Consider the following 230,686-nt stretch of genomic DNA (forward strand, 5'->3'; position numbering starts at 1 on the left):
ATCACCCCCAAAAATCAACTTATCTTCCGATTGTTTCGTTCCTAGTTTATGAAAGAATACCTTATGTTTATCCGTCATTCCGGAAAGTACTGTTCCTTCTTTCGGCTTGTCGTAGCTTGAGTAATAAAATCCTTCATCACCCTGCCAGGAAATTCCGCTGAACTTTACATCAACAATTGTTTCGTCGATCTGCTTTTTGGAAACAGCATCAAGAATAATAATCTTGTTCCAGTCGCTTCCGCCTTCAGAAATGGAATATGCTGCAAGATTTCCTTTTTTATTAAATGACAATTGAGAAAGCGAAGTCGTTCCTTTGTCTGAAAATTTATTAGGGTCTAAGAATACTTCGGTAGCTTTAGTTGCATTATTTGTCCTATAATAAACAGCCTGTGCCTGCAAACCATCATTTTTTGTATAGTAGGTATAATCTCCTTCTTTGGAAGGTGCCGAAATTTTTTCATAGTTCCAGATTTCTCTCAGCTGATTTTTAATCTGATCTCTGAAAGGGATTCTTGAAAGATAGTTCTGGCTAAAAGCCACTTCTTCGTCTACCCACTTTTTTGTAGGCTCAGAGTCATTTTCTAAATCCCGGAAAGGGTCTGCCACAGCAGTTCCGAAATAGGTATCTGTCTGGTTTCCTTTTGATGCTTTAGGATAATTCATTTTTTGAGAATAAAAAGACGCTGAAAATAGAACTCCAGCCGTTAACAAGATAGGTTTAAAATTCATACCGAACGATTTTCTCAAAAATACGTAAAGTATATGACATAAAAAAAGTCCCGGCAGCCAGGACTTTTATCTTTATGACGAAATTTTTCAAGAATTATTTAGAACCTAAGCTTTCAAAATAAAAATCGGTTAATCCTGCAACAATTTCGTCAGGACTGCCATTCCAATAGTAAATTTTATCTGTTTCTTTAAGCTGGTACAACGCGAATTTCTGTTCTGTTGTTACTATTTTATCAGCATTTTTGAATTTTTTAGTAGCTTCAACCAAATATTTTTTAAGCTGCTCAGGTTTTATCTTCTTGGTGTCTGTTCCTGGCATATCTGGTAGTTTTGAAGGCACTTTAAAGCTTACGGAATATATTATTTCAGCAATTTTTTGCTCTTTAACATATTCGTTTTGAATTAAGGTAGCGCTTTTAACAGAAAGGGTTCCATTTTTAAAATTATCCATCAATGCTTTGAAATACTCCGAAGCTTCTGTCTTGCAATTATCTGCCGCGGCTTGGGAAAATGATGCTAAAAAATGACTGACACTTCCTGACAGCATTTCTTCTGAAGTTGCTTTAAAATCAATCTCGTAAGCGTTCTTTCCTTCTACCGTGGGTCTCAGGTAATCGTTAAGTCTGCCAAGTGCTGCATTATCGTTGGCCACAAAAGTATTGAAATACATATCAAACACATCGGCAGGCTTTTTCACTTCTGTCTGGGCACTAAGATTCTGGCCTACTAATGCCAGTACGATCCATAAAAAGAACTTGAAATTTTTCATTGTTTATATTTTGAATTATTGTGTAAAAAGCTTCTAAAGATAACAGCTTTCATTGATATAATCTGACTTTATTTATTATCCGGATTAAAATTCTTAAAATAGAATTCGTTCAACTTCCAGACCAGTTCTTCAGGACCTCCATTCCAATAATAGATATTTTCACCCTCTTTTTTCTGATATAGTTTAAAAATCTGGGTTACCGTTATTTTTTTATCCGCATCTACCAACTGTTTTGTAGTAGTCTTCAGATATTTTTTCAGCTCTTCCGCACTGATCTTTTTGGGATCATTAAACTTTGGTGTTACAATTTTTGAAGGCACTTTAAAGGTTACCTCAACAGAAACTTCAGAGATATTCTGATTATCCGCATGTTCATTCGGTATTGTTTTTATATTTTTTATGGAATAGGCAGCATTTTTAAAGTTGCCCAGCATGGTGGTAAAGAATGCTTTTGCTTCGTTTTGAGATTGAACGGCTACTTCTTCCGGGAAGTTGGATAGAAAATTAGTTGTAAACTGATCCACTTCTTTTGTAAATACTTCGTTTTGATCCATATTATAGGTATTTTCTTTCCCTAAAAACGGACTTACATAATTATTAAGTTCAGCCAACGCAAGATTATCATATTTTACAAAAGCATTAAAATAAAGACCAAATACTTTTTCCGGCTTTACTGTTTGAGTTTGTGCTCTGAAATTTTGTGCACACAAAATAAACATTGCCAGTAAAACAGTTTTAAACATTCTCATAGTGTATTAAATAATTTTTAAATATTTCTCCGAAGTTGGGAGCAAAAAAAAGCTCCTGGTAATCAAGAGCTTTATATAATGTGATATTTTCTTAGTAACTATCTTCTTCCCCCTTCATTTTTTCAGCATTCTCTGCCATAATTACGGCATCGATCATTTCAGAGATATCGCCGTTCATATAAGCATCCAGGTTATACATAGACTTATTGATTCTATGGTCTGTCACTCTTCCCTGAGGATAATTGTATGTTTTAATTTTTGCAGAACGGTCTCCTGTAGAAACCATTGATTTACGTTGTGCAGCGATATCACCCACAGCTTTTTGTACTTCAATATCATACAATTTAGTACGAAGCATTTCCATTGCCAATTCTCTGTTTGCTAACTGAGAACGTGCCTGCTGACAGATTACCACCATTCCTGAAGGCTTATGCGTTAACTGTACTTTTGTTTCAACCTTGTTTACGTTTTGTCCTCCAGCTCCACCGGAACGTGAAGTTTGCATTTCAATATCTGCCGGATTTAATTCAAAATCTATTTCTTCAGCTTCAGGCAAAACAGCAACGGTAATTGCAGAAGTATGCACTCTACCTTGAGATTCTGTTTCCGGAACTCTTTGAACCCTATGAACGCCAGATTCAAATTTCATGATTCCGTACACCCCATCTCCTTCAATTCTGATAATTAATTCTTTATATCCTTTAGATGCTTCACTTGAATCTGTGATTTCGTGCTTCCATCCTTTGGTTTTAAAATACATGGCATACGCCCTGTACACATCTTCTACAAAAATTGCAGCTTCATCACCTCCGGTTCCTGCCCGAAGTTCCACAATTACGTTTTTGTCATCAGTGGGATCTTTCGGAATTAAAAGTACTTTCAGCTCTTCTTCTAAACCAGGAAGTTTAGCCTGAGCTTCCATTTTTTCTTCCTTCGCCATGTCTACAAGATCTTTGTCTGATCCATCAGCAATGATCTCCTCAGATTCCTGAATGTTATCTAATGCTCCTTTGTACTGGTCATAGACTTTAACAATTTTCCCCAAATCACTATATTCTTTATTTAAAGAAGAATATTTTTTTTGGTCCGAAATGATATCAGGCTGTATAATAAGGTCTGCCACCTCATTATATCTTTGTTTTATAGCTTCTAATTTTGGAATTAATGATTTAGACATTGTGAAAATTTTGTGGGTGCAAAGATAAGAATTATTAATTCAAATTAAAATCCTTTATGCCCTGAGCTTGAAAGTCTTTTATTAATTAAATACAAATAAATATCTCAGCAATTCTTATTGAGCCTATTTTCAAGGCTAAATTATTGTAAATTCTGTTTTATTATTTCAGTGATTGAAAAAATCTACTTATTTTGCTTTCTGATTGATTTAATTCTCTCACTGAGAGACAATAATTAAAATTACATATTCTAATATCATATTCATAATTTATAAACTTCCATCCTAACTATAAAAAATTATATCGCTAATTATATGGCATATATTGCTTTATGAATAGTTTTAATACAATTCTACAAAACCAAACACACTGATAATCAATCAATTCAAAATGTAAATTTATCACACTGAATAACAGAAAGATATATAGAATTTCTATTTTTTTTCATGAAAAAATAAATATTTCATAAAAAAAGAATTTATATTTGCAACGTTTTCCTTTCAAAACAATTAGTGAAAACTCAAAAAAAACACACTACAAATGACAAGTAAAAAATTAAATATGGCTGCAATAGCCATACAAATTAGCGTTTGCTGCTGTGCCCAAATAGGAATTAATACAACAGCTCCTCAACAAGCTTTACAAATATCCGGATCAGGCACTGGCATAGCTCAACCTGTCATCAGAATTGATGGATTAAACAGCACCAATAATCCCGCACACGAAAGTACCTCATCTACCAAAAGGGTTTTTGCTGATGCTAACGGGACTCTGGTAATCGCTGATAACACCCAGACCAACAAATTTTACACAAGCGTATCTCTGCCTAATACTGCGATTCCCGCAGGTACAGAGCGCGCTGTGACAAGCCAGACATTTACACTGGACTATCCTTCTATTGTACATGTTGAGGCAAGAGTAGGAATTACTAATACTAGTGTTAATTCAGCAACACTTGTAGATGGACAGGCAAGATTATTCGGAAGCTATTACAAACTTACTGCTGCACCTGCCGGGGTGGCGACCAATACGGCTTTTGGACAAGTAATTATTTCCCACAGCACCATTAGCGACGGAAATACCCAATTGAACGGACAATACTATATTGAGCCCAGAAAAGACCTTTATCTTCCTAAGGGCAATTATACCCTTACATTATACGGGTATTCCCAGAATAGCAGTATGAATATTGCAGTGAACGGTGGTAGCGCGCTACAAACTAGTCAGAAGATGATGGTAAGTATTACACCAGCCAATTATTAAAACACACATCATGAAAAAAATATTAATTTTAGGTATCCTCATTTTTAATATTCCCGTTATTGCTCAAGTCGGAATTTCTACAACCGCTCCTCAAAAAGCACTACAAATTTCTGGTACTACTTCTACAACTGCTATTACCGGAACCTCTGTAAATATTGTGCGTCCAACCATAAGGGTTGACGGATTGAATAATACGAACCAGTCTACAACGGATAAACTCCGCCCTGTTTCTGTAAGTGATAAGGGAGATCTTGTTTTGTCCGGTGCTCTTGTTAAGCCTTTGGTGATCATAGACCCAATCAATACCGCAAATACCGAAAAAGATTATATTCTTCCGGCAGTTACAATCAACCAAACCTCTGCAAGCACAACAACAAATGCTGTCATACGCTCATTTAACTTTACGCTTACGTCACCAAGCCTTGTTAAATTCAGTACGGTCACCAGTTTTCAGTTTTTAAAAGCTTCGGACGGCGGCGTGATAACTGACGGATCTAATAGAGCCTGGGGTACAAGATTTAGATTTTCAGCGGCTCCTGCAGGAATTTCTACAGCAGCTAATGCTTACTTTGGGGAATCTATACGCGCCTATAATAATGCGGTGAACACTACTGACGCAACAGGAACTTTTTATACCGCATCTGATGATACTTTATCGCTTCCGGCGGGAACTTATACGCTAGATGTTAATTTATTTGCAGCAACGAACACGACCCAGACCCCATTAAGAATTATATACGGAGGCGGTACAGACACCATAAGTATTGTCGCGTTTCCTATACAGTAATAATCCAACCACAAATTTATTTCAACCGTGAAAAATAATATCAAAATGGTATTAGCAGCCGGCCTGCTAGTATGTAGTCAAAACATTTTCGCACAGCAGAATGTAGGGATTATGACAGATCAACCTATGGAAAAGCTTCATGTAAGCGGAAAATCCAGTGTTATTGATGATAATATTGGGACAACGGGAGTGCCGTTAATATCTCCTACGATCAGAATAGACGGACTTAACATGACGAATAATCCAACTATTTTCAGTACAGATACTACAGCACCGTTGTATGTAGACAGCAATGGAGACACTAGCGTAAAAAAGGGACTGGAAACATTTGGGACCTATACGCAACCCGGAGGAGATGCCATAACGACACCAACTTCACAAAATGTAACAGCCTCTTCGCCGGCGGGTTATCAGGTTACCGCAACTCTATTGAGTGCCTCTTTTACACTTCAGCAAAGATCAGTAGTCTATATTTCTTCTACCCTTTCAGCAGATATACAGAGTACAGCGGGTGGCAACCTTGTTGATGGAAAAACCAGAGCTATAGTTGCTATTTTAACGTTTACTACTGCACCAGCCACTAGCGGAATCGATACCACACAAACTTATATGAGTGATGGGACCACCTTTGCCAACATGCCGTCTACTTTAATAAACGGATCTTTTAAATTTAATCCATGTTCTGAATTGGTTCTCCCCGCAGGTACCTACACAGTGACTCTGAGAGGAGCTGGAATTTGCTCATCTAATACAGGCGATAATTTCAAAGTAATTTGGGGCGCAGGAACCGGAGATAAGCTTAATGTACTTGCAAAACCTTTATAACAATATTTTTTTAACCCTATAATTTTTTTATTATGAACAATTTAAATGAAAAACTAGCTAAATTCTCTATCGAGAAGCTAGAAGAGCGTAAAGAATTTACATTCTACTGTTGTACACCTAATCCGTGTACTCCACAACCTCCATGTGGAGGAACAACAACCCCACCAGTTGATCCTGGAACAGGTGGAGGTGTATAGAAAATCACTCTTCAGGATGAATTAAAAAGTACCTGGGTTAAAGCCCAGGTACTTTTACTATTAAACACCAAGCTATGACAGATATTCATAAACCTTCTTTATACTTTTTTAGAAACCAAGTGCACTTTCTAAAAGATAATTTCCGCATTCATGACGAAGAATTATTTCAAAAATTCAAGAGTTTTGTGGGACACTTTTGTTATTTTACCTTAGAAATGGATAAGATGATTGATGGAGAAAACAACTACAAACATCTGTTCGAAACTAGCGAAAACACGCCTTTTTTTGCTGTAAAAAGTCATCAGGAATCAATAAGAATATTAGCTCAGATCTTTCCAGACCATCCTGAATTCTGGGATGAACTCGACAAGCAGAATCAGCATTTTTATTTAACTTTATTAAAAGAGAAATATAATACTGCACAGCAACCTGTTTTTACTTTACAGGATTTCGAGGAATATGCTGTTGGAAAACACACACTGGCTTATGTTCCCATAACTGCCCTGAATATCATCTTTGAAGCGAAAAATAATATTGAAAAGTTAAAGGATATTTTTACCTTAGTTTTTAAGGGAATTCAGATGAATGACGATTTGGAAGATCTTCAAAAAGACATTCAAAACAATCAATGGACGTATGTGAGATCCCGTGTGGAAGAATTCATGCGAGAAAACAATCTTTCCAACGAAGCTGGCCTGGACCGATTCGAGGAAAGAGTACTGTATGTTTCCGGAATTGCGGAAGAACTTATAGGATATAGCAAAGACCATTTTATTGCAGCAAAAGACATAGCGGAGGAGTATCATTTCGAAGAGCTCAGCCAATGGCTCAGTGAAACAATAGCCGGAATTACCCAAAATGAAGCGCTGATTTTAAACCTTACACAAAACTAGAATGTCTCTTATCAGAAATGATTATGTTATCACTCCTTATCAAACCGGAAAATGGATATTAGAGCTTTCCGGAGCACATTTTATAGTAAATGCCGACACAAAGAGTTTAATTGATATTCTTTCTGCACAACAAAACTATACTGAGGCGCTGGAGAAATTCAATCTGGATTTCAGCAGTACATTAACTGAGAATGAATTTACAGGTTTCATCGAAACTATTTTCACCGATATTCCTATTTTTAAGAATTCATCTGTAGAAACAAAAGCACCGAAAGGTTTCATTAAGTTTCAAAAAAAATTATTGAGCCCGTTTCTTGCCGGCAAAATAGCTTCTTTCATCAGTTTTCTGTTCAATAAAAAGTTATTCTGGATATTTTTTCCAGTTCTATCTTTGACGGGAATATTTCTGACCTTCAACACTCCTTTATCTTCTTTAAAAAATATTTCTCCGGTATGGATCTTAATGCTCTATACAGTAACGATGTTTTTGCATGAGTTGGGGCATATTGCGGCCTGCAGAAAATTCACAGGGAAAAACGGTGAAATTGGTTTTGGAATTTACTTTATATTTCCTGTATTATATTCTAATATTTCTTCTGTGTGGCATGCCAATAAACAAGAGCGTATCATCACCAATTTAGCCGGAATCTATATGCAGCTATGGTGTATGCTGATCTTTTATGGGTTTTATTGGATTACACAAAATACCACTTCATTGTATCTGGCGTATTTTATTACTCTATACAGCTTTATACAGATCATTCCTTTTATAAGGTCTGACGGTTACTGGCTTTTGTCGGACATCACTTCCACGCCCAACTTACTTGAAAAATCAGGGACTGAAGTCAAAAATTTCATAAAAAATCCTATTGAATGGGTGAAAGAAACAAGGGAGAAAAAGAGTTTCCTCTTGTTGTATGGACTTTTCAATAATGCCATTCTCTTATATTTTATCATTACTCAGCTTGTATACAACTGGAAAGGGATCCTGCATTTCCCGATTGCCATTCTTCAGATGGTAAAGCAGATGCTTACTTTCCATTTTTCAGAGATCGTGCTGCCTGATAATTCCATGATAACGGTTGTGTTTTATATCCTTTTATTCAATACGATCATGGTTAATTATAAAAAGATATTCAATAACCTGGATAAAAAAAGAGACCGCTAAAAAGCAGTCTCTTCAATTATTATTTAATCATCATCTTCTGGATGGCTGTGCCATTTTCTGAATTTAAATGTACCAAATAAGTTCCTTTCGGATAGCCCGCATTTAATTCATAGGTCCCATTTTCCTTGTTAAGCTTGAAAGAATCTATTTTCTTACCGCTCATGTCGTAAATGACAATCTCTCCGTTTTTCACTTTATGGTAGATCAGTTTTGCAATTCCATTTTTTACTGGATTATCCGCAATCTGTAATGATAATTTATGATCTGCATTAGCATCAACAGTCGATAAACTTCCTGAATAATTCCCGAAGATCCTGAATTCTCCCGGCTGAAGAGTAATCGGAGCTGTGGTAGATGCAATGGTGGAAACGGTATTATCCATTAAATTCTGCCACTGACCTGTGTAAGGGAAATAAGGAACGACCGCCTTAGCCGAAGTATCATAATTAGCCAGAACCACTACATTTTTAACACCACTCGTAATTGAACTATCATATACGTAAATTCTTGTAATAAGTCCATCCGGATCATTGGTAAGATTGTTTGATTCTATACTGTACGTTTTAGATTTGAATACCGGATATGCATTTCTGATATTGATGATTTTTGCCCAAGTATCATACACTGCTTTTCTGTTAGCATTCGTATCATATCCCAGAGAGAAAGCAACAGGTTTTTCATCTGTTCTGCACCCGCTGTTGATGGTACCGTCTGAACATCTGTTGATACTGAAATCATATCCTAGTTCTCCAAACTGCCAGATCATTTTAGGCCCAGGAATGGTAAAGAATGTTGCCCCGAAGGTTTTCATTCTGTCAAGTGCCGTATTTAAATTTTTCACATCATAAGTGCCATTTAATGCACCGTAAGAAATGTTTTTAAACATTAAACGTTCTTCATCATGACTTTCTCCATACCCTACTGCACTCATATTGGTGAAACCGTGAAGAGTATGATTCATTCTGTCATAATTGCTGTTTTCTTTATAACCCATTGTATTCTGGTTATAAGGATCGGTCTGTTTGTTCCAGAGCATTACTCCTTTTCCTTCAGCAATTCTGTAATTAGCCCATTGTTGTTCTTCTGCATCAGTTCCCAAGTGTTCGAAAATCATATAAGAATTAGGATCTGCAGCCCATTGTCTGTCTGCATAATATTTCATAATATCTACTCTGTCCTGCTGATAAGCATTGGTACAGGCTTCATCGTTTTCAGTACAGCTTTGGGTAAAACCTTTGGTAAGATCCCAGCGGAAACCGTCAACATGGTATTCCGAAAGCCACTGCTGCAAAGTTCTTTCAACATAGTATTTTGTTGCTGTGCTTGTGTGGTTGAAATCATTGAAAACATTGTAAGAATGTTTCGGAACCTGGTTAAAGTAAGGATTATTAGCCGCTACATCTCCATAACCGTCTCCGTCCGGATCAACATTCCATAATCTCACCAATGGAGAACGCCCTGTTGCATGGTTGAATGCAATATCTAAGATCACAGCAATTCCGTTTTGATGGCATACATCTATAAACTCTTTGAATTTTTCAGGAGTTCCATAAGCTTTGTCTAAAGCATAATGAAATGATGTATTATATCCCCACGAAAGGTTTCCTTCAAATTCCATTACCGGAAGAAGCTCAATCGCATTAATATTCAAATTCTTTAAATACGATATTTTATTGATCAAAGACTGCCAGTTTTTTTCCTGCGTAAAGTCTCTCAGCAACAGCTCATATACGACCAGATTTTCTTTTGCCGGCCTTTGGAAATTGGTAGTCTGCCAGTTATAAGGCGTCTGTCCAGTTTTAAACATAGAAACTTCAAAACCCTGTCCGGCAGGGAAAGCAGGCAAATTCGGATAAGTAGCAGCAGAGATCTGAGGATCGTCATAAGAAGATAAAATCTGAGGAGAGAACGGATCTGCTACTTTTTTAAGATCATTCGTTCTGTACTGGAAAGTATACAGCTGCGACGGAGTAAGACCACTCAGTTCAATCCAGTATAAATCCGGATTCGTCGTATCTCTTTTCATTAAATAAGCATCGTCCACAGCCCAGTTATTAAAACTTCCGATTACGTGAACGAAATTTTTAAACGGAGCATATAACGCTAAACCTACTTTGGTATTGTCTGTCGGATTATAATTGATTCCCTGTTTTATCCAGCCTGGTATAGCTTCGGAAACAACATTTCTTGGCAGCTGCAGAATAAAAGCAGCATTCTTGGAGCTTGAACTTGCATCTGTTGCTATCAGCTCCATCGATGCATCTGCAGTTACGGTGTAATTATAAGAATATGTGGTAGAAGGAACCGATGTAGAGTTTACAACCGTGCCATTAGCTTTCAACTGAAAGGTTGTATTTACATTCGTAGTCGCTGTAATAGTAACTGAATTTCCCGATGCAACCGTGGTAAGACTTCCCGGTAAAGGATTCGTGAGATTCAGACTTAATATGCCTACATTTATAAAGGTATCTGAAGTCTGATGGCTTCCCGATTTATCTTTTAATAAAAATCCCAATCTTCCGATTCCCGTTCTGTTATAAAATACCGTTGGAGTAAAGGTCAGTGAATAGGTATCTGCAACAGCATTATACGTTAATCGGTTGGCATCATTAGAATCATTCCAACTTCCATTAGTAGGACAATCCTGACTATTCCCAAAGTTGGTATCCAACGACCAGGACCAGATATATACGGCATTATTCGTTAATCCCCAGGCCGATTCGTCGATCTGATCTCCGGGTATCGTAAGGGTAATCTGATTAGTCTCAGCAAAAGGATTTGGGGTAACAGTATAGTTAATTTGTCCAAAAACAAGAACTGTAACAAACAGCATTACAGCTAAGTAAAGTTTTTTCATTGTGTATTTTTTTTTCTACTATCTAATATATTAATTTAATTTCATGCAGCAATTTTTATTATTGTACTTTCTCTTCTTTACATACCTCAAAAAGAGGTCAATATGATGAAAAAGGCCCATGAAATCAATCATGAGCCTTTGCAATACATACGAAATGTATTTAACTAAAAAATGAACTATTTTTTATCTGAAAAAACAAAAGACTTTTTATAAAGTCTTTTGTTCATCAATCAATTATCTATGGACACTAATTTTTAATAATCTTTTTAAAGATTGACTGCCCGTTCTTTAACTTTACTTCTATAATATACATTCCGTTAGATAAGCTTTGTATATTAATATGGTTATTGGAAAATTCAACTTTAATTTTTTGTCCTACAACATTAATTACATTCACACTTTCTATCGCTGCATCTGCTTTAATATTCAGGATTCCGTTGGTAGGATTTGGATAAACACCGACTGTTACGTTGAGCTTAATATCTGATGTTCCTAATCCGGCAGTAACATCTTTAATACATCTTACAGACGCTCCTTGTCCTCTAGGCGCTCCTGAACTCGCATTCGCAATGGTAGATCCTATATAAAGATATTTTCCGCCGCTGTTTGATGTATCTGAGCTCCAGAAATACCCTCTTTGCCCTGCATAAGTAAATCCACCGTCCGAAGAACTACGATATCCTCCTGCGGGTAATTTCAGGTGACTACTGTATGCTGCTCCTGGATTTGCAATTCCTTCAGCACTTACCAATGCAGCCCACTCTGCCTGCGAAGGCATTCTCCATCCCGAACCTGCTGTTTTACATGGGTCTGCTCCAACAGTACTGGTTACCGCTCCAGCATTGGATGCTGTCCATTTATCGGTGGCTAAAGTTCCCCACCATGATGGTGATCCTATAATGTATGAATTCGTTCCTGCTAATCCGTCAGGAGAATTGGGCGATGTTGCAGATGTGGTTGCAGAAGTTCTCAGCTGATGTCCATCATCCCATCTTCCCCACTGGAACAAATCTCCGAAGGAAGCCGTATCTCCCATTGAAATGGCGACCTGTGAACTTCCCAGGTTCTGCTGCATCCACACTTTTCCGTCAGATCCTCTTACTGTAGAATAGGTTACAGGCTGTCCCTGGTACGTAAAAGTTACACATCCTGTATCTCCTATATTGCTTCCCGGATCTGTATTGTTGCATGTTTGTAAAGTATTTGCCAATGAAATCCTTTTCACTTTTGTAGACCCGTCCGTATAGGCCAGTACAAGAAAATTATTGGTATTGTCAACCGCTAAATCATTATATTTTGCTTCACCATCAGAAATAAAATCACTGCCAAACGTTACCCAGTTTTGATTGGCTACATCCAGTTTGTAAACAGTATTCTTTAAGAAATTATCATCTTCCCATCGGCTGGCTACGACATAAGGCGTTCCTGAAGCCGTTACAGCAAGAGCAATATGCTGTACTTTACCATTGGAAAAATTGGCATTTCCTACCTGTGTCCATGAAGTTCCATCAAATTTTTTAACGTTAAGTTTCTTACCAATTGCCGTTGTTGAAACATATGCCACATATAAATTATTATTGGCATCTATTGCAATATCTGAAGAATAGGCTTCTCCAGAAGACGCTGCATCTACAATACTTCCTCCTACCAACGTCCAATTGTCTGTTGCAGAAGCATTAGCACTGTTCTGATATACCCTTAAACCACCGGAAACATTAGCGGTATAGACTGTATTATTAGAACCTATTACCATTTCTGCAAATTCAGCACCTGATGAGAATCCACTATTTCCGACCTGTTCCCATGCACCGTTTACATATCTTTTTACTGTTCCGGAGTCATATGATCCATAAGTAAAGAGAATATTGGACGGAGAAACTGCGGAAGCCTGATAATTGGTTGTAGATGCTGTAACGCTTGGAAGTGAGGTCCATGTAGTTCCGTTGAACTGGCGTACCTCTAAACCACTCCCCTGGTTGGTATAGTAAATAGTATTGGCTGCAGGATCCATTGATAATGAATTATACGTTGCATAGCTCGTTGTGATCCCTGCACTTCCTCCTACATATGTCCAGAAATTTCCATTGAATTTCTGAACTGAACCTTTAGAAACAGTAACATCATAATAAGACAGATAATAATTTCCTGCATTATCTACCACTAAATTATTAAAACTACTTCCTCCAGCTGAAACCGTTTGCACACCTCCAACATTTTCCCATTGCTGGGCATATGTATAACTACCTGCGATGGTAAGCAGCCCTAAAGCAGCTCCAATTTTCCGCATTGTAAAATGTAAATTTCCGAACATAATGAATATTATTTTTATTTATTCTAAATTTAATTTTGCGCAAAATTACTCCTCCTGCTTAACCTTAAGTTATCATTTCCAAACTTTTTGTTATCCTGTGAAAGTATTTTATTTCAAATTGTACCATGGCTGTAAAATGTGTTGTATGAGAAATCCATCTCAAAAGGACGTCTTGTTCAGATCCGAAGACATCAAAATTATAATGCAGGAGGATTTTTATCCTGAAAAGTTTTCGAAATCGAATATGATTGAAAGCAAGGCAAGTTTTAACCTGCTTTTTTTATTAAGTCCCAACATTCACCTGGAAGCCTATGATTGCGGTACAAAATTCCTCTTTAAAAAAAACCAGTACATCCTTCATTACTCTGCTCAGGAAAGTACAGCCGAGCTTTGGACGGAAAATCAGGAAATGCTGAAATACCTTCAAATACAGATCAATTATCAGTATATTTTTAATTTGATAGAACCTGAATCCAATAAAGAAAGTGCAGAAATATTGGAGAATATGATCAGAAATAACTACATATTCCTTCATAAAGAAACTCCTCCTGATATGACGGTTGAGATGCATATGATCCTAAGGGAGATTTTAAGTCATTCAAGAAAAGGAGTGATGCAGAAACTTTTTGTTGAAGCGAAGATTATTAAACTTCTCATCCTGATTTTTGAACAGTTCAATGAAAAAAATACAGTAGATAATATTTCGGAAACCCCGGCAGTCATCAAAAAATTTATTGATGAAAATTATCACAGAAATATAAAAGCAGAAGAATTGAGCAGTCTGATCGGCATTAATCAGAATACAATCCGGAAAGAATTCAAAGCGCAGTATCATTTAACTGTTACGGATTATATTTCGGAGCTTAGAATGCTGAAAGCCAAAAAACTGATTATTGATAAAAACATTATGATCAAAGAAATTGCCATTGAATGCGGTTACGAATATGTTCAGAACTTTACCCGGGCATTTAAGAAAAAATTCGGGTTATCTCCGGAAAAACTCCGGAATGAATAAAATGAAAAAAACCACTTAAAAAATTAAGTGGTTTATATATGTTGTTTTGCTTTGATATTACTTTTTCAGAATTAAGGTGAAAAAGCAATGACAATCAATTAATGATGTCCGTGACTATCGTGTAAGAAAGGTCCGTTACCTTTAGGCTCGCTGTAGATTACCTCTACTCCTTCCTGCTCATATACTTTTTTTCTTCTGATATCTTCTGGATCGAAAGGCTTCACTTTTCCGAAATACTCTTTCAAACCTTCAGTCAACCACATTGGGATTACTAATCCAAAAAACATAAAGATACACCAGAACCCTACTAAAAACATCGTGATGAAGTAGATAGTCCAAAGGAACTGATAAAACGGCCAAAATGCTGATAACATCATTTTTCTTATAGATTTTAGGCAAAAATAGGACTTTTTTCCTTTTCACACAAAAGATAAGGGTCCTATTTTCATTATTTATTTTGATTTTAAACTAATTCAACACAGATCGGATACCATATCCAAGATTATTATGCATTATATCTCATGCTAAATCCGGAATATCTGATCATTTTTAGTTGTTTAATGTGCAAGTGCAGCAAAGAAATCATTTCCTTTATCATCTGTAATGATGAACGCAGGGAAGTCTTTCACTTCAATTTTACGTACGGCTTCCATCCCTAGTTCCGGGAAATCTACGACTTCTACAGATACGATATTGTCTTTTGCCAAAATCGCAGCAGGCCCTCCGATTGATCCTAAATAGAATCCTCCGTATTTGCCGCAGGCATTGGTTACATCTTTACTTCTGTTTCCTTTTGCCAGCATGATCATACTTCCGCCATGGCTTTGGAACTCATCCACATACACATCCATTCTTCCTGCTGTTGTTGGTCCAAAACTTCCTGAAGCCATTCCTTCCGGAGTTTTTGCAGGTCCTGCATAGTAGATAGGGTGGTTCTTAAAGTATTCAGGCATCGGTTTTCCGCTGTCTAATAATTCTTTGATCTTGGCATGAGCGATATCTCGCGCTACGATCAGAGTTCCGTTTAATTTTAATCTTGTTTTGATCGGATATTTTGAGAGCTCTGCTAAAATTTCAGGCATTGGCTTATTCAGATTAATCTCAACCGCTTCTTCCAGATGTGGAGGGGTTTCCGGTAAGAATCTTTTCGGATCCTGCTCAAGCTGCTCAAGGAAAATTCCTTCTTTGGTAATTTTTCCTTTAATATTTCGGTCTGCGGAACAAGAAACTCCCATTCCCACCGGGCAAGAAGCCGCGTGACGAGGAAGTCGAATCACCCGTACATCATGGGTAAGATATTTACCTCCAAACTGAGCACCGATGGCACTTTCCTGGCATATTTTCTGAACTTTAGCTTCCCATTCCAGGTCTCTGAAGGCCTGTCCTGCTTCATTTCCTTCTGTTGGAAGGTTGTCATAATATTTTGCTGAAGCCTTTTTCACCGCTGCCAGATTCGCTTCCGCAGAAGTTCCTCCAATAACCAATGCTAAGTGGTATGGCGGGCAGGCCGCTGTTCCTAAGTCTGAAATTCTTTCTTTGATAAATTCTTCAAGAGATTTTTCGTTCAGCAATGATTTTGTCTTCTGATACAAGAAGGTTTTGTTCGCGGAGCCACCCCCTTTTGTAAGAAACAAAAATTCGTAAGAATTTCCTTTTTTAGCATACAAATCAATCTGAGCCGGAAGATTGGAACCTGAATTCTTTTCTTCGAACATCGTTAAAGGCACGATCTGGGAGTATCTCAGGTTTCTTTTCTGATAAGTATTATAAATTCCTTTGCTTAAATGTTCGCCGTCTTCAACACCTGTGTATACGTTTTCTCCTTTTTTCCCCATCACGATGGCCGTTCCGGTATCCTGACATGAAGGAAGTGCACCTTCAACTGCTACAGCAGCATTTTGAAGAAGGTTGTAGGCAACAAAACGGTCATTGTCTGTAGCTTCAGGATCATCAATAATTCTTTTCAGACTTTCCAGGTGGGAAGAACGCAGCATAAAAGAAACATCTGCCATGGCTTCTTCAGCCAATAATTCCAATCCTTTTGGGTCTATCGTTAAGATTTCTCTTTCCCCTAACTGATCCACTTTTACGTAGTCTGAAGTAAGTTTTCTGTATACCGTATCATCTTTCTGAATCGGGTATGGATCCTGATATCTAAATTCCATTCAATTTTTTCTTTGTGCAAAAATAAAACATACTCAAAAAAACATGAGTAAAATCACGAATATCCTTTCATATTTATAACGATTATAAATTGTGAATTTCTCTGGTATTCCGTAATTTTATAAAAATTTCAATCACAATGAATTACAGAATAGAAAAAGATACCATGGGTGAGGTACAGGTACCTGCCGATAAGTTTTGGGGGGCTCAGACAGAGCGTTCGAGAAATAATTTCAAAATTGGTCCTGAAGGTTCTATGCCGCATGAGATCATTGAAGCATTCGCTTATCTGAAAAAGGCAGCGGCGTACGCCAACACCGATCTGGGAGTTCTTTCTGCTGAGAAAAGAGAAATGATTGCCACGGTATGCGATGAAATCCTGGAGGGCAAACTGAATGACCAGTTTCCATTGGTTATCTGGCAAACAGGTTCCGGAACCCAGTCGAATATGAATATCAATGAAGTGGTTTCTAACCGAGCACACTTTAACAACGGCGGGAATCTAGGAGATCCGTCTGAAGTTCATCCCAATGATGATGTAAATAAATCCCAGTCATCCAATGATACTTATCCTACAGCAATGCACATTGCTGCTTATAAAAAAGTAGTGGAATCCACGATCCCTGCTGTCGAAAAACTAAAAAATACGTTAGCTGAAAAGTCTGCTGCATTTAAAGATATTGTAAAAATCGGAAGAACACATTTAATGGATGCTACTCCATTAACTCTAGGCCAGGAGTTTTCAGGGTATGTCGCTCAGTTAAATTATGGTTTAAAAGCGTTAAAAAATACATTACCTCACCTTTCTGAGCTTGCTTTGGGCGGAACTGCGGTAGGAACTGGACTGAATACTCCGAAAGGATATGATGTAAAAGTAGCCGAATACATTGCAAAATTCACCAATCTTCCTTTTGTAACAGCAGAAAATAAATTTGAAGCACTTGCAGCACATGATGCTATTGTAGAATCTCACGGTGCGTTAAAGCAATTGGCAGTTTCTCTGTTTAAAATTGCCCAAGATATTCGATTGCTGGCTTCCGGGCCGCGTTCCGGAATCGGTGAAATTCATATTCCTGAAAACGAACCGGGATCTTCAATTATGCCAGGTAAAGTAAATCCTACACAAAATGAAGCGTTAACGATGGTTTGTGCTCAGGTTTTAGGAAATGATACTACTATTTCATTTGCAGGAACGCAAGGGAATTACGAGCTGAATGTTTTTAAACCTGTGATGGCTTATAATTTCTTACAATCTGCACAACTGATTGCAGATGCATGTATTTCATTCAATGATCATTGTGCTGTGGGGATTGAACCTAATCATGAAAGAATCAAAGAATTGGTGGACAAATCTTTAATGCTGGTTACAGCTTTGAATACTCACATAGGTTATGAAAATGCCGCCAAGATTGCAAAAACAGCTCACAAAAACGGAACAACTCTGAAAGAAGAGGCTGTAAACCTGGGTCTTCTTACTGCAGAACAGTTTGATGAGTGGGTAAAACCGGAAAACATGGTAGGCAGCTTACAATAATTTTTTAATTGTTATATACTCTATAAAACCCCGGAATTTCCGGGGTTTTATTATTTACCATGAGCTATTCTTTATATTTTATAATAAAATTGTTTTTTGAATTATTATTTTTCATAATTTAGTGATATAAACACAACATACTATAAAACAAAATATTATGAAAAATTCAAAACGATTAAACAGACAAAATTTAAAAGAAGTATTGGGAGGACACACATGTCCGGCAAGCACGTTTCATATTGTCTATAACGGATATCATGCATGCTGTCTTCAAATTCCATCAGGAAATCCCTGTTCTTCTACAAAATGCCTTGTACCCATAGAAATGTGTGATCCCGATCTTTCTTAACCGGATAAAATGTATGAATAGTTGATAAAATCCTTCAAAGGAAAGGCCGGAAAACAATTTTCCGGCCTTTATATTATGCTTACAGTCAATAGTTATCCTGCAAAATCGTCAAGCATATTTCTGGTCGGAACAAAAAATAGGGTTCCCGTTTCTGCTGTACTGAAATCTAAAATTCTGTCATAGTTTCCCGGAGGATTCCCAATGAACATATTGGTAAGCATTTTATTGATGGTCGTAAAAGTACTTGCATAGGCAATAAAATAAGTTCCAAATTCATTAGTGGAAGGGTTTCCAAAAGGCATATTATCTCTTATGATCTTCAGTTCTTCACCATTTTCGCCTTCAATATTTGCTAAAGCGATATGCGAATTGGCAGGTTTTACTTCATCAGACATTTCAATGTCATTTTCTTTAGACCTTCCTATCACTTTTTCCTGATCTTCCGTAGAAAGGCTTTTCCAAGCAGCCATATTATGGAGATATTTCTGGACAAAAAGATAACTTCCACCTTTGTATTGCAGATCTTCTTCGCCAATTTTTGCAAAATATTCACGGTCTTCGCCATGCGGGTTTTCCGTTCCGTCCACAAAACCTAAAATAGAGCGGGCATCCCAATATTTGAAGCCATGAATCTCTAGAATACTTTCTGCCACCGGATTTAACAGCTTCGAAATTTCAATACTCATATCAAAAATAAGGCTCTGATTATCTGCTCTTAAATGAAAATGCAGATCACCCGGTGTTGAAACTGCCGCATGCTTGTCCCCGCGTATTTCTTCAAAGCTAGATAGCTCTTTAGGCATGGGGGTTGGAAGTTCAAGTTTCTTCCAGGCTTCATATCCTATTCCCATTACACCGCTCGCACGGCTATCCGGAAATCTGTTAAAAGCAGAATTATTCAGATTAAGCATCAAAGCACAAAGCCGTTGGAAAACATCTTTTATTTGCGGCGCGTTTTCGTGAAGCTTCCAAACCATGAAAATGGTATTGTTGTTCGGATAATCCGTAACATTCTGTGATTCTATGCTCATAAATGATGTGATATTTTAAATTAAACAGGAACAGACACCTGGTCTGCAAAATACTGCTCAAGATCTTGTAATGTTTCAGGATTGGTCTGGATGTCTTTTACCATTTTTCCTTTATTTACCACAACAATTCTATTACACACTTCTGTGGTGTGTGAAAGATCGTGGCTGGAAATAAGAAAAGTTACGCCATCCTGTTTTGATAATTCTTTAATTAAATTTTTAAGTTTAATCTGCGTGGAAGGATCCAGATTGGCAAAAGGTTCATCTAAAATAATAATTTCCGGATGTCCGATGATGGCCCCTACGATTCCTACTTTCTTCTGGTTTCCTTTGGAGAGATCACGAACATATTTTCCGGAGTTTAAAATTTCACCGTTGAATAAATCGTGGAACTGTTTCAAAAATTCATCTACAGAAGCTTTATTCTGTCCTCTGAGTTCTCCGATAAAGTAGAAATATTCTTCCGGAGTAAGATATCCGATCAGGAAAGTATCATCTACAAAAGCTGAAACTTTACTTTTCCAGGCTTCAGATTCATTGACTTTAATTCCGTCAATGCTCACATATCCTGTCGTTGCTTGAATAAGGTCCAGCATCAGGCTAAAAAGCGTTGTTTTTCCGGCTCCGTTGTTCCCTACAAGCCCGAACGTTTCCCCATTAGGAATTTCAATATTCTCAATATTAAGAACTGTCGCCGTTCCGTAAGTTTTAGATAAATTATGTATTGTGATCATATTAACCTTTATTTTTAAATGCGTCTATTGTGCTGTATTTTTCACTTTTATAATGCTTGACAATGATGTCGAAAATTTTCTCTCTAAAGATAAAGCCGATCAGTCCCAGGGCGGCAACACTTACTACACCTGCTGTCATTCCGAACAGATATTTAGCTCCGGCAAAAACAGCCATCGGCAGCAACATTTTTGGGATTAGCAATAAAAGTGCTTTCAGATTAAAACTGTTTTTCTGTCCAATTCTTTTTTCTTTAGAATTTAAATCAATCTGAGTTTTGTTGAACGCTCCCGACCACAGGGTAAACTGTGAATTAACTCCAATATTATAAAGTCCGGCAACCAAGAATGTAACGTAAATTTCCCATCCGAAATAAGCATAAAAAGCAGCAACAATCATGGAAACTCCTGTTACAATATTCATCAGCCACCATTTGGCCTTTAAATATTCTTTGTAAGGTACATTCAGGGTCATCATTAAGGGATAATAAGAACTGTCGAATGCGGGAACCCTCTGTCCAAAAAGAAACTGGAACCCTCCGGTCACAAACAGCCCCATAAACATCATCATCGCCGGTGTTTTATAAACCACAGAAGTGTACATCAGCATTCCGTAAAAAATAAACATAAAGCTTCCGAGCAAAATGCCTCTCGTTACTTTATTACGTCTCAGCATTTTTATATCATTATTGATAAAGGTTCCTATGACTCCATATTGATTCAGGAAGGCAATATTTTCTGTTTTTCCAACTGTTTTTTTCGCTTCTAGTCCCTGGTCCAGATAAAATTCTTTACGAACATAGGTAAAGCAGATTCTCCACAGTCCAAAGAACAGGATCAAGGGTATTAATATAAAGTACGGCTTGCTATAAAAAGCATATACAAATTTCTCTGAGTAGGAAAGTACCGGAACGATATTATAATATCCTAATGCACCAACCGCTGCAAAGATACAGCCTATGACAATGGCAACAACCTCTTTGTCATTAAACAGAATATTAATGAAGTTATTAAGGTAAAACAGTAATGAAACTCCCATAAACCAAGCTAACACTCCTATAATGCTATATCCGTTGAACATGGCAATGATAGAAAACGTGATAAAAAATAAAGAATTCAGCCAGCTAAATGCTGAAAGAAAGGTTTTTATGAGCATGTAATTGACTAGTGTATTCTTTGGAATATTCAAAGTCAGGAACGGTTTGATGTTCTGTGTGGGCATTTCCTGCCAGATATATTTGAGAATAAGATCTATTGCCCAGGCAATGATCAGAAATTTTGAAACGATCAGTAGAGGATCAAGATTCATCTCCTTCCGGATATAGAAAAAAGCGGCAAAAGCACCTCCGGCCAGACAGCCCATAAAATAGAGAATTCCGATAAAACGGAAAATCTTCATCGCCAGATTAATTCCTAAAGAACTCCCCCGAAAAAAACTTTTGATTTCTAGTCTTAGAAATTTTAAAAACATATTTCTCTTTTTTACATTAGTAAATATAATGGTAGAAATGTTACAAAATATTGTGCGATATATAATGATATTGATAATTTACAGGGAAATATGGGAATGGAAATTGAATTAAGAATTTAATCCTGAGTAACGAAAGCAGTATCTTCTTTTTAAACCACCCCGTCAAATCTTCGATTTGCCACCCCTCCAAAAGAGGGGAATTTGATAACATCCATTAAAGTAGGCTTAACAGAGATCTGTAAATGGTTATACTTTAGTTCACACAAATAATGCAATTAAGTGGATTATGCCTGTATAAAAGTTTGTAGTACTATTTGATGAATAATACTAAACTGAAAGTTTAGTTATCAATAAGCTCTTTAGCCTGTGCCAATGCTGCCTCTGTGATCTTGCTTCCGGAAAGCAGTTGGGCAATCTCATTAAGTTTTTCTTCATCAGTTAACGGAACAATCGTAGACTGGGTTTTTCCTGAAATATCCTGCTTGATCACTTTGTAGTTATCGTTTCCTTTGGCGGCGACTTGTGCAAGGTGAGAAATGACGATAAGCTGCATATCTTCCGACATTTCACGCATCAGGTTCCCGATTTCTTCAGCCACTTTTCCTGAAACTCCGGTATCGATTTCATCCAGAATAAGGGTAGGAACTTCATCACTTTCTGCAATGATCTTTTTTACCGCAAGCATCACTCTGGATCTTTCCCCTCCGGAAATAGCGGTTTGAATAGGCTTCAATGGAAATCCGGAATTCGCCTGAAACAAAAGCTGGATGTTTTCTTTCCCAAACGCGTTAAATTCAGTGGTATCCTGAAGTTCTATATCTACTTTTGCTTTTTCAAGTCCCAGTTTTTTTAGGAGTCCTTCAGTTTTTTTGATGAAAACAGGAATGCTTTTTTTTCTATTTTTAGAGAGTTTTTCAGCTAAAGACTGGAGTTTTATTTCTTTTTTGGAAATATTTTCCTCAATAGCCACAATGGAAGCTTCAAGTTCTGAAGCACTGTTTTGTTCGCCTGAAAGCTGATCCCGAATTTCTCTTAATTCATTGATATCGGAAACATTATGCTTAACCAATAATGCATTGATCTTATTATTCAGTTCGGACAGGAATGCCAGATTTTCAGGATTGATTTCAATTTTGTAGGCTTCATCTTCAAGTCCGGAGATGATATCTTTTAATTCAACAAACGAGGTTTCCAGTCTTTCATCAAGTTCTGAAAAGCTGTGGGAAACTTCCGCTATTTTTGATAATTTGGTTTTTGCTTCATTAAAAAAAGACAAGATCCCCATTTCTTCCTGATGGAATCTCGAGAGGATTTGAGCAAGATTTTCAGAAATCATTCCTGCGTTTTCCTGAACAGATAGTCGATTTTGTACTTCTTCATAATCTATCTGATCAAGCCCCAGTTCTTCAAGCTCATTCAACAGAAACTTTTTGTAATCGCTTTCTTTATTGTTTTCCAATAATTGGGTCTGCAATTTTTTAAGCTGTATTTTTAAGCTTTGGAAGTCAGAAAATTCATTTTTATAATCCTCAATCCCGTTTTTGTTTTCAGAAAGTCCGTCTATAATTTTAAACTGGTATTCTGAAGTGAAAAGGTTTGAGGTTTCAAATTGGGAATGGATGTCAATCAGCTGTGAAGACAATTCTTTTAAAACATCCAGGGTTACCGGGACATCATTGATGAATGCCCTTGATTTTCCTGAAGGTAATATTTCGCGTCTGATGATCGTTTGGTGTTCATAATCCAGATCATTTTCAATAAAGAATTTTTTGAACTGGTTATTTAAGTCAAATTCGGTTTCCACAATGCTTTTATCCTGTGCATTGGAAATGGATTTCGCATCTGCTCTTTCCCCCAGAATAAGTCGTAATGCTCCTAAAATAATAGACTTCCCTGCTCCCGTTTCACCGGTGATTACCTGCAAACCGTTATTGAGTGATACTTCAAGCGTATCAATCAGGGCAAAGTTTTTAATATAAATTCTCGAAAGCATGGATGTTTAGCTGATTACTTTAGTAGTGCAAATATAGAAATTTAGGACACTGTATTCAATAGGGCTGCAACAGTGTTTTTACTTCCACTTGCTCCATTTATTTTCTGTATTTTTTGGAGATAAGGTGGTCATAAGCTGTTTCAGATCACCAATAATGATTCCCCCGTTATTACCGGAATTGAAAACATTGAAGATCTCGTCGCTTTTATTATCCATAAACAAGTTGAAATAATAGGCCTGCTGAAAAGAGTTTTCATACATCTTAAGCTGCATCAAGGCATCAAAAATCACTTTTTTAGCAGAAGTCTGGTCCTGGTTGAATAAATTATCCAGCCCCGCTCTGTGATAGGTATACATCGTTGCCCGAAGCTGACTCCAGTTAGGATTAATAATTTCATTAATCAATAAGCTGCGGCTTCTAGGTTCTTTAACAACATCCCATCCTTCATAATTCCTGTTTTGAGAATTCTGAGCGATCTGCTGGGCTTTTGAAAACCACTGAGCCCCACCCATTGACTGGAAGCTGTCTGCATCATACCCTAGAATCACATATACATAAAAGCTGATAACATCTATCAGGTTCTTTCCTGAAAACTGTCTTTCGTTAAAGATAAGGTTTTCGTTTTCAACATATTCGAATCCAAATCTTTGATCCTGAAGGTTAATCAGCGGAGATTCATAGGTGGTATTGTACACAGGACGTACTGCCTGGATGACAATGGTTCCTTTGTATTTGTTATCAACCTTTTCTGAAATAACAATCGAAAAACCACATTTGATTTTTTCAAAATTCTGAAGTTTTTTACCCGTCCAGCTGGTATTATTGATGAAATCTCTAAGACTTTTCTCCAGGGCTTTGTAAGCCTGCTGGTTACTTCCTCCTAACTGTTGGGAATTCACCTGAACCGTAGCCAGTAATTCCTGAGAAAAACTTAGGTTATATAAGAAAAGCAGAAAAAATAAGCTTATAATTTTTTTCATTATCTATTAAATATTGAGAACGGAAATTTATTAAAATTATTTTAAAAGTTGGGACTCTACAAAGTTGAGAATATCTTTTGCTACTTCATCTTTAGATTTAAGGTCAAACTCCTTTTTCTCCGTTCTTGTGAATATTTTTATTTTGTTGGTGTCATTTTTAAAACCGGCACCTTCATCCCGTAAGGAATTCAGTACGATCATATCCAAATTTTTCTTTTCAAGTTTTCCTTTTGCATTTTCTTCTTCATTTTGAGTTTCCAAAGCAAATCCCACCAAAAACTGGTGGGTCTTTTTCTCACCCATTGTTTTCAGGATATCCGGGTTTTTAACCAGTTCCAGGGTCAGATTTTCATCATTTTTCTTGATCTTTTCTTTGGCGACTTCTTTGGGTGCATAATCTGCTACCGCAGCACTTGCAATGCCGATATCTATGGTATCATAAAACTCGAATACTTTGGCTAACATTTCTTTTGCAGAAGTAATCTTATGGAGTTCTACATTTTTATCGTTAATAGTCTGAGCAGTTGGCCCTGAAATAAGAATAACTTTCGCACCTCTTTTTGAAGCTTCTTCCGCTAAGGAAAATCCCATTTTCCCTGAGGAATGATTTCCTATAAAACGTACCGGATCAAGTGCTTCATAAGTAGGTCCCGCGGTGATTAAAACCACTTTTCCCCGAAGGGTTTGAGCTTCCTGTTGCGAGTTGAAAAAATTCTCGATGGTATTGGAAATTGTTTCCGGTTCTGCCATTCTTCCTTGTCCGATCAGTCCGCTTGCCAGTTCGCCACTTTCAGCCGGAATCACCACATGACCAAAACTTTCAGCCATTTCAAGGTTTTTCCTGGTAGAAGGATGCACATACATATCAAGATCCATAGCAGGTGCAATAAACACCGGGCATTTGGCTGACATATACGTAGCAATGACTAAGTTGTCACACATTCCATGCACCATCTTAGACAGAGTATTAGCAGTACAGGGCGCCACGAGCATTACATCTGCCCATAAAGCAAGTTCCACATGGCTGTTCCAGGTTCCGTTATCACTGTAAAAATCAGTATAGACCGGTTTTTTAGACAGTGTCGATATGCTGAGCTTTGTAACGAATTGTTCGGCATCGGGAGTCATGATCACCTGAACTTCAGCTCCTTTTTTAACAAAATCTCTTATCAAAAAGTGAATTTTATAGGCTGCAATTCCTCCAGAAATAGCGATAAGTATCTTTTTACCGGAAATACTCATTGAGTTTTAATTTTTGAAATACTAAATTACTTATTTTTTACCACAAACACGGGTATGAAACAACAAAGGTCATAAAAGAATTGAATTCTTTTATGACCTTCATATATAAAAAACACAAATTTTATTTTCTGTCTTCTGTTTTTCTGAAATACACATCACCGTTCAACCATTCTTCAATAGCGATAGATGTTGGTTTTGGAAGTTTTTCGTAGTGTTTAGAGATTTCAATCTGCTCTCTGTTCTCGAAAACTTCTTCTAATGTAGAATTGTGAACCGCAAATTCATCTAATTTATTGTGCAGTTCCGTACGGATTTCTGCATTGATTTGCTCTGCTCTCTTTCCCATGATAACAATAGCTTCATAGATTGAACCTACTTTATCTTCAATCTTATCTTTATCGTAAGTTATAGTATTTACTTCTGCTTTTGTATCTTTTACACTCATTTTGAGAATTTTAATTTATTTTAAGAGGACAAATTTACGAATTATCTTTGGATTTTGAAAGTCGCTGCCGGCGGAGGGGTACTAAGTGCTGCACTATCCCTCTGGATCTGCATCGCTTTCTTCTCATTACTGATCTGATCTTTTGCCTGCTGCTCTGTCTTTTCCTTTTCAGACAGCTTATCATTTTCTTTTTTCTGTCTTTCCGTCATCGTTGCAATTCTTGCTTCTGTAATCTTCTTAACAGCAGCAAAGTTTTGTTTTTCTTTTTCTAATCTGGCTCTTAATTCAACAGCCGTTTTAGAATATTCTGTATTGGGAAGTTCTTTTTCTACCAATTTTGTATAAGCAATTGCGCTCTCAATACGTTCGTCTTTCAGACCATAAATAGATTTTGAAGCCAGAGAATAACGGGACTTCATGATATAGTCATAAATTTTCGGACGAAGTTTTGTACTTGGGAAGTCGTTTAATACGTTATCTAAAGCAACATTCGCTGCTTTATAATCTCCCATTTTGAAATACTGTCTTCCATTTTCGTATGCTTTGAATTCTAATTTATAAGACAACTCATCTACAAGCTGGCTGATATTCTTAGATCTTTCAGAGTTTGGATAATTGTTAAGGAAATCCTGAAGCTCATTAATGGCCAATTCTGTGCTGGATTGGTCCAGGTTATAATCCATTGATCCTTCGTAGTAACATAAAGCAGACATATACGCAGCTTCTTCAGATCTCGGATCTTTTGGAAAGCTTACGGCAAAGTTCTTAAACTGATGACCTGCCAGTTTATAATTCTTGTCGTAGTAGTTAGCATACGCCGTATTGAAACCTACATTAGGAAAATCATCCGTTCCTGCAACCAGGTTGGCAAGCCTGTCATAAAGAGCCAGCGCGTTTTTCCACTTCTTCTTAGCAAAGTTGTCATTAGCTGCCTTTAAGATGAAATTCTTATCAGCACTCTTCATAGCTTTTTCCTGCTGACTAACGCATGATGAAAGCACTGCTACTGCAAAAAGACCTAAAATATATTTTTTCATATAAAAAATTCAACAGTTTTCGGATTACATAGCCGATTTACTAATTTGCAAAAATATAACTTTTTTATCAATAGATTTTTTTTTATGAATATTTAACGTTATTTTAATCTGCAGCGTATCCCAAAATGGCAAAAACAGTAAGCAGAAGATTCATTCTTACTTTTTTTTCAGCTTCTTTACCGTATGCTTCTTCATTTTTACTTGGAACATAGAGTTCATAGAAGTTTTTATTACGGATCACAAAAAGTGTAGAGCCTATAATCGTAGTCAAAATATCTTCAGGTTTAGGGGTAAACGTAAAAACTCCGGAAGCCACACCTTTTTTAATGACTTCATCCAGTTTTTTCACAAACAGCTGATAGAAATCCAGCAGTTCATCCTTCAGGTTTTCGGTATGGCGAAGTTCCTGAGTGACAAATCCGTGGAAATAATTATATTTAAATAACTGGGAAACAATATATTTAATGATTTCCTTCATCTGCATTTCAGGTTTTCCTTCTTTAATAGTATCTGCAAATTCAGAAAAATTTTCTCTGGTTTTCAGCACACGGTACTGGTAGAGATAAGACATCATTTTTTCTTTGGAACCAAAGTAATAAGAGATCATCGCTACATTAATATTTGCCTTGGTACAGATATCCCTTACAGAAGTTCCTTCGTATCCTTTTTTAGCAATAAGCTCCTCCGCAATATCCAATATATGGATTTGTTTCTCTGTAAATTTTTTTCTCATGCGCGCACTTTACGTAAAGTTAAGAAATTTTTAACAGATTTATAAACGTTCGTTTAATAATTTCAAATTAATTCTAAATTGTAGTATTTTTGCAGATGGCTTTTTTTGATTTTCATCATCATAAGAAAAATATCCCGTATGGAATCTACAATGTAGATATGGAAAATTCCCCGCCGGAATCTCTATATTCTATAGGAATTCATCCAAAAGATATTGATGTAGAGCACATTGATAATCAATATGCCTGGCTGAAATCAAATATTTCTGCAGACTGCTTTGCGATAGGAGAATGCGGGCTGGATTCTATTGTTCATGTTCCGCAAAAAGTCCAGGAGAACGTTTTTTTACAACAGATTATCCTTTCTAATGAACTCAAGAAGCCGTTAATCATTCATTGTGTAAGAAAATTCTATGAAGTCATTTCTTTTAAAAAAAAGGCTGAACAGGCCATGATTATTCATGGTTTTAATAAAAAACACCGTATTGCGGAAGATCTTCTGAAAAATAATTTTTATTTGAGTTTTGGAAAAGCTGTTTTGTATCATTTATCTTTGCAGGATATTTTGAAAATGACTCCTTTAGACAAGATTTTTCTGGAAACTGATAATGAAAACTTCAACATTGAAGAACTGTATCAAAAGGTTGCTGAACTCAAGGAGATCTCTTTGGAAACGCTTAATGAACAAATTTTAGAAAATTTAGACACGATAAAAAATGGATAAAGACTGGCTGGAAAGAACGGAACTTCTTATTAAGGAAGATGGATTGGAAAAGCTAAATAAAGCAAATATACTGATTGTAGGCCTGGGAGGCGTAGGTTCTTTTGCCGCTGAATTTTTAGCAAGAACCGGAATCGGTAATATGACCATCGTAGATGGTGATACTGTAGACATTACCAATATCAACAGACAGCTTCCGGCTTTGCATTCTACCGTGGGAAAACATAAAGTGGATGTAGTTTCCGAAAGACTTTTAGACATCAATCCTACACTGAATTTAAACAAAATCAATGAGTTTTTGAATCCTGAAAGAATGGATGAAATTCTGGATGCGGAGACATTTGATTATATTTTAGACTGCATTGACAGTGTGACGCCTAAGTTATTTCTGATGAAAGCCGCAAAAAAGAGAAAAATCAAAATTGTAAGTTCGATGGGAGCCGGCGGCAAAATCGATCCCAGCAAAGTGATGGTAAGAGACATCAGTAAAACCCGTAACTGCTACCTTGCGAAAATATTAAGAAAGAGACTTAAAAAAGAAAATATCAATAAAGGGATCAGATGTGTATTTTCTAATGAACTTCAAAATGAAGACAGTTTGAAAATGACAGATGGCAGCAATTATAAAAGGTCTTTCTATGGAACGATCAGTTATATTCCTGCAATTTTCGGATTATACGCAGCTTCTGAAGTCATTACTCATTTGATCAAAAACTAATTGCGCTGACTTTGTTTTCTCTGATATTTCCAATGACAGACAGAACAAGGTCAATGCATCTTAAATAAAAACTTATATTTACTTCCGTAAATGAATAATTTCAAATATCCCAAAGAGGAAAAACTCAAAAAAAACACTGAGATCACGTTGCTTTTCGAAAAAGGCAAATGGAAAACCTGCGGAAATTTGAGAATTATTATCCTTAAAGACAGACCGAACCTCCCTGTTGAAAGCACAAAAATAGGTGTTTCCGTTTCTAAAAGGTATTTCAAAAAGGCGGTACACCGAAACCGTATAAAAAGACTTTTAAGAGAATGCTACCGTCTCCATAAAGACCTATTCAAAGCCTCTTTTGGAGAAAAAACAATGGCTATGCTTTTTTGGGTTTCTCCGGAAATGCCTCCCAAATTTCAGGATGTTGAAGCGCATTTCATCAACCTTTGCCAGGCTCAAAAAAAATCATAATTTTTCTGATATTTTACTTTTTCATGATACTGCTTTGGCTTCATGAAGAAAATGCATTGTACACTAAGGAAACAAGGAATCATATTTTAATGGAATCTTTGCACAGTTTTTGTAACTTAGGGGGAAACAATAAATCTGGAAATTAATATGTTAGACCACGTTCCCTTTCTTCCTTATGTCCTGAGTGCCTTTATTGGTATCGGCCTCGCTGCAGCAACAGGCTTCAGGGTATTTCTGCCGATGTTTGCCGTAAGTCTGGCCTCTTATCTTCATTGGATCCCCATGAATGAGAGTTTTGAATGGCTTGCAGGACTTCCCACCCTTATCACTACAGGAGTTGCCACAGTAGCCGAGATACTGGCTTACTACCTCCCTTTTATTGACCACTTGCTGGATACTGTTTCTGTTCCTATGGCCACGGTAGCCGGCTCTGTTTTATTTGCCAGTCAGTTTGCCGATTTGGGAACATTTCCTCAGTGGGCGTTGGCACTGATTGCGGGTGGAGGAACGGCTGCGACCATCAGTTCGGGATTTGCCGGGCTCCGGGCGGCTTCGACAGCTACCACAGGAGGATTAGGCAATTCTGTTGTAGGAACTACTGAAACTGCTGGTGCGGGCATTATGACCGTATTGGCAATAGCAGCTCCTATTGTTGCCGCCATTTGTGCGATAGGTTTAGTAATTGCAGTCTGGGTCTTAGGACGGAAAGCCTTACGGAAATTCAGAAAAACGAGTTCTTAATACATTAGTTTTTACATGATACTTTTTCTTTAGGATATCCCTTAAGAATTAATCAATTGTATATTCACAACAAGACATTATTCCGCCAAGTGGGGAAGAATAAAGACCCAATATAAAAAAGATATAAATCAGCACTTTACCACTTATTTTCCACTTTTAATATCGTTAACATGAGCAATTTTAGCATTAAAATGCTCTGTTTTTTCAGGATGTTTTTGCTTTAAGATTTCAAAAGCTTTGATAGCTTTGCTGTAAAGTTTCTGCTCTACATACAGATTGGCCAGTGTTTCGGTCATCAAATGCGAAATGTCACCTTTCTTTTCTCTGATTACATAGCTGCCCTCTTCTCTTAACTGGCTTATTTTAGGATTGTTTTCAATGAAAGCATCGATAACTTTTATTTTATCTTCCGTTTTAGGTTCCTGCTCTTCATTTTCTTCCGGTCTGTCAATTTTCAACCAGCTTTGCCAGGTATTGATAAATCCGGGAACATTGCTGTCAAGGATATTCTGAACGGTCTCTTTTTCTAACGTCATTTCTTCTTTTTCGTTAACCTCCTCTTTTTCGGCTCTGCTCACCGGCAGGCTCGAAATATCTGAACTGAAGAAAGAAACATTCATAACAGGAGCTTCATCCTGCTTTTCTTTTTCTACAGCTATATTGCTAGTTTCAATTTGAACATCAACAGGTTCTTCTTCGGTCTTTACCGGTTCGTTGTTCTGTTGCTGATGCGGTTCTGTCTCTATTTGACTATCTTCAGCTTTTTCTATCACTAAAGGAACATTCTGTTCCTGTGTAGGTTCTTCAATTTTTTGTTCCGGTTTATCCGCTGGTTTATTGAGTAGAGAATCAGGAATATGAGCTTCCAGGCTCATTGGTTTCCAGGCCGATTTCACTTCTTTCTGTGCCTTCTGCGGTTCTTCTATTTGTACAGGAGGCTCCGGGGCTTCAACCGTCTCTATAGTTTCAGCTTCGTTCTCATTGTACTCTGCAATCACCTCATCAACAATAGGTTTATCTTCTTTTTCTGTTGACCAGAAATGAAATTGCTGGGTTTCTGCAAAACTGATCTCATGATCTGTGGTTTCGGGCTCTTCACTTTTTGGCTCAGAAACTGATTCCTTCGCCACTTTCATCTTTTTCTCAACCTCTTCTATCAAGCGCCGCATTTCATCTTCATGCTTGTTGGCGCTTGGCTGAATCACTTCAGCGGTTGCGATCTCCTCTGTATTTGCCTGAATCTTTACATCAGGCAAGAATGCCTCCATTCCGTGGAAGCTAAGCTCTGCATCATCTTCCTCTACTTTCTGTTCTTCCTGAACACTAGGTTTGGAAACGTTTATAATTTCTTCGACAGTGAATTCCTCGGGAACTTCTACTGTTTGATAATCTGTTTCTTCGGCAGCTGTTACTTCTTTTTGATCTTCGGTATGTTCTTCAACCGGATGATTTTCCTCTTCGTTATCTGCTATTTCAGATGGCAGCGTTTCGGTTTCATGGAAACTTAATTCTGAATCATCCTTGACTTCCTCTTTTTCGGATGGTAAGGCAATTTCATCTTCATTAACGATGGTTTCAGGCGTAAACTCCTCTTGAGGATTCTCTACGACTGGTTCTTCCTTATTTACTACTTCTTCAATAGCTGGTTCTTCAACAATTGGTTCTTCAATAACCTCCTGTTTTTGAATGACTAAGGTTCCTGATTCTAAGGTAGATTCAAGATCTATTGTTCCTGTATTTTTTTCATCAAGGAAATTTTCTTCGCCTTCAAATAAGATTCTGTTTCTTTCCCCTTTTACAAAAATAGGTTTGATCTCTTCCGTAGGTTCGGGCATATGCGGAACGGTTTCCTGCTCCTGCTTTTCAACTCCATTTTCCGTTGGCTGGTCTCTTTTTATAGGAAATCCTTTATCTTGATATGCATACCTTCCTTCACTTTCGGCTGGCTTGGGAGATTTTTTCTCTTCCGTACTTTCAGGGGCCGGTTTATGTTGAATTTTACCGTTAATCAACTGGTAAAGAATCTTTTTATCAGTGGTATATGCCGCCGTTACGGAGAGCTCCTTCTGGTAATTTTCTTTATCATACAGATGAACTCCATATAAATGTAATGCCCTGATATTTTGAACATAGGGAAATGCATGAATCTCTTCTTTCAAAAGATTGAGATCTTCTGACTGAATATTTTTTGGGTTCTTTAATAATTCTAAAACTCTGGGATCCATCTTACCAATTCGCTACAATATCGTTAAATATCTTGTTAATGATTCTATCTGTTACAATTTTCACCTGAGAGGCTTCTATTTCACTTTGTGATAAACTGCTGTTGAAAACGGCTTCATCAGAATAGGTTCTGTCGAAACTTGAGTCCGGATGCAGTTTATTTTCATAATGTACCTTTACTGTGATCGTCAATTTATTTTGGGCTTCCTGAACGACGCCACCTGAAGGATTCGTCTGGGTATTGGAACTGATCGTAGTAGGTGAAAAGGTATATCCCGTAATTTCTCCTTCGATAAGAATATCAGGATTTTCTTTTGTCCCTTTCAAAGTGGTTCTCTGCAAAAATCTATTTTGAATGTCGGTAGAAAACTGTTGTGACAATGTAGGGTTTACAAGAGACGCATTATTCGGGAATTCACTGATTTTAACTGTTTTTTCATCGGTAAGGGATGATCCTGTAAAACTATAGCAAGAGTTTAAAACTCCCAGAAAAATAAACAGTACCCAAGTTAATTTAGGCTGTCTTATTGTAATATTTTTAATCTTAACGTTCATTTTAATCTGATTTCTTTTAATTTTCAACAATTATAAATCTGAAAATCAAGCTATTAATTTATTATATGGTATAATAACAATACATTAGTCTTCTAAATTATACTGTTTTATTTTTCTATATAAAGTTCTTTGGGAAATTCCCAATTCGTCTGCGGCTTTATTCCTCCTTCCTTTATGCTTCTCTAAAGCCTTAATAATCAAATCCTTTTCATTATTCTGAAGGGAAAGTGATTCCGGTCTGTTTTCTTCCACTTCAATATCTTCAATATCCTCGTAGCTGTCATCTGCATTTGAAATAATGGTGGGCGTCTGCACTACCGGATTATTGCTGTTTTCAAAATACAGCAATGAATTCTGGCTGACGGCCTGTTGCTGCGGTTCCGGAGTATAGATTCTGTTGATCAGGTTCTTTTCATGATTACTCAAATCTCCTGCTCCTCTGTTCTTTATCAATTCCGAAGTTAAGGATTTTAAGTCATTAATATCATTCCTCATATCAAAGAGAACTTTATACATAATTTCTCTTTCACTTCCGAAGTCAGGCTGTTTTTGTGCATTGGGCGCATTCACGACCATTGGCAGGTGAGTTTCCATAGGAATGTATTCTGCCAGTTTTTCAACGGTTACATTTCTGTTTCGTTCTACCACAGTCATCTGTTCAACAAGATTTCTTAACTGTCGAACGTTTCCGGGAAAGGCATAATTCTCAACATAATGCACTGCACTTGGTTCCAATTCCAGTTCAGGCATTCTGTATTTTTCTGCAAAATCTATTGAAAATTTTCTGAACAGCAAATGGATATCGCCTTTTCTTTCTCTTAAAGGAGGCATATCAATCTGCACTGTATTTAATCTGTAAAACAAATCCTCACGGAATCTTCCGTCATGAATTGCCTTCATCATATTGACGTTGGTAGCGGCTACAATTCTCACATTTGTCTTTTGAACCTGTGAGGAACCCACTTTCATGAATTCACCACTTTCCAGCACTCTTAAAAGACGCACCTGAGTCTGTAAGGGAAGTTCTCCTACCTCATCCAGGAATATGGTTCCGCCATCTGCTACTTCAAAGTATCCTTTTCTGGTTGCTGTAGCTCCTGTGAAAGCTCCCTTTTCATGTCCAAATAATTCGGAATCGATGGTTCCTTCAGGAATTGCGCCGCAGTTGACCACAATATAAGGCTGATGTTTTCTTCTGGATTCTGAATGGATAATTTTAGGGATGAATTCTTTTCCCACTCCACTTTCTCCAATCACCAGCACAGAAATATCCGTGGGTGCTACCTGGATTGCTTTTTCTAAAGCACGGTTCAATGCAGGAAAATTCCCGATGATTCCGAAGCGGTTTTTTATGTTTTGTAAGTCGTTGCTCATAAGTAAATTTTTGATTATTGATTTAAAAGTAACCTGCATCTTCATTGAATCTTCTGCAGATTGGTTAAAATAATGGAAATGATTGTTTTCCTTTACCTTGCCTTATTCCTTATACGGTAAGGCTGTATCTTAAATCTAAATAATCTTTGTTTCTGATTTTTGAAACTTTACTTTTTAACTCTGTATTTTCCGCAAATCTATATTCTTTGCTTTGTCTTTTAAAATTTTCAAGTACTTTATCATGCTTTCCATTGGGAAAACCTGATGTTTCCAGATAAAAATTGTGACCAGAACTCTGTCTTTTTCCGGAAATACTTCCTGCAAAAGCATCTGTTGCCTTTTGTTTTTGGCCTATTGCTGTGTATTCAACATTTATTTTTTGGATTGCAAAATCCATCGTTCCGTCACACCCTTGGGTATGTAAGAATTTATGATAGATCTCATACAGCTTTTTACAGTCATCGATTTCGATGCTGCCATTATTTACCTGCGCAGAAATATTGTTGTAGATGATTACCAATAGAACACTAAGGCAATACTTCTGAAACTTTTCCATTTTCTATTTTATAGGTATACTATTGATAATAATTCTTTCGCTGCTTAAACTTCTTATTTTCTTTGAAAATCTTATTCGGCAATTCTCCCTAAAAGTGTGCCTTGGGTATTATCATAAACAAAAACGTCCACAATGTCACCTATCTTCTGTCCTTCCAGCATATCGAATACACACACGGCATTCTGGGAATTTCTTCCTTTCCATTGGTTTTCATTTTTTCTGGAAACCCCTTCAATCAAAATCTGATGCACTCTTCCTACATAGGTTTCCATCCTTTTTCTTGAAAGTTCTCTCTGAAGATCAATTACTTCCGCCAGACGTCTTTGTTTTACATCGGCAGAAATATTGTCCTCCATTTTTTTGTGAGCAGGAGTTCCTGGTCTTTCGGAGTACGCAAACATATAACCGTAGTCATATTCTACTTCTCTCATCAGGCTTAATGTATCCTGATGATCTTCTTCTGTTTCATTGCAGAAACCAATAATCATATCCTGAGAAAAAGAGATATCAGGAACAATTTCTTTGGCCTGCTTAATTAATTCTAAATATTCTTCACGGGTATGCTGCCTGTTCATGGCTTCCAGCATTGCATTGCTTCCGCTCTGCACCGGCAGGTGAACGTATTTACATATATTTTCATGTTTAGCCATTGTTCTGAATACATCCAGACTCATATCCTGAGGATTGGAAGTAGAGAATCTGATTCTCATTTCAGGGACTGCTTTGGCTACCTGGTCAAGCAATTGGGAAAAATCAACAGCCGTCGCTTTCTGCATTTCAGAAGCTTTGGCAAAATCTTTTTTAGGACCTCCTCCATACCAAAGATAAGAGTCTACATTTTGTCCTAACAGCGTAATTTCTTTGTACCCGCTTTCCCATAACCCTTTACATTCTTCAAGGATTGAATGCGGATCACGGCTTCTTTCTCTTCCCCTGGTAAAAGGAACTACACAAAACGTGCACATATTATCACATCCTCTGGTAATCGTAACGAATGCTGTAACGCCGTTACCTCCTAAACGAACCGGGTTAATATCTGCATACGTCTCTTCTTTTGAAAGAATAACATTGATGGCATCGCGGCCGTCTTCTGTTTCTTTCAATAGGTTCGGCAGGTCTCTGTATGCATCCGGACCTACGACCAAATCAACCAATTGCTCTTCTTCTAAAAATTTGGTTTTTAATCGCTCAGCCATGCATCCAAGAACACCGACCGTCATATTGGGTCTTTCTTTTTTAAGATTCTTGAACTGGGCAAGACGCATTCTTACGGTTTGCTCCGCTTTTTCACGGATAGAGCATGTATTTAAAAGAATAAGATCGGCTTCTTCAACCTTCAGCGTTGTGTTGTATCCCTGCTCATTAAGAATAGAGGCAACAATCTCGGAATCAGAAAAGTTCATCTGACAGCCGTAACTTTCTAAAAACAGTTTTTTAGAATTATCAGGTCGTTCAGCAATCGCAAAAGCTTCTCCTTGTTTTGTTTCGTCTATATATTTTTCCTGCACTTTTTATAAGAGGTTAAAAATTAGAATTAGATGCTAGACTAATTTTAAAATTGATTAGTCTACAAAGATACAAAATATTGTGACAGAATGGCAGGATTATCTTTCATTGAAATTCATTGAAAATTTCATAGGAAATGCAATTCTCTGCTTAATCGGAATATGAGAATATAAAGCAGGCTTCCAGGTTTTCTTTATCCTTGAGAGCGTTCTCAAAAAATCTACATTAAAATCTCTATTATCTATCACAGGATAAATTCTGGAGTTAATAATCTTTCCTTCTGTACTTATATAAAATTCCAGGTTAATATCTCCATTAATATGATAATCAAAAAACAGCGCCATAAAATTATCATGAAAATCTTCATTGAATTTCTTCATGCCATCCGGATACTGAGCAGGCAAAATAAAAGCATTTGGATTATAGCCCTCTTTATATTGACTGAGAAGATCTTTGGGATAGAATATAAATTCAGTAACAGCCCCAACTTTCCCGCCTTTCACTTCAGCCGGCTTCCAGTGTTTAAGATTTTTAATTACTTCTATAGCCAGATTATATGCACATTTATTTTTTGCAATATATGCAGTGTCATTATCTTTTACCAGCTTAACATTGCTATCTTTCGTTACAATAATTCTGGGTTGATAGATTTCTTCAGCATCACATTCTTTAAACTTATTACTGCTAAGGTATTCGTGTGCTTCCTTATAGAAATTAACTATCCCACCTTCATAAAAATCCTGATTTTTAGGATATTCATCCAGAAACTGAGCCTGCACAAAACAAACCGATGAAGAAAATAAAAGAAATATCACTTTTTTCATGCGTTACATATCTGCTGAGAATGATGAGAAGCTCATTTTAAGTTTCATTTCGGACTTCACGGGCTGTCCGTTACACATAGCCGGAGTCCATGTTTTTTTAATCCTTCTAACCACATACTGCATATCATCAAAGAATACCTTACTGTTTAAAACGTTGGGAGAACCTTCAACATCAATCACTTTTCCCATTGCATCAATCGTTAAGGTGAATGTAAAATCTCCTGTCAGCGTATAAAAGTCAGAATTCAGATACATGTACATATATTTTCTGAGAATCTCCTTGTATGCTGCTGCTCCGCCATCAAAAGCGGCAGGCTTAAAATCATTACAGTTTTTAACCGCAACCTGCAGAAAAGGTTCTTTAATATCTATTTTCAGTAGGTTTTTATTATTTTCTGAAATAAAAGAGTCATCCCTTTCTTCAAGATCTTGTGCAAATGAGAAATGAGCGGCAAAAAGAGCCAGAAATAGTGCTAAAGTTTTCATAGCTATATTATAATTCGTTATCTATTAAAAAAACTTAAACAAAGGTAAATATTTACCTCCTATACAAAGAAAAACTTCATACAAAAAGCATGAAGTTTTTCTTTATTTATCAAAAATATGAATTCTGATGATTTTATGCGTTTAAAGGCTTAGCCTGCACTTTACTTCCTGTTTCTTTTAACATCAGGGAAATAAGAATGGCTAAAACGATTCCCGCAACCCAAAAAAGCACAGAATGCTGAAAATGAATTTCACCTGCGGTCGTTCCGAGACTTTTTCCAAACCATCTGCTGAAAACAGGGCTCAATAAAGTAGTTACACCAAAGGTGATAAAATTAATAGCTCCTGTAGCACTTCCTTTTACATAATCAGGATTTGCTTCTTTAATTACGGAATAAGGGATCATCGCTGCGCCGGAACCGACCCCAAAGATAAACATACTGATTTTTGCCGGATACAGATCCGGAAGATAAATCAACTGTAATAAACTCAGAATCATCAACAAGGCTCCGGCAGCCAGAACAGGTTTTCTCCTTCCTATTTTGTCTGTAATAAATCCTAATAAAGGACATCCGAACACCCAGCCGAAGGCAACCATTGCACTGGTAATCGCCGCATCATGAAAAACAAAACCTTTATCTTTTTCAAAAAAGGAAACGGCCCAGGTCATGGCAAATATCGTGGTAGGAGCAAACAACAGCCCTGAAATAATGCCGCACAACCAGGATTGGGGGTTTTTAAAAACAATTTTATAGGGATCTAAATAGCTTAAAGAGGCAGATTTATTGTCTTTTGAATCCTTTTCTTTTTCTTTCTTTTCACTGGGAATAACAAAGAACAAGCAGCACGCTGTGATAATGGTGATAATTCCGGACCAAAGCCAGAACGTATCAATATTAACTCCCTGTTCTACCCATGGGCCTACAATGAATTGTCCGGCGGTACCACCAAGCATTCCTATGCATTGGGTAACTCCGATCGCTGTTGCCAGAGATTTTGAAGAAAATCCTTTACTTGCAAGATAAACACATCCGGGAAAAGCAAAGGCACAACCAGCACCCTGCAACAGCCTTCCTGCAATTCCGCCTGTCTGAGTAGAAATCAAAAACAACAGACAGCCGATTCCCAGTATTAGCGTCCCGGCAAACAGGGATTTCTTGCCTCCGAATTTATCTAAAGCGATTCCTGCGATCAAGCTGCATGTTGAATAGGTGTAATAATAGGTTCCCACCATACTGATCAGTTTCAGTTCTGTGGTATTGAAATTGGTAACGAGCTCCGGAATCATTACTGCGGGTGCGGAACGAATCACATAATCCAAAAAATAAAAAATAAGCCCGAATGCCCAGGCAATAACATAGAATTTCTTCAGCGAGCTATTCATTACAGTAGTCCTTTAATATGTTTATAGTTGCTTTTTACCGTATCCAATACTTCTTCCATTTTACCTCCTAACATTAGCTGTGCCATGGATTTTGTCATCCCCAGCACCTGATCGAATTCAATTTTCGGAGGAAGCGCCAGCGCATTTGGGTTGGTGAAAATATTTAAAAGGTAAGGACCGTCATATTCAAGACATTGCTTGATGGCATCTGCAACCTCTTCCGGTTTATGAACATTTTTACCGGGATAGCCCATTGCTTGTGCTACCATAGCAAAATCAGGATTGACCATATCGGTTTCAATATCAGGCATCCCTCCAACTTCCATTTCCAATTTTACCATTCCTAAGGTCCTGTTATTGAAAACAATCAGTTTTACAGGCAGTTTATATTGAAAAATCGTTGCCATATCTCCAAGCAGCATGGATAATCCTCCGTCTCCACACATGGCAATAACCTGTTTTCCGGGATGAGCCAATGAGGCACCAATAGCCATTGGCATTGCATTAGCCATAGATCCGTGGTTAAAGGATCCCAGCATTTTCCGCTCGCCTGTTCCTGTGATGAATCTTGCACCCCAAACACAGCACATTCCTGTATCTACGGTAAAAATTGCATCTTTTTCAGCCATCTGATCTAAGGTATGGGCAACATATTCAGGCTGGATAGCATTTTCTTTTCCAAAATCTTTTACATATTCCAACTGGTTTTCTTTTACTTTTTCATAAAATTCCAGCTGTTGATTAAGGAAATGATTATCTGTTTTTTCTTTTAATAAAGGAAGTAATGCTTTAATGGTTTCTTTAACATCTCCTGTAAGGCCTAATTCCAGCTTGGCTCTGCGCCCCAGTCTTTCCGGGCTTTCATCAATCTGGACGATTTTATTTTTTATCGGCATAAATTTCTGATAAGGAAAATCGGTTCCCAAAAGAATCACCAAATCGGCTTCATGCATCGCGTGGTACGCGGACGGAAACCCAAGAAGCCCCGTTAACCCCACTTCATTAGGATTATTAGGCTGAATGGCCATTTTACCTCTGAAAGAATAGCCTACCGGCGCTTTTAAAACCTTTGATAATTCGATGACCTCGGCGCTAGATTTTCCTGCTCCGATTCCACAGTAGAGGGTCACTTTTTCACTTTCGTTGATAAGGGTTGCCAATCGGGACATTTCCTCGTCTGAAGGACGAATAATTGGGTTCGTTTTAAATATCTGTGCAGATGTAGTCGCTTCTTCTGCATCCAGCTCGGAAACATCTCCGGGAAGCCCTATTACAGCTACTCCTTTTTTAGAAATTGCATGCTGAATAGCGGTCTGCATCGTTCTTTGTACCTGCTCCGGTCTTGTAATCATTTGATTATAATAACTGCAGTCGTCGAATAATTTTATAGTATTGGTTTCCTGGAAATAATCCATCCCCATCTCGTCACTGGGAATGGTAGAGGCAATAACCAACATGGGAACATGGGATCGGTGAGCTTCGTAAACGCCATTGATCAGGTGAACATGGCCGGGACCACAGCTTCCTGCACAAACTGCAAAACCGTCAAGCTCCGCTTCGGCTGCTGCTGCATAGGCTCCTACTTCCTCATGCCTCACATGGATCCATTCAATACTGCTTTTCTTCACTGCAATATTCAGGTGATTAAGGCTGTCGCCGGTTACTGCATAAATTCTTTTCACATTTGCGTTCTCGAGCATCTCAACAATTTGCTCTGCTATGTTTTTAGCCATAATTACTATTTTTGTGATTATTTTTTAATGAAAATGGAGAAATAATACGGATTAACGACGATCAATTTTTGCATTTAAAAAATCAATCTTCCTATCAAATTTAGCTAATAATTAAAGATTCTTACCTATTTTTTAGCTTATTTTTTTCATAAATCTATATTAATTAATCATAAAAAAACTCTGCATTTCTGCAGAGTTTTGTATTCTTATTCAAAATTATCTTGAACTATTTCCAGCTTGATAGGTCATTGCTGTTCGCGTAGACTGATCGGGTATATTTCTTGAAAAACTGAGATCTACTGACACCTTTTGCTTTTCATTACTGGCAAAATGTTTTTTCATTCTTAAAACATCTCTTTTCACCTCTCTTTCAAAGGATTTATCAAAAAGTTCCGGGAGCAATTTTATATCAGAAATCTTCCCGCCTTCATCAACATTGAAATTCAATGTAAAATCTCCTGTTACCTGGAACATTCCCCCTGTAACCTGCAGATTATTGATTAAATCAGAATCAAATTTTTCCTGACCTCCTTTATAGGTATCTTCTACCTGAGTTTTATCAGATGTAACTTTTACATACGTCTGTGAAAATGAAAATGCAGAAATAGTTATTGCTAGCGCTAAGCATATTTTTTTCATAACTTTTATTTTTTGGATGTAATAAAGTTACTGGTTTTGTCTGGTATTACAAAACTTCAATCTGATTTCTCAACAAATCTTCAAACTCGTCTCTCTTACGGATCAGATGTGCTTTTCCGTCCAGGAATAATACTTCTGCCGGCTTTAATCTGGAGTTGAAGTTGGAACTCATTTCAAATCCATACGCTCCTGCATTACGGAAAACCAAAATGTCTCCTTCTCTTACTTCGTTTAATTTTCTATCCCATGCAAAGGTATCTGTCTCACAGATATTTCCCACTACAGTATAGATTCTCTCCGCTCCTTTAGGATTAGAAAGGTTTTCAATGACATGGTAAGAATCGTAGAACATAGGACGGATCAAATGATTAAATCCGGAATTCACACCTACGAAAACAGTTGCCGTCGTTTGTTTGATCACATTGGCCTTCACCAAAAGATATCCGCTTCCTCCGACAAGGAATTTTCCGGGTTCGAACCACAATTCAAACTTTTTACCTGTAGATTTAGAAAATTCGGAGATTACTTTCTCTACCTTTTTCCCTAATGTTTTCACATCGGTTTCTTCTTCACTATCCTGATAAGGAATTTTGAAACCACTTCCCATATCCAGGTATTTCAGGTTAGGAAAATGCTCTGACAGTTCCAGCATAATATCCAACGCCTGAAGAAAAACTTCAGGATCTTTGATTTCGCTTCCTGTATGCATGTGAAGGCCTTCAACATTCAGGTTGGTGCTTTTCATCACTCTTTCGATGTGTCGAACCTGGTGAATAGAAATCCCAAACTTACTGTCGATATGCCCTGTTGAAATTTTATAGTTTCCACCCGCAAAAATATGCGGATTGATTCTCACAAGAATGGGATACGTGTTTCCGTATTTATTCCCAAACTGCTCAAGAATAGAGATATTATCAATATTAATATGAACTCCGTGCGTCATGGCCTCTTCAATTTCAGCAAGGTCAACACAATTGGGAGTAAATAATATTTTTTCTTTAGGAAATCCTGCCTTTAGACCAAGTTTTACTTCATTAATCGATACACAATCCAAAGAAGCGCCCAAGTTCTTGACATATTTTAAAATATTAATGTTTGTCAATGCCTTAGCAGCATAAAAGAACCTTGTGTGTTTTAAAAAAGAAGATGTAAGTTTTTCGTATTGAGTTTTGATAGATTCAGCATCATAAACATACACCGGCGTGCCATATTCATTGGCAACTTTTAGCAAATCTTTTGAATTCATAATTAATAAGTAAAACTTCTTTTTTGTTAGTAAGAAAGTACAAATGTAGTGAATCGTGAATTATTTCGGCAATGGTAAGGTCTCAAAATCACCACGAAGCAATGCCAGCTGCAGTTCATTATTCAAATCGGTGGAAGATAAAGGAAGGTCAATTTTAAGCTTAGAAAGCTTGCTTAACGTCTGAATCTGGGTAAACAGCTCATAAAATCCATAGGAAATTACTCTGCCATTTTCAATGATTAAAAATAGTTTTTCTCCTAATTTTCTTCCTGTTCCCAGCCAGAGTTCATTTCTTTTTTTGAAATCTATTTTCTTTTTGAAAGCAGCAATGTCATTATATTCTTCCAGAGCAGTGATAAACTGAACCGCTTTAGCTCCTTGTGTAAAGGATCTGAACTTCAACAGAGGGCGTTCAGCTTTATTCAGTTTGTTCTTTTCAACAACATATTTGTTATTTCTATGATAAAGACCAAAAGCAAATACTTCTCTTTTCTTTATGTTTTTAGAATTGAGGATGAGTTTGGAAATAATTTCCGTTCCGGTAAGTTCAAAATTAATCTGTTCAACATCTCTTTGAATGTCTTCCCATTTTTTAGATTTGGAATTGAACATTTTCTTCGCGAATCTGTTGATGTCCGGAACACAATCTGAGAAAATAATCTTTCCGTCATTATTCTGGAAATAAATAAAGCCTTTTTCGTTAGGGAGATCCTGTGTCAGGGTTTTTATTTTATTGATGTATGTTTTTGCATTCGTCTCATCGTGCTGTTTCTGGATGATTTCATTCTCAGTATCCTTCGAAACCAAAAGCCTGAAAAGTTCCAGCGTAGCTCTGGCGTCTCCTTCAGCCCTGTGAGCATTAGTCAAGGGAATTCCCAAAGACCTCACCAATTTTCCTAAGGAATAGCTTACCTCATCGGGAATCAGTTTTTTAGCTAATGGAATGGTATCTAAAGTATTGATTTTAAAGTCATACCCAAGTCTGCTGAAAGACTGACGCAGCATTCTGTAGTCGAAATCAATATTATGACCTACCAGTGTTGTGTTTTCAGTAATTTCAATTACTCTTTTGGCCAGTTCATGAAATTTCGGAGCAGTTTTCACCATATTCGGAGTGATATTGGTTAATTTCTGCACAAAAGGGGTAATATCGCTCTCGGGATTCACGAGAGAGATGAACTGGTCAACGATTTTCTGGCCATCATATTTATAAATGGCAATATCTATAATGCATTCGTTTCTGTAACCTGCACCATTACTTTCTATATCTATAATTGAATACATCTACAACTTGCTGTTATACAACTATTTTTCTGTTAATATTACGATAATCCCGTTTTACTTTAGTGAAGCATCAGGCAGTACAATCAGTACATAACCTATGCCATACGTCAGGATGCCTGTTACTGATGTATGATATCCGCTTTTACAACATTATATAAAATCGTCCAATACCAGTAGGGCAATGTTGCTAAAATAACAAAAATTATATCAAAAAAGATAAAATGGCTGTTCAAACTATCAGTAATGAAGTTCGAACAGCCATTATAAAGAAATAAAAATCAGTTACTTTTTAATAAACTTACTTTGGTAAGAAGAGGTACCAGTGGTGATTTTTATAATATAATTCCCTGAATTTAATTCTTTTACATCAATTTTACTTTCCGGATTGATAAGGGTTTTCACCTGTCTTCCGGATGCATCATAGATATTGATGCTCTTTATATTTTCTTTCGTTTTTATGTTTAACACATCTGCTGCAGGATTGGGATATATTCCCAGGTTCTCCTTGGTGATTTCCTGTGTTCCTAAAACCTGTGTAATAACCGTCTGATATTCATTAGTAAGAATTGGGCTATTGTAATCAAAATAAATATCTGCTTTATTTTTAATCACTTCCCCCACCGCGACTGTTGGTTTTGTTTTTATCTTGAAAAGGAAATATCCACTTCTGTTCAGATACGGAGGATAAGAAAGTTGAATACCGTCAAAGTTAACCTCCAGTTTATTTCCATCGGTCACTGAAACACGATATGGATGTGATGCGCTGATAGGCTGCAATGATGAAACATCAAGCTTAGAAGCATCCAAAACATCTTTTAACACTACATTGATCGCATTGGCCGTACCTGTATTTTCAAATCGTATCAGATAATGTAAGTAGCCTCCTACCATAGAAGGGCTGATCGTACTTCCTTCCAAACAAGCTTTGTCATTAGGGTCAAATGAATTCACCACCGTATCGTTGAATGAGAAAACATTATCCGCCGGAGTGCTGTCCCCCGATACCGGATTTACCGTTGCTGTATAGGAAAGTACCTGACCTGCATTCACAGGGTATGTAGGATGAGTAGGTGTATTGACAGTAAGCCCTACTATAATTTCTTTTTGCTGAAAAGGAGCCAAATTGGTAAAATTCCAGGTCATTACTCCATTTGTATTGGAGTTCGGTGCTACCGTATAATTGGGATACATCACAAAATTTTGCGGATATTCGAATTTTGCAGACCCTGAAAGTGTTGTTGTTCCTTTGTTGAAATACACAATTTTATATTTTGTTTCAAATCCCGGTCTTGACTGGCTCATCGGAATAATCTTGATTTCAAGATCATTATGAATCCCATTGGGCGTTACACAGAAATTCTGGGTAACCATATTATTCCCTGAAGTGAAGTTGATATTTGCAGAAGAAGGGCTTACATTAAAATAAGCGGGAATTTCCGGCATTGGCGTAATGGTTGCCGTGTTCAGCTGATTAAGTACTATACTATAATTCCCCAAATCATCTGTATAAGCAACAGCGGAATTACTTCCATTCTGAGCGGTCACTTTTAATGATTTGTATTTTGGATCTGTTGCGGAACAAGAGTTATTATCCGCATCGAGTGTAGCATTTCCTCCCACAAAATTGTAGCTGGGAACATTATCTACATCCAATTTCCATAACCCATTGATCTTATTTCCATAAAAAGAACTTGCTGCAAAAAGATAGTGCTTATCATTATACATAAATGGATAAAATGTATTTTCTGTTCTGGCTTCTGAGCTGATAAACCTTGAATTATCATAGTATCCGTTGGAGAATTCATTCATCAAGATATTATTTTTACTTCCTGATACCCAAAACCACTTGTTTTGGTGGGTGTCATAAAACCAGAGATCATTCAAAAATCTACTGTAATAGTCTGCACTTGGAGTTTCGGAATATCCCTGACCGCAATAAATCCAAAGTCTGTCATATTTATCCATCCAATAGGCAAGTGAAGCCCTTCCTCCCGGTCTGGTGGTATTGGTTGAAATATTCTGGGTTCCATAATTTCCTAATGCATTCTCAGGACCTCCCTGAAGTTGCTGCCATACTTTTGTTGCGTAATTGAATTTCCAGACATTATTGTTTTTCTTTGAAACCTGCGATGAATCATCTGTTCCATAAGTTCCTCCAAAAATCCAGACGTTATTCCCAGAATCTTTAGCATAAGACATTGAGGTAAGTTTTGTTGGAAGACCATTTTTTCTTGTCCAGATATTGGTATTAAAATCATATTCCCAGAAATCACTGTAAGAAGTATCTGAATCTCCACCACCTAATGTGTACAGTTTATTATCGTTTACCCAGTTAGCCGCTTCGTAGGTTGCCATCGGAAAATTACTTGCGTTAGGCTGATTAATCGTTCCTGGACTGTAAGATGATTTTTTAAGGCACGTGTAATTTTTTGTGGTTATATCAAACTTCCAAAGTGAGCTTGGCGTATTCGATCCGGCTTCTGCTCCAAGCATATAAAGATTCCCGTCCTTCAGCCATATGTTTTTCGTACGATAAGGGGCATTGGTTGGCGCTTCTACTCCTATCGTTCCATAATTACTGGTTTGGCCGGGTTTAATACACTGCCATGTATTATCAACCATATCAAAGGCCCAGATTTCATTTAATTTTGACTGTCTGAAGGCATACACCGTTTTTACCCCATCAAAAAAGTAGTTCTTTACAATCGGAATATTATAAACTGACGGATTGACCGCATCTTCAATATATTCTAAGTTATTGCTGGAAGCTGTTCTTCCGCCGATCCACGTGAAATTATTACTGGCAATATCATATTTCCAGACGTCGGTGTATCTTAAAGGATTTCCACTCAGATATCCTTCTCCGTTGGCAAAAAACAATTCATTATTTTGCTTCCAGAAAATAGATCTGTTTCGGCTCGAAGGCATATTTTTGTCCGAGGTTACATTTTTATTTCCGTAATATCCGGGATTAAAAGGGACACTGTTCGTACTGTTGACATTCAACGTATAGGAAAGAGGATTTTTTCCTCTCATCCAGGTCCAGTTGTTGGTGGTCGGATTGTACTTCCAAAGCGTATTCACCCATGCTCTGTAATCTACATTTCCGGACAGATAATATTCAGAATCTTTAACTTCTCCTCCGAACATCCAGAAATTCCCGGCATTGTCTTTCCAATAAGACGGATTTAAAACAGCAGGTGGAAAATTGGTATTATTTTCTACTCCTATTGTTCCATAATTATAAAAAGTTGAAGCAGTTGCTGTTTTCTTCACATGGCTCCAATTGTTTGTAAGCATATTGTACCGCCACATAATCGGCTGCCCGTCTCCCGGAAGGAGATAGATATAATTATTATCCTGCCAATAAGCACCTTTGTACATATATTTTTCTCCCGGAGAATTGGCTGCACTTTCAACGTTCTCAGTTCCTAAAACATTCGCAGCATACTGATAATCAGAATCATTAGAACCTTTCATCCACGTCCATTGGTTGGTAGCGGTATTATATTTCCAAACCTGATTTGAACTGTTATTCAATGTGATCACCGATGATCCTCCAAAAAACCAAAGGTTATTCTGGCTATCCACCCAGGAATAGGAATCTTTATAGGTTTTGGGAAGAGCGGTAGCACTGGCAACTCCCTGTTGGGCAGGAAGGCTGCTTGTGTCAGCCTGTGTTCCGCTTATCCAGATCCACATATTGGCAGAACGGTCATATTTCCACATATCGGTTTGCTTGGGAAAATAGGCATTTCCGTACATCCAAAGGTCGCCGTTATTATCTACCCAGGTTACTGCACCTACTCTGTCACCGGGAAAATTGGTGGCACTAGCCACTCCCTGCACGCCATAATTGGCAGTACTGGTGTCGTTAAGCTTTTTCCACTGTTTGATAGCCGTATCAAACATCCAGAAGTTTACATTTCCAGATCTGTTTTCGTAAAGGTAAATAAACTCATCGTTTACATTCCATCTCGCACAATCACTCTGATACGAGTATGAGGTATCAAAAGGATAAAAATCCGGTAAATTTTTAGGTGAAAACTGATTCAGTACTTCACTGTATCCTAGGCCGCCGCCACCATAAGAATTGATGTATCCCTGGTAGCCTTCTCCTCCGGCAAGTTTTGACCATGTCTGCCCATTTGAGAATAGGAAAAACACAGTTAAAAACGTCAATAGACATTTTTTCATGGTTATTAGTTTTAGTTTTTTTAGTTTTTATCTTTTTCTGCCTCCCAGCCCAAACATTCCGAGCAGAGCTTTTGCTCCTTCACGCATGAGTGTACTGGTAAAGGTTCTTCCTGCCTTACTCTGTAACACCTGTTCAAACATACCAGGTTCCTCTTTTACAGGTTTTGATTTCTGGGCAGGTGCATTTTGTACAGCCTGTTCCATTCTGTTTGTCAGCATTTCATACGCTGATTCACGATCTACAGCCTCCTCATATTTAGCAACTAACGCTGACTGGCCGGTGAGCTGAGAAATTTCGGCAGCACTCAGAACATCCATTCTTGATTCCGGAGAAATTAAATAGGTCTGAACCAGAGGTGTCGGAATTCCTTTTTCATCCAAAGCGGTGATAAACGCTTCTCCGATTCCTAAGTTTTGAATTAAGTTGGAAGCATCGTAATACTCCGTTGTCGGATAGTTCTCAACCGCTTTTGAAATTTCTTTTTTATCTTTTGCTGTAAATCCTCTCAGCGCATGCTGAATTTTTAATCCTAATTGAGAAAGTATATTTTCAGGAACATCTCCCGGGATCTGTGTTATAAAATAAATACCTACTCCTTTAGAACGGATCAGTTTTACCATAGTCTCGATCTGCGAAAGCAAAGTTCTTGAAGATTCATCAAAGATCAAATGCGCTTCGTCAATAAATAAAACCAGTTTAGGTCGCCCGCTATCACCTTCTTCAGGGAAAGTCATATAAATTTCAGCGAAAAGAGACAGCATAAAGGTTGAAAACAACTGTGGTTTGTTCTGAATATCAGCAACTCTTAAAATATTTACCACTCCTTTTCCGTCTTTTGTGCGCAGCAGATCCTGCACATCAAAACTTAACTCTCCGAAAAATCCAGCCGCTCCCTGCTGCTCTAATGCAACAATGGATCTTAAAATAGCCCCTAAAGAAGCTCCTGTAATTGATCCGTAATTGGCCGCAAGCTCAGCTTTTCCTTGTGGGTTATCCGTTACATACTGCAAAACTTTCTTTAAATCATTAAGATCGATCAAAGGCAGTCCTTTATCATCACAATATTTAAAAACAATAGACATAATACTTTGCTGCGTATCATTCAGTTCTAAAATTTTACTTAACAATACAGGACCGAATTCTGTAACGGTTGCTCTAAGTTTTACTCCTTCTCCACCGGAGATACTCATTAACTCTACAGGAAAAGCCTGTGGGTTATATGGAAGCTGTGTTTTTGCATATCTTTCTTCAATTATGGCATTCATTTGTCCCGCTTCTGCAATCCCAGAAAAATCTCCTTTAATATCCAATACTAATGATGGAATGCCTGCATGGGAAAGCTGCTCTGCAAAAACCTGCAGCGTTTTTGTTTTACCGGTTCCGGTAGCTCCGGCAATAAGACCGTGGCGGTTAATGGTTTTTAAAGGAATCGTTACATTCACTTCTGAAACGACTTCGCCGTCCAGCATTCCCTTTCCTAGTATAATATAATCCCCTTTTGAGGTGTATTTTGAATTTAATTCTTCAATAAATTGTGTTTTATCTGCCATCTGAAATTTTTTATTTTAACTCATAAAGATAAAATTTTTTATAAAACATTTAACCATTCAAAAAATATTCATGATTAAGTTCAGTTTTAAATGTCTATTAATTTGCTTAATTTGGTATAAGAAATGTAATGCCCTAAAAGATATTATGTAAATTAGAATAAATAAAACCTTATAGATTTATTCTATTGATATCGATTTTTTATTTTATCGTGTTTTAAAAAATAAAATACGATTTTTGTAGACTAAATAATAACAACAAAATTGTTAAAAAAATAAGATGAAAGTTGAACAAATATATACAGGCTGCCTGGCACAAGGGGCATATTATATAGTATCAGAAAATGAAGCTGTAATTATAGATCCATTAAGAGAGGTTAAACCTTATTTGGATCGCCTGGAAAAAGGTAATGTAACTTTAAAATATATTTTTGAGACTCATTTCCATGCAGATTTTGTTTCAGGACATTTGGATTTAAGCAAAAAAACCGGAGCCCCGATTGTTTACGGCCCGACTGCCAATCCTGATTTTGAAGCAATTATCGCAGAAGATAATCAGATTTTTGAAATCGGAAAAGTAAAAATAAAGGTGCTGCACACTCCCGGCCACACCATGGAAAGCACCACCTATCTCTTAATTGATGAAAATGGTGTTGAAACAGCAATATTTACAGGTGATACTTTATTTTTAGGTGATGTAGGAAGACCTGATCTTGCCCAGAAAGCAACTAACCTTACCCAGGAAGATCTTGCAGGAATTTTATACGAAAGCCTTCACAGCAAAATTATGCCTCTGGATGACAGTATTACCGTTTATCCAGCTCATGGGGCAGGTTCTGCGTGCGGTAAAAATATGCAGAAGGAAACGGTTGACATTCTGGGAAATCAAAAAAGAACCAATTATGCATTAAATCAGCCGGATAAAGAGTCTTTCATCAGAGAAGTGTTAGACGGATTAACGGCTCCTCCGAAATATTTTGGAATGAATGTAGCCCTAAACAAAGGCGGCTACGAAAGCCTTGACAGTGTAATGGACAAAGGATTAAATCCGGTTTCTGTGGATGACTTTGAAAGCTTTGCAGAAGAAACGGGAGCCTTGATTTTAGATACAAGAGGCCCTGCTGATTTCCAAAAAGGATTTATCCCCAACTCGATCAATATAGGACTGAAAGGTGATTTTGCCCCTTGGGTAGGTACTTTAATCGTAGATGTAAAGCATCCATTATTGCTGGTTTCCGACGAGGGAACAGAAGAAGAAGTGATTACAAGACTAAGCAGAGTTGGCTTCGATAATGTGTTAGGATATCTGAAAGGAGGTTTTGATGCATGGAAAAATACCGATAAGGAAATCGATGAAGTGAAAAGAATTTCACCTGCTGAATTTTCAGAGCAGTTTAATGAAAACTCTAAAGTTATTGATGTAAGAAAACTGGGTGAGTACTCTGCGGAACATATTGATAATGCCTACAATAAGCCTCTAGACACGATCAGTGAATGGGTACAGTCTATTGATGATTCTGAACATTTCTTTCTACACTGTGCCGGCGGATACAGAAGCATGATTGCCGCAAGCATCCTTAACTCACACGGAATCAGAAACTTTACTGAAATAGAAGGTGGATACAACGGAATTAAAAAAACTGAAAAATTTCCAACCTCAGATTTTGTCTGCCAATCCAAAACATTGTAACATAATGATGAAAAGTATAATTTTTGGATTCCTTTTAGTTTCAGCATTTATCATAAGTTCTTGCAAAACCGCAACTGCAGAATACCCAAAAGCCAATATCCATGAAGTGGTGAACAGTTCTGATGTCACTTTAGTAGATGTAAGAATTTCCGAACAGTATTCAGAAGGAACGGCAAAAAATGCAGTTAATATTCCTTTAGCAGACCTTCAAAATAATATGGAAGCTCTTAAAGGCAAAAAAGTAGTGGTATTTTGCAATAAAGGAATTCAGGCTGACCAGGCCATGGAAATATTAAAGAAAAATGGTATAGAGGCTTACGATGGAACCACCTGGAAAAATGTGAAAGCAATTCAGGATGATAAGCCGAAGGCTCAATAATACAACTTTAAATTAAAGCTTACTTTTTAAAACTAAATACCAAAAAATATGTCACAAAAATTTCAAGAGATCATTAATTCAGAAAGGCCTGTATTAATCGACTTTTTTGCCACCTGGTGCCAGCCCTGTAAAGTACAGTCTTCTGTGCTAAACACGGTAAAAGAAAATGTTGGGGAAGGAGCAAGAATCATAAAAATAGATGTGGATCAGTATCCCGCCATTGCTGCAGAATATGGAGTACGAGGCGTTCCTACATTAGCTGTCTTCAAAAACGGAGAACTTCTTTGGAAGGAAAGCGGAGTCCATGATGTGAATACATTAACACAACTTTTAAAACAATACCAATAAACTGTGATATCCTCACAGTTTTTTTATTTATATTCCGCAGACATTCATTTTCACAGTGAAATCTGCGGAAACTTTATACAATGATTTCAAACTGATTAATCCTGCATGGAAAACTGATCACGGTCATTCAAAAACTGAAAATGTTTTCTGAAATCCTTTAATTCATCCATATCTAAGACCGCTGAAACAATATTCCCGCTTTTCTTTGCAACCTCTGTTCCATCAGCAAAAAAGCAATGCGAACTTTCCTGATACAAGAGGTTATTGCCATCCGTTCCGATTCTGTTAAGCCCAAACACATAAGACAGATTTTCAATCGCTCTGGCTTTTAAAAGATGTTCCCATGCTCCTACTCTCTTTTCTGGCCAATTCGCAACATACAATATCGCATCATAATCATCATTATTTCTTGCAAAAACGGGGAACCGAAGATCATAGCAGACCTGCAATAAAAAACGAATTCCTTTATAATTTATAATCACCCTGTCACGGCCGGGAGTATAGACTTTGTCTTCCCCTGAAAATGAAAACAAATGCCGTTTATCATAGAAAGAAACAGTGGAATCTGGCTGAACAAAAAATATTCTGTTGTAATACTTTCCGGCATGTTCTACCGGAGCACTTCCGCAAAATGCCGCATTTTTCTCTTTTGAAATCTTTTTTAAAAATTCTAAAGACTCTTCATTTCTGTCTGAAACTTCAGAAGCATCCATGCAAAATCCTGTGGAGAACATTTCCGGCAGGAGGAAAATATCTGCTTCTTCATGAGCAAGCTGCTCTTCAATTAACTGAAAGTTTCCTTTTTTATTTTTCCAGATGATATCTAAATTTAATCCTGTAATCTTCATAAATCTTGTTCAATAACTTCTATAAAATTACAGTTTTTAATTGATTTCGGTTTCATTTTTGATGATGATAATTTTTATGATGTACCATCAAAAATTTAAAATTTATGAAGAAATTGGTTTTTATGTTAATGGTTATTTTTTGGGGAGCCACCGCAAATGCCCAAGCCTGGACAGGAAAAGGAGATCAAAAGGTCCAGCTGGGACTTAATGCATGGGGATACGGAACCGGAGTTACCGGAACCTATGATTATGGTTTAAACAAACTTTTATCAGTCGGTGCAGGAGTGAACGCTTATTTCGGCGGATATAAAAACAATGACAAAGACAATCGGGTTTTCGTTTTTGGAAGACTTAACTTTCACCTGAAGGAAGCATTAGACCTTCCTGAAAAGTGGGACATCTACCCTGGGGTTGATCTGGGTGTTCTCGGAAGGGATTTCGGAATCGGTGCTCATATTGGAGCGCGTTACTTCTTCACAGAGAAAGTGGGTGTTTTTGCAGAAGTAGGAAACAATGGCAGTCTCGGAGTTTCAATCAATTTGTAGAAAAACAGCCTAATATATGACAAAGCTTCTCATTTCGAGGAGCTTTTTTGTTTGGCATAGTTTTGATAATTGTTACCTTTGCAAATTAAAACCTAAAATATATTAATGGAATTAGCAATCAAGATTTTCCAGTTCATATTAAGTATTTCTATATTAGTTATTCTTCATGAGCTTGGACACTTTTTACCCGCCATATGGTTTAAAACCAGAGCTGAAAAATTCTTCCTGTTTTTCGATCCGTACTTCTCCATCTTTTCGATGAAAAAAATCAACGGTACATGGAAGTATAAATTTTTGTCTCAAAACCTTCCGGATACTGAAGTTATCGAAGTCAACGGAAAAAAACAAGAGGTTGCTATCGACATATCAAAATTACCGGACACTGACTGGAGAAAACACCCTGAACAAACTAAATACGGTATCGGATGGCTTCCGTTCGGTGGCTATGTGAAAATTGCCGGAATGGTGGATGAAAGCATGGACACAGAGCAGCTTAAGCAGCCTGCACAGCCTTGGGAATTCAGATCAAAACCAGCGTGGCAGCGATTAATCATTATGCTTGGTGGGGTTACCGTAAACTTTTTCTTAGCTTGGTTAATCTATAGCAGCCTTTCTTTCTTCAATGGAGAAACGTATACGGACATTAAAAAATTCGAAAACGGTGTAGAAGTTACTGAAGCTGGAAAGAAAATGGGGTTCCAAAATGGAGATCACCTGATCAGTATTGATGGAAAACCGACTGAAAGACTTGAAAATGCATCAATAAACATTCTTTTAGGTGATCATGTAACGGTATTGAGAAACGGTAAAGAAGTTACCTTCCCAATCAATTCTGATGGTGTAGCGGATGTTCTTAAACAAAAAGAAGCCAAATTATACATTAGCCCGAGAGTTCCTATGGTTATCGATTCTTTAGTTACTCCAAGTGCTAAAACTTCCGGATTAGCTTCTGGCGACAAGATTGTAAGCATTAACGGACAAAAAGTAACTTACTTTGATGAACTAAGCCCCGTTTTAAACCAAAATAAAGGAAAAACTGTAGCGGTAGACGTTGAAAGAAAAGGAGCCGGGATAGTAGCACTTCCTTCTGTTCCTGTTGATAAAAACGGAAAATTAGGGGTACAGATCGACACTAAAGGTATCGCTCAATCTATTGTTACCAATAAAAAATATTCTTTCGGAGAAGCTATTCCAAGAGGATTTACAAGAACGATTGAAGCTTTAACCATGCAGGTAAAGCAGTTCAAAATCATGTTTAACTCTAAAATACAGGGTTATAAAAGTGTAGGAGGCCCTATCGCCATCGTAAAAAATATGCCTGTAGATAGAAATGCCAACGGAGATGTAGCCATTAACTGGCCGGCATTCTGGAGTTTTACCGCAATGTTCTCGATTTGGTTAGCATTTCTGAACTTAATTCCTATTCCGGGACTTGATGGAGGGCACGTTTTATTCACTTTATATGAGATTATTGTTGGAAAACCGGTTCCTCAAAAGGTGCTGGAAAACGCTCAGATGATTGGAGTTATCTTCCTGTTAGGCCTTATGCTGCTGATCTTTGGAAGCGACATCTTTAAAGTATTCACAGGAAAATTATAAAATTTTAAGATTTTTTTCTAAAAAATTTGTCTGGTATAAATATTCGTCCTATATTTGCACCACTTAAAAATAAGGACATTCCTCCTTAGCTCAGTTGGTTAGAGCATCTGACTGTTAATCAGAGGGTCGCTGGTTCGAGCCCAGCAGGAGGAGCGAAAGCTCCAAGAGTTACAAAATATTTTGTAACTCTTTTTTTTTTCAAAAATCACCGTCTTCTACAATATAAGTTCTCATCTTGGATTAATGCCCCTTTCCAACCTTACCTATTTTAAAATAAACGCTTTCTCAAATATTAATTATTTCAATACAATCAAGTAAAAAATAGTTGATGATTTTGCTATTTTTCATTTTTATGTAAAAGAGTAAACATTATCACACATTAGTATTAAAAACACAAAAGAACAATTAATAACAAAAGGCATGAAAATTTAATAAAAAATAATCAATTTTAATTTTTTGCTTTATATTTGATAAACAATAAAACAATTCACGGTGAATTGTTTAAAATTTATTAACATTTTAAAATACAATTTGATGAAAACAAAAACATTAGAAAAATTAGAAAATTTCCAGCTTCAAAATAAGAAGTTAGATGTTATTTTAGGAGGACAAGGGGCACCTGTAAAATCTTTTGCAAATATTGGATCTCCAACAGGAGGAGGAGAAAGATGTGTTGGACTTGGACCAAATGGAGAATATCAATGCGTAGCATATTCTTCAGATACTCAATTTGGAGATGGTTCATATATGTTTGTAGGAGAAGTTCAAATAAACAGGTCGTGCTAGTCCAATTTTATAGAAAATTAATTGCATTTGAGAAGCACATATGCTTCTCATTTTTATATTATAATTAACATATATCATGAAGCAACTTTCATTTTTAATATTTGCCCTACTAAGTCTTATTAATAAAGCTCAATCTTTTGAATTAAAAGATAAAAGTCTTATTAAGTATTACGAATTAACCAATGAGGCTGAAAAAAAAATTATCAACAATAATTTAACAGAAGCAAATGCTCTATACAAGGAAGCATTTAATGAATTCAAACATCCCCATGCTAAAGATTTACATAACAGTATGAAAGTTGCCTTGAAGACAAACGATTTGGAAACAGCCTATATTTACTATCAATCTTTAAAATGCCTAGGAAAAAATTTTAGTGATGAGTTCCTAGCAGAGAATTTTAAAAATCCTGAACAATATAAAAAACAACTTTGTCAGAATACAATAGATTTAAAATATAAAAAAAGTTTAGACTCATTATTTAAGGTTGACCAATTCTACCGAAAGGTGTCTGGTGGTGATTATGTAAAATATAAAAAAGAGATTACTAAAAGTGACAGCATAGCATCATTAGGCTTACTAAAGCTCATCCAAAAGAAGGGCTTTCCTAATGAATATAATATAGGCTTAGAAATGAACAGCTGGGTATATTTTCATGATTTTTATCTTATTATTTGGCATCAGTTAGCTAATAACAGTATTAGCAATCAAAAAGTCAATTTTTCTAAAGAAATAGAAAAAGCATTAAATCAAGGAAAAATAAGACCTGATATTGCTGGTTTTTTATTTGATTTGAATAATGGAACTTACGATTATTCTTATTTTAAGATCTATCAATTTATAACAAATGATGGAAAAATTGATTGTTGTTATGTCAATAATACATTTTTACCCGACAACAGAACAGATAAAGTTAAAAGTTTGATTGATAACGTAAATAATAAGAGAAAATTAATAGGCTTATCCTCAACTGAAGACGAAATAAAAAAAAATATATTTCTTTTGAATAACAAAGATTATGTTTTTTTAAGTCATACAATAGAAGGATTTAATTTTAAAAATGACAGCGATGCTGAAAATATGAAAAAGAACCTAATTAAGCTAGATGATACTCCTCATTAGTGTTGATAACGACACTATGACTGATGAGATATGTTCATGGTTAACCTATCAAAATAAAAGTTTTGTCAGACTTAATGAAAATCAACATATTACTAAGGTATTTTTTGACTTCAGTAAGAATATGTATAAAATTTCCATCGATAATATTGAGTATAATCTGAATGATTTCAAATCGGCCTTTTATAGAAATGGAGGAATTTATTACAACATAGCCAGTCCAGAAATTGACAGCAATCTTATTGAATTCTATAATTCAGAACTTAAATCAGTAACCGAATTTATTTGTTATTATTTAAAAATAAATGGTGCGAATATATTTGGAAATCTTTTCACCAAAGAAGTCAATAAACTGGAAGTTTTATTTTTAGCAAAATCTTTAGGCTTAAAAATACCAGAAACTTATATTGTATCCCAATTAAAAGATCTTACAAAGATTGATTGTTCCCAAAACTATATCACTAAATCCATTTCTGAAATGAAGCCCATCTTTATTGAAAATGAGTTGTACTTAAATTACACCCGTGAAATAGATTTCAATCAGCTTCAGTCAAAAAAAGAAAACATTATCCCTTCACTTATTCAGAATAGAATCAATAAAGCATACGAAATAAGAGTGTTTTTCTTTGAAAAACGGATTTGGGCAATCGCCACATTTGATTTTTCAGATAATATTGATATTAGAAATATAAAAGACAGGGATAAAAAATACCTTTCCTGTAAACTTCCCATCGAGATACAAAGAAAAATTCACAAAATGGCAAAAACATTGAATTTAAAGTGCGGCACTTTAGATTTAATAAAATCTAATGATGATTACTATTTTTTAGAAGTAAATCCCTTGGGACAATTTCACCAGGTTAGCTATTACGGAAACTACCAGATAGAAAAATATATTGCAGACTTATTATGAAAAACAAGGAAGTATTACATTTAAAGGGGCTTGAATTTTCATTACAGGAATGGAAAAAAAGCAACAATATCTCTCAGGTTAAATATTCTGAAAATAAAGACAAAAAAAGCAACAGAACAAAGATTTCACGTTCAACAAAACATTATTCACTTTTATATTAGACATGTTTTTAAAATTATTTAATTCCGTAAAAATTACTAAAGGCGCCAAAAAATCTATTATTATTGATACTAATACAGGTTTTCTACAGATCATTCCAAATGCTTTTTACGACTTACTTTCTAATGAGCAAGAGAATTATTCAGTATTGAAAAAACAATTGGATCAGGATGGACGGGAAGCGTTAGAGGGATATATTAATTTTATTTTGGACAACAATTTAGGATGCATATTAAAAACTAAAAAAGAATTATTAAGCTTCAAAACTTCATCTAACTTTAATGAAGCACCCTCGCATGTTGAATATTTAATTTTAGATATTAATAATTCTGAAATTTTAAATGATGCTTTGATACAGCATATTTGTATTTTAAAGATTAAATATCTTCAAATCAGATTTTCAGAAACATTAAACACTCACGAAATCATCAAAGTTATTTCTAAATTAGATTCGTTTAATAACTCTAACATCCATGAAATTTCAATTATAGCCAAGTACACCCCTCAATTGGTTTCATTTATTAAAGAAACTCATGATACCATTTCAAATAAGTTCCTTAATGTAACGCTACACTCACACCCTACAGAAGATTTTCAGACATTGGGTTCCACCTACCTGACTATCATTAAAAACAAAATTAAAATTCCTTTAAGTTGCGGACTCATTGATTTAAAAAATGTTAATCTTAATCATAGCTTTTATTTGGAAGCAAACCATCATAACTCTTGTCTTTATAAGAAAATAGCCATTGATTTTGAAGGTAATATTAAAAATTGTCCATCCATGCCTCAAAGTTTTGGAAATATAAACGAAATAAATCCGGAAGAAGCACTCAACAAAAAAGACTTTAAGCAATACTGGAATTTGACCAAAGACCACATTGAAGTATGTAAAGATTGTGAGTTTAGATATATTTGTACAGATTGCAGGGCCTATACTGAATGCTCCCACACCAATAATGAAGGACTGGACATTTCCAAACCTCTAAAATGTGGTTATAGCCCCTATACAGGAGAATGGGAGGATTGGAGCGTGCATCCATTAAAGGAGAAGGTAATGCATCACTATGGAATGTAACATTTTGTAAAGGAAAATTAGTGTTTCTTTCCTTAGCTTTAAAGTGTAAAACTTATATATTTAAAACATAGAAAAGCATTATGAGCCCAATTACCATCAGAAAAGCCGAAGCCAGAGACTATCCTGCGATTATAGAATTGCAAAACGCCAATACTCCGGACCAATTGAGTGAAGAAGAAAAGAAACAGGGGTTTATTGTTTCAAGCATGACTGAACATACACTGGATGCTATTAATAAAAACCTAGGCGTGCTGGTAGCCATGGAAGAAGGGAATTTAGCCGGTTTCGTATGTCTGGCAACCACAGATCCGATTCCTGAACATCCGGTTGTAAAAGCAATGTATGAAAGTTTTCCACAGCAAATTTTTAATCATAAACCTTTAACAGAATATCGGGTATTTCTTTACGGCCCGGTTCTCATCAATCAAAAATGGAGAGGACAGGGAATTGTAAAAAAATTATTTTATGCAGTCAAAAATTTTACTGAAAACCAGTATGACCTTGGTGCTGCTTTTATAAATGACAAAAACCCACATTCTCTTGCAGTCCATATTCAGGGATTAGGAATGACCGCATTAAAGCCTTTTACCTGTAAAAATGAAACATTTCAGTTAGTTGTTTTCCCAGTTTAAAAGTGAAATTACAGCATATTTCAATTTTTTTCCTGTTTTTCTTAATCCAAATTCGGCATACTCTTACTTTCAGCTTTTAGTGATGAAATTTTTATCATCACCTCAAAATACTGAAAAATAGACAGATAAAAATGGGAAGATTTTTTCAGCTCCGGACAAAATAAAAATTCCTTCAAAAAATTCATTTTTTTTCGATAGAATTTGCGTCAAACACTTGCTTTGTACAAATATTCATATTATATTTGCACCACTCCAAACAGAGGAACATTCCTCCTTAGCTCAGTTGGTTAGAGCATCTGACTGTTAATCAGAGGGTCGCTGGTTCGAGCCCAGCAGGAGGAGCAAAATCCATTAGAATTATCTAATGGATTTTTTTGTATGATGCCTTTTATGTTGCATATTATCTCATTTATTTTCATATTGCTTTATTCTTTTGTTGTTCATTAAATCAAATACTCATGTATTTCTTTAAAACAGTAAACGGAACGCTCGATTTTACTTTTACATAAACAAAAATTAACCCATAAATAAAGGTTTACACCATCTCTTTAATAAACACGAGGAATATCTCACTTCAGACATTATCATTTTAACAAATTAATAACTATAATGCTATGATTTTGATGATCTAATTTTTGTTAACTTTGCAATTTTGTACCTAACCGTAAAAAACTTTAAAAAATCTAATCTTTTTACATAAACAGCATGCTTTTTGTTTATGCTAAATGCTTGAAAAAACAACAAATGTCAATTAATAATTCCAAATACTACCACCTTTTTTTCCTTCTCTTTCTCTCAGGGCTTGCCTGTGCCCAAAACACAGCCAGCGGTAAAATTCTTGATGCAAAAACAAATAAGGAAATTTCAGGAGTAGATATTTTTATCAACGATAATAAAATCCCCAACCTAAATACTACCAGTGGAAGTTTCAGCGTACAGTCTGACACTATTATTTATCGGTTAAAGTTTTCTAAAAAAAGCTACGCTTTAGAAACCGTAGATGTTACGACCGAAAATGCAGGCAACTTGTTGGTCAATCTTTCTCAGGAAAAAGTAAGCTCCATCGGAGAAATTGTTATTCATAACGAAAAGCCGAAATATAAAAACAAAAAAGAAAACCCGGCTTATGCCATCATGCAGGAAGTCTGGAAACGAAAAAGAAACAATGGGCTAGCCAAATTCGATACCTATACTTATAAGGAATACGAAAAAATTGAGTTTGATGCCAATAACCTGGATAGCACATTCATGAACAAGAAAATGTTCAATAAGCTTGATTTTATCTTTGAATATGCAGATTCCACCGCAACAGGAAAGATGGCCCTTCCTATTTTCCTGAATGAATCGGTCTATGAAACTTACGGGGAAAACAAACCCAGTAGCAAGGTAAAGAGAATGCTGGTTGCTCAAAAGACTTCAGGATTTCAAGACAATCAGGTCATCACGGTGACGGCAAAAAATTTATACCGCGATATAAACATTTACGATAACATATTAAATTACTTTGATATAGGATTTCAAAGCCCTGTTGGAGCAGATGGGTTCAGCACATATGATTACAATTTGACGGATACGATAGCCATCAATGGGGAAAATGCCTACAAAATAAGATATCAGCCTAAAAGAAAGGATGTTTTAGCATTTCAGGGCTATCTTTACATTGATACAGACACCTACGCCGTGCTAAGCGCCACATTAAAGTCTACTCAAAAAATCAATGTCAATTTCATCAACAGTATATCTACAGAACTGGAATATGACAATCCTGATGATCAGACATTCCTGCCAAAGAAAGTAGTTACGGAAATCGAATTAACTCCTTTTGCGAAAAAGAAAACCTCAAAAAGCATTATTGCTAAAAGGTCGGTAGACTATTCCAACTACGAATTCAATAAACCGCTTGATGCAAAATTATTCACCCGAAAAGAAGAGGAATACGATGATAAATTCGTAGATAAAGATGATGCCTATTGGGTAAACGCCCGTCCTGACTCATTATCCAAAAGAGAACAAGGAGTATATGAAATGCTTGATAAACTTCAGCAGACACCAAAATTCAACCGAATTGTAAAGATTTACGAAACCCTTGCTTCAGGATATTATAATGCATTCAAAGGAATCGATATAGGCCCTATTTTCTCAATTTATGGGAAAAACGTGGTAGAAGGTGACCGAATCAGATTAGGTGCAAGAACCTATTTTGGACAAAATGACCCTTGGAGAGTTCAGTTTTATAATGCTTATGGTTTTAAAGATAAGCAGCTTAAATACGGTGTTGAAGCCCGATACATGTTTAACAGAGTCAATCGTTTTATGATTGGAGCAGGAACAAAACGAGATGTTATGCAGCTGGGAGTTCAGCTGACTAATGATGATGCGATCCTGTCACGTTCATTTGCTTCATCCACTATTTTCGCCAGAGGGGAAAATGCGTCTTTAAGTTCTGTTAACCAAACAAATATATTTACATCAATTGAGCCATGGAAAAACTTCCAGATAAGAGTAGATGGTACCATGCAGAGCATTAAATCTGCTAATCCGTCCGAATTCAGTTTGATGTATTACAGAAATGGGGATTTAAGAAAAACAGTTAATGACTCACACATTACCATCAGTTTAATTGCAAGACCTGGTACAAAATTCTCACAGACAGGGGTAGACCGTTACGAACATGGAACTTTAGCACCTACTATTGTTTTGAAATATACAAGAGGTATTGAAGGGCTTTTCAATGCGGATTTTAATTATAACAAACTTCAGTTTATGTTCTATAAACCGGTTTTAATAGGAAGCTGGGGTAAAACATTAATTAATTTTGAAGCCGGGAAAAATTTCAACACGGTTCCTTTGGCTTTACAGAACATCATTCCGGGAAATCAGTCATACAGTTTGGTTCCTAATACGTTCTCTCAACTTAATTACTATGAGTTTGTGGCGGACACTTATACAACGCTTCACTTAGAACACCATTTTAACGGAAAAATATTATCTTTCATCCCTTTGATTAAAAAATTAAAACTAAGAGAAATTGCATTTATAAGAGGAGCTTACGGAACTTTAAGCGACGCTTCTAAAGACATCAATGTGGAAGGCTTCAAATATTCTGCTCCAAATCAACAAGTCTATTTTGAATATGGTTTCGGAATTGAAAACATAGGCTTCGGAAATCTGAGAATTTTCAGAGTAGATTTTAACTGGAGAGGAAATTACCTTGACAGACCTGATATTTCTAAATTCGGGATAAAAGCTGGATTCCAGGTAGGATTCTAATTCCCATCCATGACATAAAACAATTCCCCGGCTTCTTTGAAGCCGGGGAATTTTATTTTCAATACGATCGTTACATTAACATCCGCAAGGATCCGGATCCATCACCATATTAGGACAACGCAGCCTCTGTTGAGCTGTCCATGAGCACCATTCCCCGCATGTTGTTGCAGGAGGAGGACAAGCCGCAGCTCCACCTTCGATCGATTTCAATTGCTTTTTGGAAATTTTTCTAAGATTTTTCATAGTAATAATTTGGTTTAATGTACTGCCTACTCTATTTGCTTTTCGGCTTCCGCAAATGATTTGTTATTTGATTGTTTACAAATATAAAAATATTTCACAATAAATGGAATATTCGTAAAATAATTTATCATTTTTCAGATAAGAGCACAAAAAAAGCCTTGGCGAATGCCAAGGCTTTTAATTTTTTATAACGCTAAAATTATGCGTTTGGTTCTACAGATACGAAAGATCTGTTGTTTGCTTTCTTTCTGAAAACTACTTTACCGTCTACTAAAGCAAACAAAGTGTGGTCTTTACCCATTCCCACGTTGTTACCCGGGTGGTGTTGCGTACCTCTTTGTCTGATAATAATATTTCCGGCAATAGCTTCTTGTCCTCCGAAAATCTTCACACCTAATCTTTTAGAATGAGATTCTCTACCGTTCTTGGAACTACCGACTCCTTTCTTGTGTGCCATTTTGTATGTAGATTATTATTTATTAAGAGCTTTAAATTGATCAATATTCTTAACGATAGCTGCATCAACATCTTCGTGAGTAAGAATATTTTTTCCTAATTCTGCTTTCACTTCTTTTCCTAAAGTGATCAAAACTTCTCTGTTTTCTTTAGACTGAGACAAGTTGTTTTTCTTTAAGTGATAGTTCAGTTCGTGATCTTCACCAAAGTTAACAGTTGCGTTGTCTGAAAGAACTTCAGCTTTCACAGTTTCTTTTTTATCAGCTTTCTTTGCTCCAGCTTCAAAACCAGTAATACCAGTAATTTGAATTTGAGTTAAAGATTGTCTGTGACCATTTTTCACTTTGTAACCTTTTCTTCTTTTCTTCTTGAAAACGATTACTTTATCAGCTTTTACATGATCTAAGATTTCAGCATCTACTACGATACCGCTTACAGCTGGGGCGCCAACAGTTATTGAACCGTTTACAGTAAGAAGAATTTTGTCGAAAGATACCTTATCTCCCTTCTCTCCTTTTAAACGGTGTACAAACAACTTCTGGTCTTGCTCAACTTTATATTGAAGCCCTGCTATTTCTACAATTGCAAACATTGTTTATAAATTTTTAGTTATTTCGAGGTGCAAATATAAGAATAATTTTCTAAATAGCTTACAATCAAATCAATATTTTTTTACAAAGAATCAATTCACTATGCTTTGAATAATTTTAACATGTAAAGTGTTCGTACATAACGGATAATTTTATACCTTCGTTTTCACCAAAATAATATGTATATGAAAAAGAGTCTTAATTTCTGCTTTTTAGCAGGAGCTTTTGCTGTTTTATCACTAACAGCTTGTACTGATGAAAAAATGGAAGACAACGTCTTGCCACAGCCCCAAAACGAAAGTGCAAAAATCGAACAGCCGGGCGAAACTGAAAAAATCTGTTCTTATGTAGATCAAAATTGGAGCTCTACTGCAGTTTTGAAAACAGCCCTTAAAACCACCACAGACACGAACTTTATGAATGCCCAAATGGCTAAAATCATTAGTCTTTGGGGCGGTACCAGCCTTACATTTAGATTTGTAGACGATCCTTCAAACGCCAATTCAACGTACAATGCCATTTCCTATTCGAATGGAAAGATCTATTACGGATACGCTATCTATTATGATGCAAAAGCAAAAGGCGGAGATATTGTAAATGCCATGATTCTGGCTCACGAATATGGCCACCAGCTGCAGTACCGTTATAATTTACCTTCAGTAAATGAGTCAACCGCAAGACCGAACGAACTGGAGGCAGACGGTTTCGCAGGATATTATCTGAGAAAACCAAACGGTTATAACAAGACCAACTTTACAGAAATTGCGACAGCTTACGAATTCGCACAAAGCATCGGAGATTATCAAACTACCAGTGCAGGACACCACGGAACTCCTCCTCAGAGAAGATCCGCTGTACGTTTAGGATTCCTTCTGGGACAGTATGATCTTTCTGCAACCGATTTCGATTATAACTTCTTCTATTATTATCAGGGAGTACTTAACGGAACCTATAAAATGGGTAAAAACTCAAAAAATCCTGAAATTGATGCTTATATGAGCCAGTATATGGATGAATTGAGAAAAATCCAATCCGGAGAAATTTCTGCAGAAGAATTTAAAAACCTTAAGTAAACATTCATTTTTAGCATATTTAAGAAAGGAGGTAGAACGCATGTTCTGCCTCTTTTATTTATTTGAAACATATCCTAAAGTTTAGCTATTTTTGACCTCATATCTTCTTACAATGAATAGAGACCTTTACATTGATTTTGCAAAAGGACTGGCAACACTTTCCATTATTTTTATTCACACCGCTTTCTGGTCCGGGCAGTTTTATATTCCAACAGAAATCCGGGTCTTTTCCCTGGTTTTCGATGTAGCCTTATTTTATGCTTTAAGCGGAATCACTTCCGGATCCAATATCGAAAAGACTTTCTACAGACTGTTGAAACTTCAGATCACCTACATGATTTTTGTGACCTTCCTTTTTTTCCTGGATTATTTCTTTAAAGTTTTTGGGTTAAGCTTTTTCTCTATGGAATGGCTTCAGCAGTTCTATTCTACATTTGGGTCCAAATATGCAACCACCAATATCTCCGCTGATCCGCAATGGCAGAATCTGGGGAACTGGTACCTTCACCAATATACCAATGCAGATACTTTTCCGGTAGTTATGGGAAGTTTCTGGTACCTGAAAGTTTATTTTATACTAACTGTTTTCGGTGTTTTGATTTTAAGATTCTTTCCGAAGCATATCAATTGGTTCATCGGTATTTGTATAGCCTTAACGCTGATATTTACGATCTGTCCGTGGTATTATCCGGATGGTCAAGTAGGATACGTTGCTTTCTATCTCGCCATATTCCTGATTGCCAACAGAATGCGGAATAAAAAAATTCCCACCAAAATAATTCCCGTTTTATATGGTTTAGTGGCTGCCGCTTTAATCTGGATGTTTTGGTATTATGGAAGTGAAATTTTCTATAAAATCAATAAAAATAAATTCCCTCCAAAACTCCCTTATATTATATGGAGTTCCTTTTCACTGGTTACTTTGTTTGTTTTATATAACAGATTAAAGATCACAAAGGACAATTTTATTACCTTCATTGGAAAAAATGCGATTTTCTTCTATTTCGCACAGGGAATAAGCTCTTCATTGGTGTATTTCCTTGTAGTCCCACTCAAAGAAAAAATGCCGTGGTGGATTCTAATGTTCATTATTTATATCATCAATATCATATTGGCATTCATTATCGCCAATGGACTGAAGAAAGTCGATCAATTAGGCTGGAATGTTCTGGAATTTTTACGAAGAAAGACAGCTTCTTAAATAAAAGAAGCTTTTTATGGCAATTTGTTTTAAATTTACAAAAAATTTATATCATGTTTAAGTTGAAACTTCCTACCGATCCAAGGTGGGCAAATATTGCAGAAGGAAACATAGGAGAAATTTTAACGGATCATGCGTGGTGTGAGCAGAAAGCAGCTACCAATGCCATCTCTCTGATCATGATGCTTCCGGAACGTGCAGAAATTGTAACAGAACTTCTTGCAATTGCACAGGAAGAACTAGATCATTTCAATCAGGTTCATGAGCTTATCAAAAAAAGAGGCTATACTTTCGGGAAAGCACGCAAAGACAATTATGTGAATGAACTCGCTAAATTTGTGGTTCAGGGAAGCCGGGAAGATCTGATTGTAGATAAAATGCTTTTTGCAGCAATGATTGAAGCAAGAAGCTGTGAAAGATTTAAAGTTTTGACAGAAAATATCAAAGATGAAGAGCTTAAAGTATTTTATAAAGAACTTATGATCTCCGAAGCTAATCATTATACTACATTTATCGGCTTTGCAAGACAACTTGGCGACATCGAAAAAGTAAATAAACGTTGGGAAGAATGGCTTGAATACGAAGCCAGCATCATCAAATCCTACGGAAACAAAGAAACAATACACGGTTAATCTAAAAATATAGCACTGCACGTTGAAAAAACTGACCTTCGAGAATATCACCAATTTTTTCCTGAAAAATTTCTTTCAGGGACTGGTCATTATTGGCCCGATCGGGCTGACCATTTTTGTGATATGGTATATCATCAGTGCGATTGATAATATCATTCCCTCAATCGCAAAACAAATTCCTGGGTTAGTATTTATTTCAACCATATTGGCAACTGCTATTTTAGGATACCTGGGAAATAAATTTGTTGTCGGCAGATTCTTTTTCGACACCATGGACAGCTTACTGGAGAAAACACCTGGTGTAAAGCATATTTATACCCCTACAAAAGACGTCATGTCTTCATTTGTAGGCGATAAGAAAAAATTCAACGATCCTGTATGGGTAAAGACCAATGAAAATCCTGAAATCTGGAGAATCGGTTTTTTAACCCAAAAAGAAATGGCTGACGTAGATAAACACAATTACGTTGCGGTATATCTTCCCCACTCCTATGCAATATCAGGATGGGTAATTGTTACTGAAGAAAAAAACATCAAACCTGTAGTGGGAATGACTGCGGCTTCTGCAATGAAGTTCGCTGTAAGTGGCGGTGTAGCCGGCTTTCATTCTGATGAAAATATATTTAAAGCTCCTGAGTAATTCTGTAGCTCACTTTAAATATACTTGATGAATTTGAAAATTTATTTTTCAAAAAAAATTTCTTTAAAACAATAATAAAAAATATTTACCCATGAATTTACCGTACGCGGAGCCTTTCCGCATCAAAATGGTGGAGGAAATCCGTCAATCAACCAGAGAGGAAAGAGAACAGTGGCTTAAAGATGCCAATTATAACTTATTCAACTTAAAATCTTCACAGGTTTTTATTGATCTATTAACAGACTCAGGAACCGGAGCAATGTCCGACAGACAATGGGGTGCATTGATGACCGGAGACGAAAGCTATGCAGGATCCCGTTCATTTGAACAATTACATCAGACTGTACAAAATATCACAGGTTTCAAATATCTTTTGCCAACTCACCAGGGAAGAGCTGCTGAAAATGTTTTATTTTCAGTTTTAGTGAAAGACGGCGATGTTGTTCCCGGAAACTCTCACTTTGACACGACAAAAGGGCATATCGAGTTCAGAAAAGCTCATGCGATCGACTGTACGATTGACGAAGCTTTTGATATTAATGACCTGCATCCTTTTAAAGGAAACATCAATCTTGAAAAACTGGAAGAAGTTTATAAAAGTCATCCAAAAGAAAAAATACCTTTCTGTCTGATTACCATTACCTGTAACTCTTCCGGAGGACAGCCAGTTTCTCTGGAAAACATGAAAGCAGTAAGAGAACTTTCCAATAAATATGGAGTTCCTGTTTTCTTTGACTCGGCAAGATTCGCAGAAAACGCCTATTTCATCAAAAAAAGAGAAAAAGGTCAGGAAAACAGAACCATTAAAGAAATCTGTACAGAAATCTTCTCTTATGGAGATGGTATGACCATGAGTTCCAAAAAAGACGGACTTGTGAATATCGGAGGATTCATCGCGCTTAACAGTGAAGAAATTTTCAGAAAAGCATCCAGCTTCACGATTATTTATGAAGGTTTCATTACCTATGGAGGAATGGCCGGAAGAGATATGGCAGCGTTGGCAGTAGGTCTTAACGAAGCAACAGAATTTGCCTATCTGGAAAGCAGAATTTCTCAGGTTGAATATCTTGGTCACAAATTAATTGAATACGGAATTCCTGTACAAAAACCAATTGGAGGACATGCTGTGTTCATTGATTCTTTAAACTTTTTACCCAATGTTTCCCGTGCAGAATATCCGGCTCAGACTTTAGGCCTGGAAATTTATAAAGAAGCAGGAATCAGAACGGTAGAAATAGGAACTTTACTGGCAGACAGAGATCCTGAAACCAGAGAAAACCGTTATCCAAAACTGGAATTGGTCCGCCTAGCGATTCCTAGAAGAACATATACCAACAACCATATGGATTATATCGCGGCAGCCATCAAAAACGTGTATGACCGACGTGATGACATCGCCAAAGGATATAAAATCACATGGGAGCCGGAATTACTGAGACATTTCACAGTACAGCTGGAAGAAGCATAACATCAAAACCGAGACTTGTTCTCGGTTTTTTATTTCATATTTCAAATCAAAAGCATCATAACAAAAGGAAATGTTATATTTTCATAGTATTGAATAACAGCCTAAATAAAATTAATGCTGTTTTGAAATCAATGGATATATTTACTATACATTTGCATTCATCAAGGACAATAAAAAAATAAATTGAAACACTAACCTGAAAAAAAATTGACTACTCCAAAATGAATACAATTGCTGTCGTGGGTGCTGGAATTTCCGGCTTAAGCATAGCTAATTACTTAGAAAAGCATGATATGGATTACCATATTTATGAGAGAAGAGCAAAAACCGATCTCACGGGCCACGGATTTCTGATCCCCAAAGAAGGAATTGAGCATCTCACCCAAATTATCGACAAAGCCACGCTTTTTAAACAGGGTAATTTCTTAAAAAAATACATTAAATACTCTCATAAAGGAAGCATCATCGCAGAAAAAGAACTGAACGACGTTTTTGTAATTGCGAGAAGTTCACTGATTGATATTTTAACACACAACATCCCCTCTGAAAAAATATCTTACGAAAAACCTGTCAGCCTCTCCCCTCAAGGAAAACTCACATATTCCGATGGTACTTCCATAGATTCTGATATCATCATTGTTTCCGATGGTTCCAAAAGCAGGATCAGAAGACAAGTTTTCAAAGATGAAAACATGAGGTCTGTACGGGAAAATGAAGTCGTAAACATTATTGAAAACAAAGAAATAGCAGCCTGTATTGAAGATAATTTTATGAAATTTCATCATGAAGACGGTGGTTTAGCATTTGGAATCCTTAAACTTTCTGAAGATAAAATTCTATGGTATTTGCAATTTGATAATGAAAAATATAAAATTGATGAAGAATATTCTGTGGAAAATCTAAAAGAATACCTGTCTAAAATTTTTGATGACTGGCACCCTCTAGTTTCTTCCATCATAAAAGAATCGAGTTATGAAAATGTTCATCTGTGGCGTGTTTATGAGCTTGAACAACTTAATTCATTCTATAAAGACCACATTGTTTTTGTAGGAGATGCAGCCCATCCTTTAATCCCTTTTACAAGCCAGGGCGTAACCTCAGCACTCAAGGATGCTTTCACCTTAACCCAGTATCTGATAGAAGAAGAAAATAGGTCTGAAGCGTTCAGAAAATATGAAACGGAAAGAAAACCGGAAATTGAAATTCACATCAGGAATGGAAGGATCCTGCTCGATCAATTTCTGCGCCCTCTTCATCAGCAAACAGAAAATATAGTACCAATCTCTTATAAATAAAAAAATGTTCACCAATAACGATATCAATTTTGAAGCTTTAAAAAGAAAAGCCTACAACGGAAGATGGGCTGTCCTTGAAGACGGTATTATTCCTTTAACGGCAGCAGATCCGGATTTCAGTACCGCGCCAGCTATCCAGCAGGGAATCATTGAATACATTCAGGACGGTTATTTAAGCTACGGGCCTTTTTCAGGACTGCCGGAGTTTAAAAAAAGTGTGGCAGACCATTTCAATAAAGAAAAAAACGGAAATTTCGCTCCCGAAAATGTTCTTGCGGTTAACAGTGCCGCACAGGGCATGTTCCTGATTGCAAAATATGTTTTACAACCCGGAGATGAAGCCATTATTTTAGATCCGGTAGACTTTTTATTTAAAAAATCGGTAGAAGCCGTAGGCGGAGTTGTCAATCTATGCCCCGTTGATCCACAAACAGCGGAAATTGACCTTGAAAAACTAGTTTCGCTCATCAACTCAAAAACGAAGCTGATCAGCATCTGCAACCCGCATAATCCTTTAGGAAAAATATATTCTAAAGATGTTCTGAAAAAAATCTCACAAATTGCCTCCGCTCATGATCTATGGGTAATGAGTGATGAAATATGGAGTGATATTATTTATGACTACAGGGATTTTCATACATATTCATCAGTTTCCGCAGAAGCCGCAAAAAAAAGCTTTACAGTGTATGGTTTTTCCAAATCATTTGGAATGGCCGGATTAAGAATTGGCGCAGTATTATGTAATGATCAGGAAATTCTTGACGATTTTATAGAAAAATCAAATTTCAACTCTACCATAGAAGGGGTTTCAACATTATCACAAATTGCAGGAAGTGTGGCGCTGGAAAAAGCAAAGCCTTGGTATGATGAATTCTTAAGTCATTTGCAAAGCAATAGAGACCTGGCTTTTAATATTTTAACTCGTTCAGAAATCCTAGCCCCCAACCTTCCGGAAGCTACTTTTGTACTATTTCCTCAAATTAAAAACGGACTTACCAGTGAAGAATTTGCCAGCCATGTTTTACAGTATGGAAAAGTAGCCGTTGTTCCAGGTTCGGAAAGGTGGTTTGGAAAAGGAGCGGAAGGACATATCAGAATATGCTTTTCTACTTCACAGGAAATTTTAGAGGAGGGTCTCAATAGAATTATTAAAAGTTTTTAATAGTAGAAAAAACACTTTTTATTTATTTTAAATAAAAATATTCCTAATATTCACTTAAAACGAATAATAATTAAAAATCTATTAAATAAAAAGACATTACAGTGTTGATTTACAAAGTAAATTTGATATTTTTGACACATCTTATCAATTCTTAAAACAACACAGCAATGAAAATAAAATATATAAGTGTCCTGTTTCTAGGCACAACATCCCTCTTTTATGCTCAAAAAGCAAATGACACCATTTTCAAAGAAGGAAAAATAGAGGAAGTGGCCATTACCGGAAGCAGAAATAAAAAAAGAACGGTCACCAATACGCCAGTTCCTATCGATGTAATTGATATCAAGCAGGTAAGCCAGTCAACAGGACAGGTAGAAGTTAATCAGCTTTTACAGTTTGCTGCACCTTCTTTTAACTCAAACAAACAATCAGGATCTGACGGAGCAGATGCAGTAGACCCTGCAACATTAAGAGGCCTTGGCCCTGATCAGACCTTACTTTTACTGAATGGAAAAAGATACCACCAGTCTTCACTGATTAATCTGTTCGGAACTAAAGGAAGAGGAAATACGGGTTCTGACATGAACACTATTCCGATTGGTGCTATCAAAAGGATTGAAGTGCTTCGTGATGGAGCTTCTGCACAATATGGATCGGACGCGATCGCCGGGGTAATTAATGTTATTCTGAATGATCGGAATAATGGTTTTGAAGGAAATGCTTTTTATGGAATGAACCTTTTTAAAAGTCCCGGAAATAATGATGTAGTTTCTGATCATAAAATTGATGGAATTACTTTTGATTTCAGTGGAAATTTAGGAACTAAAATAGGATCCAAAGGTGGTTTTGGAAATTTCACGGCAGAATTTATCAATAAAGAACATTCGATCAGGAATGCAAACCCTGAATTATATGATGCTCCGAGACAGCGTTTTGGTGATGCAAAATCACAGAATATTTATTTTTTCGGAAACATCGAACTTCCATTATCTGATGGGTTAAAATTCTATTCCCGCCAAGGTTTTTCCAACAGAAACACCAATGCTTATGCATGGACCAGAGCAGCAGATGCAGACGGTAATGTTCCGGAAATTTACCCTAATGGATTTAACCCAATAGAAAATACAAGCATCGCTGATTTCACTTTTGACAACGGTTTTAAATTTAAAGTTGCTAATTGGGATGTAGATTTTTATAATGCATTCGGAAGCAATAGATTCACTTATACTATTGAAAACACGGTAAATGCTACTTTAGGAGCAAAATCACCGACAGACTTCCATGCCGGCGGACATTCATTGCTTCAAAATACGACAGGTTTTAACGCAGCTAAGCCGTTCAATGTTCTGGAAGGACTTAATATTGCTTTTGGAGCCGAGTTTAGATATGAGAAGTTCAATATTATCAAAGGAGAAGAAGCTTCTTATGCCATGTATGATACCAATGGAAATCTGGTGACTGCTAGTACCCCAACCGGATTATTAGTCACAAACCCATTAACTGGTGATGTAAGACCGGGCGGATCACAGGGCTTTCCGGGATATTCTCAGGAAGTGGATAAAAACAGAAATAATTTTGCCGCTTACGTAGATACAGAACTTGATATTACAAAAAAATGGATGATAAGCGTTGCGGGAAGATTTGAAAACTACAGTGATTTCGGAAGCACCATCAACGGAAAATTCGCAACCCGATATGCCATTACTCCGAAACTTGCTTTCAGAGGATCAGTGTCTACCGGATTTAGAGCGCCTTCACTGGCTCAAAAATATTACAGCTTACAGTTTACCAATTTCCAGGGCGGCAATCTGGTAACGATCCAACTTGCATCCAATGACAGTGATTTGGCAAAAGCATTAGTTCCACAACTAAAACAGGAAACTTCTCTTAACGGGAGCGCCGGATTTACTTATAATGCTGGAAAATTCACTGCTACAGTCGATGGATACTACATTAAAGTAAAAGACAGAATTGTATTAACCGGTAATTTTGCAAGAGCGGATCTTCCTCAAACTATTCAAGATGCAAATCCATTTATCGATCAGGCACAATTCTTTTCCAATGCTATTGATACCCGAACAAAAGGAGTTGATGTCATTTTAAGTTATAATGAAAATCTGGGCAATGGAAAACTGACTGCCACTTTAGCAGGAAATTATAATGAAATGGAAATTACAAAAGTTCATACGTCTCAACAACTAGCCGGAAAAGAAGATATTTATATGAGCGCAAGGGAAAAAGCCTTTATTCTCGCCTCTGCACCAAAAACAAAAGTCAATTTAAACTTAAATTATAAAATCAATAAATTCAATGCCAATCTGCAACTTGTAAGATTTGACAAAGTAACCTTAGTGGGTTATGGCGGTCCAGATGATTATCAGATCTATAATCCGAGAGTCACCACCGATCTTTCTTTCGGGTGTGATTTTTCTAAGAGTTTAACGTTAACAATCGGAAGCAAAAATCTATTCAACAGATATCCTACGCTGCAAACGGCTCATGTATCAGACGGAAATACAGAATCCGGAGGGATTTTCGATCCTGTACAGATGGGATTTGCCGGAAGACAAACTTTTGCAAGACTTAATTTTAAATTTTAAAACTATACAATAACAAACAACTCCTGAAATTCAGGAGTTGTTTGTTATTTTTTTGAAATTTTATAAAGCTTTCCACTATCGGTTACTGCATATAGATTACCATCGGCCCCATTCAGAACATCCCGGAAGCGTTCTTTCTGATCTGCTAAAAGGCGCTCCTCACCTACCACTTTATGATCTTTCAGGATGATTCTGTTGATGTGCTCTCCACTCAGACAGCCTATAAATAAATTCCCCTTCCATTCTTCCATATTTCCGGTATAGAAAGTAATTCCGCTTGGAGAAATCACAGGATCCCAATAATAAACAGGCTGCTCAGTTCCTTCTTTTTGGGTAATTCCTTTCCCCACTTTTTCTCCTGAATATTCAATTCCATACGTGACATCTCCCCAGCCATAGTTTTTTCCGGGCTGGATCAGATTAATCTCATCACCACCTCTGGGACCCATTTCTACATCCCAAAGATTTCCGTTGGGATCAATGGCCATTCCTTGAGGATTTCTAACGCCATAGGCATATATTTCAGGTTTATATCCACTTTTTCCAATAAAAGGATTTCCGGGAGCAGGCTTTCCATCTCTCGTTATTTTTAATATTTTTCCTAAATAATTATCTGTTTTCTGAGCGTAAACCCGGGTTACTTTATCAGATCTTTCCCCTGTACTCACAAATAAGTTTCCATCTTTATCAAATGCCAGTCTGCTTCCATAATGCTTGTCACCGTCATAAGAAGGCTCTGCCCGAAAAATTACTTTCACCTCCTGTATTGTTTTCATATCCTGCGAAAGCTTTCCCTTCGCCACTGAAGTTAAATTTCCGGCTCCAAAAGGTTCTGAGAAACTAAAATAAATAAGATTATTCGTCGTGAAATCGGGATCGAGAGCTACATCCAGCATTCCTCCCTGCCCTTTGGAATCTACTTTTGGAAATCCTTCAATTTTAGAAACCTGCTTACCATCTGCAGAAACCACGTTCATATAGCCTCTTTTATCCGTGATAAGAAACCTTCCGTCAGGCAGATTAATAATTCCCCAGGGTCTTCCCAAATCTTTATTTAAAATTTCAACCTGGTATGCTGCTACGGTTTTTACCGCATTAATCCTGGTTTGTCCTTTGAAGGCCGGTTTATAATCTGAATTCGGTTTTTCCTTTTCTACACTGCCATCGGATCCTGTTTGTTGTGCATTGGCACTATTTTTTTGACACGAAGACAAAGTAAGGAAAAGGCTCAATGCCGGAACATAAAATTGATTGAATTTCATAGTATTATGATTTAGTGGTAAAAAGATAGATAGAAAAATAATGCCATAAAAATTTGCAGGCATCAATTTTTATTCTACATTTGTAGAATAAAATACAACATTGTAGAATGAAAGAAATAAAATTAACAGACTCGGAGAAAAATCTTATGGAAATCCTTTGGGAAAAGAAGCGAATTTTCATGAAAGATATTCTGGATTCTTACCCGGAACCTAAACCCGCAGCGACTACCATCGCTACTCTGCTGAAAAGGATGCAGAATAAAGATTTGGTAGGCTATACATTGTATGGAAATTCCCGTGAATACTATCCAAAAGTAGAGAAAGGGGAATATTTTAACGAGGAAATGACCTCTATGATTGACCGTTTTTTCAACAGCTCGGTGACTCAGTTTGCCTCTTTTTTCACCTCGAATGCTCAATTCAGCCAAAAGCAACTGAAAGAACTCCGTGATATAATAGATCAGCAAATAAAGGAATAAAATGTTAGCTATTATCCTAAAAATAATTCTGTGTTCTTCCATTTTCATCGGTATCTATTACCTGTTTTTGGAAAGGGAGAAAATGTATAGGTTTAATCGGTTTTACCTGCTGTTTTCATTAATCTTTTCTTATGTGATTCCATTCATTTCTATCACAATACAGCTTCCGGAGCCTAAGAATAAGTCTCAAATTCTGTTTGAAGACACAGCACAGCAAATCGTCCTTATCCAGCATGAACAGGACAGTTTCAATTGGATGAATGTCATATGGATCATCTATGGAGCGATTACTCTTTTCTTTCTGATAAGAAGTATGCTTTCTGTCAGAGCCGTGAAAAGAATGCAGGGAGAAAAACGCATTTACCAAAATCGAAGGGTCATGGTAATGAAAGAAAATATTCCACCTTTTAGTTTTTGGAATACCATCTATTTGGGCGAAGATTATATAAAAAACAATATGATCGACCCAAGAATTTTCCTCCATGAGGCTGGCCATATTGAGCAAAAACACAGCCTTGATCTCATTTTTCTGGATATTATGAAGATATTCACATGGTTTAATCCTGCTCTTTTCCTGTATAAAAAAGCAATACTCACCAATCATGAATTTCTTGCGGACGAAGCTGTTTTGAATAACAGATACAATATCAAAGAGTATCAGAATTTAATCCTGAATGAAATTATTAATATTCAGAATCTTCCTCTCACCCATTCATTTAATTTTAACAACACCAAAAAACGATTTATTATGATGACAGCAAAAAAATCCAAATTTATTGTAGTTAAGAAAGCAGCCGGAATCATGGCGATGATTGCCGCCGTGGCCTTATTTGCCGAAAGGTCATACGCTATCAGCCCTACAATTACAAAAGACACTCACACAGTCAGCAGTATAGTAAAAAACAGCTTATCCATTCAGGATCCTTATAAGGAATTCAAGGATATTCTAGACAAATATTCCGATCTTTTAAATAGCGGAAAGTATGCAGAGTTTTCGAAAAAAATTTCCGCCAGTGATAAGTCAAGGCTGGAAGATCTCTATCCCCAATTAACTGATGCACAAAGGAATGAACAGAAAATTACATTCATTAATATACCTGAATTAAAAAAGCGTATTCCTACTGAAGGTGAATTGAAATCATTCTTAAACAAAAGCAATTACGCTGTGTGGATCGATTCTAAAAAGATCGAGAACAGTAGTCTTAAAAACTACAAAACATCCGACTTTTCGCATGTTTCTATCAGCGGAGTTGGTAAAAATGCAAGAACAGCAAAAAATCCCCAGCCCTATCAGGTAAGTTTAATGTCCAATAATTATTTCGAAAAAACAATGGACAGGAAGCCACATACCGCAATGGGAATTAAAAAGGGAATCGTAAAAGTAATTTCGGATACTATTTCTCCAAGAAAAACAGTAAGCAATGAAGGTATCAGCACAAATGCAAATATACAACAGGATAAGGATTTTGTTCAGGCTGAATTTCCTGAAGGGGCAAAATCATTTCGTTCAAAAGTTCTATCTATGTTTGATACAAGTACACTTAACGGAAAAGAGAAACTGATAAAATCGACAGCGTTTATACACATCGACGAAACCGGAAAAATCAGTCAGATAACAGCTTCAGGTAATAATGAAGATTTCAATAAAGAAATCATTAAAACCATTACAGCGGTAAATAATGGAGCATCCTGGAAGCCGGCTACAAAAAATGGAAAAGCTATAGCAAGTATATACAATTTCCCGGCAACAATGAGTTTCCGGTAACATCTGTCAAAAGAAAAAGCGCTACACAGGTAGCGTTTTTTTATTTTGTACTCAGCACAGACAGGTGAAAAATTTACTATCAATACATTCACCTTCAAATACTTTATGATGCCTAATAATTTCTTTCGTATTTTTGTTGTATACATTATGTTTCTATGAATTTTAATCTTCAATCAGAATATAAACCCACCGGCGACCAGCCACAAGCTATAGAGAAGCTTACCGAAGGAATAGAAATCGGTGAGAAATATCAGACACTGCTTGGAGTAACGGGTTCCGGTAAAACATTTACGGTAGCCAATGTTGTACAGAATGTACAGAAGCCAACGATTGTTATGGCCCACAACAAAACCCTGGCAGCGCAGCTTTTTATGGAATTTAAAGAATTCTTTCCTGACAATGCTGTTGAGTATTTTGTGAGCTACTATGACTATTATCAACCGGAAGCCTATATAGCAACTACCGGGACTTATATTGAAAAGGATCTGAGTATTAATGAAGAGGTTGAAAAACTTCGTCTTTCCGCTATTGCCAGCTTGCTTTCCGGAAGACGCGATGTTTTGATCGTTGCATCAGTTTCCTGTATTTATGGTGTTGGAAACCCTGCAGAATTCCACAAATCACTGATTTCCATTGCTATTGGAGAAAAAGTAACAAGAACCGCATTTCTTCACTCACTAGTTAACGCATTGTATTCAAGAACGTTAAGCGACTTTCAACGGGGTACGTTCCGGGTGAAAGGAGACGTAATAGATGTGTTTCCTGCCTATGCTGATAACGCAGTAAGAATCCAGTTTTTTGGCGATGAAATTGAAAAAATTCAAAGCTTCGATCCTGTTTCCGGAAATGTAACTGCTAATTTTGACCAGATTCAGATTTATCCTGCCAACCTTTTTGTGACTTCAAAAGAAACCCTGAACGGTGCCATAAAGAACATTCAGGATGACATGGTAAAACAGGTTGATTTCTTTAGCGAAATAGGAAAACCTTTAGAAGCCAAAAGACTTCAGGAAAGAACTGAACTCGATCTTGAAATGATCAAAGAATTGGGATACTGTTCGGGAATTGAAAACTATTCAAGATATTTGGACGGCAGGCTTCCTGGATCAAGACCTTTCTGTTTATTGGATTATTTCCCTAAAGATTATCTAATGGTTATTGATGAAAGTCACGTTACCGTTCCTCAGGTTCATGCCATGTATGGAGGCGATAGAAGCCGAAAAGAAGCACTGGTGGAATACGGATTCAGACTTCCGGCTGCTATGGATAACAGGCCCTTGAAGTTTGAAGAATATGAAGCTATTCAGAATCAGGTAATCTATGTTTCTGCCACACCGGCAGATTATGAATTAGAGAAAACCGGGGGAGCTTATATCGAACAGATTATTCGCCCGACAGGGCTTTTAGATCCTATTATTGAAGTGAGACCTTCTCTGAATCAAATTGACGATTTAATGGAGGAGATCCGCAAAAGAGCCGATATAGACGAAAGGGTATTGGTAACTACACTGACTAAAAAAATGGCCGAAGAGCTTACAAAATACTTCACTAAGTTCGGGATAAGGACACGATATATCCACTCTGATGTTGAAACACTGGAGCGTATCCAAATTATGCAGGATCTGCGTTTGGGACTTTTTGATGTTCTGATCGGAGTTAATTTACTAAGAGAAGGATTGGATTTACCGGAAGTTTCACTGGTAGCCATTCTCGACGCAGATAAGGAAGGAATGCTAAGAAGCAGAAGATCAATGATTCAAACGGTTGGACGTGCTGCAAGGAACATTAACGGAAGAGCCATTATGTACGCTGATAAGATCACCAAATCGATGCAAGCTGCCCTTGATGAAACAGAATACCGTCGTGGCAAACAGATACTTTATAACGAGGAACATGGACAGGTACCAACTTCTCTGAATAAAAAAATATCCGAAAACTTAGTCGGAAGAAGCAAAGATTTCCCTGATGAAAAATATACTCAAAAAGAAATCATGCAAAAAGTAGCTGAAGTAAAAGCCAGCTATGCCACTGAGGATATTGAAAAGATGGTAGAGCAAAAGCAGAAAGAAATGGAAGCTGCAGCCAAAAATCTTGATTTCATAAAAGCAGCTAAACTGAGGGATGAAATCATGGCATTGAAAGGATAATTTTAGTTGAAAGATAAAAAAGAGTTTCGGCGGCATCTTTGATGCCGCCGAAACCTTATATTAGAACTTGTAAGTCGTTTTCTTGATCTTACTATAATCAACCTTCCCGCTCCGCAGCGGAGCCAGCAGATCCATCAGTCCATTCAGTTTAATTTCATAAATGGTTGAAAGCTGCATTCCAAGTTTTCCTTTAGGCATTCCTGTTCGGGAGAACCATTCCAGGTAGCTTATCGGCAGATCAGCAAGAATAGTCCCCTGATGTTTACCAAAAGGCATCGTTACGACACATATTTCCTGTAATATTTCTGGATTTATTCCTTCCACGGTTTATACAATTAAGTCAATTTTATTCTCGTCATTATTCTTATCTGCCATCTCAAGCTCAGGAATGTCATTTTCTGAAAACTCGTTTCTGTACACCTGAATCAAAAGAAGCGTCAGAGAAATCAGAATAGGTCCAAAAATAAGTCCCATAAACCCAAATAGATTCATCCCCATGATAATCCCAAATACAGTATTCAGTGGATGGATATCCTCTAGCTTCTTTAAAAGGGTAAAACGGAGCAGATTATCCGTCAGACCGACAACGATCAGACAGTACGCTGCAAGACCGAGCCCGGGCCCTGTATTGCCTTCAGCGATCATAAAAATACAAACCGGAATATAAACAATGGCCGCTCCTACTACCGGAACCATTGAAGCTGCCGCTGTTAATGCAAAAAGCAACACTGGGCTGGGAGCTCCAAAAATGAAATATCCAATTAATGCGACAAGACCTTGTCCAAGTGCAACAACCGGAATTCCAATAGCGTTAGCCATAATCAGTTTTCTCATCTTATCGCCGATTAAAGAAATATTTGATCTCTTTAAAGGTGCAGACGAAGTAAGAATCCTTTCAAAACGTCTCGGTTGATCCAGCATAAAATACAGGATGAAGTACATAGACATCACGACCGTAAGGGTATTGAAAGTTCCGCTGACAGCAGAAGTAGAAACTTTTCCGGCAGAACTTTTCAATTTATCCATATTCTCTTTACTGAGAATGTCAAAATGAATCTGTTCATAAACATAGGAATGTATTTTGTCTAAAAATACATTGAACTTGGCCATATACACCTGCGCATTTCCTAATTTTTCAATTAAAAGATCTGCAATAAAATAAATGGGAAGAATAAGAATAATCAGACTTGCCAGCATGAGTACCAGTGAGGAAAGCCAGGGCTTCCATTTTTTTTCCTCCTGCAGATAGAAATTATACTTACGGCAGACTACATAAATAGTAATAGCCCCTAAAACCGAAGGTATAAATAAGGCAAGATTAAAACAGATTAACCCCGTCAATACCAAAATGATGGCAAGTAAGGCAACCTGTTTTATGGCAACACCGCTTATCTGTTTTTCTTTATTCACAGTTTATCTTTAAACATGATTTGTCTTGGCTTTCCTAAAAAAGCACAATATGCAGAATACATCACTACCATCATAAAAGGAGCTGTTAAAATAACCCCAATACCGCAAAGAATAACCCCTGCAAGTGATATGATCATTCCTAAAAAGCTCGTCAGTAAAATAGTACCGTAATTTTCTTTCGCAATATTGAAAGATTTGGTTAGTGCGTCTATAGCAGATGCATTTTCAAACAGTAAAATTGGGTATCCTAATAAAAGAAGCGGATATACAAAGAAAAACGGCAATACGCATAGCGCAAGCGAAATACTAGTGATAATCCATGAAAGGAAAGCGTAAATTAAAATATTTACGAAATTCTGACGGTAGCCAATAAACAAATCGGAAAACTCTATCGGAGTTTTTGTATTAAATTTATTAACGATGTAGATCAACCCTACATACAATGGCGCAAGCAAAAGCCCAAAAAGCCCTGAAAATGTAACATACATAGGAAATCCAGGAGCATTCCAATAGCTAAAATTTGAATAATCACCGGAACTCTTCATCTCCTCTACCATTGCAGTAGAATTAAATCCGGTAATGGTTTGGATCAGAAATCCACCGATAATATAAATCACCATTGCAATAATTCCATAAAGGAAAACTCCTTTATACATTTCAAAAGCATGAGAAATAATAGATCCGGTATCCCTGTTGGGAACCGATCCCTGCTGATCAAATTCGTTAAATTCAGACATAGTTTAAATATTTAATGATTTTCCCAAAATTAACTTTTTTTGGCAAGAAAACCCATTAAACATCGTTAAATTTAACTTTTTCAGAAAAAATTGTTTTATAAAGCGAATAAATCATGGCATTCCAAAATGGAAACGTAAAAAGCCCACCGATAAAAAATAAAGCAAAACCAATATATTTAAAAATTACGGCAACAATAACACAAACCAGTATTTCGACAAAATAGAGTTTTACTGCTTTAAAATTCAGGGAAATAGCTTCAAAAATCCTTTTATCTGTAAAAAACATCAGAGGAGCAACGAATAAGGTAATAATAACCCATACCACGGCAAGGAAAATGGTTGGAAGCGTTAATCTGTAGATCATAAGCCAGAAAATAAAATATCCAAGATATTTAAAAAAATTAAGGCCATTGTATCCCACAAACAAATCCGCCAATTCTATTTTTTCGTTAAGGTCAATTTTTCTGAAAATCTGAAAAAAACCAATATTCAGCGGATATAAAAAAGCGGTTGTGCCGAAAATGGCAATCATAAACATTTGATAGTTTTCTGTCGCGCTTACAGCTGCAGCTTTCTCCAAATATGCTTTCGTTCCCAGTTTCAGAGCCTCGCCCATTTCCTGACTCTGTTCCCAGATTCCGTATTTAGATCCAAATAAAAACATGGACGTAAAAAATACCACAAAAAAGACTATTGAAAAAATAAGCTGGAAAATAAGTGTTCTATTCCAATAGAAAAACGCCTGCTTCAGTATAAAATCTATTCCCGGTTTTTGAGGATATTTGTTCTGCATTAAAAAAATTTAGTGCAAAAGTAAACATCAATAATTACTTTTGCTGAATGTTTTCAGTGAATCATCAAAAATTTATGGAAATGGATGAGCTTTCCCTCCGGAAAGTCCCCTACTTTTTCATGATCGATTTCCTTTCGGACAATGTAGAAATCTACCGGGAAAATGAAATCGAAAAATCAGGCTTATTAATTGATTTTCAAGAATTTTCAAGTATAAAAAAGAAGTATGAATTAAATAAAAAAATTAAATGGAAGTCATTTCCGGAAACCTTGGAAAGTTTTAAAATAGGATTTGATATCGTGCAGAAAAACATTCGTCTTGGAAATTCATATTTAGTAAATTATACACGAAAAACGAAAATAGAGACGAATTTAACGCTGAAAGAAATTTTTTATCACTCGAATGCGAAGTACAAAGTTTTTTATAAAGATTTTTTTGTATTTTTTTCTCCTGAAACTTTTGTAAAGATTAATAAAGGCAAAATTTTCACCTATCCGATGAAAGGGACTATTGATGCATCTGTTGAAAATGCAGCAGAAGTTCTGAAAAATGATAAAAAAGAGAAGGCTGAACATTATACGGTAGTTGATCTTCTGCGGAACGATCTTAGTATGGTGGCAAGCGATGTAAAAGTGGATCAGTTTCAGCATATCGACCTGATCAGAACACAGCAGAAAGACCTGTATGCCATGAGTTCTGAAATCTCAGGAAACTTACAGCCTGAATTTGCAGGAAAAGTAGGAAGCATTATGAAAAAGCTGCTCCCTGCAGGGTCTATTTTAGGAGCCCCAAAACCTAAAACGCTGGAAATAATCCAAAGTGCGGAAGGATATGACAGAGGCTATTACACAGGCGTTTGCGGCTGGTTTGACGGTGAAAACCTGGACAGCTGCGTTATGATACGCTTTATTGAAAGAGAACACGATCAGCTTTATTTTAAAAGCGGCGGTGGTATAACACACATGAGTAAATTAGAAGACGAATATCAGGAAATGAAAAATAAAATTTATGTCCCAATTCATTGAAAGTATTAAAGTAGAAGATCAGGAGATTTTCTTATTGGAACTGCACCAAAAACGTGTCGATCAAACTTTTGCCCATTTTGGCAAAGAAGGTTCAATCGATCTTGCTAAAATATTCAAACATCTGCAACACGATGAAAATGGTCTTTTCAAACTAAGGCTTGCCTATGATCTGGATAAAAGAATCCGGACTCAGATGATCCCTTATGCGATTCCAGAAATAGCAGATTTTCAACTGGTTGAAAACAACAGTTTCGATTATTCTTTCAAATTTGAAGACCGAAAAGAATTGGATAAAATGAAAATGAAGTCCAAAGCGGAAGAAATCATTATCGTAAAAAACAACCACATCACAGATACCTCATTTTCAAACCTTTTGTTTTTGAAGGGTAAAGAATGGTTTACTCCAAACTCTTACCTTCTCAACGGAGTTCAAAGGCAGCAGCTTTTAAAACAAAAGAAAATAAAAGAAGCCGAAATCACCATGCAGAACATTAAGCAGTTCTCGCATTTTCAACTAATTAATGCAATGAATGATTTCGATGACATGTTCATTTACCCAATAGACAGGATTATGAATCTACCGGGTAATGAAGAATATCTGGATCTTTAATTGTCTTTCATGAAATCAAAATAGGCCTTTAAAACATCGGCGCTGTTCTTACCGTATGTATTCACTTCCAAAATTTTTGGCTGTGTATCCGGTTTGAAGAAATTTTCCAGTACCCTGTCCAGCGTCGGTTCATCCTCTACCTTGATATATGCGAAACCAAAATGCTTCGCCAGGTGCTCTGCATGCTTACGGTGTTTCGTTGCGATAAATTCATCCAGTGTATTCGGGTTGGCATTTCCCGGACCCGGAATAATTTTAAAGATATTTCCTTCCCCGTTATTAAAAATAATAATTCTCACAAACGGCGGAATATATTGGTTCCAAAGACCGTTAATATCATAAAAGAATCCTAAATCGCCTGTAATAAGCAATGTTGGATTAGCATTTTTAATCGCAAACCCCATGGCAGTAGAAGTAGATCCGTCAATTCCACTCGTTCCTCTGTTACAGTAGATTTTCTTTTTGCCAAAATCAAAAAGCTGCGCATATCTGATTGCCGAACTGTTACTGAAATGGATATTATAGTTTTCCGGGATAGTCTGTGATGCTTTATTAAAGAAATAAAAATCAGAAAAATCCACTTTGTTCAGGAACTGTAGATGTTTAGCATCTTTTTTATCCCGTAAAACATCCCAGAGATTGTAATAAGGTCTAGGCTCCAGATTGACAAATTTCAACAGCTTTGAAAAGAATACCTCCGGTTTCACTTCTATTTTTTCCGTCAGGGAATAATACGTATCAGGCTGCCATATTTCATCCAGGTGCCAGTGCTGCTTCGGTCTTGCTTTTCGTAAAAACTGCTTTACTTTTTTAGACACTACATTCTGCCCTATCGTAATTAATAAATCCGGGGCGTATTTTTGATAATCTTCTTCCGTGAAATTATAAATATAGCGGTCAATATGTTTAAAGAACTTCTCATGATGCAGATTAGAATTTACCTCGCTTAACACCACGACAGAATGATTTTTCACCAACTGAGAAAGCTGGTTTTCCAATTCCGGACTGTAATCTCTGGTTCCTACCAAAAACATAATTCTTTGGGAAGTATTCCATTCCGCTACCAGATTGGAGGGAATTTCATAGTCTTTATGTTTAATTGTTTTTTCAACGGCAGGAAAAGAAGGAAGCTCCGAAACCAAATCATATAATGGTTCTTCCAAAGGAATATTAATATGAACCGGACCTCGTTTTTCAAAACAAAGTTCGATCGCTTTTTTGATAATATCAAAATTAATATCTTCTGCATTCTCTTTACTGTCTTCTAACAGCTGAAAATCTCCATAGGAATGCTGATGAAAAATATCTTTCTGACGGATCGTCTGTCCATCAAAAATATCTACAAAATCCGTTGGTCTGTCGGCCGTCAGGATCAAAAGAGGAACATTCTGGTAAAAAGCTTCGGTAACGGCAGGATAATAATTAGCTACTGCAGAACCACTTGTACAAGTGATTGCAACCGGCTTTTTCTCGCTTATCGCCATTCCTATTCCCACAAAAGCTGCGCTCCTTTCATCTACAATACTGAAACAGTTAAAAGCATCCGTTTCCGAGAAATGGATGGCAAGAGGGGCGTTTCTGGACCCCGGTGAAATGATAATATCTGAAATCCCGTACTGCTGAAGTAGATGCGCTAGTATCTGAATACTTCTTTTGGAAGAATATTTTTTCATACAGCAAATTTAGCTTATAAATCCTTAATTGTAAAAACATTTAATCCAAAAAAGATGTAATTTTGCATCACGTAAAATTTCTAAAAATGGATAAAATACCTAGTGTAGACCTGCGTGATTTCCTTTCGGGTGAACCGGAACGCAAACAGAAATTTGTAAATGAAATCGGAAAAGCTTACGAAGAAATTGGTTTTGTTGCCTTAAAAGGCCACTTTCTTAATGATCAGTTAGTAGATGATCTTTATGGAGAAGTGAAAAACTTCTTTGAACTTCCAACGGAAACGAAACAAAAGTATGAGATTCCCGGAATTGGAGGACAGAGAGGATATGTAGGATTCGGTAAAGAAACTGCAAAAGGCTTCAAAAAAGGAGACCTGAAAGAATTTTGGCATTTCGGACAGTATGTGTCTGATGATTCAAAATACAAAACAGAGTATCCTGACAATGTCATCGTAGACGAACTTCCACAATTCAACGAGGTAGGTAAAGAAGCCTATCAAATGCTTGAAAAAACAGGCCAGTATGTATTAAGAGCATTGGCTCTGTATCTTGGTCTGGATGAATTTTATTTTGATGATAAAATCTCAGAAGGAAATTCTATTTTAAGACCTATTCATTATCCTCCCATTACCCAGGAACCGGATGACGCTGTAAGAGCAGCCGCTCATGGGGACATTAATCTGATTACTCTTTTAATGGGATCTCAGGGGAAAGGACTTCAGGTTCAGAACCACAACGGAGAATGGATTGATGCGATTGCAGAACCGGACGAATTAATGATCAATGTCGGGGATATGCTTTCAAGACACACCAACAACAAATTGAAATCTACCATCCACAGAGTGGTGAATCCGCCAAGAGAATTGTGGGGAACTTCAAGATATTCAATTCCTTTCTTCATGCACCCGGTAAGCCAGATGTCATTAAATACTCTTGACAACTGTGTGAACGAAAACCATCCGAAGCTGTATGAAGATACAACAGCAGGAGAATTTTTGCATGAAAGACTGATTGAATTAGGTCTGATAAAAAAATAATCAAAAAAGTTGTTTCGCAATATATTTTTTTAATTATCTTTACTTTAGTATCAAATTTTTAACTAAAACAATATGAAAAATTTAAAAAAACTAAACAAAGGCCAATTAAAGAGCATTGCCGGAGCAGGAGGAGTTAAACTTCCGGAACCTCAATTTTGCAATTACTATTGCAATGGTATGATCATCTGTGCAACTTGCAGTGATACATTTACATGTCCGGATGATTCTATGTAGAAATATCTGCACCTTATAATAAAACCGTTCCTTTGGGAGCGGTTTTTTGTTTTTGATAATATTTGGGTTATCTGACCACAGATTTTCACAAATTTCTACAGATCTGAACTGTCATTCCCTATGATAATCTATGGTTAAAATGAAGAATAAATCAATCAAACAACCTTAGCTGCTGGTCTTTCGCTCCTGTGAAATTAGCTGTTGTCAGTTTTGGAAATTCTTTCCCTTCAAAGAATTTTTTTCTTCCAATTTTAAAAGTAGTATGGATCATTTCTGCAATATTACCTTCTCCTTTATACCGTTCAAAATATCGTTTTTCACCCAGCTTTCCACCCCGCATGGAACGGATAAGGTTTAAAACTTTCTGAGCCCTGTCGGGGAAATGTGCTTCAATCCAATTCACAAAGACAGGCTCTACCGTGTCATTTAACCGAACTAACGTATACCCGAAACCTAAAGCTCCGGCATCAGAAATCGCCTTTAAAATATTCAGAGACTCATCGCTGGTAAGTCCGGGAATAACTGGAGCTACCATTACATGAACAGGAATTTTATTCTCGGAAAGAATCTCAATCGCTTTTAGTTTATTCCTGGCTGTACTCGTTCTGGGTTCCATGGTACGGCGTACCTCTTCATTCATCGTTGGAATGCTTAGAGAAACCGAAACCAGATTCTGTTCCGCCAGCGGTTTTAAAATATCAAGATCCCTCAATACTAAGGCATTTTTTGTCAGAACATTGACAGGATGTCTGTAATCCAGACAGACTTGCAGAAGTTTTCTGGTAATTTCAAACTTTCGTTCTGCCGGTTGATAGCAGTCTGTGTTTCCTGAAAGCAAAATGGGTGCAGGCTGATACCCTCGTTTCTGAAAAAACTTTTCCAATAATTCCGGCGCATTTTTCTTTACCATAATTTTTCTTTCGAAATCAACCCCGGCACTGTATCCCCAATATTCATGAGTAGGTCTAGCAAAACAATAGGTACAGCCATGTTCACAGCCCTGATAAGGATTCATGGAATATTCCATCGGAAGATCTTCACTCTTTACCTGGTTCACAATTGTTTTCGGGAACACTTCCGTAAAAGAAGTCTTCTCCAATTCGAAATCATCATCCTCAGGCTCAAAAGTATACTTATCGAAACGGTTGATGACATTTCGCTGCGCTCCCTGACCTTTTATGATATTTTCATTCTGCATTATGATGTAAAATTAAAAGGGAATGTTCATAAAAAAATGAATTTTAACATTAAGTTTTCCACAAAAAAAAATCCAGCACTTAAAAATAAGTGTTGGATCTTAAACATGATTAAATATATTCTTTTACTACTTCTGTTACTTCAGGGCGTAAAATTCTACTCCATGATATTCATCATCAAGGTTTTTATCATCAAAGTGTCTGTGGTAGTCTGAATAACTATCACTATATTTTTTATCTTTTTTAGTCAATATTTTTTTAATCCCTATAAAACTTAATACTGCCAAAAGACCAACACCTCCAGCCAGTAAAACGCCAACTTCTTTTTTCATATTTTGTCCGATTTAATAGTTTGTCTATTGCAAAAAGTATACCTATTTTATTCATCTCAATTATAAATTTTGTTAACATTAGTCTTTATTTTCATGGAAAACAGAATCCTGTTTTTTAGCGAATTCAACGAAAAAATGGTTTGATTATTGTAAGAACTAATGAAAATATTATTATGGAAAACCAAGAAAACGACGATAAAATGACGACTTTAAGCCAAGTCATGAATACACTGGCACAAAGGGGAATACACCGGGAATTCAGGATGAATGAAAATGGAGATATGAAGCTGGATAATTCTGAACAAAATTACAATCCCTCTGATTTAACCATTTTAAAAACATACCGTTTTGAGGGAGACAGCAATCCTGATGATAATGCCGTTTTATACGTTTTAAAAGACGACGCAGGAAACCGGGGAATGATCATCGACTCTTATGGCGCAGACAGCAACTATCCCGGTGAAAAATTTGATGAATTCCTGAGAGACATTCCCATTTTGGAAAGTGATGAATTTAATTTTTAAAATCAACTTTTTTGAATGTTATCATCAAAACATTAAGAATACCATTCAAAAACGAAATACTAAACCTGAAGCTACTCTGTTTCGGGTTTGTCTTTTTTCTTAAAAACATTCTTTAAAAAACCTTTTTTCTCTTTCTTCTCTTCCTGAGGCGTGGTATTATCCTTATTGTTTGCCGGTTTTTTTATTTCCTGCTTTATTTCTTTTACAGATTGCTTCATTTCTTTCACGGAAGAAACTGCCTTTTTTACCTTTTTCTCAGTTTTATCAGCATTACGACCGATCAGGGTTTTCTTTAATCCCTGCTCTATTCCTTTCCAGAATAGATTAAAGAATGATTTGGTAGGATCTCTTTCCACGCCCTCTACGTCAACGGCTTCTGGCAGGCTTCCTGAGTCTGATTTCAGCAGTAAATTCGCAACAGCTGTTAAAATCCCTTTTTTCTCCTGATTATTTTTGTTTAAAACAGCAATTTTCAAATCCTTATGCTTTAAATTGAAAGTCCCGTTAAGTCCTGCAGGATTTCCTTTAAAATTAAAAAGCATTTCCTGGATGGTTCCGGAAGTCGCTGTAACATGCAGGTATGGTCTTATAAAAGGATTAATTCCGCTGGCAGGAAGATTTGCTGCCCTGCCCGCGATCGTAAAGACATCATTCTGATTAGCCACATCAAAATTCCAGTTCACAGACAACGGAGCAAGATTCATAAACGAGCAGTTAATTTTAATATCTACACGGGTAGGTTTCCCTTTTGTTTTAGCGGAATTCAGGTTTTTGACATTCATATTGAAGTTTCCAAACGTCAGCTTTCCGGGTCCGGCACTCTGGGGAGTATCTTCTTCATAGACCAAAACAGAATTCTTCAAATCAAGATTATTGATATACATCGGGATTTTTATCGACCGCAACAGTTTGGAATATAACGGCTTTATTTTAGGATCATCTTCGGGAATTTTACTCCTGAAAATATTGGCATCAGCAGATTGGATCAGCACATTTGAAGCATTGATCGATTTATTATTGGAAAACAGATCCCAATTACCCTCAGCAGTGATGTTGCCAGCCTTCAGATCATATAAATCTCTTTCCACCGGAATCATTTTGATAAACTGAGCTCTCGAAACGAGAGGTTTCATGGCAAAATTATTAACCTGAATTTTATTTTTATTCAATTTTAAAAGTCCGACACTCATCAGGTAGAACTTTGTTTTATAAGAGAAATTCTTTGTGGTCAGAAAATAATCTTTCACCTTAACATCAAGTCCCTGGCTATTATTCTTAGGACCAATTTCAATCATATTAACCACTGCATTTAAATCATTAAAAGCAAGCGGCTGATTTCCCTTATCATAGATGACGTTAGAATTTTTAAGGCTTAATTTTCTTACAATAACTGATTGTATGCCGCCTGGCTCAGGCTTTTTATTAGGTTTATTTTCTCCTGCTTTAATATTTCCGTTCGCGTTTTCAACAAGAACGTCTTTAATATCCAGATTGAGTTTCCTGTCAATAAATCCAAATGTATTAATATTAAAGGCAATATGATTCGATTTTAGGGTAACGGCAGTAGTTGCCGTCCTTGAAGATCCCGGAATAACTGACAGATTTCTGATCTCACCGCTTTTAGAATTCAGTGCAATGCTTTCGGCTGTCACATTCTGCCCATCCGAAAAATAAACATCTTTTCCGGAAAAGGTAAAATCTTTATAATTAATAGGAATCACCTGCTCTGAAGATTCTTTACTCAGCTGCAGATGAGATAAACTGGCATGAATATTCTTGCAAGACACCATCTTGCTTCCATCAGGCTTATTGATTTCAACCGTTCCATTGGTGAATTTTACATTCTCTAAATTAAGCTCGAAATTGAGTTCCTTTTTTTCTTTTTTGGATAGCACTCCAGTATTGGAAATGGTAAGAACAGGATTTTGAAAATTCGCATCAGAAAGAGATATTATGTTGTTTTTCAATACAATATCTTTAAAATTCATTTTCTGAGCAGAAAACTCAAATAATTTCCTTTTTTTGGGGTAAAATCTTTTAAACTCATTGAATGTAAGCAGTGAAGTGACTTTAAAATTCTCGACGGATACCTGTCCATTGGAGGTATTGATCGTATTAATTGTCAGTGCATACACATTGTTGGGGCGAAAAAATAAATTTTTTCCTTTGATCTCATACCGGTCAAAGACAACTGGAAGCTTATTTTTTACAGATTCTTCCGCCATCTGTAGATTCTCGACAAATAAATCCAGTTTCTGTACTGAGAGAAATTTTTGCTTAGTATGTTTGAAAATGTTAATACTCCCGTTGTGGATCCTTATATTTTCAAATGAAACAGGATTTTTTTTCTTTCCGGTCTTTTTATCAATCGGCTTGGCTAATATCACATTCAGATTTGGGCTTCCCAGCAATACATCTGAAGAACTGATCTGTTTATTAAAAATGGCATCATATATGCCAAACCGACTGATTTTCAGCGTGTCTATTGTTCCCTGAAGCCCTATAACTTCAATATTTTGAGGATCTTTACTATTTACCGTAATTCCTGTTGCCAGAATATTTCCGGTTCCAAGATCCACGTCCAGTTTTTTGTAAGAAACCTTATAATTGGTATTATCTTTAATATAATTTGGAAGCTGGGTTCTAAGCCAAAAATTTACTCCAAAATTTACTGCAAGAATAACTATCAGGAATACTCCGAAAGCAATCAGTAATTTTTTAACCCATTTTCCCATGTTTAAGATTTCTTTTTAACAATCTTAAATATAGGGTTAATTTTTTACACTTAATTCAATTACATATCCTTCATGCCCTCTTACATTCATGAAGTTTCCGCCTTCGAAACTTAAATACTGCCCTTTTATCCCTACAAGCACTCCGGTAAACTCCGGTTTTTTATCTAATGTGAAAGAATTTATCTTTTCCGGTTTCTCAAAAGGATAATCAAACTTCCACAGATTTTCTCCTTCACTGTAAAACTTCTGGAAGTCTTCAGGAAAATATTCTTTTATTTTTTGCTGAAAATCTGCCAGGTCAATTTCACCTTCAAAATCATCCTGAAGCATTTTTCTCCAATTTGTTTTATCGGGTAAATGATCTTTTAGGGCAACTTCTATCATTCCGGCTTCGTATCGGTTTTCAGTTCTTGCAATCGGAAGGGCGAAAGTAGCTCCCTGATCAATCCATCGGGTAGGAATCTGAGTATTTCTTGTCACCCCAACCTTTACATCCCCTGTATACGCCAGATATACCGTATGAGGTTGAAGCTGGATTGCCTTTTCGATCTCCAGATCACGTTCTGCAACTCCCAAATGAGCTGTGGAAAGCTCCGGACGGATGATGGTATCACTTGCATAAGGGCTTTCAAAAAAACAGTTTTTACAGAATCCCATCCTGTAAACAGGCTTATTTTCTCCACAATGTACACATTGAAAACCGACATGCTTTATCGTTAATTCCTTCCCAAATAATTCGTTCATATGAATCAGATCGCCTGAGAGAGTAAGATAATACTGGATCGGCTGTGCATCATAACTCGTCATCTTTAAAATTTGCCCTTGAAACTGCATAATACTTATTACTTTTTTAAGTAAATTTAATGATTATATTTTCAAAAAGTAAATTTATATTTTTGCCTAATAAAAAATCACAAATGATATATCTTGTAACCGGAGGAAGCGGATTTATTGGTTCTCATCTCATAGGACAATTATTAAGAAATGGACATTCTGTCATAAACGTTGACAATTTTGATGATTTCTACCCATATCAAATAAAAATTAAAAATACTTTAGCTTCTATTGATACAATTTCGGATTTTGAATTTTCTGACAAAGAGACCGATATCCGGCGTTTAATTTCACTTTCCCGGTCAGATCAATATATTTTTTATTATCAGGATATCCGTGATAAAAAAGGACTGGAAGATATTTTCAGGAACCATTCTATTGATTTGGTGATTCACCTGGCTGCCCTTGCAGGCGTACGCCCCTCTATTGAAAGACCTCTGGAATATCAGGAGGTTAATATCCGGGGAACTATGAACCTTTGGGAACTATGCAAAGACTTTGGAATTCACAAATTCGTTTGTGCATCTTCTTCAAGTGTTTACGGAAACAATGAAAAGATTCCTTTTTCAGAAACGGACAATGTAGACAATCCGATCTCTCCTTATGCTGCCACTAAAAAATGTGGCGAGATTTTAGGACACTCTTACCATCATCTGTACAATATTGATATGATTCAGCTAAGGTTTTTCACTGTTTACGGGCCAAGACAACGGCCTGATCTGGCAATCCATAAGTTTACAAAGCTGATCTCAGAAGGTCACGAAATTCCTTTCTATGGAGACGGAAATACAGCAAGAGATTATACCTATATTGATGATATTATCGATGGAATCACCAAGTCTATCAGCTATTTGGAAAATAATTCCAATGTGTACGAAATTCTGAATCTTGGAGAAAATCAGGTAATTACTTTGTCTGAAATGGTTTCTACGATTGAAAAGCATCTTGGAAAATCTGCCATGAGAAAAATTCTGCCAATGCAACCCGGGGATGTCCTGAAAACCAATGCAGATATCACAAAAGCGAAGACTTTAATCGGCTACAAACCAGACACAGACTTCCAAAATGGCATAAAAAAATTTGTGGAATGGTTTTTGAGAAAATGACATCGAGCAAGTTGCTGACACTGCTGTAATACAGTCTACGACGAGCAATGAACAAAAATTAATAAAAAGAATTGAAAATCAGGTATAAAAAAGCTTATAATATAACCTATTTTTATACTTTTGCAAAAAAATTAGAAAATTATGTACTGGACATTAGAATTAGCCTCCTATTTAAGTGACGCACCTTGGCCAATGACAAAAGCAGAGCTTATTGACTACGCAATCAGAACTGGTGCACCAATGGAAGTGGTAGAAAACCTTCAGGCGATCGAAGATGAAGGAGAAGTTTATGATGCGATTGATGAGATCTGGAGCGACTATCCAACGGATGAAGATTATCTTTGGAACGAAGACGAATATTAATTAAAGACAATTAAGCTTTAGGTGAACACTTAAAGCTTAATTGCCTTTTTAAATATCATTTTGCGCAATAAGCGTATTATTTACAACGCTTAAAGTATATCACTTTAGGCATAAAGCAAAAAATTTATGAGTTTTTTAAACAAAGTTCTTAAAGGGTTTTTGGGAGACAAAAAAGCGCAGGACCTAAAAGAAGTAAAAAAAGTTGTAACAAAAATCAAAGCTGTTGAACCAAACATCGAGAAATTATCTGATGATGGTTTAAGAGAAAAAACTGCTGAGTTTAAAGAGAATATAAAATCTGCAACCAGTAAAATAACAGCTCAGATAGAACAGATAAAAGAGCAGATCAAGACTTCAACAAATGTTGACGAAAAAGAAGCACTTTTCTCAAAAATTGAATCTCTGAAAAAAGAATCATACGAAATTGAAGAAAAAACGCTTGGCCAAATTCTTCCTGAAGCTTTCGCTTTAATAAAGGAAACTGCAAGAAGATGGGCTCAGAACGGAGAAATCCGTGTGACTGCCACCGACTGGGACAGACAACTTGCTTCTACGAAAGACTTCGTTGAAATTCAGGGAGATCAAGCTGTTTGGAAAAGCTCTTGGGACGCTGCCGGAACTCCTGTGGTTTGGGATATGGTCCATTATGATGTTCAGTTTATCGGAGGGGTTATTCTTCACAGCGGTAAAATTGCCGAAATGGCAACCGGTGAAGGTAAAACTTTGGTAGGAACATTACCTATTTATTTAAATTCACTTCCTGAAAGAGGAGTACACGTGGTAACCGTGAATGACTACCTTGCTAAAAGGGACTCTGCATGGATGGGACCATTGTACCAGTTCCACGGAATGTCTATCGACTGTATCGATAACCACCAGCCGAACTCAGACGGAAGAAGAAAAGCATATAACTCGGATATTACTTACGGAACGAATAACGAATTCGGTTTCGATTATCTGAGAGATAATATGGTGACTTCACCATCAGAATTGGTACAAAGAGAATTAAACTTTGCAATTGTGGATGAGGTTGACTCTGTTTTAGTAGATGATGCAAGAACACCATTGATTATTTCCGGCCCGGTTCCACAGGGAGACAGACAAGAATTCGATGTTCTTAAACCTTCTATCGACAGAATTGTTGAAGTTCAGAAAAAAACCGTTTCTACGATCTTTAATGAGGCTAAGAAATTAATTGCTGCAGGAAATACTAAAGAAGGAGGATTCAAATTGCTTCAAGCGTACAGAGGTCTTCCAAAAAACAGACAGTTAATCAAGTTTTTATCCGAAAGCGGAAACAGAGCATTACTTCAGAAGGTAGAAGCTCAGTACATGCAGGATAACAACCGTGATATGCCAATCGTTGACAAAGATCTTTATTTTGTGATTGAAGAGAAAAACAATCAGGTTGATCTAACGGATAAAGGAGTTGAATATATGTCTCAGGGTAATGAAGACAACAATTTCTTTGTTCTTCAGGACATTGGAAGCGAAATTGCTGAACTTGAAGCTAAAAACTTAACAAAAGAAGAAGAGTTTGAGCAGAAAGAGAGATTATTCTCTGATTTCGCAGAAAAATCTGAGCGTATCCACACGTTAAGCCAATTATTGAAAGCTTATACTTTATTTGAAAAAGATGATGAGTATGTAGTGATTGACGGTGAAGTAAAAATCGTTGATGAGCAAACGGGACGTATCATGGAAGGACGTCGTTATTCTGACGGTCTGCACCAGGCTATTGAAGCAAAAGAAAATGTGAAAATTGAAGCGGCAACGCAGACTTTTGCAACGGTAACGCTTCAGAACTACTTCCGTATGTACAACAAGCTTGCGGGGATGACGGGTACTGCTGAAACTGAAGCGGGAGAGCTTTGGGAGATCTATAAATTAGATGTAGTGGTAATTCCTACCAACCGTAATATTTTAAGACACGACAAACAAGATTTAGTTTTCAAAACTAACAGAGAAAAATATAATGCCGTTATTGAAGAAATTGAGAAGTTAACCGCAGCCAGAAGACCGGTTCTTGTAGGAACAACTTCAGTTGAGATTTCTCAATTATTGTCAAAAGCACTTCAGTTAAGAAAGATTCCACACCAGGTATTGAACGCGAAACTTCACAAGAAGGAAGCGGAAATCGTTGCCGGAGCAGGACAGCCAGGAGTAGTAACTATTGCTACCAACATGGCAGGTCGTGGTACGGATATCAAACTTTCTAAAGAAGTAAAAGAAGCAGGAGGTTTAGCAATCATTGGTACTGAAAGACACGATTCAAGACGTGTTGATAGACAGCTTAGAGGTAGAGCGGGACGTCAGGGAGATCCTGGAAGTTCACAGTTCTATGTATCTCTGGAAGATAACCTGATGCGTTTATTCGGTTCTGAAAGAATTGCTAAAATGATGGACAGAATGGGTCATAAAGAGGGTGAAGTTATTCAGCACTCTATGATCAGCAAGTCTATTGAAAGAGCTCAGAAAAAAGTAGAGGAAAACAACTTCGGAATCAGAAAGAGACTTCTTGAGTATGATGACGTAATGAATAAGCAGCGTGATGTTATCTATAAGAGAAGAAAGAACGCTTTGTTCGGAGACCATTTAAAGTATGATATTACGAATATGATCTTTGATGTTTCCAACTCTATTGTTGCTAAAGGTAAAGCCAATGGCAGCTTTAAGGATTTTGAATTCGAGGTGATCAAAAACTTCACGATGGCTTCTCCTATTTCTGAAAGTGATTTCAGTAATAAGCAGATTCCGGATCTTACAAACATCCTTTTCAAGGCAGCACAGGAAGATTATCAGATGAAACTGAACTTATTGAAGGAAAAATCATTCCCTATTATTGAGAATGTATTCCAGAATCAGGGTTCTATGTTCAAAATGATCCAGGTTCCTTTCACCGACGGGCACAAAACAATGACGATTGTTACAGATCTTCAGCAAGCTTATGAAACGCATTGCGAAAGCTTAATCAATGATTTTGAAAAGAATATTACTCTTTCTATTATTGATGAAAACTGGAAACTTCACCTTCGTGAAATGGATGATTTGAGAAAATCTTCACAAGGGGCTGTATATGAGCAGAAAGATCCACTTGTGATTTACAAACAAGAATCTTTCCACTTATTCAGTGAAATGGTAGATAAAATGAACAAAGAAATTATATCATTTTTATACAAAGGAGAAATTCCTGCATAAAAAGAATTAATTTATAATATTACAAAAACCGCTTCAATACGCTTGAAGCGGTTTTTTGTTATTCAGTGTATAACATTTGTATGATAAATATCAACCTTGTAATTTATTTAGAATAATTAAAAACAATATATTTGCAGAAAATTTGACTTTCATGAAAAATGTACTGATCTGTGCCTCATTGTTGGGTCCTCTGTTTGTTTTCGCACAAAAAAAGGATTCTGCAGCTACCAAAAGCATTGATGAAGTGATGATTATTAATACTTACATCAAAAAAGACAGTGATTATTCAAATAAAATGCCTCTAAAAGCAATTGAAAACCCTCAGGTGTATTCTACTGTAGACAAGGTAATTTTAGAAAATCAAGGGATTTACACGGTAGATGATGCTTTTAAGAATGTTACAGGCTTACAGACCATGTGGACTTCGAACGGAAGAGCGGGCGATGGAGGTGCTTATGTGAATTTAAGAGGATTTGTTTCTTCCAATTCATTAAGAAACGGAGTTCTGGGAGCGGTAACAGGTACTATAGATGCTATTAATTTAGAGAAAGTGGAAGTTTTAAAAGGTCCTTCAGGGACTTTGTTCGGAAGTTTACTGACAAGCTATGGTGGCGTAATCAACAGGGTAACGAAAAAACCATATGAAACTTTTGGGGGAACAATCAATTTATCCGGAGGCAGCTACGACACTTACAGAGCAGCAGTAGACATCAACACTCCCCTTACCAATGATAAAAAACTATTATTCCGGTTAAATTCTGCTTATACTAACGAAGGTACTTTCCAGACAGAAGGTTTCAGAAGAAATTTGGCAGTTGCTCCAAGCTTGAGCTACAAACCGAATGACCGATTAAGCATTAATGTTGATATGGAGTTATTTGAAATGAAAAGCATGAGCGATCAGACGTTTTTCTTTTACTCCGGAAGTTATCTGCAAAAGGTAAACAATATAAAAGACCTTAATCTGGACTATAAAAATTCTTATTTAGGAAAGGATCTTACCAATACAGGAAGAAGCATCAATCTTTTTGGACAGGTGAACTATAAAATTTCTAACAGTATAACGTCTACGACTAACTTCAGTACATCATCCAGCTATTCCGATGGATTTATGCCTTATCTGTACTTTTCCGGTGACAGCGCGGACAGTATGTTCAGAAGCGACCAGTCAACTCGTGACAGCAGAAAAAAATCACTTAATTTCCAACAAAATTTCAACGGAGATTTTCATATCGGAAATCTAAGAAACCGTGTCGTTCTAGGTTTTGATTATTTAAGAATTAATAATAATCAAAATTTCTATGACATCAATGGTTTTGATAAAGACACCAATGGATATGCTGTTGCGGTGCCTTTGCATCAGCCTGGTTTCAATTATACCAATTTCAACGGAACAGCGCTTCAGGCACAATACAAAGCGATTGCAGGAAATGAAAACCCATATATCATAAAAGGAATTCAGGAAAATTATGCCGTGTACCTTTCCAACGTTCTGAATATTACAGATAATCTTAATGTTTTAATGGCCCTTAGAGTAGATAATTTCACGAATAAACCCGGAATTATCGGTTCAGCAGATTCTGAAGAAAGCAAAAAACTGAATCAGACCTTCTTTTCTCCAAAACTAGGCGTTGTTTATGAGGTGATAAAAGATAAATTTTCCATTTTTGGAAATTATCAAAACAGCTTTAAAAATCTAACGTATTATGTAGATGCTGACAAATTAACCCGCACTCCATCTCCGGAACAGGCAAATCAAATGGAAGGAGGGATAAAAGCGAGCCTCCTTAAAGGAAAAATATCATCTACTTTAAGCTATTATAATATTAAAGTAAAAGATGTTTTAAGGGGTATTCCTACAGAGAGCAATCCCAACGCACAGGTGCAGGATGGAACTATCATAAGCAAGGGCGTTGAGCTTGAAATCAACGCATATCTGGTAAAAGGTTTTACAGCAATTGCCGGTTTCAGTTATAATAACTCAAAATATACAAAAGCTGACGAATCTGTAGCAGACAGAAGACCCAATACGGCAGGTTCACCTTATTTAGCCAATCTTTATGCCAGCTATCAGTTTTTGGATGGCAGATTAAAAGGATTAGGTTTTGGCCTTGGAGCCAACTATGCCAGCGAAAATAAAATTGTAAATAATGTAGAAACTGACGCTACAACCCACACCAAAACAGAGAATGTATTTTCTCTTCCTTCCTACTTTGTTCTGAATGCGAGCGCTTATTATGACGCTAAAAAATTCAGAATTGGAATTAAGGCAGACAACTTCACCAATGAACATTACTGGATAGGCTATACCACAGCTAATCCTCAAAAACTGATCAATGTATTAGGCAGTGTTACTTATAAATTTTAACACGCTATCAATAAAATAATTTTAAGCACTTAAGGATTCTATAGACAATGAAAAAAGTAACAATCGGAGCAGCGCTATTAACAGCAATGTTCACATTTGCTCAGCAAAAAGACACTATTAAATCAAATGATATTGAAGAAGTTATTGTTAACGGGAAATATTATAAGAAATATGTAGAAAAACAGGGTTCTTCTTCCCTGCGTCTGGATGAAGATCTTATCAAAATTCCTCAGAACATTTCCATTATTACGGGCAGGGCATTAGAAGATCAGCAGGTTACGACTTTGAGTGACGGTGTTTTAAGAAACGTTGCCGGAGCACAAAGACTAGAGCATTGGGGCGATATGTATACGAGAGTAAACATGAGAGGATCCAGAGCAGCCGCTTTCATGAACGGAGTGAATGTAACGTCCAACTGGGGACCTTTAAGTGAAGATATGAGTTTTGTAGACCATATTGAATTCATCAAAGGACCTTCAGGATTCTTAATGTCTAACGGTGAACCGAGCGGTATCTACAATATTGTAACTAAAAAACCTACCGGAAATGCCTTAAACGGAAGTGCAAGAGTAACTCTTGGAAGCTTCAATATGTACAGAGGAGAAGCGGATATTGATACTAAAATCACTGATAAAGTAGCTTTCAGACTGAATTTAATGGCTCAGAACAAAAACAGTTTCAGAGATTATGAATTCAATGACCGATACATCATCAATCCTTCCTTGAAAGTAAAACTTTCTGATAACACGACTTTAACAGCAGAATACATCTACCAGAGAGCAAAAATGTCTGAAGTAGGGTCGGCGTATGTGTATAGCTTTGCAGGATACGGTACCAAGCCGGTAGAATACACCGTTACCGACCCGGGTATTGACCCTACAAAAGTGACGAACAATACCGTCAATGTAAATTTACAGCATAAATTCAATGACAACTGGAAGTTAACCACGCAGTTATCTTATGTGAATGAATATACAATGGGTAGCGATATCTGGCCGGGAAATTTCATTTCTGACACTCAATTCATCAGAAATCTTAATTTCTGGGAAGCGAGTAACGTTATGAAGTTTGGACAGGCATTTTTAAATGGTTACGTAAAAACAGGATCAGTTTCCCACAAAATCTTAGCAGGTCTTGACCTAGGTTCTAAAAAGTATCTTGCTGACTGGAGCAAAAGTGGTCCTTTAGATACGGCGGCAAACCCTTTTAACCTGAATGCAACTTCTTTCCAGCCTGCAGCTAATTATCCTCATTTTAATACAGACGGAAAATCTCTTTTAGAAAGAGCGACACCGTACGGAACTATCGAGCAAAACTATACAGGTCTTTATCTTCAGGATGAGCTAGGATTCTTGGATGATGCTTTAAGATTAACTGTTGCTGCCCGCTATACCAATGTAAAAGAAAATAGCTACGGTACCAAAACGGAGGCCAGCAGAATTACCCCCCGTGTTGGACTGAGCTATTCAATTAATGAGAATATGTCTGCCTATGCTTTGTATGATCAGGCATTTTCACCGCAATCAGGTCTTTTTAGAGATGGTACAACGGCAAAACCTATTACAGGAAACAATGTAGAAGTAGGAGTTAAAAAAGATTGGTTTAGCGGAAAATGGAATACTACATTATCTCTTTATAATATTAATAAAAACAATGCTATTGACAGGGATCCCAGCCCAGATAACGCAAGCGGCATGTATTCTATCCTTCTTGGGAAAACCAGAGTTCAGGGGGCAGAATTTGATCTTAAAGGAGAAATTACGAGAGGATTTAATGCTATTTTCAATTATGCTTTTACTGAAAACAAATTTACAGAAACAACTGCTTTAAGCAACAAAGGAGATAAGGTTCCGGGATATGCAAAACATACGGTTAACGGATGGTTAAATTATACATTCACAGACGGTGATCTGGAAGGTTTTGGATTAAGCTTTGGAGGAACCTATCTGGGAGGAAGAAGCAGCTGGAACTGGGGAAGCACTAATGCCCCTTTACAAATGAATGATTATGTAAAGTTCGACGCCGGTCTTTCTTGGGAAAACACGAAGTTTAGAGTAGGTCTTAATGTATTCAATCTTTTCGACAGATATTTATACAGCGGAAGCAGTATCAATTTCACGATGGCAGATGGTACGCAAAAAGGCGGTTACTATTATCAGGCAGAAGCTCCAAGAAATTTCAGATTATCAATAGGATATAAATTTTAAATACATAAAGTTAACCCCACAGCGGGTTAACTTTTTACTATGAGGAAAAAGCATCACCCTAAAAAGAAAATTTCTTCAACGAAAAAATGGTCTGCCAAACTGCATTTGTGGTTTGGCTTGTCCGTTGGTTTGATTGTTTTCATTGTTTCACTGACCGGTACGCTTTACGTTTTTAAGGATGAAATACAGAACAGCCTTCGAAAAGAAGCTATCTATGTAAAAGAAACCACCAGTACACCCCTATCTATTAACGTACTAAAGGAAAAAATAACCTTAGAGATTAATGAAAAATATCCGGTAAGCGCTGTTGAAATTCCTCTCGACAAGAATAAGTCTTACAAGTTTTCTTATTATGAAAAAAATAAAAAAGGCTGGAATTATTTTGACGAAGTAAAAATCAACAAGCTGGTGTATGTCAACCAATACACAGGGAAAATTCTGGCTGTTTATGATGAAAAGTATGACTTTTTCAATATCGTAAAATACATCCACTGGAGTCTACTCCTGAATTCTACGTGGGGACCCTATGTGGTGGGAATTCCGGTCGTTCTTTTTATCATCATGCTCATCACAGGAATCATTTTATGGTGGCCACAAAATAAGAAAGCAAGAAAAGGACGTTTCTGGTTCAACTGGAACAATGTAAAAACCTGGAAGCGTAAAAATTATGATCTTCATAATGTATTAGGATTTTATGCTTCATTTATTGCCCTGCTAATGAGTATAACAGGGATTTATTTTACATATCCCTATGTGAAAAACGTCTTTAATTTCGCATTATCAGGTTCTTTAGAGCTTCCGAAAGAAAAAGAAATCAAATCTCCGGACTCTCTTCTGGCAAAAAATACATCGGTTTTTGACCTTAGTGCTCAAGAAACAAGAAAACGCTATTCATCCTCTTCAAGTTTCAGAATTTCTTTAAACGGGAAAAATAAAAAAGGAAAAGAATTAAAAAATATTCCGGTCCTCGTGTATGGAAAAGAAGGGCGATTCAGTGAAAGAAATCAAATCGTATTTGATAAATACTCAGGAAAACTGCTGTCTGACAAACCTCATCAAACATTAAGCAACGCAGAAAAATATTCCAATGCCAACTATGATATCCACACCGGGTCCTACTTCGGACTGTTTGGAAAGATTATTTGGTTCATCGCAGGGCTTACTTGCACCTCACTTCCTATCACCGGATTTCTGGTATGGTGGGGAAAAAGAAAAAAACAAGGAAAGAAATTATCATGAGAAAAGTGCTTCTATCGGCAGCCTGTCTGGGAACGACGACTGTTTTTGCTCAAATTAAAGATACATTACAGTCTCAAAATGTTGACGAAGTCATCATGACTGCTTCCAGAAAAAAGGAAAATATAAAAGAGATCCCCGGTTCTGTAACTGTGGTAAACGAAAAGCAGATCCAGGCTCAGCTGACCGTGAATTCTGATATTACCAGCATCCTGCAATATACGGTTCCCAGTTTAGGAACCAATTCAGGGCAAACTTCCAACACTGGACAGACGTTACGAGGCCGTCAGGTATTGGTACTTATTGATGGTGTTCCCCAGTCGACACCGCTTAGAAACGGAGCCAGAGACTTAAGGACGATTGACCCTTCAGTGATCGAAAGAATAGAAGTGATCAAAGGAGCTTCCTCGATTTACGGAAACGGAGCGGATGGAGGAATCATCAACTACATTACCAAAAGAAGCAAAACCGACCAAAAAATATCCGGAATTTCTCAATTCGGACTGACAGCACAGCCTTACGGCGGAACATTAGGCTTCAGAGCGAGCCAGCTTCTATCTGGAAAGGTCAATAGGTTTGATTATGTTATTTCTATGGCCTATGAAAGAACAGGCTACATGAAAGATGCAGACGGAATTAATCTAAGTCCTACGTACAGCCCCGCAAAAATGGATAATTATAACGGAATGCTGAAAGTGGGGTATACGATCAACAATGATCAGAGAATTGAAGCGTCCTATATTGGATATGCTTCCAGATCTGATTTAAATTTAGGATTAAAAACAGGAAAATACGGCATTACCCCAACCATCGGAGAAGGAGTTGGGAAAAACCTTGAAACCACACCGCAGGGAACTCCCAGAAATCATAATATCAAACTAAGTTATGATCATAAAAATCTATTCTGGGGAACTACAGCCTTAAATGTAAACACCTATTATCAGGATTTCAGAACCGTTTACGGATACAGTGATACCTTCTTAAATGGGGGGCAGTCCAACGTCATTTCAAAAAAATATGGCGCTAGAGCTAATTTTGACACTCAATTGTGGAATGGAAAAAATTCTCAGGGAGAAGTGATCTATGGCCTTGATGTCCTGAATGACCAGACCGTACAAAAGCTTGAAGACGGCCGTTACTGGACACCGGATATGAATATGACCAACATTGCTCCCTTTTTGTTGGTGAAAATTGATCTATTAAAAAAATTAACGATCAAAGGAGGATTACGCTATGAAAACATGAGCGTGAATGTCGGAGATTTCAATACCCTTTCTTCCATAAAAAATGACGGTACTTTTACCCAAAGTATCTTTGTAACCGGAGGAAAACTGAAATATAATGCCTTAGTAGGAAATATCGGAGTCCGTTATAATATTGAAAACTATATCAATCTGTTCGGAAGCTTTTCACAGTCCTACTCGATCAATGAGCTGGGAAGAATTTTAAGAACCTCAACGCAGGGAACCATCCAGAATTTAGAAACCAAGCCCATTATTGTCAACAACTACGAATTGGGAGCCACAGGACAGATTTCAAAATGGATTAATTATGAAATCACCTCTTATGTAAGCACTTCAAAACTGGGGGCATCATTCGTTCAGAGTCCGGACAGGGCTTTAACCATTCAAAGATCCCCTGAAGTAGTCTATGGTGTAGAAGGATTTTTGCATTTCACGCCTGCAAAATGGTTCAATTTCGGAGGAAGCTATAGCTGGATCGAAGGTATTACTTCAGTAAAAAACGATGGTGATTATTCAACGAAAATCAACAACAGCAGAATCTCTGCACCGAAAGTACTGGCGTATGTCCAGGTAAGACCGACCTCATCTCTGTCATTCGGGCTGGATATGCTTCACGCTTTTAAACAGGACCGCTTTGACCCCAACCCAAAAACAGGATTGTATGCATACGGTGAAGGATTCGTTCCCGATTACACCATTTTCAACCTGAAATCAAGCTACGAGGTTACTCACAACTGGAAACTATCCTTAGGTATTGAAAATCTCTTCAACACAACCTATCAGCCTGCCATTGCCTGGTGGTCTGCGAGAGACAGTGACTTCACCAACTCTTTAGGGATGAGAGGAACTTTCATGATTGAATATAAATTTTAATTAAACTAAATAAAAAAAGTAAGCATATATTTGCCAGACTTTCTATTGCGATATGAAGAGAAAACATCATAAAAAGAAGCCTAGTTTTTTTAAAAAATGGTCAGCAAAACTGCATTTGTGGTTTGGTTTGGGAATCGGATTTTTGATTTTCATTATTTCTATTACCGGAGCCTTATATGTTTTTAAGGATGAGATTGAAAATATTACCCGTAAAGATGTTATCTACCACAACGAACAGCACATTGCCCAGAAACAGATTCTTCCTATCAGAGTATTGGAAAAATCCGTTGATGAGCAGGTAAAAGAAAAATATCCCATTCATTGGGTGAATGTTCCTATTGACAAAAAAATGTCGTATCAGTTCTACTGGTATGAGCACAATAAAGACGGCTGGAATTATTTTGATGAATTCCCCATCTATAAAGTGGCCTATGTAAATCCTTACAACGGAAAGGTATTAAGAACATATGATGAGAAAAACGGCTTTTTCCAGATTGTGAAAATGATCCACTGGAGTTACCTTTTAAAGCAGGAATGGGGAACGTATGTAGTGGGAATTCCTGTGATCATCTTCATTATTATGCTAATCTCAGGAATCGTTCTGTGGTGGCCTAAGAATAAAGCCGCAAGAAAACAGCGTTTCTCTTTTAAATGGAAGAATATCAAAAGCTGGAAAAGAAAAAACTATGATCTTCACAATGTATTAGGATTCTATGCTTCTATTTTTGCTTTAATCTTTTCTATCACGGGTCTTTTTTATGCATTCTTTATTGTTCAGGCAGCGATCTATGTTATTTTCTCCGGTGGTGAGACGAAATACCCTGATTTTTCCGCGATAAAAACAAAAGCTCCTATCGAACTGAGAACAGAAGGAACATTAGATAAAATCATCAACACGGTTCAGCAGAAATATCCGGATTCTTTTGGTTTTGCGATCGATCTGGGCCACGAACATATGGATGATCACGAACATCCTAATTTTGAAGTCTATGTAAAGCATCTCTCCTACTCTTATCATAAAAGCAGCAGTCTTATCTTTGATGAAAACTCAGGGGAACTGTTACATACTCATGATCCTAAGGACAAAAATTTCGGTGAAAAAGCAGTGGGAGCCAATTATGATATTCACGTTGGATCAATTCTAGGACTTCCTACAAAAATTATTGCGTTCATTGTCAGTCTTATATGTGCTTCATTACCCGTAACAGGCTTCCTGATCTGGTGGGGAAGAAGAAAAAAGAAACCGGTAAAAGCCATCTAAAACTTTTTTTAAGAAATGTTGAGTTAATAATTTATTAATACAATCTTTTTTATAATTTTAACCCTTTAGAATTTAAAATAGAAATGTCATTAATAGATTTATCAAAACACGTTGCCCTAGGAATTGATATTGGCGGAACTAATACTAAGTTCGGAGTTGTAAATCACCGCGGGGAAGTCCTTGAAAAAGGAAATCTAAGGACCGATGAATTCGAGAAGGTTGAGGATTTTATCGATGCTTTATATAACAAAGTACATCCACTGATCGAAAAATACGGGACAGAGAAAAACTTTGACGGAATCGGCGTAGGCGCTCCGAATGCCAACTATTACAAAGGAACCATCGAGCAGGCCCCCAATTTGCCATGGAAAGGTTTAGTGCCTTTCAGTGATATGATGAAGGCCAAATTCAACCTGCCGTGTACCATTACGAATGATGCCAATGCAGCAGCTCTTGGTGAAATGCTTTTCGGTGCCGCACGCGGGATGAAAGATTTTATCATGATCACCCTGGGAACAGGAGTAGGCAGCGGAATCATTTCTAATGGAAGTTTGATCTACGGACATGACGGTTTTGCCGGAGAATTAGGCCATACTATTGTAAAACCTGGTGGAAGAAAGCACTGGAGTACCGGTTCTGAAGGAAGCCTGGAAGCTTATGCTTCTGCGACAGGAATCGCCATCACCGCAAAGAAAATGAGGGCAGAATTTCCGGAATCAATGTTAAGCGAGTATACCGAGGAATCTATTAATTCTAAAACAGTACATGAATGCGCTCTGAAAGGCGATCCTATCGCTATTGAGGTATTCAGATATACAGGACAGAAATTAGGGGAAGCATTGGCTAATTTTGTGATGTTCTCTTCTCCTGAAGCCATTCTTTTATTTGGCGGTGTTATTAAGGCCGGAGAATTTATCTTAAAACCGACAAAACTTCACATGGAAAGAAATCTTCTTCCTATTTTCAGAAATAAAGTAAAATTGGTTTTCAGTGAGCTGGACGAAGCGGATGCTGCCATTCTTGGAGCAAGTGCTTTGGTTTGGGAAAAGTAATTGAAAGCTATTTTAAATATATGAAGCATCCTTTTTAAGGGTGCTTTTTTTTTTGTTATCTGGTAATCTGCTGATGACTGTTTGTATTGAAGATTACCACAGATTGCACAGATCTGCACTTATGATTATGCTTTATGTTTCTTGTGGTTATTTTGCTTTCATTTTAAAAAATCTCGCAGATTAAACAGATTAAGCAGAAGTTTGGATTCCTCTTTCTTATGGCTATTTGTTATATCAGTCGGGGCATTCGTGTTGAAAGCTAGCCACAGATTACACAAATATTCACAGATGATTGTGCTTCATGTGGGTATTCTTACCTTTAAAAATCTCGCAGATTAAACAAATTATCGCAGAGGTTTAAGCTTATCTTTCTTGTGCTCATTTGTGATATCTATTTGTGTTATTCGTGTGTACAATTGAAAAAGTTTTTCCTATTTTTGATTAGTTTTTTTCACTCATTTCCATAGCGGATAAGAGTAAAACCGGACCAATATAATAATCAATCTACAATGGATAAAAATAATTTAGAACAGATCACCTTCGGAGGCGGATGTTTCTGGTGTGTGGAAAGCTGTTTCAATATGCTGAAAGGGGTAGAATCTGCCATTTCCGGATATTCCGGAGGCCATAAAGACCAACCAACCTATGAAGAGGTGTGCACGGGAGAAACCGGACATGCCGAAGTGGTACAGATCACATATGATCCTTCCATCATCTCTTATGAACAATTGATGGATGTCTTTTTCTTCCTTCACGATCCTACGCAGCTCAACAGACAGGGCAATGATATCGGAACACAATACCGCTCCGTCATTTACTATAAAGATGAAGCCGAAAAGCAAAAAGCTATAGAAGCCATCAAAACTTCTGAAGCCTCAGGAAGATGGCCGGGTACTTATGTAACAGAATTAACTCCATTCGAAAAATTCTGGCCGGCAGAACAATACCACCAGGGATATTACAACGTTAACCCAACACAGCCTTACTGTAGCGCCGTAGTAGGCCCTAAGATCCAGAAGTTTAAAAAACATTTCGGAGAACTGGGAATGCTGACCGCAGATTCAGAATAATACAAAAAGCGAAGAGTGATCTTCGCTTTTTTTTGGTTTAAAGTATTTGAATAAAGTATTTCTAGTCTACTCCTGCGTAGAAATCCACCATATGCTCACTAACTCTTTTTAATTCTTTTCCATTTTCAGGATTTTTTCCATCCATCGTAAAGAACTCTACCTTATTGTTGCATTTTGAATACCATGTCTTTCCTACAGCATTGTCTATAGTTAAAGTATCTGGTCTCATAATTTTCTTAAAATTGGTAAGTATATTTTTGTCCATTGCCACTACATCAGAATTAGGGTTAACAAATGTATTGTTGGTACTTACATATTCTTCTCCATTCCAATACATATATTTATCATTCCCCAATCCTCCTCCTTGATAAGTCAATCCAAATGCTAAAGTCAGTATCATAGCTCCAATTCCCATCCCATTTTTTGCTAATTGCGGTACATTAAAAATAGGCTGATTGGTAATGTTAATAATTATTTTCGAAAGTTTCTCGGAAAGAGAATCTTCATCCTGATTTATTTTAAGTTCTATTTTCGTTTCTCCTGTATCTCTTTCACTCACCGCATTCTCACAAAAAGCCTCAAAACTATCATATCCTACATACCAGCTTAGCTGATCCAGTGTAATTTCATCTATTGCATAATCTTCATTCTCTTTTATAAGTCTTTTATGATATCTCACAAAGGTTCTTACATCCTTAGCGGAACCAAACTTACCTTCTAGCTCAAAAACTAGATAAGTTAAAACAGAAACATTACTAGAGTAAATTCTGTTCAGCTCTTTTTTCGCTTTTTCATATGCTTTTTTTAGCAACAATTTCTTCTTATCAAACATGGAATTAGTTTAAAGGGATTAGTGGTGTCTAAATTAGACAAAACTTAGACAATGACATTACGGATTTCCGTAAAAACCAGCTATTTATCTCCCAACCGCTGTCCTTCCTCTGTCTAGGAATGACACCCATTTCTGTCTTTACTTTGTCCTCAGAGATCAGCAAGAAACAAACAATAAAAAAACAAATTCAAAAAAGCTGATTTCAACATCACCAGATAAAACGGAGGAAAACTCCGGGTTGGGAAGCAGATGTTTTTCCTCCGTTTTTGAAGGTTCACTTCCCAAAAAAATTAGAAGCGCTTCGAAATTTTAAACGTGTACAGCTCGTGATCGAAAATCATGAGAGGAAGAAAAACAGTCTAAAAACTTCAAAATTTTAAGGAAATGATCCAGTTTATATTAATGCTACTTGGTTTAGCATTCTCAAATAATAACGCAAATACAACAACAAGTGACAATAACCCTAATCCGGTAACCATGCAAAGCGGAATTCCCGGAAGCGGTATAGATCCTGGAGAAGGTGGAGACACCGGCGGAGATACAATACAAGTACCTCCTAAAAAATAATTCAAAATAGGAGAAACTTAATTTTTTCTCCTGTTTTCATTATATTTAAGAAATAAAAAAGGACAGATTGTATAAATCTGTCCTTTTTTATTAATTTGCATTAAACTCTTTCCATGAAAAAACTATATTTTTTATTAATCATAATAAATCTTCTGCATTCTTGTCATAAAAAAAATTTACAACAGGAGAGTAATCGATTTTATGAAAAAGCTTTTACATTTCTAGAAGAAAAAAATGAAGACAGTGCATATGTAAATTTTGACAAAGCAAAAGAGATCTTTGTAGAAAGCAAAAATAAAATAAAGGAAGGAAAATGTCTTATCCAAATGGCAATAATATCCACGAACAAAGGAGATTATTATAGTGGACAATCACTTTCCACACAAGCAATAAAATGCTTGAATGAAAATGACAAGGACCAATTTTCTGATATCTATTCCAATTATAACAATCTTGGAATTTCAAGCGACAATTTAAAAGATTATGAAAATGCAATTAAATTCAACAAATTAGCATTAAAATTTGCAATTGAAAAATCAGAAAGATTAATCTCATTAAATAATCTCAGTAGTGTTTATAGAGAAAATAAACAATATGATCAAGCCATTAAGATTTATAAAAATATTCTAATTAATTCCAAGATAGAGAACAACAAAATCTATCCTACTGCATTAACTAATCTTGCTGTATCAAAATGGTCTGAAAATCCAAACTATGACCCTCAACCAGAACTTTTAAAAGCTTTAAAAATACGTGAAAATGAAAACGATCTTTGGGGTCAAAACTCTAGTCAATCTCATCTAAGTGATTATTTTAAGAATAAAAATTCTGAAAAAGCATTATTTCATGCAATTAAAATGTATGAAATTTCAAAAAAACTAAAGAGTCCTGATGATCAGTTAGAGGCATTAAAAAAAATTATCGAATTAGATACATACAATTACAAAAAATTCTTTGATAGATATACTACACTTAGGGACAGCCTTCAAATAGAAAGAAATAACTCCAAAAATCAGTTTGCACTAATAAAGTTTGACACTGAACAAATTAAAAAGCAAAATGCTCAGAACGAGAACCATATATTAACGCAATCTATTGCCTTGGGTATTTTAGTGGGCGTTTTAGTTGTGCTAATACTTATCATTATGTGGTATAAGAAGAGACAAAAAGGACTTCAGCAAGAAAAAGAACTCGAAGTTAAAAACACACAGCTTAAAATGTCGAAAAAAGTCCATGACGTAGTTGCCAATGGAATTTATCAGGTGATGACTAAAATTGAAAATCAGGAGGATTTCAGTAAAGATGAAGCGCTGGATGAACTGGAATTTGTGTACGAAAAATCCAGAGACATTTCCTACGATAAGGAAGATGCTACAGAAGAAGAGGATTTTAGCGAAAAGATTTCAACCAGCATTGGTTCCTTTAATAACGATAGTGTAAAAACCTATATCGCCGGAAATGAAAAAAATATCTGGAAAAATGTAAGCCAGCCGAAACAGGACGAAATCTATCAAATTATTCGTGAGCTGCTTGTCAACATGAAAAAACACAGCCAGGCAAGCATTGTTTCTTTCCGCTTTGAAAGAATGAATAATGAGATCATCATTTACTATAAAGACAATGGAATTGGAATATCCGGAGCAGTAATGCATAAAAATGGATTAACAAATATGGTTTCCCGTATAGAAATTTTGAAAGGACAAATTATTTTTGACACCGAAACCGAAAAAGGATTGAAAATAAACATTTCATTTCCTGTTTACTAAAAAACTAAAAAAATGTTCAAAAAAATTTTAATAGCCGAAGACCATGAAATGGGTAGTTTATCTGTCCAGAAAACATTAGAAGAACTTAATATTCCGAATGTTGATTATGTATATTACTGTGATGATGCTTTAGCAAAAGTTAAAAAATCTATTCGTGAAAACGATCCTTACGACCTTATGATTACGGATCTTTCTTATGAAGAAGACCATCATCAACAAAATATCAAAGATGGAAAAGAATTGATTGAAGAAGTCAGAAAGCTACAGCCTCTCTTAAAAATCATTGTCTTTTCCGGAGAACGCAAATCCGGAATTATTGATTCACTTTTTACCGAATCCGGAATTAACGGATATGTCCGCAAAGCCAGAAATGACTCTAAAGAACTGAAAAAAGCAATTGCATCCGTATATGTCAATGAAAACTATCTGTCTCTTGATCTTAAACAAGAAGTAAAGAAACTCAACAGTTATGAGTTTACCTCTTATGACATAACGCTTGTTTCCCTTCTTTCTCAGGGAGTACAGCAAAAAAACATTCCAACCTATCTGCAGAATAATAATATCACCCCTAATAGTCTGAGTAGCGTGGAAAAAAAATTAAACAATTTAAAAGAAGCCCTGGAAGTAACAAGCAATGAACAATTAATCGCCTTCTGCAAAGACCTGGGAATTATTTAATCCTGTTTTCACACCGTATATGAACCTTTCAATTTTTTGGAAGGTTTTTTTCTTTTACGGATAACCGTAAGGATTCATTTTCTAATCGTTCTACTTTTGACCCAATTAATCATTTAAAAATTTTATTATGAATGTAAAACACACTCCGACAAACATTACTCACAAAGGGCAAAAAGGAGGAACCACAGGCTGCGGTACTAACACGAATGTTCATTCCGATCATTGGGTAAATACGAATGACAAAATAACATGCGACAAAAACGGATGTAAAAATTAAGAACCATGGAAAAATTTGTCATCACAAAAAGAATCAACAACGAGTATCAGTTTAATTTAAAAGCCGGAAATGGTGAAATTATTTTAACCAGTGAAGGCTACGTTCAGAAAGCATCTTGCCTAAAAGGTATTGAATCTGTGAAGATCAATTCTCAGGAGGACTCAAGATACAACCGAAGAGTTGCCAAGAACGATAAAGATTATTTTGTATTAAAAGCAAGAAACGGGGAAATTATTGGTAAAAGCCAATATTACAGTTCCAAACCTTCCATGGAAGTCGGAATTTTATCTGTAAAAAAGAATGCTCCTACAGCTGAAATCGTTGACGAAACTCTTTAAAAAACACTACTATGGATCTCAAAATTAAACTTGAACAATTACACCAGAAAGTAGTCGGCCTGAAAGATCAGATCAGCACGGAAGAAGCTACAAAAAATGCATTTGTAATGCCTTTTATACAGATTTTAGGGTACGATATCTTTAATCCTACTGAAGTTATTCCGGAACATATCTGCGACATCGGAACCAAAAAAGGAGAGAAAGTAGATTATGTAATCAAACATAATGACGAGCCTATTTTCATCATAGAATGCAAGCACTGGAAAGAAAATGCCGATGCGCACAATTCCCAGCTTCACCGGTATTATCATGTTTCAAAAACACGGTTTGGTGTGCTGACCAATGGGATTGTCTATAACTTCTATACCGATCTGGAAAAGCCTAATATTATGGACGAAAAGCCATTTTTCACCATCAATATTGAAAATTTAAAAGACAGTTCAATCAAAATTCTTGAGAGTTTCACTAAAAAGGATTACAATCTTGAAAGCATTTTAGATTCTGCCGAAGCTTTAAAATACATCAAAGCAATCAGGAAAGAGTTCGAAAAAGAAATTGAAACCCCTTCCGACGAACTCGTTAAATTATTGGTCAGCAGATTCTTTGAAAAACCAATCACAGCCAACAGAATGGTTTCTTTTAAGGAATACACTAAAAAGGCTTTGACGACTTCCATCAATGAATCCATCAGTTTCAGGCTGAAATCTGCTTTAAGTATTAATGAACAGATTGAAAAACAGGAAGAAGGGGTAAAACCATCCCAGCCTATCGATGAAAATAATGATTCTAAAATTGTAACCACCGAAGAAGAGTTGGAAGCCTTCCAGATTGTCAAAGCGATTTTGAGAGAGAAAATACCTTCTGCAAGAATTGCCCACAGGGATACTCTCTCCTATTTCGGAGTTTTGTTGGATGATAACAACAGAAAACCTCTCTGTCGTTTCCATTTTAATACGGCCAACAAATATTTGGAAACATTCCACAATGGTAAAGAAGCCGGCGAAAAAGTACTCCTGAATAATCTGGATGAAATATATAATTTCAAAGAAGAGCTCCATAAAACCTTAGAAAACTATAACTAACCAAAACTAATACCCATGAAAACTCTTTTACTTTTTGTGAAAATTTCAAGATGGAGCTTCGGTATTATGTTTCTTCTGATCTCGCTGGGTTTATTAATCGAACAGGCTTTTATAGCCTCATCAGCCATGCTTATTCCGACACTCTTTTTAATTCCTTTAACCTGTAATTTCATTGTTAAAAAGGTATCGGCCATAGACATTGACGGCACGAACAAGCTTCTGAAAACGATAGATTATGCAAATCTTCAAACGATTTTGCCTGTCTACCAGCAAAACGCGACCAACAGCCCCAAACCGGTAAGTGATAAGCAAAAAATTAAAGCGGGAAGAAAAATTTACTATAAGACCTTATGCAAAGCAGTTTCGGATTTTCATCTTACACAGAGTGAAATCCAAGCCCTGAACAGCATTAAACTTTATTTCAGCTTATCTGATGAACAAATCTCTCTGGAAAAAAAGAAAATTGCTGAAAAAACGGTTAGCACTTTAATTCAGAAATGCTATGAAAATAATGTATTGACCGATGCGGAAAATCAGCAGATTATGACGATTGCGGCTTTTCTTCAATTCCCATTGCAACAAACAGAAGCCATTAAGCAAAAAATTGCAGTGTCATTATTTAATAAAATATTGGACGAAAAAGTTTCAGACAGCCGTCTTTCTCCTTCGAAGGAAACCCAATTAGTGCAGACTACCCGTGATTTGAAAATTAATCATCAGAATATTAAAACATTGATTTCTGACAAAAAAATCAGACAGCTGATGCGCGCCAAATTATTATGGAATTTAGATCATGGAATCTTTCCCACTCTTTACAATCCTCCCATCACATTAATGAGAGATGAAACAGGCTATCTGCAGTTCAATGCCACGTTGATTGAAAACAAATTGGTCCATGCAGGATATTCCCGCTCCAGTACCAGTGTTTCTTTCAGAATAACAAAAGGAGTAAGCGCCAGAGTGGGCGGCGGAAGATATCGTCCGGTAAAAGAGCAGGTAAGAAAAACCTATCCCGGTACTTTATTTTTAACCAATTCCAGAATCGTCTTCAATGCAGGAGCAAAAAGCTTTCAGATCCCATTTAATAAACTGATATCCCACGAATTTCAGTGGGGCAGCTTTGAATTGATCGTCCAGAACAAAAGCTATGCATTAAGCCTGAACAGAAACGAAGCAGAAGTTTTGGCAATAGGATTATCCAGTTCCATCCGGCAATACGGAAAGATGAATGATCATATAAAAGTGCAGGCTATGAGAGAGATTTCGATGCATGACACTTTTATCAGCATGTCATAAACCAGTCTTCTATTGAAGCATAACCATTGAAAACCAATATATAATTTAATGTAAAAAACCATGAAAACGTTCATTTCTATACTCATTCTATGCATCGGTACATTTACAGCTGTTTCTTTCAGCCTTTCTGATTCCGAAAGCTCACATCATGGCGGAAGATGTACCGGTTCTGCATCCTGCAGCGCCTGTTCCAATTGCACAGGCTGCGCTCATTGCTCTTCCGGGGGAAGCTGTGGTGTATGCAGTGGTGGTTCTTATGGAAAGAAATCATCTTCAAAGAAAAAGAAATCTAAAGCTTCTCCAGATTCCCATTACACCCAAAAAAGCAAGTCTTATCATTCTCCAAAAATCCGGATTGATGAAATCAACATCAATACCAACAACCGGTATTTTGCAGGAGTTGCCGTTACCAAAATTTATGAAAAGCCTTTTCTAAACTCTAAAATAATAGAGACCGTTCCAAAAAACACAGAATTAAAGCAGCTATCCAAACAAAATTCCTGGTATAAAGTACAGGTGAAAAAAAGCGGAAAGGTTGGGTATGTCTATTACAAAGATGTAAAATAATGCAACTGAAAAAGAAAATATTCATTCTTTTACTTCCTGTCGCTTTCGGAGGGATGATATACATAATATTTCGCTCCGATCAACTCCTTATGTTCAGTTGGCTAAGGTCTGTAAATGAAGTGCATTCAGTAAATAATTTCGGAAATACTCTTCGCGTTTTCCATTGGTTTAAATACAGTCTTCCAGATGGTTTATGGCTATTTTCATATACAGCCTTAATGCTTGAAATATGGAAACACCGAATAAACAATCAGAGTTTTTTTTGGATTTTCAGCCTCCCGTGTATGGCCTTACTTTCAGAATTTTTGCAGCTTTTCAAAGTAATACCGGGAACTTTTGATCTTATTGATCTCATCTTTTATTTCCTCGGAGCAGCACTCCCTTTTTATAAGTCTAACGCATTAATCTTTAACACTAACAATTATGAAAAAATTTAATCATTACATTTCAGCCGGATTTTTTGTATTCTTTATTTTCATAGCATTCGGAAGTATGGATGATAAAAAAAACTCCCGATTGTCAAAAAGAATACAAACACTGGAAACATCGGAAGTTCATCCTCAAGAAATAGAAGTACAATCAGACCCTGAAAAAGAGGCGATCATCGAAAAATTAAAAGAAAAAGCCAGAAAAGACTGGCCAAATGATTATTCAACGCAGGAATTCTGGATAAATGAGCAGGTAGAATCCTATGAATATATGAAAACAATTGAAGATAATTCTATCAAAAGACAAGCGGAGAAAGATTGGCCGCTAGATTTTAGCACTCAAAAGTTTTGGTATGAAGAACAAGTTGAAGCTAAAGAAAGGCTACAATGAAACCTTTTCTTACCCTATGTGCAATCTGTTGTTTCGTAGCTGTTTTCAGACTTCCTATAGAATATTATACTATTTTGAGAATTTTGATCTCCATGGGTGCTTTACTCGTTTTGTATAATGCAGTCCGTTTTAAGCAATATTATTTCAGTCTGATTTTCCTTTTCATCCTTATCCTTTTCAACCCTGTTTTTCCGATTTATCTCTATCGAAAAAGTATATGGATTCCTATGGATATCATCACCGGAATTCTCTTTCTGCTGATTGCTTTTGTTGAAAAACCGGAAGAAAAAAAGGAAGAAATCACAGAAACTCCGGAAGAAACCATAGCACACCCTACCCATCAGAGATTCCATTCCCGGGATGTCATTATTAATCCTAAAAACCCAAGAGAAAACTAATCCAACTATGGAACATATTCAAATTACCGAAAATCTTAAAGCACACTTTTTAAGACTGTACCAGATGGCCATCTGTGATGATGATTTCAGTGCCCTGGAACTGAAAATGCTTTATAAATGCGCGGAAGAAAGAGGCATATCCCCTAAAAACCTGGACGAAATTCTTTTAAATCCCATCAATTTTAAATCGCTCGTTCCCCAGACGATTGAAGAAAAAGTAGACTATCTCTATGACCTCACCGTAATGATCTGGGCAGACGGAGTAATTTCTCCGAACGAATATTCTGCAATGGAAAAATATGTTCTGATGTTTGGATTCCTGGAAGAAAACGTAAAAGCGATTGTCGATTATCTGATAACCTCTGTAAAAACCGGAAAAAATAAAACAGATATTTTATACGAATTAAAAAACTAACTGATCATGACGACCAATATTAAAAATTTATTCAAATTAAAATCAATTCCCATTGAAACTCCAAAAGAGGAATCTCCCAAACCGGAAATTGACCCCAATGCAGAATCCCCTGAGGAAAGCAGGAAACGAACCTACCATGAATCCGGCTACAGAGACAGCTCCAGAAATAACGGAAATCATACAACGCTCTTCATTTGTCTGGATGCTGTCTACTCCAAATTTCAGAATGAGGAAAAAGAAATGGTAGAAAAGCAGCAAAAACTCAAAGAATCTTACGTTAACGAACAAAAAAACAGAGAAACAGAGATTAAAGCACTGACCGTTTCTCTGGAAACAAAAGAAGAACAGCTTACCAACAAAAACACGGAAATTGAAGACCATCAAAATAAAATTGAAAATTTAAAAGCAGAGATCAACGATTTACCTAGAAACCCGGAAAAGTACAACGTAAAAGCTACAAAAGGAGCTTCCACAAAATTCTGGATTGGCGCTATTCTACTCATTCCCATCACTTTATATCTACTAACATTTTATATTTCGACTTCTTATTCGGCGTTTTTTAAAAGTTTTGATGCAAAAAGTACGGTGATTCAAAGTGTGTTAGATGCACAGGCGTTCAGCAAAGCCTGGAATGAAGGAGTAATAGAAGGTGCTTTTGTCACTCTGATTCCATCCGTTTTCTTAGGGCTGGGATTTTTGATCCATATGTTTGGAGAAAACAAAACACGGCTCAACTATATCAAACTGGGATTGCTATTCATCGTCACATTCATCTTTGATGCTATTTTAGCGTACGAAATTGAGTCTAAATTATACGAACTCAACAAAACATTTGAATCTCCTCCATTCGATCTAAAAATCGCTTTTACTAAAAACCAGTTTTGGGGAATTATTTTCGCAGGATTCATTGTGTATATTATCTGGGGACTGGTTTTCGATTTTGTGATGAAGGAACACCGGGAGAAAGATAAAATTAAAAACGAACAGGAAATCAGACAGAAAAATGTGCTTTTCCTGCTGGAAAAAATTAATGTTCTAAAAAAAGAAATTGAAGAAATCCTTGCCAATATTGGAACGACCAAAGAGCTCATTATAAAAACACGCGGAAGGATTGAAGAGCTTCAAAACATCATTGACGGAGTGATTATTCCGACCAAAGATTATAAACTCTATGCTTCAGAATATGTTCAAGGCTGGGTCACGTTTATTGCCGAGAGAATAGCAGTTTCAAAAGCCGAAAAACAAACCATGATCGACAGCTGTATTGATATATACAGTACCAATCTGGAAGAAGTAGGAGCCAACTCTGACAATCAAAATTTAGTGTATTTATCCGCCTTATAACCCACTTCCTATGAAAAAAATACTGTACTTATTCCTGATGATATCTTTAGCTTCCTGTTGTAAAGATCCTGTAGATCCTAAAGGCGGGAAAGCTATTCCCGAACCTGACCCCAACAATATCAATGTGAGTATTCTGATCGATTTATCCGACCGGATTGATCCAAAAACAAATCCCAATCCCACCATGGAGTATTTCCAGAGGGATATAGAATACATTAAAGCGATCGAGAAAGGATTTCTGAACCACATCAAAACAAAAAGGATCATCACCTATAATGATCAGATGCAGGTTTTCTTCAATCCCGAACCTTCCGATCCCAAAATCAATGATTTCACCAAAGAGCTTAAAGTTTCTTTCGACCAAAATACCAACAAAGCTTATTTCAATACCGTTGAAAAAAAATATTCTGAATTACCTGCCAACATCTATCAATCCGCAATTAAAGACGGAAAATATGTAGGTTCTGACATTTGGGAATTTTTTAAAAATAAAGTCAATGATTATTGTATAAAAGAAGATCACAGGAATATCTTATTTATCCTGACCGACGGATACATGTATCATGAAAATTCCAAGTTTTCAGAAAAAGCAAAGACCTCTTATTTAACCTCAAAGCTTATTAAATCAAACCATTTAACAACGTCTGATTTTAAAACGGCGATTGATAAAAATAATTTTGGTTTCGTGAAAGCCAATGACAATCTAAGCAATCTGGAAGTCATCGTGCTTGGCATTAATCCTGAAAAAGGAAATCCATTTGAAGAAGCCGTGATCAAAGAATACTGGGAAAATTGGTTTAAAGACATGAAAATCAAAAAATATCAGATAAAATCAGCCGATTTACCGTCCAATCTGGAACCCATTATTATAAAAGCCATTACAGGTAAAACCTAAAAACACTCAACATATATCCACAAAAAAAGCGAAGATAATCTTCGCTTTTTTTATTTTCTGAACATTTCCGTATGCGGAATATTGTCTTCCAGATATTTTTTTCCGGTATTTTCAAATCCGAATCCGCTATAGAATTTTAATAAATAATCCTGCGCTGAAATTCTTATTTCCGAAGTATGAAAACGGTTTTCTATGGTTTCAACAGCATATTGTATCAGCTGTTTCCCCAAACCCGTTCCCCTTGCTTTTTCTGTCGTTAACACCCTTCCAAAAGAAGTTTCGTCATATTTTATGCCTTTATCAAAAACCCGGCAATATGCCAGGACCTCTCCATTTTCCTCTGCCCAGATGTGAATTCCTCTCTGGTCATATCCATCCAGATCTGGATAAGGGCAATCCTGCTCTACTACAAATACATCAACACGGGCCTTGATAACCTGATATAGTTCTGGCACCGTGAATTCATCGAAAGTTTTAATCTTCCAAATCATAATTATTCTTCAAAATTAACGTTGTTGTTTTTTAAAAACTCATTCGTTGTTTGTATAAAATTCAGGATTTCATCGCATCCTTCTTTCTTTTCGGCTGAGGTCACATATAACTCCGGAAGATCTTCCCATGTCTTATGAAGCTCAACCTTATAATCTTCTACATTTTTTATGGCGATATTAGGCTTCAGTTTATCAGCTTTCGTAAAAACAATTGAAAAAGGAACACCACTTTCTCCACACCATTCAATAAATTCAAGATCTATTTTCTGAGGGCTGTGTCTTGAATCTACCAACACAAAAAGATTCACAAGATTCTTTCTGTTCAGAATATAATTATTAATCAGTTTCTCAAAATCCCTTCTCATAACTTTTGAAACCTTAGCATAACCATATCCCGGTAAATCGGTAAGGTACCAGTTTTCATTTATTATAAAATGATTAATAAGCTGAGTTTTCCCCGGAGTTCCGGAAGTTTTTGCCAGGTCTTTCCTATTCATCATCGCATTGATTAATGACGATTTTCCCACATTTGATCTTCCTATAAAAGCGTATTCGGGCATGGTAGGTTCAGGGCATTCCTGCCATTTTCCGCTACTTTTTACAAATTCTGCCGTTTTTATAACCATTCTTGAATATTTTTTTAGAAAAATAAACCATTAAGAAAAGCTCTTAATGGTTCAATTTATTTTTATACTTTATCTTTTAACCAGCTGTAAAGAATTTCATTGAACTCATCTGGTTTTTCCATCATTGCGGCGTGGCCGCACTTATCAATCCAGAACAGATCCGAATTGGGAATAAATTTATGCATATCCTCCGCAACTTCAGGCGGCGTAACGTTATCCTGTTTTCCCCAGATCAAACATGTGGGGGTTACAATTTTAGGAAGATCATTCAGCATGTTGTGTTTAATGGCACTTCTGGCAAGCATAACTGTTTTTATTCCTTTCATTCTGTCATTAACCACTCCAAAAACCTCGTCCACCAATTCTTCAGTAGCGATGGATGGATCATAAAAAACCTCTTCCGTTTTCTTTCTGATATACGATCTGTCATTCTTTCTAGGAAAACTGTCCCCGAATGTTCTTTCATACAAACCGGAACTTCCTGTTAATACCAGATTTTTCACCAGATCCGGTCTTGCCAAAGATAGGATGAGCCCAACATGGCCTCCCATAGAGTTTCCTACAATGGTTACCGGTTCAGAAATATGACTTTCTATGAACTTTATAATATATTTTGCAATCGTGGTAAGATTGGTATTGAGTACCGGCAAATCGTAAATCGGTAATTGAGGTACATACACCTTAAAACCTCTATCCGAAAAGAAATTCACCATCTTATCGAAATTACTCAAACCACCCATTAAACCGTGCAACAGCACCAATGGATGTCCTTCTCCCGCCTCTACAAAAGTATATTTCTTTTCTTTTTTTGTACTAAATATCATATAATGCCTTAATAAAGCCTTGCAAAAATACAAATTAAACCTCAAAAATATTTTGATATGCCTAATTTAAAATAAAAATAATATAATAAAGGCTTTTTAACATATTTTTTGAAAACTCATTTATTATGGCCCGGATAACACATTGAGCAAAGGGCAACAGATCAACAAATTACCCATGGATGCTTAAATCTTTAATAAAACTTATTAACATTAAGTCAAAAAGTGGGAAAAAGTGGGAAATTTTGGAAATTATTATATAAATTTGTCCCAAATGAAAAGTTTCATAGGAACATATGAGTGTAAAATTGACGACAAAGGCCGTTTAAAAGTACCTTCATCTTTAATCAAACAGATGGAAGACTTCGACGATAAGGCATTTGTAGTCAAGAGATCTGTGTTCCAACCTTGCCTGGAAGTTTATCCTATGAATGCATGGGACCAATTGATGGGCAAAATTAATAAACTAAACAGATTCATTAAAAAGAATGCTGATTTCATTAGAATGTTTACGGCAGGAGTAAAAACGGTAGAATTGGATAATGCTGGAAGATTACAGATTTCTAAAGACCTCACTCATTTTGCAAATCTTCAGAAAGATATTGTGATTACCAGTGCAGGAGAATTATTTGAAATCTGGGATAAAGAAGCCTATGAAAAGGTAATATCCACCAATGAAGCAGATTTTGCCAGCCTTGCTGAAGATGTAATGGGCTCTTTCAATGAAGAATAAACGCGCTAAATAAAAAAAGCGGAAAAACACAAAAATAAAACATGTATCATAACCCCGTTTTGTTAAAGCAAAGTGTTGATGATTTGGTGACGAATCCAGACGGAACATATGTGGACTGTACTTTTGGAGGCGGAGGTCATTCCAGAGAAATACTGAGCAGACTTTCTGATAAAGGAAGACTATTCGGCTTCGATCAGGATTTAGATGCGCTTAAAAATAATATTGATGATCCCAAATTTACGCTGGTTAATCAAAATTTCAGATTTTTAGAAAACTCCCTGCTGATGTACGGAGTTTCTCAGGTTGACGGGATTCTTGCCGATCTTGGAGTATCCTCCCATCAGTTTGATGAAGCGGAAAGAGGATTCTCTACAAGAAGCAACGCTCCATTGGATATGAGGATGAACGTTATGCAGAGCCTTGATGCCAAAAAAGTCATCAATGAATATGAAGAAGAGCAGCTGGCTGATATTTTTTACTATTACGGAGAATTAAGAGAAGCCAGAAAACTGGCAAGAGATATTGTTCATCATAGAAAAAACAAAAGCATAAACACCACTGAAGATTTGAAAAAACTCTTCAGCTTTCTTCCCCCCCACAAGGTGAATAAGTTTTATGCACAGCTTTTTCAGGCCATCAGGATTGAAGTGAACCAGGAGCTGGAAGTATTGAAAGAAATGCTGGTTCAATCTTACAATGTATTAAGAACAGAAGGAAGATTGGTCGTGATCTCTTATCATTCACTGGAAGACCGTTTGGTAAAAAGGTTTTTGAAAAACGGAATGTTCGAAGGAGAACCAACCAGAGATATTTACGGAAATTATAAAAAGACTTTTGAACTGGTAAAAACTAAAGCAATCGTTCCTGATGATAAGGAAATTGAAGAAAACTCCAGAGCCAGAAGCGCTAAAATGAGAATAGGAATAAAATTATAATAAAACCGGTAACGATAAACCAACAACAGTACATTGGCAAAAAGACCAACATATCGCCCTCAGAAGAAATTAACTTTTATAGACATTATAAAAGGGAATTTTCTTAACAGGGATGAGATAAAAATACATTATAAGTATTTCTTATTGTTGTTTATCCTGATGATGGCGATGATCTACAGCAATCACCTGGTGAATAAAAAAATTAAAATCGTAAACGGTTTAAAAGAAGAAACCGAAGAATACAAATCAAGAAATGCTTACGCACAAAGTAAGCTGATCAAAGTAAAAATGGAATCTGAATTGGGGAAAGAAGTAGCAAGGGACTCTTTGATGACCCTGGAAAACCATCCTCATAAACTGTTAATAAAACTGGATAGTACAGATGCAAAAGCAAAGTGAATACGATAACAAACGTAAAAAAACGTTAAGGTGGGGCTACCTCTTCGCAGTGGTGGCTTTGTGCGTATTTGTGCTGTTCATAGCAAGAATCATCATTCTCCAAAACACCAATGTTCAGGAGATTAAAGACGATTACATTAATAAAAATTATCGTACCGCCACTTTAAAAGCGGCCCGTGGAAATCTGTTCGCATCAGACGGTTCCATCCTGGCAACAACGGTAATGCGCTATGATATCTACCTGGATTTCAAAACAATGAGAGATACCGTATACAGCAATGGTATCGCCGCTTTGTCAGATTCTTTAAGCAAAATGTTTGGGAAGCCAAAAACTGAATTCAGACAAAAATTTGACGAACAGAAAAAGCATAAAAACCAATACTATACATTGGTTAAAGGTCTTGACTTCGACGAATACGATAGAATAAGACAGTTTCCTATTTTCTCGAAAGGTAAAAACAAAGGCGGCTTTATTGTCGACAGAAACTATAAAAGAGAATTGGCCACTTCAGAAATTGGTGCCGGAACCATCGGGATCGACAATGGTGAACTTAAAGCCGGTCTGGAAGGAGCTTTCTCAAAATATCTTACAGGTACTGACGGAAAAAGATTAGAACAGAGAATCAATTCTTCCCAATGGAAACCAATTGATTTCTGGAAAGTACAGGAACCGACTGACGGAAAAGATGTATACACCACCTTAGACCTTAGAACTCAGGATATAGCACACTCTGCCCTTGAAAAGCAGCTTGTCAAATTCGAAGCAAAACACGGAACGGTGATTGTCATGGAAGTAGGAACAGGAAAAGTTCGTGCTCTGGTAAATCTAAGAAGAACCGAAGACGGGGAATATGAAGATTCATACAACTATGCTTTAAAAGATAATATCGAACCAGGATCTACCTTCAAGACCATCTCGCTTTTGGCGGCGATGGATGATGGATTTATCGATGAAAACACAACGGTAAATGTAGGAAACGGAGTCTGGACCTATGCCAAACAAAGAATCTCCGACGGCCACGGTGGTGGAACCTATGACATCAGTGATGTACTGGCGAAATCCAGTAACGTAGGAACTGCTAAGCTGATTACAAAATATTATGCAGATAAACCCCAGATTTTTCTTGATCACTTAAGACGCTGGAAATTATTTGACAAGATGGATATTGAACTTCCCGGGATTGCAAAACCAAAAATTGTAACCCCTCAAAGCAAAAGATGGAATGCGGCAACACTCGCTTCTATTTCTTATGGATATTCATCAAACATCAACTTGCTGCAGTTAACGACTTTCTATAATGGAGTTGCTAACGGAGGTAAGATGCTGAAACCTCTTTTCATTGATAAGATCATGAAAGACGGAAAGGTAATGTATGAGGCTAAACCCGAAGTAATGGTGAATAAAATGGCCTCAGAAAAGGCCGTTAAAATGATGACGGATGCATTAACCAAAGCAGTAGAAAAAGGAACCGGAAGAAGTATTTTCACGCCCAATTTAAAAATGGCTGGAAAAACAGGAACCGCAAGATTTGAATACTGGCTTCCCGGCCCAATGAAATACCGCGCATCATTCGCAGGATTCTATCCGGCAGATAATCCAAAGTATACCTGCTATGTAATGATCAGCGAACCGAATACTTCAATAGGGTTTTATGGAGCCGCTGTGTCAGCTCCCGTATTTAAGGAAATTGCAGGAAAAACCTTCCTTAAAACACCTCAAAATATAGAAAAGGAAATGTTGGTTGACAGAAAGGTAGACCTCAATAAAATGGTTGAACCTAATGTTAAAATAACAGTCAATAATAAACAAATGCCAAGCCTTGTCGGACTGATTGGTAAAAATGTAATCCCTCAGTTAGAAAACCTGGGATATAGGATTGACTATAAAGGAGTTGGTAGAATTAGAGAACAATTTCCGTTAGAAGGAACAACAATAAGTAAGAACCAGAGAATTTATTTATCTCTGCAAAATTAAAATAGTAAAGCATCAAGAAAATGCAATTAACTGAATTATTAAACAGAATTCCAGTCTTAGAAATTCACGGTGAAAACACCCGTGAGGTTTCAGAATTGGTATTCGACAGCAGAAAGGTTACTGAAGGCTCTCTTTATATTGCAATGAGAGGCACAGTAGTGGATGGACATTCATTTATTGCATCATCTATAGAGAAAGGGGCACAAACAATCGTTTGCGAAGAATTTCCTGAAAAAACAGAAGAAAACATCACCTATGTAAAAGTGAAAGATTCTTCAAAAGCATTAGGACATCTGGCTTCCAATTTTTATGGAAATCCCTCACGAAATTTAAAATTAATCGGAGTTACGGGAACTAATGGTAAAACGTCAGTCTCTACCTTGTTATTTGATGTTTTCAAAAATTTAGGATATGATTCCGCACTTCTTTCTACCGTAGAAATAAGAATTGCAGACCAAGTTATTCCGGCTACCCACACTACTCCGGATATCATTACCATCAACAGAATTTTGGCTGAAGCAGTGGAAAAAGGCTGTGAATTTGCGTTCATGGAAGTAAGCTCTCATGGTATTTCTCAAAACAGAATCGAAGGACTACACTTTAAAGTGGCAGGATTTACCAATCTTACCCACGATCATTTAGATTACCACAAGACTTTTGATGAATATCTGAAAACGAAGAAAAGATTTTTTGATGAACTGGAAGATTCCGCTGTTGCCATCACCAATGTGGATGACAAGAATGGAAACATAATGCTTCAGAATACAAAGGCAAAGAAAAAATCATATGCTATGAAAACCATGGCTGATTACCATGGAAAAAGCCTGGAAGTAGATTTCAACGGTATGCTGTTGAATTTCAATGGAAAAGAGTTTTGGACAACCCTTACTGGTAAATTTAATGTCTACAACCTGCTGCTTGTTTTCGGAATTGCTACAGAATTAGGCTTTCAGCAGGATGAAATTCTTCAGGCCATCAGCAAATTACAAAGAGTTTCCGGAAGATTTGAAACCTTCAAATCCGATGGCGGTATATTCTTTATTGTAGATTATGCCCACACTCCTGATGCACTGGAAAATATTCTGGACAGCATCAATGATATCAGAACCAAAAACGAAAGACTGATTACTGTTTTTGGATGCGGAGGAGACAGAGACCATTCCAAAAGACCTGAAATGGGAAATATTGCAGCCAAAAAATCTACGCTGGCAATTATCACCTCAGATAACCCGAGAACAGAAGATCCTGTACAAATTATAAAAGAAATTGAAGCAGGCGTTGAACCTCAAAACTTCAGCAAATATACTTCAATTCCCGATAGAAGAGAAGCCATAAAAATGGCTATTAAGTTTGCAGAACCAAAAGATATCGTTTTAGTAGCCGGCAAAGGCCACGAAACCTATCAGGAGATTAATGGCGTAAAACACCATTTTGATGACAAAGAAGTAATTAATGAGCTTTGGAAGTTAATGAGTAAGTAAATTATTGATTAAAACAGTAAAAAAAGAAACATGTTATATTATCTATACGAATATCTTACCGCTCATGGAATTCATATCCCGGGACTTGGAATGTTGAAATACATTTCTTTCCGTGCCGGTATGGCCGTGCTGTTGTCATTAACCATAGCTCTTGTGTACGGAAAAAGAATCATCAATTACCTGAGAGCAAAGCAAATGGGTGAATTGGTTCGCGACCTGGGATTAGACGGCCAAAAACAAAAAGAAGGAACTCCTACTATGGGAGGTCTTATCATTATTCTGGCCACGATGATTCCCGTACTTCTTTTTACCAGGATCACGAATGTGTATATCGTTCTGTTGATCATCTCTGTGCTTTGGATGGGAGCAATTGGTTTTGTAGATGATTATTTAAAAAAGGTTAAAAAAAATAAAGACGGTCTTAGCGGGAAATTTAAAATCGTAGGACAGGTCGGATTAGGATTGATTGTAGGAATTACGATGTATTTCCACCCGGACATTACCGTTAAAAGAAAATATGCAGATGCTAAAGTAGTGAACAGAAACAATGTAGAGCAGAACTTTATGCCTACAGAAAAAATCACAGTATCTACCGTTCCGTTTGCTAAAAACAATGAATTTGATTACAGCGGAATACTTTTTTGGATGAATGACAAAGATGCCCACGAATGGGCATGGATTGTCTTTATACCTATTGTCATTTTCATTGTAACAGCTGTTTCCAACGGAGCCAACATCACGGATGGAATTGACGGACTGGCAGCAGGAACAAGTACCGTTATCCTGCTTGCACTTGCATTTTTTACCTATGTTTCAGGGAATATCATTTTTGCGGATTACCTCAATATCATGTTCCTCCCCAATATGGGCGAAACCACCATTTTCGTCGTCGCAATGGTAGGTGCAGTCATCGGATTCTTCTGGTACAACACCTATCCTGCCCAAGTGTTTATGGGCGACACCGGAAGTTTAATGCTGGGGGGAGTTATTGCAGTACTAGCCATTATTTTAAGAAAGGAACTGATGATTCCTGTACTCTGCGGAATATTTTTGATAGAAAACATATCCGTAATGCTTCAGGTAGTTGTCTTCAAGTATAGAAAAAGAAAATATGGGTTGGAATATGCCCAAAATAATAGATTATTTAAAATGTCACCCTTACACCACCATTATCAGAAGGAAGGTTTTCACGAAAGTAAAATCGTTAACCGAATGATTATCATCGGAGTAATGCTGGCTATTGTATGTCTGATCACATTAAAAATGAGATAAATTTTGTAAAAAGTAAAAAGTAGTAATGTAAAAGGACACCAAATACATTGTACGTTTTACATTTTACATGTTACAAAAAAATTAATATGAAAATAGTTGTTTTAGGAGGTGGAGAAAGCGGATGCGGAGCTGCTTATTTGGCTAAAAAACAAGGTCTGGAGGTTTTTCTTTCAGACAAAGGAGCCATTAAGGATAACTATAAGCAGTTTCTGGTTGACAATGAAATTGAATTTGAAGAAGGAAAACACGACGAAGAAAGGATTTTAAATGCAGACTGGATCGTAAAAAGCCCTGGAATTCCGAAAAAGGCAGACATTGTTTATAAAATTCATGAAAAAGGTATCAGACTTTCTTCAGAAATTGAATTTGCTTCAGAATTCACCAATGCCAAAATCATTGCCATCACCGGAAGCAACGGAAAAACAACCACAACCTCTCTGATCTATTACATCCTGAAAAATGACGGATTGAATGTAGGTCTGGGTGGAAATATAGGATACAGCTTTGCCAAACAAGTTGCTGATGAAAACCATGAATATTATGTGCTGGAAGTAAGTTCCTTCCAATTGGATGATATTCAGAACTTCAGACCGTATATTTCTTTATTGCTGAATTTGTCCCAAGATCATTTGGACCAGTACAATTACAACTACGAAGAATATGCGCTGGCAAAATTCAGAATAGCTGAAAATCAGGAAAATGATAATTTCTTTATCTACAATAAAGATGACGAAATGAGCAAAAATATTCTTGAAAAATTAGAAATAAAAGCGAAAATGATTCCCTTTTCAACAAAAGAAAAATTAAATGAAGGGGGTTTTATTGACAATGATACCATTGTAGTAAAAGCTGAAGACCCATTCTCCATGAAAATTGAAGAACTGTCTTTGCTTGGAAACCATAACGTTGCCAACAGTCTTGCCGCATCCATTGCAGGTAAGATCCTACAGATCAATAATGAAAGTATCAGAAATTCACTGATGACTTTTCAGGCTGTAGAGCACAGACTGGAGACCGTTACTGAAATTAATGGAGTAAAATACATCAACGACAGTAAGGCAACCAATGTGAATGCAACCTATTACGCGTTAGAAAGCATGAAAACACCTACCGTATGGATTGTAGGCGGACTGGATAAAGGAAATGATTACTCGGAAATTGAAGATCTGGTTAAAAGAAAAGTAAAAGCAATCGTATGCTTAGGAATTGATAACCAAAAAATTATAGACTTCTTTAAAGACAAAAAAGAATTTATATATGATACTTCAAGTATGGAGGAAGCGGTAAAAATATCAAAATCTTTAGCTAAAAAAGGAGATACCGTCTTATTATCTCCATGCTGTGCGAGTTTTGATTTATTCAAAAGCTATGAAGATCGAGGACGTCAGTTTAAAGAACAAGTTTTAAAATAATGTAAAAAGTAAAATGTCGGGTGTAAAAAGTACATTTTACTTTGTACATCATACATGAATACAAAAATATGGACGAACAGAACACAGAAAGCAGAGTTGAATTTCTAAAGGGCGATAAAGTACTTTGGATGGTCATTCTTGTGATCTCCATTTTCTCTATTTTCCCTGTATATTCTGCAAGTTCAAATCTGGAATATATCGTTAATAACGGGACCACCACAGGTCACGTTATCAAACATATGTTCTTTGTCGTTCTGGGTCTGGGAATTATGAGGCTCGTGGGAACCGTAAAATATGAATATATCGGCAAACTCAGCAGTATTCTGCTCGGGCTGATGATTGTTCTTCTGGTAGTCACCATGTTTACAGGTCAAACCATCGACGGAGCCAGTGCTTCCCGATGGCTGAAGATTCCAGGAACCCCTATTTCGTTCCAGCCTTCATCATTTGCATTTTTAATGCTGGTTATTTATCTGTGCAGGTATTTAACCAAGAAAATAACACGGGAAAGACTGCCTATAGAGAATATTCTGTACATATTCGGGCCTATCTTGCTTGTGTTTGTATTGGTGGCAAAAGATAACGGATCTACAGCGTTGATGATCTTGATGGTTTCTGTCGTTGTTCTGGTTATCGGCCAGCTTCACTGGAAATATATTGCAGGATTCATCTCCGCATCATTTGTTGCGATCGTCTTATTTCTACTCGTTGCTTTAAATACAAACATGATCGGTGGAAACCGTGTTCACACATGGATGAGCCGTGTAGAAACCTTTACCTCCAGTAAAGCCAAATCTGCAGACGTAGACGACGAAAGTGTAAAAGCAAAAAACTATCAGGTAATGCAGGCTAAAGCAGCCATTGTGCATGGAGGTATTACAGGAATGGGTCCGGGAAAAAGTGCCTTAAAACAAATGCTTCCACAGTCCGCATCCGATTTTATTTTCGCCGTTATTGTAGAAGAATACGGAGTAATCGGAGCTGTTTTTCTGATCAGTCTCTATTTAATTATGATGATAAGGATCGTGATGATCGCCAGCAAGATGCCCGCCTTTTTCGGGTCCCTGCTCGTCCTCAGTCTCGGGGTGATGATTTTTATACAGCTTTCAGTAAATATAGCCGTAGCCATCAACCTGATTCCTGTAACAGGACAGCCGCTGCCATTAATAAGTTACGGAGGAACATCCATGTTAGTAACCTATTTGCAGTTGGGAATTATTTTAAATATAAGCTCCAGAATACAGATATACGATGAAGAAGGAATGGGCAAAAGGCAAAGTGTTGCAGAAATAAATGATATCGCATAATGGTATTGCGGGGAGCGTAAGCGACGAAGCAATTTCAAAAATTATATAAATGAACAAAAAATTAAAAGTATTACTATCAGGCGGCGGAACAGGAGGACACATCTTCCCGGCCATTGCCATTGCAGATGAAATCAGAAAAAGATTTCCTGATGCAGAATTTTTGTTCATTGGTGCCAACGGAAAAATGGAAATGGAAAAAGTTCCGCAGGCCGGTTATAAAATTGAAGGAATAGATATCGCAGGAATTGACAGAGGAAACCTGTTATCCAATTTAGGACTGCCATTTAAGATTTTAAAAAGTTTATCAAGATCCAAAAAAATTATTAAAGATTTCGCTCCGGATTTCGCAGTGGGAACCGGTGGTTTTGCAAGCGGACCCGCTTTATACGAAGCAGGAAAACTGGGAATTCCCATTTTCATTCAGGAACAGAATGCCCATGCCGGGGTAACCAATAAAATATTAAGTAAAAAAGCAAAAGCTGTTTTTACTGCCTACCCAAAAGTAGATGGATTTCCGACTGAAAAAATCAAATTCTTAGGAAACCCTATCCGGGAAAATATCATTTCCGGAATGCTGGAAACCAAACTGGCAAAAGAAAAAATGGGTCTGGATACGGAAAAACTTACCATTCTTTCTGTAGGCGGGTCTTTAGGCTCCAGAACATTAAACAATGCCTGGAAGTCTCATTTAAAAGAGATGATCAGTAAAGACTACCAGTTGATCTGGCAGACAGGAAAACTTGATTATAAAGAAATTGTTGACAGTTGTCAGTTTGCGGTTGATGGAAATTCTAACAACCAGCAGTCAGCAACCAGCAAAGGAATTCAAATCAAGGAATTCATCAAAGATATGGAAACCGCTTATTCTGCGGCAGATGTTATCGTTTCCAGAGCAGGTGCCATTGCCATTTCAGAACTGGCAGTAGCCCGCAAACCCGTTTTGCTGATTCCCTTCCCTTTTGCGGCAGAGGATCATCAAACCAAAAACGCCATGAATCTGGTGGAAAAGAATGCCGCCAAAATGGTAAAAGATTCTGAAATGCAGGAAAAATTCTGGAATACACTGACAGAAATCTGCGAGAATGAAAATATAAGAAATGAAATGTCAAACAATCTTGAATATTTTGCAAAGCCTAATGCAGCAAAAGAGATTGTAGATGAAATAATAAAAAAACTGTAAAAAGTATAATTGTAACATGTAGTAAAGAACATCATAAAGACTTTGTACATATTACATAAATACAAGAAAATAAAAATGAATAATTTAGAAACATATCAAACTTTTTACTTCGTTGGAATCGGAGGTATCGGAATGAGCGCTTTGGCACGTTATTTCAATGCATCAGGTAAAAAAGTATTAGGCTATGATAAAACCAACACTAAGCTCACTCAATTATTAATGAATGAGGGTATTGATATTGTTTTCGAAGATGGTATTGATGAAAGGATCACTTCCCTTCAAAAAGAAAATACCTTAATTATTTATACTCCTGCGATCAAAAAGCTGGATATCTTAGATTATTTTAACCAAAATAATTTTGAAGTTTTAAAACGCGCAAAAGTCTTAGGACTGATCACCGAAAATACAGAATGTATTGCCGTTGCAGGAACGCATGGCAAAACCACAACTTCTACGCTGCTTTCACATTTATGTAAAGAGGCAGACCTTCCGTTTTCATGCTTTTTAGGGGGTATTTCCGAGAATTTTAAATCAAACTTTCTATACAACGGTTCTGCCTATTCAGTAGTAGAAGCAGATGAATATGACAGAAGTTTCTTAAGCCTTTCTCCGGACTGGGCGGTGGTAACTTCTACCGATGCCGACCACCTTGATATCTATGGTGATGTAAGCCATATTGAAGAAGGGTTCAAGCAGTTTGCGGCATTAGTACCGGAAGACAAAAAACTCTTTGTAAGAAAAGGAATTGATATCGGCAGAAACCACCATACGTATGCGGTTAATGAAAAAGCAGATTACTATTCAGACAATCTCCGTATGGATTATGATAAAATCTATTTCGATTTCCATACCCCTACAGAAACGGTAAAGGATTTCGTGTGGGACATTCCGGGGATTCATAATGTAGAAAATGCAACAGTTGCTCTGGCCATTCTAAACAATTTAGGAGTCGATTTTGAAACATTAAAGAAAGCAATTGCCAATTTTAAAGGAATTAAAAGAAGATATACTAAACATATCTATAAAAACGGTAAAATTTATATTGACGATTATGCCCACCACCCGACTGAAATCAATGCTGTGGTAGACTCAATCAGAACTTTTTATCCGGATAAAAAATTATTGGTGGCTTTCCAGCCTCATCTTTTCAGCAGAACAAGGGATTTTGCAGATGGTTTTGCTCAAAGCTTAAGCAAAGCAGATGAACTGGTTCTTCTTGACATCTATCCCGCAAGAGAACTTCAGGAAAATTTTGAAGGAATTACCTCAAGCTGGCTGTTGGAAAAAGTACAGTTAGAACAAAAAGAAGTATCCGCATTATCAGATGCGTTTGCAACAATAAAAGGAAAAGATTTTGACATCCTTCTTACCGTTGGAGCAGGAAATATAGACACCCTGTATGATCCTATTGTAGAATGGTTAAGCGCTGAATAAAACAAATTATAGAAAACAGCAACAAACAAGTCAAAAATTAAAAATAAAATAAATATAAAAACAAATAAGTGCATTATATTTTTTACATTGTATACTAGATTATGAAGAATAAATACAGAATATTAAAAATTGCTATCACAGTAATCCTCCTTGGTTTTCTGCTTAGTTTCTCCCTGAAGAGATTCGGCAGCCAGAAGATTACGGATAACAAAATTTCTGTAAAAATGAATGAGAAAACTCCGGTCTATTTTATCGATGAAAATGATATCAAAGACATCGTACATAAAGAAAATCCATCAAGGAACGTTGGAGATCTTGACATTCCCGCACTGGAAATGAAAATCAATTCGCTTCCAGCTGTAGACAGTGCGAATGTATATCTGAATCTAAACGGAAAACTTAATCTGGATATTAAACAAAGAGTCCCTGTTTTCAGGCTGAATAAAGATGGAAAAGACTTTTATGTCGATGAAAAAGGAATAGAATTTCCGATTTCAAGATCCTATTCTCACCCTTGCATGCTCGTAACTGGAAATGTACAGCCCGATGAATATCAAAAGCTGGCTGAGCTGGTAGAAAAAATTGATAAAGATGATTTTAGTAAAAAATACTTCATCGGCATCTCAAAATATAAAGATGATTATAACCTGTTGACCAGCGAAGGCAACTATAAAGTGGAAATAGGAGATCTGGATAATATAGAATTTAAAGTAAAAGGATTCAAAGCGTTCATAGAGAAGTACATGGTGTATCAGGATCCGCAAAAATACAATATGATTTCTGTGAAATATCAAAACCAGATTGTCACCACTTTAAATCCGAATTTCAAAGGAAATGACAGTATTTTAATGGCTGGAAATAAAGAACTGGCAAAAGTTCCTACTCCTGTCGCAAAAAAGCCGGAAGCAGCCAATAAACTGGCAGAGACTAAAAAAGCAGTCAAAACCTCATCAAAACCAAAGGAAAGTAAAAAAAATAAAATAGCAACAAAACCAAAAGAAACTCAAAAAAAGACTGAAAAAAAACCGGCGCCCAAAGCAAAGGCAAAAGTGAAAATAGAATAGAAAACCCGGAAACGGTAGTATAATAACAAATCAAGTGCTACTGCTTCTGTATTAAAATTAAAGACTGAAAAAAAACATAAAAAAAATCAAATCGATATAAAAAATGGAAAATCAAGAGTATTCAGTAGGTCTGGACATCGGGACAACAAAGATAGTCGCGATTGTCGGAAGGAGGAATGCACACGGGAAGATTGAAGTTCTCGGTGTAGGAAAGGCCAAAAGTCTTGGCGTTCACAAAGGTATTGTGAACAATATCTCGCAGACCATTAATTCCATCAAGGCTGCTGTGTCTGAAGCACAGTCCAGTGCTGGTGTTCCCATCCGAAAAGTCACTGTAGGTATTGCAGGAAAGCACATCCGCTCTCTGCAGCACTCCGATTATATAATGCGTGAACATCCTGATAAATTTATCACGGATGACGATATAGAAGCTTTAAAAGATCAGGTAAAAAAGCTGGTTATGCTTCCTGGAGAAGAAATTATCCATGTCCTTCCTCAAGAATATAAAGTGGATTCCGAAGGTGAAATTCAGGAACCTGTAGGAATGCACGGAAAACGTTTAGAAGCCAATTTCCACGTTGTCGTAGGACAAATGGGCAGCATCAGAAACATTGCAAGATGTGTAAGAGAAGCCGGATTGGAAATGGAAGCGCTTACTTTAGAGCCTCTGGCGTCTTCAGAAGCCGTTCTTACCAAAGAAGAAAAAGAAGCGGGTGTTGCCATCGTAGATATAGGTGGTGGTACAACAGATATCGCTATATTTAAAGATAATATCATTCGTCATACCTGTGTCATCCCTTACGGTGGCGGAATTATTACGGAAGATATCAAAGAAGGCTGTTCCATTATAGAAAAACACGCAGAACAACTGAAAGTAAAATTTGGTTCTGCCGTTCCCGAACTGGAAAAAGACAGTACCTTTGTAACAATACCGGGACTTCACGGAAGACCAGACAAAGAGATTTCTCTTAAAACCTTGGCACAGATTATCAATGCAAGGGTTGAAGAAATCCTGGAAATGGTGAATACAGAGTTGAAAGCCTATGGCGCTTTCGAACAAAAGAAAAAATTGATAGCTGGAATTGTTCTGACAGGAGGTGGTTCCAACCTGAAATACCTTCGTCAGCTTGCTAATTATACCACAGGTTTCGACAGCAGAATAGGTTTCGCTAACGAATATATTGCTAACGATAAAAACCAGTTCTTAAAAGGTCCTGAATTTGCAACGTCTATCGGGTTATTAATGGAAAGTTTAAAAATCCGCGACAAAAAGCAGATAATCATAGATGAAGAAGAAGCCGTCCTGGAAAAACAGCAACTAGAAGTGGCAGCAAAAACAGTTGACACCAATGTTGCTCCCCAGCCAGCGACGCCTGTTCAGGAACAGGAAACAGCAAGAGAACAACAGGAAAATAAAAGAGCGGCAAGACTTACTTTCGGACAGTCGCTTATGGAAAAAGTTAAAAAATTCTTTGAAGAAGTAGAATAGTAAATACAGACATAATGGAAAATATAGGCACACAAGGATTTTCATTTGATTTACCAAAAGGAAATTCATCAATCATAAAAGTAATTGGTGTAGGTGGCGGTGGAAACAACGCCCTAAAGCACATGTACGAAAAAGGTATTCACGGAGTTGATTTCGTGGTCTGTAACACGGATGCTCAAACGTTGGATAATAACCCCGTTGCTAATAAAGTTCAGTTGGGTACAACCATCACTGAAGGGCTCGGTGCAGGTGCTGATCCTGAAGTAGGAGAAAAATCAGCCATCGAAAGCATTGAAGAAATCAAAGCGGCTATGGGACAAAATACCAAAATGGTTTTTATCACTGCCGGAATGGGCGGTGGAACCGGAACTGGTGCGGCTCCTGTTATTGCTAAAGTGGCAAAAGACATGGGCATCTTAACGGTAGGAATTGTTACCGTTCCTTTCAGTTTCGAAGGAAAAAGAAGACTTGAGCAGGCCGAAAATGGTCTTGACAAACTAAGAAATAATGTTGATTCATTAATTGTAATCAATAACGATAAACTAAGACAGCAGTTCGGAAACCTTGGATTCAAACAGGGTTTCTCAAAAGCCGATGAAGTATTAACCAATGCAGCCAAAGGGATGGCAGAAGTTATTACAGGATATTTTGATGTAAACATTGACTTTAGAGATGCTAAATCTGTGCTTCAAAATTCTGGGACAGCATTGATGTCTACAGGATCTGCTTCAGGTGAAAATAAAGCTGCAGAAGCAGTAAGAAAAGCATTGGATTCACCATTATTGAATGACAATAAGATCACAGGTGCCAAAAATGTATTATTGTTGATCAGAAGCGGTGCTGAAGAAGTAACGATGGATGAGATCGGTATCATCATGGACCACATCCAGAAAGAAGCTGGAAATACAGCAGATATTATTTTCGGAGTAGGAGCTGATGAAGAATTAGGAGACGCAGTAAGTGTTCTTGTTATTGCAACAGGGTTCTCAAACGACAATAAAAAGTTTGCCGGTACTACAGAAAAAATCAGAATTGGATTAAATGACAGATTGGATCCGTCTAAAGCCTCTCCTTTTAAATCAAGAGAAGAAAGAGAAGCTGCACCGGAGCCAGGATATGATTTTGGAGGTAAAAACCTTTTCAGACTAGACGATGAAGATCAGGATACTCAGAACTTCAAAATGTCTTCTTCTGAAAAAAAAATGATTATTGGCGATGAGGACGTTACCACAGAAATAAAATTCTCTGAAAGAGAGGAAGATACGGTAGGAGATGTTGCGCAGCACTGGAGAAACGATGAAGAACAGGATCAGGAAGAAGCTTTCAGTCTATTCTCTATCGATGATGAAGAAGAAGAGTCCAACGACCTGGAAACTCAATCATTCACCTTTGATTTTGACAACAAAAAAGAAGAGCCTACTACCAATTCATACTCTCAGGAAAAACCTGTTGAATTCAGTTTTTTCGTGAATGAGCCGGTTAATGAGTCTAAAACAGATTACGGACATCCAAAAGCGGAAGCAAGCATGCCAACGAATACGGTAAGCCAGGTAGTGGAAGAGCCTATTCAGAGAGCAGAAAATATCTTTCAGCAGACCATTAAAGAAAGTCCGAAAACTGAAGAAAGACCAACTTTTGAGAACAAAATAGAAATTGAAACTCCAAAAACTGATGAAACAGAATTCACTTTTGTGAATAAAACTGCAGAGCAGGAAAGAGTGATTGAAAGAAGAAATAAATTAAAAGAATTCAATTCACGCTATCAGAGTTTTGATGCGTCTAATGAATTTGAATCTGTTCCTGCTTTCAAGAGAAAAAATATTTCCCTTGACGGAACCAATGCTTCAGATCAAAATATCAATACCTATTTGTCTGATAACAACGGTTCTATGCAAATCAGAGAAAACAGATTTTTAAATAAAGATGTTGATTAGTTTTTGAATTAAAGAATGAAATCATTAAACAAAAATACAGCACTTCTTGTCGTAGATATCCAAAAAGGATTTGACGATACAGAATATTGGGGAGGAAACAGAAACAACCCTATGGCTGAAGAAAATGCAAAGAAAATTCTCGAAGTTTTCAGAAAGCAGCAGTTACCTGTTTTTATTATTCAGCATTGCTCGGAAGATCCTCAATCTTTGTTACACGAAAGCAACGCCGGAAATGCATTAAAAGATGATTTCATTCCTTTAGAAAACGAATATCTAATTAAAAAGAATGTTAACAGCAGTTTTATTGGAACCAATTTAAAAGAGACTTTAGATAAGTTATCCATAGAAAACATTGTTATAACAGGTCTTACAACGATACATTGTGTAAGTACAACGACAAGAATGTCCGGTAATTTCGGTTTTACTACCTATCTTATTGAAGATGCATGTGCGACATTTGACAGAGTTGGAATCAATGGAGAAAAATATTCGGCTCAAGACATTCATAACATGGAATTAGCATGTTTAAATAATGAGTTTGCAACAGTTACAAACACTACCGGGCTTATAAAACTGCTTGGTCAATAAAAAGAATATGTCACTAGAAATTATAATTAGCGAAGCTATAAAAACAGCAATGAGAGAGAAAGACAGAGTAGCTCTGGATTCTCTTCGTGCGGTGAAATCACAGATTCTTCTTCTAAAAACAGAAGCCAGAGGTGCAGAAGTTTCAGAAGAGCAGGAAATTGCTATTTTACAGAGAATGATCAAACAACGTAAGGATTCTTACGAACAGTTTGCAACACAAGACAGAAATGACTTGGCAGAAGTAGAAGATGCTCAGATGAAAGTTATTGAGAAATTCTTGCCTCAGCAGCTTTCTGCAGAAGAACTGGAAGCTGAAATGAAGAAAATTATTTCAGAAACCGGCGCTGAATCTATCAAAGATTTAGGAAAGGTAATGGGAGTTGCCTCAAAAACGTTTGCCGGAAAATCAGATGGAAAAAGCATCTCCGAAATGGCAAAAAAACTCCTTTCTTAGTTCTGGGGAATGGATGAAAATTCTCCTCCATTACAACCATTAACTATTTTATTGTACGGATATACATCCTTTGCATATCGATTTGATTAAAGAAGCCCGAAACTGGAAAAGTTTCGGGCTTCATTTTGGGATATTCAAGATCATTATTCCGGTTTACTCAAAACGGAAAGGGCACATTCTTATCAGCGCCTTCGGTCAGTACTAAAAAATTCATTTGCTTGAGGGAAAGCAATAAATGTATTTTTCATGGTTATTTGTTTTTAGAATCATTTCAAATTTAGTAATTATTTTCAATTATACATATACTTAATTCACTTTTTTTTGAATATTGTTAAATAATTAATATCTAGTTAATTTTGTTTTCCTAATCGGCTAATAGTTTTTATATATTGAACAAACGTAAAGAATTGTTTAACTTTGCATAGATTTAAAAAACAAAAATATGTATCCAACAGATTTAGTGATGCCTATGAAGGCTGAACTTACAGATAAAGGTTTCGAAGATTTAACAACGCCTGCAAAAGTAGAAGAAGCATTAAAGCAGTCCGGAACGACTCTATTAGTGATCAACTCTGTATGCGGATGTGCAGCGGGTGCTGCAAGACCTGGAGTGGTGTATTCTTTAACAGGAGATAAAAAACCTGATCATTTAACAACGGTTTTCGCTGGTTTTGATACAGAAGCTGTATCTGAAGCAAGAAAGCACTTGGCTCCTTTCCCTCCAAGTTCTCCATGTGTAGCGCTTTTCAAAGACGGAGAATTGGTTCATATGCTGGAAAGACATCACATTGAAGGAAATCCTGCAGGAGCAATTGCCGCCAATCTACAGGCTGCTTACGATGAGTATTGCTAAGAAACAATAAATCTAAATATAGACCGTTACAAATTTGTAGCGGTTTTTTTATGTAATCCTGTAAAAAAACTCTTGCAAAAAATCAAATATCATTATATTTGTTGGAATGGCAACGAAAGCACTTTTCAATACGGTAGTCAATTGGTTTATCCGTCAGCGGATAGATCAGATACAAAATTTCATGGACCATCCCATTGAAACACAAAAGGGTATCTTATTTTCCCAACTGTTTCATGCCGAGGATACTGAATATGGGAGAAAATATGGCTTCAATTCCATTTCCAGCTATCAGGACTTCAAAAACAAGGTTCCTATCGTTTCTTATGAAGATTTTGAACCTTATATTGAAAAAGCACGCCAGGGGCAAAAAGACGTAAGCTGGCCCGGATACATCAAGCATTTTGCAAAATCTTCGGGAACCACCAATGCCAAAAGTAAATTTATTCCCATTTCTGCGGAAAGTCTGGAATACTGCCACATGAAAGCCGGAAAAGATATGGTTTCGATTTATGCCAACAACCATCCGGAAAACCAGCTTTTCACCAATAAAAACCTACGTCTGGGAGGAAGTTCTGAACTCTATGCTGATTTCAACACCAAGTTTGGTGATCTCTCGGCCATTTTAATTGATAACCTTCCGTTTTGGGTAGAAATAACAACGACTCCCAGCAAAAAGGTGTCTTTAATGGGTGAATGGGAAAGCAAACTGAGAGCGATTACTTCTGAAGTGAAAAATGAAGATGTGGGAAGTATCCTGGGAGTTCCCAGCTGGATGCTCGTTCTTCTGCAAAGAGTGCTAAAGGAAACCGACATTAACAATATTTCCGAGCTGTGGCCTAATTTAGAGGTGTTTTTTCACGGCGGAATCAGTTTTAAGCCCTACAGGGAGCAATACAAGCAGATCATCGGAAAAAACATCAATTACTACGAAATTTACAATGCTTCTGAAGGATTCTTTGGTATCCAGGACAGATCTGACAGTGATGAAATGCTGTTGATGCTTGATTACGGAATTTTCTACGAGTTTATCCCTATGGAACATTTCCATTCTTCAGATCCGAAAACAGTTAATTTAGAAGATGTTGAAGTAGGTAAGAATTATGCTATGGTCATTACCACGAACGGTGGTTTATGGAGATACCTCATTGGAGATACGGTTGTATTTACTTCCACAAACCCTTTTAGGATAAAAATTACGGGAAGAACTAAACATTATATCAATGCATTTGGAGAAGAGCTGATGATTACTAATGTAGAGTCTGCAATTTCCATGGCGTGCGAAAGTACAGGAGCTTGTATTACCGATTTCACAGGAGCTCCGGTATTTATGAAAGAAAATGAAAGTGGTGCCCATGAATGGATCTTTGAGTTCAGCCAAACTCCTGATGATTTAGAACGTTTCGTAGATGCTTTTGACCAGCATTTAAAAACGGTGAATTCTGACTATGAAGCAAAAAGATACAACAATATCACGCTTAAGAAACCTATTGTTCATATTGCCAAACCTAACCTATTCTATAACTGGCTGGAATCTAAAGGAAAGCTGGGCGGTCAGAATAAGGTACCAAGACTAAGCAACGACAGAGAATACATAGATCCTTTACTGGAACTTAATCAATAAAAAAACCGGCAGCCTGATCAGGCTGCCGGTTTTCATTTCGTTATTTATTTAAATCTTCTTTTAATTTTTTAGCGCCATCTTCCACTTTCTGAGCACCTTTTGCGGCTGCTCCCTTTGCATCGCTTCCGATTTCTTTAGCTCCGGATTTAATGTCTTTTCCGGCTTTATGAAGATCTTCCTTCGTTTTCTGTACAGCGTTGTCTATTTTATTACCAGCCTCATCAGCTTTTGCTTTGATATCTTCTTTTGCTTTCTGGGCAGCATTATCGATTTTATTTCCCGCTTCATCAACTTTCGACTTTACATCTTCTTTTGTCTTGTTAATTTTCGCAGTATCCAGAGCATCTGAACCTTGGGTAACAGTTGTACTGGTGGTGGTAACTGATCCATCAGGATTTTCTACCTGTTCTGTCTTTGTCGTTGTTTTCGTACATGATACAGCAAATGCAGCGACTGCCATTACTGTTAAGATTTGTTTTTTCATATTATATATTTTTTATGATGGTTTTAAATATAAAAACTTTTATTGGTTTTTGTTTTCATTTTGTGTGGAAGCAGCGGAAGCTTTTTGTTTTCCTTCGTCCGTTTTCTTCTTTTCTTCTTCAAGCTTTTTCTTGTTATCTTTTTCAAGCTCTTCTTTAAGCTTTTTTTCCTGGTCCTGAAGTATTTTTGCCTGTTTCAGGGAGTCCTGATACTTTTGTGAAGACATTTTGATACGGCGCACAACATCCATTGAAGCAGCACCATTCGAAAAAGAATCAATGGCGGCAGTATCATACTGCACCTTTACGTCTTCCTGTGCAGCAAATCCGGCTGTTTCTTTTTTAGAGCAAGCCGTCAATACAACTGAAAAAACGAAAACCGTAAATACTAAATTTTTCATGGAACTAATTTAGCAGAAATTCCGCAATTACAGGATAGTGATCCGATAATTTCACAGACTGATCTACTTTATAAGTCAAAGGAATAAGTGATTTAGAACTGAAGATATAATCAATTCTCAAAGGCACTTTATAATCATGGAAACTGGTAGAAATACCGTTTCCGACCGTTAGAAAAGCATCCTGAAGATCTTTTCCTAAATTATAATATTCATAAGAGTTGGGAACAGAGTTAAAATCACCTGCCAAAATCACAGGATAAGGTGAAGAATCTACAGCCTTTCTGATTTTTTTAATTTGTTCTTCATGAGCCCTAAAAGTGGGCGTCATATGAGCAAGCAGCGTTGATATTTTACCTTGTTCTTTCCCAAATCCATCAAACTGAAGCATTGATTTATGAAGTCTGAAAGGTTCTAAATAGACATTCACAACCCTTATAATCCTTCCGTTGATATCAATATCCGCATAAAACGAATTACCTCTCGATTTATCCTCAATAAGTTCAGCCTGTCTTACAATACGGTGTTTTGTTTTCAGGATAACGGTAGGATATTTCACCATATCCTTTCTTAATGCTCTATTGGTATCTTTTTCCTGAACAAGGATGATATCAGCATCCTGCTCTCTGATGTATTTTTTCACCTTGTCCCATCCGAAATCACCGTACTTTACATTAAAAGTAAGGACTTTAATATCTCTGATTGACTTTTGATTTTCTGTTTTGGGAGAGAAATTAACCCATCTTCTTATGGGGTTATAGAAAATAAGGGTTCCTAGTGCAAAAGCAATAGCTATTTTTTTTCTTTGAATAATCCAAATCACTGTAAATATAATATGAACAGCAATGAGATAAGGAAAACCTAGAGAAAGAAGGTTTAAATTTCCTAAAATATTAGGCGGAATCCATGCGTTTCCTAGTGTACATAACAGAAGGACAACAACTGCAATATGTGAAAATAATAGTATATGGTTCAGCTTCATGAAAATAACAGTCTGGGTACCCTGTTTTTTAAGCAAAAACCCTACCAAGACTAATAATTTTAACTAACTTTATGATTATTATTTCTGTAACGAAAATGTAGCAATCACCGGATAATGGTCTGAAATATCCACAGAACGGTCTACTTTATAACTGATTGGAGTTATTGATTTTGATGAAAAAACATAGTCAATCCTAATCGGAAATTTATAATCATGAAAGCTGGTTGCACTGCCTTTACCAACTGTAAAAAATGCATCTTCCAAACCTTCCGACAAGTGGTAATATTCATAAGAATTCGGAACCGAATTAAAATCGCCAGATAATATAACAGGATATGGTGAATTTTCAACAGCATCCCGGATAACTGCAATCTGATCCTGATGTTTTTTGAATGTAGGAATAAGTCTCCCTACAATATTCTTCACCTTTTCTTCATCTGCATCAGTATTTCCGTTAAGCTTAACCATCTCTTTTTCAAACTTAAACGGATGAAGGTATACATTAATGAATCTGTATATTTTCCCTCTTATTTCAATGTCTGTTTGGGTTCCGGGTATCCTTGAATCTCCACTACTAGGTTCAATAATCTTCCAGCTTATAATCTTATATTTTGTTAATACAGTAATGCCCCCACCGTTATTTTTTTTCTCATACCCTTTCATATCAAATCCATCACCTGGGTTTTCCTGTAAAAGAATAACATCTGCTCCAAGAGTTCCCAAGTATTTATTAATCTCTTCCACACCCATAATACCCCCTCTGGTATTAAAAGACACAATTTTAAGATCGGCTGTTTCCTTTGGATCAGAAGAATAATTGATCCATCTTTTTACAGGATTCAGAAAAAACAGTCCTAATAGCATAAAAACAAATGCTCTTTTCTTCCAGCTGAAAATCCAGAAAAAGGTCAGTACGACATAGGAAATCATAAGAAAAGGAAATCCTAACGAAAGCAGATTAAACCATGGAAATATTTTAGGCGGAACATAAGCATTCAGTAAGGTGCCTAGCAATAAAAACAGGATTCCAACATGCAGAATCAGCAATATAAGACGGAAGACTTTCATCAGACCGTATTAATGGGTTCTGTATAATTTTTTCTTCCAGATCATCGCCAGAAGAAATCCTACCAAAGCACCTCCTACATGTGCAAAATGGGCAATACCGCCTACATTTCCGGAAATACCTAAAAATATAGAAACTACAATAATTATTGGCAATATATATTTTACTTTTACAGGAACCGGAATAAACATAATCATAATCTTTGCGTCAGGATACAGAGCTGCAAAAGCTGCTATCACACCGAAAATTGCTCCAGAGGCACCTAACATAGGAGATCTTAGTATAGAATATAATGTTCTAAAAAGTTCAACTTGTTCAGGTGTTTTTATATTGGCACCAACATTTCCTGTATAACTAATACTTGCTTGCGTGTATATATCGGCTACATTAACTCCCAAATTTTCCAAAGCTGCTGATACCTGCTGCACTTCTACAAAATTCCAGAGATTGTATAACGCAAAAGCACCTAAACCACTGACAAAATAAAGAATTAGATATTTTTTCTCACCTAAAACCTGCTCTAGAATCGGTCCAAAACTAAAAAGCGTAAACATATTGAATATGATATGCATATACCCTCCATGCATAAACATATGCGTAATGATCTGCCATGACCTGAAGTTGGGTGAAAAAGGGTAATAAGCTGCAAGTATATCATCTAAATGTGGAAGAAAAAATGTGGCAATAAACATTATGACATTTATAATGATAATATTTCTTGTAATCGGTGGTATATTGTTAAACATTTTTAAAATTTGTTTTTAAAATCATTAAACGGAACTTCAAAGAAGCATCTTTTGCCGTTTGGTAAAAATTCCGGAAAGCCTAATGCTGTAAAGTCTTTAATAAGCTGTTCCGCATCTTTTTTATAAATAAAATCGAATCTGGATTTCGACTGCATTTTGTTCCACTGGTTGTGATAGAACTGTAAAAATTCTTCTTCCGTTTTATATTCCAGGATATCAAAAAGATTTTCCAGGAATTTCATTACCTGCGTTTCTTTCAGGCCTTCAGGAACGGCATCAATGCTCAGTACATTTTCGTGAGCAATTTTCATTTCAAATCCCAGGGTCGGAAGATATTTTTTGATCGATTGATATTTATTCTTTTCAATCTCATTCATATGATATTCTAACGAAAAAAGCAGGGAATGACTGTTGGTTGTTCCTTTTTTCAGAGGTTTGTTATGCTCTGAAACCATCAGCCTGTGCATTCTTCCGAGATCAAGCATCAACACTTTGTCGCCTTTATTGAAGAGCCAGTATCCGTTCGGAAGCCTCATAAGATCTTCATCAAAATCTTCGTCTTCGAATAAATTGATCTTAGATGGTTCGGCAGCAATATTCTGATAATACATTTCCGAAAGATTCTGCATTTCGGTTTGCATAAACTGCTTTTCTTCCAGGAATGGGTTATAGTCTTTATCGACAATAATTTCAGGCATTTTCAGGGTTCCTCCTCTGCTATTCGCCTTACTTGGAAAGGTATTCTGCATCATATCATCCAACTCGGGATCTCTTTCAAAATCAAGACTTGGCGCTACATTATAAATTCCTAAAGATCTTTTTATCGTTGAACGCAGCAATGCAAAAATAAGGTGTTCATCCTCAAACTTTACTTCTGTTTTCTGCGGGTGGATATTCACATCAATCTTTTCCGGATCAAGCTCCAGGAAAAGGAAAAAAGTAGGCACGTAACCCGGCATAAGAAGCCCTTCAAAAGCTTCCTGAACCGCTTTGTTAAAATATGGGCTTTTAAAGAATCTTCCGTTAACGAAAAGAAACTGTTCGCCTCTGGTTTTCTTGGCGCCTTCCGGTTTGGCAACAAATCCGTGAAGTTTACACCAGGTAATATCTTCTTTGATAGGAATCAGTTGCGGCTGCAGTTTTCTTCCGAAAATATCTACAATACGCTGCATCTGGCTTCCTTTTCTTAATCTGAATACCGGCTCATCGTCATGAAATAAAGAAAATTCCAGATTTTCATGAGCCAGGGCAACACGCTGGAATTCATCGATAACATGTCTGAATTCTACATTGTTGTTTTTAAGAAATTTTCTTCTGGCGGGAACATTATAGAAAAGATTTTTGACTAAAAAATTACATCCGTCGGCAGTTTGGATCGGATCCTGAAACTGAAACACTCCACCTTCGATATAGATATTGGTTCCGATTGCCGCATCTTTCTGTTTTGTTCTCAGTTCAACCTGAGAAACAGCAGCAATAGAAGCTAGCGCCTCTCCACGAAAACCTTTTGTAGAGATTTTAAAGATATCTTCCGTTCCCCGGATTTTGGAAGTTGCATGTCTTTCAAATGCCATTCTTGCATCTGTCTCAGACATTCCCTTTCCATCATCCACCACCTGAATAAGGTTTTTCCCGGCATCTCTTATAATCAGCTCTATTTTAGCGGAATCCGCATCTATTGCATTCTCCAAAAGTTCTTTCACAATGGACGCAGGTCTCTGCACCACTTCCCCTGCCGCAATTTGGTTGGCAACATGATCCGGTAAAAGCTGAATAATATCTGACATAAAAAACGTAAATCAACTTACAAAAATAGTCAATGAAAACGGGAATTAAAATATTAAAACCGTGAATTAAAATTTAATTATCAACAAATCAACAATCTTGCCGCAAATCACCCCAGAGGCCTATTTCTTTTTCATACTTATTTTCAAAAAGAACAATCCCCTACTTGCAATATACAAATAGAGGATTGATTCACAGCTAGTTTACACAAAATTAATACTGAAATTTGTTCTTTTATTCTTCAAATACGAGTTTTCTCTTTTCTTTCCTTTCTGTCTCGCCATGAATCTTATCATATAAATAAGCCAAAAGGGTTGGTTTTTTATAGATTCTGGCATATCGGTATCTTGTATTGAAGTGTCTCAAATGAATTTTGTAAGCATCATATCCAATGACCACTAAAAGACACAGACAGATCACATAAAATACTCTAAACTCGAGATAGTAATACGTAAGTCCGGAAAATACGGCTCCTAATACATAAGCTATCATAATACTCAGCAGCAGTTTTGCCCTGCTGATCAATTCTCCGTTTTTCCTGTATTTTTTATGGGTAAACATAGACAGTAAAATCCCTAAATCGGTAGTTGTTCCGGTAAGGTGGGTGGTTTTTACTGAAAAATTGGAGATACTAGCCGTCAAACCGTTTTGCAGTCCTGTTGCAAACAACATCAGGGCAACCAGATATTCTGTCTCTTCCAGCGTTTTCTGATAATAAAACTGTCCGTATATCCCTACAAACATCAAACATATTATTTCCAATACGATAGGTAGAGAGTGGGCTAAGTATTTACTCTTTTTATTAAAATTAATGACCATAAAATTGGCGAGAAAGCTTCCGAAGAAGAAGAGAAAAATCCATCCTCCTACTACTGCGACCTGCGTCCAGTTTCCTTTGCTTATTTCAGCGGCTAAAATGGCATAATGCCCTGTTACATTTGAGGTAAAAGAGAGAAAAATCAATAGGGATGCTATATTTATAGTACCCGCCGTAAAGGCGGTCAGCGTCCCCAACCTGATGTTGTCTCCCAATGTCCTGCTGTTACTATAATTTCTTAACATTTTTGTTTCTTTTTAAGGTTGTCGGTTTATATTAGACTTCAACAAAGACTTCTGCCAGCCTTCCTCTTTCCGGAAGTCTTTCCTGGATCTCCACTGCTATTTCTTGAGACTGGAGTTCTTTGCATTTTTTGATGTAGGGAATGATATCGAACTTTCCTTTCCCTTTACTTTGTATGGAAGCAGCGTAATATGCCTCTTCGATATTTTCTGCTCTCACATAATTATTGAAGGTTCTCTGGAAATTTCCGGTGAAAATATCGCAGACAATTCTTTCAATGAGGTGTGGGTATTTGTTTTTAATAATTCCATACGCATCACAGAATTCTTTGGGCCTGATTTTATTAAATATGGTACTTTTTGTATTGAACAAAAGATCTCTGATAGAATCTCCCATTTCATATCCTGAAACCAAAAGAATATTGTATTGATTCTGATCTTCCGCGGTATCTTTCTCTTTCAGTACTTTTTTCAATATATTCAGAGACTCAAGAGAATAATCGGTGGCAATTAAAATTGTTTTGGTCATATCTTTAAGATTTAGTTTTGGTATCGTTATTTGATAATACAAAACTAGAACGACCAGATTAGAAGTTCCTTGGAATGAAATTAAAATGTGATTAAAGAGATTAAAATGAGATTAGAAAATGAATAAAAACACTTAATACAGCAGCATACAAGCAAAAAATTGATCTTTACCCATTCTCTTTCCGGTTGAATGAGCAGATTATGACAGTTTTTCTTCTGCCTGAATGGTACTATAGAAATTAGGAAAACGCATTTGCACCGTTGTTCCCTGATTTTCATGAGAACTTACAATCAGCTCTCCGTTGTGCATCCTCACAATATTACGGGCTAACGGGAGACCAATTCCGTATCCTTCATAATTTTTGGTATTTGAAGCCCTGAAGAAAGGATCATAAATTTTATTCATTTCCTCTTGTGGTATTCCGATTCCGAAATCCTTGACGATGATATACACATCGGTATCTGTGGCTCCCAGCGAAACTTTTACCTGCTGAAAATTAGAATATTTACAGCCGTTATTAATGATATTAGCCACAGCAAGATGCAGCAACTGTTCGTTACCCTGAACTTTTAATTTTTTGGGATTATCCGGCAGCATACTGATGTCCAGATAAATATTATTCCGGGTGTCGATTTTACGTAAGGTTTCAATCACATCCCAAAGCAGCTGGTCGATTCTTACCTTATCCATTTTCTGGATTTTCCCGTCAAATCCAGTTTGGGCAATCATCAGCAGCGCTTTGATCTTTTTATCCAGTTTTTCGGCTTCATCCAGAATAATTTCCAGGGTATCTTTATATTCTCCCGCAGTTCTGCTGATCGATAAAGCGACATCTGCTTCCCCCATAATAGAAGTAAGAGGTGTTCGAAGCTCGTGAGAAACATTTCCAATCAGATGATTTTGGGTCTCGAATGATGTTTCGATCCTGTTGAGCATATCATTGAAAGTGTCTACCAACTCGTTCAGTTCTTTATTATCCGGCTGGGGTTCAAGTCTTAAGTGTAAATTTTCAGAACTTATTTGCTTTACTTTTCCTGTAATTTTTAAGATGGGTTTGAATAAAGTTTTCGATAAATAAAACGAAAATATCATACTAAAAAACAGAGACAGCACAATACAAGTGATCAGTGTTCTTTTCAAAAACCCCAAATAATAAACCACGTAATGGTTTTTTGCTGAAGCGATGGCAATATATTCTTTATCGTCAAATTTGAAAGACTGTCCGATATAATAAAACTCTTTGTCATTATAGTTCGCCTCTCCTTTCTTAACGATATTTTTAAAGAAATAATCGGGAATATGAACTTCCTGGGAGATTTTCTTAAAATTAGAATCAGTGGGAACCGCAAAAACATAATCCCTTTCCATGGGAAGTTCTTCATCGTTCAGGCTGTTTAAAATATAATTTTCCGGAAGATCCAGATCATTTTTGCTTTTTTCGATCTGAACAATGGTTGTGGTACGGATCTTAAGCAGTTCATAAAACCTCTGATGTGAAAAATTAACGATCGAAAAATAAACCAATCCACTGAACAGCAATATAATGGCAGTAAAAACCAACATTAAAAGCACCATCGTTTTGGTTTGATTTGTGATCACTTTATTAAACATCCATTACGGTTTTTTCAGCACATACCCCATTCCTATCACAGTATGTATCAGTTTATTATCATCCTGCTGGTCCATTTTTTTCCGTAGGTAATTCACATACACATCCACGACATTGGTTCCCAGCTCGTAATTGACACCCCAGACGGCATCCAGAATTTCAGCCCGTGAAATTACCTTTTCAGGATTATTAAGGAAATACAGCAGCAGCTTATATTCTGTAGAAGTCAGGGAAATTTCTTCTCCGGATCGCGTTACTTTTTTTGTATAATCATTAACGACCAGGTCCGAAAACTGTAAAACATGCTCATTATCGATCTCCGGTTCAGCAACTTCCGGAGTTGTATTGGTATTGCTTCTTCTCAGTAAAGATTTTACACGGGCTACCAGTTCAATAAATTTAAAAGGCTTTACCAGGTAATCATCACCACCGCTTTCCAGTCCGAGAACGATATTCTCAGAAGTTCCCAGAGCAGTCAGAAACAGAATAGGAACATTTTTATTCGTTTTTCTAATCTCTTTGCATACATCAATCCCATTCATTTCGGGAAGCATAATGTCCAAAATTACCAAATCGAAATCATTCGCCTGTACCAGCTGCACTCCGGTACGGCCGTCAAAAGCCACTGAAATTTCATAGCCTTTTTCCTGAAGTCCCTTTTTTATAAAAGATACTACACTTGTTTCGTCTTCGATTAAAATAATTTTTTTCATAAATAACGAATTTCACAAAAATAGCAATTTTTATTTTGGCCGGAAACAGGATGCTGAATCCTATAAGCCTGATTTCTTAAAAATATGAATGTATCGATCGGATCACACGCCCATTTACTGGTACGTCACAATAATGAATAATAATTTTCAGTAACGATGCTCACACTTCGTAAAACTATAAGAATTAATGCTAAATTTGTTGTCACAATAGACTGATGAAAACACTTCGGGTTAAATTTTACACACTATGAACGATTTTTTAATAGGTATCGGAAAAAGATTAAAAGATATTAGAAAAAAAAATAATTTAACCATCAATGAACTGGCTTTACGAGCAAATGTAAGCAACGGCCTTATTTCCCGCATCGAAAACGGAAGGACAATCCCGTCTCTTCCCGTACTTTTGGACCTCATCCAGTCACTGGACATTGATGCAAGCTACTTTTTTGAAGGCGTAGAGAAAAAATCCCATGCGAAATTCATTTATCTTCCGAAAGAAAGCCAGCAGCCCATCGAAAAGGAAGTGGAAGCCGAAGGATTCAAATACATGCATATTTTCAGTAAAAGCCTTCATTCATTAGGCTTTGAAGCTGCTTTACTGACTCTTGAACCTCATTCTAAAAGGGAAAAAGTAATTACGGATGCCTGGGAATTTAAATACATTTTAAAAGGAGAGGTAAAATATCTGATCGATAACGAAGAAGTCATCTTACAGGAAGGAGATTCTTTATATTTCAATGGAAAATTTCCTCACGTTCCCGTAAGTATCAGCAATGAAAGCTGTATTATGCTTGTCCTGTACTTTTATTCCGATAAAAATTAATCTTACTCATCCGAAATTTTCGTTCTCCATTTTTCGTTCTTTTTTACTTTGAATGATAGTATTGCATTCCTTCTCACTTATGCTCCATTGCAAAAGTTTACAAATACTCAACTTTTCGTTTTCCTCTTTTTTCAATATTAACCCAGGTTTAACAGGAATCCTTGTTTAATTTCCATTATTCAAACTCCTTCTATATTATTATTAAAAGCATATCATACAGGCTTTTATCGATTTACTCCTCCCTTATTTTCGATTTTAACGAACTCATACAAGTAAAATTAACGTAACATTTTCTATGAATTTGTTAATTATTACTTAATACGTAATTATTACATATATTAAAATTATTAGCTTGTTTTGCATAAAAAATTTAATATATGTAAAAATGGAAACAAAATTAGAAAAATTACTTACCCTTGTTTTTGTCTGTATGATTACTATTGTTTCAGCCCAAAAGCAATTAATTATAGGAACTGTCCTTGATGACAGCCAGCCTCTCCCAGGTGCCTCGGTAAAAATAAAAGGCTCCACAAAAAATACAGTGACGGATATGGACGGAAAATTTATTTTCAATGACCTGAAATCCGGACAGTACAGTGTACAAATCAGTTATATCGGCTACGAAACCTCAACCGTTGACGTTACCATACAAACTGATGAAACTAAAGATTTAGGTGCTATAAAACTTTCCCAACAACAGAAAAGCATTGATGAAGTGGTTGTGACAGGAACATTAAAAAACACGGAAGCAAGGGCTTTAAATCTTCAAAAAAATGCAATCAATATCAGCAATGTCATTGCGTCGGACGGTATCGGAAAACTACCGGACAGAAATGCCGCAGAAACCGTACAACGCGTACAGGGTGTTTCTATAGAACGGGACCAGGGAGAAGGAAGATTCGTTTCTCTGCGGGGACTTCCTCCGTTTTGGGCTTCTACCACCATCAATGGAAACCGGCTTCCGACCGCAGAAGAGGAAACCACCTCAAGAGCTACCGCCTTTGACTTTTTTCCTACGGAACTAATCTCCTACGTCCACGTCAATAAATCATTTACACCAGATATGGAGGCAGACGGAATTGGTGGCGGTGTTAATTTTATCACCAAAACCCCACCCATGAAAACCGAATTCAAGGCGACTCTGGGAACCGGATATAATGTGAAGGCTGATAAAGGAGTGTATAATCTGGGATTGTTGTACGGCGGAAGAACAAAGGATAAAAAATTCGGGTATCTATTTAATGTTGCTCATTTTATCAGGAATTGGTCTACCGATAACTTTGAAGCAAGAAGAAGTGGGGATGAAGGCGTTTTCAGAATGGAACTTCGTGATTATAACGGGGTAAGAAAAACTACAGGTGTCAATACGGCATTTGAATATGTCTTATCTCCCAAAAACACCTTTTACCTGAAAGGAATGTATGGAACTTTATCTGATGATGAAACGCATTATAAGCATAGAATAAGGTTCGACAAATTCAGTGCACCCAACAACACAGCGAGGGTGGAACTTCAGAACATCCACAACCTTTTGATCACAGAGCTTACTTCTGTTTCTCTAGGGGGAATCCACACATTAAATAAAGGAAAAATAGATTGGGACCTTTCTTATTATGACAATAGATTTAAGTATGGAAATATTCCGGACAAACTGAATAACTCCTATTATGTGATCAAATATACCCAGTCTGGCGTTGGAATCAATTCTAATTATATTGCAGACCATGGAAACGGACCAAGAGCGTATTGGAAAGCAGACGGCGGAAAATTAGATTATAAAGATCCGGATGCCTTATTTGGCTTTTACAGCGATCCTAATTTTAAAATGGACGCTTCCCAGATGAGATTTACCGATCTGGAATTCTATAAAGTTTTTGTTGAAGAAAAAGATAAAATCGTAGCTGCCTTCAATCATGAAATCAACACATCTGATAAACTGACGCTAAAATATGGTTTCAAATACCGTGACAAAGAGCGAAATGCAAGATTTTCAGATATCTTTTACAACTGGAGCAATGGAGCAGCCCCTCTTTTATCGGATTACGGCCAGTATATCACTTCACAGCCGAACGGCAGCCACTATTTAAGCGAGATGAATGCTCACATCGGAAACAGTTTCGGGCCGGTGTTGTCAACCTCAGGAATGAATCAGTTTTGGTTTCAGAATCAGGGAAATTTAAAGATCAATCCTGCCGATTCCGAATCGCTGGAATACAATAAAGCGTTGGGAAGAAATTTTGATGTTTTTGAAAAACATGCAGACGCCTATGGAATGGCAACTTATAAAATTAATGATAAGATAACGGTGTTGGGAGGAATAAGACTGTCAAACACCCACACTACGGTAAAAGGCTACAGTGTCATCGATGATGTGCTGACTCCGGTGGAAAATACAAAAAACTATCTGGCTGTATTGCCGATGGTGCATCTGAAATATGCTGTGAATGATAAAACCAATCTTCGTTTTGCCGCAACAAGAACGTTCTCAAGACCCAACTTCGGTGATCTTACTCCCGGCGGCACGTACAGCGAAGCAGACAACGAGTTTAAAGGCGGAAATCCCAACTTGAATCCCACCTATTCTCTGAATTTTGATCTGATGGGAGAATATTATTTTTCAAACGTAGGTATCTTAAGTGGCGGTGTTTTTTATAAGTCCATCACAGATCCTATTTTCCAGGATTCTTTTATCGGTTCTTACAATGGGATGAATGGAGTACAGTTCACGGCACCGAACAACGGGAAAACTGCCTGGCTGGGAGGAATTGAGCTGGGAATTAACCGAAGGTTCGATTTCTTGCCGGGTTTCCTACAGTATTTCGGGACACAGCTGAATGCCACTTTCATGACTTCGGAAATGGAAAAACCAAGCGGAAGAAAGGTAGCCCTGCCTTATCAGGCAAAAGAACTTTACAATATCCAGGTGTTTTTTGAGAAAAAAGGCTTCAATGCGAGACTCGCTTACAATCATAAAGGAAAATATGCTGTAGAATATGCCGAAACGGATATCAATGATTCTTATTACGGGAAGTACAGCAGTTTGGATTTCGGAACTTCTTATCAGTTTACCAAACATCTGATGCTGTATGCAGATGTCAATAATATCCTGAACAAACCTTTAATCTACCATTTCGGAAAGAATGAAGACCGTCCGGAGCAGGTTGAATATTATGGAGTACGATGTAATCTTGGAATAAAACTGAATTTCTAATGACAGAAAACAGCAACAAAAAAATAGGAATAACCCTGAAAGCAGCCCTTGCTGCTTTTGGAGTTTACTTTTGCATGTATGGTTTCAGAAAACCTTTTACAGTGGCATCCTTCGAAGGTCTTTCTTATTTCGGAGTAGAATATAAAGTGTTGATTATTATCGCTCAGGTCGTAGGCTATTTTATTTCAAAATTCATCGGCATACGATTTATTTCAGAACTGAAACCGGAGAAGAGAATCTTTTATCTGTTCTTTTTTATTGCGATTGCAGAGCTTGCCCTCCTGGGATTTGCAGTCGTTCCGGCGCCTTATAACATTATTTTTATGTTTATGAACGGTATTCCGCTGGGAATGATCTGGGGCATCGTTTTCTCTTATATTGAGGGAAGGAAAACAACCGAAATTATCGGCTTATTTCTCTGTTCAAGCTTCGTTGTATCTTCAGGATTTACGAAGTCAATCGGGAAATTTCTGATGGATACGTTTACTATTTCAGAATTCTGGATGCCTTTTGCAGCCGGTTTGATTTTCATTATTCCCTTACTGTTTTTCGGATGGATGCTTGAAAAACTCCCTCAGCCCGATGAAGAGGATATTGCTTTAAAAAACAAAAGGCAGCCGCTTCATAAAACAGATAGAAAAGCATTAATCCGTCAGTTTTTTATTCCGCTGGTCTGTATTACGGTTCTCTATATCAGTCTTACTGTTTTAAGGGATTTCAGGGACAACTTCAACCGGGAGATCTGGGATGATATGCACAGTCAGTTTGACAGCTCCATTTTCACGCTGACTGAGATTCCAATCGCAGTTATGGTGCTCTTAATTCTTAGCTGTATGGTAAAAGTGAAGAACAACCAAAAAGCTTTTACCTACTATCATTACATTCTTTTTGCCGGAATAGGAACGGTTGGTATTTCAACTTACTTATTTCAAAGTGGTTCTTTGCCCCCTTTTCCGTGGATGGTTCTTTCCGGATTTGGCATGTATGTCTGCTACATCCCTTTCAACGGTATCTATTTCGACCGGATGATTGCTGCCTTTGAGATTAAAGGAAATGTAGGCTTTCTCATTTATTTTGTAGATTCTTTCGGGTATCTGGGAAGTGTCCTGATTCTTCTGTATAAAAACTTTGGCTCGGCTCAAACTTCATGGCTTGGCTTTTATATACAGCTGAACTATATTATTGTTGCAGCAGCCCTTATTTCATCCGTGGTCGCTTTTTTAGCATTCAGAAAAAAATCAAAACCAAAATCAAATAATAATCAATACATCCATTTCGATGCTTCGAAAATGGTATAAAAAATAATATAAAAATGACAAGAAAATTCGATTTAATCGTTGTGGGAGGCGGAATTTTAGGAACATTTCATGCATATCATGCTTTGAAAAAAAATCTTACTGTTGCAATCCTTGAAAAGAATTCCAGACCTCAGGGTGCCACGGTAAGAAATTTCGGGCAGGTAGTTCCTTCGGGAATGGATCTTAAATGGCAGAATTTCGGAAGAGAAAGTTTGGCAATTTACAATGAATTGCAGGCACAGGCTGATCTTACGGTCCGCAGAAACGGCTCTGTGTATATTGCGTCTAATGACGAGGAACAGCAGCTGATAGAAGAATTATACGAAATTAATAAGAACAATGAATATGAATCTATTCTTCTTTCTAAAAGCGAATGCATCAACCGATTCGACGGCCTGCGCTCCGATTACTGTAAAGGAGGTTTATTTTTTCCACAGGAATTATCGGTGGATTCCGCTGAAATGATTGTAAAGCTCCATACGCTGCTTCAGGAAAAATCAGGATTAAAAATATTCTACAATACCACCGCCGTTGAAACGTATGAAAATGATACGGAATGCATTGCTGTAACGGCAGATGGAAAAGAATTTACCGCTTCAAAGATTATTATTTGCGGAGGGCATGAATTCAAAACGTTATATCCGGCCGTTTTCAATGAAAGCGATCTTGAAGTCACCAAACTGCAGATGCTGCAGACAAAACCCCAGGGAATTTATTCACTTCCGGGAAATATCCTTACCGGTTTATCGATCAGAAGATATGAATCTTTTCAGGAATGCGCTTCTTATGAAAAAATAAAATCTCTTGAAGATCCGAATTCTTTTGAGAAAAAATTTGGGGTGCATATTTTATTCAAACAGGCTTTAGACGGCTCCGTTATTTTAGGAGATTCCCATGAATATGCCGACGCCAAAGATGTGGATGATTTAGGATTTGACCTTAATATGGAAATCGATGAATTCATAATCAATGAAGCAAAAAAAATCATAGACCTTCCGACTTATGAGATCCAGAGAAGATGGTCCGGTATCTATTCTCAATGTAAAACAAAAGATATTTTCGAGCACAATCCCTCTCCCAACATTCATATTGTAACGGGTATCGGAGGGAAAGGAATGACGGGAAGCGGAGGATTCTCAAAATTCAATATCAATACAATTTATGCATAACAAAATAATGAAGAACATAGAATTATTGGTTCTGGATATGGCCGGAACAACAATTAATGAAGATAATGTAGTATACAAAACCCTGAAGGATGCAGTGAATGATTATGGTTATCAGGTTTCATTAGAAAAAGTGCTTTCCTGCTGTGCGGGAATGGAAAAACTGGAAGCCATCACCAGATTATTACAGGAGATTGGCGGGAATGAGGAAGAGGCACTGCCTATTTTTGAAAATTTTTCAGACCAGTTAAAAGAGGCTTATCAGAATCTGGATGTATATCCCATCCATGGTGTTGAAGAATTTTTAGTAAAAATGAAAGCTAAAAATAAGAAGATTGTGTTGAATACGGGATACACTTTTGAAATTGCCCAACAGCTTTTAACTAAACTCGACTGGAAAGAGCACATTCATTATGACGCTTTGATCACGGCAGATGATGTTTCCGAAAGCCGTCCCAGTCCGGAAATGATCTATCTCGCGATGAAAAAATTCAGTATTCTGGAACCTGAAAAAGTCTTAAAAGCAGGAGACTCTGTCATCGACATTGAAGAGGGAAAAAATGCAGGCTGCGGGCTGACTATTGCCGTCCTTTCCGGAGCACAAAACCGAACGGAACTTGAAAAATCCCGTCCGGATTATATTTTTAATACCATCTCTGAGGCTGAAGATATTCTTTAATATATTCTTTCATCATTTACTGATTCATTCAGCCTCAATTTCTTATCGTTTTTTTATTCTTTAATTAACTTTAAGTTTACACATGTTTACAAATAGTAAATTAATTTTACAATTATTAAAATATTAATTACTATTTGTAAACTTTTCTCTTTTTAAACAATGAATTTTATGAAATCAAAACTATTTTCAATGGCTGTCTTACTGGGCTGTCTGGTAAGTGCCCAAACCAAGAAAGTTCTTTTTATCGGTATAGACGGATGCCGTGCTGATGTAATGATGTCATCCTCTATTCCCAACATCCAGAGCTTGATCACAAAATCTATTTACTCTGTAGACGGACTTTGTGCTGCAACCACCTGGAGCGGAAATGGCTGGAGTACTATGTTAACCGGTGTATGGCATACGAAACATAACGTCCAGGATAATAATTTTACCAATCCGAACTATATTAATTACCCCGATTTTTTAACGAGAGCAGAAACGTACAATCCCAATTTGCGAACCATTTCACTAGCGAACTGGGCGCCTATTAATGATAAGATCGTCCGTACCGCCGATGTAAAATCTAATTTAGGGAGTGATATCGCCGTAAAAAATGCAGCTGTAAATGCTCTCCAGAATGATAATCCTGATATCTTATTTGTTGATTTTGATGATGTAGACCACGCCGGGCATTCATATGGATTTTCTTCCGGGATTCCGCAGTACGTTTCAGCTATACAGACTACGGATGCTTATATCGGGGAAATCGTTAATGCCATGAAAAACAGATCCACTTACAGTAATGAAGACTGGATGGTGGTATTGACAACGGATCATGGAGCTGTAGAAAGCTCTCATGGTGGCGGTAACCTTTCTGAAAGAAATATTTTCACGATCTATTCTAATCCGAATTTTATTCCTCAACAGATCAGCAAAACGGTGATCGACGTCAATAAAACACATAACCAGCTTAATTTTCCTGCCGGAACTTATGCAAAACCCTCTAATCAGATTCCTTTTAATTTTGGAACAAGCCAGGATTTTACTCTTGAATTTTGGGTAAAGCCTAATGCCGCTTTTTCAAGTGATCCGGTGATGATTGGTAATAAAAACTGGGCGAACGGTAAAAACAAAGGCTTTATTATCTCCGGATACAGCGGTCAGACTTTTAAAATAAATATTGGTGACGGAACCAACAGAATCGATCTGGTAGGCGGAAAAATAGAGGTTAATACATGGAAACATATTGCTGTAAGCTTTGACAGGGATGGTCTTGTTACTTTATATGAAGATGGAGTTCCGGTAACTTTCGCTAAAATGAATACGATCGGAGATATAAATTCAGGGCTGCCTTTAACCATCAATCAGGACGGAACTAATGTTTACGGACAGAACCTTGCTGCTTCTTACAAAGATATCAGAATCTGGAAATCGGCTCTTCCCAATGATGTATTGGTTAATTGGGCCACTCAGGATATTACTCCTTCCCATCCTTACTATTCTCAATTGCTTGCAGACTGGAAATGTAACGAAACTTCAGGAAATACGCTGATAGACTCAAGTCCTAACAGTAATAACGGTACGATCACCGGAACTTCTACCCGCACAGCCAATACCACTAATAACTTCAAAATTTACAATTATCTGTCAACCACCAGAGAAACGGACCATCTGCCAACGGTTTTAAACTGGATGTGTATTCCTGTTCAGGCTTCGTGGGGGATTGATGGGGTGAACCGGATTCCCGCCTGCTCAAACAGTAGTTTATCCACAAAGGATCAGATCGTTCAGGAAAATGATTTTATGCTATATCCTAATCCTGTGTCCCAAAGCATCAACGTGAAATTTACTTCAGCAGAAAGAGAAGTTCAGGCTGCAGTTACCGATGCTAAAGGATCGCTTGTCTTATCTCAAAAACTAAACTCTTCAAAAGGATTATATGATGAAAAAATTAATGTCAGCAATCTTTCAGCCGGGGTTTATTTCATCAGAATCAGTGGTGGAAAAAAGTCATTAACTAAAACATTTATAAAAAAATAGCCTATAGAACACACAGTAAAGTAATTAGATTTAAATTTTGATATTGGAACGAGGATTATGTTATCCTCGTTCTAATATCTTTTTTTATCCAGTTATGCTACATTTTCGAGCAATCTAAATCAGGACACAGCAGCATTTGAACCTGCGTTAAATTCAATAATCCTGAATCTGCTAATGTGCAGATAAGTTGACATACCGGATCAAGCAGTCCCCCCCCTGAAATAGTTTTCAGTTCGTTGTTGTTTAATTTTTTTAAATTCTTCATGATCATAATTTTGTGTGGTTATTGTTATTCTAAAATAAGAATAATTCTATCATAACTATAACGTTCATATAATTATGTTCTATATTCTGTTTTTGATCATTTTACCCAGTTTTTCCAGGTCGCTTTCTACCCTGTCCGTCCATTCGAGTGCATAATTCAGGCGCATACAGTTTTGATACTGATTATATTGGGAAAACATCCTTCCCGGGGCAAAGTTTATTTTTTTACTGAGTGCTTCATCGTACAGATCTTCGGTGCATATTCTTTTATCCAACTCCAGCCACAGCATAAAACCTCCTTTGGGTTCAGAAATTTTAGTGTTATCCGGAAAATATTCTGTGACTGATTTTTGAATCTGAAGATAATTCGCGTATAATTTCTTTCTGAACATTCTCAAGTGATGATCATAACGGCCATGTTCAAGAAAATCCGCAATCACATCAGAATATAAAGACGGACTGCATACGGTTTGTACCAGTTTCTGGCGGATAATCCGTTCTTTGAACTGACCCGGAGCTACCCACCCTACTCGGTATCCAGGTGCCAGTGATTTAGATACTGAACCAACCCACATCACCAGCCCTGCTTCATCATAAAATTTGCACGGTTTCGGTCTTTCCACACCAAAATACAGGTTCCCGTACAGATCATCTTCAATCAGCGGCACATTATATTCTGTAATCAGCCGCACCAGCTCTTTTTTATTCTCATCAGGCATCTGAAATCCTAACGGATTATTAAAATTGGTCACAAAACAGCAGGCTGAAAGTTTAGGCAATGCTTTTTTCAGTGCATCCAGATCAATCCCGGATATCGGATGGGTAGGTATTTCCACCGCTTTTAATCCCAACAGCTGAATAGCCTGAAGGATTCCAAAATATACCGGACTTTCTACCGCGACAGAATCCCCGGGTTTGGTAACGGCCATCAGGCAATTATAAATTGCATTCATCGCACCGGAAGTGATGACCAGATCGTCTTCTGTAATTTTACCTTCCAGTACCAACGCCCATTTTGCCATTTCCCTCCTTAACTGCTCACTACCCTGAACAGGTTCGTAATTCGTTCCGCTGTCATTTTTATTTTTGATCACATTAATGATGCTTTTCTTCAGTTTCGCAAGCGGCAGAAAGCTTTTCCCGGGAATTCCCAACGCAAACTGAGTGAGATCGGGGTTGGAAATTGTACCAAATACTTTATCAATTAAATCTTGTGGATTTTTTTCTATTTCCGATTCTTTAATTTTTGTAATACTGGGAAGCGCCAGCTTTCGCTGTGAAGTCTGGCTGACAAAATATCCATATTTCGGCTTGGATTCAACCAGAGAACGGCTTTCAAGCTCCATATAGGCAAGCTTTATGGTATTAAGACTTACATTATACAGCTTTTGAGCACTGCGCAGGGAAGGCAGCCGGTCTCCGAACTGCAGGGTTTCACTATGAATCTGCTCGGTAATTGCTTTTGCTATTTTTAGGTAGAGAACATCTTTGGCCATTGGTGAAGAAGAGTTTTAAATAAATGTACAATTTTATCCGTCAATACATCACCATCAGTCATTAAGCCAATCGATCATCTGATGGATACTGCTTTTTAACTGTTCCGGATTGCGGAAATTCGGAGTACTATTTTTCTTACTGTACGCTTCAGCGCGAAGAGCAAAATTTTTCTTTTCAGAAGGCGTCAGATTTTTCTTTTCATATATCGTAAAGCCTATTCCACCTTTTTCATTAATAATAAGGCTGGCAAAACCCATAATTTCGTTTTTCTTTTTGATTAACAGAAAAGGAATGCCAAAACCAGCGGTTACTTTTTTAGCACCGGTGCTCTGAATAAATATCTTTTTTAAGCTCACCATGTCTGAAATATATACTTCACTATATTGAAGCTGCTCCTGATACTGACTGATCGTTTTCATATGCTTTTCTTTATCTTCAAACAAAGTTATAGACTCTTATTATTAAGACACAGATACAGAAGTTAGTATTATCGTGGGTACAGGTGAGTGTTTTTCAGTCAAAACTCATTAAATGATTAGAAATATAGTTGTATTTAAAGACTTATCATTATAAAAGCAAAAACCTCTCTGTAAAATTTTACAGAGAGGTTTTTTGTGTGGTGCGGATGAAGGGACTCGAACCCCCACGCCTCACAGCACCAGATCCTAAGTCTGGCGTGGCTACCAATTACACCACATCCGCTGATTGTTTATTTTTTTAAGCGTTTGTTTCGCTGTTTGAATTACAAATATAGGACATTTTACCGTAAGATAAATACGATAATGATTAAACCGTAAAAAGACTGCTTAATGATTCTCTTTTAAATGAAAAAGCTCTCTATAACAAAGTTACAGAGAGCTTTTAGTACCCCGGGCGGGACTTGAACCCGCACGTCCTTACGAACACAGGATTTTAAGTCCTGCGTGTCTACCAGTTCCACCACCAGGGCATAATTTGGAGCGAAAAACGGGACTCGAACCCGCGACCCCAACCTTGGCAAGGTTGTGCTCTACCAGCTGAGCTATTTTCGCAAAACAATGTGCGGATGAAGGGACTCGAACCCCCACGCCTCACGGCACCAGATCCTAAGTCTGGCGTGGCTACCAATTACACCACATCCGCATTATTTTTGAGTTTATTTTAAAGAACTTCTTTCGTTTTTGTGAGTGCAAATATAGGACAATTTCCTTTACCTCCAAACTTTTCAGAAAAAAAAATTAAAATTTCTAGATTTCTTTTTTCAGGCACCTTTTATTACATTTCATTTTCTTACTTTTACATCGTTAATATTAATGATATGGAATTACAAGGAACGGTAAAGAAACTTTTTGATGCTCAGACATTTGCGAGCGGATTTCAAAAAAGAGAAATGGTTATTTTAACCCAAGAACAATATCCACAGCCGATAAACATTGAATTTTTGTCTGATAAGATCAGTTTATTAGATAACCTTAGAGAAGGCGAAAATGTAAAAGTAGGCATCAACATCAGAGGTAGAGAATGGACTTCTCCTCAAGGTGAAACTAAATATTTCAACTCTATTACAGGCTGGAAAATAGAAAAAGTTATGGATAACGGTTCTGAGCCTACTCAGGCTTCTCCATCACAATCTGCATCTCCTGTATCAAATGAAAACCCATTTGCTGGAGACGATGATGATGATTTGCCATTTTAATTAAAATAGTAAACCCCAATATAAATCCTGCTTTCATAAGTGGGATTTTTTTTACTTAACAATGGTTCGATTAGACGAAAACGAAATTTCATTTCCCGATCCTGAGTTGTATGACGGACATGACGGAATTATTGCTTTTGGCGGCGACCTGTCGTTAGAGCGTATATGGTTTGCGTATCAGCTGGGAATTTTCCCATGGTATAATCCTGATGAAGAAATTCTCTGGTGGTGTCCGGATCCCAGATTTGTTTTATTTCCCAATGAAATAAAAGTATCTAAATCGATGCGGAAAATACTGAACAGAAATGTTTTTACCTTCACAGAAAACCAAAATTTCAGGGAAGTCATCAAAAACTGTCAGCAGAGCAACAGAAAAGGACAGACAGGAACCTGGCTTTCTGATGAGCTGATGGAATCTTTTATTAAACTTCATGAATACGGCTTTGCCAAAAGCTTCGAAGTCTGGCAGGATAAGGAGTTGGTAGGCGGATTCTATGGCCTTCAAATTGGAAATGTATTTTGCGGGGAGAGTATGTTTGCCAAGGTAAGCAACGCTTCAAAAGCAGGATTTATTCACTTTGTAGAAAGCCATAAAAACAGCCTGGATCTTATTGACTGTCAATCCCATACGGAACACCTGGAAAGTCTTGGAGCCCGTATGATTTCTAAAAAAGACTTTTTAACAATTTTACATCAAAATAATGAACGCAAATAAGGAAAAATGGATTCTTCTGATTATATTAACTATCATCTGGGGATCATCTTTCATTTTGATCAAAAAGTCGCTCGAACATTTCAATCCTTTTCAGGTAGGAGCACTGAGGGTCCTTATTGCGGGTATTATTTTAATGCCCATTGCTATTTCCAAATATAAACTGTTTCCGAAAAAACACCTCAAATGGCTTATTTTGGCCGCATTTACAGGGAATTTCATTCCAATGTTTCTGTTTCCTATTGCCGAAACAGAGATCAGCAGCAGTATTGCGGGGATCATCAATTCTATGATGCCGATATTTGTGATCATCGTGGGGGCCTTAGTATGGAAATTTGAAACGACAAAGCAACAGATTATCGGAGTATGTATAAGTTTTACCGGAGTTTGTTTTCTGGCTTTCGGAGGTGGAGACGGTACAGAACTTAAACTGATTCCAATTGTATTATTACTTGTCGCAACACTGTGTTACGCCATCAGTACAACCACCATAAAGTCTAAACTGATGGAGCTATCTTCCACGATTTTATCTTCGTTTGTATTTTCTTTTGTCCTGTTTTTCCCTTCTTTAATTGCCTTATGCCTTACAGGATTCTTCTCTGAATTCGAGTTTTCAAAAGATGTGATGACCGGCCTTATGTTTGTTGGGTTATTAGCTGTTTTCGGAACCGGGCTTGCCATGACATTAAATTACAGATTATTGAAGGTATCTACTCCACTTTTCGCTTCTACGGTTACTTTGCTGATGCCTATTGTTGCTATTATCTGGGGTATTTTAGACGGGGAAAAACTTACGGTTATGCAATTTGTGGGAGCCATTATTATCATTGCAGGACTCATCTTTTTAAGAACCAAATCTGCTATAAAAAAATAATCCCGCATTGCTGCAGGATTATTTATGTATTATAGGATTGAAGAAATTCCCCAATCAAAATGATTAATTTTTCTTCTTTACTTTAGCCTTTGCTTTTTTCACCTCATCTTTGATATAAGGATATTTTTTCTGCATATCCGGAACAAGGGAAGGATCTAAATCTAATGCTTTTTGCAAGGATTCATGGCCTTTTTCCTGGTTTTTCAGGTTGAAATAGCAATTGCTCAGCTGATAATATAACTCTGCTCTTTCATGGGCTTTTACGGCTCTGTCTAAAATGGCAACGCCTTCTTCATATTCACCTAAAAGCATCAATACTTCTGAATACGCGTACCAGTTGTAAAATCTTGTAGGCTCAGCATCTACCAGTTTCTTCAGACACACAAGGCTTTCTTCAAACTTTCCTGAGTCGATGAATAAAAATGCCAGTCTTTTCTGATAGTCAAGGTTACTGTCATTCAGGCTGGTGGCTTCTTTTGCAAAATGAAGCGCTTCTGTCATTCCGCCCATTTCTTCATACAGATAAGACTGCTCCATCATAGCAAGATAGAATTGCGGATCTTCTCTTAATGATTTCTGGAAGGCATTCAGTGCTATAATAGGCTGTTTTAATGCTTTGTAGCACAATCCAATCTTATAAAATGTGAACGCTTTTGTGTATTCCAGCTCAAGCATTTCTTCATAGATTTCAATGGACTTTTTGTACTGCCCCAACGCTTCATAACAAGCTGCTTTATTAGCGTAAACGCCTACCGAACTTGAATTGATCGCCAACAGGTAGTCATACCCTTTTATGGCTTCTTCGTAATTTTTTCTGTTGAAATAGAACTGTCCATACTCAAACCAAGCGGTTTCAGAATAGGCAAAGTCGTCTAAGTATTCATTCAGAAAGGCAATAGCCTCCTCGTTCTTATTCAAATCGGTAAAGCATATCATGGCGTTCTCCAGCGAATATTCATCCGTTGGGTCTTCTTTTAATGCTTTTTTGTAATGTTTAAGAGCGTTAAAAGGATCTCCTAAATTCACATATTCATCCGCAATAAAATTGTGAAGGAAGTTTTCTTCTTCATTCAGTTCTAAAGCTTTTTTACAAATTTCAATGGATTTTCTAGGGTTTCCCAGGTTCGAATAATACTTTGCGTAGCACACCAGGAAGTCTGTGTTCTCCATAGATGAACCTTTCAACTCGTCGATGAGCTCTTTCGCAGCATTATAGTCTTCCCATTCCAGCAGGATTTCAAGTTTTTTAATCTTGATATCCAATGAATTTGGGTGAAGCTTCAGGCCATAAGTAACAGCATTATCTGCATAGTTAAAATCTCCCAGCTCCAGATAATAAACAATGATATCTTCCAATTCTTCTGTATCGAAGTAGAATTCATCATTGTTTTCCATCATTTCCTCGAACTTTTTTACAAGTTCATTTCCAAAATATTCTTCCAATATAGTGTTTCCCGTCGGCCCAATGTCTGAATTTACTTGCAGACATCGACAAACTTTTTTAATTAATTATTACTTTTCGAATCAATATTCAAAATATATGCAAATTTGCGAATTTTTTTTGAATTATGTTTTCGTAAATTTCTATTCTAAAGATAGTAAAAAGAAGAATACTATAAAAGGATTGTGGATAAAAAAAGACTAGTTATCATTAAATTAACACAACCAATCTTTTCCCGTTCTGAATTTCATTTTTCCAGATGGTTTCTATCTCTTTTAATGCAATAGTTTCCGTTTCTATCTTTACTTTATTCTGTACTGCAGCCTGAAACATTTCAGGAATAATCTCCGTGAGCAGCATTTTGAATTCTTCCGGTGTCCAGCTTCCTAATCCGGATCCTGAAATATGAAGATCCGTTCCTCTTAAAATTTGTGAAGACAGCTGGATCGTGTCTCCGCTCATTCCACCTACAGAAACCAGCCGTGTTCTATGAGAGAAATTACCTTCTCCTTTCAATGAAGACAGAATCATTTCAACAGAATGTCCCCAAAGATAATCTAAAACAACATCAATAGGGGTTTCCTGATGAATGTCTTTTATTCTCTGTCTAAATTCTTCATCCTTTTTTTGTAAAGAAATGACTTCATCGGCACCCATTTCGTACAGCGACTGCAAAGCTTCTTCGTTTCTGCCTGTAACAATTATTCTTTTGGCGCCATATAATTTTGCAATCTGAACCGCTACTTTTCCCGTAACTCCTGTTGCTCCATTAATGAGTACGGTTTCTCCCGGCTGTAGTTTCGCTTTGCATTTAAGGCCCATCGCTGAACCCATTACGGCATTGGGAAGTGCAGCAGCTGTTGCCATATCCAGCTCATCAGGAACCGGTACTATCATTTTTTGGTCGGCAATAGCTTTTTCCGCTACTGTTCCTTTTTTACTAAAAAAATAAACTTTTCTTCCGTCTTCCAATACTCCTACTCCATCACTTCCTATGATGGTCGGCTCATGTTTTTGGTTTTCGGTAGAATAATGGGTTCCTCCAGCTCTTGCTCTGTCCAGATGTTTGATGGAGGCTGCTTTTACCCATATCATACTCTGGTTTTCCTGGTTCAATTCAGGGTCCGGAAAATCTGCATATTGCGGAATTTGTCCTTTTTGAAATACTACGGCTGCTTTCATATTTTATTTTTAAACAAAATTATCATGAAAGCATTCGCTCTGCAATAACATTTGTTATCGGTTTACGATGTGCCTCTGTCTTTTAAAATTTTACTTTTTATCCTGCTGAGATGCACGGTTGTAATTCCCAGATAGGAAGCAATATAGTGCTGAGGAACTCTTTTAACAATTTCAGGTTTTTCTTTGGTAAGGGCAATGTAACGCTGTTGGGGACTGTCTTTAATGAATGAGAAAAAATGCTTCATATAATCGAACGTCCTTTCGAAAACGGTATCCATAAAACCGTTTCTAAGTTCGGGATCAGCATATATTTTTTCTAAAATTTTATCTACCGTAGCTTTATCTATTTTCCATACAATGCAGGGCTCAATGGTTTCCAGGGCTACCATACTTGGCAATCCTTTTCTAAAGCTTTCTAATGATGAAAACATGGTATTTTCCATAAAAAACTGGAACGTCACATCTTTTCCGTCATTATTATACCAGGCTCTTGCGATTCCTTTTTCAATATAATAGGCATTCTGGGAGACTTCGTTTTCCTGTAAAAGAACGGTTTTTGCAGGCACTTCCATTCGTTTGAAGTCTTTTACAAATTCTTTATATTCTTCTTTTGGAAAAGGAAATCTGTTTTTTAGATGCTCAAACATTTTTATTGATGGATAAGAACGGAACTTTTGCTCCGTTCTTATTATGTTATTTTTAAATCAGGCTTTTGATCTTCGCGATTATTTCATCACCTAATGCATCTGCTTCTGCTTGTGATGATGCTTCTGTATAGATTCTGATAATCGGTTCTGTATTAGATTTTCTCAGGTGAACCCAATTGTTTGCAAAGTCTATTTTTACTCCGTCCACGGTAGAAACTTCTTCATTTTGGTATTCTTTTTCCATTTGGGCTAAAATATCATCTACATTGATCTCAGGAGTTAATTCAATCTTCTTTTTCCCCATGAAATAAGCGGGGTAGCCTACTCTTAATTCGGATACCGTTTTATTTTCTTTTGCCAAATGGGTCAGAAATAAGGCTACTCCTACTAAAGAATCTCTTCCGTAATGAAGCTCAGGATAAATAATTCCTCCGTTTCCTTCTCCTCCTATCACGGCATTTTTCTCTTTCATTAAAGTGACTACATTCACTTCACCTACTGCACTTGCAAAATATTCTGAATCGTGATTGCGGGCAACATCCCTTAAAGCACGGCTTGAAGAAAGATTTGAGATTGCAGCTCCTTTTTTATGTTTCAATAAATAGTCTGCCACGGCAACCAAGGTATATTCTTCCCCAAACATTTCTCCTTTTTCATCAATCAGAGCCAATCTGTCAACATCGGGATCTACCACAACTCCTACATCTGCTTTTTCTTTGATTACCAACTCACAGATATCTCCCAAATGTTCTTTTAAAGGTTCCGGATTATGAGGAAACTGTCCGTTAGGTTCGCAGTATAGCTTTACCGTTTCACAGCCCAGTTTATCCAGTAACATTGGAATCGCGATTCCTCCTGTAGAGTTTACCGCATCCAACACCACTTTGAATTTTTTCGCTTTAATAGCTTCTGCATCCACCATCGGTAAATCTAAAATCTGCTGAATATGAATATCAAAAGCATCATCTCTTGTTTCATATTTTCCCAAATCATCTACTTCGGCGTAGTTGAAGTCTTCACTTTCGGCCAAAGCAAGAACGTCCGCTCCATTTTCACCGGTGATGAATTCTCCTTTATCGTTGAGTAATTTTAAGGCATTCCATTGTTTTGGGTTATGGGAAGCAGTAAGGATAATTCCTCCGTCTGCCTTCAGCTCGGGAACCATTATTTCTACGGTAGGTGTTGTAGAAAGACCTAAATCCACCACATTGATTCCCAATCCCTGCAAGGTCGCGGTAACCAGAGAAGAAACCATTTCACCAGAAATCCTGGCGTCTCTTCCTATGACAAGGGTTAAATTCTTTTTATTTTTATTGTTCTGAAGCCAGGTTCCGAATGCTGATGCAAATTTTACGACATCCAGCGGTGTTAAGTTATCATTTACTTTTCCACCTATTGTACCTCTAATCCCTGAAATAGACTTGATTAACGACATTATGTTTTTGTATTTTTTTTTATTAATTATTGTAGTTCTGAATTTTCTCTGCAAAGATACTTAAAGACTTTCAATTTACAGAACAGGTATTTTTTTCTGTAGTTTATCGTAGTTTCTTTTCACCACTTTCGGGGGTGCAAAGCGGTATCCGATGTACAGAAGACCGTATAGGTTATTATTTTCTACCGTCTGATTATTTTTTTCATCATAGGTATATGCTTTAAAATTCATTTTCCCGCCAAATAAAAACCGGTCTGTATTGTATCCTATATGAAGTCCGCCTGTAAATTTCATGGTTACATATTGTGCATTTTCTTTTGGTGCTTTTGTTCCGTCATCCAGTGTATCTCTGAAACTCGTCAGCTTTCCGCCTAGTCCTAATGACAGATAGGGTGAAATATTCACTTTTTTTCCGATGACCCAATTGTAAAAATATCCCATACTGGCTCCGAAATTATATTGAATTTCTTTGCTTGGCTGGTCGTCTATAATATTGCTGAAAATAGTAAGATCGTAATCCAGAAACGGAACCCAGCTTCCACTGCTCTTTTTTTGCCATTCTCCCTGAGTATAAATACTTTTGAGTGAGAAATTTTTGTTAAGCACATAAGCGGTAGAACCACCAAAGCTTTGTATTTTTAAATCCGGAAACTGAAGATAGGGGTCTCTTCCTTCCTGCCAGTCGGGAACAAAGTCCTTCATATTCTCGATATAAAATCCTTTTACTTTTTTGTAGTAAAGTGTCTGCGTAAATCTTTTAGGAAAGAAGCGAAACGTTAAGTCGCTGTAAGAACTGCTTCCTCTCTGAGCATCATCATTATTACCCGGCATAAACCTTGGCGTAAATGATAGTGTTGCACTGATGATTCTATAATCAATAGACAGCGAAGTTTTCGTTTTATTATTAATGGAAAGGATAGTCTGTTCTGCGTTTTTATGCCTGCCATCTGAAACAATATAGCTTTCTATATTGGTGTCAAGATTCGCGCGGATCATAACCTTATCGGTGTAGGATTTAAACTGTATAGAATCAGCCTGTGCTTTTCCTTCAACAGCCCACAGGAAACATAAAAAAATATATACTGCTTTCAGATTCAAATTGTAGTATTTAATTTTCAAAAACATGAAAATACTACAATTTTTTCAATTGTCTCTTTAAGTTTTGGTTAAGAACATCCACAGTCTTTATCACACTGGGATCTTTTGGAACTGAATTTCTTAGGCGCAAAATTCTTTCTAAGCATCCTGAATAAGGAATAGCAGGCAAATCCTACGATAAGAATGATCAGTACGTATTGAACAATTAATGAGGTGTTCATTATTTTAAAATTTGATATGCAAACATCGACACAAAGTATGCCAAACCAGTCATCATTACGACCTGAAAAGCAGTCCATCGCCAGCTTTTCGTCTCTCTGTATACTACTGCAAGTGTAGAAACACACTGCATTGCAAATGCATAAAATAAAAGCACGGAAACTCCTGTTGCAAAATTGAAGACCTTTTCTCCATTTGGCTTTACATCGTTTCTCATTTTATCAATGACTTTCATTTCCGGAGCATCACTATCAAGGCTGTACAAAGTAGACATGGTTCCCACGAATACTTCTCTTGCCACAAAACTTGTGATAATACCTACTCCCATTTTCCAGTCATACCCTAATGGCGCAATGGCAGGCTCAATGGCTTTTCCCATTTTTGCCAGATATGAATGGTCAAGTTCTACATTGGTAGCCACCATTTCATCCGGTTTTTGCTGTGGTCCGAAATAACTCAGAAACCAAATGATGATGCTTACGATGAAGATAATTTTACCGGCTCCGGTAATAAAATCCCACACCTTCCCTAACACCAGCTTAAAATCGTATCCGAAAAGTGGTTTTTTATAGGCTGGAAGATCCATTACCAAATAAGTCTTTCCTTGATTTTTAATGAATCTTTTCAGAATTGCGGATGACAGTAGGGCTACAGCGAAACCTAAGAGGTACATTCCCATCAAAACCAGTGCTTTATATTTAATTCCTAAGAAAGTGTCGTCTGAAATAATCAACCCGATGATGATACTGTACACGGGAAGTCTTGCCGAGCATGTCATAAAAGGAGTTACCAGAATAGTTAACAGTCTTTCTCTTACATTTTCAATATTTCGGGTAGAGATCACGGCAGGAATTGCACATGCTGTTCCTGAAACCAACGGAACAATACTTTTCCCGTTGAGTCCAAACGGACGCAGAAATCTGTCCATCAGGAAAATAACCCTCGCCATATATCCAGAATCTTCGAGAAGATACAGGAAATACAGCAAAATTCCGATCTGTGGGGCAAAAACCATAATCCCCCCTAATCCTGGGATAATCCCATTGGAGATTAATGAATTGACAGGTCCTTCCGGAAGGTGCTCACCACTAAATGCTGACAGCCATGCAAAGAAATCATCGATCCAGTTCATCGGATATTCTGCCAAAAAGAATACACTTTGGAAGATAATCAATAAGATAAACATAAATACAACATAGCCCCAGAATTTATGAACCAGCACTTTGTCAAGTTTTTCAGTCAGAAGTTCTTTAAACTGAGGTTTTTTAGTGATAACATCAGCTAAAATTTTATCTACTTTCTGATACCTTCTAACAGTTTCCTGTACCTGTAGCCTTTTGGGAACCATACTTTTGGTATCAGACCCAGCGAGCAAATCTTTTATGGATTCTATTTTCCCCAGTTCTCCTTCGGAAGACAGAGCAATCCAGGCTTTATATTCGTTATCGATTCCTTTATGAGAGGCAAATTTCTGAAGGAAATCTTTATGCTCATTAGGCGTTTCAAAAGAGAGTGTCTCTGTTTTTACAAACTGGTTATTGAAAACAGCTTCTCTGATTTCATCGATTCCGATCTGCTCCTTAGCATTGGTTTGAATGATTGTGATTCCTAATGCTTCAGAGAATTTTTTGATGTCGATATCCACACCTCTTCTTTCCGCCTGGTCAATCTGATTGACCACCAGAATCATAGGAACTCCAAGATCCTGAATCTGCTGGAATAAAAGAAGTCCTCTTTTTAAGCTTAACGCTTCAAGGATGTATACTACCCCTGCATAATTTTTTTGTTCATCGATAAGGAATTTAGAAAAAATGGCCTCATCTTCCGAGCTTGGATAAATACTGTATGAACCTGGTAAGTCTATTACCTCAACCTCTTCATCTTTATAGGTATACTGCCCGGAATGGCTTGCAACGGTAACCCCTGCATAATTTCCGGTTTTCTGCTTTTTATTACAAAGTGTATTGAAAACTGTTGATTTTCCTACATTAGGGTTTCCTACTAAAAGTACCTGTTTTTTTTTAGTTTCCTGCATTAATTCAATTCTTCAACAATGATATAATTCCCTTCTTCTTCACGAAGGGCTATACGGCTTTTTTCGTCACCAAATTCCACATACATGGGGCCATTAAACGGAGCCTGATACAAAATCCTAAAAACGGTCTCCGGCAGAAGCCCCATTTCAATGATTTTGTTGGGCATTTTCAGGTGGTCATTATCATACCCCAATATCTTTCCCATTCTGTTTTTGGGAAATCCGCTTAATTTATGTAAATCCTTCTCTTTCAAAGTCTTCATTTTTGTGAATGCAAATATACGTTATTTAAATCTAATCTAAATAACGTTTTTAAAAATGACAAAGACTAAATATTGAATATTTAGTCTCTTATAAATTGTCTTATTTTTTAAAGTTCTTTTGCCCTAAAAATTGTTTGATAAGGACTTCAGGCAAGCGCCAAGTGCATCCATATTGGCTGGTGGAGGAACTACAACAGCGACAACACAAGGATCAATATTTTCCTTAGCTACCATTACAATTTTTTTTGAGTTCATTTCTACTTTTTGAATAGTCTTCTTTGCAATTAAAACCTTTTCTTTCTGTTTGGGTGATTCGATTTTCAGACGTGGTTCTTCTGATTTAGCAAATGACAAAGCTGATGTGGCCACTAAAGCGGCAATAATAATTTTTCTCATAATACATTGTTTTTTTGTAAAACAAATATAGTATAAAATGTCAAATACAAGTGAATAATATAAATATTTGCACCTAAGATTGCTTAATAAACAATTAAAGCTTACTTTTTATGCTTTTTAAATCTAATTACACAACCTTTCTATAAAAAGAAATCAACCCAAATACACCTGTGTATTTGGGTTGATTCAAAATATAATTTAGTTGATATGAATGCTATTTTTTCTTTTTTTCAGGAGCCTGATTTTTCTCAATTGGGTTATCATTTGAATTGAAGAAATCTTTTGCAATTTTTTCTTGCTTTTTCATCATTTCACCAATAGTAACATCAGATCCCGGCATTTTCATATTTCCCATTTCCGGTGTAACTTTCTGACGAAACTCAGCCATAGGATCTTGTTTATAGGCAGCATATGCTTTATCAAATTTCTCCTTTGTTGTAGGACTTACAGTTTGGGAAACTCCGTATTTTGCATTTATTTTTTCGGAATAAGACACTTCATCATAATTTTCTATCTTTTTATTTCCGCTTAACTTCCAAGAATAATTTTTTTCAGTATCTTCTATTTTTACAATCAGGCCGGGCAGACCATAGAATTTATATGGTCCATCTTGAAAAGGAATATCTGTAGTAAACCAAGCTGTCCACTTTCTTCCTCCAAAATCTGTAGTTGCTTTTTGAGTATTGTATTCTCCAATTTTTTCTTTTTCAGGTAAAATATTCCAATTAAATTTTACATCATCATCATAACCGAATAGGTTCATGCTTACTCTGTCAATGTATTGTTCCTTCATATCAGGATAGGTTTTCACAATCTTATAAGAGAACTTCGGCATTTTAATAAGTTTAGACATGTCCTTCCAAGCTTTTACTTTTTCCATCTCTTCGACAGCTAATTTGATAATTGAATCTTGGGCAGGAATTGTATAGTCCTGATAGATAGATTTTTTAGATGTAATATCTAAAATAGCGATTACATTATCCAGTTTTGCAGAATCTTTTTTCGGCTTAAAAGTAAGCTCATAAAAGAATCGGTTGGCTGTTTCTTTTATATCTTTAGAACCCTGTGCACTTACAGAAACAAAAAGAGCAATAAAGACTATAGAAAATAGTTTTTTCATTTTTTATAATGTTTCCTAATTAGTTGGTATTTGTGGAGATATGTTACAGTTTTTTTTCAAATTCATCCATAAGAAAAATATATCCTCCTGATAAAAAGACAATTACACGTATTATTTTTTCAATTTATGATGATATTAAAGTTATTTCTTTTTGTAAAATTCTTATCTTTAAATTACTTAAAAAACAAAATTAATATGGACACTTTATCTCAATTACAATCTGAGCTGGAAAGCGAATACCAGACCACTAAAAAATTTATTGATCGCTTTCCGGAAGGAAAAAATGAGTATGCTCCCCACGAAAAAAGCATGAAACTAATGCCTCTTGCCACTCATGTGGTAGAAATTTTTGGCTGGCCGCAAACCATCCTGACTACTTCTGAACTGGATTTTGCAAAAGGAGCTTATCAGCCTACTGTTCTTTCCACAAAAGAAGAACTGCTTAAAAAACTGGAGGAGAATTATGAATCTGGCTTACAGGCTTTACAAAATGCACAGGAAGATGATCTAAATCCAAGTTGGACGATCAAAAATGATGGACAAGAGCTTGCCAGCTGGAGCAAATACGGCGCAATTCGACACGGTTTGAACCAGATTACCCACCATCGTGCCCAAATGGGTGTTTATTACCGTTTAAATGACATTCCGCTTCCCGGAAGCTATGGTCCTTCTGCAGACCAGCAGAGTTTCTAATCTAAAGAAGAAAACCAATCTCGGTGAGATTGGTTTTCTTCTTTTATTTAAAGTTGAATTTTACAGTAAACATTACCTGACTTGGTCTGAGCTGTATTCTGGAGTAGGTGTCTGTAAATCCATCTACAGTATACGTCTCAAATAACTTTCTGTTGGCTATATTCATCCATTTCACTTCAAAATCAATTTTCTTTTTAGCCCATGTAAACTGGTAGGATACATCGAAGAAAGGATTTTTATAAGTGGAAGTAGCATTTGAAGTATTTACCTGATCCCAATAAAATCCAAGGGTATGGTTTTCAGCTGGGTATACAAATAGATTTAAATTGTGATTATATCCATTTGTTAGAATATCTGATCCTGAAATATTATTTCTTTTATTCCACGAGTAGGTAGCATTATAGTCTATACTCATCCAACTGAAGTAAGTGTTATTAAATTTCACTCCTACACTTTGGTCAACCGTATTATTTTCGAATCCTATACTATTTCTCTTTTGGAATGATTCGCTTTCTGTATTTTTATAATTTACGGAAGCGTTGGTTTTAAATTTAGGAAAATATTTTCCTACTTCTGCACTATAAGTATTGGATGTAGTTGTATTGTCATTTACCTCATAGATGATAGTAGAAGCTCCCGTCCCTACGTTCAGACTGTTCGCTGTAAGGTTTCTTTTTGCGTAACTGTAGTTATATCTTACGTTAAAAAAGATGTTATTCAATGGGTTTCTGTATTCGATTCCTGTTCCTGCAGATTTAGAATTAATTTCATTAATTGGGTTAAGAGGAGACATAGAGCTCAGACTTCCCGGGTTTGAAAGAATATTTCCCGCATACATATCGCTGATATCTCCAAAATTATTGCTGATGCTTCCTCTAAGACTTGCTTTCCAGAATGAAGCAAAAGAATACTGGGCGAAAGCACTAGGTTCAAATGTTACTTTATTTAATGATTTTGAAACGTTTCTTTCGTCATCTTTAGCCGAAATATTATTGAAGTTCACTGGCAATTGCGCAAACAACATCCATGATTCCGTTTTTAAATTAACACCTACAGCAGCATATGGTGTTGTATTGGTATATTTTATATTATTGGAATAGCTGTTTCCATATCCTATTGTTCCGTTATTGCCAAGACCCAACAATTCTGAATTCATTTTATTGCTAGAAAAATTAAGACCTACTTCAGGAGTGAATGTCCATGCTTTTTGGGTAAAACTTATATTGGCAGAATGATTGGCCTGAAACGTTTTCATATTGAAGTTCTGGCGTATGGTATTGGCATCCAGAAAATCAAAAAACTTAAACTGTTTTGTTATACTATCATAAGAAACAGGAATCTTTACATAGGATGCCGGTGTAATATCCAGACTTTGATGATCATCCTGATAGTTGATATAGGATTTAATATTGATCATCTTCTCTTTCCATGGAAGAATTGTACTTAATGAGTTCTGGAAAGAAGTGGTGGGTGAATTTACCGATTCATTTCCCTGTCTTGTTCCAAATGGATCTGTAATATCCGTTAATCCTCTATCTGAATTCCAGAACTGAGAAAAAGAGGTTGTATTTTTAAAAAATCCTTTTTTAGCATTTTTTGTAAAAATTAATTCTCCTTTGGCTTTATCCGTATAAAAATTATTGCGGATATTTGACTGATAGTGGGTACCTCGCTGATAGTCATTACTTTCGGTATACGACTCTCTTTCAACGGCATTATTAGTATAATTGGCATTGGCTTTCAGTTCCCATTCTTTCTTTTTATCAATATTGGTCAGGTAATTGGCTGATAAATAATGTACATTGTTCATTAAATACCTTTTTACAGGAAGATTCGGCGTGCTTGCATTTTCCACATTCAGCCAGTCGTTTTGGGATGCATTGATTCTTTTTCCTTCCCATCCGCTTCCGAAAGCCAATATATTTCCTTCATTTTCTACCTGCTCACCCATATTGTTGGTTTTGTAATTCACCACCCACTGGCTTTTCTGTCCGAAAAACATAGGGGTCAGTTTTACATTCCAAAGCCATGGATCTCCAAAACCAGTTCCTACTTCCCCTCTTCCTGTCATGGTAACCGCATTTTTAAGCTTAATGTTGATGGCTGCCTGATCGGAAGGTATTTTATTCTGAAGGATTTTTACCGGCTGGTGATTTTCCAGTACTTCAATTTTCTGAACGGCATCTTTTGGAAGTGAGTTACTGATCGTTCCATAGCCCCCTTCCATTAAATCTTTTCCGTTAACATAGAATTTATTGATCGCAGTTCCCTGATAAAGAATAGTCCCGTCTGTATTGACTTCAATCCCGGGAATTTTCTTCATAACGTCGGCAAGACTTCGGTCATTTTTACTATCAAAGGCTTTCAGATCGTATGAAATGGTATCTCCTCTGGCGGTAATCATTCTGGTTTTCAGTTGTACTTCCTTTATTTCTGTAGCTTCCGACTGCATTTTAAAACTTAATGTTTGATCACTGTTGCTGATCTGCTTTATTAAGTTTTTTTGGTTGAAGGCCTTCACTTTTAGATCTACATTAGATTCGGCGGAGGTAAAAGTCACTTTATACTCTCCTTTAGAGTTTGTGATTCCGTAGGCAAGGATTGCGTCTTTGCCGGGCTCCTCTACGGTAACACTTGCACTCGGAATGGGCTCTCCGTCATCATCAGTGATTTTCCCTGAAACTGTTTTCTGTGCGAATGTCAGCACAGTAAAAAAAAGCATCAGAAATAAGGAAATATATTTTTTCATAATTTTTATTTGCCTAATTAGTTAATGGTTACTGGTTTTTGTTACACTTTTATAAAGATGTATTTTATCATGAAAGGTTAAATCACCTTTATAACTACAAACATAGTGATGTTTTTCTAAAATCCTTTCTTTATTGAATTATTTATAGCATTTCTGACAAAATTTATGTATCTTCAAATATGATTAACCGGAGCATTTTCTATCTATTAATGGATTAGCCCATTTTTTACCGTATCCAAAATTGATGAGTAACGATCATTGAAATAAGACACTACAGTATATTTTAATTCAGAATTTTAATAATTATCTGGGTATAAAAGACCACATATTTAATTTCGATAGTATCTTTTTTTCCAGTCAATTTGTTTTTTTAATTATTAATTATTATCTGTATTATTTATTAATTCTGCAACTGATAATTTGAGAGTTACAACAAATAAAGATTTAAAAATTTTTAATTAGTCTAAATAGGAAAAAGTGATTTGAATCATAGATTAAAAAAAACTTAATTTAAACATTATACATATTTATTTAATAATTTTGTAATATAAAATTTTTAAGAATGGGAGTTATTCTAAAACCTATAGATGTAGTAGATGACATCACCAAAGAAGAATTCTTTGAAAAATATTTGAGACCAAGAAAACCTGTTGTCATCAAAAATATGGCTAGAAAATGGCCGGCTTACCAAAAATGGACGATGGAATATGTGAAGGAGGTGGTAGGAGATGTTATTGTACCTCTCTATGATAGTGCTAAAGCTGACCCTGCGGCTCCTATTAATACTCCTACAACCGAAATGAAATTCGGAGATTATATTGATCTGATCCAAAGAGAACCTACCGATTTAAGGATCTTTTTCTTTGACCCTATAAAACATGCTAATAAATTGCTCGATGATTATATTGCTCCAAAAGAGCTTATGGGCGGGTTTTTAGACAAGTATCCTTCGATGTTTTTCGGAGGAAAAGGATCGGTTACTTTCCTTCATTTTGATATAGATCTGGCGCATATTTTCCATACTCATTTTAACGGACGTAAACATGTTTTGCTTTTTGAATACAAGTGGAAAGACAGGTTATATAAGCTACCTTATACAACGTATGCTTTAGAGGATTATAATATTGAAAACCCTGATTTCAAAAACTATCCTGCTTTGGATGGTGTGGAAGGGATTGAATGTTTCCTGGAGCATGGAGACACGCTGTTTATGCCAACCGGATGGTGGCACTGGATGAAGTACCTGGATGGCAGTTTCTCAATTTCGTTAAGAGCGTGGGACAAATCATGGAAGGTAAAAGCCAACTCAATCTGGAATCTTACGGTTCAGAGAAACTTTGATAATTTCATGAAAGGACGCTTCAAAAAAAGATACATGGACTGGAAGGAAAAGAAATCAATTGAAAGAGCTAATTATGCCTTGAAAAGAGGTTTACCTAAATAAATAAAAAAGACGTTTCATGCGAAACGTCTTTTTTTCTTTATAAAATCCGGTAGACAGGATACTGCCTGAACGCTTTCTCTTCAAAATAAGGCGAATGTTTATACACCCAATCCAGCTGCGCTTCTCCATCTTCTGCAAATTTCTTATCCGTGGATTTTTTAGCTTCTAATGCATCTTTCAATTTCTTATCCTTTTTTAATAATTCTGCGGCGGTGTCTTCAAAAATATATGCGGAATAATATTCTTTCTGGGCTAGAATCCCATCAAAAAAATTCCAGTTGAAAAAGGAGTCTAACGCCTCAGGTTCAAGTGTTTCTATGATGTATTTTACGCCTGACTGATTGGTACTGACTAAGTAATCTCCTGCTGACAACAAAACATTTTTATTTGATTTTTCGACAGCGGTGGAATTATGAATATAATGTCCTTCGTAAGGGGAAGCAGAAGTTTTAAAATCTTTAATGGTGTAAGACTCTACTGTTGCTGTGCTGTCTTTTTTAATGGACCTCATCTGAATGTTATTTCTTTTAAATTCCTCAATAACCCGGTATTGTGATTGTGGAATGATATAATACCTCGGAATGGTAATGTATCCGGTAGGGACCGCAGTAGTAAACAGCTTTATTTTTTTGGTAAAAGGCTGATTCCGGTCATAGTACAGCCTCGGTTTTCCTGAGACCTCACTCGGCTTGTATTTCCCTTCATACCCTTTAAAGTCCATTGTGGAAAATTGCGTAGAATCTATTTTCCATCGGATTCCGTATTGTTTTCCCGCCTGATATTGTTTTAGATTTTCAACTCGTAGCTCTTTGATCTTTTTGTAATCTTTATCTAAGTTCTGAAGGTTGACCAACATGTATTTATAGGTAGCATCCACTCTTTTGTCATACGGCTTCAGCATGTGGGTCTCTGGAACTGTTCCCAAAGAATTAAATAATGTGGTATAGCCGGTAGAATATCTTGGGGAATCTTCAAATGCTGCAAAACCGATTTCGGGAATATCTCCATGAATATTGACGTACGGCGTACTTTCATATCCTAATTTCTTAAGATCATCAAGATTTTTTGCCTGATAATCTTTGTAGAAATAGTTTCCCAACACGTTGCCTAAACGCTCTTTAAAGGTTGAAATATAGGTAAAAGTATACTGATAATCTGCACCATTGCTGACATGGTTATCAATAAAAACATCCGGTTTCAGCCATTGGTAGATTTCCTGAAAACTTCTGGCATTTTTAGTATCAGCCTTAATAAAGTCTCTGTTTAAGTCATAATTCCTTGCATTTCCTCTAAAACCGTACTGTTCCGGCCCGTTTTGGTTCGCTCTGGAATAAGATCCCCTGTTCAGCATTCCGCTGACATTATAGGCTGAAATGGCCGCCATAATAAAGTTCTGAGGTACTTTTATTTTTTTCAAAGCTAAATCTCTCATCAGCATCATAGTGGCATCAATTCCGTCGGGTTCACCAGGATGAATTCCGTTGTTGACCAATAAAATGGCTTTCTCTTTTCTCAGCTTTTCAAGATCTTTCTCGGCAAAAGGATTATAAATCACCACATAAATGGGTTTCCCATTATCATCTTCTCCTTTTTTGAGGTATTGAATGGTTGTAAAATTCTTTGCCAGGTTTTCATAATAGGCATTCATTTCTTCATAGGTAACGGTTTGATTACCATTTCCTTTTTCAAACGGAGCCTGAAAAGCGTTCTGAGCAAAAAATAAGGATGAACTTAGTAAGAAAAACAAATATTTCAGTTTCATTGACGTATAATTTTCAAGGGATAAAAGTACTGATATTGTAGTATAATTCTTTGACGACGAACGAATTTTAAATGCTAAAAGATCTGCCTGATCTGCAAAATCTCCGAGAGAAACATATACTCATGCGAATTGAGCAGATTGGGCAGATAAAAATGCTACACAAAAATCTGCTTAATCTCCATTATCTGCGAGAGAAAATAAAATCATCGCAGCTTAATTCCCTAATTTCTTCCTCTTTCGTGCGGATATAAAGAAGGTAACGGATCGCTTTGCCAGAATTCTTTGGTATCGACATCCATAATCGACAAAGAGCCTGTATACGCCGCCCCTGTATCCATATTCCAAATATTGGCCTTATTAAGAGGATACCCGATTCCTAAATCTATAGTCGGTGTATGCCCAATAAAAATTTCATTGTACAATAACAGCCTTTTAGGATATAATTCTGAATTCCGCTTCAGTCTTTTATCCATTGAAACAGCAGTTTCCCAAAGCGTTCTGTCCCATCGGTAGTTGCTGGAATAAACTTCTTTTTCGGGACCGTGCATAGAGGAATATCCGGCATGAATAAACAGCCGGTTTTGGGGATCTACATAATAGTTTTTCATCTGCTGAAAAAATTCTAAATGTCTGTCAAGATCTTCTAAAGAATACCCTTCATAGCTTTCAACGGTTTTTCGTCCTCCATGAAAAAGCCAAACTTCCGGACTCATTCCCAACGAAATCCAGTCTTCGCACCAGGCATCATGATTTCCTTTAATGAAAATACATTCCTGTTTTTCGGAGAGTTCTATTAAAAAATTGATGATATGAGAAGATTCGCTCCAGCCGTCGACATAGTCTCCGAGAAAGATCAATTGGTCATCAGCAGTAACCGCTGCTCTCTCCAATACCTGTTTCAGCGCTTTAAATCCGCCGTGAATATCTCCTATTACGAATGTTCTTTTCATTATTCCTTTGAAATATATTTTGCATCTACAAAATCTGTGAGCCAGACTTCGTTATCGGAAACGTAGAAATGAATTCCATTTTCAAACATTTCTCCTGTTTTAATGGTCAAAATTATTGGTTTTCCATGACGCATACCAACTTTAGTGGCTGTTTCTTTATCGGCACTTAAATGAACATGCTGACGGCTTCTTTTTTCAATTCCTTTTTCAACAATGGAATCAAGATTACTTTGAGCGGTTCCGTGATAGAGAAATTCCGGTGGCTGTTGTGGAATCAAAGCCAGATTAATATCGATAGAATGTCCCTGACTGGCTCTGATCATGGTTTTATCTTCATTAAAAGCAAAACGCTTTTTATTGTTGGTCTGCACAATTTCATCCAATTCTTCGAAGGTAAATCCTACGGAATGCCCGGTTGATTTTGTAATCAGTTCATCAACATTTGCCCAGCCATTTTCATCCAGCTGTAAATGGATAAGGTCGGGATGATGCCTAAGCACGTAACTCAGGAATTTGCTTATTTTTTTATTTTCTATTTCGTTCATGATTTTAGTTTTAATTTTTTCACGACATTTTGTATTTTAAAATAATCTTGCTTTATATTTTCAAAAGTTTCTCTATCTTCTTTATTTAGTCTTGCCAAAAGAGCTTTTTGTTGAAAATAATATTCCTCAAAATTACCATTATCATCATCCATCCTTTTTTCTAATTCCAATTGTTTTTTAATTTCATCTTCAGTAAAATTATATGAAAGAAGTTTCATTGTGATATATAAATTCCAATCAGAATCATCTTTAATACTATTCTCAATTTGCGCCTGAATATCCCGCACTTTCTTAGCATTTTCTTGTGAAGTTTCACAACTATTTAGTTTTCTCCACAGCAAATCATAAATAATTCCTTCTCCAAATTCTCCACTATCTAAAAAAATATTTGGTTTATATTTTTCAAGGTCATCAAGAAATTGCTGATTTTTGTTTCCATGAAAAAAAAGATTCCGTAGATACATCCCATAACCAAAATGAAATCCGAAATTTTCTCCAAAATGTTCAAGTCTTGCAGCACAGGATTTATTTTTGAAACTTTTTATATCTTCCTCATCCAAATCTTCATGAATCAAATAGTTTACAGCTTCCTCAACTGAGTTTATTTTGAATGTTTTTTCTGTTTTTTTCTTCAAATATTTTGTTTCTTCATCAATTTCAGCTTTTATTTTTTCGATATTTTCTTCTGATGATAATTCATCTTTTTCTCTTTTAAAATAATTGTAAGGAATAATTTCTCTTGTATTTTTGTCAAGAAATATTCTAAGCCTCCATTCAAAAAAACGCTGCTCACCGTCTAAAAGTGCTATCGTCCTTTCATTTTCAATATTCTGAAGATCTTTGCCAAAAATATTTTCAATTTTAATTTTATCAATTAATGCATGATTAAGCGTATTGGTCTTTACTTCCGAAAGCCCTCCGAACTCTGATGAGTCATCGTCTGGATGAGAATCTCTGTATGCAGTAAACAGGTTCATATCACATTCCACCCTTGCTGTTATTAAAGTATCTTCTGTATACTTCATTGAAGTTTCAGCATATTTTTCAATATCCTCTTTTTTTAGAGTAAAAGGTAGTTCATTAGATGGTAACGATATAAAATTATTTTCAGCAAGAAACTCCAAATCTTTTAATCCAAGCAAGACGTAAAATGTAACTATTTCCTTCATTTCAGCTTCTCATTTAATTTATCACACAAATTTTCAATATCTTCTTTTCTTACCAGTTCTGAAACCCAGTCTTCGGGAATATTTTCAAACCCGTAATAGATTCCTGTTATTCCTCCTGTGATAGCTCCGGTGGTATCGGTGTCTTCGCCCAGGTTTACGGCTTTCAGTACTGCTTCGGAATAACTTTCTGAGTTGAGAAAGCACCATAATGAGGCTTCTAAACTGTGAAGGACATAACCGCTGCTTTTTATATCATTTTCAGGATAATTTGAAATGTCATTTTTTAAAATTCTTTCAAAAAGTTCAATTTCTTTAGAATTGAAACCTTGAATTCCTCCATATTCCAAAACTACTTTCTGCATATAGTTATAAGCTTCTCTCCTTTCTTTTCCTTGTAATAATTGAACAGTAAAGACCACGTAGATAAAGCATGCAAAAACAGAACGGAAATGTCCATGGGTAATTGATGACACTTCTTTTACCGTTTGATATAGTTTTTCAATATTTTTTTCATCTTTAAGGTAGAAAGCTAAGGGAATAATTCTCATCAGAGAACCATTCCCATTATCTTCTTCAAATATATTTCCTGAGAATCTAGCACTTTCTCCTTTAATTAACCTGGCTATGGAATGTTTTGTCGTTCTGCCGATGTCAAAAAGTTTTCCGTGAGCAGTCCAATGTCCATATTTATTCCATTTTACAAATTTTTGCCCAATCTTTTCTAAATCATATCCTTTTGTCAATGCATCAGCAAGGCAAAGGGTTAAAGAACTATCGTCGCTCCAAGTTCCTTTTGGCTGGTTCCAAGACATATATTCTAAATATCCCGTAACAGGAGCTTTTTTTAAATTTTCTCTCTTTTTAAATTCCACCGGAACTCCCAGAGCATCACCAATACATACTCCAAAAATTCCTGCTTTCACTGAATTTTCCATCAGGCAACATTAACAAGTTTATCAAACAATAACTGCATTCCTTTCGTTGCGGTTTCTTTCATAACCACAGCTCTCTGACCGTATCCGAAACCGGTTTCATTAGGATTAATGACAATCAAAAGGCAGTCATCTTTTATATCATGAATCAATCCGGCAGCAGGATATACCTGCAGTGAAGTTCCAATAACCAGTAAAATATCTGCTTCTTTTACTTCTTCGCTTGCTGTTTTAAACAAGGGTACATCTTCTCCGAACCACACAATAAATGGTCTCAGCTGAGCTCCATCTTCTGCTTTGTCTCCGATATTGATATCATCTTTCTGATCATAGGTCAGGTTTTTATTATTGCATGAACACGATTTGAACAATTCTCCGTGGATGTGAAGAATATTTGCTGATCCGGCTCTCTCGTGGAGATCATCTATATTTTGAGTAATAATCTGTACGTCAAAATATTGTTCTAAGTCTGCGATCAATCTGTGGGCATCGTTAGGCTCTACTTCATGTAACTGACGCCTTCTCTGGTTGTAAAATTCCAGAACGAGCGCTCTGTCTTTCCTCCATCCTTCCGGACTTGCTACGTCTGTTACATTATGATTTTCCCAAAGCCCGTCTCCGTCTCTGAAGGTTTTTATTCCGCTTTCGGCGCTGATTCCGGCACCGCTTAATATGGTTAGTTTTTTCATCGGTTTAATATTTCAGAATTTTTACCATAAATGATTTTGATAATTGAATTTTCATATTGATTATGTTGCTCTTCATTAAAAGGATAGATATCTAGTAAAGGCAATACTTCCTTATTATTAAACAGATATAACGTATTTTCTTTAAAGCAATACTTCTCTTTAAAAGCTTCAACAAATTCGTTTATTTCAAATTCGTTATTATTATTTCCTTTGTAATATATATCAAAAATTTGTTCCCATTGATTTTCTCTTGGTAATCTGAGTATTTCAAAGTCAAACTTATTTAGATCAAATTTCAATTTTCTTTTTGTTTCATAAATGAGCTTATAGTCTAGCTTGAAATTGGATGGAAATATTTCATAGAATTTTACATCTTCATTTTGAAAATGATTATAAAAAGCCTCCTTTATAAATTCTTCAGTTTTATGTCCAAAGTATATTCCCGTAATTGCTGATGGATGAAATTTTTTAAATCCATAATCATTAAAAATTAATCTTAACTCATCTTCATGTTTCCAATTTGACTTTTTTACAGCATACATCTTTCTAATTAAGCTCTCTTGATTTTTTATATCTCCAATGTCTATTGTTGGAATAACATCCTCGTAATTAATCTCTAATTTATATTCAAAATCTGAGTTTTGACTTTTGTTAACTAATTTATCCAAATCATATTCAATACAATAACCTAAATAAGAACTTGCATAATATGCCCATAGTTGTTCATTTAAAAAATCTTTACTTAAGCAATAAATACCCGTCTTTTCTTTAGAATTTAAAACAGTTTTAAGTTGCTTTTCAAAATTTGATGAATCATTATTTGGAAACATTTTGTTTAAAATCTTAAGTAAGGGTGATATTTGTTCACTAAAATAAATATCAAATGGATCATTAAGTGTTGTATAATTAGGAGAATAAAAAGTATTGTTAGCTAGTGTTTTAAAATCTCTTTTAAAAATATCCTCTTCAATTGATCTATATTTGTATGCTTTCATAAGATTATTTTGGATCTTTATACTAATTTACAATCTCCTCAAATGGTTTTATCATTTCTTCTTTCTTCGTCAAAACTGCAAAAACCACTCTTTTAAATTTATTTTTATACTTTCCGTGAAGGTATTTCTTGAATAGTTCTGCAATTTCTTTCGGATCATTTTTAAAAACGCCACATCCCCAAGCTCCTAAAATCAATGTTTTATTTCCTTGATGTACAGCTAAAGCTAGCATTTTATCCATTCTCATATCCATTGCTCCGAAAATTTCATTCGCTCTTTCTGGTTCCTGTCGCTTTACAACACCTGCATTTACAGCGGGAGAAGTGATAAAATTACACAAAACGGGTTTCGGCAATAATTCTCCTTTATCTTTTCTAAACACCGGAACCTTTGGGCTGTAAATCATCATATCTGTATAAAAACAGGATTTTATGCCCCGATGTGTTGTATAAAAACTTTCTGCTTCCAATTGGGAAGCATATAAAGCGGATGTTCTTGCCAGACTCTCTTCCTGTGCTTCAGCTCCGCTCATAAATCCACCACCCGGATTTTTAGCAGAGGCAAAATTCAAACACATCATTTTGTTCTCATCTTCTTCCTGAGCCAATTGTAAGATAGCTTTTAAAGAACTACAGTTCCAGATTTCAATTTCAGTTGTAAAATCTAATGCTTCAGGTATGTTTTGCGTTAATATGAAAAGCTCTTCAGCGCTGAATAAAACAGTATTCTTTTTGCAGGCTTCAATCTCCTTCTGCAATTCTACCTTCTCTTTCTTACTATTTATATAATATTTTTTAGCTAAGATTTCTAATGTATCTTTCGCCATTCCTCTATTGGTCATGATTAATTTCTAATGTTTATTATAAGGCTTTCGATTTCTTTGCTTGCCGACTTTTTAAAGTCATTTCCAACAAACACTCTAATCACCTCTATATTTCTAATAATAGCATGATTAAATGTTTCCAATTCTTCCGAAGGAACCCACAATTCATTATGGTTTCCTGCTCCGACGTTCTGAACCTCATATTTGTTAATTTCTGTTTCCTGCACTTCAAAACGGGTTACAAAACCAAGATAATTTCCTGCTTCATCTCTTGTGTTCCATTTTTCTGCAATTTCTGAAGCATACTCTTCATTCAGTACAGGATAAAAAATAGGCTGCCAATTTAATCGGGGTGGAAATTTTTTATATCCGTTTTCAATAATTAAGAGCATTTCTTTTTCTCCTACGGGTCTGTACAATACTTTTGTTTTCATCATTTATAAAGTGTTTTTAATATTCATTTTATTCAAAATCATATATGGATACCTTGATCCTATTTTTTAATAATGACCGTGTAATGATCTTTTCAATTTCTTCCCATTTTCCCCCTGCTAATCCACAACCTATTCTCGGCATATGTACGGAAGCATTTAATTTTTGAGCTTCTTCAGCAAGTTTTTCAAGACATTTTTCTACGGCCTCATATCTGATTGGTGCTACTCCGTTAGATTCTGTTTTGATTTTATGCTGTCCAATCATATTAGCAATCCAGAGATCAGATTCAACATCTACCAACTGTATTTCTCCTAGCTTAAATACTTCCTGGCTTTTAAACCATGCTCTGTATTCTTCTTCCGGGCGCTTCCATTTTTTAGAGATTGCCATTACAAAACCTTTTCCCCAACCTCCAATATCATTACAAATATGGGCAATGATTTTATTTCCTTCTCCCTCCTTTTATATATTGTATCGCTTCCATGTTATGTTATCTAATCACCAAAACCGCTTCCTCATCAGACAGTCTGATTTCCGCTGTAGTTCCACTGTTGAACTGCAAAAAATCCTGCTCAATTCCGTCACTAAATATAAAACCATTATTTGGCATCAGAGATTCTATGATCAGTTTATTTCCTTTCTTTATAGCACCACCGCAAATTTCAGTTTGTGTTCTTTTACTTTTAAAAGGTTCTCTTACGGCAAAGTATAAATCTTCTTCTTTCAGCTTCGGATAACTCAGTCTTTGAGAACCCAGAATACCATATGCCATATTAAAAATTGAGCTCAGCCAGCCTGTGCTTCCTGTTTTTGTGGAGACAATAATACCGCTTGAAGAGTGTGTTTCTTCTTTTCCATTCAGTATGATCTTATATCTAGCCGAACTGTGAGAAGAAATGCCGATGAACAGATCGTTTACGGCCAGTAATTTTTGTCCGTCATTTAAAACTGCTTCCGCGAATCTCATTCTTTTCAAACTAAAACTTTCGTTAATAATGGAATTCACTCCATTCATAAAATTTCCAGGCGTAAAAGGAAGCAATACTCCGTCATACCTTTCTTCATCAGGATTAATGGCCACTATGGGAATGTTGTTGGAATATTTCGCTACATTGGCTACCAATCCGTCCTGTCCGATGACGATAATGATATTCTTTTCAGAGAAAATATAGGAGGGTACAAATTCTCTTTCTACCACTTTATTTTTAATGGTTTTGGAAAGTTTTGTCTGAACCTCCAGAAATGCCTGATACAACTTCTCATGTTCATCCACATATTCCTGAAAATCTCCTCCTGAACTTTCAATATAAAACCTGGCCTGTCCTTTGGTATTGAATCTTTCAATCAATGCTTCCAGTCTTGTTTTATTTTTAATGATGATGGCGTATTCTGGTTTCATTCTGTTTTTTTTGTAAAATGTACACTGTAAAAAGTATTTATGAGGGAGGAGATGTTAGACGCTAGATTTCAGACTCCAGATCTCAGACCATACATTTATTTTACTTATTTTTTTAAAAGGTTTTCGAGGAGATCGGGGCTTATGTTTAAGTTTCCGATTTTACCTGCATTTTCGGCCAGTTCTCTGAAGGCAAGAGCGATATTGGATCTTGCATCCTGATTTCCGTTCAGAGCAGTCAGTACCCGCCAGTCCATTTGTTTATAGGGCTGTAAGGAGGTTTCCAGTATATATCCTCTGGTTTCCGCTTCTTTTCTGTCATTTTCCGTTCTTTGTTCGATCAGCTGTTTCTTCTGATTTTCCACAGAAATATCGGCTGCAATTTTCATTTCCCTTAAAATTCTGTTGTTTTCCTCTTGCTGCACCTCCGTTTCCATCCTTTTTTCTTCAATTTGCTTTTGTTTTTCCTCAACGGCAATTTCAGTATTCAATTCAGATTCTTTGATCTTTCTTTCCTGTTCTACGGCAAAATTTCTTCTTTCATAGATGGCTTCATCAGCCTGCTGCTGTAACTTTTCGCGGGTTTCTGTTTCCAGGGCTCTTGCCATTTCCGGATTGGTTTGAACCGCCAGAATTGTAACGCCCATGATTTCAATTCCCATAATCTGTACGGTTTCAGAAGACTTCAGCCCTGCGAGAATATTTCCTTCAATTTTCTTTGCAGAACGGATCGCCTCTTTTAAGCTGATCTCATGAATAAATGAAGAAGTAGAAGTCTGGGCAAGATTGATAATCCTCTGGTTCAGTTTCTCAATCTCATTCTTTTTATACACTCCGGATTCATCTACCGTAAAGTCCAGCGTATTGGAAAGTGCTTTCGGATCTGTGATCTTATAGCTTATCTGTCCCTGTATTTTTACCGTCTGGTAATCCAGCGTATTCTCATTAAAAATAAACGGCAGGTCATTACTTCCCATGGGAATGGCTGCAATAGATGAGTTGGGAGCAAAATAGAAGAATGATAATCCTCTTCCTTCTTTTACGATTTTTCCATTTTTAAAATGAAGTACATACGTCATTGAATCAAATTTGATGTGTCGGAAACCAAACATAGCTTTAGGTTTTAAAAATTAATATTTGTGTTATATATACGCTAATTGAAAAAGGCATAACAATACTCTTCCTTTCACGGCTTACTTTCTATTAGAATACATAATATCTGTTCGCAAGACATATTTTATTCCGTTGATCAAGATCTTTCCTTCATGTCTTAACGGATGATAAAAAATTAGCGCAGATCCTTTTTTAGGAGCTACTGTGAACAGGTTTTCAAATTCGGTTTCCCCTCCTTCAAAATCATCATTCAAATAGATTAAAAAAGTATAAAAACTTTTTTCATTTTCATTTCTGATGTAACTTCCGTCTCTGTGCATTTTGAACCGTTGGCCCTGAGCATATTTATAAATTCTAACCATTTCATTAAAATCCTGCAATGTATATCCGTCATGCATTGGAGGAAGAAATTGAGATGCTTTTTCAAAAAGAGTCTCTGCTAAGTTTTTATCAAAGATCATGAGTCTGTCATTATTCCGGACTCCTTTATTCATCAGTTGCTGCCCCTGTAAATTGATCTTAGCCTCTTCAAAAACTTTATTTTCAGTCATTGCAATGTATTCCTCACATTCTGCTTTCGTTAAAAAGTCTTCGATCAGGAATATTTGTGGATGTAATTCTGTTTTTTCCATGATGTTTATTTTGTGGGTCTATTACTTTTTTAATTGTTCTCTTGCTTCCATCAAAGCAAATCCAAGTAAATTCGTTCCTTTCCATTCTTTAGGATCCATTAAATGCTTACTGGTCCCTATTCCCCAAATAGCATCAAAAGGGCTCGCTTCAACAATAACTTTATCTTCTGTTGATACAAGAAATTTTGCAAGTTCAGCGTTTTGAGAAAACTTATGGATATTACCTTCAACAACAGGATTAGGATCAGATAAAATATTTCTCAGCTGTTCCTCATCTCTAAATAATTCAGCTTTTTTAGCCATCATCCAATGTTCTGCAGATTCATAAGTAACATCATTCACAACAAATGAAGATAACCACCATTGGCTGAAACACGTTTTCGTAATCGCTCCATCTTTTGAAGGCTGATGTCCCCAAAAGAAGATGAATTCGTTTTCCTGATTCTCTTCTATTAATGTATTTAAACTAAATTTCATCATTGTGTTATTTTTACACAAATTTAAAAGAATATCATTTATCCAACCAAATTAATTTGTGTTAATTTTACACTAAACAATGTAACTATTTGATTTACAGCAATTAAAATTTAATTATAGCAAAAAAAAAACGAACCAAAGTCCGTTTCTATGAATTAAAGTGAATGTCTGGTTGTTAGAAAAACTGATCCTCAATAATTAGATCAACTTTTATTTAATTTCAAAATAAAAACCCTGTTCTTCGAGTTCCGCATATTTTTCCTGGTTAAAGGTGAATAATTTTCCGGGTCTGCCGCTTCCTTCTTTTTTAACGTTATTGGTTTCGTTAAGGAGCCCATAGCTCATAATTTTCTTTCGAAAGTTTCTACGGTCAATTTCTTTTCCGATAATGGTTTTATAAAGATTTTCAAGGTCTGAAAAAGGAAATTCTTCATCGAGAAGATTGAAGCCGATAGGCTGGTACTGAAGTTTTGTACGAAGTCTTTTTAAGGCGATATCTATGATCGTCTGGTGGTCAAAAGCAAGTGATGGGAGTGTATTAATACTGAACCATTGGGCGTCGTCAGCATCCGAATCGGCAAACAGTTCATGATAGGAAGGGTTAACAAGGCCCAAATAAGCCACAGAAACCACTCTATTCCGGGGATCCCGCCCTACATTACCAAATGTATAGAGTTGTTCTAAAAAATCAGGCTTTATGCCTGCCTCTTCATGAAGTTCCCTTTTTACGGCATCATCAAGGTTCTCGTCATCCAAAACCAGCCCTCCGGGAAGTGCCCAGCCGCCTTTGAAGGGCTCAATGTTTCTTTTGATCAAAAGGATCTGAAGATCTTTCTTATCAAAGTATCCGAAAATAACTGCATCTACTGCAACTTTTATATCCTGTAATTTTTTTGGAGACTTCATTATATTAATTTGCGTTATGAATACACAAAAATACAATTTAGAATGATCAATATCAACAGAAAAATAAAAAAACTTTGTTTTATAATTTTCATTAAATTTATAAACATCTTAAAACTAAACAATTATGAAAAATTTATTCTTGGCTGCCTCAACAGCTTTTCTTTTTATTGCTTGCGACAAAGCAAAATTGGATGTGAAAACAGGAAAAGAAGCAGATTCCTTAACAAGTAAAGAATGGAAACCTGTAGATTCTGCCACAGCAAACAAAGCCTGGATGGATTATGCAACTCCGGGTGAAATGCAAAAAATGCTTGCAAAATCTGACGGATCATGGAACGGAGAAAATACAACGTGGATGGAAAGCAGCGGAAAACCAATGACAACCACTTCAGAAGCCAGCAATAAAATGATTTTTGGCGGCCGTTATCAAATGGGTGAACATAAAGGAAATTTCATGGGAATTCCTTTCGAGGGAATAAGTATTGTGGGTTATGATAACGCAAAAAAGAAGTTTGTAAGCTTCTGGATTGATAATATGGGAACCGGAATCATGAATATGGAAGGCGAATGGAGTTCTTCTAAGAAATCAATTGAATTTAAAGGAAAAATGACAGATCCTGCAAGACCCGGAGAAGACTGTAATATAAGAGAAGTTTTCACCATCGTAGACGACAATCATCATGTTATGGAAATGTACGGCCCCGACCCTAAAACCGGAAAAGAATATAAAACAATGGAAATAAAATATACCCGTAAAAAATAACAAAACCCGCTTCGATTGAGGCGGTTTTTTTGTACATTCAAAATTCTTAAAAAGATTTAAATGAATAAATTTCTTTTGGTTGTAATCGTATTATTAGCAGGTTGTAAAGAGAGAAAAACTTTTGCGGATGATATTGTTTTGGTTTATCCGAAAGAAATTAAAATGGAAATTCAAGAATTCAATAGCGACTCCATTGACTTTGGAAGTAATGTTCTATATAAAGGATTTTTTAACGATTCCATTCAAATAAAATATTTTAAAGATATAGATTGGATTCCTCCTCCACCACAAATCGGTGAAAAAGAACAATTAGATTATAATATAGAAAAATCAATACTTCCCTATTTTCACGAAAACCCTTTTCAGGGTATTTCTTCTGAAAATGTAATGAAAACAGATGATTTAAATTCTAAAAAAATTGAAATTATTGTTAAAGAAAATGACACTATTCCACTTTATAAATTGAGAAATGACAAAATAATATGTTTTAAATCCTATCCAATTTTCATTAAAAATATTGATTCAAAACCTTTAAAAATCGATATTAATTCCTTTATTTATTTTAGTCCATTTGTAAAAACAAAATCTAAAAAATGGCAAAATATTAAAAATACAAGATATGTTGTGTTTGGCTGCATTCCTCCAAAGAGACCAACCTACATCATTCTAAGACCAAAAGAATTTGTAATTTTATCTTTACCTTATCTGAATGGAAAAGAACAAAGAGAATTCAAAATAAAACTTGACAGCGCAACTTCTAAAATTTACAAATCATCAATAAGTGAAGAAATTATAACTAATCAAAGGCATGAATTCTTTGAATAAAAAAATCCGCAGAAAATTTCTGCGGATTTTTACTATATGTTTTGATTTTAATCGTTTAGCTTCAATACAGCCATGAAAGCGGACTGTGGTACTTCTACTCTACCAATCTGTTTCATTTTCTTTTTACCTTCTTTCTGTTTCTCAAGAAGTTTTCTCTTTCTGGAAATATCTCCTCCGTAACATTTTGCGGTAACATCTTTTCTTAATGCTTTAATCGTTTCTCTTGCAATAACTTTCGCACCTAATGCTGCCTGAACTGCAATATCAAATTGCTGTCTAGGAATCAGTTCACGAAGTTTTTCACACATTTTCTTTCCGATATAATAAGCATTGCTATCATGAATTAATGAAGAAAGGGCATCTACCATATCTCCATTAATAAGAATATCCATCTTAACGAGCTTAGAAGAACGCATCCCGATTGGTGAATAGTCGAATGATGCATATCCTTTAGAAATTGATTTTAAACGATCGTAAAAGTCAAAAACAACCTCTGCCAAAGGCATGTTGAACGTTAATTCAACTCTGTCTGCTGTTAAATAACTTTGGTTGACAATCTCCCCTCTTTTCTCGATACACAATGTCATCACGGCACCCACGAAATCAGATTTAGTGATAATGGAAGCTTTTATATAAGGTTCTTCAACTCTGTCTAAAAGATTGGGATCAATCATTTCAGATGGGTTGTTGATTAAAATAGTGGTTTCAGGATCTTTTTTAGAATATCCATGGTAAGAAACGTTGGGAACCGTGGTAATAACGTTCATATTAAACTCTCTTTCAAGACGTTCCTGAACAATTTCCATGTGAAGCATTCCTAAGAATCCGCAACGGAAACCAAAACCAAGTGCCGCAGAACTTTCAGGTTCGAAAACCAAAGAAGCGTCATTTAGCCTTAATTTTTCCAGTGAAAATCTTAATTCTTCAAAATCCTCAGATTCAATTGGATAAATTCCGGCGAATACCATTGGTTTTACTTCTTCGAAACCATCAATCGCAGCATCAGCAGGATTCACAAAAGAGGTAATGGTATCACCCACTTTTACTTCTCTTGCATCTTTAATCCCTGAAATAATGTATCCTACATCTCCACATTCAATTGTTTTTTTCGGAACCTGCTTTAGTTTTAACGTTCCCACCTCATCAGCACCATATTCTTTTCCGGTAGCGAAAAATTTGATCTTTTCATTTTTAGAAATACTTCCGTTCACTACTTTGAAATAAGCCTCAATTCCTCTGAAAGGATTATATACAGAGTCAAAAATCAAAGCCTGAAGCGGAGCTTTAGGATCTCCAACCGGAGCCGGGATTCTGTTGACAATCTGCTCAAGCAAATCGTGAACACCTTCTCCTGTTTTCCCTGAAACTCTAAGAACATCTTCATACTTACATCCTAAAAGACCCATGATCTCATCGGTAACTTCTTCAGGATTTGCTGACGGAAGATCGATTTTATTAAGAATAGGAATGATCTCAAGATCATTTTCCAATGCCAAATAAAGATTACTAATAGTTTGTGCCTGAATACTTTGTGCAGCATCTACAATAAGAAGTGCCCCCTCACAAGCAGCGATAGAACGGGAAACTTCGTAAGAAAAATCTACGTGTCCCGGTGTATCAATCAGATTTAAAATATATTTTTCTCCTTTATATTCATAATCCATCTGGATCGCGTGAGATTTGATGGTAATCCCACGTTCTTTCTCCAAATCCATATCATCCAGCGTCTGAGACTGTAATTCTCTTTGGGTAACAGTATTGGTATATTCCAATAGTCGATCCGCCAAAGTACTTTTACCGTGGTCAATATGTGCGATTATGCAAAAATTTCGTATGTTTTTCATTTAAGAACTGTGTAATTTGCAAAGATAAGAAAATGCAGGATAATTTCATTTTAAATTTCATCCCTTAAAAGCGCACTTCATCCTTAATATTTAATTGAATAATAGAATTACAAAGCGAGACAAAACGATCTCTACTTTTGTGTTTTATTTAGCTTTACCAAAATTTTCCGGTAAAATGTAATTTCCTGTCAAAGGATCGAGATAAACCTCATACTCCGGAATTCCTCTCTTTTTTTTAGTAAAACTTGCATCAATTGCCACAGCAATCAAGCCACCTACCAGCCCACCCGCTGCTGTTCCGATGGCTATTGTATTAGAAGAGCCTTCCGGAAACAAATCTTCTTTTCTGGCTTCGATAAAAAGACCTTTTTCATTTTTAAAAATCTCAGTATAGCCCATAGGAATGACTTTATAAGGAATTCCATTATGAACAAAGGCATAGAAATTTCTCACTGGTTTTTTCTCATCCCCATTTACTGCTTTAGTCACAATTCCCTTGTCATTGGCCTGCAATGTAAATCCAGATTCTACATTGTTTGTAAAAAAATTATGAGAATCTTTATATACACCATCCTTTAAAGTTTCTGTTTTTAAAATATCGAGCTTGTCTTTTAATAAAACCTCATAATTGGCAAGCTCAGATTCTGATATACTAAATTCCCATGACATTTTCCTGTAAGAATCTTTAAGTAAGTCTGCACAGATAAGTGCAACCTTTTTCGCCAGGCTCTGTGCCATATATGGCGTTTCACGAGACGAAACCGTGGCTACCGTATCTTTTTTGAATAAAAAATGATACCCATCTTCTTTCTTAATAAAGGTACTGGCACGAAAATCAAGCTTTCCAATTTGGAATTTATCTTTTTTTTCTTCCGAAATATTAATTTTTTCAATTAAAAATACGAGATGTTCGCCACTACCAAGTTTGTTGTATTTAGTAAACCAATCTTTAATATCACCTGAGGCATTATTTTCAAATGCAATATTTACCTGATCTTTATGAAATTGCACTCCTCCAATTTCCGGAGACTCTCTTTGGTCTATTACTGTAAAACTACTGTATATATTTCTACTGTCTTTAATAGATTTCGACAGATTAATCGTTTCTGTTTTTTGAGCAATGACAAAGATTGAAGCTAAAAGAAAAAACAGTATTTTTTTCATTATTAAATTTTTGCAAAAATAAAGATTAGAGTTTTATAATTGTGTTAATTTCTAAAATTAAACGACTCTCACAAAACATTTCTGTGAGAGTCGTCCAACATTAAAAAAATAAACTATTATGGGTTTTGTTTGGGCCTTTCAGCACCACCATTTCCATTATGAGGTCTTCTTTCATTCATTTTATCCCTCATCATTCCCTCAGACTGGAATAGTTTCAAAACTTTCTGACAGGGTATTACCTGCTGCATTTTATCTGCATATTTTTTTCTGTTATCCAATAATTTTTGTCCTACCTCAAAACTCTGCTGCAGTTTGGCTTTAGCCTCTTCATCAGATAAGGTTTCAGGATTAAAATTAGAGTTAAACTGGCTTTTTATCTGTTTCTGGTTCTCCAGGTATTCGGTATATAAACTCGTAAATTCAGCTTTATCATTTGGATCGATATTCAGATTTTCCATTACCATATTATTCCGGAACTTGGTAAGAAGCACCTTTCTCTCTTCCGGAGAAAGATTATTGATTACCTCTTTCCGCTGTTTAGGGTCCATCTTTTTCCAGTCATATTCTGAACTCTGAATATTTTGCGCGTTTTGGGCATGCAGTCCAAAACCAGCAATAATAAAAAGCGTAAATAATAATTTTCTCATCTTTCCTTTAATTATATAAATCCAAATAAACGTCTTGAGTTGAGTTGCTTGCTAATTCTGAAATTTCAGAGTTAGAAAACGAATCCAAATATTCATTCACTTGCTTTTCTTCTTTTTTTGAAACAGCTTTTACCGGTGCTGCTTTTACTTTCTCTCCGCTCTGCTGTACATAAGAATCTGTTTTGGTCTCCTGAGTCTCAGAATTTTGATCATTACTATCAACAGAGATTACATCAGATTTCAACGTTTCATAAGCGATCTCGCTTTCTGTCTTTGGTTCGTTTTTATTTTCTGCATATACTCCTTGTGAATTTCCAACATCTGTGGCAGGATTATCATCAGAATTAAAAACAAAAGTTGCTCCAAAAATCAAAGCCAATGATGCCGCAGCTGCATATGCCCAATTCAATTTAAAAATTGGTGCTTTTCTGGCTGGCTTTACATCATGCATTACTCTATCCTGAATATTTTCAAATAAATGTTCAGGAACTTTGTAAATGTTTTTACGTTCTAGTTTCTCTATGTCGAACTCTTTCATTTTTGTTTGTTCAAAAATTATTTTTCGTAATTTTCTTTAATATATTCTTCTATTTTCTGCTTGGCATAATGATAATTGGTTTTTAAGGTCCCTACAGACATATCTACAATTTTTGATATTTCTTCGTAAGGCAAATCATCATAATACCGCATCATAAATACCAGTTTCTGTTTTTCAGGCAGGCTTTGTATGGCTTTCTGCAATAAAATCTGTATTTCTTCTGCATCTCCTTCTGTATTGTCGGCCACAAGATTCTGCATATAATATTCAGGATCTTCATCGGTCTTCTGCATTTTCTTCATCTTATTTACCTGCTGTAACGCTTCGTTGGTGGCGATTCTGTACAGCCAGGTATATAACTGGCTATCATTTTTGAATTGGTGAAAATTCTGATAAGCTTTTATAAAAGTGTCCTGCAGAGTGTCCTGAGCAAGATCTCCGTCCACAATAATTCTTCTTATGTGCCAATACAGTCTACTCTGATAAGCATCCATCAGGGCACGAACTCCTTTATCCTGAGTTCGTGGGTCTTGCATCAGCGTAATAATCTCCGCGTCCTTAATCTTCATAAGATGCTTTCACTGTTTTGGATTACAAAAATAGCAGAAAGTTAAATTACTTCTTCAATTTTTAGTCCAAATATCATAAAATCTTATCTTTGTTAGATGCAAATTGTAATTATCGGTTCCGGAAACGTCGCCTATCACCTGGCAAAAGCTTTTGTTCTGAAAAACATTCCTTTAGCTCAAATCTTTGGAAGGAATACAGAAAATCTGAAGAAAATTTCTGAAGAATTACATGTTCCCTATTCCACGGAGCAGTTGGAAGACGCAGATCTTTACCTTATTTGTGTAAGCGATCAATCGGTGGAAAGTGTTTCTCAAATGATTACTAAAAAAAACTGTCTGGTCGCCCATACTTCAGGTTCGCTTCCCAAAGAAATTTTAAGTGGTGACTACAGAAAAGCAAGCTTTTATCCATTACAGACTTTTTCAAAATCAAAAAATCTGGAGTATGAAAAGATCCCGTTTTTTATAGAAACTGAAACTGAAGAAGATAAAAAGTTTCTCTTTGACATCGCCTCCCGGATTTCAAAAAATGTGATGGAAAGCAGCCATGAAAAAAGAAAATATATTCATCTTACCGCTGTTTTTGCCTGTAATTTTGTGAATCATCTTTTTTCTAAAGCTAAAGAAATATCAGATTCCCAGGAAATTCCCTTTGACTATTTTCTGCCGTTAATTGACGAAACAGTTCAGAAAATCCATGAGATAGATCCTAAATCTGCACAAACCGGACCTGCGGTAAGGAATGACGTACGGGTATTGGAAATGCATGAGCAGCTATTAAAAGACGAAAGTCTTGCCATTTATAAAACAATGAATCACTCTATTAAAAAAATGTATGAGTTATAAAGAGAAATTAAAAGATATAAAAGCCTTTGTGTTTGATGTAGACGGAGTTTTTACCGATGGAAGCGTGTATCTTCTTCCGGGAGGGCATATGAGCAGAGTGATGAACGTGCTTGATGGATATGCCGTAGTAAAAGCCTTAAAAAATGAATATGTCATAGGTGTCATTACCGGTGGAAATGACGATATGGTGAAACACAGGGTCAATTATCTGGGTATTCAAGATTATTATCCGAAGTCTCACAATAAAATGACTGATTTTGAAGATTTTAAAAAGAAATACAATCTGAAGAATGAAGAAATTCTTACCATGGGTGATGATCTTCCGGATATCCGGATCATGGAAAGTTCAGCAATCGCTGCGTGTCCGGAAAATGCCGTTCCGGAAGTAAAAGGCATCGCGGATTACATTTCTCCTGCAAAAGGCGGAAGCGGTGCGGTGCGTGACGTTATTGAACAGGTCATGAAAGTTCAGGGAAACTGGCACGAAGACAGCACCCAATCTATTTAATTCATTGATTATGAAAATACTTTTAGCATCACAGTCTCCCAGAAGAAAGGAATTGTTATTCAGTTTAGGTTTCGATTTTGAAGTGGTAAAAATTGACTGTGAAGAGATCCTTCCGGAACATATAGAAATAAAAAATGCCGCAGCTTATCTTTCTGAATTAAAAGCAGATACGTTTAAAAATCTTACAGAAGATGAAGTTCTGATCACCGCAGATACGATTGTTGCCATTAACGACACTATTCTTGGGAAGCCTAAAGATGCAGCCGACGCCCGAAAAATGCTTCAGGAACTTTCAGGAAAAACCCATCAGGTGTATACCGGAATTACGATAAAAACGCCTTCTAAAACGATTACTGAAACTGATGTGGCGGATGTAGAACTTGAAATTCTTTCTGATGATGAAATAGAGTATTACATTCAGAATTATAAGCCTTTTGATAAAGCAGGAAGCTATGGGATCCAGGAGTGGCTGGGTATGGCGAAAATTAAAAAACTCTCAGGAAGCTTTTACACGATAATGGGGCTTCCTACCCATCTTGTCTATAAAATTTTGAAAGAAATATAAATTTTTCCCACATAAAATTTTATTATTTTTACAAAATCATCAAACAGCTTTATAATAAAAAGTATATTAGCGAGTTATATTGAATAATGAAAAAGAATATTTTATTCCTTTTAGCAGCATGTATCATTGTTTCCTGTACAACGAAGCCCAAAAAGCCGGAACAACGATCAAAGTTCATGAAAGGATTTTCCACATACTACAATACCCTATTTAATGCAAAAGACGCATTGAACAGTGAGTTTACGAGCAGAGATAAAGGACATAAGGATAATTTTTATGCTCCATATATTCCTATTCTTACCTATGAAGATCAGCCTTTGGGAAGCGATCTGGGCCAGTCTCCAACCTTTGCAGAGAACTCAATGAAAATGGCGGAAGTAAGCAGAGGACCTTCATCGGGAAGAACCAATCCTGGGATGCCTCCGGGAATGCCGGGAAATCAGGGTGGCGGAGTACCGGGAATGCCTGATGATGCCAATCAAAGTAAAGGGGCAACCACTTTAGAAATTGCTGAAGCTAAGGCTTTAAAAGCCATCAATAAATATTCTGTTATTAAAGGCGGTGAAGAAAAAAATAAACAGATCTTTGAAGCCTACATGATTCTTGTACAATCCAGAATTTACCAGAACAAATCCCTGGAAGCATTAGATGGTCTGAATTATGTTTTCACTCACATGAAAGATGATAAAAGGCTTCCACTGGCAAGGATTTATCAAGGTCTGGCCTATGATCAGCTTAAAGATTATCATAAAGCTCATGAGGCTTTTGCTAAGCTAAAAGGTGAGGATATCAATAAAAACTATGCAAAACTGCTAAGCATTTATTATTCTGAATCTCTTTTGGATGCCGGTAAAAAGGAAGAAGCGGCAAAAGAACTTGACAGAGCGTTTGAGCTGAATTCCAACAGGAAATTAAAAAGCAGAATTGCTTATCTGAAAGGACAGGTTCTCGAGAATCTTGGACAAAATGAGAAAGCAAGAGAAAGCTTTATGGCTGCCTACAAATATGCCAATGATTTTGAATTTGAAGTAAAATCCCAAATTGCAATTGCCAAAACCTATAATGGGAAAGGTGATTATGCGGGAGCTAAAAATTACCTTGAAGGAATAAGTAAGAAAGGAACGTATGCATCCAGAAAAAATGAATTCTATTATGCATTAGGCTTAATGGCCAATAAATCAGGGAAGAAAGAAGAAGCTCAGCAGTTTTTCAGAAAGTCTTTATTTGAAAAGGTTTCTGATCCTCAGGTTCGTGGTCTTGCCTATTATGAAATCGGAAAAGATTATCTGGAAAGAAACGACTATATCGGAGCTGGAAGCTATTATGATTCTGCTCTTGCCGTTATGACTTATGAGCCTTCTAAAGTTCTTTTACAGGATCAGTCCGGGAACATTAAGAAGATTTCCAAAAATTATTATCTGATCAAAAAGAACGACAGTATTCTTTCTCTGGCTAAAATGAGCGATGCCCAAAAGAATGATTTTTTTGCAAAACACATTGCAAAACTGAAGGTGAAAGAAGAGAAAGAAGAAATCGAGAGAAGACGTGCTGAAAGAAGCAAAGGCTTTGATACGGGAGATTATAATGCCAATTCGATGTTTGCCAACAATACAAATGCTTTCGAGGATTTTGGGGTAACAACTAAAGGTTTTTATTTCAACAATACCGGTACAGTAAGCAAAGGAACATCATCATTTAAGCAGACCTGGGGCGACAGAGCTCTTGCCGATAACTGGCGTTCTTCAAAAAAGATGAGTTCTATTGAAGATATGAAGAACGAGGCATTGGGAGTAACTTCAGCGCCTAATCCAAGACGTTTTGAACCTGCATTTTATATTGAGCAGATTCCTACGGATGCTTCAAAGCTATCTCAATTGAAAAAAGACAGAGATACCGCTTCATTAGGTCTAGGGGTAATGTATCAGAACTATTTTACGAATACTCCCCTTGCGACAAAAACATTGTATGACCTGGTAGACGCACAGCCTGAAGAAAAAGTAATGCTGCAAGCCTTGTATGAGATTTTTTCTATGAACTATGAGAAAACTCCTCAGGCATCAGACCGTGCTAAACAAATTCTATTAAAAGATTATCCTTATACATCATATGCAGAGTTTGCAAGGAATCCGAAGAACAATTCATTCGTGAAATCTTCTGAAGATGTAGAAAACGAATATAAAAAAGCATATGCTTTATTTGAATCTGAGAAGTTTGGAGAAAGCCGGGATATTATAGACCAGGCCCTTCTAAAGTATCCTAAGGATGCGCTTGTTCCTAAATTATATCTTTTAAATGCCTTTAATGCAGGAAAGGCCAGCGGAAAAGAAGTTATGATCCTACAGTTGGAACAGGTGGTATTGAATTATGCCAAAACACCTGAAGGCGTCAAAGCCAAAGAAATGCTGAATTACCTGAAAAGTGATCTGAGCTTTCAGCCTACGGATAACAAGGGAAATGGTATCCCTCAGAATCCAGGAGTCCCTAATCAGCCTAATAATCAAAACAATATGCTGCAGAACCCGGGAACTTCAGCTACTGATGTTCAGCCGCAGCAGCCTCCTATGAGTCCCAATCAGCAGAAGCTCAATAATAAGCTGCAGCAACAGCTGAAAAGGGCCAATGACAATAAATCTACTTCAACGGTTCCTGCGAAGCCTCAATAAAATAAAAAAGCGAAGATCTAATCTTCGCTTTTCTTTTTCTTTACTCCATGGAAATCTTTTAAATAAAAAGGTTCGAAATATGCAATATCTTCAAAATCTTTCTCCTCTATCTTCTTGAGCGTATTTTTAATTAAGTATTGTGCTGAAGGATAAATCTTTTCATTGTATTCAGCATGGGGAAGCTGGATGATTTCTTTTGTTTTAGCGGCTCCATCTCCTACAAACAAGACTTTTTTATCTTTCAATTCTTCAAAAGAATGTTCGTCCAAAACTTTGGCTTCGGTTGGAACAACTTCTTTCCCAGTTTCACCGTCATAAACAGCCGTATAGACCTCCATTCTCCTCGCATCTATTAATGGGACTATATAATCGTAGTTCTGTCCTAAAAAGGGCTCTATCATACTCTCCATGGAATTAATCGCTACTAATGGAACTTTAAGCCCATAGCAGAACCCTTTAGCAGAAGATGCACCGATTCTTAATCCGGTATAAGATCCGGGTCCTTTTCCCAGGGAAACAGCCTCGATTTCCTTGATCGAAATCCCGGCGCCTTCCAACGCCCATTCTACAAAAGAATGAAGACTTTCAGACTGCTTGTAATTTTCAGATACTTCTTCGCAAACGCACAGCAGATTTTCATCATCAGAAATAGCTACTGAACAGTTTTTTGAAGAGGTTTCAATATATAAAATTTTCATTTTGATATCACATTTTAATGACGCGGTATGCCACTTCTACCCTACCGCAGATCTTTCCTGCAAATTTATGGCTTTATTTCTATACTACTTCCTGTAAATTGTTCTCGGCTCACTCTGAGCACTTGGATAGATCGTCATATCTGACACCATGACGTGTTTAGGCGCATTAACGCAATAGGCAATGGCATCTGCGATATCTTCAGCTTTTAAAGCTGCATATCCTGCATACACTGCAGAAGCTTTCTCGCTGTTTCCTTTGAATCTTACCAAGGAAAAATCTGTTTCTACTGCACCGGGCTGGATATTGGTTACTTTTATTCCAAATTCTGTAAGCTCCAGGCGCATTCCATCTGAGATTACATCTACCGCTTTTTTGGTAGCACAGTACACTACTCCATTCGCGTAAGTTTGTCTGGCCGCTACAGAACTGATATTCACAATGTGTCCGGAGTTTCTTTCTTTCATTCCGGGAATGATCATTTTGGAGACGTATAAAAGCCCTTTCACATTTCCGTCAATCATAGAATCCCAGTCTTCTGTTTTACCTGCAGAAAGCGGATCTAAACCATGGGCATTTCCGGCATTATTGATTAATACATCTATATTTCTCCATTCTTCCGGAAGAGAGCTTATTGCTTCCTCTACTTCTTTAAGTATACTGATATCAAATTTTAAACTAAACATTTCGGTATATTGAGAAAGTTCAGATTGTAATGATTCCAGTGCTTCCGTTCTTCTTCCGCAAATGATCATTCTGTTTCCCTGTTTGGCCAATAGCTCTGCAGTGGATTTTCCTATTCCGGAAGTCGCTCCGGTGATGAGTATTGTTTTCATTTTTATCTTTTTATATTTGTTTATACCAGATTTCTTTTTTTTCATCATATAAGTATATATTCCAAATTCCACCCACGGAATTAACATCAGCAGTACCCAGATGATGAGAGACACTTTGATGAGCGTCCTAAATTGTGATTTTAAAATATAGAGAAACAGATGCTGGATTTTCTCAATAATAGAATGTTCCATATGCTCAACATCCAACCTGGTAAGTTCACCTGCAAGTGTATCAAATTCATGGTAAGAAATGCTTTCTGAAACATGAGTCCCTGGAATTGCATTCAACATTCCATATATGACCAAGGTATGAATCTTATCTCCATATCTGTCCACAAACATTTTGGCAAGCCAATTTTTAGGGCTGTTAACTGCTTTATATTTCAGGTCATAAGCTTTTACGATGTCAACGATTTCCACTTTAGCCTTGGCGTTATCACTGCTTAATTCTGAAACGATAGATTTCAGATCGGAAATAAATACTGCTTTGGAAGTATCATCTTTAAATATATAATAGGAACTTGTCTGGTAAACCTGTTTGGAAATAGGGTAGCTGTCTTTCTTTACTGCCTCATAAACTCCCCAAAACAATCCGATCTTTAGAGAGAAGATCATCGTGATGATGAAAACAGCAGGAATATAAAGTTTAACGAAAAAGTTATAGTGTCTATACTGGCGGGAAATGACATTACATCTTTTAAAAACTAAAATTTTAGTTATTGAGAATGCCAGCCCTATAAAAAGACAGATGGCAGTATAGGCAACTATTTTTAACGGATAGTTTTTAATGACGTCCAGCAGGAGAGTGTAGAGGATATTCCAGTCTATTTTCTGCATGATCAGTTAGCATCAATCGCTTCAAAGGCGTCAATAATATGTTCAATTGTTAATTTCCCTTTTTCATCAGGGAGAACGGAAATGATATCAAACCTTACTTCGGCATCTTTACTGAATTCTTCCAGATAATGGTTGGCAGCAGAAACAATCAGTCTGATCTTATTTTTAGTGACAGATTCCTGCGGCAGCAAGAAAATATCTGTAGACCTTGCCTTCACTTCTGTGATGATAATAAGATCATCTTTCTCAGCAATAATATCGATTTCAGCCTTCAGAAACCTGAAATTTCTCGTCAGGATTTTGTAGCCCTTTTTCTGCAAATATTCTACAGCGAGATCTTCTGCTTTTTTCCCGAAATCATTATGGGTAGCCATTGATTCTTGATTAAAGATTATCTAGGATTTTAGAAACTCAATTTTAACATTTGTTCCGACTTTCATCTTTACATTTCCTCCAACGATCAAGGGTCTGTTATCCTTAATATGTCCATTGGGGAATCCAAATGCAGTAGGAAAGGTGCACCTGGAAATTCTTTCAGAAATGAGCTGGTAGGCAAATTCATCGAAACTTTCTTCGTATTGCTTATTCTCCTTTTCATCACCCATATTCGTCATTCCACCGACAATCAATCCTGAAATTTTATGGAAAACTCCGGCTAATTCCAAACTCATAATCATTCGATCCAGGGCATAGAAATTTTCTCCGATGTCTTCAATAAATAAAATTTTATCCTTAAAATCAAAAGAATATTGAGTTCCCAGAAGGGCGTAAATCAGTGCCAGATTTCCTCCGACTAATTCGCCTTCAACAGAGCCTTTTTTATTAAATTGATGGGATAGTAGGCTATAACCTGGAACTTTCCCTTTTAGAATATCAAAAATACCATCATAACCTTCTTCCGTCACTCCAAAACTGGATGTCTTGATGGTCTGTCCATGAATGGAAACAAACCCTTTTTTCAGAAGGTAACTTTGGATCACTGTATTATCAGAATAACCAATATACCATTTCGGGTATTTTGTAAAGCCTTTTAAGGATAAATGCTGAATCAGATGCTGACAGCCGTAACCGCCTCTGGAAGCCCAAACGGCAGCAATTTCACTGTCATTTAAGGCCCAGTTTATATCCTGTATCCTTTCCGCTTCAGTCCCGGCATAATTGTATCCGTTGGAAAATTTAGAATATAAATGTTCACCTAAAACAGGTTCAAAGCCTCTGGCTTTGATCATTTCAATTCCTTTCTCCAGCTGGGAATTTTCTACTGAACCGGCAGGGGAGATGACTGCTATTTTATCTCCTTTTTTAAGGGATTTTGGAAAGATATTTTTTTTCATTGTGCCTTTAATGTGTCTTTTGATATTTTACTTCTTTCTTTTCTGCTTCTTCTAATTTTTTATCAAACTGATTGAATTTTTTAAAACTCTGCAGGAAGATAAAAAAGCTGAATATAATAAGAATTACTCCAACAACTCTTCGAATCTGATTGGCTAATTTCTGAGTAAGCTTGTAGTGAAATTGTTTGGCAAGGAAGATTTTTAACAGATCAATTCCCAAATAGGTACAGATTACCAACCCGATATACAGAATGAAATTATCGGTACCCGGATACTGGTTTCTCACAGAAATTACCGTGACCAGCCAAAAAAGGATAACTCCGACATTTAAAATATTAAAGAAAAAACCATTGATAAAAGTTTTAAAATAATTTTGTCCAATCATCTTTTCTTCACCGGGCATATGCATTTTGGTTTTTGTAACCATCATAACAATTCCATAGACAAAGATAAGGATGGAAGTAATCCTGTAAAAGCCAGGATGTTTATCAATGAGATTTACCAGATCAGCGCTCGCATAATAGGCGGCTATGATACATAATAAATCAGCGGTAATGACCCCTACATCTAAAGCTAAAGCATGTTTAGGACCTCTTGAGAAGCTGGTTTCAATTAATAAGAAGAATATAGGTCCTATAAAGACCAAGCTTAACATAAAGCCTAAAATAATAGCAGAAAGTACGAGTTCAAACATTCAATATTTGTTTCTATCCCAAATTTAAAAATTATATTTCTATTTGCAGATAAAATAGATGTTTTTTAGATTTTTAAAGGTCAATTCGGGGTATAATCAAAAAAAAGACTGCAGTAATTGCAGTCTTTAATTATATTTATTTACGTTTTAGTTAATCAACAATTTTAAAATCTAATTGCTTTTGAATTAAATTGGCTTTCACCACTTTGATCTGAACCTGATCTCCCAGCTGGTATTTCTTTCCTGTTCTGGAACCATACACAGCATGGGTAGCTTTCTCATACGTATAAGAATCATCTACTAGATCTCTCAGTTTGATTAATCCTTCCGCGCCGTTTTCAGGGATTTCTACCCAGAAACCAAACTCAGCAACTCCTGAAATTACGCCTGTGAACGTTTCACCAAGGTGTTTTTCCATGAATTTCACCTGCATAAACTTGATAGAATCTCTTTCTGCATCCGCTGCCAGCCTTTCTCTTGCACTGCAGTGTTTAGCTTTAGTTTCCAGTTCTTCTCTGCTAGGCGATTTTCCACCGTCCAGATAATGCTGTAACAACCTGTGAGCAAGTAAATCCGGGTAACGACGGATAGGAGAGGTAAAGTGAGAATAGTAGTCGAATCCCAGTCCATAGTGACCAATCGGTTCTGTAGAATAGACAGCTTTGCTCATACTTCGCATAGCAAGCGTTTCGATCATATTTTCCTCGCCTTTTCCTTTTACATCATGAAGAAGGTTATTTAAAGATTCAGCGACTTTTTTGGTGTTCGCAAGGTCCATTTTATATCCGAAAGTAGATACAAAATCCCTTAAAGCTTCCAATTTAGCCAGATCCGGATCGTCGTGGACTCTATATATAAAGGTATTATTAGTAGGAGATCCTTTTTTTGCTAAAGAAACAAATTCCGACACTTTTTTATTAGCCAGCAACATGAATTCTTCAATCAGATGGTTAGAATCTTTGCTTACTTTAAAGTAAACTCCAATAGGCTGATTATCTTCATTAAGATTGAATCTTACTTCACTTCTGTCAAAAGTAATTGCTCCGTTATTAATCCTTTCCTGACGCATAATTTTCGCCAGTCTGTCTAACGTTAAAATTTCCTCTGTAAGATCTCCTTCCTTTGTTTCAATTCTTTCCTGCGCTTCTTCATAAGAGAATCTTCTGTCTGAGTGAATCACAGTTCTTCCAAACCATTGTTTCTCCACTTCAGCGTTATCATTCATTTCAAAAACAGCAGAAAAAGTGAATTTATCTTCATTTGGACGCAGTGAACATACATCATTACTTAATACTTCCGGCAGCATTGGGACAACCCTGTCTACCAGATATACTGAAGTAGCTCTTTCATAAGCTTCATCGTCCAGCATTGTTCCCGGAACCACATAATGAGAAACATCGGCAATATGCACTCCAATTTCCCAGTTTCCGTTTTCTAGTTTCTGAATGGATAGGGCATCATCGAAATCCTTTGCATCTTTAGGGTCAATGGTAAAGGTACAGATACCACGCATATCTCTGCGTTTTGCCACCTCTTCGTCCGTAATTCTTCTGTCGATCTTATCTGCATCTCTTTCCACTTCCTCAGGAAATTCATACGGAAGGCCATATTCGGCAAGGATAGAGTGGATTTCAGTTTCATGTTCTCCGGGAGCTCCTAAAACCTGAATGATTTCTCCTTCAGGATTTTTATCTCCCGGTTTCCAGCCTGTCATTTTCACGACCACTTTATTCCCGTTTTCCGCATTGTTGAATTTTGTTTTTGGAATAAAAATATCTGTATTAATAGATTTTTTATCACACACAACAAACCCGAAATCTTTATGAGGCACTACCTGAAAAGTTCCTACAAATTCAGTTCTTGTTCTTTCCAATACTTCCACCACGGAGCCTTCCAGTTTTTTTCCTTTGAAATTGTACGTTACAATGAGAACTTTATCACCTTGCAATGCATCTTTCACATTCTTGGAATGAACAAAGATATCATCAGCGATTCCTTCTACTTTCACGTAAGCATTTCCTGACTGGTTAAAATCGATCACTCCGGTTAATGTTCCCTCAACTTTTAAGTTCACAATATATTTCCCTTTTTCAACTTCTGATATTTTTTCAGAAGCCTGAAGTTTATGTAATGCCTGAACAACGAGTTCACGTTGTCTGGGATTTTTATATTCTATCCCGTCTGAAATTTGTTTATAGTTATAGATCTTCGTCGAGTTTTCGTTCATAAAACGTACGATCAGTCTTCCGATCTCCATTAATTTATGATCGTTCTTTTGACTTATATATTTTCTTTTTTTTGGCATGTTTAATTTATTTTTTATTCTCGGTTGCACTCCGCCATGGGCGAACCTATTTAAAAACTAAAAAATTAGTTAATATTATTAATCTAAGTTTTTAGTTGTATAATGCTACTTTATCTTTAATTCTAATACATCAACTTTGCTTCCAATTTTTCACAATGGGAGTTTTAGTTTCGTATAAATTTAATACAATTATGGAGAAGAGGGGAGAAAACCTTCTATTAAATATCTATTAAATACTAAATAAGGTTGAGAGAGAATGATAGAACCTGTATGTATTTTACGGTGCAAAGATAAGAATTATTTTTAATATCAATAATAGGATTTGATTTTCAATGCTTTATACCTTTTGTTAAATTGCTTTTACCACATTAAAGTAGGGCTCATCTGCATCAATTATTTACAGAATATACTTGTAAAACACCGCATCGGCTCTTCCGACGAATGATGGGGTCTTTATAGCGGTCGTAAGACCTCATACAACCATATCTATAACAATAATAAAAAGCTCCGACATATACGACATATAAGTCGGAGCTTCAGTATATCTAGCAATAAGCAATTTTATCTACTCTGTTCTGATGACGGCCACCTTCAAAGTCGGTTGAAAGGAATTTTTTCACAATATCAATAGCTACTTCTTTTGAAACAAAGCGGGCAGGAATGGATATCATATTCGCATCATTATGCTGTCTTGCCAGCGATGCAATCTCCGGCATCCAGCAAAGAGCACAACGAATCTGCTGATGCTTGTTCGCTGTAATCTGTACGCCGTTTCCGCTTCCACAGATCAATATTCCCAATTCATTCTCTCCATTCTCTACTGACGTTGCAGCGGGGTGTACAAAGTCAGGATAATCCACACTGTCTGTGGAAAACGTTCCAAAATCCTGAATATCAAACTGTTCAGAGAAAAAGTTCTTAACAATCTCTTTATATTCATACCCTGCATGGTCTGCAGCGATAGCAATTTTTCTTTTCATAATGCTTGTATTACGTCTATTAAAGATTTATTTCCTTACAAAGTTAGTAATTATAACAAACACTGTTAGTCTTTCGGGGGTAAATTGTTAATAGCTTTGTGAATAACTGTGGAAAACTTCTAACAACTTATTGTTTCATAATCCGTCGAAAATGAGTATTGAAAGCAGCCTCCTAATTTTTACTCCACAACTTTCAAAAACTTTTTTCAGAGTAATCCTTATCTTTTCCATAAATCAGTCATCAACAATCAAATTGTGCAAAAGTTACTCACATTTGTTAGTAAGTAGGTGAAAAACCAGATTTTCAGTAAATTATATTGTTAATTAAATATGAATTAGATGAAAATTTAATGTTATCAAGTTTTTAGATGAAAGTTATCCCCGAAACTAACAACACTCAACAACATACAACAGTATTCTTTTTTTATAAAGAGAAAGATAATGTTGATTAGTGATTGTTGGGCTTGTGGGAAGTTTTTGAAAACTTTTATTTCTTTCAATCTGTTCCAAATTTTTAAAATCTTACATTTGTGAAACGAAAATTCTACGATATTTATGAAAACAATCAATGATTTCAATTTTAAAGATAAGAAGGCTCTTGTAAGAGTAGATTTCAATGTTCCGCAGGATGATCAGCTTAAAGTAACAGACAATACCAGAATTGCTGCCGTAAGACCTACAGTAGATAAAATTCTTGGCGATGGAGGCTCTGTGATTTTAATGACGCACCTGGGAAGACCAAAAGGGGAAGTAAAAGACGAATTTTCTCTTAAACATATCCTTGATGAAGTATCTAATGTTCTTGGCCAGCAGGTAAAATTTGTAGATGAGTCTATAGGAGACAAAGCTATTCAGGCTGCAGCTGATTTGAAACCCGGAGAAATTCTTTTATTAGAGAATCTGCGTTTTCATAATGAAGAAGAGAAAGGAGACAAAGGATTTGCTGAACAGCTTTCTCAATTGGGAGATGCTTATGTGAACGATGCTTTTGGAACTGCTCACAGAGCTCATGCTTCTACCGCTGTAATCGCCGACTTTTTTAGTTCAACTAAATTCTTCGGTCTATTAATGGCAAAAGAACTTGAAGCGATTGACAGAGTTTTGAAAAATGGTGAACGTCCGGTAACGGCAATTTTGGGTGGATCTAAAGTATCAACTAAGATAACCGTTATAGAGAATGTTCTTCCGGCTGTAGATAATTTGATTATCGGCGGAGGGATGGCTTTTACTTTTATCAAAGCATTGGGTGGAAAAGTTGGAAACTCTTTAGTAGAGGAAGACAAACTTCCATTGGCTCTTGAAATTTTAGGAAAAGCAAAAGAACATAAGGTAAAAGTTTATCTTCCTTCGGATACTTTGATTGCTGAAAGTTTCAGTAATGATGCCGAAAGAAAAGAAGCAGACATCTATGAAATTCCGGAAGGATGGATGGGACTGGATGCGGGACCAAAATCGAGAGATCAGTTTAATGATGTTCTTTTAAATTCAAGAACGATTTTATGGAACGGGCCAATTGGAGTTTTTGAAATGTCCAACTTTGCAGGAGGAACTATTGCTCTTGGAGAAAGTATTGCCGAAGCTACAAAATTGGGAGCTTTCTCTTTAGTAGGAGGAGGAGACAGTGTGGCTTTTGTTAAACAGTTCGGATATGCAGACAAAGTAAGTTATGTTTCTACAGGAGGTGGAGCGATGCTTGAAAGTCTGGAAGGATTGGAACTTCCCGGAGTTGCTGCCATCAACAAGTAAAATTTTACTAAAAATATTTTTGAAGTCTGCTGAAGTTAATTTCAGCAGATTTTTTTATGTCTGTAATTTTTAGCCTGAATTCTGAATAAAACTTTTTTATAATGAAGTTTGAAGAAGGAAGTTGTTAAAAATTGAAAACAGAACTTTAGGACAGGTTTATTAATTTTTATATTCTAATAAACTATGTCGAATCATAGCCTCCGGGAAATATATCCTTGTCAAGGAATATTTTTTTCTAAGAAATAATATTTGGAAAATTTTGCATAAAAATGGAGATTAAGTTTTTTCTGATAATTTCTATAGAAATCAAATTCGTTATTTTTACTCCAGTCTCATTTTTTCACATCATAGAAAAAAATCAATAGAGTAGGGGAGATGTATTTTATTTTATGAGAAAAGGTATAATAGGTTTTATTTGAGTGAATTATGATTTCACTTTTTCAGAAATGCCTTCTTTCCATTTTTAAAATTAATTTTTTACTTCTTAGAAAAAAGAAAAACTCTGAGATTTTCCAGAGTTTTTTAATTTTTAGAGCAAAATTGGTCAAAACCGACCTTCATAAATGGCTTAAAAACCGATTTTTTATCTTTTTTCGATAATGTATATCAAACTTGAAAATTCGTTGGAAAAAAGTGCTTTTATGTTAGAAATCGTTCCGTGAACAGTTGCTTTTAGCCAAAAAAGAGGTGATTTTTTGTATTTTTCGCTCAACATGGAGATATAATATGAGTCGAGGATCAAAGGTTTGATCTTTCTCATTTTCCAGTTGGGTTTTTTAGAAATGAGATTTTCCATTCCATTTTTTGAAAAATGATAGATGTGTCTTGGTACATCATAGGCTGCCCAATATTCTTTATAATGTTTTGCATCATACGAATTAGGGTTGGGAACTGCAATAATGAGTAATCCTTTTTCTTTTAATTTTTTATTAAAGATCTCAAGTATTTCATCCTGGTTTTCTATATGTTCGAAAACATGCCATAAGGTAATAGCGTCCAGGCTTCGATCTTTGATGTTTTGAATATTATCGATTATTTTTGCTTTTATAATCTTACTTGTTGCTGCTTTTCTTGCATCTGCGTCGGGTTCAAATCCGAAAGTATCGAAATCATTTTCAATATATTTCACAAATTCACCAGCTCCACAACCATAATCCAGAACTTTCGATCCTTTTTTTATTCTGTCAATAAGGATTGTTTTCTTATACTGAAGATTAAAAGACTGTAAGAATTTATATAGCTTTTCTTTTAAGCTTCCGGAATCCTGATGATGGGAAATGTAGTCTTCACTTTCATAATATTTGGAAATATTGGATGGAATAGGGGAGGTCTTGAAAACTCCTTTTGTATCCGTTTCTTTAATTTCAAATACTTCTTGTGTAAGAAAATGATCTTTTATTTTCATTTAATTGTCTTATTTTATAGTAAAAATTAAGATATTTATGAAAGCTTGTACAGACTCATAAATACCTTAATTTTCGATCTTATTTTATAAATGTTTCACGTGAAACATTTTGTTTTTAACGTCCTAAATAGACTAGTAAAACGTTCATGTCGGAAGGAGAAACCCCACTGATTCTTCCAGCCTGGGCAATCGTCTTAGGTCTTACTTTAGACATCTTCTGTTTTGCTTCTGTAGATAGACTGGATAGGTTGGTGTAATCAAAATCTTCTGGAATTTTAATATTTTCTAAACGGGTAAGCTTAGCAACATTCTCTTTTTCCTTCTCTATATATCCTTTATATTTAATATTGATCTGCGCCTGTTCTCTTACTTCGTCCTTAAATTGGGAAGTAAATTCTTTAATGCTTTCAACATCTTCCAGTTTTTCCAGTGTCATATTAGGTCTGGTTAAGATCTGAGCGGCTCTGTACGCCTGATCTACCGGATTACTGTCTATGCTTTCTAGAATAGGATTAATCATTCCAGGCTTTAAAGAAAATTCTCGAAGAAAGCTTTCAAGTTCCTGACTTTGAGTTACTTTAGCCTCTACATTTACTAATCTTTCTTCTTTGGCTAATCCTAATTTGTAAGCCTTCTCTGTTAATCGGATATCGGCGTTATCTTGTCTTAATAAGAGTCTGTATTCGGCACGTGAAGTAAACATTCTGTATGGTTCTTCAGTTCCTTTTGTAATAAGATCATCAATTAATACACCTATATATGCTTCATCTCTGTTGAGGATGAATTCTTCTTTCTCGTGTACTTTATTGTGGGCGTTAATCCCAGCCATTAGGCCTTGTCCCGCTGCCTCTTCATATCCTGTAGTTCCGTTAATCTGTCCCGCAAAATATAGGTTCTCGATTAATTTTGTTTCTAAGGTATGCTTGAGTTGGGTAGGGGGGAAGTAGTCATATTCAATAGCATAGCCGGGACGGAATACTTTCACGTTTTCAAATCCTGGGATATGCTTCATTGCTTTAAGCTGTACATCTTCCGGTAGAGAAGAACTGAAACCGTTTACATATATTTCTACTGTTCTCCATCCTTCAGGTTCTACGAAAAGCTGATGTCTTGTACGTTCTGCAAAACGGTTGATTTTGTCTTCAATACTAGGGCAGTATCTTGGTCCTAAGCTCTGAATAGTACCATTGAACATTGGGCTTCTGTCGAAACCTTCACGTAAAATATCATGTACTGTTTCATTGGTATATACAATGTGACAGCTTAATTGTTTGGTTAATTTAGGGGTATCTAAATAGCTGAATTTTTGAGGGTTTTCATCTCCTTTTTGTTCTTCCATTTTAGAATAATCTAAACTTCTTCCGTCTACTCTCGGTGGAGTACCGGTTTTCATTCTTCCTGCTTCGAAACCTAAAGAAACAAGTTGTTCTGTAATTCCGAATGCTCTTGGTTCTCCCATTCTTCCACCTCCTAATTGTTTGTCTCCAACGTGGATCAAACCGTTAAGAAATGTACCATTGGTTAGTACAATAGATTTTGCTTTTATTTCAATTCCGAGAGAAGTGATTACACCCACTGCTTTACCATTTTCTATAATAAGCTGTTTAACCATATCCTGAAAGAAATCAAGATTGGGTGTATTTTCTAACGCCATTCGCCATTCTTCTGCAAAAAGCATTCTGTCATTTTGTGTTCTTGGAGACCACATTGCAGGACCTTTTGAAAGGTTAAGCATTTTGAACTGAATGGCGGATTTGTCTGCAATGATTCCGGAGTAACCTCCCATTGCATCTATTTCTCTTACAATTTGTCCTTTTGCAATACCTCCCATCGCAGGGTTGCAACTCATCTGTCCGATGGTCTGCATATTCATTGTAACGAGTAGCGTTTTTGAGCCTAAGTTGGCAGCGGCAGCGGCGGCTTCACATCCGGCGTGACCAGCACCTACTACTATTACATCATATATTTCTGAAATCATTATTGCTTTATTTTAAGCCTTATTTTTTTAATCTTTTTCATAAATGTTTCACGTGAAACATTATTTGAATACAATGTAAATTTTACATTTAGTCTTGTATTGTTTCCTTTGTAATATCCTTTTATGTAATGCATATTACAGAGGAGCCGTTTCTATTAAAAGATTAAGGTATTTAGGCATTATAAACTGCGAAATTTCTTATTCTTTTAATTATCAAATTGATCTAAATAAAAATCTTCTTTTCTTCGCATCTCTTTTTCTTCTTCTTCGCTTTTATCCTTGTACCCTGAAAGATGAAGGATGCCATGTGCTAAAACTCTGCGCAGCTCTTCTTCATAATTTTTGGATAGGGTAGAAGCGTTGTCTGAAATGCGCTGCAAAGATACGAAAATCTCTCCGCTTATTGTTTTGCCTTTTACATAATCGAAAGTGATGATATCTGTATAATAATCATGCTGTAAATAGTCCTGATTGATCTTAAGCAAATATTCATCATCGCAGAAAATATAATTGATTTCTCCTAGTTTCTTTTCTTCTGAAAGAATAATATCTTCCAGCCATTTCTTGTAATCTGCCGATACAGATTCCGGTAGGTTTTCGTAAAAAAATTGTATCATTGTTTTAAAACCAGTGTCCTAAAATAACACTGAATATGCCTTTTTGATTGTTTTTAAGTGAGTGACTAAAGTTGATCTTGATCTGCCCGAAAGGAGATTTATAACCTGCCATAAGCCCGATAGAGCTATAATTTACTTTTGCTGCATCTTTAAAATTAATATCTTCTGAAAGATTGGCAAAGGTAAAGTTTCCGCTTATGAAATAGTTTTTATTGAATTTAAACTGAAGATCATTGGAAGCGAGTACCACATTGTTGGTGTTAAGCTGTGCGAAGTAAAAGCCTCCGAAACTTTTGAAGTTAATCATATTCTGCTCAAATATTCCTCCTAACCTGAACTGGTAAAATTCCGGAAGATATTCACCGATAGTAATTCCGCCATATAAATTAAGGCGGTACGAGAATTGTTTTGAAATAGGAACATTGATTCTGATGTCTGCTTTTACCTGAACAATTCTTTTATCCACCTCTGATTTCAACAGGTCGATTACTTTACCTTCCGCTGCAAGATAGATTCCTCTTGATGGGAAGTCTTTATCGTTCTGAGTATCGCTTTTTAAGAACACATAAGGGTTCAAAAAACGACTTGATCTCCTGTTGTCACCATTGATCTCAGCCTGGAAAACATCGTGGCTTATTCCGCCTCCCAGAGCGAATTTATCTTTCCATACAGATTGGATGTACATTTCATTTCTAAACCATTCCCATTTGTCAATACTGTTATTGTCTACATTCTTCAGATCGAAACTCATTCCTGAAGAATAGATACCAAATCCAGGAATATAACCATTATCGATAAAATAGTTTAGATAATATCTGGGTTTATCTCCAACGACTACATCTAAAGAGAGATTTGAATTTTTAAATAAAAGACGTTTTGCAGAATAATTCAGCAAAAGCCCGGTCTTGAATACTTCATCGTAATGCAACCCGAATTTTAAAAAGTGACGGGTGTCATCTTCGGTTACATATAGTTTGAGATAGTTCGCATTGTTTTCTGTGACGATATCGTAATTGATGAATCGGTAGTTATTGGTGGCAATAAGCTTGTCTATTTTTTTGTTGATACTTCCATAGGTCTGCATAGAGGGAAGACGAAGTCCCATTTTCCCTAGGACATAGTTTTTGCCGTATATTTTGCCTCCGTCTATGGAAACGCTGTCAATCTTATATACATTAGAATAGATTGGATTAACGCTTTGTCTGAGACGGTCAAAAGAACGTTTTGGAAGCTGATCGAGTACGGCAGTATATTTCTTGCCTTCCGCATAGCCGCTGTCCAGTATTTTTTTCTTTTCGTCGTAGCTGGTAGCAGTCATGCCTTTCAGATTAGGCTTAATATTGATATCCGTGTATTTGTATTGTTTTCTTGTATCTTTTTTAATGCCGAAATCAATCACCTGGTTCAGAATGGCGATGATATTATTTAGATCTTCTCTTTTGGAAAGATCCTGATTAAGATCTACTCCGATAACGATATCAATTCCTTTGTCCTTTAACGGTTTTGATGGATAGTTTACCGACATGGCTCCGTCTATATAAATGCTGTCGCCGATTTTTACGGGATCCATCAGAGAAGGAAATGCGGAACTCGCCATAATGGACTGTACAAGATCTCCTTTTTCAAAAATTTCCATATTGCCGCTCTCAAGATTGGTGGCAACGCACATGAAAGGAATCGGCAGTTTTGAAAAGTCATCGATACTAGATACATTCTTGAAAAGCTCTTTCAGTAAGTACACATTTTTTTGGCCGGTGCTTATTGAAGAGGGTAGAGTGATCTTTCCATTTTTAAGAGGAATAGACAAGAGATATTTATCGACAGACTTATTAAAAAAAGTACTTTCCTGCCTGGATTTGGGATCCATAATCAGAGAATAGAAATCGGTATCCATTACGATCTTTTCTATTTCCTTTCCTGAATATCCGGAAGCATATAATCCACCGACAATAGCCCCCATACTGGTTCCGGCAATATAATCTACCTTCACTCCCAATGAATCTAGTATTTTAAGTACCCCAACGTGAGAAAAACCTTTGGCTCCACCACCCGCAAGTGAAAGTCCTATTCTGGGATTTTTTGGGATGATTAAATCCTTTTTTACTTGTGACTGAATCAAAAGTAAGGGGAACATAAATAAAAGAATCAGGAGTTTTCTCATAAGTTAATCTTTTATATAAATCCTTTTCACCCTGGGGGAAATGGATGTTAGTACTTCGTAGGTAATCGTTTTGCAGTAGGATGCAAATTCTTTCAGACTTGGGTGAGCGTTAAATATAACTACGGTGTCACCTTCCTTTACATTGGCAATATGATCCACATTAATCATCATCATATCCATACATATGTTTCCGACAATAGGCGCAAGATTTTTATTCACGCCGAGGCTTCCTATCTGGTTTCCTATTAACCTTGGAATACCATCAGCATATCCAACAGGGATCGTTGCTATTTTTGTTGTATGATCTGCTTTAAATTTTCTGCTGTAGCCTACTGATTCTCCGTTTTCTACCGAAGAGATCTGTGAAATTACGGTTTTAAAGCTTACAACAGACCGAAGCTGCTTCTGTATTTCACTATTTGGTGATTCTCCAATCATTCCGATACCGATTCTCACCATATCATGCTGATGGTCTGTATAGCTTGTTATTCCTGAAGAATTTAAAATATGAAGAATAGGTCGGTATCCCAACTTGCCCACCAGATAATTGGAGTTTTTATCAAAAATAGTCAGTTGTTGCAGCGTAAAATCTTTCTCTTCCGGCATATCGGAAGATGATAAATGACTGAGGATGCTCTGAACCTTAAGATTTTTATGTTGAAGATTTTCGCTGAGCTCATCAAGTTCAGAGCCTTTAAACCCAAGACGGTGCATTCCGGTCTCAAGCTTAATATGGATAGGATATTTTTTATCATATCCTGATTTTTGTACTGCTTCATAAAAAAGTTCCAATACTCTGAAGCTGTAAAGTTCCGGCTCTAAATTATATTCAATAATAGTTTTATAGCTATGCTGCTCAGGGTTCATAACTACGATAGGAGTGGTAATTCCTTTTTTGCGAAGTTCTACCCCTTCATCGGCATAGGCAACTCCCAGATAATCAATATGATGATGCTGTAAAAATTCAGAAATTTCGTAACTGCCTAATCCATAAGCATTTGCTTTAACCATCGCCATCATTTTGGTAGTGGGTTTCAGCAAAGATTTATGGTAATTTATGTTGTGAAGAATGGCATTCAGGTTAATTTCCAGCACCGTGTCGTGCTTTCTGAGTTCAAGGATATCTTTCAGTTTTTCAATCTCAAATTTTCGCGCTCCTTTCAGAAGGATGATTTGATTGTTTATTTCTGTAAGACGTCTGCTTTCAATAAGTTCCTGAGTGTTAATGAAAGTAAAAGTTGTAGCTTTAAAAAGCTCTTCAAATTTGGTAATTTCGTCGCCTATCAGGAATACGGTATCAAATTTCTGTTCGTTAACCAATTCTGAAACTTCCTCATACAATTCCTGGGAATTAGAATTTACCCCTACAATGTCCGTTAATACTAAAGATTTTTGAGATTTATTGTATTCATTTAAAAACTGTAAGGCTGTTTTTAGAGAATCGAGATCCAGATTAAAAGAATCATTGATGATGATATTGCCTTTAATTCCTTCAATCGCTTCAAGACGCATTTCAACGGCCTTTAAAGCATTGATTTTTTCTATGATCTTTTCATTTTCGATACCTAGCTCCTTTAATACTGTAATCAGGGCTAAAGCATTCGTTAAAGTGGCTTCGTCCCTTTGGTGTACAGGAAAACTGATTTCTTCATTACCATATGTTACAACAATGTTTTCTTCTCTGGAAATATTATTTTTAATAAAGACCTGATTGCCATCTTTAAAACCATAGGAAATTAATTTTTTACTTGAATATAATTCCTTTATTTTTTGATCAACCAAAGGATGATCTCCATTGTATATGATGACTTTTGAATCTTTAAAAAGTCTAATTTTTTCATCTATTAATTCTTCCTCAGATTGAAAGTTGGCAGCATGTGCCGTTCCGATATGGGTAAGAAGTCCGATTTCAGGATGGAATATATTTTCCAGCTTTTCCATTTCATGGGGATTGGAAATTCCCACTTCGAAAATTCCCAGCTTATGACTGTCATTAATCTGAAGCAGTGATAGGGGAAGACCGATCTGCGAGTTGAAACTTTTAGGGCTTTTTACTGTTGGAAATTCATTCCACAGGCATTGATACAACCATTCTTTCAAAATCGTTTTTCCGTTGCTTCCGGTAATTCCTATAGATTGTAAATGAGAATGTTCAAAATGATATTTGGCTAATTTTTGAAGGAACTCAATAGAATTTTCTACAATAATCCAGGTGATATTTTCAAATTGCGGATGCTGATGCTCGGATATAATCACATTGATGCCTCTGTCAATAGCAGATTCAATAAACTTCTCTCCTGAGTTTTTAGGAGTATTGATGGCAATAAATGCAGTATTTTTTGTAGAATAAATGATCCTGCTGTCAAAAGCTATATTTTTGATCACTATATCTTTGTTTCCAATAACCTGTGCATTGGTAATTCCTGCAATTTCCTGTACTGTATAATTCATAATTCCTTTTCAGCCTTACTTATTCTCTAAAATGTAAAGGATAAAGTCGCAAATAGTAAAATTCATTTACAGTATGGAAAAAATAAAAGATTAACCTTTTTGCGAAATTGATTTTAGAAGATCAGCTTATTTAAAATATTAGCTTTATTGTTTATTTTGGTTGATCATCAGGACATAAACAGGATAAATTAATTGGTATGAGTTATTTTAAGTTATTTTACGTCCTGGTGATTGATTTTAATCTTAGTCTAAGGTATGATTTTATTTTCTCTTTTTAGAAAGTACTTCATCAATAAACACGCGGCGGCTTACTGCTTCATAGCTTTCCGTTTCACCTAATTCAACAAGATCATTTCCTGCGGAAGTTCTCAAAGAATAGTTGGCAAGATTACCCGTTCTTTTGCAGATCGCATGCACTTTCGTTACATATTCTGCAGTAGCCATCAAATTGGGCATAGGACCAAACGGCCTTCCTAAAAAGTCCATATCCAACCCTGCAATTACGACTCTTACTCCGCTATTTGCCAGCTGATTGGCAATATCCACGATGCTTTCATCGAAAAACTGCGCTTCGTCAATTCCCACTACATCACAGTTGGAAGCCAGCAAAAGAATTTCGTTGGGATTGTCTACTGCTGTACTGCGTATCTTATTCTGATTATGCGAAACTACATCTCCATCGGAATACCGTGTATCCAATCTGGGTTTAAAAATTTCTACATTCTGTCCTGCCATTTCTGCTCTGCGTAATCTTCGGATCAACTCTTCGGTTTTTCCAGAAAACATAGAGCCACAAATAACTTCCATCCAACCACTTTGTTTGGAATGATTAATTGTATTTTCTAAAAACATTTGTTAAATTAGCCGTATATTTTTAACATCAAAAGTAAGCAATTTTAACAAGATTATTATATGCAGAACATCCAAGATTTAAAGGAAAAGATTTTTTTCGAATCCAAAAATATCATTGATATTCTGGATAAAATAAATAATGTTGACGAATTACTTTCCAAGCAGGATCTCGTGGATGAGCTTGCTAACAGGATTTCTTTCTTAAGATTATTAGAAAAAAATATTGAATATTTCATACAGGATCCACAGGGAAAAACCTCAGAAAACCAGGTTTATGTTTCTTCCAACAGTGGAAATGAAGCCAATGAGTCCAGCCATGAGGTAACAGAAGAGGAAGCCATTTTCAATAATGAATTCAATGAAATTGATGAAAATTCGGAGGGAATTCAGGAAGAATTTAGTAGTACAATGGAAGAAGAGGTGGTTTTTAATAACCAGCTGAATGAAATTGTAGAAAATGAATTTCACGAAAATATCGTGAGCTTCGCGGAAGAAATAGAACAACCTGGAACCGTACAGGAGAAATCAGCGTATGATCAAACGACAGAGGAAGCTGTTTTCAACAACCAGATCAATCAAATGGCTGATGATGAAGCTTCAGAGGATCAAATCCCTGTTTTAAGCTTTGTAGATGAAGAAAGAATTCTGGCGAATGCTGAACCTGAAAGTGAGGACGATTTTAATGAAGGAATTTTCAGGCATACTTTATCTGAAGAGGAAGTAATCTTTAACAATCAGTTGAATGAAATTGATGAGTTTGAAAATGAAATTTCTGATGATCAGGGAAATAATCTAAAGGATTTTGAAGAAGAAGAAACCATTCAGAAAAGCTTTGAACCCGAAGCTAAAGAGCATGATGAAAAAATAGCAGTTCACCAAAAATCAGAGCCATCAGAAAGAATACCAAGTATTTTTGATACGGATTCTTTTGAAGAAGATGAGATTTTGGTTGAAGAAAATGAAGAGCAGTTCATTACTCCAAACATGACGATCGAGCAGGGGGAAATGGCTACTGATACTTCCAATGTTGAACATATTCTTGCAGAGATTAAGCACGATTCTTCTCCGCAGGAAAAAGAGGAAGAAGTACCATTAGCTGAACCTACTGACCGAAGAAAAATAGTTGAAATCGACAAACCTCATTCCGAAAATGAAAACGAGAGGCATGCTTCTGATGAAAGCTTTGAAAACCTGGACGAATATCATATGGAAAGAAAGATAAAACTGGCAAATATTAAAGGTCTTAAGGCGGTTCAAACTCTTTTTGATGATGATCCTTTAGACAGGGGAACTCCACAGGAAAGGGCAAAGCCTGCTTCGAAAGAAGATGCAGGAGGTATTCTGAAAACAAATATTCCTACAGGTTTTATGGAAGCTGAAAAGCAAAAACCTGAATTTAAACTGGATTTAAATGACAGAATTGCTTTTACAAAAATGCTTTTTAACGGAAGCCAGACAGACCTTAACGATACTATAGACTATTTAAATCAATTCAAAACGCTGAAAGACGCGAAAGAATATCTTAGTGACCTTTATTACGACAGAAAATGGAATAAAGTGGATGAATATGCCCAGAGGCTCTGGGTATTGGTAGAAAATAAATTTTTATAATTTTGAGCGGAATACTTTATTTTGTCCCTACACCGGTAGGGAACTTGCAGGATATGACTTTCAGAGCGGTAAACGTACTGAAGGAAGTTGATTATATTTTATGTGAAGACACGAGAACCTCCGGAATCCTTTTGAAGCATTACGAGATCTCTAAACCTTTAAAATCTTACCACCTGCATAATGAGCACCAGACTACGGAAAAGGTGATTACTGACCTTAAAAGCGGGCAGAATGTTGCTATTATTACAGACGCGGGAACTCCGGGAATTTCAGATCCCGGCTATCTGCTTTCGAAAGCAGGTTCGGATAATGATATTGAAATGATCTGCCTGCCGGGTGCTACAGCTTTTGTGCCTGCTCTGGTGGTGTCAGGATTGCCGAACAATGAATTCTTATTTGCCGGTTTTTTACCTCAGAAAAAAGGGAGACAGACGAAACTTAAGCAGCTTGCAGAAGAAAAGAAAACTATTGTTCTGTATGAAAGTCCTCATAAAATCAATACGACGCTGGAACAGATTAAAGAATTTTTCGGCGAACACACGAAAGCGAGCTTAAGCCGTGAAATATCAAAAAAATTCGAAGAAACTAAACGCGGAACAATCATTGAATTAATTGAATTTTCTAAAAGTAAAACTTTAAAAGGAGAGATTGTTCTTATTGTAAACAATTCTATTTAAGACTGAGTTGAAAACATGGCCAACTAATACACAAAGATCCTTTTATCAAAGAAGATAGGGAAGGATGTAAGGTTATATTCAGATGGGTACGGAATGATTATTAGATAGAAAAGGATCTCTTAAAATAGAAGAAGAAAAGAAATTTGAGTATATTTATTTCACTAAATTTAGAAATAAGGGTGCTTCCCAGTAGCAGATATGATAAAAAACAGACAAAAAAATTAAGTAATTTGATGATTTAAAATACTTTGAATAACAAATTATAATATCTTTGCGGACTGTTTAATTTTGATACAATTGAACACGTTATATGAGCCAACTTTTAAAGGGCTAGTTAGTTATAAGAAAATAATTGTCAAGAAATATGAAACTATTAGAAGGAAAAGTAGCACTAATTACCGGAGCTACAAGAGGTATCGGAAAAGCGATTGCTGAAGTTTTTGTGCAGCATGGTGCAAAAGTAGCATTTACCTATGCCGGATCTGTAGACAAAGCTAAAGAATTAGAAGCAGCTTTAAGTTCTGTAACTCAAATTAAAGGTTACCAATCTGACGCATCAGACTATGATGCAGCTCAAAAATTAGTGGATGATGTAATGACTGAGTTTGGGCAAATCGATATTTTAGTTAATAATGCAGGAATTACAAGAGATAATCTGCTATTGAGAATGTCAAAAGAAGATTGGGATGCTGTAATGAGTATTAACTTAGATTCAGTATTTAATCTTACAAAAGCAGTTATTAAGCCGATGATGAAGGCAAAATCCGGTTCTATTATCAATATGACTTCTGTAGTTGGGATAAGTGGAAATGCAGGACAGGCCAATTATGCAGCTTCTAAAGCAGGGGTTATCGGTTTCTCAAAATCTGTTGCACTTGAATTAGGTTCAAGAAATATCCGATGCAACGCAATTGCTCCGGGATTTATTGAAACAGAAATGACTTCTGTGTTAGAAGAAAAAAGAATTCAGGAATGGAGAGACAGTATTCCAATGAAGAGATTAGGAAATACACTAGATGTTGCGAATGCCTGCGTCTTTTTAGGAAGCGATATGGCGGCTTACATTTCAGGTCAGACCTTGAATGTTGACGGCGCAATGCTTACATAAAATACAATACAATATATAAAGAAAGCCATATCACTGATATGGCTTTCTTTTTTAGTCTTTAAAAATCTGGTTTTCCTGCTCCTGCACCCGTATGAAAGTAGTTCTCTTAGACAACTCTTTCAGTTTGGAAGCCCCAACATATGTACAGGTTGAGCGCACTCCCCCTAAAATATCTTTTACGGTTTCAGAAACAGGACCTTTATAGGCTGCTTTTACGGTTTTACCTTCAGATGAACGGTATTCGGCCACACCTCCGGAATGTTTATCCATCGCTGTTTTTGAGCTCATTCCATAGAAAAGGCGAAATTTTTTGCCATTTTCTTCAATCATTTCACCGCCGCTTTCATCATGGCCGGCAAACATACCGCCAAGCATGACAAAATCTGCTCCACCACCGAAAGCTTTTGCCACATCACCAGGAACCTTGCATCCACCATCTGCAATAATATGGCCTCCTAAACCATGTGCAGCGTCAGAACATTCTATAATAGCTGAAAGCTGCGGATAGCCCACACCCGTTTTTATACGCGTTGTACAAACAGATCCGGGTCCAATTCCCACTTTAATAATATCAGCGCCTACTAGAAGAAGTTCTTCTACCATTTCTCCGGTAACAACATTTCCTGCCATGATAATTTTATCTGGAAAATTGCCTCTTGCCTTCTTCACAAAGTCCACAAAATGCTCAGAATATCCGTTGGCTACATCAATACACAGAAACTCAATTTTTGGGTGCTTTTCGAGGATCTGTCTGATCTTTTCTTCATCAGCTTTTCCTGTTCCGGTACTCAAAGCAATATATTGATGAATGCTTTCAGGCTGGCTGTCTAAAAATGCAGTCCATTCTTCAACAGAATAATGTTTATGAACGGCAGTAATAATTTTTTCTTTTGCCAGTTCTACCGCCATTTCAAAAGTCCCTACCGTATCCATGTTGGCTGCAATAATCGGAATACCCTGCCATTTCTTTTTCGTATGCTTAAAGGTAAATTCTCTTTCAAGACTAACCTCCGAGCGGGATTTTAAAGTGGAACGTTTAGGGCGGAACATTACATCCTTAAATCCTAACTTTATATCATATTCTATTCTCATAATTTGGAAAAATTAACTCATAATAAATGTAGGAAAAAGATTTAATGAAAACCCGGAAATACGGGATTTTATGTTTTTTTTATATAAAAAGATGAATGTTTAAGGTTCTTTAATTCAATTGATTTTCAGTAGGTAACCTTATTTTTGTATTGCATTTAATAAAAAACCGTTAAGACCTAGGAAATACCTAATCTTAACGGTTTATATCTTAACTAGGATAGGGAATTACCCCTTAATACCCCACAAATTTATTTTTCCTCTGTGATGGAAACCCAGTTTCTCATACAGTTTTTTGGCACCTTCATTACTTTCAGCAACATGGAGAAAAGGCGTTTTGCCATCTTCAAAAATTTTACCAGCAACGAACGCTACCAGCTGTTTGGCATACCCTTTACCTAAATAATCTGTATCGGTGATTACGGCACTTACTTCCGTCATATCATTCATCTGCATTCTTTCGCCAGTAACAGCTACAAGCTTATCATCCTTGAAAATTCCAAAATAACGTCCTAATTCCGGCGTTCTGTTTTTAAAGTAATGAGGATAAAACTTTCTCACAAAAGCCAATAGCTCCTCCTGGTTTTCCTCCTGTAAAAGGATGATTTTTTCAGTAAAGTCAATTTCAGTATTGTTTTCCAACACGTATTGATCACAGACAAGCCTGGATATATCTTTGGTAAAGTTCCCGGTATCAGGTTGAGCCCCGAAAATCAGAAAATCATCACAGATCTTTTGATAGTCGGTGAGTTCACTTTCCGTTGCTTGCTGTAAAGAACCTCCAAAAGCAGCTACTTCAGGGGTATAGAATTTAGTATCACCAAAGGATAAACAAAACTTCTGATGATATTCATTAAGTGAATGATAAACAGGATTATCTAATTTCTCGTACATTAATTAAAATTCATTACTTCTTCCAGCGTTTTCATATACTCATACGCAGTCATATCAAACTTTACAGGCACAATTGAAATATATCCATTGGCTAATGCCGTTTCATCAGCATCTTCAGACTCATCCATATTGTTGAAATATCCTGTCAGCCAGTAATATTTTTTCCCGTGAGGATTGATTCTTTCATCAAAGCTTTCTTCCCATTTTGCCTGGGCCTGCTTGCATACTTTTATTCCTTTAATTTCTCCGGCGGAAAGCTTCGGAATATTTACATTTAATACAATTCCTTTCGGCATTGGATTTTCTAATGTTCTTCGGACAATACTCTGAATAAATTCTTTAGCCTGTGTGAAGTCTGCTTCCCAGCTGAAATCAAGCAGGGAGAATCCAATGGCTGGGATACCTTCAACACCTGCTTCTACTGCTGCGGACATGGTCCCGGAGTAGATCACATTGATAGAAGAGTTGGCTCCGTGATTGATTCCTGAAACAACGATATCCGGTCTTCTTGTTAAAATTTTATCAAGAGCCATCTTTACACAATCTACAGGAGTTCCACTGCATGAAAAATCGGTTTGAGGCCCTTCTAAGCTTACTTCTTCAAAACTTAAGGTAGAATTAATGGTAATGGCATGTCCTTTTCCACTTTGAGGAGAATCGGGTGCTACAACAACCACTTCTCCAATCTCGTTCATAAAACTGATAAGGTTTCTGATTCCTGGTGCTGTAATTCCATCATCATTAGTAACCAGAATAAGAGGTCTTTCCATAAAATATTTTAATTTTTACAAATATACAATGTGAATTGTTCATATTTTAATTTTATCTTTTTTTAATACCTTTTTACAATAAATTAAGATTTA

209 protein-coding genes and 6 tRNA genes (1 of these 215 only partly in view) are annotated in these 230,686 nt (G+C 36.4%); 102 read left to right on the forward strand and 113 right to left on the reverse strand.

All coding sequences use genetic code 11. The features are described from left to right. From SB679_RS06300 to prfA, 4 genes are all read right to left on the reverse strand, one after another. A protein-coding gene (locus tag SB679_RS06300; RefSeq protein WP_410701438.1) for a prolyl oligopeptidase family serine peptidase crosses the window boundary here: on the reverse strand, positions 1-729 show its start. Its footprint begins 1,374 nt before the window's first position; the window shows 729 of its 2,103 coding nt (coding positions 1-729); its start codon is at positions 727-729; the stop codon falls past the left edge of the window. 94 nt (positions 730-823) lie between these two features. Further along, positions 824-1,498: a hypothetical protein gene (locus SB679_RS06305; protein ID WP_410701439.1), complete on the reverse strand. Its 675-nt coding sequence runs from the start codon at positions 1,496-1,498 to the stop codon at positions 824-826. A 68-nt stretch (positions 1,499-1,566) separates the two neighbouring features. Further along, positions 1,567-2,247, reverse strand: a complete 681-nt coding sequence (locus SB679_RS06310; protein ID WP_410701440.1) for a hypothetical protein — start codon at positions 2,245-2,247, stop codon at positions 1,567-1,569. 91 nt (positions 2,248-2,338) lie between these two features. Then, a complete protein-coding gene (gene prfA / locus SB679_RS06315) occupies positions 2,339-3,424 on the reverse strand; it encodes a peptide chain release factor 1 (RefSeq protein ID WP_410701441.1) in 1,086 nt (361 codons plus the stop codon). 538 nt (positions 3,425-3,962) lie between these two features. On the opposite strand from prfA, the gene SB679_RS06320 reads away from it, so the two are divergent. The 5 genes from SB679_RS06320 to SB679_RS06340 all read left to right on the forward strand — a co-directional run bounded on the left by SB679_RS06320 (position 3,963) and on the right by SB679_RS06340 (position 8,555). After that, on the forward strand, positions 3,963-4,685 hold the full coding sequence (locus SB679_RS06320; protein WP_410701442.1) for a hypothetical protein: 723 nt from the start codon (positions 3,963-3,965) through the stop codon (positions 4,683-4,685). A gap of 10 nt (positions 4,686-4,695) precedes the next feature. Next, the gene (locus SB679_RS06325; RefSeq protein ID WP_410701443.1) at positions 4,696-5,472 is read left to right on the forward strand and encodes a hypothetical protein; all 777 of its coding nucleotides are present in this window, start codon (positions 4,696-4,698) and stop codon (positions 5,470-5,472) included. Between the two features lie 27 nt (positions 5,473-5,499). Continuing rightward, positions 5,500-6,297, forward strand: coding sequence for a hypothetical protein (locus tag SB679_RS06330; RefSeq protein WP_410701444.1), 798 nt, complete (start codon positions 5,500-5,502; stop codon positions 6,295-6,297). 271 nt (positions 6,298-6,568) lie between these two features. Beyond that, entirely contained in the window at positions 6,569-7,387 is an 819-nt protein-coding gene (locus SB679_RS06335) for a hypothetical protein (protein WP_410701445.1), read from the forward strand. 1 nt (position 7,388) lies between these two features. After that, positions 7,389-8,555, forward strand: a complete 1,167-nt coding sequence (locus SB679_RS06340) for a hypothetical protein (RefSeq protein ID WP_410701446.1) — start codon at positions 7,389-7,391, stop codon at positions 8,553-8,555. A gap of 19 nt (positions 8,556-8,574) precedes the next feature. Here the strand turns inward: SB679_RS06340 and SB679_RS06345 are convergent, their stop codons facing one another. Both SB679_RS06345 and SB679_RS06350 read right to left on the reverse strand, forming a co-directional pair. Further along, positions 8,575-11,412 (reverse strand): alpha-amylase family glycosyl hydrolase, encoded by a 2,838-nt coding sequence (locus SB679_RS06345; RefSeq protein WP_410701447.1) that lies wholly within the window; start codon positions 11,410-11,412, stop codon positions 8,575-8,577. Positions 11,413-11,659: 247 nt separating this feature from the next. Continuing rightward, the gene (locus SB679_RS06350) at positions 11,660-13,723 is read right to left on the reverse strand and encodes a T9SS type A sorting domain-containing protein (protein WP_410701448.1); all 2,064 of its coding nucleotides are present in this window, start codon (positions 13,721-13,723) and stop codon (positions 11,660-11,662) included. A gap of 145 nt (positions 13,724-13,868) precedes the next feature. Between SB679_RS06350 and SB679_RS06355 the strand changes: the two genes are divergently transcribed. Further along, positions 13,869-14,738: a helix-turn-helix transcriptional regulator gene (locus SB679_RS06355; protein WP_410701449.1), complete on the forward strand. Its 870-nt coding sequence runs from the start codon at positions 13,869-13,871 to the stop codon at positions 14,736-14,738. A gap of 98 nt (positions 14,739-14,836) precedes the next feature. Here the strand turns inward: SB679_RS06355 and SB679_RS06360 are convergent, their stop codons facing one another. Continuing rightward, the gene (locus SB679_RS06360; protein ID WP_410701450.1) at positions 14,837-15,115 is read right to left on the reverse strand and encodes a hypothetical protein; all 279 of its coding nucleotides are present in this window, start codon (positions 15,113-15,115) and stop codon (positions 14,837-14,839) included. A gap of 180 nt (positions 15,116-15,295) precedes the next feature. Next, positions 15,296-16,903: a fumarate hydratase gene (locus tag SB679_RS06365; RefSeq protein ID WP_410701451.1), complete on the reverse strand. Its 1,608-nt coding sequence runs from the start codon at positions 16,901-16,903 to the stop codon at positions 15,296-15,298. 137 nt (positions 16,904-17,040) lie between these two features. On the opposite strand from SB679_RS06365, the gene fumC reads away from it, so the two are divergent. Both fumC and SB679_RS06375 read left to right on the forward strand, forming a co-directional pair. After that, positions 17,041-18,435 carry a class II fumarate hydratase gene (gene fumC / locus SB679_RS06370; RefSeq protein ID WP_410701452.1) on the forward strand — a complete coding sequence of 465 codons (1,395 nt, stop codon included), beginning with the start codon at positions 17,041-17,043 and terminating at the stop codon, positions 18,433-18,435. A gap of 157 nt (positions 18,436-18,592) precedes the next feature. Beyond that, entirely contained in the window at positions 18,593-18,784 is a 192-nt protein-coding gene (locus SB679_RS06375) for a hypothetical protein (RefSeq protein ID WP_410701453.1), read from the forward strand. Positions 18,785-18,876: 92 nt separating this feature from the next. On the opposite strand, the gene SB679_RS06380 is transcribed toward SB679_RS06375, so the two are convergent. From SB679_RS06380 to SB679_RS06420, 9 genes are all read right to left on the reverse strand, one after another. Then, positions 18,877-19,815, reverse strand: coding sequence for a Dyp-type peroxidase (locus tag SB679_RS06380; protein ID WP_410701454.1), 939 nt, complete (start codon positions 19,813-19,815; stop codon positions 18,877-18,879). 20 nt (positions 19,816-19,835) lie between these two features. After that, positions 19,836-20,549 carry an ABC transporter ATP-binding protein gene (locus SB679_RS06385; RefSeq protein WP_410701455.1) on the reverse strand — a complete coding sequence of 238 codons (714 nt, stop codon included), beginning with the start codon at positions 20,547-20,549 and terminating at the stop codon, positions 19,836-19,838. A gap of 1 nt (position 20,550) precedes the next feature. Beyond that, positions 20,551-22,017: a DUF5687 family protein gene (locus SB679_RS06390; RefSeq protein ID WP_410701456.1), complete on the reverse strand. Its 1,467-nt coding sequence runs from the start codon at positions 22,015-22,017 to the stop codon at positions 20,551-20,553. A 340-nt stretch (positions 22,018-22,357) separates the two neighbouring features. Further along, complete coding sequence (locus SB679_RS06395; protein ID WP_410701457.1) at positions 22,358-24,010, reverse strand: DNA repair protein RecN; 1,653 nt, start codon at positions 24,008-24,010, stop codon at positions 22,358-22,360. A gap of 78 nt (positions 24,011-24,088) precedes the next feature. Further along, positions 24,089-24,991 carry a DUF4835 family protein gene (locus tag SB679_RS06400; RefSeq protein WP_410701458.1) on the reverse strand — a complete coding sequence of 301 codons (903 nt, stop codon included), beginning with the start codon at positions 24,989-24,991 and terminating at the stop codon, positions 24,089-24,091. A gap of 36 nt (positions 24,992-25,027) precedes the next feature. Beyond that, complete coding sequence (gene coaBC / locus SB679_RS06405) at positions 25,028-26,233, reverse strand: bifunctional phosphopantothenoylcysteine decarboxylase/phosphopantothenate--cysteine ligase CoaBC (protein ID WP_410701459.1); 1,206 nt, start codon at positions 26,231-26,233, stop codon at positions 25,028-25,030. A gap of 121 nt (positions 26,234-26,354) precedes the next feature. Continuing rightward, a complete protein-coding gene (locus tag SB679_RS06410; RefSeq protein WP_034709258.1) occupies positions 26,355-26,678 on the reverse strand; it encodes a DNA-directed RNA polymerase subunit omega in 324 nt (107 codons plus the stop codon). 41 nt (positions 26,679-26,719) lie between these two features. After that, complete coding sequence (locus tag SB679_RS06415; protein WP_410701460.1) at positions 26,720-27,715, reverse strand: outer membrane protein assembly factor BamD; 996 nt, start codon at positions 27,713-27,715, stop codon at positions 26,720-26,722. Between the two features lie 103 nt (positions 27,716-27,818). Next, positions 27,819-28,448 (reverse strand): TetR/AcrR family transcriptional regulator, encoded by a 630-nt coding sequence (locus tag SB679_RS06420; RefSeq protein WP_410701461.1) that lies wholly within the window; start codon positions 28,446-28,448, stop codon positions 27,819-27,821. Positions 28,449-28,543: 95 nt separating this feature from the next. Between SB679_RS06420 and SB679_RS06425 the strand changes: the two genes are divergently transcribed. From SB679_RS06425 to SB679_RS06440, 4 genes are all read left to right on the forward strand, one after another. Then, entirely contained in the window at positions 28,544-29,170 is a 627-nt protein-coding gene (locus tag SB679_RS06425; protein ID WP_410701693.1) for a TatD family hydrolase, read from the forward strand. Beyond that, the gene (locus tag SB679_RS06430) at positions 29,163-29,885 is read left to right on the forward strand and encodes a ThiF family adenylyltransferase (protein WP_410701462.1); all 723 of its coding nucleotides are present in this window, start codon (positions 29,163-29,165) and stop codon (positions 29,883-29,885) included. Before SB679_RS06425 ends, SB679_RS06430 begins: the two co-directional genes overlap by 8 nt. A gap of 90 nt (positions 29,886-29,975) precedes the next feature. Then, positions 29,976-30,350 (forward strand): ribonuclease P protein component, encoded by a 375-nt coding sequence (gene rnpA, locus SB679_RS06435; RefSeq protein WP_410701463.1) that lies wholly within the window; start codon positions 29,976-29,978, stop codon positions 30,348-30,350. 147 nt (positions 30,351-30,497) lie between these two features. Next, positions 30,498-31,091, forward strand: coding sequence for a DUF4126 domain-containing protein (locus SB679_RS06440; protein ID WP_410701464.1), 594 nt, complete (start codon positions 30,498-30,500; stop codon positions 31,089-31,091). Positions 31,092-31,234: 143 nt separating this feature from the next. Here SB679_RS06440 and SB679_RS06445 read toward each other — a convergent pair whose 3' ends face one another. From SB679_RS06445 to SB679_RS06510, 14 genes are all read right to left on the reverse strand, one after another. Beyond that, positions 31,235-33,316: a hypothetical protein gene (locus SB679_RS06445; protein ID WP_410701465.1), complete on the reverse strand. Its 2,082-nt coding sequence runs from the start codon at positions 33,314-33,316 to the stop codon at positions 31,235-31,237. A 1-nt stretch (position 33,317) separates the two neighbouring features. Further along, complete coding sequence (locus SB679_RS06450; protein ID WP_410701466.1) at positions 33,318-33,869, reverse strand: LptE family protein; 552 nt, start codon at positions 33,867-33,869, stop codon at positions 33,318-33,320. Positions 33,870-33,953: 84 nt separating this feature from the next. Next, positions 33,954-35,243: a sigma-54 interaction domain-containing protein gene (locus SB679_RS06455; RefSeq protein ID WP_410701467.1), complete on the reverse strand. Its 1,290-nt coding sequence runs from the start codon at positions 35,241-35,243 to the stop codon at positions 33,954-33,956. A 109-nt stretch (positions 35,244-35,352) separates the two neighbouring features. Then, on the reverse strand, positions 35,353-35,799 hold the full coding sequence (locus SB679_RS06460; RefSeq protein WP_410701468.1) for a hypothetical protein: 447 nt from the start codon (positions 35,797-35,799) through the stop codon (positions 35,353-35,355). A gap of 71 nt (positions 35,800-35,870) precedes the next feature. After that, positions 35,871-37,307 carry a tRNA (N6-isopentenyl adenosine(37)-C2)-methylthiotransferase MiaB gene (gene miaB, locus SB679_RS06465; protein ID WP_410701469.1) on the reverse strand — a complete coding sequence of 479 codons (1,437 nt, stop codon included), beginning with the start codon at positions 37,305-37,307 and terminating at the stop codon, positions 35,871-35,873. Between the two features lie 96 nt (positions 37,308-37,403). Continuing rightward, positions 37,404-38,129, reverse strand: coding sequence for a hypothetical protein (locus SB679_RS06470; RefSeq protein WP_410701470.1), 726 nt, complete (start codon positions 38,127-38,129; stop codon positions 37,404-37,406). A 3-nt stretch (positions 38,130-38,132) separates the two neighbouring features. Next, complete coding sequence (locus SB679_RS06475) at positions 38,133-38,615, reverse strand: hypothetical protein (protein ID WP_410701471.1); 483 nt, start codon at positions 38,613-38,615, stop codon at positions 38,133-38,135. A 133-nt stretch (positions 38,616-38,748) separates the two neighbouring features. Continuing rightward, on the reverse strand, positions 38,749-39,999 hold the full coding sequence (locus tag SB679_RS06480; RefSeq protein ID WP_410701472.1) for an MFS transporter: 1,251 nt from the start codon (positions 39,997-39,999) through the stop codon (positions 38,749-38,751). Next, a complete protein-coding gene (locus SB679_RS06485) occupies positions 39,999-41,732 on the reverse strand; it encodes a thiamine pyrophosphate-dependent enzyme (protein WP_410701473.1) in 1,734 nt (577 codons plus the stop codon). Before SB679_RS06485 ends, SB679_RS06480 begins: the two co-directional genes overlap by 1 nt. A gap of 216 nt (positions 41,733-41,948) precedes the next feature. Next, on the reverse strand, positions 41,949-42,371 hold the full coding sequence (locus tag SB679_RS06490) for a hypothetical protein (protein ID WP_410701474.1): 423 nt from the start codon (positions 42,369-42,371) through the stop codon (positions 41,949-41,951). 46 nt (positions 42,372-42,417) lie between these two features. After that, a complete protein-coding gene (gene lysA, locus SB679_RS06495; RefSeq protein WP_410701475.1) occupies positions 42,418-43,617 on the reverse strand; it encodes a diaminopimelate decarboxylase in 1,200 nt (399 codons plus the stop codon). Positions 43,618-43,677: 60 nt separating this feature from the next. Further along, a complete protein-coding gene (locus tag SB679_RS06500) occupies positions 43,678-44,901 on the reverse strand; it encodes a PolC-type DNA polymerase III (RefSeq protein WP_410701476.1) in 1,224 nt (407 codons plus the stop codon). 282 nt (positions 44,902-45,183) lie between these two features. After that, positions 45,184-49,098, reverse strand: a complete 3,915-nt coding sequence (locus SB679_RS06505) for a T9SS type A sorting domain-containing protein (protein ID WP_410701477.1) — start codon at positions 49,096-49,098, stop codon at positions 45,184-45,186. Between the two features lie 27 nt (positions 49,099-49,125). Further along, on the reverse strand, positions 49,126-50,649 hold the full coding sequence (locus SB679_RS06510; protein WP_410701478.1) for a helicase HerA-like domain-containing protein: 1,524 nt from the start codon (positions 50,647-50,649) through the stop codon (positions 49,126-49,128). Positions 50,650-50,926: 277 nt separating this feature from the next. Here SB679_RS06510 and SB679_RS06515 point away from each other — a divergent pair, with 277 nt between their 5' ends. Genes SB679_RS06515 through SB679_RS06525 form a run of 3 tightly spaced genes read left to right on the forward strand, consistent with a single transcriptional unit; the run spans position 50,927 to position 53,063 of the window. Then, positions 50,927-52,336, forward strand: a complete 1,410-nt coding sequence (locus SB679_RS06515; RefSeq protein ID WP_317740271.1) for an MBL fold metallo-hydrolase — start codon at positions 50,927-50,929, stop codon at positions 52,334-52,336. Positions 52,337-52,340: 4 nt separating this feature from the next. Continuing rightward, entirely contained in the window at positions 52,341-52,715 is a 375-nt protein-coding gene (locus tag SB679_RS06520) for a rhodanese-like domain-containing protein (RefSeq protein ID WP_410701479.1), read from the forward strand. Between the two features lie 48 nt (positions 52,716-52,763). Further along, the gene (locus SB679_RS06525; RefSeq protein WP_410701480.1) at positions 52,764-53,063 is read left to right on the forward strand and encodes a thioredoxin family protein; all 300 of its coding nucleotides are present in this window, start codon (positions 52,764-52,766) and stop codon (positions 53,061-53,063) included. A 95-nt stretch (positions 53,064-53,158) separates the two neighbouring features. Here SB679_RS06525 and SB679_RS06530 read toward each other — a convergent pair whose 3' ends face one another. After that, entirely contained in the window at positions 53,159-53,911 is a 753-nt protein-coding gene (locus SB679_RS06530) for a nitrilase-related carbon-nitrogen hydrolase (protein WP_410701481.1), read from the reverse strand. A 104-nt stretch (positions 53,912-54,015) separates the two neighbouring features. Here SB679_RS06530 and SB679_RS06535 point away from each other — a divergent pair, with 104 nt between their 5' ends. From SB679_RS06535 to SB679_RS06580, 10 genes are all read left to right on the forward strand, one after another. Then, positions 54,016-54,456, forward strand: coding sequence for a DUF6646 family protein (locus SB679_RS06535; protein WP_410701482.1), 441 nt, complete (start codon positions 54,016-54,018; stop codon positions 54,454-54,456). Between the two features lie 105 nt (positions 54,457-54,561). Then, the gene (gene rseP / locus SB679_RS06540) at positions 54,562-56,055 is read left to right on the forward strand and encodes an RIP metalloprotease RseP (RefSeq protein WP_410701483.1); all 1,494 of its coding nucleotides are present in this window, start codon (positions 54,562-54,564) and stop codon (positions 56,053-56,055) included. A gap of 79 nt (positions 56,056-56,134) precedes the next feature. Continuing rightward, positions 56,135-56,208, forward strand: a tRNA-Asn gene (locus tag SB679_RS06545). Between the two features lie 381 nt (positions 56,209-56,589). Beyond that, positions 56,590-56,841 (forward strand): hypothetical protein, encoded by a 252-nt coding sequence (locus SB679_RS06550; RefSeq protein ID WP_410701484.1) that lies wholly within the window; start codon positions 56,590-56,592, stop codon positions 56,839-56,841. A 76-nt stretch (positions 56,842-56,917) separates the two neighbouring features. Then, on the forward strand, positions 56,918-57,961 hold the full coding sequence (locus SB679_RS06555; protein WP_410701485.1) for a hypothetical protein: 1,044 nt from the start codon (positions 56,918-56,920) through the stop codon (positions 57,959-57,961). Beyond that, positions 57,945-58,871: a hypothetical protein gene (locus tag SB679_RS06560; RefSeq protein ID WP_410701486.1), complete on the forward strand. Its 927-nt coding sequence runs from the start codon at positions 57,945-57,947 to the stop codon at positions 58,869-58,871. The genes SB679_RS06555 and SB679_RS06560 overlap by 17 nt, the downstream gene beginning before the upstream one ends. A gap of 163 nt (positions 58,872-59,034) precedes the next feature. Beyond that, complete coding sequence (gwsS, locus tag SB679_RS06565) at positions 59,035-60,108, forward strand: grasp-with-spasm system SPASM domain peptide maturase (RefSeq protein WP_410701487.1); 1,074 nt, start codon at positions 59,035-59,037, stop codon at positions 60,106-60,108. Between the two features lie 80 nt (positions 60,109-60,188). After that, positions 60,189-60,740 (forward strand): GNAT family N-acetyltransferase, encoded by a 552-nt coding sequence (locus SB679_RS06570; RefSeq protein ID WP_410701488.1) that lies wholly within the window; start codon positions 60,189-60,191, stop codon positions 60,738-60,740. Between the two features lie 268 nt (positions 60,741-61,008). Then, positions 61,009-61,082: transfer RNA gene (locus tag SB679_RS06575), tRNA-Asn, on the forward strand. A gap of 402 nt (positions 61,083-61,484) precedes the next feature. Further along, positions 61,485-64,010: a DUF5686 family protein gene (locus SB679_RS06580; RefSeq protein WP_410701489.1), complete on the forward strand. Its 2,526-nt coding sequence runs from the start codon at positions 61,485-61,487 to the stop codon at positions 64,008-64,010. 75 nt (positions 64,011-64,085) lie between these two features. Here SB679_RS06580 and SB679_RS06585 read toward each other — a convergent pair whose 3' ends face one another. The 3 genes from SB679_RS06585 to rplU all read right to left on the reverse strand — a co-directional run bounded on the left by SB679_RS06585 (position 64,086) and on the right by rplU (position 65,301). Further along, positions 64,086-64,253: a bacteriocin-like protein gene (locus SB679_RS06585; RefSeq protein WP_165585156.1), complete on the reverse strand. Its 168-nt coding sequence runs from the start codon at positions 64,251-64,253 to the stop codon at positions 64,086-64,088. Positions 64,254-64,452: 199 nt separating this feature from the next. After that, a complete protein-coding gene (rpmA, locus tag SB679_RS06590; RefSeq protein WP_034709185.1) occupies positions 64,453-64,710 on the reverse strand; it encodes a 50S ribosomal protein L27 in 258 nt (85 codons plus the stop codon). 15 nt (positions 64,711-64,725) lie between these two features. Next, positions 64,726-65,301 carry a 50S ribosomal protein L21 gene (gene rplU, locus SB679_RS06595; protein WP_317740280.1) on the reverse strand — a complete coding sequence of 192 codons (576 nt, stop codon included), beginning with the start codon at positions 65,299-65,301 and terminating at the stop codon, positions 64,726-64,728. A 183-nt stretch (positions 65,302-65,484) separates the two neighbouring features. Here rplU and SB679_RS06600 point away from each other — a divergent pair, with 183 nt between their 5' ends. From SB679_RS06600 to SB679_RS06635, 8 genes are all read left to right on the forward strand, one after another. Then, complete coding sequence (locus SB679_RS06600) at positions 65,485-66,372, forward strand: metalloprotease (RefSeq protein ID WP_317740281.1); 888 nt, start codon at positions 65,485-65,487, stop codon at positions 66,370-66,372. 112 nt (positions 66,373-66,484) lie between these two features. Next, the gene (locus SB679_RS06605; RefSeq protein WP_410701490.1) at positions 66,485-67,573 is read left to right on the forward strand and encodes an acyltransferase family protein; all 1,089 of its coding nucleotides are present in this window, start codon (positions 66,485-66,487) and stop codon (positions 67,571-67,573) included. 53 nt (positions 67,574-67,626) lie between these two features. Next, positions 67,627-68,205 carry a tRNA-(ms[2]io[6]A)-hydroxylase gene (locus tag SB679_RS06610; RefSeq protein ID WP_034709179.1) on the forward strand — a complete coding sequence of 193 codons (579 nt, stop codon included), beginning with the start codon at positions 67,627-67,629 and terminating at the stop codon, positions 68,203-68,205. A 22-nt stretch (positions 68,206-68,227) separates the two neighbouring features. Further along, the gene (locus SB679_RS06615) at positions 68,228-68,845 is read left to right on the forward strand and encodes a DUF502 domain-containing protein (RefSeq protein WP_410701491.1); all 618 of its coding nucleotides are present in this window, start codon (positions 68,228-68,230) and stop codon (positions 68,843-68,845) included. A 91-nt stretch (positions 68,846-68,936) separates the two neighbouring features. Next, on the forward strand, positions 68,937-70,313 hold the full coding sequence (locus SB679_RS06620; protein ID WP_317740284.1) for a tryptophanase: 1,377 nt from the start codon (positions 68,937-68,939) through the stop codon (positions 70,311-70,313). Positions 70,314-70,534: 221 nt separating this feature from the next. Then, positions 70,535-71,608 carry an FAD-dependent monooxygenase gene (locus tag SB679_RS06625; protein WP_410701492.1) on the forward strand — a complete coding sequence of 358 codons (1,074 nt, stop codon included), beginning with the start codon at positions 70,535-70,537 and terminating at the stop codon, positions 71,606-71,608. Between the two features lie 4 nt (positions 71,609-71,612). Continuing rightward, complete coding sequence (locus SB679_RS06630) at positions 71,613-72,770, forward strand: pyridoxal phosphate-dependent aminotransferase (RefSeq protein WP_410701493.1); 1,158 nt, start codon at positions 71,613-71,615, stop codon at positions 72,768-72,770. A gap of 167 nt (positions 72,771-72,937) precedes the next feature. Further along, positions 72,938-75,370, forward strand: a complete 2,433-nt coding sequence (locus SB679_RS06635) for a TonB-dependent receptor plug domain-containing protein (RefSeq protein WP_410701494.1) — start codon at positions 72,938-72,940, stop codon at positions 75,368-75,370. 44 nt (positions 75,371-75,414) lie between these two features. On the opposite strand, the gene SB679_RS06640 is transcribed toward SB679_RS06635, so the two are convergent. After that, a complete protein-coding gene (locus SB679_RS06640; protein WP_410701495.1) occupies positions 75,415-76,632 on the reverse strand; it encodes a PQQ-dependent sugar dehydrogenase in 1,218 nt (405 codons plus the stop codon). Positions 76,633-76,739: 107 nt separating this feature from the next. Between SB679_RS06640 and SB679_RS06645 the strand changes: the two genes are divergently transcribed. From SB679_RS06645 to uvrB, 3 genes are all read left to right on the forward strand, one after another. Next, a complete protein-coding gene (locus SB679_RS06645; RefSeq protein ID WP_410701496.1) occupies positions 76,740-77,111 on the forward strand; it encodes a BlaI/MecI/CopY family transcriptional regulator in 372 nt (123 codons plus the stop codon). Between the two features lies 1 nt (position 77,112). Continuing rightward, positions 77,113-78,876, forward strand: coding sequence for a M56 family metallopeptidase (locus SB679_RS06650; protein WP_410701497.1), 1,764 nt, complete (start codon positions 77,113-77,115; stop codon positions 78,874-78,876). Between the two features lie 155 nt (positions 78,877-79,031). Next, positions 79,032-81,023: an excinuclease ABC subunit UvrB gene (uvrB, locus tag SB679_RS06655; protein WP_410701498.1), complete on the forward strand. Its 1,992-nt coding sequence runs from the start codon at positions 79,032-79,034 to the stop codon at positions 81,021-81,023. Positions 81,024-81,083: 60 nt separating this feature from the next. Here the strand turns inward: uvrB and SB679_RS06660 are convergent, their stop codons facing one another. The 4 genes from SB679_RS06660 to SB679_RS06675 are packed head-to-tail and all read right to left on the reverse strand — an operon-like array spanning position 81,084 to position 83,963. Beyond that, positions 81,084-81,338: a DUF3820 family protein gene (locus tag SB679_RS06660; protein ID WP_410701694.1), complete on the reverse strand. Its 255-nt coding sequence runs from the start codon at positions 81,336-81,338 to the stop codon at positions 81,084-81,086. A 12-nt stretch (positions 81,339-81,350) separates the two neighbouring features. Continuing rightward, positions 81,351-82,433 carry an AI-2E family transporter gene (locus SB679_RS06665; RefSeq protein ID WP_410701499.1) on the reverse strand — a complete coding sequence of 361 codons (1,083 nt, stop codon included), beginning with the start codon at positions 82,431-82,433 and terminating at the stop codon, positions 81,351-81,353. Next, positions 82,430-83,170, reverse strand: a complete 741-nt coding sequence (locus SB679_RS06670) for a beta-carotene 15,15'-monooxygenase (protein WP_410701500.1) — start codon at positions 83,168-83,170, stop codon at positions 82,430-82,432. Before SB679_RS06670 ends, SB679_RS06665 begins: the two co-directional genes overlap by 4 nt. Positions 83,171-83,225: 55 nt before the next feature. Then, entirely contained in the window at positions 83,226-83,963 is a 738-nt protein-coding gene (locus SB679_RS06675) for a hypothetical protein (RefSeq protein ID WP_410701501.1), read from the reverse strand. Positions 83,964-84,010: 47 nt separating this feature from the next. On the opposite strand from SB679_RS06675, the gene SB679_RS06680 reads away from it, so the two are divergent. Further along, a complete protein-coding gene (locus SB679_RS06680; protein WP_410701502.1) occupies positions 84,011-84,988 on the forward strand; it encodes an aminodeoxychorismate synthase component I in 978 nt (325 codons plus the stop codon). Next, entirely contained in the window at positions 84,972-85,598 is a 627-nt protein-coding gene (locus SB679_RS06685; protein ID WP_410701503.1) for an aminotransferase class IV, read from the forward strand. The genes SB679_RS06680 and SB679_RS06685 overlap by 17 nt, the downstream gene beginning before the upstream one ends. Here the strand turns inward: SB679_RS06685 and menD are convergent. Next, the gene (menD, locus tag SB679_RS06690) at positions 85,595-87,271 is read right to left on the reverse strand and encodes a 2-succinyl-5-enolpyruvyl-6-hydroxy-3-cyclohexene-1-carboxylic-acid synthase (RefSeq protein WP_410701504.1); all 1,677 of its coding nucleotides are present in this window, start codon (positions 87,269-87,271) and stop codon (positions 85,595-85,597) included. The two genes, SB679_RS06685 and menD, sit on opposite strands and share 4 nt — an antisense overlap. Before the next feature lie 86 nt (positions 87,272-87,357). Between menD and SB679_RS06695 the strand changes: the two genes are divergently transcribed. After that, the gene (locus SB679_RS06695) at positions 87,358-88,308 is read left to right on the forward strand and encodes an isopenicillin N synthase family dioxygenase (RefSeq protein WP_410701505.1); all 951 of its coding nucleotides are present in this window, start codon (positions 87,358-87,360) and stop codon (positions 88,306-88,308) included. A gap of 72 nt (positions 88,309-88,380) precedes the next feature. Continuing rightward, a complete protein-coding gene (locus tag SB679_RS06700) occupies positions 88,381-88,542 on the forward strand; it encodes a bacteriocin-like protein (protein WP_410701506.1) in 162 nt (53 codons plus the stop codon). A 151-nt stretch (positions 88,543-88,693) separates the two neighbouring features. Here the strand turns inward: SB679_RS06700 and SB679_RS06705 are convergent, their stop codons facing one another. Both SB679_RS06705 and SB679_RS06710 read right to left on the reverse strand, forming a co-directional pair. After that, entirely contained in the window at positions 88,694-89,740 is a 1,047-nt protein-coding gene (locus tag SB679_RS06705; RefSeq protein WP_410701507.1) for a PA0069 family radical SAM protein, read from the reverse strand. 135 nt (positions 89,741-89,875) lie between these two features. Further along, positions 89,876-90,070: a hypothetical protein gene (locus tag SB679_RS06710; protein WP_034709141.1), complete on the reverse strand. Its 195-nt coding sequence runs from the start codon at positions 90,068-90,070 to the stop codon at positions 89,876-89,878. Positions 90,071-90,243: 173 nt separating this feature from the next. Between SB679_RS06710 and SB679_RS06715 the strand changes: the two genes are divergently transcribed. Next, positions 90,244-90,594: a hypothetical protein gene (locus tag SB679_RS06715; RefSeq protein ID WP_410701508.1), complete on the forward strand. Its 351-nt coding sequence runs from the start codon at positions 90,244-90,246 to the stop codon at positions 90,592-90,594. 71 nt (positions 90,595-90,665) lie between these two features. Here SB679_RS06715 and SB679_RS06720 read toward each other — a convergent pair whose 3' ends face one another. Both SB679_RS06720 and SB679_RS06725 read right to left on the reverse strand, forming a co-directional pair. Beyond that, positions 90,666-93,329: a hypothetical protein gene (locus SB679_RS06720; protein ID WP_410701509.1), complete on the reverse strand. Its 2,664-nt coding sequence runs from the start codon at positions 93,327-93,329 to the stop codon at positions 90,666-90,668. Positions 93,330-93,365: 36 nt separating this feature from the next. Next, positions 93,366-94,163, reverse strand: coding sequence for a DUF2797 domain-containing protein (locus SB679_RS06725; RefSeq protein WP_034709137.1), 798 nt, complete (start codon positions 94,161-94,163; stop codon positions 93,366-93,368). A gap of 83 nt (positions 94,164-94,246) precedes the next feature. Between SB679_RS06725 and SB679_RS06730 the strand changes: the two genes are divergently transcribed. From SB679_RS06730 to msrA, 10 genes are all read left to right on the forward strand, one after another. Further along, entirely contained in the window at positions 94,247-95,269 is a 1,023-nt protein-coding gene (locus tag SB679_RS06730) for a GDP-mannose 4,6-dehydratase (RefSeq protein WP_410701510.1), read from the forward strand. 141 nt (positions 95,270-95,410) lie between these two features. Beyond that, complete coding sequence (locus SB679_RS06735) at positions 95,411-95,632, forward strand: DUF2795 domain-containing protein (protein ID WP_034709134.1); 222 nt, start codon at positions 95,411-95,413, stop codon at positions 95,630-95,632. Positions 95,633-95,758: 126 nt separating this feature from the next. After that, positions 95,759-98,830 carry a preprotein translocase subunit SecA gene (secA, locus tag SB679_RS06740; protein ID WP_410701511.1) on the forward strand — a complete coding sequence of 1,024 codons (3,072 nt, stop codon included), beginning with the start codon at positions 95,759-95,761 and terminating at the stop codon, positions 98,828-98,830. Between the two features lie 151 nt (positions 98,831-98,981). Continuing rightward, entirely contained in the window at positions 98,982-101,198 is a 2,217-nt protein-coding gene (locus tag SB679_RS06745) for a TonB-dependent siderophore receptor (protein WP_410701512.1), read from the forward strand. Between the two features lie 47 nt (positions 101,199-101,245). Then, the gene (locus tag SB679_RS06750) at positions 101,246-103,405 is read left to right on the forward strand and encodes a TonB-dependent siderophore receptor (protein WP_410701513.1); all 2,160 of its coding nucleotides are present in this window, start codon (positions 101,246-101,248) and stop codon (positions 103,403-103,405) included. Positions 103,406-103,444: 39 nt separating this feature from the next. Next, the gene (locus SB679_RS06755) at positions 103,445-104,644 is read left to right on the forward strand and encodes a PepSY-associated TM helix domain-containing protein (RefSeq protein WP_410701514.1); all 1,200 of its coding nucleotides are present in this window, start codon (positions 103,445-103,447) and stop codon (positions 104,642-104,644) included. Continuing rightward, on the forward strand, positions 104,641-106,758 hold the full coding sequence (locus SB679_RS06760) for a TonB-dependent receptor (RefSeq protein ID WP_410701515.1): 2,118 nt from the start codon (positions 104,641-104,643) through the stop codon (positions 106,756-106,758). The genes SB679_RS06755 and SB679_RS06760 overlap by 4 nt, the downstream gene beginning before the upstream one ends. A gap of 52 nt (positions 106,759-106,810) precedes the next feature. Continuing rightward, positions 106,811-108,019 (forward strand): PepSY-associated TM helix domain-containing protein, encoded by a 1,209-nt coding sequence (locus SB679_RS06765; RefSeq protein ID WP_410701516.1) that lies wholly within the window; start codon positions 106,811-106,813, stop codon positions 108,017-108,019. An 83-nt stretch (positions 108,020-108,102) separates the two neighbouring features. Continuing rightward, positions 108,103-109,071 (forward strand): ROK family protein, encoded by a 969-nt coding sequence (locus tag SB679_RS06770; protein WP_034709129.1) that lies wholly within the window; start codon positions 108,103-108,105, stop codon positions 109,069-109,071. 509 nt (positions 109,072-109,580) lie between these two features. Next, positions 109,581-110,141, forward strand: coding sequence for a peptide-methionine (S)-S-oxide reductase MsrA (gene msrA, locus SB679_RS06775; RefSeq protein WP_410701517.1), 561 nt, complete (start codon positions 109,581-109,583; stop codon positions 110,139-110,141). Between the two features lie 61 nt (positions 110,142-110,202). Here msrA and SB679_RS06780 read toward each other — a convergent pair whose 3' ends face one another. Continuing rightward, the gene (locus SB679_RS06780; RefSeq protein ID WP_410701518.1) at positions 110,203-110,973 is read right to left on the reverse strand and encodes a hypothetical protein; all 771 of its coding nucleotides are present in this window, start codon (positions 110,971-110,973) and stop codon (positions 110,203-110,205) included. Positions 110,974-111,357: 384 nt separating this feature from the next. On the opposite strand from SB679_RS06780, the gene SB679_RS06785 reads away from it, so the two are divergent. The 13 genes from SB679_RS06785 to SB679_RS06845 all read left to right on the forward strand — a co-directional run bounded on the left by SB679_RS06785 (position 111,358) and on the right by SB679_RS06845 (position 121,415). After that, positions 111,358-111,540, forward strand: a complete 183-nt coding sequence (locus SB679_RS06785) for a hypothetical protein (protein ID WP_410701519.1) — start codon at positions 111,358-111,360, stop codon at positions 111,538-111,540. Between the two features lie 113 nt (positions 111,541-111,653). Continuing rightward, complete coding sequence (locus SB679_RS06790; RefSeq protein WP_410701520.1) at positions 111,654-113,306, forward strand: hypothetical protein; 1,653 nt, start codon at positions 111,654-111,656, stop codon at positions 113,304-113,306. 12 nt (positions 113,307-113,318) lie between these two features. Continuing rightward, on the forward strand, positions 113,319-113,984 hold the full coding sequence (locus SB679_RS06795; protein WP_410701521.1) for a response regulator: 666 nt from the start codon (positions 113,319-113,321) through the stop codon (positions 113,982-113,984). A 127-nt stretch (positions 113,985-114,111) separates the two neighbouring features. After that, positions 114,112-114,261 carry a hypothetical protein gene (locus tag SB679_RS06800; protein ID WP_165570687.1) on the forward strand — a complete coding sequence of 50 codons (150 nt, stop codon included), beginning with the start codon at positions 114,112-114,114 and terminating at the stop codon, positions 114,259-114,261. Between the two features lie 5 nt (positions 114,262-114,266). Beyond that, positions 114,267-114,599, forward strand: a complete 333-nt coding sequence (locus SB679_RS06805; RefSeq protein ID WP_410701522.1) for a YegP family protein — start codon at positions 114,267-114,269, stop codon at positions 114,597-114,599. Between the two features lie 11 nt (positions 114,600-114,610). Further along, a complete protein-coding gene (locus SB679_RS06810; RefSeq protein WP_410701523.1) occupies positions 114,611-115,681 on the forward strand; it encodes a type I restriction endonuclease in 1,071 nt (356 codons plus the stop codon). Between the two features lie 15 nt (positions 115,682-115,696). Beyond that, positions 115,697-116,977, forward strand: coding sequence for a hypothetical protein (locus SB679_RS06815; RefSeq protein ID WP_410701524.1), 1,281 nt, complete (start codon positions 115,697-115,699; stop codon positions 116,975-116,977). Positions 116,978-117,037: 60 nt separating this feature from the next. After that, a complete protein-coding gene (locus tag SB679_RS06820) occupies positions 117,038-117,544 on the forward strand; it encodes an SH3 domain-containing protein (protein WP_410701525.1) in 507 nt (168 codons plus the stop codon). Between the two features lie 423 nt (positions 117,545-117,967). Beyond that, a complete protein-coding gene (locus SB679_RS06825; protein ID WP_410701526.1) occupies positions 117,968-118,363 on the forward strand; it encodes a hypothetical protein in 396 nt (131 codons plus the stop codon). Further along, positions 118,360-118,761 (forward strand): DUF6804 family protein, encoded by a 402-nt coding sequence (locus SB679_RS06830; RefSeq protein ID WP_410701527.1) that lies wholly within the window; start codon positions 118,360-118,362, stop codon positions 118,759-118,761. Before SB679_RS06825 ends, SB679_RS06830 begins: the two co-directional genes overlap by 4 nt. A 7-nt stretch (positions 118,762-118,768) precedes the next feature. After that, positions 118,769-119,176, forward strand: a complete 408-nt coding sequence (locus tag SB679_RS06835) for a hypothetical protein (protein WP_410701528.1) — start codon at positions 118,769-118,771, stop codon at positions 119,174-119,176. Positions 119,177-119,182: 6 nt separating this feature from the next. After that, the gene (locus SB679_RS06840; protein WP_410701529.1) at positions 119,183-120,520 is read left to right on the forward strand and encodes a beta-carotene 15,15'-monooxygenase; all 1,338 of its coding nucleotides are present in this window, start codon (positions 119,183-119,185) and stop codon (positions 120,518-120,520) included. A gap of 10 nt (positions 120,521-120,530) precedes the next feature. Continuing rightward, positions 120,531-121,415 carry a hypothetical protein gene (locus SB679_RS06845; RefSeq protein ID WP_410701530.1) on the forward strand — a complete coding sequence of 295 codons (885 nt, stop codon included), beginning with the start codon at positions 120,531-120,533 and terminating at the stop codon, positions 121,413-121,415. Between the two features lie 50 nt (positions 121,416-121,465). On the opposite strand, the gene SB679_RS06850 is transcribed toward SB679_RS06845, so the two are convergent. The 3 genes from SB679_RS06850 to SB679_RS06860 form a co-directional block, all read right to left on the reverse strand. After that, positions 121,466-121,906, reverse strand: coding sequence for a GNAT family N-acetyltransferase (locus SB679_RS06850; RefSeq protein ID WP_410701531.1), 441 nt, complete (start codon positions 121,904-121,906; stop codon positions 121,466-121,468). 2 nt (positions 121,907-121,908) lie between these two features. Next, positions 121,909-122,532, reverse strand: coding sequence for a ribosome biogenesis GTP-binding protein YihA/YsxC (gene yihA / locus SB679_RS06855; RefSeq protein ID WP_410701532.1), 624 nt, complete (start codon positions 122,530-122,532; stop codon positions 121,909-121,911). A gap of 62 nt (positions 122,533-122,594) precedes the next feature. Then, positions 122,595-123,356 (reverse strand): alpha/beta fold hydrolase, encoded by a 762-nt coding sequence (locus tag SB679_RS06860; protein ID WP_410701533.1) that lies wholly within the window; start codon positions 123,354-123,356, stop codon positions 122,595-122,597. A gap of 271 nt (positions 123,357-123,627) precedes the next feature. Between SB679_RS06860 and mraZ the strand changes: the two genes are divergently transcribed. From mraZ to SB679_RS06945, 17 genes are all read left to right on the forward strand, one after another. Then, positions 123,628-124,086 carry a division/cell wall cluster transcriptional repressor MraZ gene (gene mraZ / locus SB679_RS06865; RefSeq protein ID WP_410701534.1) on the forward strand — a complete coding sequence of 153 codons (459 nt, stop codon included), beginning with the start codon at positions 123,628-123,630 and terminating at the stop codon, positions 124,084-124,086. A 41-nt stretch (positions 124,087-124,127) separates the two neighbouring features. Further along, a complete protein-coding gene (gene rsmH, locus SB679_RS06870; RefSeq protein WP_410701535.1) occupies positions 124,128-125,021 on the forward strand; it encodes a 16S rRNA (cytosine(1402)-N(4))-methyltransferase RsmH in 894 nt (297 codons plus the stop codon). A 33-nt stretch (positions 125,022-125,054) separates the two neighbouring features. Next, complete coding sequence (locus tag SB679_RS06875; protein WP_410701536.1) at positions 125,055-125,420, forward strand: FtsL-like putative cell division protein; 366 nt, start codon at positions 125,055-125,057, stop codon at positions 125,418-125,420. Next, positions 125,404-127,395: a penicillin-binding transpeptidase domain-containing protein gene (locus SB679_RS06880; RefSeq protein WP_410701537.1), complete on the forward strand. Its 1,992-nt coding sequence runs from the start codon at positions 125,404-125,406 to the stop codon at positions 127,393-127,395. Before SB679_RS06875 ends, SB679_RS06880 begins: the two co-directional genes overlap by 17 nt. 20 nt (positions 127,396-127,415) lie before the next feature. Beyond that, a complete protein-coding gene (locus SB679_RS06885; RefSeq protein WP_410701538.1) occupies positions 127,416-128,876 on the forward strand; it encodes a UDP-N-acetylmuramoyl-L-alanyl-D-glutamate--2,6-diaminopimelate ligase in 1,461 nt (486 codons plus the stop codon). Positions 128,877-128,906: 30 nt separating this feature from the next. Continuing rightward, on the forward strand, positions 128,907-130,148 hold the full coding sequence (gene mraY / locus SB679_RS06890) for a phospho-N-acetylmuramoyl-pentapeptide-transferase (RefSeq protein WP_410701539.1): 1,242 nt from the start codon (positions 128,907-128,909) through the stop codon (positions 130,146-130,148). A gap of 86 nt (positions 130,149-130,234) precedes the next feature. Continuing rightward, positions 130,235-131,560, forward strand: coding sequence for a UDP-N-acetylmuramoyl-L-alanine--D-glutamate ligase (gene murD / locus SB679_RS06895; RefSeq protein ID WP_317740323.1), 1,326 nt, complete (start codon positions 130,235-130,237; stop codon positions 131,558-131,560). Between the two features lie 68 nt (positions 131,561-131,628). Continuing rightward, positions 131,629-132,867 (forward strand): FtsW/RodA/SpoVE family cell cycle protein, encoded by a 1,239-nt coding sequence (locus SB679_RS06900; protein ID WP_410701540.1) that lies wholly within the window; start codon positions 131,629-131,631, stop codon positions 132,865-132,867. Positions 132,868-132,916: 49 nt separating this feature from the next. Next, on the forward strand, positions 132,917-134,047 hold the full coding sequence (murG, locus tag SB679_RS06905) for an undecaprenyldiphospho-muramoylpentapeptide beta-N-acetylglucosaminyltransferase (RefSeq protein WP_410701541.1): 1,131 nt from the start codon (positions 132,917-132,919) through the stop codon (positions 134,045-134,047). 75 nt (positions 134,048-134,122) lie between these two features. Further along, positions 134,123-135,481 (forward strand): UDP-N-acetylmuramate--L-alanine ligase, encoded by a 1,359-nt coding sequence (gene murC / locus SB679_RS06910; RefSeq protein WP_410701542.1) that lies wholly within the window; start codon positions 134,123-134,125, stop codon positions 135,479-135,481. Between the two features lie 101 nt (positions 135,482-135,582). Then, the gene (locus SB679_RS06915; RefSeq protein WP_410701543.1) at positions 135,583-136,545 is read left to right on the forward strand and encodes a cell division protein FtsQ/DivIB; all 963 of its coding nucleotides are present in this window, start codon (positions 135,583-135,585) and stop codon (positions 136,543-136,545) included. Positions 136,546-136,648: 103 nt separating this feature from the next. Continuing rightward, positions 136,649-138,034, forward strand: coding sequence for a cell division protein FtsA (gene ftsA / locus SB679_RS06920; protein ID WP_410701544.1), 1,386 nt, complete (start codon positions 136,649-136,651; stop codon positions 138,032-138,034). 14 nt (positions 138,035-138,048) lie between these two features. Next, positions 138,049-139,968, forward strand: a complete 1,920-nt coding sequence (gene ftsZ / locus SB679_RS06925; RefSeq protein WP_410701545.1) for a cell division protein FtsZ — start codon at positions 138,049-138,051, stop codon at positions 139,966-139,968. Positions 139,969-139,983: 15 nt separating this feature from the next. Beyond that, positions 139,984-140,556 (forward strand): cysteine hydrolase family protein, encoded by a 573-nt coding sequence (locus SB679_RS06930; protein ID WP_410701546.1) that lies wholly within the window; start codon positions 139,984-139,986, stop codon positions 140,554-140,556. A gap of 7 nt (positions 140,557-140,563) precedes the next feature. Beyond that, positions 140,564-141,010: a GatB/YqeY domain-containing protein gene (locus tag SB679_RS06935; RefSeq protein ID WP_410701547.1), complete on the forward strand. Its 447-nt coding sequence runs from the start codon at positions 140,564-140,566 to the stop codon at positions 141,008-141,010. Positions 141,011-141,452: 442 nt separating this feature from the next. Continuing rightward, a complete protein-coding gene (locus tag SB679_RS06940) occupies positions 141,453-141,863 on the forward strand; it encodes a BrxA/BrxB family bacilliredoxin (protein WP_034709072.1) in 411 nt (136 codons plus the stop codon). A 106-nt stretch (positions 141,864-141,969) separates the two neighbouring features. Continuing rightward, on the forward strand, positions 141,970-143,484 hold the full coding sequence (locus tag SB679_RS06945; RefSeq protein WP_410701548.1) for a GH3 auxin-responsive promoter family protein: 1,515 nt from the start codon (positions 141,970-141,972) through the stop codon (positions 143,482-143,484). A 40-nt stretch (positions 143,485-143,524) separates the two neighbouring features. Here the strand turns inward: SB679_RS06945 and SB679_RS06950 are convergent, their stop codons facing one another. The 10 genes from SB679_RS06950 to SB679_RS06995 form a co-directional block, all read right to left on the reverse strand. Beyond that, entirely contained in the window at positions 143,525-143,968 is a 444-nt protein-coding gene (locus SB679_RS06950) for a hypothetical protein (RefSeq protein WP_034709069.1), read from the reverse strand. A gap of 39 nt (positions 143,969-144,007) precedes the next feature. Beyond that, complete coding sequence (locus SB679_RS06955) at positions 144,008-144,367, reverse strand: hypothetical protein (protein ID WP_410701549.1); 360 nt, start codon at positions 144,365-144,367, stop codon at positions 144,008-144,010. A gap of 4 nt (positions 144,368-144,371) precedes the next feature. Beyond that, on the reverse strand, positions 144,372-145,394 hold the full coding sequence (locus SB679_RS06960) for an endonuclease/exonuclease/phosphatase family protein (protein WP_410701550.1): 1,023 nt from the start codon (positions 145,392-145,394) through the stop codon (positions 144,372-144,374). Between the two features lie 30 nt (positions 145,395-145,424). Next, on the reverse strand, positions 145,425-146,414 hold the full coding sequence (locus tag SB679_RS06965) for an endonuclease/exonuclease/phosphatase family protein (RefSeq protein WP_410701551.1): 990 nt from the start codon (positions 146,412-146,414) through the stop codon (positions 145,425-145,427). 9 nt (positions 146,415-146,423) lie between these two features. Further along, positions 146,424-147,158 carry a rhomboid family intramembrane serine protease gene (locus tag SB679_RS06970; RefSeq protein WP_410701552.1) on the reverse strand — a complete coding sequence of 245 codons (735 nt, stop codon included), beginning with the start codon at positions 147,156-147,158 and terminating at the stop codon, positions 146,424-146,426. Positions 147,159-147,160: 2 nt separating this feature from the next. Next, on the reverse strand, positions 147,161-148,945 hold the full coding sequence (gene mutL / locus SB679_RS06975; protein ID WP_410701553.1) for a DNA mismatch repair endonuclease MutL: 1,785 nt from the start codon (positions 148,943-148,945) through the stop codon (positions 147,161-147,163). Positions 148,946-149,177: 232 nt separating this feature from the next. After that, positions 149,178-150,005 carry a YoaK family protein gene (locus SB679_RS06980; protein ID WP_410701554.1) on the reverse strand — a complete coding sequence of 276 codons (828 nt, stop codon included), beginning with the start codon at positions 150,003-150,005 and terminating at the stop codon, positions 149,178-149,180. Positions 150,006-150,036: 31 nt separating this feature from the next. Beyond that, positions 150,037-150,531, reverse strand: coding sequence for a hypothetical protein (locus tag SB679_RS06985; protein ID WP_410701555.1), 495 nt, complete (start codon positions 150,529-150,531; stop codon positions 150,037-150,039). Positions 150,532-150,729: 198 nt separating this feature from the next. Beyond that, on the reverse strand, positions 150,730-152,142 hold the full coding sequence (locus tag SB679_RS06990) for an ATP-binding protein (protein WP_410701556.1): 1,413 nt from the start codon (positions 152,140-152,142) through the stop codon (positions 150,730-150,732). 3 nt (positions 152,143-152,145) lie between these two features. Next, positions 152,146-152,853, reverse strand: a complete 708-nt coding sequence (locus SB679_RS06995) for a response regulator transcription factor (protein ID WP_034709057.1) — start codon at positions 152,851-152,853, stop codon at positions 152,146-152,148. Between the two features lie 247 nt (positions 152,854-153,100). On the opposite strand from SB679_RS06995, the gene SB679_RS07000 reads away from it, so the two are divergent. The 6 genes from SB679_RS07000 (at position 153,101) to SB679_RS07025 (ending at position 162,052) form a co-directional block, all read left to right on the forward strand. Next, positions 153,101-153,676: an XRE family transcriptional regulator gene (locus SB679_RS07000; protein WP_317740340.1), complete on the forward strand. Its 576-nt coding sequence runs from the start codon at positions 153,101-153,103 to the stop codon at positions 153,674-153,676. 385 nt (positions 153,677-154,061) lie between these two features. Continuing rightward, positions 154,062-156,887 carry a TonB-dependent receptor gene (locus SB679_RS07005; RefSeq protein WP_410701557.1) on the forward strand — a complete coding sequence of 942 codons (2,826 nt, stop codon included), beginning with the start codon at positions 154,062-154,064 and terminating at the stop codon, positions 156,885-156,887. After that, positions 156,887-158,185 (forward strand): DUF5690 family protein, encoded by a 1,299-nt coding sequence (locus SB679_RS07010; RefSeq protein ID WP_410701558.1) that lies wholly within the window; start codon positions 156,887-156,889, stop codon positions 158,183-158,185. The genes SB679_RS07005 and SB679_RS07010 overlap by 1 nt, the downstream gene beginning before the upstream one ends. 14 nt (positions 158,186-158,199) lie before the next feature. Continuing rightward, complete coding sequence (locus SB679_RS07015; RefSeq protein ID WP_410701559.1) at positions 158,200-159,354, forward strand: TIGR03364 family FAD-dependent oxidoreductase; 1,155 nt, start codon at positions 158,200-158,202, stop codon at positions 159,352-159,354. Positions 159,355-159,361: 7 nt separating this feature from the next. Further along, complete coding sequence (locus SB679_RS07020; RefSeq protein WP_410701560.1) at positions 159,362-160,030, forward strand: HAD-IA family hydrolase; 669 nt, start codon at positions 159,362-159,364, stop codon at positions 160,028-160,030. 168 nt (positions 160,031-160,198) lie between these two features. Further along, on the forward strand, positions 160,199-162,052 hold the full coding sequence (locus SB679_RS07025; protein ID WP_410701561.1) for an alkaline phosphatase family protein: 1,854 nt from the start codon (positions 160,199-160,201) through the stop codon (positions 162,050-162,052). A 97-nt stretch (positions 162,053-162,149) separates the two neighbouring features. Here SB679_RS07025 and SB679_RS07030 read toward each other — a convergent pair whose 3' ends face one another. The 7 genes from SB679_RS07030 to SB679_RS07060 form a co-directional block, all read right to left on the reverse strand. Continuing rightward, complete coding sequence (locus SB679_RS07030) at positions 162,150-162,317, reverse strand: bacteriocin-like protein (RefSeq protein WP_410701562.1); 168 nt, start codon at positions 162,315-162,317, stop codon at positions 162,150-162,152. 79 nt (positions 162,318-162,396) lie between these two features. Then, positions 162,397-163,812, reverse strand: a complete 1,416-nt coding sequence (locus tag SB679_RS07035) for a PLP-dependent aminotransferase family protein (RefSeq protein ID WP_410701563.1) — start codon at positions 163,810-163,812, stop codon at positions 162,397-162,399. Positions 163,813-163,866: 54 nt separating this feature from the next. Then, positions 163,867-164,232, reverse strand: coding sequence for a hypothetical protein (locus SB679_RS07040; protein WP_410701564.1), 366 nt, complete (start codon positions 164,230-164,232; stop codon positions 163,867-163,869). Positions 164,233-164,430: 198 nt separating this feature from the next. Next, positions 164,431-164,515, reverse strand: a tRNA-Leu gene (locus tag SB679_RS07045). A gap of 163 nt (positions 164,516-164,678) precedes the next feature. Then, positions 164,679-164,762 (reverse strand) — tRNA-Leu (locus tag SB679_RS07050). A gap of 6 nt (positions 164,763-164,768) precedes the next feature. Then, a tRNA-Gly gene (locus tag SB679_RS07055) sits at positions 164,769-164,844 on the reverse strand. Positions 164,845-164,853: 9 nt separating this feature from the next. Then, positions 164,854-164,935 (reverse strand) — tRNA-Leu (locus SB679_RS07060). 175 nt (positions 164,936-165,110) lie between these two features. Here SB679_RS07060 and SB679_RS07065 point away from each other — a divergent pair. From SB679_RS07065 to SB679_RS07075, 3 genes are all read left to right on the forward strand, one after another. Beyond that, on the forward strand, positions 165,111-165,488 hold the full coding sequence (locus SB679_RS07065) for a DUF3127 domain-containing protein (protein ID WP_034709817.1): 378 nt from the start codon (positions 165,111-165,113) through the stop codon (positions 165,486-165,488). A 61-nt stretch (positions 165,489-165,549) separates the two neighbouring features. Continuing rightward, positions 165,550-166,203: a leucyl/phenylalanyl-tRNA--protein transferase gene (gene aat, locus SB679_RS07070; protein ID WP_410701565.1), complete on the forward strand. Its 654-nt coding sequence runs from the start codon at positions 165,550-165,552 to the stop codon at positions 166,201-166,203. After that, positions 166,190-167,074 carry a DMT family transporter gene (locus SB679_RS07075; protein WP_410701566.1) on the forward strand — a complete coding sequence of 295 codons (885 nt, stop codon included), beginning with the start codon at positions 166,190-166,192 and terminating at the stop codon, positions 167,072-167,074. The genes aat and SB679_RS07075 overlap by 14 nt, the downstream gene beginning before the upstream one ends. Before the next feature lie 63 nt (positions 167,075-167,137). Here the strand turns inward: SB679_RS07075 and SB679_RS07080 are convergent, their stop codons facing one another. The 10 genes from SB679_RS07080 to SB679_RS07125 all read right to left on the reverse strand — a co-directional run bounded on the left by SB679_RS07080 (position 167,138) and on the right by SB679_RS07125 (position 176,910). Then, positions 167,138-168,517, reverse strand: coding sequence for a tetratricopeptide repeat protein (locus tag SB679_RS07080; protein ID WP_034709042.1), 1,380 nt, complete (start codon positions 168,515-168,517; stop codon positions 167,138-167,140). 208 nt (positions 168,518-168,725) lie between these two features. Beyond that, complete coding sequence (locus SB679_RS07085; protein WP_410701567.1) at positions 168,726-169,697, reverse strand: quinone oxidoreductase family protein; 972 nt, start codon at positions 169,695-169,697, stop codon at positions 168,726-168,728. A 62-nt stretch (positions 169,698-169,759) separates the two neighbouring features. Continuing rightward, positions 169,760-170,344, reverse strand: coding sequence for a Crp/Fnr family transcriptional regulator (locus SB679_RS07090; RefSeq protein WP_410701568.1), 585 nt, complete (start codon positions 170,342-170,344; stop codon positions 169,760-169,762). A 52-nt stretch (positions 170,345-170,396) separates the two neighbouring features. Beyond that, complete coding sequence (gene glmM / locus SB679_RS07095; protein ID WP_410701569.1) at positions 170,397-171,779, reverse strand: phosphoglucosamine mutase; 1,383 nt, start codon at positions 171,777-171,779, stop codon at positions 170,397-170,399. Positions 171,780-171,854: 75 nt separating this feature from the next. Then, a complete protein-coding gene (locus tag SB679_RS07100; protein WP_410701570.1) occupies positions 171,855-172,904 on the reverse strand; it encodes a DUF4421 family protein in 1,050 nt (349 codons plus the stop codon). Positions 172,905-172,945: 41 nt separating this feature from the next. After that, entirely contained in the window at positions 172,946-173,098 is a 153-nt protein-coding gene (locus SB679_RS07105; RefSeq protein WP_317740349.1) for a hypothetical protein, read from the reverse strand. After that, the gene (feoB, locus tag SB679_RS07110) at positions 173,098-175,131 is read right to left on the reverse strand and encodes a ferrous iron transport protein B (protein ID WP_410701571.1); all 2,034 of its coding nucleotides are present in this window, start codon (positions 175,129-175,131) and stop codon (positions 173,098-173,100) included. Before feoB ends, SB679_RS07105 begins: the two co-directional genes overlap by 1 nt. Continuing rightward, entirely contained in the window at positions 175,131-175,394 is a 264-nt protein-coding gene (locus SB679_RS07115; protein ID WP_410701572.1) for a ferrous iron transport protein A, read from the reverse strand. The genes feoB and SB679_RS07115 overlap by 1 nt, the downstream gene beginning before the upstream one ends. Positions 175,395-175,517: 123 nt before the next feature. Continuing rightward, positions 175,518-175,790 (reverse strand): hypothetical protein, encoded by a 273-nt coding sequence (locus SB679_RS07120; RefSeq protein WP_410701573.1) that lies wholly within the window; start codon positions 175,788-175,790, stop codon positions 175,518-175,520. A gap of 214 nt (positions 175,791-176,004) precedes the next feature. Beyond that, entirely contained in the window at positions 176,005-176,910 is a 906-nt protein-coding gene (locus SB679_RS07125; RefSeq protein WP_410701574.1) for a GLPGLI family protein, read from the reverse strand. 195 nt (positions 176,911-177,105) lie between these two features. On the opposite strand from SB679_RS07125, the gene SB679_RS07130 reads away from it, so the two are divergent. After that, the gene (locus tag SB679_RS07130; RefSeq protein ID WP_410701575.1) at positions 177,106-177,603 is read left to right on the forward strand and encodes a DinB family protein; all 498 of its coding nucleotides are present in this window, start codon (positions 177,106-177,108) and stop codon (positions 177,601-177,603) included. A gap of 43 nt (positions 177,604-177,646) precedes the next feature. On the opposite strand, the gene SB679_RS07135 is transcribed toward SB679_RS07130, so the two are convergent. Next, positions 177,647-180,352, reverse strand: coding sequence for a hypothetical protein (locus SB679_RS07135; RefSeq protein WP_410701576.1), 2,706 nt, complete (start codon positions 180,350-180,352; stop codon positions 177,647-177,649). Positions 180,353-180,914: 562 nt separating this feature from the next. On the opposite strand from SB679_RS07135, the gene SB679_RS07140 reads away from it, so the two are divergent. Continuing rightward, complete coding sequence (locus tag SB679_RS07140) at positions 180,915-181,796, forward strand: cupin-like domain-containing protein (RefSeq protein ID WP_410701577.1); 882 nt, start codon at positions 180,915-180,917, stop codon at positions 181,794-181,796. Between the two features lie 37 nt (positions 181,797-181,833). On the opposite strand, the gene SB679_RS07145 is transcribed toward SB679_RS07140, so the two are convergent. From SB679_RS07145 to SB679_RS07215, 15 genes are all read right to left on the reverse strand, one after another. Next, complete coding sequence (locus SB679_RS07145) at positions 181,834-183,558, reverse strand: hypothetical protein (RefSeq protein WP_410701578.1); 1,725 nt, start codon at positions 183,556-183,558, stop codon at positions 181,834-181,836. 221 nt (positions 183,559-183,779) lie between these two features. Continuing rightward, on the reverse strand, positions 183,780-184,508 hold the full coding sequence (locus SB679_RS07150; protein WP_410701579.1) for a metallophosphoesterase family protein: 729 nt from the start codon (positions 184,506-184,508) through the stop codon (positions 183,780-183,782). After that, the gene (locus SB679_RS07155) at positions 184,508-185,053 is read right to left on the reverse strand and encodes an RNA 2'-phosphotransferase (protein ID WP_410701580.1); all 546 of its coding nucleotides are present in this window, start codon (positions 185,051-185,053) and stop codon (positions 184,508-184,510) included. The genes SB679_RS07150 and SB679_RS07155 overlap by 1 nt, the downstream gene beginning before the upstream one ends. After that, positions 185,050-186,222 (reverse strand): hypothetical protein, encoded by a 1,173-nt coding sequence (locus SB679_RS07160; protein ID WP_410701581.1) that lies wholly within the window; start codon positions 186,220-186,222, stop codon positions 185,050-185,052. Before SB679_RS07160 ends, SB679_RS07155 begins: the two co-directional genes overlap by 4 nt. Next, positions 186,219-187,157 (reverse strand): ADP-ribosylglycohydrolase family protein, encoded by a 939-nt coding sequence (locus tag SB679_RS07165; RefSeq protein WP_410701582.1) that lies wholly within the window; start codon positions 187,155-187,157, stop codon positions 186,219-186,221. The genes SB679_RS07160 and SB679_RS07165 overlap by 4 nt, the downstream gene beginning before the upstream one ends. Further along, positions 187,157-187,843 carry a Sir2 family NAD-dependent protein deacetylase gene (locus SB679_RS07170; protein WP_410701583.1) on the reverse strand — a complete coding sequence of 229 codons (687 nt, stop codon included), beginning with the start codon at positions 187,841-187,843 and terminating at the stop codon, positions 187,157-187,159. Before SB679_RS07170 ends, SB679_RS07165 begins: the two co-directional genes overlap by 1 nt. Next, positions 187,840-188,838 (reverse strand): DUF2971 domain-containing protein, encoded by a 999-nt coding sequence (locus SB679_RS07175; protein WP_410701584.1) that lies wholly within the window; start codon positions 188,836-188,838, stop codon positions 187,840-187,842. Before SB679_RS07175 ends, SB679_RS07170 begins: the two co-directional genes overlap by 4 nt. Positions 188,839-188,860: 22 nt before the next feature. Beyond that, the gene (locus SB679_RS07180) at positions 188,861-189,679 is read right to left on the reverse strand and encodes a TIGR02452 family protein (protein ID WP_410701585.1); all 819 of its coding nucleotides are present in this window, start codon (positions 189,677-189,679) and stop codon (positions 188,861-188,863) included. Positions 189,680-189,681: 2 nt separating this feature from the next. Continuing rightward, positions 189,682-190,098 carry an ADP-ribosylation/crystallin J1 gene (locus tag SB679_RS07185; RefSeq protein ID WP_410701586.1) on the reverse strand — a complete coding sequence of 139 codons (417 nt, stop codon included), beginning with the start codon at positions 190,096-190,098 and terminating at the stop codon, positions 189,682-189,684. 25 nt (positions 190,099-190,123) lie between these two features. Then, entirely contained in the window at positions 190,124-190,537 is a 414-nt protein-coding gene (locus SB679_RS07190; protein ID WP_410701695.1) for a macro domain-containing protein, read from the reverse strand. A 49-nt stretch (positions 190,538-190,586) separates the two neighbouring features. Then, positions 190,587-191,495 (reverse strand): sugar kinase, encoded by a 909-nt coding sequence (locus SB679_RS07195; protein ID WP_410701587.1) that lies wholly within the window; start codon positions 191,493-191,495, stop codon positions 190,587-190,589. A 104-nt stretch (positions 191,496-191,599) separates the two neighbouring features. Beyond that, positions 191,600-192,571 (reverse strand): SPFH domain-containing protein, encoded by a 972-nt coding sequence (locus SB679_RS07200; RefSeq protein ID WP_410701588.1) that lies wholly within the window; start codon positions 192,569-192,571, stop codon positions 191,600-191,602. A 114-nt stretch (positions 192,572-192,685) separates the two neighbouring features. Continuing rightward, on the reverse strand, positions 192,686-193,237 hold the full coding sequence (locus SB679_RS07205; RefSeq protein WP_410701589.1) for a 2OG-Fe(II) oxygenase: 552 nt from the start codon (positions 193,235-193,237) through the stop codon (positions 192,686-192,688). 21 nt (positions 193,238-193,258) lie between these two features. Further along, a complete protein-coding gene (locus SB679_RS07210; protein ID WP_410701696.1) occupies positions 193,259-193,714 on the reverse strand; it encodes an NADAR family protein in 456 nt (151 codons plus the stop codon). Between the two features lie 210 nt (positions 193,715-193,924). Continuing rightward, positions 193,925-194,620: an NrtR DNA-binding winged helix domain-containing protein gene (locus SB679_RS07215; protein ID WP_410701590.1), complete on the reverse strand. Its 696-nt coding sequence runs from the start codon at positions 194,618-194,620 to the stop codon at positions 193,925-193,927. 124 nt (positions 194,621-194,744) lie between these two features. Here SB679_RS07215 and SB679_RS07220 point away from each other — a divergent pair, with 124 nt between their 5' ends. Together SB679_RS07220 and SB679_RS07225 are read left to right on the forward strand one after the other, a co-directional pair. Continuing rightward, a complete protein-coding gene (locus tag SB679_RS07220) occupies positions 194,745-195,383 on the forward strand; it encodes a DUF1579 domain-containing protein (protein ID WP_410701591.1) in 639 nt (212 codons plus the stop codon). A gap of 60 nt (positions 195,384-195,443) precedes the next feature. Then, a complete protein-coding gene (locus SB679_RS07225) occupies positions 195,444-196,208 on the forward strand; it encodes a hypothetical protein (protein ID WP_410701592.1) in 765 nt (254 codons plus the stop codon). Positions 196,209-196,255: 47 nt separating this feature from the next. Here SB679_RS07225 and lepA read toward each other — a convergent pair whose 3' ends face one another. The 5 genes from lepA to SB679_RS07250 all read right to left on the reverse strand — a co-directional run bounded on the left by lepA (position 196,256) and on the right by SB679_RS07250 (position 200,970). Further along, the gene (gene lepA / locus SB679_RS07230) at positions 196,256-198,052 is read right to left on the reverse strand and encodes a translation elongation factor 4 (protein ID WP_410701593.1); all 1,797 of its coding nucleotides are present in this window, start codon (positions 198,050-198,052) and stop codon (positions 196,256-196,258) included. Between the two features lie 144 nt (positions 198,053-198,196). After that, a complete protein-coding gene (locus SB679_RS07235) occupies positions 198,197-199,216 on the reverse strand; it encodes a hypothetical protein (protein ID WP_410701594.1) in 1,020 nt (339 codons plus the stop codon). A gap of 116 nt (positions 199,217-199,332) precedes the next feature. Further along, the gene (locus SB679_RS07240) at positions 199,333-199,863 is read right to left on the reverse strand and encodes a hypothetical protein (protein ID WP_410701595.1); all 531 of its coding nucleotides are present in this window, start codon (positions 199,861-199,863) and stop codon (positions 199,333-199,335) included. 7 nt (positions 199,864-199,870) lie between these two features. Continuing rightward, positions 199,871-200,401: a hypothetical protein gene (locus SB679_RS07245; RefSeq protein ID WP_410701596.1), complete on the reverse strand. Its 531-nt coding sequence runs from the start codon at positions 200,399-200,401 to the stop codon at positions 199,871-199,873. 17 nt (positions 200,402-200,418) lie between these two features. Continuing rightward, positions 200,419-200,970, reverse strand: a complete 552-nt coding sequence (locus tag SB679_RS07250; RefSeq protein ID WP_034708997.1) for an RNA polymerase sigma factor — start codon at positions 200,968-200,970, stop codon at positions 200,419-200,421. Between the two features lie 96 nt (positions 200,971-201,066). Here SB679_RS07250 and SB679_RS07255 point away from each other — a divergent pair, with 96 nt between their 5' ends. The 4 genes from SB679_RS07255 to SB679_RS07270 all read left to right on the forward strand — a co-directional run bounded on the left by SB679_RS07255 (position 201,067) and on the right by SB679_RS07270 (position 205,552). Continuing rightward, complete coding sequence (locus SB679_RS07255; protein ID WP_410701597.1) at positions 201,067-201,816, forward strand: Rossmann-like and DUF2520 domain-containing protein; 750 nt, start codon at positions 201,067-201,069, stop codon at positions 201,814-201,816. Continuing rightward, positions 201,806-202,324 carry a KdsC family phosphatase gene (locus SB679_RS07260; RefSeq protein ID WP_410701598.1) on the forward strand — a complete coding sequence of 173 codons (519 nt, stop codon included), beginning with the start codon at positions 201,806-201,808 and terminating at the stop codon, positions 202,322-202,324. Before SB679_RS07255 ends, SB679_RS07260 begins: the two co-directional genes overlap by 11 nt. A 10-nt stretch (positions 202,325-202,334) precedes the next feature. Further along, positions 202,335-202,889 carry a Maf family protein gene (locus SB679_RS07265; RefSeq protein ID WP_410701599.1) on the forward strand — a complete coding sequence of 185 codons (555 nt, stop codon included), beginning with the start codon at positions 202,335-202,337 and terminating at the stop codon, positions 202,887-202,889. Positions 202,890-202,975: 86 nt separating this feature from the next. Then, the gene (locus SB679_RS07270; RefSeq protein ID WP_410701600.1) at positions 202,976-205,552 is read left to right on the forward strand and encodes a tetratricopeptide repeat protein; all 2,577 of its coding nucleotides are present in this window, start codon (positions 202,976-202,978) and stop codon (positions 205,550-205,552) included. Between the two features lie 17 nt (positions 205,553-205,569). Here the strand turns inward: SB679_RS07270 and tsaB are convergent, their stop codons facing one another. From tsaB to rpiB, 7 genes are all read right to left on the reverse strand, one after another. Beyond that, complete coding sequence (gene tsaB / locus SB679_RS07275) at positions 205,570-206,250, reverse strand: tRNA (adenosine(37)-N6)-threonylcarbamoyltransferase complex dimerization subunit type 1 TsaB (protein ID WP_410701601.1); 681 nt, start codon at positions 206,248-206,250, stop codon at positions 205,570-205,572. Between the two features lie 84 nt (positions 206,251-206,334). Continuing rightward, entirely contained in the window at positions 206,335-207,084 is a 750-nt protein-coding gene (locus tag SB679_RS07280) for an SDR family NAD(P)-dependent oxidoreductase (RefSeq protein WP_410701697.1), read from the reverse strand. 839 nt (positions 207,085-207,923) lie between these two features. Then, positions 207,924-208,295: a YraN family protein gene (locus tag SB679_RS07285; protein ID WP_410701602.1), complete on the reverse strand. Its 372-nt coding sequence runs from the start codon at positions 208,293-208,295 to the stop codon at positions 207,924-207,926. 21 nt (positions 208,296-208,316) lie between these two features. Continuing rightward, positions 208,317-209,255: an LD-carboxypeptidase gene (locus SB679_RS07290; RefSeq protein WP_410701603.1), complete on the reverse strand. Its 939-nt coding sequence runs from the start codon at positions 209,253-209,255 to the stop codon at positions 208,317-208,319. Between the two features lie 7 nt (positions 209,256-209,262). Beyond that, positions 209,263-209,949: a LysE family translocator gene (locus SB679_RS07295; protein ID WP_410701604.1), complete on the reverse strand. Its 687-nt coding sequence runs from the start codon at positions 209,947-209,949 to the stop codon at positions 209,263-209,265. A gap of 151 nt (positions 209,950-210,100) precedes the next feature. Next, complete coding sequence (gene rnr / locus SB679_RS07300; protein ID WP_410701605.1) at positions 210,101-212,254, reverse strand: ribonuclease R; 2,154 nt, start codon at positions 212,252-212,254, stop codon at positions 210,101-210,103. Between the two features lie 545 nt (positions 212,255-212,799). Next, positions 212,800-213,234: a ribose 5-phosphate isomerase B gene (gene rpiB / locus SB679_RS07305; RefSeq protein ID WP_410701606.1), complete on the reverse strand. Its 435-nt coding sequence runs from the start codon at positions 213,232-213,234 to the stop codon at positions 212,800-212,802. Positions 213,235-213,789: 555 nt separating this feature from the next. On the opposite strand from rpiB, the gene SB679_RS07310 reads away from it, so the two are divergent. Further along, positions 213,790-214,980 (forward strand): phosphoglycerate kinase, encoded by a 1,191-nt coding sequence (locus SB679_RS07310; RefSeq protein ID WP_410701607.1) that lies wholly within the window; start codon positions 213,790-213,792, stop codon positions 214,978-214,980. Positions 214,981-215,563: 583 nt separating this feature from the next. Here SB679_RS07310 and SB679_RS07315 read toward each other — a convergent pair. From SB679_RS07315 to SB679_RS07340, 6 genes are all read right to left on the reverse strand, one after another. Continuing rightward, positions 215,564-216,385: a class I SAM-dependent methyltransferase gene (locus tag SB679_RS07315; RefSeq protein ID WP_410701608.1), complete on the reverse strand. Its 822-nt coding sequence runs from the start codon at positions 216,383-216,385 to the stop codon at positions 215,564-215,566. Positions 216,386-216,500: 115 nt separating this feature from the next. Continuing rightward, the gene (gene mnmG, locus SB679_RS07320; protein WP_410701609.1) at positions 216,501-218,363 is read right to left on the reverse strand and encodes a tRNA uridine-5-carboxymethylaminomethyl(34) synthesis enzyme MnmG; all 1,863 of its coding nucleotides are present in this window, start codon (positions 218,361-218,363) and stop codon (positions 216,501-216,503) included. A 206-nt stretch (positions 218,364-218,569) separates the two neighbouring features. After that, entirely contained in the window at positions 218,570-218,980 is a 411-nt protein-coding gene (gene ybeY, locus SB679_RS07325) for an rRNA maturation RNase YbeY (protein ID WP_410701610.1), read from the reverse strand. 4 nt (positions 218,981-218,984) lie between these two features. Next, entirely contained in the window at positions 218,985-221,141 is a 2,157-nt protein-coding gene (locus tag SB679_RS07330; RefSeq protein WP_410701611.1) for a patatin-like phospholipase family protein, read from the reverse strand. A 3-nt stretch (positions 221,142-221,144) separates the two neighbouring features. Next, the gene (locus tag SB679_RS07335; protein ID WP_410701612.1) at positions 221,145-223,592 is read right to left on the reverse strand and encodes a bifunctional UDP-N-acetylmuramoyl-tripeptide:D-alanyl-D-alanine ligase/alanine racemase; all 2,448 of its coding nucleotides are present in this window, start codon (positions 223,590-223,592) and stop codon (positions 221,145-221,147) included. Between the two features lie 261 nt (positions 223,593-223,853). Further along, on the reverse strand, positions 223,854-224,444 hold the full coding sequence (locus SB679_RS07340) for a thymidine kinase (protein WP_317740379.1): 591 nt from the start codon (positions 224,442-224,444) through the stop codon (positions 223,854-223,856). A gap of 60 nt (positions 224,445-224,504) precedes the next feature. Here SB679_RS07340 and SB679_RS07345 point away from each other — a divergent pair, with 60 nt between their 5' ends. The 3 genes from SB679_RS07345 (at position 224,505) to fabG (ending at position 227,840) form a co-directional block, all read left to right on the forward strand. Further along, positions 224,505-226,055, forward strand: coding sequence for a hypothetical protein (locus SB679_RS07345; RefSeq protein ID WP_410701613.1), 1,551 nt, complete (start codon positions 224,505-224,507; stop codon positions 226,053-226,055). A 2-nt stretch (positions 226,056-226,057) separates the two neighbouring features. Then, entirely contained in the window at positions 226,058-226,732 is a 675-nt protein-coding gene (gene rsmI / locus SB679_RS07350; protein WP_410701614.1) for a 16S rRNA (cytidine(1402)-2'-O)-methyltransferase, read from the forward strand. 364 nt (positions 226,733-227,096) lie between these two features. Further along, complete coding sequence (gene fabG, locus SB679_RS07355; protein ID WP_410701615.1) at positions 227,097-227,840, forward strand: 3-oxoacyl-[acyl-carrier-protein] reductase; 744 nt, start codon at positions 227,097-227,099, stop codon at positions 227,838-227,840. 51 nt (positions 227,841-227,891) lie between these two features. Here fabG and SB679_RS07360 read toward each other — a convergent pair whose 3' ends face one another. The 3 genes from SB679_RS07360 to surE all read right to left on the reverse strand — a co-directional run bounded on the left by SB679_RS07360 (position 227,892) and on the right by surE (position 230,593). After that, positions 227,892-228,932: a GMP reductase gene (locus tag SB679_RS07360; protein ID WP_410701616.1), complete on the reverse strand. Its 1,041-nt coding sequence runs from the start codon at positions 228,930-228,932 to the stop codon at positions 227,892-227,894. A 225-nt stretch (positions 228,933-229,157) separates the two neighbouring features. Further along, positions 229,158-229,823 carry a GNAT family N-acetyltransferase gene (locus tag SB679_RS07365; protein ID WP_410701617.1) on the reverse strand — a complete coding sequence of 222 codons (666 nt, stop codon included), beginning with the start codon at positions 229,821-229,823 and terminating at the stop codon, positions 229,158-229,160. Continuing rightward, positions 229,823-230,593: a 5'/3'-nucleotidase SurE gene (gene surE, locus SB679_RS07370; RefSeq protein WP_410701618.1), complete on the reverse strand. Its 771-nt coding sequence runs from the start codon at positions 230,591-230,593 to the stop codon at positions 229,823-229,825. Before surE ends, SB679_RS07365 begins: the two co-directional genes overlap by 1 nt. Positions 230,594-230,686: the final 93 nt, after the last annotated feature.

The sequence above is a fragment of the Chryseobacterium sp. SIMBA_029 genome (genome assembly GCF_046535275.1).
GTDB lineage: Bacteria > Bacteroidota > Bacteroidia > Flavobacteriales > Weeksellaceae > Chryseobacterium.

Bases quoted from the DNA above. Each gene is read 5' to 3' on its own strand.
- SB679_RS06305 (WP_410701439.1), bottom strand. From the start codon at position 1,498: ATGAAAAATTTCAAGTTCTTTTTATGGATCGTACTGGCATTAGTAGGC.
- SB679_RS06310 (WP_410701440.1), bottom strand. From the start codon at position 2,247: ATGAGAATGTTTAAAACTGTTTTACTGGCAATGTTTATTTTGTGTGCA.
- prfA (WP_410701441.1), bottom strand. From the start codon at position 3,424: ATGTCTAAATCATTAATTCCAAAATTAGAAGCTATAAAACAAAGATAT.
- SB679_RS06320 (WP_410701442.1), top strand. From the start codon at position 3,963: ATGACAAGTAAAAAATTAAATATGGCTGCAATAGCCATACAAATTAGC.
- SB679_RS06325 (WP_410701443.1), top strand. From the start codon at position 4,696: ATGAAAAAAATATTAATTTTAGGTATCCTCATTTTTAATATTCCCGTT.
- SB679_RS06335 (WP_410701445.1), top strand. From the start codon at position 6,569: ATGACAGATATTCATAAACCTTCTTTATACTTTTTTAGAAACCAAGTG.
- SB679_RS06340 (WP_410701446.1), top strand. From the start codon at position 7,389: ATGTCTCTTATCAGAAATGATTATGTTATCACTCCTTATCAAACCGGA.
- SB679_RS06345 (WP_410701447.1), bottom strand. From the start codon at position 11,412: ATGAAAAAACTTTACTTAGCTGTAATGCTGTTTGTTACAGTTCTTGTT.
- SB679_RS06350 (WP_410701448.1), bottom strand. From the start codon at position 13,723: ATGTTCGGAAATTTACATTTTACAATGCGGAAAATTGGAGCTGCTTTA.
- SB679_RS06355 (WP_410701449.1), top strand. From the start codon at position 13,869: ATGAGAAATCCATCTCAAAAGGACGTCTTGTTCAGATCCGAAGACATC.
- SB679_RS06360 (WP_410701450.1), bottom strand. From the start codon at position 15,115: ATGATGTTATCAGCATTTTGGCCGTTTTATCAGTTCCTTTGGACTATC.
- SB679_RS06365 (WP_410701451.1), bottom strand. From the start codon at position 16,903: ATGGAATTTAGATATCAGGATCCATACCCGATTCAGAAAGATGATACG.
- fumC (WP_410701452.1), top strand. From the start codon at position 17,041: ATGAATTACAGAATAGAAAAAGATACCATGGGTGAGGTACAGGTACCT.
- SB679_RS06375 (WP_410701453.1), top strand. From the start codon at position 18,593: ATGAAAAATTCAAAACGATTAAACAGACAAAATTTAAAAGAAGTATTG.
- SB679_RS06380 (WP_410701454.1), bottom strand. From the start codon at position 19,815: ATGAGCATAGAATCACAGAATGTTACGGATTATCCGAACAACAATACC.
- SB679_RS06385 (WP_410701455.1), bottom strand. From the start codon at position 20,549: ATGATCACAATACATAATTTATCTAAAACTTACGGAACGGCGACAGTT.
- SB679_RS06390 (WP_410701456.1), bottom strand. From the start codon at position 22,017: ATGTTTTTAAAATTTCTAAGACTAGAAATCAAAAGTTTTTTTCGGGGG.
- SB679_RS06395 (WP_410701457.1), bottom strand. From the start codon at position 24,010: ATGCTTTCGAGAATTTATATTAAAAACTTTGCCCTGATTGATACGCTT.
- SB679_RS06400 (WP_410701458.1), bottom strand. From the start codon at position 24,991: ATGAAAAAAATTATAAGCTTATTTTTTCTGCTTTTCTTATATAACCTA.
- coaBC (WP_410701459.1), bottom strand. From the start codon at position 26,233: ATGAGTATTTCCGGTAAAAAGATACTTATCGCTATTTCTGGAGGAATT.
- SB679_RS06410 (WP_034709258.1), bottom strand. From the start codon at position 26,678: ATGAGTGTAAAAGATACAAAAGCAGAAGTAAATACTATAACTTACGAT.
- SB679_RS06415 (WP_410701460.1), bottom strand. From the start codon at position 27,715: ATGAAAAAATATATTTTAGGTCTTTTTGCAGTAGCAGTGCTTTCATCA.
- SB679_RS06420 (WP_410701461.1), bottom strand. From the start codon at position 28,448: ATGAGAAAAAAATTTACAGAGAAACAAATCCATATATTGGATATTGCG.
- SB679_RS06425 (WP_410701693.1), top strand. From the start codon at position 28,544: ATGGCTTTTTTTGATTTTCATCATCATAAGAAAAATATCCCGTATGGA.
- SB679_RS06430 (WP_410701462.1), top strand. From the start codon at position 29,163: ATGGATAAAGACTGGCTGGAAAGAACGGAACTTCTTATTAAGGAAGAT.
- rnpA (WP_410701463.1), top strand. From the start codon at position 29,976: ATGAATAATTTCAAATATCCCAAAGAGGAAAAACTCAAAAAAAACACT.
- SB679_RS06440 (WP_410701464.1), top strand. From the start codon at position 30,498: ATGTTAGACCACGTTCCCTTTCTTCCTTATGTCCTGAGTGCCTTTATT.
- SB679_RS06445 (WP_410701465.1), bottom strand. From the start codon at position 33,316: ATGGATCCCAGAGTTTTAGAATTATTAAAGAACCCAAAAAATATTCAG.
- SB679_RS06450 (WP_410701466.1), bottom strand. From the start codon at position 33,869: ATGAACGTTAAGATTAAAAATATTACAATAAGACAGCCTAAATTAACT.
- SB679_RS06455 (WP_410701467.1), bottom strand. From the start codon at position 35,243: ATGAGCAACGACTTACAAAACATAAAAAACCGCTTCGGAATCATCGGG.
- SB679_RS06460 (WP_410701468.1), bottom strand. From the start codon at position 35,799: ATGGAAAAGTTTCAGAAGTATTGCCTTAGTGTTCTATTGGTAATCATC.
- SB679_RS06470 (WP_410701470.1), bottom strand. From the start codon at position 38,129: ATGAAAAAAGTGATATTTCTTTTATTTTCTTCATCGGTTTGTTTTGTG.
- SB679_RS06475 (WP_410701471.1), bottom strand. From the start codon at position 38,615: ATGAAAACTTTAGCACTATTTCTGGCTCTTTTTGCCGCTCATTTCTCA.
- SB679_RS06480 (WP_410701472.1), bottom strand. From the start codon at position 39,999: ATGAATAGCTCGCTGAAGAAATTCTATGTTATTGCCTGGGCATTCGGG.
- SB679_RS06485 (WP_410701473.1), bottom strand. From the start codon at position 41,732: ATGGCTAAAAACATAGCAGAGCAAATTGTTGAGATGCTCGAGAACGCA.
- SB679_RS06490 (WP_410701474.1), bottom strand. From the start codon at position 42,371: ATGAAAAAAATATGCTTAGCGCTAGCAATAACTATTTCTGCATTTTCA.
- lysA (WP_410701475.1), bottom strand. From the start codon at position 43,617: ATGAATTCAAAAGATTTGCTAAAAGTTGCCAATGAATATGGCACGCCG.
- SB679_RS06500 (WP_410701476.1), bottom strand. From the start codon at position 44,901: ATGTATTCAATTATAGATATAGAAAGTAATGGTGCAGGTTACAGAAAC.
- SB679_RS06505 (WP_410701477.1), bottom strand. From the start codon at position 49,098: ATGAAAAAATGTCTATTGACGTTTTTAACTGTGTTTTTCCTATTCTCA.
- SB679_RS06510 (WP_410701478.1), bottom strand. From the start codon at position 50,649: ATGGCAGATAAAACACAATTTATTGAAGAATTAAATTCAAAATACACC.
- SB679_RS06515 (WP_317740271.1), top strand. From the start codon at position 50,927: ATGAAAGTTGAACAAATATATACAGGCTGCCTGGCACAAGGGGCATAT.
- SB679_RS06520 (WP_410701479.1), top strand. From the start codon at position 52,341: ATGATGAAAAGTATAATTTTTGGATTCCTTTTAGTTTCAGCATTTATC.
- SB679_RS06525 (WP_410701480.1), top strand. From the start codon at position 52,764: ATGTCACAAAAATTTCAAGAGATCATTAATTCAGAAAGGCCTGTATTA.
- SB679_RS06530 (WP_410701481.1), bottom strand. From the start codon at position 53,911: ATGAAGATTACAGGATTAAATTTAGATATCATCTGGAAAAATAAAAAA.
- SB679_RS06535 (WP_410701482.1), top strand. From the start codon at position 54,016: ATGAAGAAATTGGTTTTTATGTTAATGGTTATTTTTTGGGGAGCCACC.
- rseP (WP_410701483.1), top strand. From the start codon at position 54,562: ATGGAATTAGCAATCAAGATTTTCCAGTTCATATTAAGTATTTCTATA.
- SB679_RS06550 (WP_410701484.1), top strand. From the start codon at position 56,590: ATGAAAACAAAAACATTAGAAAAATTAGAAAATTTCCAGCTTCAAAAT.
- SB679_RS06555 (WP_410701485.1), top strand. From the start codon at position 56,918: ATGAAGCAACTTTCATTTTTAATATTTGCCCTACTAAGTCTTATTAAT.
- SB679_RS06560 (WP_410701486.1), top strand. From the start codon at position 57,945: ATGATACTCCTCATTAGTGTTGATAACGACACTATGACTGATGAGATA.
- gwsS (WP_410701487.1), top strand. From the start codon at position 59,035: ATGTTTTTAAAATTATTTAATTCCGTAAAAATTACTAAAGGCGCCAAA.
- SB679_RS06570 (WP_410701488.1), top strand. From the start codon at position 60,189: ATGAGCCCAATTACCATCAGAAAAGCCGAAGCCAGAGACTATCCTGCG.
- SB679_RS06580 (WP_410701489.1), top strand. From the start codon at position 61,485: ATGTCAATTAATAATTCCAAATACTACCACCTTTTTTTCCTTCTCTTT.
- SB679_RS06585 (WP_165585156.1), bottom strand. From the start codon at position 64,253: ATGAAAAATCTTAGAAAAATTTCCAAAAAGCAATTGAAATCGATCGAA.
- rpmA (WP_034709185.1), bottom strand. From the start codon at position 64,710: ATGGCACACAAGAAAGGAGTCGGTAGTTCCAAGAACGGTAGAGAATCT.
- rplU (WP_317740280.1), bottom strand. From the start codon at position 65,301: ATGTTTGCAATTGTAGAAATAGCAGGGCTTCAATATAAAGTTGAGCAA.
- SB679_RS06600 (WP_317740281.1), top strand. From the start codon at position 65,485: ATGAAAAAGAGTCTTAATTTCTGCTTTTTAGCAGGAGCTTTTGCTGTT.
- SB679_RS06605 (WP_410701490.1), top strand. From the start codon at position 66,485: ATGAATAGAGACCTTTACATTGATTTTGCAAAAGGACTGGCAACACTT.
- SB679_RS06610 (WP_034709179.1), top strand. From the start codon at position 67,627: ATGTTTAAGTTGAAACTTCCTACCGATCCAAGGTGGGCAAATATTGCA.
- SB679_RS06620 (WP_317740284.1), top strand. From the start codon at position 68,937: ATGAATTTACCGTACGCGGAGCCTTTCCGCATCAAAATGGTGGAGGAA.
- SB679_RS06625 (WP_410701492.1), top strand. From the start codon at position 70,535: ATGAATACAATTGCTGTCGTGGGTGCTGGAATTTCCGGCTTAAGCATA.
- SB679_RS06630 (WP_410701493.1), top strand. From the start codon at position 71,613: ATGTTCACCAATAACGATATCAATTTTGAAGCTTTAAAAAGAAAAGCC.
- SB679_RS06635 (WP_410701494.1), top strand. From the start codon at position 72,938: ATGAAAATAAAATATATAAGTGTCCTGTTTCTAGGCACAACATCCCTC.
- SB679_RS06640 (WP_410701495.1), bottom strand. From the start codon at position 76,632: ATGAAATTCAATCAATTTTATGTTCCGGCATTGAGCCTTTTCCTTACT.
- SB679_RS06645 (WP_410701496.1), top strand. From the start codon at position 76,740: ATGAAAGAAATAAAATTAACAGACTCGGAGAAAAATCTTATGGAAATC.
- SB679_RS06650 (WP_410701497.1), top strand. From the start codon at position 77,113: ATGTTAGCTATTATCCTAAAAATAATTCTGTGTTCTTCCATTTTCATC.
- uvrB (WP_410701498.1), top strand. From the start codon at position 79,032: ATGAATTTTAATCTTCAATCAGAATATAAACCCACCGGCGACCAGCCA.
- SB679_RS06670 (WP_410701500.1), bottom strand. From the start codon at position 83,170: ATGTCTGAATTTAACGAATTTGATCAGCAGGGATCGGTTCCCAACAGG.
- SB679_RS06675 (WP_410701501.1), bottom strand. From the start codon at position 83,963: ATGCAGAACAAATATCCTCAAAAACCGGGAATAGATTTTATACTGAAG.
- SB679_RS06680 (WP_410701502.1), top strand. From the start codon at position 84,011: ATGTTTTCAGTGAATCATCAAAAATTTATGGAAATGGATGAGCTTTCC.
- SB679_RS06685 (WP_410701503.1), top strand. From the start codon at position 84,972: ATGTCCCAATTCATTGAAAGTATTAAAGTAGAAGATCAGGAGATTTTC.
- menD (WP_410701504.1), bottom strand. From the start codon at position 87,271: ATGAAAAAATATTCTTCCAAAAGAAGTATTCAGATACTAGCGCATCTA.
- SB679_RS06695 (WP_410701505.1), top strand. From the start codon at position 87,358: ATGGATAAAATACCTAGTGTAGACCTGCGTGATTTCCTTTCGGGTGAA.
- SB679_RS06700 (WP_410701506.1), top strand. From the start codon at position 88,381: ATGAAAAATTTAAAAAAACTAAACAAAGGCCAATTAAAGAGCATTGCC.
- SB679_RS06705 (WP_410701507.1), bottom strand. From the start codon at position 89,740: ATGCAGAATGAAAATATCATAAAAGGTCAGGGAGCGCAGCGAAATGTC.
- SB679_RS06710 (WP_034709141.1), bottom strand. From the start codon at position 90,070: ATGAAAAAAGAAGTTGGCGTTTTACTGGCTGGAGGTGTTGGTCTTTTG.
- SB679_RS06715 (WP_410701508.1), top strand. From the start codon at position 90,244: ATGGAAAACCAAGAAAACGACGATAAAATGACGACTTTAAGCCAAGTC.
- SB679_RS06720 (WP_410701509.1), bottom strand. From the start codon at position 93,329: ATGGGAAAATGGGTTAAAAAATTACTGATTGCTTTCGGAGTATTCCTG.
- SB679_RS06725 (WP_034709137.1), bottom strand. From the start codon at position 94,163: ATGCAGTTTCAAGGGCAAATTTTAAAGATGACGAGTTATGATGCACAG.
- SB679_RS06730 (WP_410701510.1), top strand. From the start codon at position 94,247: ATGATATATCTTGTAACCGGAGGAAGCGGATTTATTGGTTCTCATCTC.
- SB679_RS06735 (WP_034709134.1), top strand. From the start codon at position 95,411: ATGTACTGGACATTAGAATTAGCCTCCTATTTAAGTGACGCACCTTGG.
- secA (WP_410701511.1), top strand. From the start codon at position 95,759: ATGAGTTTTTTAAACAAAGTTCTTAAAGGGTTTTTGGGAGACAAAAAA.
- SB679_RS06745 (WP_410701512.1), top strand. From the start codon at position 98,982: ATGAAAAATGTACTGATCTGTGCCTCATTGTTGGGTCCTCTGTTTGTT.
- SB679_RS06750 (WP_410701513.1), top strand. From the start codon at position 101,246: ATGAAAAAAGTAACAATCGGAGCAGCGCTATTAACAGCAATGTTCACA.
- SB679_RS06755 (WP_410701514.1), top strand. From the start codon at position 103,445: ATGAGGAAAAAGCATCACCCTAAAAAGAAAATTTCTTCAACGAAAAAA.
- SB679_RS06760 (WP_410701515.1), top strand. From the start codon at position 104,641: ATGAGAAAAGTGCTTCTATCGGCAGCCTGTCTGGGAACGACGACTGTT.
- SB679_RS06765 (WP_410701516.1), top strand. From the start codon at position 106,811: ATGAAGAGAAAACATCATAAAAAGAAGCCTAGTTTTTTTAAAAAATGG.
- SB679_RS06770 (WP_034709129.1), top strand. From the start codon at position 108,103: ATGTCATTAATAGATTTATCAAAACACGTTGCCCTAGGAATTGATATT.
- msrA (WP_410701517.1), top strand. From the start codon at position 109,581: ATGGATAAAAATAATTTAGAACAGATCACCTTCGGAGGCGGATGTTTC.
- SB679_RS06780 (WP_410701518.1), bottom strand. From the start codon at position 110,973: ATGTTTGATAAGAAGAAATTGTTGCTAAAAAAAGCATATGAAAAAGCG.
- SB679_RS06785 (WP_410701519.1), top strand. From the start codon at position 111,358: ATGATCCAGTTTATATTAATGCTACTTGGTTTAGCATTCTCAAATAAT.
- SB679_RS06790 (WP_410701520.1), top strand. From the start codon at position 111,654: ATGAAAAAACTATATTTTTTATTAATCATAATAAATCTTCTGCATTCT.
- SB679_RS06795 (WP_410701521.1), top strand. From the start codon at position 113,319: ATGTTCAAAAAAATTTTAATAGCCGAAGACCATGAAATGGGTAGTTTA.
- SB679_RS06800 (WP_165570687.1), top strand. From the start codon at position 114,112: ATGAATGTAAAACACACTCCGACAAACATTACTCACAAAGGGCAAAAA.
- SB679_RS06805 (WP_410701522.1), top strand. From the start codon at position 114,267: ATGGAAAAATTTGTCATCACAAAAAGAATCAACAACGAGTATCAGTTT.
- SB679_RS06810 (WP_410701523.1), top strand. From the start codon at position 114,611: ATGGATCTCAAAATTAAACTTGAACAATTACACCAGAAAGTAGTCGGC.
- SB679_RS06815 (WP_410701524.1), top strand. From the start codon at position 115,697: ATGAAAACTCTTTTACTTTTTGTGAAAATTTCAAGATGGAGCTTCGGT.
- SB679_RS06820 (WP_410701525.1), top strand. From the start codon at position 117,038: ATGAAAACGTTCATTTCTATACTCATTCTATGCATCGGTACATTTACA.
- SB679_RS06825 (WP_410701526.1), top strand. From the start codon at position 117,968: ATGAAAAAATTTAATCATTACATTTCAGCCGGATTTTTTGTATTCTTT.
- SB679_RS06830 (WP_410701527.1), top strand. From the start codon at position 118,360: ATGAAACCTTTTCTTACCCTATGTGCAATCTGTTGTTTCGTAGCTGTT.
- SB679_RS06835 (WP_410701528.1), top strand. From the start codon at position 118,769: ATGGAACATATTCAAATTACCGAAAATCTTAAAGCACACTTTTTAAGA.
- SB679_RS06840 (WP_410701529.1), top strand. From the start codon at position 119,183: ATGACGACCAATATTAAAAATTTATTCAAATTAAAATCAATTCCCATT.
- SB679_RS06845 (WP_410701530.1), top strand. From the start codon at position 120,531: ATGAAAAAAATACTGTACTTATTCCTGATGATATCTTTAGCTTCCTGT.
- SB679_RS06850 (WP_410701531.1), bottom strand. From the start codon at position 121,906: ATGATTTGGAAGATTAAAACTTTCGATGAATTCACGGTGCCAGAACTA.
- yihA (WP_410701532.1), bottom strand. From the start codon at position 122,532: ATGGTTATAAAAACGGCAGAATTTGTAAAAAGTAGCGGAAAATGGCAG.
- SB679_RS06860 (WP_410701533.1), bottom strand. From the start codon at position 123,356: ATGATATTTAGTACAAAAAAAGAAAAGAAATATACTTTTGTAGAGGCG.
- mraZ (WP_410701534.1), top strand. From the start codon at position 123,628: ATGAAAAGTTTCATAGGAACATATGAGTGTAAAATTGACGACAAAGGC.
- rsmH (WP_410701535.1), top strand. From the start codon at position 124,128: ATGTATCATAACCCCGTTTTGTTAAAGCAAAGTGTTGATGATTTGGTG.
- SB679_RS06880 (WP_410701537.1), top strand. From the start codon at position 125,404: ATGCAAAAGCAAAGTGAATACGATAACAAACGTAAAAAAACGTTAAGG.
- SB679_RS06885 (WP_410701538.1), top strand. From the start codon at position 127,416: ATGCAATTAACTGAATTATTAAACAGAATTCCAGTCTTAGAAATTCAC.
- mraY (WP_410701539.1), top strand. From the start codon at position 128,907: ATGTTATATTATCTATACGAATATCTTACCGCTCATGGAATTCATATC.
- murD (WP_317740323.1), top strand. From the start codon at position 130,235: ATGAAAATAGTTGTTTTAGGAGGTGGAGAAAGCGGATGCGGAGCTGCT.
- SB679_RS06900 (WP_410701540.1), top strand. From the start codon at position 131,629: ATGGACGAACAGAACACAGAAAGCAGAGTTGAATTTCTAAAGGGCGAT.
- murG (WP_410701541.1), top strand. From the start codon at position 132,917: ATGAACAAAAAATTAAAAGTATTACTATCAGGCGGCGGAACAGGAGGA.
- murC (WP_410701542.1), top strand. From the start codon at position 134,123: ATGAATAATTTAGAAACATATCAAACTTTTTACTTCGTTGGAATCGGA.
- SB679_RS06915 (WP_410701543.1), top strand. From the start codon at position 135,583: ATGAAGAATAAATACAGAATATTAAAAATTGCTATCACAGTAATCCTC.
- ftsA (WP_410701544.1), top strand. From the start codon at position 136,649: ATGGAAAATCAAGAGTATTCAGTAGGTCTGGACATCGGGACAACAAAG.
- ftsZ (WP_410701545.1), top strand. From the start codon at position 138,049: ATGGAAAATATAGGCACACAAGGATTTTCATTTGATTTACCAAAAGGA.
- SB679_RS06930 (WP_410701546.1), top strand. From the start codon at position 139,984: ATGAAATCATTAAACAAAAATACAGCACTTCTTGTCGTAGATATCCAA.
- SB679_RS06935 (WP_410701547.1), top strand. From the start codon at position 140,564: ATGTCACTAGAAATTATAATTAGCGAAGCTATAAAAACAGCAATGAGA.
- SB679_RS06940 (WP_034709072.1), top strand. From the start codon at position 141,453: ATGTATCCAACAGATTTAGTGATGCCTATGAAGGCTGAACTTACAGAT.
- SB679_RS06945 (WP_410701548.1), top strand. From the start codon at position 141,970: ATGGCAACGAAAGCACTTTTCAATACGGTAGTCAATTGGTTTATCCGT.
- SB679_RS06950 (WP_034709069.1), bottom strand. From the start codon at position 143,968: ATGAAAAAACAAATCTTAACAGTAATGGCAGTCGCTGCATTTGCTGTA.
- SB679_RS06955 (WP_410701549.1), bottom strand. From the start codon at position 144,367: ATGAAAAATTTAGTATTTACGGTTTTCGTTTTTTCAGTTGTATTGACG.
- SB679_RS06965 (WP_410701551.1), bottom strand. From the start codon at position 146,414: ATGAAAGTCTTCCGTCTTATATTGCTGATTCTGCATGTTGGAATCCTG.
- SB679_RS06970 (WP_410701552.1), bottom strand. From the start codon at position 147,158: ATGTTTAACAATATACCACCGATTACAAGAAATATTATCATTATAAAT.
- mutL (WP_410701553.1), bottom strand. From the start codon at position 148,945: ATGTCAGATATTATTCAGCTTTTACCGGATCATGTTGCCAACCAAATT.
- SB679_RS06980 (WP_410701554.1), bottom strand. From the start codon at position 150,005: ATGTTAAGAAATTATAGTAACAGCAGGACATTGGGAGACAACATCAGG.
- SB679_RS06985 (WP_410701555.1), bottom strand. From the start codon at position 150,531: ATGACCAAAACAATTTTAATTGCCACCGATTATTCTCTTGAGTCTCTG.
- SB679_RS06990 (WP_410701556.1), bottom strand. From the start codon at position 152,142: ATGTTTAATAAAGTGATCACAAATCAAACCAAAACGATGGTGCTTTTA.
- SB679_RS06995 (WP_034709057.1), bottom strand. From the start codon at position 152,853: ATGAAAAAAATTATTTTAATCGAAGACGAAACAAGTGTAGTATCTTTT.
- SB679_RS07000 (WP_317740340.1), top strand. From the start codon at position 153,101: ATGAACGATTTTTTAATAGGTATCGGAAAAAGATTAAAAGATATTAGA.
- SB679_RS07005 (WP_410701557.1), top strand. From the start codon at position 154,062: ATGGAAACAAAATTAGAAAAATTACTTACCCTTGTTTTTGTCTGTATG.
- SB679_RS07010 (WP_410701558.1), top strand. From the start codon at position 156,887: ATGACAGAAAACAGCAACAAAAAAATAGGAATAACCCTGAAAGCAGCC.
- SB679_RS07015 (WP_410701559.1), top strand. From the start codon at position 158,200: ATGACAAGAAAATTCGATTTAATCGTTGTGGGAGGCGGAATTTTAGGA.
- SB679_RS07020 (WP_410701560.1), top strand. From the start codon at position 159,362: ATGAAGAACATAGAATTATTGGTTCTGGATATGGCCGGAACAACAATT.
- SB679_RS07025 (WP_410701561.1), top strand. From the start codon at position 160,199: ATGAAATCAAAACTATTTTCAATGGCTGTCTTACTGGGCTGTCTGGTA.
- SB679_RS07030 (WP_410701562.1), bottom strand. From the start codon at position 162,317: ATGAAGAATTTAAAAAAATTAAACAACAACGAACTGAAAACTATTTCA.
- SB679_RS07035 (WP_410701563.1), bottom strand. From the start codon at position 163,812: ATGGCCAAAGATGTTCTCTACCTAAAAATAGCAAAAGCAATTACCGAG.
- SB679_RS07040 (WP_410701564.1), bottom strand. From the start codon at position 164,232: ATGAAAACGATCAGTCAGTATCAGGAGCAGCTTCAATATAGTGAAGTA.
- SB679_RS07065 (WP_034709817.1), top strand. From the start codon at position 165,111: ATGGAATTACAAGGAACGGTAAAGAAACTTTTTGATGCTCAGACATTT.
- aat (WP_410701565.1), top strand. From the start codon at position 165,550: ATGGTTCGATTAGACGAAAACGAAATTTCATTTCCCGATCCTGAGTTG.
- SB679_RS07075 (WP_410701566.1), top strand. From the start codon at position 166,190: ATGAACGCAAATAAGGAAAAATGGATTCTTCTGATTATATTAACTATC.
- SB679_RS07085 (WP_410701567.1), bottom strand. From the start codon at position 169,697: ATGAAAGCAGCCGTAGTATTTCAAAAAGGACAAATTCCGCAATATGCA.
- SB679_RS07090 (WP_410701568.1), bottom strand. From the start codon at position 170,344: ATGTTTGAGCATCTAAAAAACAGATTTCCTTTTCCAAAAGAAGAATAT.
- glmM (WP_410701569.1), bottom strand. From the start codon at position 171,779: ATGTCGTTAATCAAGTCTATTTCAGGGATTAGAGGTACAATAGGTGGA.
- SB679_RS07100 (WP_410701570.1), bottom strand. From the start codon at position 172,904: ATGTTTTTGAAAATTAAATACTACAATTTGAATCTGAAAGCAGTATAT.
- SB679_RS07105 (WP_317740349.1), bottom strand. From the start codon at position 173,098: ATGAACACCTCATTAATTGTTCAATACGTACTGATCATTCTTATCGTA.
- feoB (WP_410701571.1), bottom strand. From the start codon at position 175,131: ATGCAGGAAACTAAAAAAAAACAGGTACTTTTAGTAGGAAACCCTAAT.
- SB679_RS07115 (WP_410701572.1), bottom strand. From the start codon at position 175,394: ATGAAGACTTTGAAAGAGAAGGATTTACATAAATTAAGCGGATTTCCC.
- SB679_RS07120 (WP_410701573.1), bottom strand. From the start codon at position 175,790: ATGAGAAAAATTATTATTGCCGCTTTAGTGGCCACATCAGCTTTGTCA.
- SB679_RS07125 (WP_410701574.1), bottom strand. From the start codon at position 176,910: ATGAAAAAACTATTTTCTATAGTCTTTATTGCTCTTTTTGTTTCTGTA.
- SB679_RS07130 (WP_410701575.1), top strand. From the start codon at position 177,106: ATGGACACTTTATCTCAATTACAATCTGAGCTGGAAAGCGAATACCAG.
- SB679_RS07135 (WP_410701576.1), bottom strand. From the start codon at position 180,352: ATGAAAAAATATATTTCCTTATTTCTGATGCTTTTTTTTACTGTGCTG.
- SB679_RS07140 (WP_410701577.1), top strand. From the start codon at position 180,915: ATGGGAGTTATTCTAAAACCTATAGATGTAGTAGATGACATCACCAAA.
- SB679_RS07145 (WP_410701578.1), bottom strand. From the start codon at position 183,558: ATGAAACTGAAATATTTGTTTTTCTTACTAAGTTCATCCTTATTTTTT.
- SB679_RS07150 (WP_410701579.1), bottom strand. From the start codon at position 184,508: ATGAAAAGAACATTCGTAATAGGAGATATTCACGGCGGATTTAAAGCG.
- SB679_RS07155 (WP_410701580.1), bottom strand. From the start codon at position 185,053: ATGAACGAAATAGAAAATAAAAAAATAAGCAAATTCCTGAGTTACGTG.
- SB679_RS07160 (WP_410701581.1), bottom strand. From the start codon at position 186,222: ATGAAGGAAATAGTTACATTTTACGTCTTGCTTGGATTAAAAGATTTG.
- SB679_RS07165 (WP_410701582.1), bottom strand. From the start codon at position 187,157: ATGGAAAATTCAGTGAAAGCAGGAATTTTTGGAGTATGTATTGGTGAT.
- SB679_RS07170 (WP_410701583.1), bottom strand. From the start codon at position 187,843: ATGAAAAAACTAACCATATTAAGCGGTGCCGGAATCAGCGCCGAAAGC.
- SB679_RS07175 (WP_410701584.1), bottom strand. From the start codon at position 188,838: ATGAAAGCATACAAATATAGATCAATTGAAGAGGATATTTTTAAAAGA.
- SB679_RS07180 (WP_410701585.1), bottom strand. From the start codon at position 189,679: ATGACCAATAGAGGAATGGCGAAAGATACATTAGAAATCTTAGCTAAA.
- SB679_RS07185 (WP_410701586.1), bottom strand. From the start codon at position 190,098: ATGATGAAAACAAAAGTATTGTACAGACCCGTAGGAGAAAAAGAAATG.
- SB679_RS07195 (WP_410701587.1), bottom strand. From the start codon at position 191,495: ATGAAACCAGAATACGCCATCATCATTAAAAATAAAACAAGACTGGAA.
- SB679_RS07200 (WP_410701588.1), bottom strand. From the start codon at position 192,571: ATGACGTATGTACTTCATTTTAAAAATGGAAAAATCGTAAAAGAAGGA.
- SB679_RS07205 (WP_410701589.1), bottom strand. From the start codon at position 193,237: ATGGAAAAAACAGAATTACATCCACAAATATTCCTGATCGAAGACTTT.
- SB679_RS07210 (WP_410701696.1), bottom strand. From the start codon at position 193,714: ATGAAATTTAGTTTAAATACATTAATAGAAGAGAATCAGGAAAACGAA.
- SB679_RS07215 (WP_410701590.1), bottom strand. From the start codon at position 194,620: ATGAAGTCTCCAAAAAAATTACAGGATATAAAAGTTGCAGTAGATGCA.
- SB679_RS07220 (WP_410701591.1), top strand. From the start codon at position 194,745: ATGAAAAATTTATTCTTGGCTGCCTCAACAGCTTTTCTTTTTATTGCT.
- SB679_RS07225 (WP_410701592.1), top strand. From the start codon at position 195,444: ATGAATAAATTTCTTTTGGTTGTAATCGTATTATTAGCAGGTTGTAAA.
- lepA (WP_410701593.1), bottom strand. From the start codon at position 198,052: ATGAAAAACATACGAAATTTTTGCATAATCGCACATATTGACCACGGT.
- SB679_RS07235 (WP_410701594.1), bottom strand. From the start codon at position 199,216: ATGAAAAAAATACTGTTTTTTCTTTTAGCTTCAATCTTTGTCATTGCT.
- SB679_RS07240 (WP_410701595.1), bottom strand. From the start codon at position 199,863: ATGAGAAAATTATTATTTACGCTTTTTATTATTGCTGGTTTTGGACTG.
- SB679_RS07245 (WP_410701596.1), bottom strand. From the start codon at position 200,401: ATGAAAGAGTTCGACATAGAGAAACTAGAACGTAAAAACATTTACAAA.
- SB679_RS07250 (WP_034708997.1), bottom strand. From the start codon at position 200,970: ATGAAGATTAAGGACGCGGAGATTATTACGCTGATGCAAGACCCACGA.
- SB679_RS07255 (WP_410701597.1), top strand. From the start codon at position 201,067: ATGCAAATTGTAATTATCGGTTCCGGAAACGTCGCCTATCACCTGGCA.
- SB679_RS07260 (WP_410701598.1), top strand. From the start codon at position 201,806: ATGAGTTATAAAGAGAAATTAAAAGATATAAAAGCCTTTGTGTTTGAT.
- SB679_RS07265 (WP_410701599.1), top strand. From the start codon at position 202,335: ATGAAAATACTTTTAGCATCACAGTCTCCCAGAAGAAAGGAATTGTTA.
- SB679_RS07270 (WP_410701600.1), top strand. From the start codon at position 202,976: ATGAAAAAGAATATTTTATTCCTTTTAGCAGCATGTATCATTGTTTCC.
- tsaB (WP_410701601.1), bottom strand. From the start codon at position 206,250: ATGAAAATTTTATATATTGAAACCTCTTCAAAAAACTGTTCAGTAGCT.
- SB679_RS07280 (WP_410701697.1), bottom strand. From the start codon at position 207,084: ATGAAAACAATACTCATCACCGGAGCGACTTCCGGAATAGGAAAATCC.
- SB679_RS07285 (WP_410701602.1), bottom strand. From the start codon at position 208,295: ATGGCTACCCATAATGATTTCGGGAAAAAAGCAGAAGATCTCGCTGTA.
- SB679_RS07290 (WP_410701603.1), bottom strand. From the start codon at position 209,255: ATGAAAAAAAATATCTTTCCAAAATCCCTTAAAAAAGGAGATAAAATA.
- SB679_RS07295 (WP_410701604.1), bottom strand. From the start codon at position 209,949: ATGTTTGAACTCGTACTTTCTGCTATTATTTTAGGCTTTATGTTAAGC.
- rnr (WP_410701605.1), bottom strand. From the start codon at position 212,254: ATGCCAAAAAAAAGAAAATATATAAGTCAAAAGAACGATCATAAATTA.
- rpiB (WP_410701606.1), bottom strand. From the start codon at position 213,234: ATGAAAAGAAAAATTGCTATCGCTGCAGACCATGCAGGGTATGAATAT.
- SB679_RS07310 (WP_410701607.1), top strand. From the start codon at position 213,790: ATGAAAACAATCAATGATTTCAATTTTAAAGATAAGAAGGCTCTTGTA.
- SB679_RS07315 (WP_410701608.1), bottom strand. From the start codon at position 216,385: ATGAAAATAAAAGATCATTTTCTTACACAAGAAGTATTTGAAATTAAA.
- mnmG (WP_410701609.1), bottom strand. From the start codon at position 218,363: ATGATTTCAGAAATATATGATGTAATAGTAGTAGGTGCTGGTCACGCC.
- ybeY (WP_410701610.1), bottom strand. From the start codon at position 218,980: ATGATACAATTTTTTTACGAAAACCTACCGGAATCTGTATCGGCAGAT.
- SB679_RS07330 (WP_410701611.1), bottom strand. From the start codon at position 221,141: ATGAGAAAACTCCTGATTCTTTTATTTATGTTCCCCTTACTTTTGATT.
- SB679_RS07335 (WP_410701612.1), bottom strand. From the start codon at position 223,592: ATGAATTATACAGTACAGGAAATTGCAGGAATTACCAATGCACAGGTT.
- SB679_RS07340 (WP_317740379.1), bottom strand. From the start codon at position 224,444: ATGTTTTTAGAAAATACAATTAATCATTCCAAACAAAGTGGTTGGATG.
- SB679_RS07345 (WP_410701613.1), top strand. From the start codon at position 224,505: ATGCAGAACATCCAAGATTTAAAGGAAAAGATTTTTTTCGAATCCAAA.
- fabG (WP_410701615.1), top strand. From the start codon at position 227,097: ATGAAACTATTAGAAGGAAAAGTAGCACTAATTACCGGAGCTACAAGA.
- SB679_RS07360 (WP_410701616.1), bottom strand. From the start codon at position 228,932: ATGAGAATAGAATATGATATAAAGTTAGGATTTAAGGATGTAATGTTC.
- SB679_RS07365 (WP_410701617.1), bottom strand. From the start codon at position 229,823: ATGTACGAGAAATTAGATAATCCTGTTTATCATTCACTTAATGAATAT.
- surE (WP_410701618.1), bottom strand. From the start codon at position 230,593: ATGGAAAGACCTCTTATTCTGGTTACTAATGATGATGGAATTACAGCA.